Annotated in this window: 194 protein-coding genes, 1 tRNA gene and 6 pseudogenes (1 of these 201 cut by a window edge); 105 read left to right on the forward strand and 96 right to left on the reverse strand. The window is 72.1% G+C overall.

The window, feature by feature from the left end; translation table 11 throughout:
- Positions 1 to 410 precede the first annotated feature (410 nt).
- Both ACZ4XX_RS05160 and ACZ4XX_RS05165 read left to right on the forward strand, forming a co-directional pair.
- Positions 411 to 1,790: a pyridoxal phosphate-dependent decarboxylase family protein gene (locus ACZ4XX_RS05160; RefSeq protein ID WP_468506604.1), complete on the forward strand. Its 1,380-nt coding sequence runs from the start codon at positions 411 to 413 to the stop codon at positions 1,788 to 1,790.
- The gene (locus ACZ4XX_RS05165; protein ID WP_468506605.1) at positions 1,787 to 3,208 is read left to right on the forward strand and encodes a lysine N(6)-hydroxylase/L-ornithine N(5)-oxygenase family protein; all 1,422 of its coding nucleotides are present in this window, start codon (positions 1,787 to 1,789) and stop codon (positions 3,206 to 3,208) included. Before ACZ4XX_RS05160 ends, ACZ4XX_RS05165 begins: the two co-directional genes overlap by 4 nt.
- 14 nt (positions 3,209 to 3,222) lie before the next feature.
- Here the strand turns inward: ACZ4XX_RS05165 and ACZ4XX_RS05170 are convergent, their stop codons facing one another.
- On the reverse strand, positions 3,223 to 5,025 hold the full coding sequence (locus ACZ4XX_RS05170; protein ID WP_468506606.1) for a bifunctional metallophosphatase/5'-nucleotidase: 1,803 nt from the start codon (positions 5,023 to 5,025) through the stop codon (positions 3,223 to 3,225).
- Positions 5,026 to 5,185: 160 nt separating this feature from the next.
- Here ACZ4XX_RS05170 and ACZ4XX_RS05175 point away from each other — a divergent pair, with 160 nt between their 5' ends.
- A complete protein-coding gene (locus ACZ4XX_RS05175) occupies positions 5,186 to 5,869 on the forward strand; it encodes an SIMPL domain-containing protein (protein WP_468506607.1) in 684 nt (227 codons plus the stop codon).
- Positions 5,870 to 6,015: 146 nt separating this feature from the next.
- The gene (gene pyk, locus ACZ4XX_RS05180) at positions 6,016 to 7,443 is read left to right on the forward strand and encodes a pyruvate kinase (RefSeq protein ID WP_468506608.1); all 1,428 of its coding nucleotides are present in this window, start codon (positions 6,016 to 6,018) and stop codon (positions 7,441 to 7,443) included.
- A 3-nt stretch (positions 7,444 to 7,446) separates the two neighbouring features.
- On the opposite strand, the pseudogene ACZ4XX_RS05185 reads toward pyk, so the two are convergent.
- Positions 7,447 to 8,239 (reverse strand): annotated as a pseudogene (locus ACZ4XX_RS05185) (transposase).
- Positions 8,240 to 8,320: 81 nt separating this feature from the next.
- A tRNA-Leu gene (locus ACZ4XX_RS05190) sits at positions 8,321 to 8,407 on the reverse strand.
- Positions 8,408 to 8,501: 94 nt separating this feature from the next.
- Here ACZ4XX_RS05190 and ACZ4XX_RS05195 point away from each other — a divergent pair.
- The gene (locus tag ACZ4XX_RS05195; RefSeq protein WP_187623954.1) at positions 8,502 to 9,155 is read left to right on the forward strand and encodes an ANTAR domain-containing response regulator; all 654 of its coding nucleotides are present in this window, start codon (positions 8,502 to 8,504) and stop codon (positions 9,153 to 9,155) included.
- Between the two features lie 89 nt (positions 9,156 to 9,244).
- Here ACZ4XX_RS05195 and ACZ4XX_RS05200 read toward each other — a convergent pair whose 3' ends face one another.
- From ACZ4XX_RS05200 to ACZ4XX_RS05230, 7 genes are all read right to left on the reverse strand, one after another.
- On the reverse strand, positions 9,245 to 9,961 hold the full coding sequence (locus tag ACZ4XX_RS05200) for an ABC transporter ATP-binding protein (protein ID WP_468506609.1): 717 nt from the start codon (positions 9,959 to 9,961) through the stop codon (positions 9,245 to 9,247).
- Complete coding sequence (locus tag ACZ4XX_RS05205) at positions 9,958 to 11,010, reverse strand: ABC transporter ATP-binding protein (RefSeq protein WP_468506610.1); 1,053 nt, start codon at positions 11,008 to 11,010, stop codon at positions 9,958 to 9,960. Before ACZ4XX_RS05205 ends, ACZ4XX_RS05200 begins: the two co-directional genes overlap by 4 nt.
- A gap of 3 nt (positions 11,011 to 11,013) precedes the next feature.
- Entirely contained in the window at positions 11,014 to 12,846 is a 1,833-nt protein-coding gene (locus ACZ4XX_RS05210) for a branched-chain amino acid ABC transporter permease (protein ID WP_468506611.1), read from the reverse strand.
- Positions 12,847 to 12,851: 5 nt separating this feature from the next.
- On the reverse strand, positions 12,852 to 13,781 hold the full coding sequence (locus tag ACZ4XX_RS05215) for a branched-chain amino acid ABC transporter permease (RefSeq protein ID WP_209494229.1): 930 nt from the start codon (positions 13,779 to 13,781) through the stop codon (positions 12,852 to 12,854).
- 115 nt (positions 13,782 to 13,896) lie between these two features.
- Positions 13,897 to 15,117: a branched-chain amino acid ABC transporter substrate-binding protein gene (locus tag ACZ4XX_RS05220; protein WP_383586712.1), complete on the reverse strand. Its 1,221-nt coding sequence runs from the start codon at positions 15,115 to 15,117 to the stop codon at positions 13,897 to 13,899.
- A gap of 562 nt (positions 15,118 to 15,679) precedes the next feature.
- Complete coding sequence (locus ACZ4XX_RS05225) at positions 15,680 to 16,174, reverse strand: PaaI family thioesterase (RefSeq protein WP_266964877.1); 495 nt, start codon at positions 16,172 to 16,174, stop codon at positions 15,680 to 15,682.
- Between the two features lie 65 nt (positions 16,175 to 16,239).
- Positions 16,240 to 18,522, reverse strand: coding sequence for an FdhF/YdeP family oxidoreductase (locus tag ACZ4XX_RS05230; protein ID WP_468506612.1), 2,283 nt, complete (start codon positions 18,520 to 18,522; stop codon positions 16,240 to 16,242).
- Between the two features lie 134 nt (positions 18,523 to 18,656).
- Between ACZ4XX_RS05230 and polA the strand changes: the two genes are divergently transcribed.
- Positions 18,657 to 21,368 (forward strand): DNA polymerase I, encoded by a 2,712-nt coding sequence (gene polA, locus ACZ4XX_RS05235; protein ID WP_468506613.1) that lies wholly within the window; start codon positions 18,657 to 18,659, stop codon positions 21,366 to 21,368.
- Positions 21,369 to 21,547: 179 nt separating this feature from the next.
- On the opposite strand, the gene ACZ4XX_RS05240 is transcribed toward polA, so the two are convergent.
- Complete coding sequence (locus tag ACZ4XX_RS05240; protein ID WP_468506772.1) at positions 21,548 to 22,453, reverse strand: DUF4184 family protein; 906 nt, start codon at positions 22,451 to 22,453, stop codon at positions 21,548 to 21,550.
- 262 nt (positions 22,454 to 22,715) lie between these two features.
- Here ACZ4XX_RS05240 and ACZ4XX_RS05245 point away from each other — a divergent pair, with 262 nt between their 5' ends.
- The 3 genes from ACZ4XX_RS05245 (at position 22,716) to pgfA (ending at position 25,876) form a co-directional block, all read left to right on the forward strand.
- A complete protein-coding gene (locus ACZ4XX_RS05245) occupies positions 22,716 to 24,515 on the forward strand; it encodes a lytic transglycosylase domain-containing protein (protein ID WP_468506614.1) in 1,800 nt (599 codons plus the stop codon).
- A gap of 230 nt (positions 24,516 to 24,745) precedes the next feature.
- Positions 24,746 to 24,886, forward strand: a complete 141-nt coding sequence (locus ACZ4XX_RS05250; protein ID WP_362217256.1) for an SPW_0924 family protein — start codon at positions 24,746 to 24,748, stop codon at positions 24,884 to 24,886.
- A 9-nt stretch (positions 24,887 to 24,895) separates the two neighbouring features.
- Positions 24,896 to 25,876, forward strand: coding sequence for a cell envelope lipid trafficking protein PgfA (gene pgfA / locus ACZ4XX_RS05255; RefSeq protein ID WP_468506615.1), 981 nt, complete (start codon positions 24,896 to 24,898; stop codon positions 25,874 to 25,876).
- On the opposite strand, the gene ACZ4XX_RS05260 is transcribed toward pgfA, so the two are convergent.
- Both ACZ4XX_RS05260 and ACZ4XX_RS05265 read right to left on the reverse strand, forming a co-directional pair.
- Positions 25,860 to 28,505, reverse strand: coding sequence for an ATP-dependent RNA helicase (locus ACZ4XX_RS05260; RefSeq protein ID WP_468506616.1), 2,646 nt, complete (start codon positions 28,503 to 28,505; stop codon positions 25,860 to 25,862). The two genes, pgfA and ACZ4XX_RS05260, sit on opposite strands and share 17 nt — an antisense overlap.
- 99 nt (positions 28,506 to 28,604) lie before the next feature.
- Positions 28,605 to 29,444 carry a class I SAM-dependent methyltransferase gene (locus ACZ4XX_RS05265; protein ID WP_468506617.1) on the reverse strand — a complete coding sequence of 280 codons (840 nt, stop codon included), beginning with the start codon at positions 29,442 to 29,444 and terminating at the stop codon, positions 28,605 to 28,607.
- Between the two features lie 346 nt (positions 29,445 to 29,790).
- Between ACZ4XX_RS05265 and rpsA the strand changes: the two genes are divergently transcribed.
- The 4 genes from rpsA to ACZ4XX_RS05285 all read left to right on the forward strand — a co-directional run bounded on the left by rpsA (position 29,791) and on the right by ACZ4XX_RS05285 (position 33,527).
- Positions 29,791 to 31,305 carry a 30S ribosomal protein S1 gene (gene rpsA / locus ACZ4XX_RS05270; protein ID WP_030325237.1) on the forward strand — a complete coding sequence of 505 codons (1,515 nt, stop codon included), beginning with the start codon at positions 29,791 to 29,793 and terminating at the stop codon, positions 31,303 to 31,305.
- Between the two features lie 230 nt (positions 31,306 to 31,535).
- A complete protein-coding gene (locus ACZ4XX_RS05275; RefSeq protein WP_468506618.1) occupies positions 31,536 to 32,474 on the forward strand; it encodes a PAC2 family protein in 939 nt (312 codons plus the stop codon).
- A gap of 31 nt (positions 32,475 to 32,505) precedes the next feature.
- Positions 32,506 to 33,108: a dephospho-CoA kinase gene (gene coaE, locus ACZ4XX_RS05280; protein WP_468506619.1), complete on the forward strand. Its 603-nt coding sequence runs from the start codon at positions 32,506 to 32,508 to the stop codon at positions 33,106 to 33,108.
- A gap of 50 nt (positions 33,109 to 33,158) precedes the next feature.
- Positions 33,159 to 33,527 (forward strand): tetratricopeptide repeat protein, encoded by a 369-nt coding sequence (locus ACZ4XX_RS05285; protein ID WP_266890655.1) that lies wholly within the window; start codon positions 33,159 to 33,161, stop codon positions 33,525 to 33,527.
- Between the two features lie 90 nt (positions 33,528 to 33,617).
- Here the strand turns inward: ACZ4XX_RS05285 and ACZ4XX_RS05290 are convergent, their stop codons facing one another.
- Both ACZ4XX_RS05290 and ACZ4XX_RS05295 read right to left on the reverse strand, forming a co-directional pair.
- Positions 33,618 to 33,887 (reverse strand): DUF6343 family protein, encoded by a 270-nt coding sequence (locus tag ACZ4XX_RS05290; RefSeq protein ID WP_468506620.1) that lies wholly within the window; start codon positions 33,885 to 33,887, stop codon positions 33,618 to 33,620.
- Positions 33,888 to 33,962: 75 nt separating this feature from the next.
- Positions 33,963 to 34,301 (reverse strand): hypothetical protein, encoded by a 339-nt coding sequence (locus tag ACZ4XX_RS05295; protein WP_468506621.1) that lies wholly within the window; start codon positions 34,299 to 34,301, stop codon positions 33,963 to 33,965.
- A 208-nt stretch (positions 34,302 to 34,509) separates the two neighbouring features.
- Between ACZ4XX_RS05295 and ACZ4XX_RS05300 the strand changes: the two genes are divergently transcribed.
- From ACZ4XX_RS05300 to ACZ4XX_RS05310, 3 genes are all read left to right on the forward strand, one after another.
- A complete protein-coding gene (locus ACZ4XX_RS05300; protein ID WP_468506622.1) occupies positions 34,510 to 37,386 on the forward strand; it encodes an SNF2-related protein in 2,877 nt (958 codons plus the stop codon).
- Positions 37,383 to 38,651, forward strand: coding sequence for an SWIM zinc finger family protein (locus ACZ4XX_RS05305; RefSeq protein ID WP_468506623.1), 1,269 nt, complete (start codon positions 37,383 to 37,385; stop codon positions 38,649 to 38,651). Before ACZ4XX_RS05300 ends, ACZ4XX_RS05305 begins: the two co-directional genes overlap by 4 nt.
- Before the next feature lie 124 nt (positions 38,652 to 38,775).
- The gene (locus tag ACZ4XX_RS05310; protein ID WP_468506624.1) at positions 38,776 to 39,579 is read left to right on the forward strand and encodes a chaplin; all 804 of its coding nucleotides are present in this window, start codon (positions 38,776 to 38,778) and stop codon (positions 39,577 to 39,579) included.
- A 46-nt stretch (positions 39,580 to 39,625) separates the two neighbouring features.
- Here ACZ4XX_RS05310 and ACZ4XX_RS05315 read toward each other — a convergent pair whose 3' ends face one another.
- From ACZ4XX_RS05315 to ACZ4XX_RS05325, 3 genes are all read right to left on the reverse strand, one after another.
- On the reverse strand, positions 39,626 to 40,315 hold the full coding sequence (locus tag ACZ4XX_RS05315; RefSeq protein ID WP_468506625.1) for a DUF2293 domain-containing protein: 690 nt from the start codon (positions 40,313 to 40,315) through the stop codon (positions 39,626 to 39,628).
- A 13-nt stretch (positions 40,316 to 40,328) separates the two neighbouring features.
- A complete protein-coding gene (locus ACZ4XX_RS05320; protein ID WP_468506626.1) occupies positions 40,329 to 40,787 on the reverse strand; it encodes a hypothetical protein in 459 nt (152 codons plus the stop codon).
- 90 nt (positions 40,788 to 40,877) lie between these two features.
- Positions 40,878 to 42,089 (reverse strand): pyridoxal phosphate-dependent aminotransferase, encoded by a 1,212-nt coding sequence (locus ACZ4XX_RS05325; protein WP_468506627.1) that lies wholly within the window; start codon positions 42,087 to 42,089, stop codon positions 40,878 to 40,880.
- Positions 42,090 to 42,180: 91 nt separating this feature from the next.
- Here ACZ4XX_RS05325 and ACZ4XX_RS05330 point away from each other — a divergent pair, with 91 nt between their 5' ends.
- Positions 42,181 to 42,822, forward strand: coding sequence for a winged helix-turn-helix transcriptional regulator (locus ACZ4XX_RS05330; RefSeq protein ID WP_468506628.1), 642 nt, complete (start codon positions 42,181 to 42,183; stop codon positions 42,820 to 42,822).
- Between the two features lie 68 nt (positions 42,823 to 42,890).
- Here the strand turns inward: ACZ4XX_RS05330 and ACZ4XX_RS05335 are convergent, their stop codons facing one another.
- From ACZ4XX_RS05335 to ACZ4XX_RS05345, 3 genes are all read right to left on the reverse strand, one after another.
- Entirely contained in the window at positions 42,891 to 43,247 is a 357-nt protein-coding gene (locus ACZ4XX_RS05335) for a MerR family transcriptional regulator (protein ID WP_468506773.1), read from the reverse strand.
- A gap of 26 nt (positions 43,248 to 43,273) precedes the next feature.
- Positions 43,274 to 44,026 carry an SDR family NAD(P)-dependent oxidoreductase gene (locus tag ACZ4XX_RS05340; protein ID WP_468506629.1) on the reverse strand — a complete coding sequence of 251 codons (753 nt, stop codon included), beginning with the start codon at positions 44,024 to 44,026 and terminating at the stop codon, positions 43,274 to 43,276.
- Positions 44,027 to 44,120: 94 nt separating this feature from the next.
- Positions 44,121 to 44,396 (reverse strand): VOC family protein, encoded by a 276-nt coding sequence (locus ACZ4XX_RS05345; protein ID WP_468506630.1) that lies wholly within the window; start codon positions 44,394 to 44,396, stop codon positions 44,121 to 44,123.
- 223 nt (positions 44,397 to 44,619) lie between these two features.
- Here ACZ4XX_RS05345 and ACZ4XX_RS05350 point away from each other — a divergent pair, with 223 nt between their 5' ends.
- Positions 44,620 to 45,255, forward strand: coding sequence for a nucleoside/nucleotide kinase family protein (locus ACZ4XX_RS05350; protein ID WP_468506774.1), 636 nt, complete (start codon positions 44,620 to 44,622; stop codon positions 45,253 to 45,255).
- A 52-nt stretch (positions 45,256 to 45,307) separates the two neighbouring features.
- Here the strand turns inward: ACZ4XX_RS05350 and ACZ4XX_RS05355 are convergent, their stop codons facing one another.
- Positions 45,308 to 46,222, reverse strand: coding sequence for a carbohydrate kinase family protein (locus tag ACZ4XX_RS05355; RefSeq protein ID WP_468506631.1), 915 nt, complete (start codon positions 46,220 to 46,222; stop codon positions 45,308 to 45,310).
- Entirely contained in the window at positions 46,219 to 47,193 is a 975-nt protein-coding gene (locus ACZ4XX_RS05360; protein WP_468506632.1) for a pseudouridine-5'-phosphate glycosidase, read from the reverse strand. Before ACZ4XX_RS05360 ends, ACZ4XX_RS05355 begins: the two co-directional genes overlap by 4 nt.
- Positions 47,194 to 47,466: 273 nt before the next feature.
- On the opposite strand from ACZ4XX_RS05360, the gene ACZ4XX_RS05365 reads away from it, so the two are divergent.
- From ACZ4XX_RS05365 to ACZ4XX_RS05380, 4 genes are all read left to right on the forward strand, one after another.
- The gene (locus tag ACZ4XX_RS05365; protein ID WP_468506633.1) at positions 47,467 to 47,823 is read left to right on the forward strand and encodes a cupin domain-containing protein; all 357 of its coding nucleotides are present in this window, start codon (positions 47,467 to 47,469) and stop codon (positions 47,821 to 47,823) included.
- Positions 47,824 to 48,182: 359 nt separating this feature from the next.
- A complete protein-coding gene (locus ACZ4XX_RS05370) occupies positions 48,183 to 49,523 on the forward strand; it encodes a discoidin domain-containing protein (protein ID WP_468506634.1) in 1,341 nt (446 codons plus the stop codon).
- On the forward strand, positions 49,523 to 50,842 hold the full coding sequence (locus ACZ4XX_RS05375; RefSeq protein ID WP_468506635.1) for an MFS transporter: 1,320 nt from the start codon (positions 49,523 to 49,525) through the stop codon (positions 50,840 to 50,842). The genes ACZ4XX_RS05370 and ACZ4XX_RS05375 overlap by 1 nt, the downstream gene beginning before the upstream one ends.
- Before the next feature lie 3 nt (positions 50,843 to 50,845).
- Positions 50,846 to 51,841, forward strand: a complete 996-nt coding sequence (locus ACZ4XX_RS05380; protein ID WP_468506636.1) for a TolB-like translocation protein — start codon at positions 50,846 to 50,848, stop codon at positions 51,839 to 51,841.
- 129 nt (positions 51,842 to 51,970) lie between these two features.
- Here the strand turns inward: ACZ4XX_RS05380 and ACZ4XX_RS05385 are convergent, their stop codons facing one another.
- Together ACZ4XX_RS05385 and ACZ4XX_RS05390 are read right to left on the reverse strand one after the other, a co-directional pair.
- A complete protein-coding gene (locus ACZ4XX_RS05385) occupies positions 51,971 to 53,269 on the reverse strand; it encodes an MFS transporter (RefSeq protein WP_468506637.1) in 1,299 nt (432 codons plus the stop codon).
- Between the two features lie 85 nt (positions 53,270 to 53,354).
- The gene (locus ACZ4XX_RS05390) at positions 53,355 to 53,921 is read right to left on the reverse strand and encodes a methylated-DNA--[protein]-cysteine S-methyltransferase (RefSeq protein ID WP_468506638.1); all 567 of its coding nucleotides are present in this window, start codon (positions 53,919 to 53,921) and stop codon (positions 53,355 to 53,357) included.
- Positions 53,922 to 54,131: 210 nt separating this feature from the next.
- Here ACZ4XX_RS05390 and ACZ4XX_RS05395 point away from each other — a divergent pair, with 210 nt between their 5' ends.
- From ACZ4XX_RS05395 to ACZ4XX_RS05415, 5 genes are all read left to right on the forward strand, one after another.
- On the forward strand, positions 54,132 to 55,028 hold the full coding sequence (locus ACZ4XX_RS05395) for an MHYT domain-containing protein (RefSeq protein ID WP_468506639.1): 897 nt from the start codon (positions 54,132 to 54,134) through the stop codon (positions 55,026 to 55,028).
- 62 nt (positions 55,029 to 55,090) lie between these two features.
- A complete protein-coding gene (gene uvrB, locus ACZ4XX_RS05400; RefSeq protein ID WP_468506640.1) occupies positions 55,091 to 57,220 on the forward strand; it encodes an excinuclease ABC subunit UvrB in 2,130 nt (709 codons plus the stop codon).
- Between the two features lie 225 nt (positions 57,221 to 57,445).
- Positions 57,446 to 58,024, forward strand: coding sequence for a TerD family protein (locus ACZ4XX_RS05405; RefSeq protein ID WP_030325289.1), 579 nt, complete (start codon positions 57,446 to 57,448; stop codon positions 58,022 to 58,024).
- A gap of 117 nt (positions 58,025 to 58,141) precedes the next feature.
- Positions 58,142 to 60,115 (forward strand): TerD family protein, encoded by a 1,974-nt coding sequence (locus ACZ4XX_RS05410; RefSeq protein WP_468506641.1) that lies wholly within the window; start codon positions 58,142 to 58,144, stop codon positions 60,113 to 60,115.
- A gap of 275 nt (positions 60,116 to 60,390) precedes the next feature.
- Positions 60,391 to 61,398: a TerC family protein gene (locus tag ACZ4XX_RS05415; RefSeq protein WP_468506642.1), complete on the forward strand. Its 1,008-nt coding sequence runs from the start codon at positions 60,391 to 60,393 to the stop codon at positions 61,396 to 61,398.
- A 66-nt stretch (positions 61,399 to 61,464) separates the two neighbouring features.
- Here the strand turns inward: ACZ4XX_RS05415 and ACZ4XX_RS05420 are convergent, their stop codons facing one another.
- From ACZ4XX_RS05420 to ACZ4XX_RS05430, 3 genes are all read right to left on the reverse strand, one after another.
- On the reverse strand, positions 61,465 to 62,769 hold the full coding sequence (locus tag ACZ4XX_RS05420) for an MFS transporter (RefSeq protein ID WP_468506775.1): 1,305 nt from the start codon (positions 62,767 to 62,769) through the stop codon (positions 61,465 to 61,467).
- Positions 62,770 to 62,953: 184 nt separating this feature from the next.
- A complete protein-coding gene (locus tag ACZ4XX_RS05425) occupies positions 62,954 to 63,610 on the reverse strand; it encodes an MBL fold metallo-hydrolase (protein ID WP_468506643.1) in 657 nt (218 codons plus the stop codon).
- 45 nt (positions 63,611 to 63,655) lie between these two features.
- Positions 63,656 to 64,339, reverse strand: a complete 684-nt coding sequence (locus ACZ4XX_RS05430; RefSeq protein WP_468506644.1) for a maleylpyruvate isomerase family mycothiol-dependent enzyme — start codon at positions 64,337 to 64,339, stop codon at positions 63,656 to 63,658.
- Positions 64,340 to 64,537: 198 nt separating this feature from the next.
- On the opposite strand from ACZ4XX_RS05430, the gene uvrA reads away from it, so the two are divergent.
- Both uvrA and ACZ4XX_RS05440 read left to right on the forward strand, forming a co-directional pair.
- Complete coding sequence (uvrA, locus tag ACZ4XX_RS05435) at positions 64,538 to 67,627, forward strand: excinuclease ABC subunit UvrA (RefSeq protein ID WP_468506645.1); 3,090 nt, start codon at positions 64,538 to 64,540, stop codon at positions 67,625 to 67,627.
- A gap of 154 nt (positions 67,628 to 67,781) precedes the next feature.
- Positions 67,782 to 68,219, forward strand: a complete 438-nt coding sequence (locus tag ACZ4XX_RS05440; protein ID WP_468506646.1) for a Rieske (2Fe-2S) protein — start codon at positions 67,782 to 67,784, stop codon at positions 68,217 to 68,219.
- A gap of 112 nt (positions 68,220 to 68,331) precedes the next feature.
- Here ACZ4XX_RS05440 and ACZ4XX_RS05445 read toward each other — a convergent pair whose 3' ends face one another.
- The gene (locus ACZ4XX_RS05445) at positions 68,332 to 69,261 is read right to left on the reverse strand and encodes a hypothetical protein (protein WP_468506647.1); all 930 of its coding nucleotides are present in this window, start codon (positions 69,259 to 69,261) and stop codon (positions 68,332 to 68,334) included.
- Positions 69,262 to 69,506: 245 nt separating this feature from the next.
- On the opposite strand from ACZ4XX_RS05445, the gene ACZ4XX_RS05450 reads away from it, so the two are divergent.
- Together ACZ4XX_RS05450 and ACZ4XX_RS05455 are read left to right on the forward strand one after the other, a co-directional pair.
- The gene (locus ACZ4XX_RS05450; RefSeq protein ID WP_468506648.1) at positions 69,507 to 70,094 is read left to right on the forward strand and encodes a papain-like cysteine protease family protein; all 588 of its coding nucleotides are present in this window, start codon (positions 69,507 to 69,509) and stop codon (positions 70,092 to 70,094) included.
- 5 nt (positions 70,095 to 70,099) lie between these two features.
- Complete coding sequence (locus tag ACZ4XX_RS05455; RefSeq protein WP_468506649.1) at positions 70,100 to 70,912, forward strand: hypothetical protein; 813 nt, start codon at positions 70,100 to 70,102, stop codon at positions 70,910 to 70,912.
- A 391-nt stretch (positions 70,913 to 71,303) separates the two neighbouring features.
- Here ACZ4XX_RS05455 and ACZ4XX_RS05460 read toward each other — a convergent pair whose 3' ends face one another.
- A complete protein-coding gene (locus ACZ4XX_RS05460; RefSeq protein ID WP_468506650.1) occupies positions 71,304 to 72,056 on the reverse strand; it encodes an SDR family NAD(P)-dependent oxidoreductase in 753 nt (250 codons plus the stop codon).
- Positions 72,057 to 72,114: 58 nt separating this feature from the next.
- On the opposite strand from ACZ4XX_RS05460, the gene uvrC reads away from it, so the two are divergent.
- The 14 genes from uvrC (at position 72,115) to ACZ4XX_RS05530 (ending at position 89,534) form a co-directional block, all read left to right on the forward strand.
- Complete coding sequence (gene uvrC / locus ACZ4XX_RS05465; protein WP_468506651.1) at positions 72,115 to 74,091, forward strand: excinuclease ABC subunit UvrC; 1,977 nt, start codon at positions 72,115 to 72,117, stop codon at positions 74,089 to 74,091.
- Positions 74,088 to 75,089, forward strand: a complete 1,002-nt coding sequence (gene rapZ / locus ACZ4XX_RS05470; protein WP_468506652.1) for an RNase adapter RapZ — start codon at positions 74,088 to 74,090, stop codon at positions 75,087 to 75,089. Before uvrC ends, rapZ begins: the two co-directional genes overlap by 4 nt.
- Positions 75,086 to 76,111: a gluconeogenesis factor YvcK family protein gene (locus tag ACZ4XX_RS05475; RefSeq protein WP_468506653.1), complete on the forward strand. Its 1,026-nt coding sequence runs from the start codon at positions 75,086 to 75,088 to the stop codon at positions 76,109 to 76,111. Before rapZ ends, ACZ4XX_RS05475 begins: the two co-directional genes overlap by 4 nt.
- Positions 76,102 to 77,091: a DNA-binding protein WhiA gene (whiA, locus tag ACZ4XX_RS05480; RefSeq protein ID WP_468506654.1), complete on the forward strand. Its 990-nt coding sequence runs from the start codon at positions 76,102 to 76,104 to the stop codon at positions 77,089 to 77,091. The genes ACZ4XX_RS05475 and whiA overlap by 10 nt, the downstream gene beginning before the upstream one ends.
- A 163-nt stretch (positions 77,092 to 77,254) precedes the next feature.
- Entirely contained in the window at positions 77,255 to 80,206 is a 2,952-nt protein-coding gene (locus ACZ4XX_RS05485; RefSeq protein ID WP_468506655.1) for a M14 family metallopeptidase, read from the forward strand.
- A 218-nt stretch (positions 80,207 to 80,424) separates the two neighbouring features.
- The gene (gap, locus tag ACZ4XX_RS05490; protein ID WP_266890588.1) at positions 80,425 to 81,435 is read left to right on the forward strand and encodes a type I glyceraldehyde-3-phosphate dehydrogenase; all 1,011 of its coding nucleotides are present in this window, start codon (positions 80,425 to 80,427) and stop codon (positions 81,433 to 81,435) included.
- A gap of 104 nt (positions 81,436 to 81,539) precedes the next feature.
- Complete coding sequence (locus ACZ4XX_RS05495; protein ID WP_468506656.1) at positions 81,540 to 82,751, forward strand: phosphoglycerate kinase; 1,212 nt, start codon at positions 81,540 to 81,542, stop codon at positions 82,749 to 82,751.
- 7 nt (positions 82,752 to 82,758) lie between these two features.
- Complete coding sequence (gene tpiA, locus ACZ4XX_RS05500; protein ID WP_327161395.1) at positions 82,759 to 83,538, forward strand: triose-phosphate isomerase; 780 nt, start codon at positions 82,759 to 82,761, stop codon at positions 83,536 to 83,538.
- A 97-nt stretch (positions 83,539 to 83,635) separates the two neighbouring features.
- A complete protein-coding gene (gene secG, locus ACZ4XX_RS05505; protein ID WP_017238647.1) occupies positions 83,636 to 83,866 on the forward strand; it encodes a preprotein translocase subunit SecG in 231 nt (76 codons plus the stop codon).
- Positions 83,867 to 83,943: 77 nt separating this feature from the next.
- On the forward strand, positions 83,944 to 84,279 hold the full coding sequence (locus tag ACZ4XX_RS05510) for an RNA polymerase-binding protein RbpA (RefSeq protein ID WP_071891222.1): 336 nt from the start codon (positions 83,944 to 83,946) through the stop codon (positions 84,277 to 84,279).
- A 189-nt stretch (positions 84,280 to 84,468) separates the two neighbouring features.
- On the forward strand, positions 84,469 to 85,677 hold the full coding sequence (locus ACZ4XX_RS05515; RefSeq protein ID WP_468506657.1) for an MFS transporter: 1,209 nt from the start codon (positions 84,469 to 84,471) through the stop codon (positions 85,675 to 85,677).
- A gap of 56 nt (positions 85,678 to 85,733) precedes the next feature.
- Entirely contained in the window at positions 85,734 to 87,386 is a 1,653-nt protein-coding gene (pgi, locus tag ACZ4XX_RS05520) for a glucose-6-phosphate isomerase (RefSeq protein WP_468506776.1), read from the forward strand.
- Between the two features lie 4 nt (positions 87,387 to 87,390).
- Positions 87,391 to 87,891 carry a PH domain-containing protein gene (locus tag ACZ4XX_RS05525; protein WP_468506658.1) on the forward strand — a complete coding sequence of 167 codons (501 nt, stop codon included), beginning with the start codon at positions 87,391 to 87,393 and terminating at the stop codon, positions 87,889 to 87,891.
- A complete protein-coding gene (locus ACZ4XX_RS05530) occupies positions 87,888 to 89,534 on the forward strand; it encodes a PH domain-containing protein (protein ID WP_468506659.1) in 1,647 nt (548 codons plus the stop codon). The genes ACZ4XX_RS05525 and ACZ4XX_RS05530 overlap by 4 nt, the downstream gene beginning before the upstream one ends.
- A 22-nt stretch (positions 89,535 to 89,556) precedes the next feature.
- Here the strand turns inward: ACZ4XX_RS05530 and pgl are convergent, their stop codons facing one another.
- From pgl to tkt, 5 genes are read right to left on the reverse strand one after another with little or no spacing between them, the layout of a single operon-like run.
- Entirely contained in the window at positions 89,557 to 90,339 is a 783-nt protein-coding gene (pgl, locus tag ACZ4XX_RS05535) for a 6-phosphogluconolactonase (RefSeq protein ID WP_468506660.1), read from the reverse strand.
- A complete protein-coding gene (gene opcA / locus ACZ4XX_RS05540) occupies positions 90,336 to 91,406 on the reverse strand; it encodes a glucose-6-phosphate dehydrogenase assembly protein OpcA (RefSeq protein WP_468506661.1) in 1,071 nt (356 codons plus the stop codon). Before opcA ends, pgl begins: the two co-directional genes overlap by 4 nt.
- Positions 91,403 to 92,935 carry a glucose-6-phosphate dehydrogenase gene (gene zwf, locus ACZ4XX_RS05545; protein WP_468506662.1) on the reverse strand — a complete coding sequence of 511 codons (1,533 nt, stop codon included), beginning with the start codon at positions 92,933 to 92,935 and terminating at the stop codon, positions 91,403 to 91,405. Before zwf ends, opcA begins: the two co-directional genes overlap by 4 nt.
- Positions 92,936 to 92,940: 5 nt before the next feature.
- Positions 92,941 to 94,059, reverse strand: coding sequence for a transaldolase (gene tal / locus ACZ4XX_RS05550; protein WP_468506663.1), 1,119 nt, complete (start codon positions 94,057 to 94,059; stop codon positions 92,941 to 92,943).
- A 36-nt stretch (positions 94,060 to 94,095) separates the two neighbouring features.
- Complete coding sequence (gene tkt / locus ACZ4XX_RS05555; RefSeq protein ID WP_468506664.1) at positions 94,096 to 96,183, reverse strand: transketolase; 2,088 nt, start codon at positions 96,181 to 96,183, stop codon at positions 94,096 to 94,098.
- A gap of 314 nt (positions 96,184 to 96,497) precedes the next feature.
- Between tkt and ACZ4XX_RS05560 the strand changes: the two genes are divergently transcribed.
- From ACZ4XX_RS05560 to ACZ4XX_RS05575, 4 genes are all read left to right on the forward strand, one after another.
- The gene (locus ACZ4XX_RS05560; protein ID WP_468506665.1) at positions 96,498 to 97,445 is read left to right on the forward strand and encodes a heme o synthase; all 948 of its coding nucleotides are present in this window, start codon (positions 96,498 to 96,500) and stop codon (positions 97,443 to 97,445) included.
- A 143-nt stretch (positions 97,446 to 97,588) separates the two neighbouring features.
- Positions 97,589 to 97,909 carry a hypothetical protein gene (locus ACZ4XX_RS05565; protein ID WP_468506666.1) on the forward strand — a complete coding sequence of 107 codons (321 nt, stop codon included), beginning with the start codon at positions 97,589 to 97,591 and terminating at the stop codon, positions 97,907 to 97,909.
- A 75-nt stretch (positions 97,910 to 97,984) separates the two neighbouring features.
- Entirely contained in the window at positions 97,985 to 99,076 is a 1,092-nt protein-coding gene (locus tag ACZ4XX_RS05570) for an amidohydrolase family protein (RefSeq protein WP_468506667.1), read from the forward strand.
- 66 nt (positions 99,077 to 99,142) lie between these two features.
- The gene (locus ACZ4XX_RS05575) at positions 99,143 to 100,060 is read left to right on the forward strand and encodes an Imm49 family immunity protein (RefSeq protein WP_468506668.1); all 918 of its coding nucleotides are present in this window, start codon (positions 99,143 to 99,145) and stop codon (positions 100,058 to 100,060) included.
- Between the two features lie 81 nt (positions 100,061 to 100,141).
- Here the strand turns inward: ACZ4XX_RS05575 and ACZ4XX_RS05580 are convergent, their stop codons facing one another.
- The 3 genes from ACZ4XX_RS05580 to ACZ4XX_RS05590 form a co-directional block, all read right to left on the reverse strand.
- Entirely contained in the window at positions 100,142 to 101,110 is a 969-nt protein-coding gene (locus ACZ4XX_RS05580; protein WP_468506777.1) for a COX15/CtaA family protein, read from the reverse strand.
- Between the two features lie 73 nt (positions 101,111 to 101,183).
- On the reverse strand, positions 101,184 to 101,969 hold the full coding sequence (locus ACZ4XX_RS05585) for an ABC transporter permease (protein ID WP_468506778.1): 786 nt from the start codon (positions 101,967 to 101,969) through the stop codon (positions 101,184 to 101,186).
- A 14-nt stretch (positions 101,970 to 101,983) separates the two neighbouring features.
- Complete coding sequence (locus ACZ4XX_RS05590; protein WP_468506669.1) at positions 101,984 to 102,919, reverse strand: ABC transporter ATP-binding protein; 936 nt, start codon at positions 102,917 to 102,919, stop codon at positions 101,984 to 101,986.
- Positions 102,920 to 103,241: 322 nt separating this feature from the next.
- On the opposite strand from ACZ4XX_RS05590, the gene ACZ4XX_RS05595 reads away from it, so the two are divergent.
- From ACZ4XX_RS05595 to ACZ4XX_RS05630, 8 genes are all read left to right on the forward strand, one after another.
- The gene (locus tag ACZ4XX_RS05595; RefSeq protein ID WP_468506670.1) at positions 103,242 to 103,967 is read left to right on the forward strand and encodes a helix-turn-helix transcriptional regulator; all 726 of its coding nucleotides are present in this window, start codon (positions 103,242 to 103,244) and stop codon (positions 103,965 to 103,967) included.
- Complete coding sequence (sufB, locus tag ACZ4XX_RS05600) at positions 103,964 to 105,379, forward strand: Fe-S cluster assembly protein SufB (RefSeq protein ID WP_030322521.1); 1,416 nt, start codon at positions 103,964 to 103,966, stop codon at positions 105,377 to 105,379. Before ACZ4XX_RS05595 ends, sufB begins: the two co-directional genes overlap by 4 nt.
- 69 nt (positions 105,380 to 105,448) lie before the next feature.
- A complete protein-coding gene (sufD, locus tag ACZ4XX_RS05605) occupies positions 105,449 to 106,630 on the forward strand; it encodes a Fe-S cluster assembly protein SufD (RefSeq protein WP_389027434.1) in 1,182 nt (393 codons plus the stop codon).
- Positions 106,630 to 106,947: a bifunctional 3-phenylpropionate/cinnamic acid dioxygenase ferredoxin subunit gene (locus ACZ4XX_RS05610; RefSeq protein ID WP_030322524.1), complete on the forward strand. Its 318-nt coding sequence runs from the start codon at positions 106,630 to 106,632 to the stop codon at positions 106,945 to 106,947. Before sufD ends, ACZ4XX_RS05610 begins: the two co-directional genes overlap by 1 nt.
- A gap of 7 nt (positions 106,948 to 106,954) precedes the next feature.
- Entirely contained in the window at positions 106,955 to 107,722 is a 768-nt protein-coding gene (sufC, locus tag ACZ4XX_RS05615) for a Fe-S cluster assembly ATPase SufC (RefSeq protein ID WP_318207162.1), read from the forward strand.
- The gene (locus ACZ4XX_RS05620) at positions 107,719 to 108,987 is read left to right on the forward strand and encodes a cysteine desulfurase (RefSeq protein ID WP_030322528.1); all 1,269 of its coding nucleotides are present in this window, start codon (positions 107,719 to 107,721) and stop codon (positions 108,985 to 108,987) included. The genes sufC and ACZ4XX_RS05620 overlap by 4 nt, the downstream gene beginning before the upstream one ends.
- 10 nt (positions 108,988 to 108,997) lie before the next feature.
- Positions 108,998 to 109,462 (forward strand): Fe-S cluster assembly sulfur transfer protein SufU, encoded by a 465-nt coding sequence (gene sufU / locus ACZ4XX_RS05625; protein ID WP_468506671.1) that lies wholly within the window; start codon positions 108,998 to 109,000, stop codon positions 109,460 to 109,462.
- Positions 109,459 to 109,797, forward strand: a complete 339-nt coding sequence (locus tag ACZ4XX_RS05630; RefSeq protein ID WP_055602247.1) for a metal-sulfur cluster assembly factor — start codon at positions 109,459 to 109,461, stop codon at positions 109,795 to 109,797. The genes sufU and ACZ4XX_RS05630 overlap by 4 nt, the downstream gene beginning before the upstream one ends.
- Before the next feature lie 90 nt (positions 109,798 to 109,887).
- Here ACZ4XX_RS05630 and ACZ4XX_RS05635 read toward each other — a convergent pair whose 3' ends face one another.
- Entirely contained in the window at positions 109,888 to 110,988 is a 1,101-nt protein-coding gene (locus ACZ4XX_RS05635; RefSeq protein WP_384911961.1) for a DUF7847 domain-containing protein, read from the reverse strand.
- Between the two features lie 63 nt (positions 110,989 to 111,051).
- On the opposite strand from ACZ4XX_RS05635, the gene ACZ4XX_RS05640 reads away from it, so the two are divergent.
- From ACZ4XX_RS05640 to ACZ4XX_RS05655, 4 genes are all read left to right on the forward strand, one after another.
- Positions 111,052 to 111,372, forward strand: coding sequence for a DMT family transporter (locus tag ACZ4XX_RS05640; protein WP_209494172.1), 321 nt, complete (start codon positions 111,052 to 111,054; stop codon positions 111,370 to 111,372).
- Positions 111,372 to 111,920: a TetR/AcrR family transcriptional regulator gene (locus tag ACZ4XX_RS05645; protein WP_468506672.1), complete on the forward strand. Its 549-nt coding sequence runs from the start codon at positions 111,372 to 111,374 to the stop codon at positions 111,918 to 111,920. The genes ACZ4XX_RS05640 and ACZ4XX_RS05645 overlap by 1 nt, the downstream gene beginning before the upstream one ends.
- 153 nt (positions 111,921 to 112,073) lie before the next feature.
- Positions 112,074 to 113,057, forward strand: coding sequence for a 2,3,4,5-tetrahydropyridine-2,6-dicarboxylate N-succinyltransferase (gene dapD, locus ACZ4XX_RS05650; RefSeq protein WP_468506673.1), 984 nt, complete (start codon positions 112,074 to 112,076; stop codon positions 113,055 to 113,057).
- 62 nt (positions 113,058 to 113,119) lie between these two features.
- A complete protein-coding gene (locus tag ACZ4XX_RS05655; RefSeq protein ID WP_468506674.1) occupies positions 113,120 to 113,338 on the forward strand; it encodes a hypothetical protein in 219 nt (72 codons plus the stop codon).
- Here ACZ4XX_RS05655 and dapA read toward each other — a convergent pair.
- Positions 113,317 to 114,216 carry a 4-hydroxy-tetrahydrodipicolinate synthase gene (gene dapA, locus ACZ4XX_RS05660; protein WP_468506675.1) on the reverse strand — a complete coding sequence of 300 codons (900 nt, stop codon included), beginning with the start codon at positions 114,214 to 114,216 and terminating at the stop codon, positions 113,317 to 113,319. The two genes, ACZ4XX_RS05655 and dapA, sit on opposite strands and share 22 nt — an antisense overlap.
- 133 nt (positions 114,217 to 114,349) lie before the next feature.
- On the opposite strand from dapA, the gene ACZ4XX_RS05665 reads away from it, so the two are divergent.
- Entirely contained in the window at positions 114,350 to 115,102 is a 753-nt protein-coding gene (locus tag ACZ4XX_RS05665) for an SDR family NAD(P)-dependent oxidoreductase (protein WP_468506676.1), read from the forward strand.
- A 27-nt stretch (positions 115,103 to 115,129) separates the two neighbouring features.
- Here the strand turns inward: ACZ4XX_RS05665 and ACZ4XX_RS05670 are convergent, their stop codons facing one another.
- Positions 115,130 to 115,588, reverse strand: coding sequence for a GNAT family N-acetyltransferase (locus tag ACZ4XX_RS05670; RefSeq protein ID WP_468506677.1), 459 nt, complete (start codon positions 115,586 to 115,588; stop codon positions 115,130 to 115,132).
- 163 nt (positions 115,589 to 115,751) lie between these two features.
- On the opposite strand from ACZ4XX_RS05670, the gene ACZ4XX_RS05675 reads away from it, so the two are divergent.
- Entirely contained in the window at positions 115,752 to 116,465 is a 714-nt protein-coding gene (locus tag ACZ4XX_RS05675; protein ID WP_468506678.1) for an antibiotic biosynthesis monooxygenase, read from the forward strand.
- A gap of 53 nt (positions 116,466 to 116,518) precedes the next feature.
- Here the strand turns inward: ACZ4XX_RS05675 and ACZ4XX_RS05680 are convergent, their stop codons facing one another.
- Entirely contained in the window at positions 116,519 to 118,378 is a 1,860-nt protein-coding gene (locus ACZ4XX_RS05680) for an endonuclease/exonuclease/phosphatase family protein (RefSeq protein ID WP_468506679.1), read from the reverse strand.
- A 235-nt stretch (positions 118,379 to 118,613) separates the two neighbouring features.
- On the opposite strand from ACZ4XX_RS05680, the gene ACZ4XX_RS05685 reads away from it, so the two are divergent.
- The 4 genes from ACZ4XX_RS05685 (at position 118,614) to ACZ4XX_RS05700 (ending at position 123,753) form a co-directional block, all read left to right on the forward strand.
- The gene (locus ACZ4XX_RS05685) at positions 118,614 to 120,068 is read left to right on the forward strand and encodes a hypothetical protein (RefSeq protein ID WP_468506680.1); all 1,455 of its coding nucleotides are present in this window, start codon (positions 118,614 to 118,616) and stop codon (positions 120,066 to 120,068) included.
- A gap of 279 nt (positions 120,069 to 120,347) precedes the next feature.
- Positions 120,348 to 121,808, forward strand: a complete 1,461-nt coding sequence (locus tag ACZ4XX_RS05690; protein ID WP_468506681.1) for an alkaline phosphatase PhoX — start codon at positions 120,348 to 120,350, stop codon at positions 121,806 to 121,808.
- Between the two features lie 66 nt (positions 121,809 to 121,874).
- The gene (locus tag ACZ4XX_RS05695) at positions 121,875 to 122,627 is read left to right on the forward strand and encodes a GntR family transcriptional regulator (protein WP_468506682.1); all 753 of its coding nucleotides are present in this window, start codon (positions 121,875 to 121,877) and stop codon (positions 122,625 to 122,627) included.
- 106 nt (positions 122,628 to 122,733) lie between these two features.
- Positions 122,734 to 123,753 carry a 1-aminocyclopropane-1-carboxylate deaminase gene (locus ACZ4XX_RS05700; protein ID WP_468506683.1) on the forward strand — a complete coding sequence of 340 codons (1,020 nt, stop codon included), beginning with the start codon at positions 122,734 to 122,736 and terminating at the stop codon, positions 123,751 to 123,753.
- A gap of 17 nt (positions 123,754 to 123,770) precedes the next feature.
- Here the strand turns inward: ACZ4XX_RS05700 and ACZ4XX_RS05705 are convergent, their stop codons facing one another.
- Both ACZ4XX_RS05705 and ACZ4XX_RS05710 read right to left on the reverse strand, forming a co-directional pair.
- Positions 123,771 to 125,006, reverse strand: coding sequence for a TerD family protein (locus tag ACZ4XX_RS05705; protein WP_468506684.1), 1,236 nt, complete (start codon positions 125,004 to 125,006; stop codon positions 123,771 to 123,773).
- Positions 125,007 to 125,042: 36 nt separating this feature from the next.
- A complete protein-coding gene (locus ACZ4XX_RS05710) occupies positions 125,043 to 125,282 on the reverse strand; it encodes a hypothetical protein (protein ID WP_468506685.1) in 240 nt (79 codons plus the stop codon).
- Positions 125,283 to 125,430: 148 nt separating this feature from the next.
- On the opposite strand from ACZ4XX_RS05710, the gene ACZ4XX_RS05715 reads away from it, so the two are divergent.
- The gene (locus ACZ4XX_RS05715) at positions 125,431 to 126,366 is read left to right on the forward strand and encodes an AraC family transcriptional regulator (RefSeq protein WP_468506686.1); all 936 of its coding nucleotides are present in this window, start codon (positions 125,431 to 125,433) and stop codon (positions 126,364 to 126,366) included.
- A gap of 314 nt (positions 126,367 to 126,680) precedes the next feature.
- On the opposite strand, the gene ACZ4XX_RS05720 is transcribed toward ACZ4XX_RS05715, so the two are convergent.
- Together ACZ4XX_RS05720 and ACZ4XX_RS05725 are read right to left on the reverse strand one after the other, a co-directional pair.
- Positions 126,681 to 127,439, reverse strand: a complete 759-nt coding sequence (locus ACZ4XX_RS05720; protein WP_468506687.1) for an SDR family oxidoreductase — start codon at positions 127,437 to 127,439, stop codon at positions 126,681 to 126,683.
- Positions 127,440 to 127,458: 19 nt separating this feature from the next.
- Positions 127,459 to 128,268 (reverse strand): NAD-dependent epimerase/dehydratase family protein, encoded by an 810-nt coding sequence (locus ACZ4XX_RS05725; RefSeq protein WP_468506688.1) that lies wholly within the window; start codon positions 128,266 to 128,268, stop codon positions 127,459 to 127,461.
- 260 nt (positions 128,269 to 128,528) lie between these two features.
- On the opposite strand from ACZ4XX_RS05725, the gene ACZ4XX_RS05730 reads away from it, so the two are divergent.
- Both ACZ4XX_RS05730 and ACZ4XX_RS05735 read left to right on the forward strand, forming a co-directional pair.
- Positions 128,529 to 129,461 carry a 5-dehydro-4-deoxyglucarate dehydratase gene (locus tag ACZ4XX_RS05730; protein ID WP_468506689.1) on the forward strand — a complete coding sequence of 311 codons (933 nt, stop codon included), beginning with the start codon at positions 128,529 to 128,531 and terminating at the stop codon, positions 129,459 to 129,461.
- Between the two features lie 77 nt (positions 129,462 to 129,538).
- Positions 129,539 to 130,672 carry a hypothetical protein gene (locus tag ACZ4XX_RS05735; protein WP_468506779.1) on the forward strand — a complete coding sequence of 378 codons (1,134 nt, stop codon included), beginning with the start codon at positions 129,539 to 129,541 and terminating at the stop codon, positions 130,670 to 130,672.
- Between the two features lie 118 nt (positions 130,673 to 130,790).
- Here the strand turns inward: ACZ4XX_RS05735 and ACZ4XX_RS05740 are convergent, their stop codons facing one another.
- The gene (locus ACZ4XX_RS05740; RefSeq protein WP_468506690.1) at positions 130,791 to 131,498 is read right to left on the reverse strand and encodes a GntR family transcriptional regulator; all 708 of its coding nucleotides are present in this window, start codon (positions 131,496 to 131,498) and stop codon (positions 130,791 to 130,793) included.
- Positions 131,499 to 131,709: 211 nt separating this feature from the next.
- Between ACZ4XX_RS05740 and ACZ4XX_RS05745 the strand changes: the two genes are divergently transcribed.
- Both ACZ4XX_RS05745 and ACZ4XX_RS05750 read left to right on the forward strand, forming a co-directional pair.
- On the forward strand, positions 131,710 to 133,002 hold the full coding sequence (locus tag ACZ4XX_RS05745) for an amidohydrolase (RefSeq protein ID WP_468506691.1): 1,293 nt from the start codon (positions 131,710 to 131,712) through the stop codon (positions 133,000 to 133,002).
- On the forward strand, positions 132,999 to 134,468 hold the full coding sequence (locus tag ACZ4XX_RS05750) for an APC family permease (protein ID WP_468506692.1): 1,470 nt from the start codon (positions 132,999 to 133,001) through the stop codon (positions 134,466 to 134,468). Before ACZ4XX_RS05745 ends, ACZ4XX_RS05750 begins: the two co-directional genes overlap by 4 nt.
- A 92-nt stretch (positions 134,469 to 134,560) precedes the next feature.
- On the opposite strand, the pseudogene ACZ4XX_RS05755 reads toward ACZ4XX_RS05750, so the two are convergent.
- The 10 genes and pseudogenes from ACZ4XX_RS05755 to ACZ4XX_RS05800 form a co-directional block, all read right to left on the reverse strand.
- Positions 134,561 to 135,768, reverse strand: a pseudogene (locus ACZ4XX_RS05755) (amidohydrolase).
- A 201-nt stretch (positions 135,769 to 135,969) separates the two neighbouring features.
- Positions 135,970 to 138,777, reverse strand: a complete 2,808-nt coding sequence (locus ACZ4XX_RS05760; protein WP_468506693.1) for a SpoIIE family protein phosphatase — start codon at positions 138,775 to 138,777, stop codon at positions 135,970 to 135,972.
- A complete protein-coding gene (locus ACZ4XX_RS05765) occupies positions 138,774 to 140,840 on the reverse strand; it encodes a SpoIIE family protein phosphatase (protein WP_468506694.1) in 2,067 nt (688 codons plus the stop codon). The genes ACZ4XX_RS05760 and ACZ4XX_RS05765 overlap by 4 nt, the downstream gene beginning before the upstream one ends.
- A gap of 162 nt (positions 140,841 to 141,002) precedes the next feature.
- Entirely contained in the window at positions 141,003 to 142,199 is a 1,197-nt protein-coding gene (locus ACZ4XX_RS05770) for an MFS transporter (RefSeq protein ID WP_468506695.1), read from the reverse strand.
- A gap of 48 nt (positions 142,200 to 142,247) precedes the next feature.
- Complete coding sequence (locus ACZ4XX_RS05775; RefSeq protein ID WP_468506696.1) at positions 142,248 to 144,227, reverse strand: hypothetical protein; 1,980 nt, start codon at positions 144,225 to 144,227, stop codon at positions 142,248 to 142,250.
- Positions 144,224 to 144,664 carry a hypothetical protein gene (locus tag ACZ4XX_RS05780; protein ID WP_468506697.1) on the reverse strand — a complete coding sequence of 147 codons (441 nt, stop codon included), beginning with the start codon at positions 144,662 to 144,664 and terminating at the stop codon, positions 144,224 to 144,226. The genes ACZ4XX_RS05775 and ACZ4XX_RS05780 overlap by 4 nt, the downstream gene beginning before the upstream one ends.
- Before the next feature lie 133 nt (positions 144,665 to 144,797).
- Positions 144,798 to 146,246, reverse strand: coding sequence for a peptidoglycan D,D-transpeptidase FtsI family protein (locus tag ACZ4XX_RS05785; protein ID WP_468506698.1), 1,449 nt, complete (start codon positions 146,244 to 146,246; stop codon positions 144,798 to 144,800).
- Between the two features lie 97 nt (positions 146,247 to 146,343).
- On the reverse strand, positions 146,344 to 147,003 hold the full coding sequence (locus tag ACZ4XX_RS05790) for a response regulator transcription factor (RefSeq protein WP_468506699.1): 660 nt from the start codon (positions 147,001 to 147,003) through the stop codon (positions 146,344 to 146,346).
- Positions 147,000 to 148,247, reverse strand: a complete 1,248-nt coding sequence (locus tag ACZ4XX_RS05795; RefSeq protein ID WP_468506700.1) for a sensor histidine kinase — start codon at positions 148,245 to 148,247, stop codon at positions 147,000 to 147,002. The genes ACZ4XX_RS05790 and ACZ4XX_RS05795 overlap by 4 nt, the downstream gene beginning before the upstream one ends.
- Positions 148,244 to 149,239, reverse strand: a complete 996-nt coding sequence (locus tag ACZ4XX_RS05800) for a hypothetical protein (protein WP_468506701.1) — start codon at positions 149,237 to 149,239, stop codon at positions 148,244 to 148,246. The genes ACZ4XX_RS05795 and ACZ4XX_RS05800 overlap by 4 nt, the downstream gene beginning before the upstream one ends.
- Before the next feature lie 205 nt (positions 149,240 to 149,444).
- Between ACZ4XX_RS05800 and ACZ4XX_RS05805 the strand changes: the two genes are divergently transcribed.
- Positions 149,445 to 149,942: a cupin domain-containing protein gene (locus tag ACZ4XX_RS05805; protein WP_468506702.1), complete on the forward strand. Its 498-nt coding sequence runs from the start codon at positions 149,445 to 149,447 to the stop codon at positions 149,940 to 149,942.
- 75 nt (positions 149,943 to 150,017) lie between these two features.
- On the opposite strand, the gene ACZ4XX_RS05810 is transcribed toward ACZ4XX_RS05805, so the two are convergent.
- On the reverse strand, positions 150,018 to 150,788 hold the full coding sequence (locus tag ACZ4XX_RS05810; RefSeq protein WP_030322593.1) for an IclR family transcriptional regulator: 771 nt from the start codon (positions 150,786 to 150,788) through the stop codon (positions 150,018 to 150,020).
- Between the two features lie 150 nt (positions 150,789 to 150,938).
- Here ACZ4XX_RS05810 and ACZ4XX_RS05815 point away from each other — a divergent pair, with 150 nt between their 5' ends.
- Positions 150,939 to 152,438, forward strand: a complete 1,500-nt coding sequence (locus ACZ4XX_RS05815) for an aldehyde dehydrogenase (NADP(+)) (protein WP_468506703.1) — start codon at positions 150,939 to 150,941, stop codon at positions 152,436 to 152,438.
- A 16-nt stretch (positions 152,439 to 152,454) separates the two neighbouring features.
- Here the strand turns inward: ACZ4XX_RS05815 and ACZ4XX_RS05820 are convergent, their stop codons facing one another.
- Positions 152,455 to 153,462 (reverse strand): zinc-dependent alcohol dehydrogenase family protein, encoded by a 1,008-nt coding sequence (locus ACZ4XX_RS05820; RefSeq protein WP_468506704.1) that lies wholly within the window; start codon positions 153,460 to 153,462, stop codon positions 152,455 to 152,457.
- Between the two features lie 101 nt (positions 153,463 to 153,563).
- Here ACZ4XX_RS05820 and ACZ4XX_RS05825 point away from each other — a divergent pair, with 101 nt between their 5' ends.
- The 4 genes from ACZ4XX_RS05825 (at position 153,564) to ACZ4XX_RS05840 (ending at position 157,056) form a co-directional block, all read left to right on the forward strand.
- Entirely contained in the window at positions 153,564 to 154,478 is a 915-nt protein-coding gene (locus tag ACZ4XX_RS05825; RefSeq protein ID WP_468506780.1) for an AraC family transcriptional regulator, read from the forward strand.
- 134 nt (positions 154,479 to 154,612) lie between these two features.
- Complete coding sequence (locus ACZ4XX_RS05830) at positions 154,613 to 155,089, forward strand: GNAT family N-acetyltransferase (RefSeq protein ID WP_468506705.1); 477 nt, start codon at positions 154,613 to 154,615, stop codon at positions 155,087 to 155,089.
- A 72-nt stretch (positions 155,090 to 155,161) separates the two neighbouring features.
- Entirely contained in the window at positions 155,162 to 155,869 is a 708-nt protein-coding gene (locus ACZ4XX_RS05835) for a DsbA family oxidoreductase (protein WP_468506706.1), read from the forward strand.
- 128 nt (positions 155,870 to 155,997) lie between these two features.
- Complete coding sequence (locus tag ACZ4XX_RS05840) at positions 155,998 to 157,056, forward strand: aminotransferase class V-fold PLP-dependent enzyme (protein ID WP_468506707.1); 1,059 nt, start codon at positions 155,998 to 156,000, stop codon at positions 157,054 to 157,056.
- An 85-nt stretch (positions 157,057 to 157,141) separates the two neighbouring features.
- Here ACZ4XX_RS05840 and ACZ4XX_RS05845 read toward each other — a convergent pair whose 3' ends face one another.
- Complete coding sequence (locus ACZ4XX_RS05845) at positions 157,142 to 157,651, reverse strand: MarR family winged helix-turn-helix transcriptional regulator (RefSeq protein ID WP_468506708.1); 510 nt, start codon at positions 157,649 to 157,651, stop codon at positions 157,142 to 157,144.
- A 116-nt stretch (positions 157,652 to 157,767) separates the two neighbouring features.
- Here ACZ4XX_RS05845 and ACZ4XX_RS05850 point away from each other — a divergent pair, with 116 nt between their 5' ends.
- Positions 157,768 to 158,835: an alkene reductase gene (locus ACZ4XX_RS05850; RefSeq protein ID WP_468506709.1), complete on the forward strand. Its 1,068-nt coding sequence runs from the start codon at positions 157,768 to 157,770 to the stop codon at positions 158,833 to 158,835.
- Between the two features lie 276 nt (positions 158,836 to 159,111).
- On the opposite strand, the pseudogene ACZ4XX_RS05855 reads toward ACZ4XX_RS05850, so the two are convergent.
- The 3 genes and pseudogenes from ACZ4XX_RS05855 to ACZ4XX_RS05865 all read right to left on the reverse strand — a co-directional run.
- A pseudogene (locus ACZ4XX_RS05855) lies at positions 159,112 to 160,539 on the reverse strand (SulP family inorganic anion transporter); the annotation flags it as partial.
- A 14-nt stretch (positions 160,540 to 160,553) separates the two neighbouring features.
- Positions 160,554 to 161,135 carry a carbonic anhydrase gene (locus ACZ4XX_RS05860; protein ID WP_468506710.1) on the reverse strand — a complete coding sequence of 194 codons (582 nt, stop codon included), beginning with the start codon at positions 161,133 to 161,135 and terminating at the stop codon, positions 160,554 to 160,556.
- 69 nt (positions 161,136 to 161,204) lie between these two features.
- On the reverse strand, positions 161,205 to 161,585 hold the full coding sequence (locus ACZ4XX_RS05865; RefSeq protein ID WP_468506711.1) for a hypothetical protein: 381 nt from the start codon (positions 161,583 to 161,585) through the stop codon (positions 161,205 to 161,207).
- A 666-nt stretch (positions 161,586 to 162,251) separates the two neighbouring features.
- Here ACZ4XX_RS05865 and ACZ4XX_RS05870 point away from each other — a divergent pair.
- From ACZ4XX_RS05870 to mmsB, 4 genes are read left to right on the forward strand one after another with little or no spacing between them, the layout of a single operon-like run.
- Positions 162,252 to 163,235, forward strand: a complete 984-nt coding sequence (locus tag ACZ4XX_RS05870; protein WP_468506712.1) for a hypothetical protein — start codon at positions 162,252 to 162,254, stop codon at positions 163,233 to 163,235.
- A 5-nt stretch (positions 163,236 to 163,240) separates the two neighbouring features.
- A complete protein-coding gene (chvE, locus tag ACZ4XX_RS05875) occupies positions 163,241 to 164,350 on the forward strand; it encodes a multiple monosaccharide ABC transporter substrate-binding protein (protein ID WP_468506713.1) in 1,110 nt (369 codons plus the stop codon).
- Positions 164,351 to 164,381: 31 nt separating this feature from the next.
- Positions 164,382 to 165,929, forward strand: a complete 1,548-nt coding sequence (gene mmsA / locus ACZ4XX_RS05880) for a multiple monosaccharide ABC transporter ATP-binding protein (RefSeq protein ID WP_468506781.1) — start codon at positions 164,382 to 164,384, stop codon at positions 165,927 to 165,929.
- Positions 165,919 to 167,139: a multiple monosaccharide ABC transporter permease gene (gene mmsB / locus ACZ4XX_RS05885; protein ID WP_468506714.1), complete on the forward strand. Its 1,221-nt coding sequence runs from the start codon at positions 165,919 to 165,921 to the stop codon at positions 167,137 to 167,139. The genes mmsA and mmsB overlap by 11 nt, the downstream gene beginning before the upstream one ends.
- Positions 167,140 to 167,206: 67 nt before the next feature.
- Here mmsB and ACZ4XX_RS05890 read toward each other — a convergent pair whose 3' ends face one another.
- From ACZ4XX_RS05890 to ACZ4XX_RS05905, 4 genes are read right to left on the reverse strand one after another with little or no spacing between them, the layout of a single operon-like run.
- Complete coding sequence (locus ACZ4XX_RS05890) at positions 167,207 to 169,585, reverse strand: beta-xylosidase/alpha-l-arabinosidase (RefSeq protein ID WP_468506715.1); 2,379 nt, start codon at positions 169,583 to 169,585, stop codon at positions 167,207 to 167,209.
- Positions 169,586 to 169,593: 8 nt separating this feature from the next.
- Positions 169,594 to 170,412 carry a carbohydrate ABC transporter permease gene (locus ACZ4XX_RS05895; protein ID WP_468506716.1) on the reverse strand — a complete coding sequence of 273 codons (819 nt, stop codon included), beginning with the start codon at positions 170,410 to 170,412 and terminating at the stop codon, positions 169,594 to 169,596.
- A complete protein-coding gene (locus tag ACZ4XX_RS05900; protein ID WP_468506717.1) occupies positions 170,412 to 171,359 on the reverse strand; it encodes a carbohydrate ABC transporter permease in 948 nt (315 codons plus the stop codon). The genes ACZ4XX_RS05895 and ACZ4XX_RS05900 overlap by 1 nt, the downstream gene beginning before the upstream one ends.
- A gap of 17 nt (positions 171,360 to 171,376) precedes the next feature.
- Complete coding sequence (locus ACZ4XX_RS05905) at positions 171,377 to 172,684, reverse strand: ABC transporter substrate-binding protein (RefSeq protein WP_468506718.1); 1,308 nt, start codon at positions 172,682 to 172,684, stop codon at positions 171,377 to 171,379.
- Positions 172,685 to 172,836: 152 nt separating this feature from the next.
- Between ACZ4XX_RS05905 and ACZ4XX_RS05910 the strand changes: the two genes are divergently transcribed.
- Complete coding sequence (locus tag ACZ4XX_RS05910; RefSeq protein WP_468506719.1) at positions 172,837 to 173,850, forward strand: LacI family DNA-binding transcriptional regulator; 1,014 nt, start codon at positions 172,837 to 172,839, stop codon at positions 173,848 to 173,850.
- A gap of 18 nt (positions 173,851 to 173,868) precedes the next feature.
- Here ACZ4XX_RS05910 and ACZ4XX_RS05915 read toward each other — a convergent pair whose 3' ends face one another.
- Positions 173,869 to 174,963, reverse strand: a complete 1,095-nt coding sequence (locus tag ACZ4XX_RS05915; protein WP_468506720.1) for a mechanosensitive ion channel family protein — start codon at positions 174,961 to 174,963, stop codon at positions 173,869 to 173,871.
- A gap of 161 nt (positions 174,964 to 175,124) precedes the next feature.
- Between ACZ4XX_RS05915 and ACZ4XX_RS05920 the strand changes: the two genes are divergently transcribed.
- A complete protein-coding gene (locus ACZ4XX_RS05920) occupies positions 175,125 to 175,349 on the forward strand; it encodes a DUF6458 family protein (RefSeq protein ID WP_468506721.1) in 225 nt (74 codons plus the stop codon).
- Positions 175,350 to 175,536: 187 nt separating this feature from the next.
- Here the strand turns inward: ACZ4XX_RS05920 and ACZ4XX_RS05925 are convergent, their stop codons facing one another.
- Positions 175,537 to 177,435, reverse strand: coding sequence for a cellulase family glycosylhydrolase (locus ACZ4XX_RS05925; protein WP_468506722.1), 1,899 nt, complete (start codon positions 177,433 to 177,435; stop codon positions 175,537 to 175,539).
- A gap of 213 nt (positions 177,436 to 177,648) precedes the next feature.
- Between ACZ4XX_RS05925 and ACZ4XX_RS05930 the strand changes: the two genes are divergently transcribed.
- A complete protein-coding gene (locus ACZ4XX_RS05930; protein ID WP_468506723.1) occupies positions 177,649 to 178,590 on the forward strand; it encodes a RimK family alpha-L-glutamate ligase in 942 nt (313 codons plus the stop codon).
- A gap of 33 nt (positions 178,591 to 178,623) precedes the next feature.
- Here the strand turns inward: ACZ4XX_RS05930 and ACZ4XX_RS05935 are convergent, their stop codons facing one another.
- Positions 178,624 to 179,652: a hypothetical protein gene (locus tag ACZ4XX_RS05935; protein WP_468506724.1), complete on the reverse strand. Its 1,029-nt coding sequence runs from the start codon at positions 179,650 to 179,652 to the stop codon at positions 178,624 to 178,626.
- A 300-nt stretch (positions 179,653 to 179,952) separates the two neighbouring features.
- On the opposite strand from ACZ4XX_RS05935, the gene ACZ4XX_RS05940 reads away from it, so the two are divergent.
- Positions 179,953 to 181,446 (forward strand): tetratricopeptide repeat protein, encoded by a 1,494-nt coding sequence (locus ACZ4XX_RS05940; RefSeq protein ID WP_468506725.1) that lies wholly within the window; start codon positions 179,953 to 179,955, stop codon positions 181,444 to 181,446.
- A gap of 133 nt (positions 181,447 to 181,579) precedes the next feature.
- Here the strand turns inward: ACZ4XX_RS05940 and ACZ4XX_RS05945 are convergent, their stop codons facing one another.
- Positions 181,580 to 183,181, reverse strand: a complete 1,602-nt coding sequence (locus ACZ4XX_RS05945) for an MFS transporter (RefSeq protein ID WP_468506726.1) — start codon at positions 183,179 to 183,181, stop codon at positions 181,580 to 181,582.
- Positions 183,182 to 183,367: 186 nt separating this feature from the next.
- Here ACZ4XX_RS05945 and ACZ4XX_RS05950 point away from each other — a divergent pair, with 186 nt between their 5' ends.
- Positions 183,368 to 184,432, forward strand: a complete 1,065-nt coding sequence (locus ACZ4XX_RS05950) for a right-handed parallel beta-helix repeat-containing protein (protein WP_468506727.1) — start codon at positions 183,368 to 183,370, stop codon at positions 184,430 to 184,432.
- Positions 184,433 to 184,484: 52 nt separating this feature from the next.
- The gene (locus ACZ4XX_RS05955; RefSeq protein WP_468506728.1) at positions 184,485 to 185,534 is read left to right on the forward strand and encodes a methyltransferase; all 1,050 of its coding nucleotides are present in this window, start codon (positions 184,485 to 184,487) and stop codon (positions 185,532 to 185,534) included.
- A gap of 91 nt (positions 185,535 to 185,625) precedes the next feature.
- Here the strand turns inward: ACZ4XX_RS05955 and ACZ4XX_RS05960 are convergent, their stop codons facing one another.
- From ACZ4XX_RS05960 to ACZ4XX_RS05990, 7 genes are all read right to left on the reverse strand, one after another.
- A complete protein-coding gene (locus tag ACZ4XX_RS05960; protein WP_468506729.1) occupies positions 185,626 to 185,958 on the reverse strand; it encodes a TcmI family type II polyketide cyclase in 333 nt (110 codons plus the stop codon).
- Between the two features lie 68 nt (positions 185,959 to 186,026).
- Positions 186,027 to 186,506, reverse strand: a complete 480-nt coding sequence (locus tag ACZ4XX_RS05965) for an SRPBCC family protein (protein ID WP_468506730.1) — start codon at positions 186,504 to 186,506, stop codon at positions 186,027 to 186,029.
- Between the two features lie 2 nt (positions 186,507 to 186,508).
- Positions 186,509 to 186,769: an acyl carrier protein gene (locus ACZ4XX_RS05970; protein WP_468506731.1), complete on the reverse strand. Its 261-nt coding sequence runs from the start codon at positions 186,767 to 186,769 to the stop codon at positions 186,509 to 186,511.
- 24 nt (positions 186,770 to 186,793) lie between these two features.
- Positions 186,794 to 188,041, reverse strand: a complete 1,248-nt coding sequence (locus ACZ4XX_RS05975; RefSeq protein WP_468506732.1) for a ketosynthase chain-length factor — start codon at positions 188,039 to 188,041, stop codon at positions 186,794 to 186,796.
- Positions 188,038 to 189,306: a beta-ketoacyl-[acyl-carrier-protein] synthase family protein gene (locus ACZ4XX_RS05980; protein WP_468506733.1), complete on the reverse strand. Its 1,269-nt coding sequence runs from the start codon at positions 189,304 to 189,306 to the stop codon at positions 188,038 to 188,040. The genes ACZ4XX_RS05975 and ACZ4XX_RS05980 overlap by 4 nt, the downstream gene beginning before the upstream one ends.
- Positions 189,303 to 189,770, reverse strand: coding sequence for a cupin domain-containing protein (locus ACZ4XX_RS05985; RefSeq protein WP_468506734.1), 468 nt, complete (start codon positions 189,768 to 189,770; stop codon positions 189,303 to 189,305). The genes ACZ4XX_RS05980 and ACZ4XX_RS05985 overlap by 4 nt, the downstream gene beginning before the upstream one ends.
- A 66-nt stretch (positions 189,771 to 189,836) precedes the next feature.
- Positions 189,837 to 190,958 carry a SchA/CurD-like domain-containing protein gene (locus tag ACZ4XX_RS05990; RefSeq protein WP_468506735.1) on the reverse strand — a complete coding sequence of 374 codons (1,122 nt, stop codon included), beginning with the start codon at positions 190,956 to 190,958 and terminating at the stop codon, positions 189,837 to 189,839.
- Positions 190,959 to 191,189: 231 nt separating this feature from the next.
- On the opposite strand from ACZ4XX_RS05990, the gene ACZ4XX_RS05995 reads away from it, so the two are divergent.
- The 7 genes and pseudogenes from ACZ4XX_RS05995 (at position 191,190) to ACZ4XX_RS06025 (ending at position 199,198) form a co-directional block, all read left to right on the forward strand.
- Positions 191,190 to 192,851, forward strand: coding sequence for an FAD-dependent oxidoreductase (locus ACZ4XX_RS05995; protein ID WP_468506736.1), 1,662 nt, complete (start codon positions 191,190 to 191,192; stop codon positions 192,849 to 192,851).
- A 361-nt stretch (positions 192,852 to 193,212) separates the two neighbouring features.
- Positions 193,213 to 193,716 (forward strand): sortase, encoded by a 504-nt coding sequence (locus tag ACZ4XX_RS06000; RefSeq protein ID WP_468506737.1) that lies wholly within the window; start codon positions 193,213 to 193,215, stop codon positions 193,714 to 193,716.
- Positions 193,717 to 193,808: 92 nt separating this feature from the next.
- Positions 193,809 to 194,492, forward strand: coding sequence for a class F sortase (locus tag ACZ4XX_RS06005; protein WP_468506738.1), 684 nt, complete (start codon positions 193,809 to 193,811; stop codon positions 194,490 to 194,492).
- Between the two features lie 188 nt (positions 194,493 to 194,680).
- Positions 194,681 to 196,204, forward strand: coding sequence for an MFS transporter (locus ACZ4XX_RS06010; RefSeq protein WP_468506782.1), 1,524 nt, complete (start codon positions 194,681 to 194,683; stop codon positions 196,202 to 196,204).
- A 109-nt stretch (positions 196,205 to 196,313) separates the two neighbouring features.
- Positions 196,314 to 197,417, forward strand: a complete 1,104-nt coding sequence (locus tag ACZ4XX_RS06015) for a PP2C family protein-serine/threonine phosphatase (protein ID WP_468506739.1) — start codon at positions 196,314 to 196,316, stop codon at positions 197,415 to 197,417.
- A 176-nt stretch (positions 197,418 to 197,593) separates the two neighbouring features.
- Positions 197,594 to 197,818, forward strand: a complete 225-nt coding sequence (locus ACZ4XX_RS06020) for a ferredoxin (RefSeq protein WP_468506783.1) — start codon at positions 197,594 to 197,596, stop codon at positions 197,816 to 197,818.
- A pseudogene (locus ACZ4XX_RS06025) lies at positions 197,775 to 199,198 on the forward strand (NAD(P)/FAD-dependent oxidoreductase). Before ACZ4XX_RS06020 ends, ACZ4XX_RS06025 begins: the two are co-directional and overlap by 44 nt.
- Positions 199,199 to 199,691: 493 nt before the next feature.
- On the opposite strand, the gene lanKC reads toward ACZ4XX_RS06025, so the two are convergent.
- Positions 199,692 to 202,292 (reverse strand): class III lanthionine synthetase LanKC, encoded by a 2,601-nt coding sequence (gene lanKC, locus ACZ4XX_RS06030; RefSeq protein ID WP_468506740.1) that lies wholly within the window; start codon positions 202,290 to 202,292, stop codon positions 199,692 to 199,694.
- Positions 202,293 to 202,516: 224 nt separating this feature from the next.
- Between lanKC and ACZ4XX_RS06035 the strand changes: the two genes are divergently transcribed.
- The gene (locus ACZ4XX_RS06035) at positions 202,517 to 202,717 is read left to right on the forward strand and encodes a DUF5988 family protein (protein WP_468506741.1); all 201 of its coding nucleotides are present in this window, start codon (positions 202,517 to 202,519) and stop codon (positions 202,715 to 202,717) included.
- 285 nt (positions 202,718 to 203,002) lie between these two features.
- On the opposite strand, the gene ACZ4XX_RS06040 is transcribed toward ACZ4XX_RS06035, so the two are convergent.
- Positions 203,003 to 203,173 carry a hypothetical protein gene (locus tag ACZ4XX_RS06040; RefSeq protein ID WP_468506742.1) on the reverse strand — a complete coding sequence of 57 codons (171 nt, stop codon included), beginning with the start codon at positions 203,171 to 203,173 and terminating at the stop codon, positions 203,003 to 203,005.
- A 321-nt stretch (positions 203,174 to 203,494) separates the two neighbouring features.
- On the opposite strand from ACZ4XX_RS06040, the gene ACZ4XX_RS06045 reads away from it, so the two are divergent.
- Positions 203,495 to 205,231, forward strand: a complete 1,737-nt coding sequence (locus tag ACZ4XX_RS06045) for a lysyl oxidase family protein (RefSeq protein WP_468506743.1) — start codon at positions 203,495 to 203,497, stop codon at positions 205,229 to 205,231.
- 65 nt (positions 205,232 to 205,296) lie between these two features.
- Here ACZ4XX_RS06045 and ACZ4XX_RS06050 read toward each other — a convergent pair.
- Positions 205,297 to 205,593: pseudogene (locus ACZ4XX_RS06050) on the reverse strand (FHA domain-containing protein); the annotation flags it as partial.
- A 90-nt stretch (positions 205,594 to 205,683) separates the two neighbouring features.
- Complete coding sequence (locus ACZ4XX_RS06055; RefSeq protein ID WP_468506744.1) at positions 205,684 to 206,859, reverse strand: FG-GAP-like repeat-containing protein; 1,176 nt, start codon at positions 206,857 to 206,859, stop codon at positions 205,684 to 205,686.
- A gap of 266 nt (positions 206,860 to 207,125) precedes the next feature.
- On the opposite strand from ACZ4XX_RS06055, the gene ACZ4XX_RS06060 reads away from it, so the two are divergent.
- Complete coding sequence (locus ACZ4XX_RS06060) at positions 207,126 to 208,376, forward strand: Rieske 2Fe-2S domain-containing protein (RefSeq protein WP_468506745.1); 1,251 nt, start codon at positions 207,126 to 207,128, stop codon at positions 208,374 to 208,376.
- A gap of 43 nt (positions 208,377 to 208,419) precedes the next feature.
- Here the strand turns inward: ACZ4XX_RS06060 and ACZ4XX_RS06065 are convergent, their stop codons facing one another.
- Both ACZ4XX_RS06065 and ACZ4XX_RS06070 read right to left on the reverse strand, forming a co-directional pair.
- A complete protein-coding gene (locus ACZ4XX_RS06065) occupies positions 208,420 to 209,022 on the reverse strand; it encodes a gamma carbonic anhydrase family protein (protein WP_468506746.1) in 603 nt (200 codons plus the stop codon).
- 68 nt (positions 209,023 to 209,090) lie between these two features.
- On the reverse strand, positions 209,091 to 209,828 hold the full coding sequence (locus tag ACZ4XX_RS06070; protein WP_468506747.1) for an SCO6745 family protein: 738 nt from the start codon (positions 209,826 to 209,828) through the stop codon (positions 209,091 to 209,093).
- Positions 209,829 to 209,907: 79 nt separating this feature from the next.
- On the opposite strand from ACZ4XX_RS06070, the gene ACZ4XX_RS06075 reads away from it, so the two are divergent.
- The gene (locus ACZ4XX_RS06075; protein WP_468506748.1) at positions 209,908 to 210,918 is read left to right on the forward strand and encodes a LysR substrate-binding domain-containing protein; all 1,011 of its coding nucleotides are present in this window, start codon (positions 209,908 to 209,910) and stop codon (positions 210,916 to 210,918) included.
- Here the strand turns inward: ACZ4XX_RS06075 and ACZ4XX_RS06080 are convergent.
- From ACZ4XX_RS06080 to ACZ4XX_RS06095, 4 genes are all read right to left on the reverse strand, one after another.
- Positions 210,906 to 211,655, reverse strand: a complete 750-nt coding sequence (locus ACZ4XX_RS06080; RefSeq protein ID WP_468506749.1) for a hypothetical protein — start codon at positions 211,653 to 211,655, stop codon at positions 210,906 to 210,908. The two genes, ACZ4XX_RS06075 and ACZ4XX_RS06080, sit on opposite strands and share 13 nt — an antisense overlap.
- A gap of 163 nt (positions 211,656 to 211,818) precedes the next feature.
- The gene (locus tag ACZ4XX_RS06085) at positions 211,819 to 212,538 is read right to left on the reverse strand and encodes a hypothetical protein (protein WP_468506750.1); all 720 of its coding nucleotides are present in this window, start codon (positions 212,536 to 212,538) and stop codon (positions 211,819 to 211,821) included.
- A 92-nt stretch (positions 212,539 to 212,630) separates the two neighbouring features.
- Positions 212,631 to 215,516 carry an MDR family MFS transporter gene (locus ACZ4XX_RS06090; RefSeq protein ID WP_468506751.1) on the reverse strand — a complete coding sequence of 962 codons (2,886 nt, stop codon included), beginning with the start codon at positions 215,514 to 215,516 and terminating at the stop codon, positions 212,631 to 212,633.
- A gap of 10 nt (positions 215,517 to 215,526) precedes the next feature.
- Positions 215,527 to 215,703 carry a hypothetical protein gene (locus tag ACZ4XX_RS06095; protein ID WP_468506752.1) on the reverse strand — a complete coding sequence of 59 codons (177 nt, stop codon included), beginning with the start codon at positions 215,701 to 215,703 and terminating at the stop codon, positions 215,527 to 215,529.
- Positions 215,704 to 216,117: 414 nt separating this feature from the next.
- Here ACZ4XX_RS06095 and ACZ4XX_RS06100 point away from each other — a divergent pair, with 414 nt between their 5' ends.
- Positions 216,118 to 217,770: an eCIS core domain-containing protein gene (locus tag ACZ4XX_RS06100; protein ID WP_468506753.1), complete on the forward strand. Its 1,653-nt coding sequence runs from the start codon at positions 216,118 to 216,120 to the stop codon at positions 217,768 to 217,770.
- 57 nt (positions 217,771 to 217,827) lie between these two features.
- On the opposite strand, the gene ACZ4XX_RS06105 is transcribed toward ACZ4XX_RS06100, so the two are convergent.
- A complete protein-coding gene (locus ACZ4XX_RS06105) occupies positions 217,828 to 219,096 on the reverse strand; it encodes a cytochrome P450 (RefSeq protein ID WP_468506754.1) in 1,269 nt (422 codons plus the stop codon).
- A 232-nt stretch (positions 219,097 to 219,328) separates the two neighbouring features.
- Here ACZ4XX_RS06105 and ACZ4XX_RS06110 point away from each other — a divergent pair, with 232 nt between their 5' ends.
- Entirely contained in the window at positions 219,329 to 219,895 is a 567-nt protein-coding gene (locus ACZ4XX_RS06110) for a hypothetical protein (RefSeq protein ID WP_468506755.1), read from the forward strand.
- Positions 219,896 to 219,983: 88 nt separating this feature from the next.
- On the opposite strand, the gene ACZ4XX_RS06115 is transcribed toward ACZ4XX_RS06110, so the two are convergent.
- From ACZ4XX_RS06115 to ACZ4XX_RS06145, 7 genes and pseudogenes are all read right to left on the reverse strand, one after another.
- Positions 219,984 to 220,532, reverse strand: a complete 549-nt coding sequence (locus ACZ4XX_RS06115) for an SMI1/KNR4 family protein (protein ID WP_468506756.1) — start codon at positions 220,530 to 220,532, stop codon at positions 219,984 to 219,986.
- 100 nt (positions 220,533 to 220,632) lie between these two features.
- Positions 220,633 to 221,838, reverse strand: coding sequence for a hypothetical protein (locus ACZ4XX_RS06120; protein ID WP_468506757.1), 1,206 nt, complete (start codon positions 221,836 to 221,838; stop codon positions 220,633 to 220,635).
- Positions 221,825 to 221,977 (reverse strand): annotated as a pseudogene (locus ACZ4XX_RS06125) (RHS repeat-associated core domain-containing protein); the annotation flags it as partial. The pseudogene ACZ4XX_RS06125 and the gene ACZ4XX_RS06120, both read right to left, overlap by 14 nt.
- Before the next feature lie 174 nt (positions 221,978 to 222,151).
- A complete protein-coding gene (locus tag ACZ4XX_RS06130) occupies positions 222,152 to 222,895 on the reverse strand; it encodes an amino acid ABC transporter ATP-binding protein (RefSeq protein ID WP_468506758.1) in 744 nt (247 codons plus the stop codon).
- Positions 222,892 to 223,800, reverse strand: coding sequence for an amino acid ABC transporter permease (locus ACZ4XX_RS06135; RefSeq protein ID WP_468506759.1), 909 nt, complete (start codon positions 223,798 to 223,800; stop codon positions 222,892 to 222,894). Before ACZ4XX_RS06135 ends, ACZ4XX_RS06130 begins: the two co-directional genes overlap by 4 nt.
- A 10-nt stretch (positions 223,801 to 223,810) precedes the next feature.
- The gene (locus ACZ4XX_RS06140; protein WP_468506760.1) at positions 223,811 to 224,686 is read right to left on the reverse strand and encodes an ABC transporter substrate-binding protein; all 876 of its coding nucleotides are present in this window, start codon (positions 224,684 to 224,686) and stop codon (positions 223,811 to 223,813) included.
- Positions 224,687 to 224,895: 209 nt separating this feature from the next.
- Positions 224,896 to 225,732, reverse strand: coding sequence for an SAM hydroxide adenosyltransferase (locus ACZ4XX_RS06145; protein ID WP_468506761.1), 837 nt, complete (start codon positions 225,730 to 225,732; stop codon positions 224,896 to 224,898).
- A gap of 582 nt (positions 225,733 to 226,314) precedes the next feature.
- Here ACZ4XX_RS06145 and ACZ4XX_RS06150 point away from each other — a divergent pair.
- The 3 genes from ACZ4XX_RS06150 to ACZ4XX_RS06160 all read left to right on the forward strand — a co-directional run.
- The gene (locus ACZ4XX_RS06150) at positions 226,315 to 226,941 is read left to right on the forward strand and encodes a hypothetical protein (protein WP_468506762.1); all 627 of its coding nucleotides are present in this window, start codon (positions 226,315 to 226,317) and stop codon (positions 226,939 to 226,941) included.
- A 545-nt stretch (positions 226,942 to 227,486) separates the two neighbouring features.
- Positions 227,487 to 227,783 carry a hypothetical protein gene (locus ACZ4XX_RS06155; RefSeq protein WP_468506763.1) on the forward strand — a complete coding sequence of 99 codons (297 nt, stop codon included), beginning with the start codon at positions 227,487 to 227,489 and terminating at the stop codon, positions 227,781 to 227,783.
- Between the two features lie 303 nt (positions 227,784 to 228,086).
- Positions 228,087 to 228,169, forward strand: the 5' end (the start) of a protein-coding gene (locus ACZ4XX_RS06160) for a hypothetical protein (protein ID WP_468506764.1). 511 nt of this gene lie beyond the right edge of the window; 83 of the gene's 594 nt are visible here — the first part of the coding sequence; the start codon lies at positions 228,087 to 228,089; the stop codon falls past the right edge of the window.

Genomic DNA, 228,169 nt, shown 5'->3' on the forward strand with positions numbered 1-228,169 from the left:
GCAGTGGCTGCACACCTACAATCACCACCGCGGACACACCGCACTCGCAGGCAAACCACCCGCCAGCCGCGTCCACAACCTCACTGGGCAATACACCTAGGTCGTCTCTTTCGGATCCTGCCGGGCGGCGCGGGCCAGGCACGATCCGGAAGAGACGACCTAACCCCGGAACCCCGCCGTGGGCGCCGCTTCACCGGAGCGGCGCCCACCCACGATGGCCGGCCCCGCCGCGGGCCCGCGTTCCCGGGACGGATTCACGGCGGGCGGCAAGGGCGGCAGCCGACCCGCACGGGGGCACCCGACGGGGCGAACGCCCACGAGCCGCAGCCCGACGACACCGCGTCCCTCGTTCGGGTCATGCTCGCCGACTCCCCGGACATTCCCCGACAACCCCCGGCACTCTGTCGTCCATGCGTGCCGAACCCCCACCCCTCGCCGCCGACCCCGCCGCCCTGAGCCGCCTCCTCGACACCGCTCTCGACGCCCTGCGCGAAGGCGCGGAGCTCCGGGGCGGCCCGCTTCCGGCCGGCGGGCCGGAGGCCGTGACGCGGCGGGTGCGGGAGGCACTGGGGGAGGTACTCCCCGAGACGGGCCACGGCCCCGACGAGGCACTCCGTACCCTCGTGCGGGTCCTGGCGGAGGGCGCCGCCGACCCCGCCCACCCCCACTGCGCGGCCCACCTCCACACCCCGCCCCTCGCCCTCGCCGCCGCCGCCGACCTCGCGGCCTCCGCGCTCAACCCGTCCATGGACTCCTGGGACCAGGCCCCCGCCGCCTCCGCGATCGAGGACCGGGTCACGGCCGCCCTCGCCGCCGAGGTCTTCCCGGACGCCACGAGTCCCGACGCCCTCGTCACCACCGGCGGCACCGAATCCAACCAGCTCGCCCTCCTGCTCGCGAGGGAACGCCTCGGCACCGCCGTCCGCACCGTCGTCGGCGCGAACGCCCACCACTCCTTCCAGCGGGCCGCCTGGCTCCTCGGGCTCCCGCAGCCGGTCGTGGTGCCCACCCCGCGCGGCACCCTGGACCCGGCCGCCCTGCACGAGACCCTGACCGACCTCACCGGCCCGGTCCTCGTCGCCGCCACGGCGGGCACCACCGACGAGGGCCTCATCGACCCGCTCCCGGCCCTGGCCGGCCTCTGCGAGGAGCGGCACACCGACCTCCACGTCGACGCCGCCTACGGAGGCCCCGTCCTCTTCAGCCCCAGGCACCGATCCCTCCTCGACGGCCTGGCCCGCGCCCGTACCGTCACCGTCGACCTGCACAAACTGGGCTGGCAGCCGGCCGCCGCCGGACTCCTCGCCGTACGGGACACCGCCGACCTCACCGTGCTCGGGCACACCGCCGCCTACCTCAACGCCGACGACGACACCGAGGCCGGACTCCCCGACCTCCTCGGCCGCTCCCTGCGCACCACCCGCCGCCCCGACGTCCTCAAGACCGCCGTCACCCTCCGCGCCCTCGGCCGCACCGGCCTCGGCGACCTCGTCGACGCCTGCATGGACCGGGCGCAGGACCTCGCCGACCTGGTCGAGAAGGCACCGGGGCTCGACCTGCGAGCCCGCCCCACCCTCACCACCGTCCTGTTCCGGCCGAACGGCCCCGGCGTCACCGACGGGACCGTCGCCGCCGTCCGCCGCACCCTCCTCACCGAGGGCCGCGCCGTCCTCGGCCGCGCCGAGGCGGACGGCCGGCTCTGGCTCAAGGCCACCCTGCTCAACCCCCACGCCACCCCCGGCGACCTGGCCCAGCTCATCACCCTCGTGGAAGGCAGCGCGCACCGATGACCGGCAGCACCGGCAGCACCCCCCAGGACGACCTCGACCGCCCCCACGATCTCGTGGGCGTCGGCATCGGCCCCTTCAACCTCTCGCTCGCCGCCCTCGCGCACGGTGTCCCCGGCGGGCTCACCACCGCCTTCTTCGAGCAGAAGCCCGCCTTCCACTGGCACCCGGGCCTCCTCATCGAGGGCGCCACGCTCCAGGTCCCGTTCCTCGCCGACCTGGTGACCCTGGCCGACCCCGCCAGCCCGTGGACCTTCCTCAACTACCTGAAGAGCCGTGAGCGCCTCTTCCCCTTCTACTTCGCCGAGAAGTTCCACATCCAGCGCGCCGAGTACGACGCCTACTGCCGCTGGGTCAGCGAGCGGCTCCCCGGCCTGCACTTCGGCCACCAGGTCGACTCGGTCCGCTGGAACCCCGAACGGCGCCTGTTCGAGGTCGACTTCACCCAGATCGACCCGGGCGGCGAGGCCGAGGCCCTGGGCCGCGCGTACACCCGGAACGTCGTCCTCGGCGTCGGCACCGAACCGTACGTCCCCGAACCGCTCAAACCGCTCGCCGACGCCCCCGGTGTCCCCGTCTTCCACTCCGCCGACTACCTCGCACACCGCGAGACGCTCCTCGCCGCCGGGCACGTCACCGTCATCGGATCCGGCCAGTCCGGCGCCGAGGTCTTCCTCGACCTGCTCCGCGCCCGCCCCGCCGGCGCCGAGAGGATCCACTGGCTCGCCCGCACCGAGGCCTTCGCGCCGATGGAGTACTCGAAACTGGGACTCGAACACTTCACCCCGGACTACACCCGCTACTTCCACTCCCTGCCCGAACCGGTACGGGGGGACCTCGTGCCCCGGCAGTGGCAGCTGCACAAGGGCATCGACGCCGACACGATCGCCGCCATCCACGACGAGCTGTACCGCAGGACCCTGCACGGCGGCTGGCCGGACGCCGTCCTCACCCCGGGCGTCCGGGTCCGTACGGCCGGCCGGGTCGCCACCACCCAGGTCGAACTCCACCTGGAACACCTCCAGCAGGGCACCCGCTCCCGGCTCACCACCGACGCCGTCGTCCTCGCGACCGGCTACCGGGAGCGCCCGGTGGACCGGATGCTCGCCGGGCTCGACCCGTACCTCCGCCACGACTCGGCCGGGCGCGCCCGGGTCGACGAGCGGTACCGGCTGGTCCTCGACCCGTCGGTGACCGGCGCCGTGCACGTACAGAACGCCGAGCGGCACACCCACGGCGTCGGCGCCCCCGACCTCGGCCTCGCGGCCTGGCGGAGCGCGACCATCCTCAACTCGATCACCGGCACGGAGCCGTACCCGCTGCCGCGCCGCACGGCCTTCACCCGCTTCGGCCTGGAGACACGAGAGGCGCCGAGCATCCCGGCCCAGGGCCAGAAGCTGACGCCTCTCGTGCAGCAGTGAGAACCGATCGAGTCCTAGAAGACCGGGACGCCGTCCCGCGTCAGCTTCCAGTCCACCGACGCGAACAGGGACGGATCGACCGTCCCCTTCGCCTGCACCCACCGGATGATGGTGTTGCGGATCTCGTCCGAGTCGGCCCACAGCTGCTGGGCGCCGGCGACGTGCGGGAACGCGCCGCCGCCGCTCGCCCGGTAGTTGTTGACCGCGAGGACGAACTTCGCCGCCGGGTCCAGCGGCTCGCCCTCGAACGACAGGTTCACGATCCGGGAACCGGCCGGCTGGGCGATGTCGATGTCGTACGTGAGCCCGGAGACCGCGTCGTAGTTGTAGTCCGGGATGGCGTCCGCGTTGGTCAGCTTCGCGGTGTCCACCGGAACGCCCGCCGGGGTCCGGACGTAGTACCGCGCCGAGTACTCCAGGTAGTCCTTCAGCTGGGCGCCCGTCATCAGACGGGCCTCCAGGGTGTTCTCGAAGGGGTACAGCCCGGCGGCGTCCTTGATGGAGACCTGGCCGGCCGGGATGCGGGCCGTGCGGGAGAAGCAGGAGGCCTGCGACAGCACCGGCAGGGCCGCGTGCGCGCCGCCCGCGAGGGCCGCCTTCACCGTCTCGGCCTGGACGACGTTGATCAGGTCGATGATCGGCTCGTCCCTCCACGGCGCGTCGGCCGTGGTCATGGCCGCGGTGGAGGTGCCGATGATCTGGTTGACGTACGCGACGACCTTCTTGTGCTCGTCCCCGAGCAGCCCGGTGATCTCCGGGTCCTCCGCCACGGTGTTGGAGTTGAGGACCTGCGCGGCGACCTTCTCGACGGTCCAGCAGCCCTTCTCCCACACCAGGTCGAAGTCGAAGAGGGTCAGGCGCTGGCCCCACTTCAGGGGCTCGGACAGGACGACGTCCTTGCCGGTCTCCTTGTTCTTCACCCGGTACTCGGGGATCTCGGTGTGCGCGTGACCGACGAGGATCGCGTCGATGCCCGGCACCTGCTCGGCGACGAGCCCGGCCGCGTTCTCGATGTGGGGGAGCTGGTCACCGTACGAGGAGGTGCCGCTGGAGCCGGAGTGCGCCGAGACGACGACCACGTCCGCGCCCATCGAGCGCAGCTTCGGTACCCACTTCGCGGCCTGCTCCTCAAGGCCGGGGAAGACCATCTTCCCGCTGACGTTCGCCTTGTCCCAGATGGCGATGCCGGGGTTGGTCAGACCGAGGATCGCGACCTTGACGTCCTTGCCGTGCGGGGTGCGCAGCCGGTGCATGCTGTACGGGGCGAAGGCCGGACGCAGGGTCTTGGCGTCGAGCGCGTTGGCACCGAGCAGCGGGAAGTCGCACTGCTCCTCGAACTTGCGGAGCACGGGGATGCCGTAGTTGAACTCGTGGTTGCCGAGCGCGGCGGCGTCGTAGCCGATGGCGTTCATGGCCTGGGCCATCGGGTGGACCGGGCCGCGACGGGCGGTGATCGGGTCGACCTTGGCGTAGTAGTACGACAGCTGGGTGCCCTGGATGGTGTCGCCGGCGTCGATGAGGAGGGTGTTGCGACGGCCCTTCTCCGCGCGGACCTGGTCGACCAGGGTGGAGATCTTGGCGAGGCCGACGTCGTTGTGGGCCTTGTCGTCGAACTCCTTGTCCGTGAAGTAGTCCCAGTTGAAGACGTTGCCGTGCAGGTCGGTGGTGCCCATCACGGTGAAGGAGTACCGCTTCCGCGGACGCGGGCGGCCGTGGCCGCCGTGGGCCTCGGCGGGAACGGCGACGGCTCCGGCGACGGCCACTCCGGCCCCGGCGGCGGCCGAGCGCTCCAGGAACGTCCTGCGGTTCAGCGGCATGTGTTCTCTCCCCTTGTGGTTCTGTGCCGTCGGCGCCGACCGTGGCGCACAACGCGCGTAGATTCTGACCCGGAGGGCCACGTCGGCAACAGAGCTTTCGGGTTACGGAGTGGGAAAGTGTTCGGTGGACGATCGCTGCCGAACACGGAGGAGTCAGGACGTGACGCAGGAACACGCGACGCCGGAAGCGCCCCAGGTGACGGTTCGTGGAGAGGGCCGGCTGGAGGTCGACCCGGAGCTCGCCCGGATCTGGGTGGCCGTCTCCGCCCGAGGGCCCGACCGGTCGGCGACGCTGGCCGACCTCACCCGGCGCAACGCCCTGGTGCTCGAGCTGATCAAGGCGCAGGGCTCCGCCGTGGAGAAGCTGGAGACCGGCAGCTTCTCGATCTCCCCCGAGCTCACCCGCAAGGGGCGGGGCGAGCGGGTGCACGCCTTCCACGGGCGGGTGCGGGTCACGGCCGAACTCACCGACTTCACCGTGCTGGGGGAGCTGGTGACCCGGCTCGCCGACCTGGAGCTGACGAGCGTCGACGGCCCGTGGTGGTTCCTGCGCCCGGCCTCCCCGGCGTACGCGGAGGCCCGCAGGCTCGCGGTGACGGAGGCGGTGCAGCGGGCGCGGGCCTACGCGGAGGCGCTCGGCACCTCGCTCTCCTCACTCCTCGAACTGTCGGACGCGGGTGTCGCGGAACCGCTGATGCCGCGGCGGGCCGCCTTCGGCTCGGCGGCGGTGGCGTACTCGGCGGAGGGCGTCGGAGAGGCCCCTCCGCTCGACCTCGAACCGCAGCGCCAGACGGTGACCGCCGAGGTCGTGGCCCGCTTCACGATGCGGCCGCCCGCACTCTGAGACAAGGGGCGCCGGGGCGCGAAAATCGCTCATCGGAGCACCCCGGCGCACAGATTCAAGACTTGTCAACAGCCCTTCACGGAAAGGTTGTTGAGTAGTCATGTCTCGCCAACTCGCTACTGGTCGGTAAGCCCTAGGCTCGCACCATGCGCCGAGCGAAAATCGTTTGTACCCTTGGGCCCGCCACCGAAACATACGACCAGATCAAGGCGTTGATCGAGGCCGGAATGGACGTGGCCCGCCTCAACCTCAGCCACGGCTCGTACGCCGAGCACGAGGAGCGCTACCAGCGCGTACGCAAAGCCTCCGACGAGACCGGCCGCAGCATCGGCGTCCTCGCCGACCTTCAAGGCCCGAAGATTCGCCTCGGCCGCTTCCGTGAAGGCCCCGTACTCCTTGAACGCGGCGACGAGTTCGCCATCTCCGTCGAGCCCGTGGAAGGCGACCGCCACTGCTGCGGGACGACCTACCCCGGCCTCGCCGCCGACGTCACCACCGGCGAGCGGATCCTCGTCGACGACGGCCGCGTCACCCTGGAGGTCACCTCCGTCGACGGACCCCGGGTCAACACCGTCGTCATCGAAGGCGGCATGGTCTCCGACAACAAGGGCCTCAACCTGCCCGGCGTCGCCGTCTCCGTCCCCGCCCTCTCGGAGAAGGACATCGAGGACCTCCGCTGGGCCCTGCGCATCGGCGCCGACGTCATCGCCCTCTCCTTCGTCCGCAGCGCCCGGGACATCGACGACGTCCACCGGATCATGGACGAGGAGGGCCGCCGGCTGCCCGTCATCGCCAAGATCGAGAAGCCGCAGGCCGTCGAGAACATCGAGGAGATCGTCGCCGCCTTCGACGGCATCATGGTCGCCCGCGGCGACCTGGGCGTCGAGATGCCCCTGGAACAGGTCCCGATCGTCCAGAAGCGCGCCGTCAAGCTCGCCAAGCGGAACGCCAAGCCGGTCATCGTCGCCACCCAGATGCTCGACTCGATGATCGACAACTCCCGGCCCACCCGCGCCGAGGCCTCCGACGTCGCCAACGCCGTCATCGACGGCACCGACGCCGTCATGCTCTCCGGCGAGACCAGCGTCGGCCGCTACCCCATCGAGACCGTCCGCACCATGAGCCGGATCGTCGAAGCCGCCGAGGAGGACGTCCTCGCCAAGGGCCTGCCGCCGCTCACCGACCGGAACAAGCCCCGCACCCAGGGCGGCGCCGTGGCCCGCGCCGCCGCCGAGATGGGCGACTTCCTCGGCGCCAAGTTCCTCGTCGCCTTCACCCAGTCCGGCGACACCGTCAAGCGACTCTCCCGCTACCGCTCGCCCATCCCGCTGCTCGCCTTCACCCCGGACCCGGCGACGCGCTCCCAGCTCAACCTCACCTGGGGCGTCGAGACCTTCCTCGGCCCGCACGTCGACTCGACGGACGCGATGGTGGCCCAGGTCGACGAGGAACTGCTGCGGATCGGCCGCTGCCGGCCCGGCGACATCGTGGTCATCACGGCCGGCTCCCCGCCGGGAGTCGCGGGCTCGACGAACCTGGTACGGGTCCACCACATCGGCGACCCGCTGACGTAGGGGTCAGTGCTTGGGGCCGATGTGGCGGTCCATGAGGGCGACGTCATCACGCCGTGCCACGGAGACGTCCTGGGCCCCGGTCGCCCGGCGCCTGCTCCGCCAGGACACCCCGACACGGTCCATCGTGTCGGTGTACAGCCGCGTGATGTCGTCCGAGGTGTTGGTGAAGGAGTAGCGGGGGTACTCGTACCGCTTCGTCCGGCCGCCGATGGTCTTCTCCGTCCAGTTGACGATGCGCGACCCGTCGGAATGGATCAGTCCTCGGATGAACGACCACGGGTGGGCGACGACGATCTCCTGCTGCCACTCTTCGAGGACGATGGCCCGCTCGTGCTTCCTGCCGGGGGCCGTGCTGCGGGAAGAGGCAGGTGAGGTGCTTGGAGTACACCTTGACGTCGCGACACCCGGTCTTCCGTGCCCAGGAGGCCGTGTTGTCGGGGAACACCGTACGTACGGCCGTCATGGCTTCCTGCTGCACTCCGGGCCAGGCGTCGTCGAGTGTGATCCGGAGGCTCGGCACCCGATGCTGTCGGGGGTGACTGATGTGCCCGTCGCCGAAGTACAAGCCGAGAAGACACGCGTACGCGGCTTCATCGAGCTCGCGTCCGTCGCACCGTGGGCAGAGGGGACGATTGCACCTGCCGGGGCACTCGCCTCGCTTGGCGCGGTCCTCGTGCTTCCAGGAGCTGATCGTGCCCTGAGGGACGTTGAGTTCGCGCGCCACGTCCGCGTTCTTGGCGCCGCCTCGGAGCAGCGAGAGCGCCCGCTGTCGCACTTCTGTGCCGTGAAAGTTCATGCGATCACTCTGCGCAACGAGTCGTCGTTGGGCGTAGCGAAAAGCGGACATTCACACGAAGGTGAACGTCCGCTTCCAGAATGGTGCCGGGTATGGGATTCGAACCCACACGTCCTTTCGGACAGAGGTGTTTGAGACCTCAGCGTCAGCCAATTGCGCCAACCCGGCAATGTTGCCAGTCGAAGTGTACCCGGTCACCAGTCCGGCCAGCAGCTAGGTAGGCTTCCTAGTGCAGCGCACTGCCCCGCAACGAGGAGCCCCCGTGACCGCCCCCGAGTCGCCCCAGCCCGCCGACGACGCCGACGCGTCGCACGTCCCGCCGCTGACGACCCGCGTCGTCATCGCCGAGGACGAGGCCCTCATCCGCCTCGACCTCAAAGAGATGCTGGAGGAAGAGGGCTACACGGTCGTCGGTGAGGCCGGTGACGGCGCCACGGCCGTCGAGCTCGCCCGCGAGCACCGCCCCGACCTCGTCATCCTCGACGTGAAGATGCCCGTCCTCGACGGCATCTCGGCGGCGGAGAAGATCGCCGGCGAGTCCATCGCCCCGGTCCTCATGCTCACCGCCTTCTCGCAGCGCGAGCTCGTCGAGCGGGCCAGGGACGCCGGCGCCATGGCGTACCTGGTGAAGCCCTTCAGCAAGAGCGACGTGGTGCCGGCCATCGAGATGGCCGTCTCCCGCTTCTCCGAACTGCGCGCCCTGGAGCAGGAGGTCGCCGACCTCTCCCAGCGCCTGGAGACCCGCAAGCTGGTCGACCGCGCCAAGTCCATCCTGCAGACCCAGTACGGGCTGACGGAGCCGGCCGCGTTCCGCTGGATCCAGAAGACGTCCATGGACCGGCGGATGTCCATGCAGCAGGTCGCCGAGGCCGTCATCGAGGACGCGGAGGAGAAGAAGGCGGCCAAGGGCCAGTAGCCCCGCTCCTCCCCGCCGTACGCGTACGGAGAAGGCCCGCCCCACGACTCTGTGGGGCGGGCCTTCTGTCCGTGGTGCCGACCGGTGGGTCAGTCCTCGCCGAGGTACGCCTTGCGGACGGACTCGTCGTGGAGCAGGTTCTGGCCGGTGCCCGAGAGCACGACCTTGCCGATCTCCATCACGTGACCCTGGTCCGCGAGGGCGAGCGCGGCCTGGGCGTTCTGCTCGACGAGCAGGATCGTGGTGCCCTGGGCCTTCAGCTCGGCGATGGTCGCCATGATCTTCTGCATCATGATCGGCGAGAGGCCCATGGAGGGCTCGTCGAGCATGAGCAGCTTCGGCTGGGACATCAACGCCCGGCCCATGGCGAGCATCTGCTGCTCACCGCCGGAGAGCGTGCCGGCCGCCTGCTTGCGACGCTCGCCCAGGATCGGGAAGAGGTCGTAGGCGCGCTGGACGTCCTTGGCGATGCCCGCGGTGTCCTTGCGGAGGAAGGCGCCGAGGAGGAGGTTCTCCTCGATCGTCATCCGGGGGAAGATGTGCCGGCCCTCGGGGGAGTGGGCCAGTCCCAGCGAGACGATCTTGTGTGCGGGGATCTTGCGGAGGGACTTGCCCTCGAACTTGATCTGGCCGCCGACCGGCTTGAGGAGCCCGGAGAGGGTCCGCAGGGTGGTGGTCTTGCCGGCGCCGTTGGTGCCGATGAGGGTGACGACCTCACCGGCCTCGACGGAGAAGGAGATGCCCTTGACGGCCTCGATCTTTCCGTAGGCGACGCGCAGGTCCTCGACTTCGAGCAGTGCGGTCATGCGTCGTTCTCCTTGCCCGAAGCAGGGTCGTGCGTGGTGTCCTCCGAGGAGGTCTCCTCGGCGGCCGGTGCCTCGTCGGCGGCGGCCTCGGGGGTCTCGGTCGCCTCAGCGGCCTCGGCGGCCTCAGGGGCGTCGGGGGCGTCGTCCTCGGACGGCGTCTCCTCCTCGGCGGGCGCGTCGTCGGAGGGGGCGGCCTTCGCGGGAGCCTCCTTCGCGGGGGCCTCCTCCGCCGGTGCGTCCGCGACGGGCTCGCCCAGGTAGGCGGCGATGACCCGCTCGTCGCTCTGGACGGTCTGGCTGTCGCCCTCGATCAGCTTCTGGCCCTGGACGAGTACGGCGACCCGGTCGCAGAGGTTGAAGATGAACCGCATGTCGTGCTCGATGACGAGGACGGCGATGCCCATGTCCCGGATGGCGAAGATGAGTTCCTCCGCCGCCCGCGTCTCCTGCGGGTTCATGCCGGCGGTGGGCTCGTCGAGCAGGATCAGGCCGGGGTCGCTCGCGAGGGCGCGGGCGATCTCCAGCTTGCGCTGCTCTCCGTACGGGAGGTTCTTGGCGAGGTGCTGAGCCTTGTCCTGGAGGCCGATGAACTCCAGGAGCTCCATGGCGCGGTCCGTCGCCTCGGCCTCGGCCTTGCGGAAGCCGGGCAGGCGGAGCAGCGCCGACCAGAGGCCCTGCTTCATCCGGGTGTGGCGTCCGACGAGGACGTTCTCCAGGACCGTCATGTTGTGGAACAGACGGATGTTCTGGAAGGTGCGGGCGATGCCGGCGTCGGTGACCTTGTAGGACGTGGGCGGCAGGACCGTGCCCTTGTACCGGACCTCACCCTCGGTGGGGACGTAGAGACCGGTGAGGCAGTTGAAGAAGGTGGTCTTGCCGGCGCCGTTGGGGCCGATGAGACCGACGATCTCGCCGCTGTTGACGGTCAGGTTCACATCGCGCACGGCGGTGAGGCCGCCGAAGCGCATGGTGACCCCGCGTGCGTCGAGGACGGCCTCGCCGGCGGTCGGCGCGGCGGTGGCGTCGGCGGTCTTCGTGGTGGTCGTCATGGTTCAGGCACCTGCCTTGGCGAGCGTGGCGGGCGTCTCGTCGTTCTCGTGGAACTCCAGCTGGTTGCGCCGGTTGGCGATCATGCCTTCCGGGCGGAAGCGCATGAGCAGGATCAGCGCGACGCCGAAGGCGAAGAGCTGGTACTCGCCCATGAACTGGAGCTTGTTGGGGATGAGGAAGAGCAGCGAGGCGCCGACCAGCGGACCGCTCATCGTGCCCATGCCGCCGAGGACGACGGCCGCGAGCAGGAAGGCGGAGTTGGGCGGGATCGGACCGGCGAAGAGGTACTGCTCCGGGGTCACCGTGTAGGTGACGTGGGCCTGGACGGTGCCGGCGAGGCCGGCGAGCGAGGCGCCGAGTGCGAAGGCGATGAGCTTGACCCGGAAGCCGTTGATGCCCATGGCGAGCGCGGCGGTCTCGTCCTCGCGGATGGCGACCCAGGCGCGGCCGATGCGGGAGTCGCCGCTGCGCCGGAAGACCAGCACGACGACCGCCATGATCAGCAGCATCAGGAAGAAGTAGTTCGCGAAGCGGCCGATGGTGAATCCGGCGATGGAGTGCTCGGCGCCGAAGTCGAACCCGAAGATGTTCAGGTTCGGGATGGACGCGATGCCGTTGGAGCCGTTGGTGATGTCCGGGCCGGAGGTGCCGTCGGTGTTCATGACGGCGATGCGGAAGATCTCACCGAAGCCGAGCGTCACGATGGCGAGGTAGTCGCCGCGCAGTCGCAGGGTCGGGGCGCCGATGAGGACACCGAAGACCAGGGAGGCTCCGGCGCCGACCAGGATGGCGGCCCAGAAGGGGAAGTGCACGCCGAAGGGCGAGGTGGGGGCGCCCGAGACGAGGGCGGCCGCGTAGGCGCCGACGCCGAGGAAGGCGACGTAGCCGAGGTCGAGGAGACCGGCGAGGCCGACGACGATGTTCAGGCCCAGGGCGACCGTGGCGAAGATCAGGATGTAGACGCCGAGCGTCGCGTACTGGTCGTCGGTCTGGGTGAAGGGGAACAGCGCCGCCGCGGTGAACGCGCCCGCGATGGTGAGGTTCTGGTGCTTCTTGGTGAGCTGGGTGGCCTGCTGCGTGAGGCCCGACTTGTTGACCGCGGCGAAGCCGAGGCCGGCCGTGATCAGGAAGCCGAGGAACAGCTCGTCGTACTCGGTGCCGACTCCGTAGGTGAAGACGCCGAGCGCCACGGCGAGGATGCCCGTGATGATCAGGATCTCGACGGAGGAGTGCATCGGGGGCAGCTTGCGGGCGGGGCCGGTGGTGGCGAAGGCGCCCTTGAAGACCGTCCAGCCGTTGCCTGCGCGGTGCTTGAACTGGTCCCAGCCGGTGTCCTCGGGGTCCACGGGCAGCACCTGGGGCCGCTCGAAGGGAAGGGCGAGGGCGCCGAGGAGGGTGATCAGGCTGGCGAACGCGACGATCGCGCCGCCCGGCTCCAGGTTGACCGGTCCGCCGAGCGAGATGCTGATCGCGGCGACGGTGTACCAGGTGGTGCCGAAGGCGGCGAGCGCGGCGAACTTGACGGCCGCGTCGGCGCCGGCCGGGGTGAGCCAGCGGGTGCCCTTGACGCCGTAGGAGGAGAGGGCGAAGAGGGTGGTGAGCAGGCCCAGGACCAGGACCTGGAGCTGCAGGCCGGCCGGGGAGCCGTAGTACGTGAGGTCGCCGGGGAACGTGGGCGTCCAGGTCCACGAGAGGAAACAGCTGGCGACGGTGAGGACGGCGCCGCCCAGGGTGAGGGCGCGGGCGGCCTTGGCCGGCACGAAGCCGATGAGACCGGTGGCCTCGTCCTGCTTGGAGACGGCTGCTGCCTGGGGGTTCTCGGAGATGGTGGTCATGGTGCTCACGCCCTGTCCGCGACGCGCTCGCCCAGGAGGCCTTGTGGCCGGGCGAGGAGTACGACGATGAGGAGTACGAAGGCCCAGACGTCGGCCCAGGACTGGCCGCCGAGCTGCTCCATACCGGGGATGTGGCTGATGTACGCCGTCGCCATGGTCTCGGCGATACCGAGGACGACTCCGCCGATCATGGCTCCGTAGATGTTGCCGATGCCGCCGAGGACGGCGGCCGTGAAGGCCTTGAGTCCGAGGAGGAAGCCCATCTTGTAGTCGACGACGCCGTACTTGAGGCCGTAGGCGACGGCGCCGACGGCGGCCATCGCGGCGCCGAGGGCGAACGCGATCACGATGATGCGGTCGGTGTTGACGCCCATGAGCTTCGCGGTGTCCGGGTCCTGCGCCGTGGCCTGCATGCCGCGGCCGACGCGGGTGCGCATGACGAAGAAGGCGAGGACGGCCATGCAGATCGGGGCGGCGATCAGGAGGAAGACGTCGCCGGTCTGGATGGTGACCGGGCCGAGCTCGATCGGACCGCCGGGGATCTGGGGGAAGGTCCGGGCGGACTTGGCCTCGGGGTACCAGACCCACACCGCGTACTGCAGCGCGAGGGAGAGACCGATGGCGGTGATGAGGGGGGCGAGGCGTGGGCCACCTCGGAGCGGGCGGTAGGCGAACCGTTCCGCTCCGACGGCTATGGTGGTCGCGACGATCACGGCACCGATGATCATGACGGGCAGCGCGACCCACATGCTGGTGCCGCCGGGCAGGATGAGCCAGACCGTGAGCGCCCCGAAGCCGCCGGTCATGAAGATCTCGCCATGGGCGAAGTTGATGAGCTGGACGATGCCGTAGACCATCGTGTAGCCGACGGCGACGAGCCCGTACATGGATCCCAGTAGCAGGCCGTTGACCAGCTGCTGCGGCAGTTCGTTCACCGCATTGTCCTCCGAGACTTTCGACGGATGTGACACCGCGCGGGGAGCCAGGTGCGGCCCCCCGCGCGGTGAAAGTGGTGCTGAGTGGTGCTGGTGGTGCTGGTGGTGAGGTTGATCAGCCGCCGAAGGTGTCGGACTTGACCGGCTTGAACGCGCCGCCCTCGACCTTGTAGACGGTCAGCTGCTTGTTGGTGGTGTCACCGAACTCGTCGAAGGAGACCTTGCCGGTCACGCCCTCGAAGGAGACACCCTGCATGGCCTCGACGACCTTGGCGCGCTCGGGGGCCTTGCCGCCGTTGCCCTCGGTGGCCTTCTTGACGGCCTCGATGATCGCCCAGGTGGAGTCGTACGCGTAGCCGCCGTAGGCCTCGTAGGCCTCCTTGTAGCCCTTGGCCTTGTAGTTGGCCAGGAACTCCTTGGCGGAGTCGAGGGACTCGATCGGCGCGCCGACGGAGGTGGCGATGTCGCCGTTGGTCGCGGCCGCGCCGCCGAGCTTCACGTACTCGGGGCTGTAGATCGCGTCGCCGCCGACGACGACGACCTTCGCGCCGGCTTCCTTGATCTGCTTGGCCAGCGGGCCGGCGGCCGGGTACTCGCCACCGTAGTAGACGACGTCGGCGCCGGAGCTCTTCACCTTGGTCGCGACCGCGGAGAAGTCCTTGGTGTCGGGGTTGATGTGCTCGGTGCCGAGGACCTTGCCGCCGAGCTTCTCGAACTCGCCCTTGAAGGTGCCCGCGAGGCCGGCGCCGTAGGTCTTCTTGTCGTCGATGATGAAGGCCTTGGTCTTCTTGGCCTCGTTGTAGACGTACTGGGCGGCGAACGGGCCCTGGATGGCGTCCGTGGTGGCGGTGCGGAAGTAGGACTTGTAGGTCCGCTTCTTGTCGCCGGTGCTCCAGTTGATGCCCTGGCTCAGCGCCGGGTTGGTGTTGGCCGGGGAGACCTGGACCAGCTTCGCGTCGTCGAAGACCTTCTGCATCGACTCGGCGACGGAGGAGTTCAGCGGGCCGACGACGCCGAGGACGCTCTTGTCGGCGACGAACTTGGTGGCGTTCTGCTGGCCGGCGGAGGGCTGCGCCTGGTCGTCCAGGGACTCCAGCTTGAAGGTCACGCCCTTGACGTAGGCCTTCTCGTTGGCGGTCTTGACCGCGAGGTCGGCGGAGTTCTTGATGCCGAGGCCGAGGGCGGACAGCTCGCCGGTGAGGGGCGCGTCGAGACCGATGGTCACGGTGACGTTGCCGCTGTCGCCGCCGCCCTTCTCGGCGCCCTTGTCGTCGCGCGAACCACAGGCGGTGAGGGTGAGTGCTCCCGCGGTGACTGCGGTGGTGAGTATGAGCATCGAACGGTTTCGCACGAAGGGTCCTTTCCCTGGCGCGGCCCCCTCGGATGAGGCGGTGCCGTGAAGCTGCGGAGCGAGGGGTGCCGTTTTGGAACGCCGGGCCGTACTGGGGTTGGTACAGGGCCGTGCAGTAGAACGCGCCCGGCGGCGCGGTGACTGGCGGTGACTCTAAGCGCAGGTGGGGAGGGTCGGGGAGCGCCGAGGACAGGATGTGACTGTCTTGTTATGCCGACGGGGAAAGAGTGTGCGCGCCGGGTGGGAAAACCGGGACATAGAGGTCTGTAATGCGGTGTTCACATAGTGAGAACGTGCAGTTCCGCTAAGGGGCTTGAGCGATTCTTGGTACTGACGGTCCGCTCAGCGGACTCTCCGGATATCGGACAACGGCAGAAACCTGAGCGGACGAACCGGCCCCTCCGCTTCGGTATGCGCCACACCGTGTGCATGTGACACAGCGTGACGAATCCGGGATTGGGGGGTCGCTCGGGAACGCCGGAGGGGCGGCACCCGAAGGTGCCGCCCCTTGGTCGTGCGTGGCTGGTCAGACCCCGTATGTCACCGCTCAGGCGTTCGAGGTGTCCGGAATGTTGGACGCGTCCTTCGCGGTGACCTCACGCAGCAGACAGGTCAGTCGCGCCGTGCACACCCGCTTGTCCTGCTCGTCGGTGATCACGATCTCGTACGTGGCCGTCGACCGCCCGCGGTGCACCGGCGTCGCCACACCGGTCACCAGGCCGCTGCGCACCCCGCGGTGGTGGGTGCAGTTCAGGTCGACGCCCACCGCGATCTTCGACACCCCGCCGTGCAGCATGGAGCCGATGGAGCCCAGCGTCTCCGCGAGCACCGCGGAGGCGCCGCCGTGCAGCAGGCCGTACGGCTGGGTGTTGCCCTCCACGGGCATGGTGCCGACGACCCGCTCGGCGGAGGCCTCCAGGATCTGGACGCCCATCCGGTTGCCGAGGTGCCCGGCCGAGAAGAGCGCCGGGAGGTCGACACCCAGCGCCGCGTACTCGTCGAGGACCTCCTGCGGGAACTTCACGTGCTGCTGCTCACCCATGCCCGGCTCCGTTCGTTTCGTACGTCTTCGTACGGCTGGTCTTCCTGAGCTGCCTGAGCAAACGCTTAGGCGGATGCGGATTCTTCCAGACGGACGATCACGGACTTGCTCGCGGGGGTGTTGCTGACGTCCGCCGTCGACTCCAGCGGCACGAGCACGTTCGTCTCCGGGTAGTAGGCCGCCGCGCACCCCCGGGACGTCGGGTAGTGCACCACCCGGAAGCCGGGCGCCCGCCGCTCGCTGCCGTCCGTCCACTCGCTCACCAGGTCCGCGTACGCCCCGTCCGCGAAGCCCAGCGCCGCCGCGTCCTCGGGGTGGACCAGGACGACCCGTCGGCCCCCCTTGATGCCCCGGTAGCGGTCGTCGAGGCCGTAGATCGTGGTGTTGTACTGGTCGTGCGAGCGCAGCGTCTGGAGGAGCAGCCGCCCCTCCGGCACCCTCGGGTACTCGACCGGCGCCGCCGTGAAGTTGGCCTTCCCCGTCTTCGTCGGGAAGCGGCGCTCGTCGCGCGGGCCGTGTGGCAGCCGGAAGCCGCCCGCGTTCGCCGCGAGACGGGCGTTGAAGTCCCCGAAGCCGGGCACCACGCGCGCGATGCGGTCCCGGATCGTGGCGTAGTCGGCCTCGAACTCCTCCCAGGGCGTGGCCGATCCGTCGCCGAGGACGGCGCGGGCCATCCGCGCCACGATCGCCGGCTCGGACAGCAGGTGCGGGCTCGCGGGCGGCAGGTTGCCCCGCGAGGCGTGCACCAGGCTCATCGAGTCCTCGACCGTCACGAACTGCTTGCCACCCGCCTGCACGTCCTTGTCGGTACGGCCGAGCGTGGGCAGGATCAGCGCGCGCGTGCCCGTCACCGCGTGCGAGCGGTTCAGCTTCGTCGAGACGTGGACGGTCAGCCGGGCCCGGCGCATCGCGGCCTCCGTCACCTCCGTGTCGGGCGTCGCCCCCACGAAGTTGCCGCCCATCGCGAAGAACACCTTCGCCTCGCCGTCCCGCAGCGCCTGGATCGACCGGACCACGTCGAAGCCGTGGTGACGCGGCGAGACGATCCCGAACTCCTTGTCCAGGGCGTCGAGGAAGGCGGGCGCGGGCCGCTCGAAGATCCCCATCGTGCGGTCGCCCTGCACGTTCGAATGGCCGCGCACCGGGCACACCCCGGCGCCCGGCCGGCCGATGTTGCCGCGCAGGAGGAGGAAGTTGACCACCTCGCGGATGGTCGGCACCGAGTGCTTGTGCTGGGTGAGTCCCATCGCCCAGCACACGACGGTCCGCTCCGAGGCGAGCACCATCTCCAGGGCCCGCTCGATCTCGGAACGGTCCAGGCCGGTCGCGGCGAGGGTCTCGTCCCAGTCGGCCTCCTTGGCCGCCGTCACGAACTCCTCGTACCCATGGGTGTGTTCGCGTACGAACTCCTCGTCGACCGCCCCGGCCGTCTCCAGGACCAGCTTGTTCAGGAGCCGGAAGAGGGCCTGGTCGCCGCCGATCCGGATCTGGAGGAAGAGGTCGTTGAGCGCGGCGCCCCTGAGCATGCCCTGCGGGGTCTGCGGGTTCTTGAACCGCTCCAGGCCGGCCTCGGGCAGCGGATTGACCGAGATGATCCGCGCGCCGCCCGCCTTGGCCTTCTCCAGGGCCGAGAGCATGCGCGGATGGTTCGTCCCCGGGTTCTGCCCGGCCACGATGATCAGGTCGGCCCGGTGCAGGTCCTCCAGGGAGACACTGCCCTTGCCGATGCCGATGGTCTCCGTCAGTGCCGAGCCCGAGGACTCGTGGCACATGTTGGAGCAGTCCGGCAGGTTGTTCGTACCGAACTCGCGGGCGAAGAGCTGGAGCAGGAACGCGGCCTCGTTGCTGGTCCGCCCCGAGGTGTAGAAGAGCGCCTCGTCGGGGGAGGCCAGCGCCCGGAGCTCCTCCGCCAGGATCGCGAAGGCCCGCTCCCAGGTCACCGGCTCGTACCGGTCGCCGCCCTCCGGCAGCAGCATCGGCTCCGTGATCCGGCCCTGCTGGCCCAGCCAGTACCCGCTGCGCGTCGCCAGGTCCGCCAGCGGGTGCGCGGCGAAGAACGCGGGGGTCACCCGGCGCAGCGTCGCCTCCTCGGCGACCGCCTTCGCCCCGTTCTCGCAGAACTCCGCCACATGCCGCTTGTCCTCTTCGGGCCAGGCGCAGCCGGGACAGTCGAAGCCGTCCTTCTGGTTGACCTTGAGGAGGGTCCGCGCGGTGCGCCGCAGACCCATCTGTTCCTGGGCGATCCGCAGGGTGTGCCCGATGGCGGGCAGCCCGGCGGCGGCGTGCTGCGGCGGCGTGACCTGCGGTGCGTCCTGGACCGGGTCGCCGACCGGCGGCTTGCTGACCATCGCGCTCTCCCTTGAGCGGTAATCCTGCGGCGTACGTCTCCGATCCTGTCACGCGGCGGTGACAGCCCGGCACCCCGCCGCTGCCGTCGGGAACGGTGGGCGGGAATGTCAGTGGTCCGTGGCAGGATCGTCATGTGGCCGAGACAGCATCGAAGAACCCCGCAGACACCCGCCCCCGCCTGCTCCTCATGGACGGGCACTCGCTCGCGTACCGGGCGTTCTTCGCGCTGCCCGCGGAGAACTTCACCACCGCGACCGGGCAGCCGACGAACGCGATCTACGGGTTCGCCTCGATGCTGGCGAACACGCTGCGCGACGAGGCGCCCACGCACTTCGCGGTCGCCTTCGACGTGTCTCGCAAGACCTGGCGGTCCGAGGAGTTCCCCGAGTACAAGGCGAACCGCTCCAAGACCCCCGACGAGTTCAAGGGGCAGGTCGAGCTGATCGGCGAGCTCCTCGACGCGATGAACGCGCCGCGGTTCGCCGTCGACGGCTTCGAGGCCGACGACGTCATCGCGACGCTGGCCACCCAGGCCGAGGCGGCCGGCTTCGAGGTCCTGATCGTCACCGGCGACCGGGACTCCTTCCAGCTGGTCTCCGAGCACACCACCGTGCTCTACCCGACCAAGGGAGTCTCCGAGCTCACCCGCTTCACCCCGGAGAAGGTCCAGGAGAAGTACGGCCTCACGCCCTCGCAGTACCCCGACTTCGCGGCCCTGCGCGGCGACCCGTCGGACAACCTGCCCGGCATCCCCGGCGTCGGCGAGAAGACCGCCGCGAAGTGGATCAACCAGTTCGGCTCCTTCGACGAGCTCGTCGAGCGCGCCGAGGAGGTCAAGGGCAAGGCCGGCCAGAACTTCCGCGACCACCTGGAGTCGGTCAAGCTCAACCGCCGCCTGACCGCGATGGTCACGGACGTCGAGCTGCCCAAGGGCGTCACGGACCTCGCCCGCGAGCCGTACGACCGCGGGGCGGTCGCGCTCGTCCTCGACACCCTGGAGATCCGCAACCCCTCGCTGCGCGAGCGGCTCCTCGCCGTCGACCCGGGCTCCGCCGAGGACACCGCCCCGGCCCCGGAGGCGGGCGTCGAGATCGACGGCACCGTCCTCGGCGCCGGTGAGCTCGCCCCCTGGCTCGCCGAGCACGGCACCGAGCCCCTCGGCATCGCCACCGTCGACACCTGGGCCCTCGGCACGGGGAACGTCGGCGAGATCGCCCTCGCCGCCGCCGGAGGCGCCGCCGCCTGGTTCGAGCCGAGCGCGCTCGACGAGGCCGACGAGCGGGCCTGGGCCGCCTGGATCGCCGACCCCGACCGGCCGAAGGTCATGCACAACGCCAAGGGCGCCATGCGGGTCTTCCCCGAGCACGGCTGGAGCATCGCGGGCGTCACCATGGACACCGCCCTCGCCGCCTACCTCGTGAAGCCCGGCCGGCGCTCCTTCGCGCTCGACGCGCTCTCCGTCGAGTACCTCCACCGCGAGCTCGCCCCCGCGGCCGCCGCCGACGGCCAGCTCGCCTTCGGCGCCGACGACACCGCCGAGGCCGAAGCCCTCATGACGCAGGCGCGGGCCGTCCTCGACCTCGCCGGCGCCTTCGACGAGAAGCTCGGCGAGGTCGGTGCCCGCGAGCTCCTCCACGACGTCGAGCTGCCCACCTCCGCCCTCCTCGCCCGCCTGGAGCGGAACGGCATCGCGGCCGACCGCGACCACCTGGAGGCCATGGAGCAGCAGTTCGCCGGCGCCGTGCAGCAGGCCGTGAAGGAGGCGCACGCCTCCGTAGGCCACGAGTTCAACCTCGGCTCGCCCAAGCAGCTCCAGGAGGTCTTCTTCGGCGAGCTGAACCTGCCGAAGACCAAGAAGACCAAGACCGGGTACACCACGGACGCGGACGCCCTCGCCTGGCTGGCCGGCCAGACCGAGCACGAACTGCCCGTGATCATGCTCCGCCACCGCGAGCAGGCCCGGCTGCGCTCCACCGTCGAGGGCCTGATCAAGACGATCGCCGCCGACGGGCGCATCCACACCACCTTCAGCCAGACCGTGGCCGCCACCGGCCGCCTCTCCTCCACCGACCCCAACCTGCAGAACGTGCCGGTACGGACGGACGAGGGCCGCGCCATCCGGCACGGCTTCGTCGTCGGCGAGGGCTTCGAGGCCCTCATGACCGCCGACTACAGCCAGATCGAGCTCCGCGTCATGGCCCACCTCTCCGAGGACGAGGGCCTCCTGGATGCCTTCACCTCGGGCGAGGACCTCCACACCACCGTCGCCTCGCAGGTCTTCTCCGTCGAGCGGTCCGCCGTCGACGCCGAGATGCGGCGCAAGATCAAGGCCATGTCGTACGGCCTGGCCTACGGCCTCTCCGCCTTCGGGCTCTCGCAGCAGCTGAACATCGACCCGGGCGAGGCCCGCGGCCTGATGGACACCTACTTCGAGCGCTTCGGCGGGGTGCGGGACTATCTGCGCCGGGTCGTCGACGAGGCCCGCGCCACCGGCTACACCGAGACCATGCTCGGCCGCCGGCGCTACCTGCCCGACCTGAACAGCGACAACCGCCAGCGCCGCGAGGCCGCCGAGCGGATGGCGCTCAACGCCCCGATCCAGGGCACGGCCGCCGACATCGTGAAGGTCGCGATGCTGGGCGTCGACCGGGCGCTGACCGAGGCGGGCCTCGCCTCCCGGATGCTCCTCCAGGTCCACGACGAAATCGTGCTCGAACTCGCCCCCGGCGAGCGCGAGCAGGTCGAGGCCCTGGTTCGCGAACAGATGTCGGCCGCGGCCGACCTGCGCGCCCCGCTGGACGTCTCGGTGGGCGTGGGCCACGACTGGGACTCGGCCGCCCACTGACCCGCCCGGGCACGGAGACCCGGCCGCCCACTGACCCGTCCGGGCCCTCCGTGCCCGGACCCGCACCGCACGGTGCGGGTCCGGTGCGCGTGGCGTGCGCCAGGGGTACCGGCAGGAGTGCGGGCCCACGCGGCCCGGTTCCCGGCCGCGCCGGCGACCGTCCGGACCGCCGGGGAGGATCAGCGAGATCCCTGACGGGAGTCCTCCGTCCGCGACGCCGGGCGGTCCGCTGCCCCCGGGCCCGGGGGAGCGGCGGCCGGAGCCTCCGGGCCGGGTGTCGGCGACGATCCCAGGAGCCGCGCCCCCGCCCCGTACAGCACGAGCCCGACGGCGAGCCCCGCACCGGCCCCGAAGCAGGCCGTCGGAATGACGTCCAGGGGCGTCTCGATCCGGTCCCAGCCCCAGTACGCGGCCCAGCGCAGTACCCGGTGGGCCATTCCGGCGAGAACGCAGCCGCCGATGAGTCCGGCCGCGATCAGCCGCCCGCGCCGTCCCGGAACCCGTACCCCGGCCGGCAGTTCCACGCCCGCGGCGGAGCGGAGCGCCCGCACCGTGAACCAGGCCAGGAGACCGAGCGCCAGCGCCGAACCCCCGTACTGCGCATAGAGATAGACGGGGAACCCGGCCACGACGTCACCGAGGAACGGGATCAACCGGGTCCCCCAGCGGTCGAGATGGGTGAACGAGTCCCACACGACATGGGTCGTCGAGCCGACGACCGCGGAGAGGCAGAACCACCCTGCGAGCACGGCCGGGTGCCGGCCGCGCCACACATCGCCCCGGACGAACCCGTACACCCGGCCGCGCCACCGGGCGGGCAACAGCGCGACGAGCGGCTCGCGGACGGTCAGCCACAGCGCCACCAGCACGGCGGTGATCAGGACATCGGCCGTGACGATCCCGACGGGGGAGTGGGTGACGTCTCCGAAGACCATCGCTTCGGGGAGGGCCGTCGCCGCGAAATAGGTCATGTCGGGCGCGAAGGAGCCCGCGACGAGAGCGGACGCGACCAACGGTCCGCGCGCGGTCCCGTTCCGCCGCAGTCCGGGCAGCACGGCAGCGGCATGGCTCAGCGTGAACGGCAACGCGTGTTCCCCCAGGTTCCGGTGGCGACGGCCGGAGTACGTCATCGGCCGCAGTGCAAGAGGTGCTGGACCCACCGCCCGGTTCCCGCTCCGGTCGCTCTCCGTGTCCGGAACGGGAGGTCGGACAGGCGGCCGAGAGGTGACGAAACCGTGAAAGCCGGTCAGGCGCCGGTGCCCGGTGGGCCGGAGTTGGCATAGGGTCGCCGGAGGTCTCGCGCGGGGAGCGCGGGACCCCAGTCGAGGGGGAAGGGACCACACGGACATGTCAGCGCACTTGGGCCGCAGGCTGCGCAAGGGGGCCACCAGCGGCGCGGTGGTGGCCGCGGCGGTCGCGGCGCTCGCCGCCTCGCAGGCGCCGGAGATGACCCCGCCGCCCACCGACAACGCCGGCGGAGACCGGGCCATCGGCGCCGGGGACACCGCGTCGCCGTCCGGCGACGGGTCCGCCACCGGCGACTCGCCGTACTACACGGAACTGCCGCCGCTGAACACGCCGAACAAGCCCGGGCTGCCCCCCGTCAAGCTGCCGGTCATCACCGGGCCCGCCCAGGCCGGCATACCCGCGTCCGTGCTCGCCGCCTACCAGCGCGCCGAGCAGTCGATCCGTTCGACCGCCCCCGGCTGCAACCTGCCCTGGCAGCTGCTCGCCGGCATCGGCAAGGTCGAGTCCGGACAGGCGCGCGGCGGCCGGGTCGACGCCAACGGCACCACCCTCTCGCCGATCCTCGGCCCCAAGCTCGACGGTGTCGGATTCGCCAACATCTCCGACACCGACGGCGGCGCCTACGACGGTGACCGCACCCACGACCGCGCCGTCGGCCCGATGCAGTTCATCCCGTCCACCTGGGCCACCTGGGGCCAGGACGCGAACAGCGACGGGAAGAAGGACCCCAACAACATCTACGACGCCGCGCAGGCCGCCGGTCTCTACCTCTGCGCCAACGACCGCAACCTCGCGCTCACGGCCGACCTCGACCGCGCGATCCTCAGCTACAACCGCTCGACGGAGTACCTGAACACGGTCATGTCGTGGTTCGAGTACTACCGCCGCGGCACCCACCAGGTCCCGGACGGCACGGGAGTGCTGCCGGTCGACCGCAGCGACGACCGGGGCCAGGACAACCGCCCCCTCCCCACGTCGCCTCCCTCGCCGGCCCCGACGACCCCCGCCCCGAAGCCGTCCGAGCCGAAGCCCGATCCCACGAAGCCGGGCGGGCCCTCCGAGGTCACCAAGCCGCCGACGAAGCCGACCCCGCCGGTGAAGCCCCCGGTCACGCCGCCGACGAAGCCGACCGTCCCGCCGACCGTGCCGCCGGCCGTCAAGGTCGCGCGCCTCGCGGTCGTCTCCTCCGGTCCCCTCACCGCCACCACCGAGAGCGCCTTCACCAAGACGCCGACGGTCGCGGCGCTCGACGCCGCGGGCGCGCCGATCACCGGAGTGAGCATCCGCTTCGAGATCGCCGGCACCACCGACACCCGCTTCCCCGGCGGCGCGACGACCGCGACCGTCGCCACGGGCTCGGCCGGCCTCGCCGCCGCCCCCGCCCTGCGGGCGGGCGAGAAGACCGGGTCGTTCACGGTCAAGGCCACCGTCGTGGGCCGCGGCATGGACGCGACCGTGTTCACCGCGACCGTCACCGAACGCCAGGCGGACGCCCTCGCCCGGGTCGGCGGCGACCCGCTGTCGGCCGCCACCGGCGCCACGTTCGACCAGTCCGTGCAGGTGAAGGCCACCGTCAAGGGCGCGCTCGCCCCCGGTGTGCTGGTCACGGCCGTGATCGCCGACTCCGCGGGCACCAAGGAGAGCGCCGACGGTCCGTCCTTCAAGGACGGGGTCCGTACGCTCGTCCTGAAGACGGACGCGAACGGCCTGATCTCGCTGCCGGCGATCCTCGCGGGCGACAAGGCGGGCGAGTACGTGCTCCGCCTCACCGCGCCCGGCGGTGGCACCACGGAGATCAAACTGACGGTCACCGCGCCCACCGCGACCCCCAGCCCGACCCCGGAGCCGACCTCCTCCGGCACCGGCGCGCCCGAGGCCTCCCCCTCACCCTCGGCCTGACCCGCCCGCGCGTCCCTCTCCTCCCCACGCGCCGCTCCTCCGCCCCCACCGGGCGGGGAGCGGCGCTTCGCGTTCCCCCGGCGGTGCGGGCGGCAGCTCGGGCTGCGCGGGCGGGGAAGCGGCACCGGGATCCCCGGGCAGGGCGGTGCAACGTGTTCTCATCTCGCGGTCGCGTTGCTACGGTGCCCCCGCCCTGACGACCTATCAGATCGCACCCCGGGAGGCCGACCATGCGTGCCCTCGTCGCCGCCGCCATCGGACTCGCCCCAGTCCTCCTCTTCGCCCTCCTCGTCTCCGTGGTCGATCTGCCGCCCGACGGGCCCACCTCGCCCAAGCCCCTGCTGACCGCCGACCCCGGCCCCAAGAAGTAGGGGGCGACCGTGCGCCGCCGAGCCAGCCTCGTCCTCCTCGCCCTCGCCGTCTTCTGCGTCGCGATGGCCCCGACCCTGCGCTGGTACGCCTTCCCCCGCCTGGCGAAGATCCCGCCGAACCAGTACCAGGAGACCGTCCTGGAGGCGCAGCCCGCGACCCTGCTCGACTACTCCACGCTCAAGGCGGAGAAGGTCGACAAGATCACGATCATCCAGACCCTCAAGGGCAACGTGGAGGAGTCGCGGCGCATCGAACGCGACGCCGGGCGCGACGTCGTCGTCTGGGACGCCCTCGCCTACATCACGGGCCCCGACGGCAAGATGGTCTCCAAGGTCCCCGAGCGGTACATCTTCGACGCCCACACCCAGGACCCCGTCAACGCCACCGGTGAATCCGTCGACGGCGACCCGGTCCGGCGCGAGGGCATCGAGTTCAAATGGCCCTTCCTCACCGAGAAGCGGGACTACCAGTACTTCGACGCCCAGACCCGCACCTCCTCCCCCATCCACTACAAGGGCACCCGCACCTTCCGGGGCATGGAGGTCTACTACTTCGAGCAGACCATCCCCTGGACCAAGGTCCCCATGCCCAAGACCATGCCGGTCAAGATCCCCCCGGAGGTCATCGCCGAATCCGGACTCACCCGCTGGTACACCACCAAGCGGATGTTCTGGATCGAGCCCGTCACCGGCGCTCCTGTCAACGGCGAGGAGATCCACAAGGAGGAGCTCCGCAACGCCAAGGCGCTGATGGGCGTCGACACCCTCACCGTCTTCGAGGGCCATGTGAAGATGCGCGAGGACTACATCGAGAGCGTCGGCGAGCTGGTCGCCTCCAACCGTCTCACGGTCCTCCTGCTCGTCTCCTACGTCCCCTGGAGCCTCACCTTCCTCGCGCTGCTCCTCCTCGCCCTCGCGCTCTGGCTGGAGGCCCGCTCCCGCCGGCCGGCACCGGAACCCGCCGCCGCCCCGCTCACCCCTCCCGTCTGAGCCGTGCGCTCGTGAACCGGGTCGCCTCCGCCGCTGAGGGGTCCTCGGGCCACGGATGCTTCGGGTACCGCCCTCTCAGCTCCGCCCGCACGGACCGGTAGCCGTCCCGCCAGAACGACGCCAGGTCGGCGGTGACCGCCGCCGGCCGCCCGGCGGGGGAGAGGAGATGGACGAGCACCGGGACCCCCGCCACCCGAGGAGTCTCCGCGAGACCGAACATCTCCTGGAGCTTCACCGCGAGCACCGGCCGCTCACCGCCGTACTCGACCCGGATCCGCGAACCGCTCGGCACCTCGATCCGCTCGGGCGCCAGCTCCCCCAGCCGGCCCGCCTCGCCCGACGCCCAGGGCAGCAGCCGCCGCAGGGCCTCACCGGCGTCGATCCGGCCCAGATCGGCGCGCCGCACGGCCCGGGACAGCTCCGGCTCGAGCCACTCCCCGGCCCGCTCGACCAGCGCCCCGTCGGCCACGTCCAGCCAGGGTTCCCCCACCTCCCGGTGCAGGAAGGCCAGCCGGGCACGCAGCTCGCCGGCCTCCCGGCTCCACCGCAGCAGCCCGAGCCCCTCGCGCCGCAGCCCGTCGAGCAGCGCCTCCCGCACGAGCGTGGGATCCGCCTTCGACCCCAGTGGCCGGACCGTCAGCTCGACCGCGCCGAGCCGGTCCACCGACCGCGCGACCACGTCCCCTTCCTCCCACCGGACCTCCTCGCCGGTCGACCGCAGATGCCCGGCCGCCCGCCGCGCCATGTCCTCGTCCACCACGGCCGCCAGTCGCACCCGCGCCGTCGCGTCCCGCGCCGTACGGTCCGCCACCGCCACGGCCAGCCACGGGGTGGCCCGCAACCCGGAACCCTCGCCGAGCCTGGCCCCGCTCCCCGACACCATCAGATAGCCGCCCTGCTCCCGCGCCCTCGCCACCCGCTCGGGGAAGGCGAGCGCCGTCACCAGCCCGGCCACCGCGTCGTCCCCGGTCGCCGTCCCCGCCGTCCCCGCCGGGCCCCCGGCGGCGCCGACGGGCGCCGAAGGACCCGAAGCCCCGGCGGCAGCGAGGCGCGCCGAAGCCCCGGTGGCCCCCGAAGCCCCCGAGGCTCCACGGCCCACCGCCTCGGCCGCCGACCGCTCCAGCCGGCGGGCCTCCGCCTTCCACCGGGCGCCGTACCCGTCGGCGCCCCGGCGGGCGGTGCGCCAGGCCGCCGCCAGGTCGTCCCCGTAATCGCGCGGCGGCTCCTCGCTGAGCAGCGCCACCACCTCCGCCGCCCGCCGCACGCCGACCTCCGGCGCACCGTCCAGGAGCGCACGGCCCAGCCGGGGATGGAGACCGAGCCGGGACATCCGTACCCCTCGATCGGTGGCCCGGCCTGCCTCGTCCACCGCTCCGATCGAGCCGAGGACCGAGCGCGCCGCCGTCATCGCCCCGGCCGGCGGCGCGTCGAGCAGTGCGAGCCCCTCCGCCGCCGGGTCGCCCCAGCAGGCCGTCCGCAGGGCGAAGTCCGCCAGGTCGGCGACCTTGATCTCCGGCGACGGGAAGCGCGGCCTGCCCCCGTCGCTCGCCTCCGCCCAGCAGCGGTAGACGAACCCGAAGGCCTCACGGCCCGCCCGGCCCATGCGCTGGGTCGCCGTCGCCTCCGAGACCGTCACCGTCGCCAGCGAGCCGAGTCCGCGGGCGTGGTCCGTCCGGGGCTCGCGGGCGAGACCCGAGTCCACGACGATCCGCACCCCCGGCACCGTCAGGCTGGACTCCGCCACCGAGGTCGCGAGCACCACCCGGCGCCGCCCGCCCGGCTCCGTACCCCGCAGCACCGCGTCCTGCACCGCCGCCGGCGCCCGCCCGTGCAGCTGGAGCACCTCGGCGTCGACATCGGCCAGCATCCCGGCCGTCCGCGCGATCTCCCCCGTACCCGGAAGGAAACAGAGGACGTCCCCCTCGTGCCGCCCCAGCGCGAGCCGGACCGTCGCGGCGACGTGCCGAAGCAGCGCCGGATCCACCCAGGTGCCATGGGCCGGCCTGATGCCCGACGGCGGCGCCTCGAAGAAGACCCGGCAGCCGTGGCCCTCGCCCCTGCTCCACACCACCGGCGCGGGCCCGCCACCGTCCAGGACCGTGAGGAGGTCCGCCCAGGCCGCTGCGTCGCTCGTCGCCGACGCGGCGATCAGCTTCAGTTCCGGTCGCAGCGTCGCCCGCACGTCCACCAGGAAGGCCATCGCCGTGTCGGCGTCCAGATGCCGCTCGTGGCACTCGTCGAGCAGCACCACGTCGACGCCCGCCAGCTCCGGATCGCGCTGGAGCCGCTGGAGCAGGATGCCCGTGGTCACCACCTCGACCCGGGTCGAGGGGCCGGTCCGCCGCTCGCCGCGCACCGAGAAGCCGACCGTGTCGCCGGCTTCCTCACCGAGCAGCCACGCCATCCGGCGGGCCGCCGCCCGCACCGCCATCCGCCGCGGCTCGGCCACCAGGACCCGCCGCCGCGGTCCCTCCCCTATGAGACCCGCGAGCGCGAGCGGCACCAGCGTCGTCTTGCCCGTGCCGGGAGGCGCGGACAACACGGCCGTACCGCGCCGGTCGAGTGCGGCGAGCAGCTCGGGGACGGCATGGCGGACGGGGAGACGGTCGAGTGCGTCGTTTCGGATCACGCACTCAGTCTCGTACGCGACGCGAGAAAGGTGGGCCCCGTCGTCCACAGGACCCACCTGTTAATAGGACAAGCAGGGTGCCGCTACTCCGCCACTCCGCTACTCCGCGCGCTCGCAGACGAAGATCGCCGTGCCGGGGATCAGGTTCCCCCGCAGCGGGGACCAGCCGCCCCACTCCTGGCTGTTCCACTCCGGCCACTCCGGCTCGACCAGGTCGAGCAGCCGGAAGCCGCCGGCCACCACGTCCCGCACCCGGTCGCCGATCGTCCGGTGGTGCTCCACGTACACCGCCCGGCCCTGCTCGTCCTGCTCCACATAAGGGGTGCGGTCGAAATAGGAGGCCGCGATCGAGAGGCCCTCGGGACCGGGCTCGTCCGGGAACGCCCAGCGGATCGGATGCGTCACCGAGAAGACCCACCGGCCTCCGGGCCGCAGAACCCGCCGCACCTCCCGGAACACCTTCACCGGGTCGGCGACGAACGGCACCGCGCCGTACGCCGAGCACGCCAGGTCGAAGGAGCCGTCCCTGAACGGCAGGTCGCCGGCGTCGGCCTCCACCAGCGGCACGTCCCCGCCGATCCGCAGCGCGTGCTGGAGCTGGCGGTGCGAGAGGTCGAGGGCCACCGGCCGCGCCCCCTGTGCCGCCAGCCAGCGCGAGCACTGCGCCGCGCCCGCCCCGATCTCCAGGACGTCCAGCCCCTTCAGCGAGGCGGCCGGTCCGAGGAGCCCGGCCTCGGCCTCGTCGAGCCCCTCCGGACCCCAGACGAACCGGTCGTCGCCCAGGAACGATCCGTGATCGCTCTGGTACTCGTCGGCGTTCCTGTCCCACCAGCCGCGGCTCGCCCGGCTGCTCTCCGCGTCCCCCGCGTCACGCCGGGTCGCCTCCGCCTCCTCCTCGGCCGAGTCGGAGGGGACTTCGTGTTCGTACTCTTGGTTCATCTCGCCCGCCGATGTAGTTTGCGCTCAGTGCCGCTGTGTGCGGATCCCGCCGATCAGGCGTGGAAGGACACAAGTTGGTGCCGGAGTTGAGTAGATCTGCCCCGGGTGCGCGCTTCGCGCATTGACCCTGTCCGGCTGCCCCCGTATGCTAAAGGTTGCGCTGCGGGCCTGCGCGCCTCAGACGGAGCAGGCCGCGCTCGTACCTGTTGTATGTCCCCTCGGTTTTCGAGGCTCCTCCCGTTCGCGGGAAGGGGGCCTCATTGGCTGTCCGGCTTCTTGGTGCGATACGGGCTCTCGGCGTAGCAGTACCTACGACTTTCTGTCCGTAACCGGAGCCCTTTCCCACATGACGAGCAGCACCGAGACCACCGCCACCAGCACCACCCCGCAGGTTGCGGTCAACGACATCGGTAACGAGGAAGCCTTCCTCGCCGCGATCGACGAGACGATCAAGTACTTCAACGACGGCGACATCGTCGACGGCGTCATCGTGAAGGTCGACCGGGACGAGGTCCTGCTCGACATCGGTTACAAGACCGAAGGTGTCATCCCGAGCCGCGAGCTCTCGATCAAGCACGACGTCGACCCGAACGAGGTCGTCAAGGTCGGCGACGAGATCGAGGCCCTGGTTCTCCAGAAGGAGGACAAGGAAGGCCGCCTGATCCTCTCGAAGAAGCGTGCCCAGTACGAGCGCGCCTGGGGCACCATCGAGAAGATCAAGGAAGAGGACGGCATCGTCACCGGTACCGTCATCGAGGTCGTCAAGGGTGGTCTCATCCTCGACATCGGCCTCCGTGGCTTCCTGCCGGCCTCCCTCGTCGAGATGCGTCGCGTCCGCGACCTCCAGCCCTACGTGGGCAAGGAGCTCGAGGCGAAGATCATCGAGCTGGACAAGAACCGCAACAACGTGGTCCTGTCCCGCCGTGCCTGGCTGGAGCAGACCCAGTCCGAGGTTCGCCAGACCTTCCTCACGACCCTCCAGAAGGGTCAGGTCCGCTCCGGCGTCGTGTCCTCGATCGTCAACTTCGGTGCCTTCGTGGACCTGGGTGGCGTCGACGGCCTCGTGCACGTCTCCGAGCTGTCCTGGAAGCACATCGACCACCCCTCCGAGGTTGTCGAGGTCGGCCAGGAGGTCACCGTCGAGGTTCTCGACGTGGACATGGACCGCGAGCGTGTCTCCCTGTCGCTGAAGGCGACGCAGGAGGACCCGTGGCAGCAGTTCGCCCGGACCCACCAGATCGGTCAGGTCGTCCCGGGTAAGGTCACGAAGCTGGTTCCGTTCGGTGCGTTCGTCCGCGTGGACGAGGGCATCGAGGGTCTGGTCCACATCTCCGAGCTGGCCGAGCGCCACGTGGAGATCCCGGAGCAGGTCGTCCAGGTCAACGACGAGATCTTCGTCAAGGTCATCGACATCGACCTCGAGCGTCGTCGCATCAGCCTCTCGCTGAAGCAGGCCAACGAGTCCTTCGGTGCCGACCCGGCCTCGGTCGAGTTCGACCCGACCCTGTACGGCATGGCCGCGTCCTACGACGACCAGGGCAACTACATCTACCCCGAGGGCTTCGACCCCGAGACCAACGACTGGCTCGAGGGCTTCGAGACCCAGCGCGAGGCCTGGGAGACCCAGTACGCCGAGGCGCAGGCTCGTTTCGAGCAGCACCAGGCTCAGGTCATCAAGTCCCGCGAGGCCGACGAGGCCGCTGCTGCCGAGGGCGCTGCCGCCCCGGCCGCCGGTGGCAACGCCGGTGCGGGCATCTCGGGTGGTTCGTACTCCTCGGAGTCGGACGACAACTCCGGCGCCCTGGCGTCGGACGAGGCGCTCGCCGCCCTGCGCGAGAAGCTGGCCGGCGGCCAGAGCTGAACAGGCTCTCCGCTGAGCGCTAGCCGCTAGCGAATCGAGGCCCGCTCCCCTTCGGGGGAGCGGGCCTCGGTCATGTTCCGGGCCCTTCGACGCGCCCCTCCTCGCTGCCCTTCCTCCAAGCCCTTCCTCCCCGCCCCGGAGGCCGAGCCCGTACGGGAAGATCGCGCCGTCCGGGAATGGCGTTGCCGCGCGAGACGTTTCCAGAGAGAACACGAGGAGGAGCGGTAATCGTGCTTGATCCCCAGGATTTGTACGAATGGGACGCCAAGGGCCTGGCTGTCGTCGACCTGGCACTGGCGCAGGAGTCGGCCGGGCTGGTCATGCTGTACCACTTCGACGGATACATCGACGCGGGAGAGACCGGTGAGCAGATCATCGACGGCCTGCTCGACACCCTGCCCCACCAGCTCGTGGCCCGCTTCGACCACGACCGGCTCGTGGACTACCGCGCCCGCCGCCCGCTGCTGACCTTCCGGCGCGACCGATGGACCGCGTACGAGACGCCGTCCATCGAGGTCCGCCTCGTCCAGGACGCCACCGGCGCCCCCTTCCTCGTCCTCTCCGGCCCGGAGCCGGACGTCGAGTGGGAGCGGTTCGCCGCCGCGGTCCGGCAGATCATCGAGCGCCTCGGCGTGCGCCTCTCCGTGAACTTCCACGGCATCCCGATGGGCGTACCGCACACCCGGCCCGTCGGCCTCACCCCGCACGGCAGCCGCACCGACCTCATGCCGGGCCACCGCAGCCCCTTCGACGAGGCGCAGGTCCCCGGCAGCGCCGAGGCCCTCGTCGAGTACCGGCTCACCGAGTCAGGACACGACACCCTCGGTGTCGCCGCGCACGTCCCGCACTACGTCGCCCGCTCCCCGTACCCGGACGCGGCGCTGACCGCGCTCGAGGCCGTGACGGCCGCCACCGGCCTGGTCCTCCCCGCCGTCGCGCACGCGCTGCGGACCGAGGCCCGCCGGACCCAGACCGAGATCGACCGCCAGATCGGCGAGGGCGACGAGGAGCTGGTCGCGCTCGTGCAGGGCCTTGAGCACCAGTACGACGCGGCGGCCGGCGCGGAGACCCGCGGCAGCCTGGTCGCCGAGCCCGTCGACCTGCCGTCGGCGGACGAGCTGGGCCGCGAGTTCGAGCGCTTCCTCGCCGAGCGGGAGGGCGACTCCTGACCCGCCCGGGGCAGGCCCTAAGCTGCCGCTCATGCTGAAGGTGGGCCTGACCGGCGGGATCGGCGCCGGCAAGAGCGAAGTGTCACGGCTGTTCGTCTCGTACGGAGCCGTGCTGATCGACGCGGACCGGATCGCCCGCGAGGTCGTCGAGCCCGGCACACCGGGGCTCGCGGCCGTCGTGGAGGCCTTCGGGGAGGACGTCCTCACCGCGGAGGGGACGCTCGACCGGCCCAAGCTCGGTTCCATCGTGTTCGCCGACGCCGACCGTCTCGCCACCCTCAACGCCCTCGTGCACCCGCTCGTCGGAGCCCGGTCGGCGGAGCTGGAGAGCCGGGCGGGCGCAGGAGACGTCGTCGTCCATGACGTACCCCTGCTCACCGAGAACGGGCTCGCGCCGCTGTACGACCTGGTGGTGGTCGTCGACGCCTCCCCGGAGACCCAGCTCGACCGCCTCGTACGACTCCGGGGCATGGCCGAGTCCGAGGCACGGGCCCGGATGTCGGCCCAGGCCACGCGCGCGCAGCGGCTGGCCGTCGCGGATCTCGTGATCGACAACGACGGGCCCCTCGACGCGCTCGAACCGCAGGTGCGGAAGGTCTGGGAGGAGCTGGAGCGCCGCGCGTCGGTGGAATGAGGGAGCGCGGTCCGGTGTTCAACCAGCGGATCGAGGGGAAGGATGTCATGGTGGCCGACAGAAACCCGGAAACGCACGTCATCGACTTCCGCGCAGCCGAGCATCTGCTGGCAGCGCGGGATCCCCGTGGCGCCGTGAAGCTCCTGGACTCGGTGATCGCCGCCCATCCCGAGAACACGGCGGCGCGTCTGCTGCGGGCCCGCGCGTTCTTCGCGGCCGCTCAGCTGCGTCCCGCTCAACTGGAGTTCGAGCTGGTCCTGGAGCGCGAGCCGGACAACGCGTTCGCGCACTTCGCCCTCGCCCGCACCTTCGAGCGCTCCGGCCTGACCGCCCAGGCCACCCGGCACTTCCGTCTCGCGGCCGCGCTGGACCCGAAGCCGGAGTACCTCCAGGCCGCCGGGTTCGACACGGAGCAGTAGGCGCCGCCGGATCCGACAGGGAACGGCAGGCGCCGCCCGGCACGGAGCGGTAGTGGCCGCCGGGCCTGGCATGGAACGGTGCGCGGGCGCTCAGCGGCCCGTACCCCCGTGATCCGGCTCGTACGGCGGGATGTTCCGGCCCGGCTGCCAGTGCGGGCCCTGACGGATGTGGCGCACCACCATCGCCAGGTCGACCAGCACGACAAGGAACAGGACGCCGCAGGCCGCGGCCCATCCCGGCCGACCGAGGAGCGAGAAGACGGTCGTGCCGAAGGCGGCCCAGAGCAGCCCCCACAGGCCCAGCCAGAAGCGCATGCGCAGGGGGCTGCGCGCGGTCGCCGGTTCGTTCCCGGAACGCATGACGGTCACCATCTCCCGTCCGAGCCCCGAAGGGCTCTTCCAGGATGGACCCTGAGGTGGGCCGGAGGGAACCGGTTAGTGGATGACGCTGTAGCTGCGCCAGGGCAGGGCGCCGGGCGCGATCTGGTTGTTGCTGTTGGTGGGGAGGTAGATGTTGTGCTCCCCCGAGCAGTCGCGTGTCGGGAACAGCCTGATGTCGACCAGGGTGTTGTTCTCGACCCTGGTCACCCCGCGGGGGGCGAGGAGACGGTGGCAGCCGTTCACCGAGGGGCTCGTCTCGGTGACCACGAACTCGCGCTCCGTCTCGTAGGAGAGCGTGCCGACCATGGTGCGGCCCAGGCTCGAACAGCCGGCGACGGCGAAGGTGAGCAGCACGGCCCCGGTGGCGGTCGTGAGACGCCGGCGAACGGACATGGCGGTTCCTCTTCTGTCGGAGTCCAGGTCGGTGACCCGGCGGCACCTCGGGTGCACCCGGTTCACGCCACCCTCGCGCCCCCGGTGGCCGGTGTCATCCGCTGCTGGGCCGCTCGGGCGAACCCGCCTGTCGGCCGTTGTCAGACCCCCGCCGTAAGGTCGGAGATCCAGTCGACACTCGTCACCCGGTGGGAAGGAGCGCGGAGCCGTGGCACACACCTGGACGACCAGCGCCGCCGTCTTCCTGCCGGCCGCTCTGCCCCGTGAGGGCAGGGTGGCCTTCTGGGCCCCCGACGGCGGTGCGCTGCCGGACCCGGCGGAGAGCGGCGCGGAGCGCGTCGAGCTGACGGTCGCCCGGCGGCACGGCAGCGGCGCCCGGAGCCGGTCCGTCCCCGCCCTGGCCCTCCCGGTCGACGCCGCACTGCCCCATCTCGTCGCGGCCCGCCACCACCCGGCCGCCCACCCCGCGACCGCCGGCTGGGGCGCCGCCGCCCTGCACGCCCTGCATCTGGTGGCCCGCGGCCGCATGCTTCCGGGGCTGACCGCCGACGACCTGGACGCCTGGCGGGCCGGTCCCCTGGACGCCGACGACATCGCCCATCTGCGGGCCGTCGCCGCGGCCCTGCCGTACGAGGGGCACGCCGTGCCCGTCTCCGGGCGCGGACCGCTGCGCCTGCCCGATCCCGAGGCCCTCGTGCGTGCCTTCCTCGACGCGGTCGCCGACATCCTGCCCAGGACCCCGGCCGCCGCTCACGCGGTGGGGGCGCCGTTCGCGGCCCGTGCGCCGCAGCATCTGCCCCGCGCGCGTGCCTGGGCGGCCGAGGCGGCGGCCGGCATGGACGCGGGGGTCCGGGTCTCGCTCCGCCTGGACTTCTCGCCCTTCGAACTGTTCGACGCGGCCCCTGACGCCGAGATCGGTGGCGGTGGCCTCGGCGGTGGCGGCCGGACCCCTCACGGTGAGCGTCACGCGGCCGCTGCGCTCCTCCAGGTCCATAGCCTCGCCGACCCCACACTCGTCATCGACGCCACAGCCCTCTGGGCGGGCGACGGCGAGCACTTCGGGCCCCGCGCCCGGATCGACGCGGTCCTCGCGCTGCGCCGGGCCGCCCGCGTCTGGCCCCCGCTCGCCCGGCTCCTCGAGCGGGACGTGCCCGATGTCCTCGCGGTCACCGAGGACGAGCTGTACGAACTCCTCGGCCCGGCCGCCGCCCGGCTCGCCGACGCCGGGGTCGCCGTCCACTGGCCGCGCGAGCTCGCCCGCTCCCTCAGCGCCTCCGCCGTCGTCAGCGCCACCCACGCCGCGCCCGGCTCGGCGACCGACGGCACCGCGTTCTTCGACAGCGAGGAACTCCTCCGGTTCAACTGGCAGCTGGCCCTCGACGGCGACCCGCTCACCGAGCGGGAGATGGACCACCTGGCCGAGGCCCACCGGCCGATCGTGCGCCTCCGCGACCAGTGGGTCGTCGTCGATCCCGATCTGGTCCGCAAGGCGCGCAAGCGGGAACTCGGCCTGCTCGAACCGGTCGACGCCCTCGCCGTCGCCCTCACGGGCACCGCGGAGGTGGACGGCGAGACCGTGCCCGCCGTCCCCGTCGGGGCGCTCGCCGCGCTCCGCGACCGGCTCCTCGCCGGACCCGAGGAGGTACAGGCCCCGCCCGGCCTCACCGCCACCCTCCGCGACTACCAGCTGCGCGGCCTCGCCTGGCTGGACCTGATGACCTCGCTCGGCCTCGGCGGCTGCCTCGCCGACGACATGGGCCTCGGCAAGACCGTCACCCTGATCGCCCTCCATCTGCGCCGCGCCCGGCGCGCCCCCACCCTCGTCGTCTGCCCGGCGTCGCTGCTCGGCAACTGGCAGCGGGAGGTCGCGAAGTTCGCCCCCGACGTGCCCGTCCGGCGCTTCCACGGTGCCGAGCGCGCCCTCGACGGCGTCGAGGGCGGCTTCGTCCTCACCACCTACGGCACCCTGCGGACGAGCGCCGACGAACTGGCGGGGCGGGAGTGGGGGATGGTCGTCGCCGACGAGGCCCAGCACGTCAAGAACCCGTTCTCCGCGACCGCGAGGGCGTTGCGCGAGATCCCCGCGCCCGCCCGGGTCGCCCTCACCGGCACTCCCGTGGAGAACAACCTCTCCGAACTCTGGGCGCTCCTCGACTGGACCACGCCCGGCCTCCTCGGCCCTCTCAAGGCCTTCCGCTCCCGGCACGCCCGCGCCGTCGAGAACCATGAGGAGATCGAGCACGAGGAGGCCGTCGAGCGGCTCGCCCGGCTGGTCCGGCCCTTCCTGCTGCGCCGCCGCAAGTCCGACCCCGGCATCGTCCCCGAGCTCCCGCCCAAGACGGAGTCCGACCACCCCGTCTCCCTCACCCGGGAACAGGCCTCGCTGTACGAGGCGGTCGTCCGGGAGACCATGGCGCGGATCGAGGAGGCCGAGGGCATCGCCCGCCGGGGGCTCGTCATGAAGCTGCTGACCTCCCTGAAGCAGATCTGCAACCACCCCGCGCAGTACCTGAAGGAGGAGGCACCGCGCGGCAGCGGCACCGCGCGGCTCGCCGGCCGCTCGGGGAAGCTCGCCCTGCTCGACGAGCTCCTGGACACGATCCTCGCCGAGGACGGCTCGGTCCTCGTCTTCACCCAGTACGTGACGATGGCGCGGCTCCTCGCCGACCATCTGGCCGCGCGCGGCATCCAGGCCCAACTCCTCCACGGCGGCACGCCGGTGGCGGAGCGGGAGCGGATGGTCGACCGCTTCCAGGCCGGTGAGGTCCCCGTCTTCCTGCTCTCCCTCAAGGCCGCGGGCACCGGGCTCAACCTCACCAGGGCCGGCCATGTCGTCCACTACGACCGCTGGTGGAACCCGGCCGTCGAGGAGCAGGCCACCGACCGGGCCTACCGCATCGGACAGACCCAGCCCGTGCAGGTCCACCGGCTCGTCGCCGAGGGCACCGTCGAGGACCGGATCGGCGAGATGCTCCGCGCCAAGCGGGCCTTGGCCGACGCCGTCCTCGGCTCCGGCGAGGCGGCCCTCACCGAACTGACCGACCGGGAGCTCGCCGACCTGGTGTCCCTGAGGAGGCCCTCGTGACCACCCCACGGGGCGCGCGCGGAGCAGTGCCCCGCCACGACGACCGACGCCGCAGCTTCCCGCAGGTCGCGCCCCGCGAGGCACCCGACGGGCGGTTCGCCGCCACCTGGTGGGGCAACGCCTGGGTGGCGGCCCTGGAGGGCACCGCCCTCGACCCGGCCCGCCTCGCCCGAGGCAAGGCGTACGCGGGGCGCGGTCATGTCGACGCGATCACCGTCACCCCCGGCCGGGTCGTCGCCTACGTCCACGGCAGCCGGCCCCGCCCGTACCGCACCGAGATCAGGATGCGGACCCTCGGCGACGAGAGCTGGGAGCGGTTCCTCGACGAGGCCACCGCACGCCCCGACCACATCGCCGCCCTGCTCGACAAGGACGTGCCGCACGCCCTGGAGGCGGTCACCGGACTGCTGCCCGCACCGGGTGACCTCGTCCCCGACTGCTCCTGCCCGGACGACGGTTACCCCTGCAAGCACGCCGCCGCCCTCTGCTACCAGGCCGCCCGACTCCTCGACGAGGATCCCTTCGTCCTCTTCCTGATGCGCGGTCGCGGCGAGCAGGAACTGCTCGCCGAGCTGACCCGGCGCAACGCCGCCCTGTCCGCCGCCGAGACGACGGCCGCCGCACCCCCGATGCCCAGCGTGCCCGCCCGGGCGGTGTTCGACGCGGCGGAGCGGGCCGGGCTGCCGCTGCCCCCTCCGCTTCCGGTCCCGGACCGGCCCGGCCGCCCGGCCGTGTTCCCGCCCGACCCCGATGCCCCCGACCCGCTCGCCCTCGACCTCCTCGCCTCCGAAGCCGCCGTCCGCGCCCACGCGTTCCTCACGACGGGGCACGATCCGGTCGCCGCGCTCACGCCGTGGCAGGACGCCGTCCGGCTGGCCGCCGCGCACCCGGGTTCCGGACTGACCGCCTCGACCCGGGCCCTCTACCGGGACCTGGCGTACGCGCTGGACCGCACCCCCACCGACCTCGCCCGGGCCGTCGCCGCCTGGCGGCAGGGCGGCGCCGCCGGTCTCGCCGTGCTCGAGGAGCCGTGGGACCCGCCGGCGGGTCCGTTCGACCGGGCCAGACCCGCCCTGATCGCCGCCGACTTCCCGGCCTTCCGCCCCTGGCGCAACCGGCTCTCCACCGAGTCCCTCCAGCTCCGACTGGGCCGGGACGGCCTCTGGTACGGCTACGAGTCGGACGCCGGCCGCGAGGACTGGTGGCCGCGCGGCGCCCCCGACCGCGACCCGGTCGGCGCCCTCACCGACCTTCTGGGGCACTGACCCACACTCGAACGGGGCCCACTCGATGGAGTGAAACCCGTCAACGGCCGGATCCGGCACGTGCGTTTGTCGCGTTGATTCCGGTACGGGCACTTGCCCGCACACCTCCGGAAGGCAGGAAGCCATGAGGCAGATTCGCCGAAGTGGTCTGGCCACACTGTTGGTCACGGGTGGGGCGATCGCCCTCTCGGCCGGCGCCGCGCACGCCGACTCCGGCGCGCAGGGCGCCGCCGTCGGTTCGCCGGGCGTCGGCTCCGGCAATACGGTTCAGCTGCCGGTGCACGTGCCGGTCAACGTCTGCGGCAACACGGTCAGCGTCGTCGGCCTGCTCAACCCGGCCTTCGGCAACGGCTGTGCGAACCGCTCCGCCGAGAAGGAGCCCGACGGCTACGGCTCGGAGGACGGCGGTCGTTCCCACAAGGACGAGCCCGGCACCCCGCGCGGCGGAGAGCAGGCGGGCGGCTCGCACGGCGGCGGTTCCTCCGACGGCGGTTCCGCCAACGGCGGCGGGTCCACGGCCGAGACCCACGTCGCGGGCTCTCCCGGCGTGCTCTCCGGGAACGGCCTTCAGCTGCCCGTCGACCTCCCCGCGAACATCAGCGGCAACTCCGTCAACGTGGTGGGCATTCTCAACCCGGTGTTCGGCAACACGTCGGTCAACGGCCCCTCGAAGCCCACGCCGCCGGTCGAGACGCCGACGCCGCGCCCGCAGACCCCCGTTCGGAACGTGCCGGTTCCGCAGCCGGAGACCGAGACCGAGACGGCGAAGCCCGTCCCGCTCCCCGCTCCGCAGGGTGAGACGAGCACGGTCGCGCTGGCCTCCACCGGTTCCGACAGCATCGGGTACACCGGCGCCGCGAGCGCCGCCCTGCTGCTCGGTGGAGCCCTGCTGTACCGTCGCGCCCGCCGCGCCGGGGACCAGGCCTGACGGTTCCGCCCCACGGCCGGGACGACGTGGGCTGACACCCGAGCTGTCAGCCGCGCCCCCGGCCGTCGGCTTTCCCGCCGCCGCGACGCCAGGCCCGGAGCACCGCCTCGATGGTGGGTGCCACCCTCGTCCGGGCCTGGTGCCGAGGAACACCCTGCATCAGCAAGATGTCGTAGGGGGTGTCGAGATGGCGTACGGAGGCGCGTACCGCGGCCGTGACGGCGCCGCGGTCGAGCGAGCGGCCCGCCGCCGTGCGCCCCACCCGCCCACTGCCCTTCGCCGAGGCGTGGACGGCGACCTCCGTGGCCCGGTCCGCCGGGATGGACGGGAAGAGTCGCAGGATCTCCGTCCGGAGGACCTCGGTGATCTCCACGTCGAGGGTCGCGCGCCGTGCGGCGTCCCGCGCCCGGCGCCTGGCCCGGGCCTCCGCGTCCGCTAGGCACGACGACTCCGCCTCGGCGAGCGCCTCCTCCTCGACGAGCAGGCCCTGACGCTCGTACCGGGTGCGGCGCCGGTTGTGGCGTACGACCACGGCCCAGAGGGTGCTTCCCTCGCGGGCCCGGCGGGTGAGCGCCGTGTCGCCCCGCCGCAGGAAGACGAGATGCCCGAGGTCGGCGCAGTCGAGACAGACCGGGGCGTTGAACTCGACGATCATCCGCTCGAGCGGTCCCTGCCGACACTCCGAGCAGCGGCGGCGCTTGAGCGGCTCGACGACCACGGGTGCGACGAGGTCCATGTCCCGGCCCCGCTTAGCGCACGCCGGGTGCGGCCGCGGCGATGAACTCGGCGAGCGCTTCCTTCGCCTCCGCCGAGCGACGGGCGCGCTCGGTCTCTCCGTGCGCCTCGTGCATGCAGTGGGTCTCCTCGAAGGCGGCCTCGGCCAGCCGTCGGACCTGCGGGTCGTCGCACACCAACTGCACGCGGAAGAGGGCCTGCCGGGCGGCGGTCCGCTGCCGGTAGGAGGCGTGCCGGGACTCCTCCGCCTCCTCGGAGCCCGGCTCCTCGGCCGCCCGGAACCAGCGGTCGTTCTGGCTGTGCCGGTAGTCGACGACCGCGCCCGCGTAGGCGCTGTAGGTCGCGATCCGCTCCTGGCGGAGCTGTTCGGTCCGGGCCAGCGAGGCGGTGCGCTCGGTGGCCCGCCCCTGGAACCAGTGTGTGGCGATGACACCCAACAGGGTCCCCGCCACCGCTATCAGCGCCACATCCATGACCGGGCGCCCCCTCCCGTCCTGCCGTCCTGTCCATCGGCCCGAAGGATCTTCAGGCCCTCAGATCATGACAGTCGAGGGGGTGTCACGTCACTGCCGGTAGCCGCTCAGAAAGCGGCCGATGCGGCTGATCGCGGCGTCGAGGTCGTCGGCGTACGGCAGGGTCAGGATGCGGAAGTGGTCCGGGCGGGGCCAGTTGAAGCCGGTTCCCTGGACGACCTGGATCTTCTCGCGCAGGAGCAGGTCGAGGACGAACCTCTCGTCGTCGTGGATCTTGTGCACGGCGGGGTCGAGGCGCGGGAAGGCGTACAGCGCCCCCTTCGGTTTCACACAGGAGACACCGGGGATCTCGTTGAGCTTCTCCCAGGCCCGGTCGCGCTGTTCGCGCAGCCTGCCGCCCGGAGCGGTCAGCTCGTGGATCGACTGCCGGCCGCCGAGCGCGGCCTGGATGGCGTACTGCGCGGGGGCGTTGGGGCAGAGCCGCATGGAGGCCAGCATGGTGAGGCCCTCCAGGTAGTTCCTGGCGTGCTGCTTCGGGCCGGTGACGACCAGCCAGCCGGAGCGGAAGCCCGCCACCCGGTACGTCTTGGAGAGCCCGCCGAAGGTGAGGACGACCAGGTCGGGGGCGAGAGAGGCGGCCGGGTAGTGGACGGCCTCGTCGTAGAGGATCTGGTCGTAGATCTCGTCGGCGAAGACCATCAGGTGGTGGCGGCGGGCGAGATCGAGGATGCCCTCGACGATCTCCTTCGGATAGACCGCGCCGGTGGGGTTGTTGGGGTTGATGATGACGACGGCACGGGTCCGGTCGGTGATCTTCGAAGCCATGTCGTCGAGGTCCGGGTACCAGTCGGCCGACTCGTCGCACAGGTAGTGCACGGCCTTGCCGCCCGAGAGGGTGGTGACCGCCGTCCACAGCGGGAAGTCGGGGGCGGGGATCAGGACTTCGTCGCCGTCCTCCAGCAGGGCCTGCACGGCCATGGAGACCAGCTCCGACACTCCGTTGCCCAGGAAGACGTCGTCGACGTCGACCTCGGGGAGGCCCATGGCCTGGTAGCGCTGGGCGACGGCCCGGCGGGCGGAGAGGATGCCGCGCGAGTCGGTGTACCCGTGTGCCTTGGGGAGCATCCGGATCATGTCCTGGACGATCTCCTCGGGCGCCTCGAAGCCGAAGAGCGCCGGGTTGCCGGTGTTGAGGCGCAGGACGCTGTGGCCCGCCTCCTCCAGCGCGTTGGCGTGCTCGATGACCGGGCCTCGGATCTCGTAACAGACCTCGCTCAGCTTGCTCGACTGCCGGAACTCCATGTCCGACCTCCCCAGGTCCCCGGAATCAGTGTTGCTTGGTTTTACCAAGTGAGAGCTTGGAAAGTCCAACAACATGTCTAGACTGCGTCGCATGCCACGTCAGCCACGCCGCCGCAGCTACGACCAGCACTGCGCCGCCGCGCGCGCCCTCGACCTCGTCGGCGACCGCTGGACCCTGCTCGTCGTCCGCGAACTCCTCGCCGGGCCGCGCCGCTACACCGACCTCCACGCCGACCTCCCGGGCGTCAGCACCGACATGCTCGCCGGCCGCCTCAAGGACATGGAGAGCGCCGAGCTGGTCACCCGACGCCGACTGCCGCCGCCCGCGTCGGCGTTCGTGTACGAGCTCACGCCACGCGGCCGCGACCTGCTGCCCGTGCTGCGTACCCTCGCCGCCTGGGGGGCGCCCGACCTGGGCGAACCACGGCCCACCGACGCCGTCCGCGCCCACTGGTACGCGATCCCCCTCCTCGGGGCGCTCGCCGAGCTGGGCGCCGGGGTCGTCCAGGTGACTCTGGACGAGGGCGAGTTCCACGTACGGGTCGAGGGCGACGGGGCCGTCTCGTACGGGGACGGGGTGTACGGCGCCGGTACGGCCGAGGTGCCGGACGCCCGGCTCCGGATCGACGCGGCGACCTGCCGGGCCCTCGCGGGCGGGGAGTCGACGCTCGCCGAGGCGATCGAGACGGGGCGCGCGACGCTGGAACGGCCCGTGCGGGCCGCCGTGTCGTAGGCGGATGCGGGGGATCGGGCCATCCCCGGGGGTCGGTCCTTCGCCGGACTTCAGCCCGTCCCCGGGGTTCAGCCCCGGTCCGGCACCACGCCCAGGCTTCGTGCCAGCCGGTCACGGGCCTCGGTCTGGGCCGCGATCCGCGCGTCGAGCACGGCCAGCCGCTCGCGGGCGATCTCCAGGCCGCGGGCGGACGGCGGGGCCGAGGGCATGTCACCGTCCAGGCAGGAACGGAACGCGGACACGTCGTCCAGGGTGAGGCCGGCGTCAAGGAGGTACCGGATGTTCGACACGCGCGTCACGACGTCCTCGCCGTACACCCGGTATCCGTTCGCCGCCCGGGTCGACGCGATCAGGCCGGCCGCCTCGTAGTGGCGCAGGGCGCGCGGCGACACCCCGGTCCGCCGGGCCAGTTCACCGATGCGCAAGGACGCCACCTCCTCGACCACTCCTATCACGCGACCAGCGCACCCCCGTCGACGGGCAGGACGGTGCCGGTCAGGAAGGAGGCGTCGGGCGCCGCGAGCGAGGTGATCGCCCAGGCGACCTCCTCGGGACGGCCGATCCGGCCCAGCGGAACGTGCGCGAGCTGCCAGGCCCGTACCGCCGCAAGTCGTTCGGGGGAGAGACCCATGTGGTCGGCGATCGGGGTCTCGACGGGACCGGGGGCGACGGCCACCACCCGGACTCCGTCCGGCGCGAGCTCCACCGCCCAGCAGCGGGTCAGTGTCTCCAGGGCGCTCTTGGTCGCCGGATAGACGGAGTTGCCCGGCCAGCCCCGCTGGCCGATCGTCGTCGTCACGTTCACCACGACGCCCCGTGACTCCCGGAGCGAGGGCAGGGCGGCCTGCGTCAGCAGGACGGGGGCGACGAGGTTGGTCTCCAGGAGCGGGGTGATCACGGAGCGGTCGAGGGTCCCGAGCGGGCCGCCGAGGGAGATCCCGGCATTGTTGACGAGCACGTCGAGGCGGCCGTGGCCGGTCACGGCGGCGCGGACGATCTCCTCGGCCGCGCCCTCCGCCGTGACGTCGGCGACGTGCGGGTGGATGCCGGGGTGCCCCTCGGCGGTCTCCCGCAGCGGCTCGGCCCTGCGGCCGACGGCGAGGACCGTCGCTCCCTGCCGGGCGAAGGCGTGAGCGGCGGCCCGGCCGATGCCGGTACCCGCACCGGTGATGACGACGACTCTGGTGGGCGTGTTGGTATCCATGGCTCTGATGGTCAAACAGTGACGCCAGTGACAAGGTCAAGCCCGATGCGCGGCGTCAGCGCTCGGCGTCAGTGCGTGGCGTCAGCGTTCGGCGTCAGTGCTCAGGTGAAAGGAATTCGAGCCGGTTCTCGTGGCAGTCGGTGGTGTGGAAGCGCCGATGTCCCGGGAAGGCGTCGTCCCAGGTCACCTCGACGCCCCGGGCGGTCAGCCGCTGGGCCAGGCCGTCGATGTCGGCGACGAGGATGCCAGGGTGCCCCTTGCGGGACGGGCGGAAGTCCTCCTCGACCCCCAGGTGGATCTCCAGCGCGTCCGAGCGCACCCACAGGCCGCCGCGGGCCGCGAGCACCGGAGGCTTCTGGATCTCGGTCATGCCCAGCACGTCCACATAGAATCGACGGCACACCTCCTCGTCGCCCGGCGGCAGGGCGAGGCCGCCCCCGTGGTCTCGTAGGGCAGTGGCTGCTGACGCCGGCTCATGGGGAACGGAACCTCTCCTTCGCGGGACCGTGCGGTCGTCGCCCGGCGCCGGTCACAGTAGTGCCGGGGGTGCCGGCCGGGGCACGTCAGGGGCAGCAGCGGGCAGGATGAGCGGGATGCGATACGAGGCGATCACCTGGGAACGGCTTGCGGAGGCGCTCGCCCGTCGGCTCGACGGGGCCACGCCGGCCGACGGCAGCAGCCGGCTCAAGGTCGCCGTCGACGGGCCGCCTGCCGCGCCCGGCGGCGAGTTCGCAGAGCAGCTCGCCGGGGCGCTGCGGACACGCGGGCGCTCCGTCCTCGTCGCGGGGACCGGCGGCTTCCTGCGACCTGCTTCGCTGCGGTACGAGTACGGCAAGCAGGACCCGGACGCGTACTACGACGGGTGGACCGACACCGGGGCGCTGTGGCGGGAGGTCTTCGGGCCGTTGGAGCCCGGCGGCAGCGGGCGGGTGCTGCCCGACCTGTGGGACCCGGTGAAGGACCGCGCGACCCGCAGCCCCTACGTGACGCTGCCGCCCGGCGGGGTGCTCGTCCTGCACGGGCCCTTCCTGCTCGGCCACTGGTTCCCCTTCGACCTCACCGTGCACCTGCGTCTCTCGGTCGCAGCCCTCGCCCGGCGCACCGAGGAGGCCTGGACCCTGCCGGCCTTCGCCCGGTACGAGTCGGAGGTCGATCCCGGCGCCGCCGCCGACGTGGTCGTCCGCGCGGACGACCCGCGCCATCCGGCCTGGGCGGGCTTCGGCAGCTAGAGAGCCGGGGCGGGGTTTCGCGCTCCGTCCCGTGCTCGCCGGCCTCCCCGCGTCAGTCGCCCGGGGGCCCGGTCGGCGGTCTCCCGCCGACCACCGTGACCGCCTCCGCCCCGGCGCGGCAGCCTGCCTCGGCGGCCTTCGCGGGGTCCGCGCCCGCGAGCCGGGCCGCCAGGAAGGCGCCGGTGAACGCGTCGCCCGCGCCCGTGGAGTCCACCGCCCGGACCACGGGCGCCGTCACCCGCGCGGTCACCGAGCCGTCCTCGGCGACCAGGGCGCCCGCCGATCCGAGGGTGACCACGACCAGCGGGAACCGGCGGCTCAACTCGGCCGCCGCCGCATCCGGTTCGTCGTACCCGGTCAGCGACCGGGCCTCGTCGGCGTTGGGCAGCAGCACCTCCGCGCCGTTCGTCGCCGCGAGGAAGCGGTCCACCCCCAGTTCCGCCAGGAACCCCGCCGACGCCGGATCCACACTCACCGGCACCCCCGCCTCCCGTGCGTCCCGCAGCGCCGAACGGGCGGTCTCGCGGCTCGGAGCGGCGAAGAACAGGTAGCCGGAGAGATGCAGCCGGGCCACGCCGTCGAGCAGGCCTGCCGACCAGTCGCCGGGGGAGAGGCGCAGGGCGGCGCCGCTGTCGGTGAGAAAGGTGCGCTCCGCCGATGAGTCCACGAGCGCGATGACGCTCGCCGTCGCCGCCTCGGCGTCCGGGACGAGCAGAGGGCGCACACCGGCGCGCCGCAGCGCCCGCTCGTGCCAGTCGGCCGCGTCCGTCCCCACCCGGCCGAGGATGCGCACGTCAGGGCATCCGGAACGCGCCGCCCAGCAGGCCGCGTTGGCTCCGGCGCCGCCCGGCAGGGTCCGTATCTCCGCCGCCGTGTCGGTCGCGGGCGCCAGCGGGGTCCGGTGCCGGGCGACGACATCCGTGACCACGTCCCCGACGACGAGCAGCGCACCCGCCGCCCGGCTCACCGGCCGCCCACACCGGGCGCCTCGGCTTCGTACGGCCCCGAGCCGTGCGCCCCCGAGCCGTGCGCCCCCGCGCTGTACGCCCCCGCGATGCTCGCCGCGAGCCGCACATTGCCCCGTACCGCCGCCAGGTTGGCCTCCAGGGACGCCCCTTCCGTGTGCACTGTCAGGTATTCGAGCAGGAACGGCGTCACCGCCTGCCCGGTGATCCCCTTCTCCTTCGCCGCCGCCAGGCCGCCCGCGAGCACCCGGTCGTGGAGTGCGGGATCCAACTGCTCCGCGACCGGCACCGGATTGGCCACGATCAGCGCCGCCCGCGGCCCGCCGAGCCGGTCCTGGGCGCGTATCACCTCGGCCACCGCCTCCGGGGTCCGCAGGGTCCAGTCGACCGGCTCGCCCGAGGAGGCGAGGTAGAAGCCGGGGAAGTGGTCCGTGCCGTATCCGACGACCGTCACGCCGAGCGTCTCCAGGCGCTGGAGCGTCGCGGGCACGTCGAGGATCGACTTGACCCCGGCGCACACCACGGTGGTGCCGACACGGGCGAGCAGCCTCAGGTCGGCGGACTCGTCCTGCGTGTCCGTCCACTCGCGGTGGACACCGCCGAGGCCTCCGGTCGCGAACACCCGTATGCCGGCCGCGTCCGCCAGCCAGGCCGTCGCCGACACCGTCGTCGCCCCGGTCACGCCGGACGCCAGGGCCGGGGCGAGGTCACGGTGCCCCAGCTTCCGTACCGCCGGGTCCTCGGCGATCCGGGTCAGGGCCGGCCGGTCCAGACCGACCCTGGCCGTGCCGTCGACCACGGCGATCGTCGCGGGGACGGCGCCTCCGGCCCGCACCAGCTCCTCCAGTTCCAGGGCCACCGCCAGGTTCCGCGGGCGCGGCAGGCCGTGGGCGATGATCGTCGATTCCAGCGCGACGACGGGACGCCCCTCGTGGAGCGCCTCGCGTACCTCTTCGGACACCTGTGTGGACATGTCCCATTCCTGGCGCGACCACAGGCCCGGCAAACCTCGGTGGCGAGCTCCGGCCACACCGTAGGGGCGCCTTCGGATTCCGTCCCGGGGTGCCCGGCGGGGTGGTCCGGAGCGGACGCGCCACCCGTCCGGCGCTGCGCCGAAGGGGTCGTGCGGATTTCGTCGTCGCGCCGGGTTCCGGGCATCGTGCCTGGTGGGAGTTGAAACGGAGGGCGCCCGTCCAGCCGGTCCCGGCCTCGGGGCGACCCCGGACCCCCGCTACAGTCACCGCCCATGACGACACATGACCAGCCCACCTTCGCCGTGCACATCCCCGACGCGGAGCTCGAGGCGGAGCCGCTCGACCCCGCCCAGATCGTCTCCGGTACGCCCGAGGTGACGGGCAAGCTGCTGTGGGAGTCCGCCGACGGCAAGCAGCTGCGCGGCATCTGGCAGATCACGCCCGGCGTCGTCACCGACACCGAGGCCAACGAGCTCTTCGTGGTGGTCTCCGGCCGGGCGACCGTCGCCGTCGAGGGCGGGGCCACCCTGGAGATCGGGCCCGGCGATGCCTGTGTGCTGCGCGAGGGCGACAGGACGACCTGGACCGTGCACGAGACCCTGCGCAAGGCGTACCACATCAGTCTCTGATGCTTCTGACGTCTCTGCCCTCCTGCCTTTCCCGCCCCTCTCCGGAGTCTCCGGAGTGCCTGAAGTCGCGTCGGTCAGACCCGAGTTCGGGGTCTGGTAGGAAACCTTCCTATCGGCTAGCATCCCCGACAGCGGCTTGGCGCGGCGCCCCACCCCAAGGGGCGTGACGCGCTCAGCGAGAGCTCTGACCCGGCCGCCGAGCACCACCCCGCCGTGTGGCGCCCGAATCGCCACCCGGCCGGTCGCCCGTGTCCGTACCCCACGGCACGGGCGCCCCGGCCCGCTGCCGCGCGGCAGACCCGTGGTGCGCCGCACCGGTGTCCAGCTCTCGCCGACCCCACAGGCCAGGGAGCCCAGGTATGCGCCTGAACGCCTCCGCCCCACCACGCCGCACCACCACCCCTCTCCCCTTCGTCCTCGCCGCCGTGCTGCTGCTCGTCGGCGGGCTCCTGCTCGCCCTCCCGGACCGGGCCGGAGCCGCCGCCGACGTCCTGATCTCCCAGGGCCGGCCGGCCACCTCCTCCTCCGTCGAGGACAGCACCTTCGGCCCGGAGAAGGCCTTCGACGGCGTCTCCACCACCCGCTGGGCCAGCGCCGAAGGCGTCGACCCCCAGTGGATCCGGGTCGACCTCGGCCCCTCGGCCACCGTCTCCCGCGTCAAGCTCGTCTGGGAGGCCGCGTACGCCAAGGCCTACCGCGTCGAGATCTCCACCGACGGCACCACCTGGACCCGCCTCGCCAACGAGACCGCGGGGAACGGCGCCACAGACGACTGGACCGGACTCACCGGCCAGGGCCGCCACCTCCGTGTGTACGGGACCGCCCGCGGCACCTCGTACGGCTACTCGCTCTTCTCGGTCGAGGTCTACGGCACCACCGGCAGCACGGAGCCGCCCACCGGCGCCTTCACCGTCGTCGCGGCCGGCGACATCGCCGCCCAGTGCACGGCCTCCAGCAGCTCCTGCGCCCACCCCAAGACCGCGGCCCTGGCCCAGCGGATCGCGCCGTCCTTCTATCTGACGATGGGCGACAACCAGTACGACGACGCCCTGCTCTCCGACTTCCGCAACTACTACGACAAGTCCTGGGGCGCCTTCAAGGCGAAGACCCGCCCCGTGCCCGGCAACCACGAGACCTACGACCCGGCCGGCCCGCTCGCCGGCTACAAGTCCTACTTCGGCTCGATCGCCTACCCGCAGGGCAAGTCGTACTACAGCTACGACCAGGGCAACTGGCACTTCGTCGCCCTCGACTCCAACTCCTTCGACGACGCCGCCCAGATCCAGTGGCTCAAGGACGACCTGGCACGGAACACCAAGGGCTGCGTCGCCGCCTACTTCCACCACCCGCTGTACTCCTCCGGCGGGCACGGCAACGACCCCGTCTCCAAGCCCGTCTGGCAGATCCTCTACAAGGCCAAGGCCGACCTGGTGCTCAACGGGCACGACCACCACTACGAGCGCTTCGCCCCGCAGGACGCCGACGGGCGGGCCACCGCCGACGGAATCGTCGAGATCGTCGGCGGCATGGGCGGCGCCGAGCCCTACGACATCGAGACCGTCCAGCCCAACAGCCAGAAGCGGATCAGCGGTCCGTACGGCGTCCTGAAGCTGGACCTCACCGACACCACCTACACCTGGCAGTACGTCGGCACCGACAACCAGGTGAAGGACTCCGGCCCGACCTACACCTGCCACTGATGTACCTCGCGACCACCGGTCGCCCGGACGCGCCGCCCGCCCCCTCGGGGGTCCGGCGGCGCGTCCCCGGCACCGTCCTCGCCCTCGGCGCGGTCAGCCTGGTCACCGACGTCTCCTCGGAGATGGTGACCGCCGTCCTGCCGCTCTACCTGGTCCTCGGACTCGGCCTCTCCCCGCTCCAGTTCGGCCTGCTCGACGGCCTCTCGACCGGCGCCACCGCGCTCGTACGGCTTCTCGGCGGCGCCACCGCCGACCGCGGCGGCCGCCACAAACAGGTCGGCGGGCTCGGCTACGCCCTGTCCACCTGCTCCCGGCTCGGCCTCCTCCTCGCCGGCGGCGCGACCGGCTGGATCGCGACCGCGATCGCCGCCGACCGGCTCGGCAAGGGCGTCCGCACCGCCCCGCGTGACGCCCTCATCACCCTGCACAGCCCGCCCGAGGACCTGGGCCGCGCCTTCGGCACGCACAGGGCCATGGACACCACCGGCGCCCTGCTCGGCCCCCTGGCCGCCTTCGCGCTGCTGTGGGCGACGGCCGACGCGTACGACGCCGTCTTCGCCGTCAGCTTCAGCGTCGGGGCGTTCGGCGTCCTGCTGTGGATGCTGCTCGTCCCCGGGCGGACACGGGGAGACACGAAGACACCCGCCGTCACGGCAGAGCCACGCGCGCGGGGAAGGTCCGCTGGGCCACGCGCGCGTGGCGGGTTCCTCGGCGGGTCCCGTGGCGGGCTGCTCGGTGGGCTGCGCTCGCCCGAGTACCGACGGATCGTGATCTGCGCCGGAGTCCTCGGCGCCGCCACCATCGGCGACGCCTTCCTCTATCTGCTGCTCCAGCGTCGGCTCGCGTTCGACGCGACCTGGTTCCCGTTCCTGCCGCTCGGCGCAGCCGCCGTCTATCTGCTGCTCGCCGTCCCCGCCGGACGCCTCGCCGACCGGATCGGGCGGCGCGCCCCGCTCCTGTACGGGCACGGGGCACTGCTCCCCGCCTACGGACTGCTCCTCGCCCCCCTGCCCGACCCCGTGGTGCTCCTGGGCGTCCTCCTCCTGCTCGGGATTTTCTACGCCGCCACCGACGGCGTCCTGATGGCCCTGGCCGGCCCCTTCCTGACGGAGGGCCGGCAGGCGAGCGGTCTCGCCGTCGTCCAGACCGCGCAGGCGCTGGCCCGGCTCGGTGCCGCCGTCGCTTTCGGTGCCGTCTGGACCGCGAGCGGGCCGGAGACCGCGCTCGTCGCGGCGCTGGTGGTCCTCACGGCGGCCCTGTGCTGTGCCGCGCGACTCCTGCCCACGACTCCTTCCGAGCCCTCCGAGAGGAGCGACTGACCCATGTCCGACCCGACCGGTGCCCGCCCGTCCACCCGTACGCGCGTGTGGATCCTCGTACTCGCCCTGCTGCTGCTCGGCGGCGGCGCCACCGCCTATACGCTGCGCGCGGCCTCGGGCCGCGAGGCCGCCGTCGCCGGCACCGCCGACCCGGGCTTCACCCTCGACCGCCACACCGGCGCGCTCTACGCGCGGGACACCGCCACCGGCCGCATCGCGCGCGTGGACCCGTCCGCGCGCGGCGGCCGGGTGGTCGGCGGCCCCTCCTGCGACCGCTTCCACGCGGCCGGGCCCACCGCCCTCTGCCTCCAGCGCAGGCCGGGCGTCCCGGCCCGCTCGTACGCCCTCGTGCTCGACCGGCGGCTGCGCGAGGTCCGCCGGATCGGCCTGCCGGGCATCCCCAGCCGGGCCAGGGTCTCGGCCTCCGGGAACATGCTCGCCTGGACGATGTTCGCGACCGGTGACTCCTACGCGCGCTCGTCCTTCTCCACCCGGACCTCGATCCTCGATCTGCGCACCGGCTACCTGGTGAAGAACATCGAGCAGATCCCGCTCACCCTCGGCGGCCGCCGCCACCACGCCCCCGACGTCAACTACTGGGGGGTGAGCTTCGCCGCCGACGACAACCGCTTCTACGCGACCGTCTCGACGGGCGGGCGCACCCATCTCGTCGAGGGCGACATGCGGAACTGGTCCGCCAAGGCCCTGCGGGAGAACGTCGAATGCCCGTCGCTCTCCCCTGACGGCACCCGGCTCGCCTTCAAGAAGCGGGTCTCCGACGGCCCGGGCGAGCCGTGGCGGCTGTACGTGTACGACCTGGCAGCCGGGCGGGAACACGCGGTCGCCGAGCGGCGCGGCATCGACGACCAGGCACTGTGGACGGACCGGAAGACCCTCGCGTACGGCTACGGGGGAGCGGTCTGGTCGGTCCCGGCCGACGGCACGGGCACCCCACGCAGGCTGGCGGCCGGGGCGTCCTCCCCGGCGGCGCCGCACTGACCGGGGCGGCGCCGGCCGCACCGGCCGAGGCGTCGGCCGCACCGACCGCGATGCCGCACCGACCGAGGTACGGGGGTGTCGCACCGGCCGACCGTACGGGGGTGTCGCACCGGCCGACCGTACGGGGCCCTACGCCCTCCGGAGCGAGCCGCGGATCGCGAGCGCCGCCATCGGCAGCAGCAGGCAGGCGGCGATCGCGTTCAGCGGCCCGTAGCCGGCCTGCGCCACGATCAGTCCCGCCGCGAGGCCGCCGACGCCCGCGGCGGTGTTCATGATGAAGTCGGACAGCCCCTGGACCGCCGCCCGTGCGGCCTGCGGCACCGAGTCCGTGAGCAGTGCCGAGCCGGACACCAGTCCCGCCGACCAGCCCAGGCCGAGGATGAACAGGCCGAGGGCGGTACGGCCGTGGCTGGGACCCGCCGTGCCCGCGACGAGCGCCGCCACGCCGATGAGACCGACCGCGAGCCCGATCACGGACAGCCTCCCCAGTCGGTCGGAGAGCCAGCCCATCAGGGGCGAGAAGGCGTACATGCCGGCGATGTGCCCACTGATGACGAGCCCGATCAGCTGGATGTCCGCCCCGTGGTGGGTGAGGGCCACCGGGGTCATCGACATGATCGACACCATCGCGGTGTGCGAGCCGGCGACGGTGACCACCGCGAGGCGGGCCTTCGGGGACTCCCGCACGGCCCGCATCCCGGCCCGCAGGGAGCGTTCCTCCGGAGCCTCGCCCGCGCCCGTCCCGTCGAGCGCGCGGGCCGTGAGGAGCGGGTCGGGGCGCAGCAGCACGGCCACCACGGCCGCCGCGATCACGAAGACGCCGGCGGCCCAGACGAAGGGGCCCGCGGTGGCGGGTATCCCCAGACCGGCCACGCTCTTCCCGGCCGGTGCGGCGATGTTCGGGCCGAGGACCGCCCCGATCGTCGTCGCCCACACCACGGTGGAGATGGCCCGCGCCCTGCGGTCCGGTTCGGCGAGGTCGGCGGCGGCGAAGCGGGCCGCCAGATTGGCCGAGGAGCCGGCGCCGAAGCCGACGAGGCCGACGAGCAGCAGGGGGAAGCTCTCGGCGACCGCCCCGAGCACGGCGACCCCGGCGCCGACCGCGCCGATGAGGTACGCGAGGACGAGACCGGCCCGGCGGCCCCGCGAGGCCATCAGGGCGGCCAGCGGCATGGCGAGCAGCGCGGGCCCCGCCACGGTCGCCGTGGACGCGAGGCCGGACAGCGCCTCGGAACCGCTGACGTCCCTGGCGAGCACGGCGGCGAGCGCGACGCCGGTGGCGATGCCGAGGCCCCCGAGGATCTGGGTGGCGAGGAGCACCGCCTGGACGCGCCGGCGCAGCGCGGGGAGCTCGGCGTCGGTGACGGGGGCGGGGCCGGGTATGTGGCCGGGCAGGGTGGCGTCAGGGGCGCCGGGCGTGTGGGTCACTTACGTGAGTGTGCCAGTCGTCCCACCTGATGGGAACGCCTCCCGGCGAGGCCGGAGACCCCCGGCCCGGCGTACGGGAGCGCCCTCAGAACAGCGGCGTCGGCAGCACGCCCTCGAGCGCGAGCAGCTGCCGCTTGGTCTCCAGACCGCCCCCGAAGCCGCCGAGACCGCCGTCGCTCTCCACCACGCGGTGGCACGGCACCACGACCGGCAGCGGATTGGAGCCCATCGCCGCGCCGACCGCCTGCGCGGCGCCCGGCTGCCCCACGCGTGCGGCCAGGTCCCCGTACCCGACGACGGTGCCGTACGGCACACCGCTTGCCAGTTCGCGCAGCACCTGCCGGTTGAACCCGGCCGTCAGGCTCCAGTCCAGGGGCAGGGCGACATCGCCCGGCTCGCCCGCGAAGTACCGGTCGAGTCGGCGTATCGCGCCCGCGAGCAGCCCCGAGGCACGCTCCACCGGCTCCGCGCCGAGCTGCGCCGCCAAGCGGTCGAGCATCCGGTCCCGCCTCGCCGCGTCGGCGTGGAACTCGACCCGCACGAGCCCCCGCTCGGTCGCGGCGAGGAAGAGCGGCCCGATGGGGCACTCCATGACCGTCCACTCCACCGGGACGGCCCGCCCGCCGTCCCACGGCCCCGCTTCGATGTCCATGCCGCCCACGGTACGACCCGGCACCGACAACGGGGCCCGGAAATCGATCGCAAGATCACGAACCGGTCTCGCTCAGGTCTCACGAGCGGAAATTCCCCGGTCACGTGGTCGCGTGGCCCCCGGCGCGCCATAATCTCGCCCCGGTAGTACTACCCAGCGGTACCGACTGTTTTCGGACGACGTGGCACCAGGGGTGGAGGACACACGCTCATGCAGGGCACGGTCGACGGATTCAGCTACGGGCTCGTCACTCCGGTGGCGGCCTTTCTCATGGCGTGCCTGGGCGGCGCCCTCGGCCTGCGCTGCACCACGAGATCGCTCCGCCACCGCGACAGCTTCAAGGCGGGCTGGCTCGCCCTCGGCGCCACGTCGATCGGCACCGGCATCTGGACCATGCACTTCATCGCCATGATGGGCTTCTCGGTCCAGCGGGCGCCCATCCACTACGACCGGCCCATCACCTTCGCCAGCCTGGGCGTAGCCGTCCTGATGGTCGGCATCGGGATCTTCATCGTCGGATACCGGGGGGCGACCGCCCTCACCCTGGTCACCGGCGGCACCATCACCGGCCTCGGCGTGGCCACCATGCACTACCTGGGCATGGCCGGGATGCGCCTCCAGGGGCGTATCGAGTACGACACGCTCACCGTCGCGACGTCCGTGGTCATCGCCGTCGTGGCGGCCACGACGGCCCTCTGGGCGGCCGTCTCCGTACATGGATTTCTGGCCAGCCTCGGTGCGAGCCTGGTGATGGGCGTGGCCGTCAGTGGTATGCACTACACCGCCATGTCGGCGGTCAGCGTCCACCTGCACGGCACGGAGCCCGTCAAGGGCACCGGCGACACCGCCACCTCGCTGCTGCTGCCGATGCTGATCGGGCCGGCGGTCTTCCTCATCCTCGCCGCCGTCGTCGTCATGTTCGACCCGCTGCTCGTCATGGGAGACCCGGACTGGCAGGGCCCCGCCCGCGCCCCGCACCGCCCCGGCGTGCCCGCCCCGCGCCACGTGCCGTCCTACGGCGAGCCCGCCAACTGGACGGCCAGGCCCGCCGGGCGCGGGGCCCGCAGGAGCGTCCCGCGGGGCGGCCACCGCTCCCAGGACTGGTGACGGAGGGCCGCTGCCGAGCCGATCGCCACCCGAGTGTCAGTGCCGGGTCGTACGGTGGTTGCATGCGGCCCGTTTCCAAGATCGAACGTTCGGTGGCGCCTTTCGAGGTCGTCAGTGAGTACAAGCCCAACGGCGACCAGCCCGCGGCCATCGCCGACCTGGAGCGGCGTATCCGCGCGGGCGAGAAGGACGTCGTGCTCCTCGGTGCCACCGGCACCGGAAAGTCCGCCACCACCGCGTGGATGATCGAGAAGCTCCAGCGCCCCACCCTGGTGATGGCGCCGAACAAGACCCTGGCCGCCCAGCTGGCGAACGAGTTCCGCGAGCTCCTGCCGAACAACGCGGTCGAGTACTTCGTCTCGTACTACGACTACTACCAGCCCGAGGCGTACGTGCCGCAGTCGGACACGTACATCGAGAAGGACTCCTCCATCAACGAGGAGGTGGAGCGGCTCCGCCACTCCGCGACGAACTCCCTGCTCACCCGCAGGGACGTCATCGTGGTCGCCTCCGTCTCCTGCATCTACGGCCTCGGCACGCCCCAGGAGTACGTGGACCGGATGGTCCCGCTCAAGGTCGGCGAGGAGCTCGACCGCGACCAGCTGCTCCGCCGCTTCGTCGACATCCAGTACACGCGGAACGACCTGGCGTTCACCCGCGGCACCTTCCGCGTCCGCGGCGACACCATCGAGATCTTCCCGGTCTACGAGGAGCTCGCCGTCCGCATCGAGATGTTCGGCGACGAGATCGAGGCCCTCTCCACCCTCCACCCGCTCACCGGCGAGGTCATCAGCGAGGACCGCGAGCTGTACGTGTTCCCCGCCAGCCACTACGTCGCCGGCCCCGAGCGCATGGAGCGCGCGGTCAACGACATCGAGCGGGAGCTGGAGGGCCGCCTCGCCGAGCTCGACAAGCAGGGCAAGCACCTGGAGTCCCAGCGCCTGCGCATGCGGACCACCTACGACCTGGAGATGATGCGCCAGATCGGCTCCTGCTCCGGCATCGAGAACTACTCGATGCACTTCGACGGCCGCGACCCCGGCTCCGCGCCCAACACCCTCATCGACTACTTCCCCGAGGACTTCCTGCTCGTCATCGACGAGTCGCACGTGACCGTGCCGCAGATCGGCGCCATGTACGAGGGCGACGCCTCCCGCAAGCGGACCCTGGTCGACCACGGCTTCCGGCTGCCGTCCGCCCTCGACAACCGCCCGCTGAAGTGGGAGGAGTTCCAGGAGCGCATCGGCCAGACCGTCTACCTCTCCGCGACCCCCGGCACGTACGAACTCTCGCGCGGCGACGGCTTCGTCGAGCAGATCATCCGCCCCACCGGGCTCGTCGACCCCGAGGTCGTCGTCAAGCCCACCGAGGGGCAGATCGACGACCTGGTCCACGAGATCAGACTGCGCACCGAGCGGGACGAACGCGTCCTCGTCACCACCCTGACCAAGAAGATGGCCGAGGACCTCACCGACTACTTCCTGGAGCTCGGCATCCAGGTGCGCTACCTGCACAGCGACGTCGACACCCTGCGCCGGATCGAGCTGCTGCGCGAGCTGCGCGCCGGCGAGTACGACGTCCTCGTGGGCATCAACCTGCTCCGTGAGGGCCTCGACCTCCCCGAGGTGTCGCTCGTCGCCATCCTCGACGCCGACAAGCAGGGCTTCCTGCGCTCCGGGACCTCGCTGATCCAGACGATCGGCCGTGCCGCGCGAAACGTCTCGGGCCAGGTCCACATGTACGCGGACCGGATCACCCCGGCGATGGAGCAGGCCATCGACGAGACCAACCGGCGCCGCGAGAAGCAGATCGCGTACAACACGGAGCACGGCATCGACCCGCAGCCGCTCCGGAAGAAGATCAACGACATCGTCGCGACCATCGCGCGCGAGGAGATCGACACCGAGGAACTCCTCGGCAGCGGATACCGCCAGGGCAAGGAGGGCAAGGGCGCCAAGGCCCCCGTCCCCGCGCTCGCCGCGCACGGCGGCAAGGGCAGGGGCAAGGCCGGCTCGACGGTCGAACTCGGGGACCGGCCCGCCACCGAACTGGCCGCGATCATCGAGGAGATGACCGACCGGATGCGCGCCGCCGCGGCCGAGCTGCAGTTCGAGGTGGCCGCCCGGCTCCGTGACGAAGTGGGAGAGCTGAAGAAGGAGTTGCGCCAGATGAAGGAGGCGGGACTCGCCTGACCGGACGCGGTCCGACGGGGTGCCGGGCACGCGGTCCGACGGAGCACCGGGCACGCGGTCCTGCGGGGTGCCGGGCACGCGGTCCGGCGCGCTGTCCGGTGTGTTGCAAGACCGACACAAAACCGGACCGCACCTCCGCGCTGTCAGTGGTGCTGCGTAATGTGCTCGGCAACCGCACGCACCGGAACAGCGGGCGCGGGGAACGCTAACGAGAGGGGCAAACGCGTGTCGGTCAACATGACCAAGGGTCAGGCCATCAGCCTGGAGAAGCAGGGTGGGGGCAGCCTCAGCCAGGTGCGGATGGGCCTCGGCTGGCAGGCCGCGCCGCGTCGCGGTCTCTTCGGCAAGCGCACCCAGGAGATCGACCTGGACGCCTCGGCCGTCCTCTTCGCGGACAAGCAGCCGGTCGACGTGGTCTTCTTCCGTCACCTGGTCAGCGACGACGGCTCGGTCAAGCACACCGGCGACAACCTGGTCGGCGGCGCGGGCCAGGGCGGGGACGACGAGGCGATCCTCGTCGACCTCCAGCGGGTCCCGGTCCACATCGACCAGATCGTCTTCACGGTGAACTCGTTCACCGGCCAGACGTTCCAGGAGGTGCAGAACGCGTTCTGCCGCATCGTCGACGAGACGAACGGCCAGGAGCTCGCGCGCTACACCCTCGACGGTGGCGGCAACTACACCGCGCAGATCATGGCGAAGGTGCACCGGGTCGGCTCCGGCTGGCAGATGACCGCCCTGGGCAACCCGGCCAACGGTCGCACGTTCCAGGACCTGATGCCCGCGATCCTGCCGCACCTGTAGACAGGACCGCACCGCACCACCCACAGCTCCCGGAGGCAGCAGGCCGCCGGGAGCTGTCCCGCATGAACCGCACCCGTTGCCACGCCGAGAACGCCGAAAGCCGAGGGGACAGAGTCGATGACGGCCGAACTGGTCCGGGGGCAGAACCACCCCCTGCCCGACACCCGACTGGAGATCCGGGTGTCGGCCGGTCACCCTGTCCTCGCCGGCGCCACCCTCGGCGACGAGCAGGGCAGGGTCCCCGGCGTGGAGTGGATCGCCCACCCCGGAGCGCCCTCCCTGCCCGGGGTCGACGTCCCCGGGCAGGCCGCCGCCGACCATCGCCTCGCCGTCGACCTGGAGGCCGTCCCCGGGGCCGTCCACCGGGTCTCGGTGCTCCTCGCGCTGCCCGGGCCGCGCGCCGGCGGAGCCGCCCGCTTCGGAACGGTCGCCGCCCCGTTCGTCGCCGTCGCCGGCCCCGACGGCGCCGACATCGCCACCTTCACGATCACCGGACTCGACAGCGAATCCGCCGTCGTCGCCCTGGAGCTGTACCGCCGCCAGGGCTCCTGGAAGGTCCGCGCCATGGGCCAGGGGTACGAGGGCGGGCTCGCCGCCCTCCTCGGCGACCAGGGCCTGGAGCGCCCCGCCGACGTGGCCGCGACGATCCTGGACACCGTCGCGCCCGGGCCCGCCCCGGTCGCCGCTCCCGCGCAGCACGTCCCCGAGGCGGAGCACGTACGCCGCGCGGCACCGGTGACCGCCACGGACCCGGCGCCGACCGGCCCGGCGAGCCCCCCGCCCACCGCGCCGTCGGGCACCGGGACGGACACGCCCACCCCGCCGTCGGGCATCGGCACGAACACGCCCGCCCCGGCGGCGAGCGGCGGTCCGGTGAACTACGCCCACCCGCGCCGCCAGGCCGCCCCGGCACCCGGTCCCGCGCCCGCGCCCGAGTCCGAGCCCCGGCAGGGGCCGCCCACGCCGGTCGCCGGCGACGCGGCGGGCTGGTCCATGGACGAGCGCCTGTACAACCAGGTGTGGGGCATGTTCGAGGACCTGGCCCGGACCGCCGCCGCCTACCGCAGCGCCTGCGAGTTCGCCGAGAACCGGCTCGACCGGGAGCTCGACCAGACGCTCTCCGACTACCGTGCCCGCGCCGACGGCGCCAACGACGCCGCGCGGGCCGCCGCCCGCGCCCGGCACGACGAGCTGGTCGCCCGGGCACAGGAGGTCCTGGACCGGGACCTCACCCAGCTCGTGGCCGAGTCCGAGGTCGTCGAGCCCGCCCTGCCCGTCGCCTTCGCCCGCTGGGAGAACCCCGTCTGGCAGGCATACCGCAGCCCGACCGAGGAGCCGATGGCCGTCCGGCTCGGCGACCTCCACCTCCCCGAGCGGACGGATCTGCGGATCCCCATGCTCGTCCGGCTGCCGCTGGAGCGGGGGCTCTGGGTGGACAGCGGCCGAGGGCACTCCGAGGCCGCCGGACTCCTCGACGAGGTCGAGCTGCGGCGGCTCGCCCTGGACTGCGCGGTCGCGCACGCGGCCCGGCTGCTCGCGGCGCACCCGGCGGGCGCGTTCGCCGTCCATGTCGTCGACCCGGCCGGCGCGGGCGCCGCCGCGCTCGCGCCGCTCGTGGAGACGGGCGTCCTCGCGGCCCCGCCGGCCCGGGGCGCGGCAGGGGTCTCGGCGGTCCTGGAGCAGCTGACCGAGCGGGTCGACCTGCTGCAGATGGCGGTACGGGCGGGAGCCTCCGACGCCCTGCCGCCCGGTCTGGACGCGGCCCGGCAGCTGCTGCTCGTGCACGACTTCCCGCACGGCTTCGACGACCGGGCGGTCACCCGCCTCCGGTACCTCGCCGACGAGGGCCCGTCGGTCGGCGTCCATCTGCTGATGGTGGCGGACCGGGAGGACGCGTCCGCGTACGGGCCGCTGCTCGACCCGCTGTGGCGCTCGCTCCTCCGGCTCACCCCCGTACCCGACGACCACCTCGCCGACCCGTGGGTCGGCCACGCCTGGTCGTACGAGCCTCCGATGCTCCCGCCGGGCAGCGGGGTGCTCCGGCAGGTCCTCGGGCAGGTGGCGGCGGCTCGGCACGGAGAGCGGTCCTGACGGCCCTGACAACCCTGAAAGCCCTGACGCACCGACAGCTCTGACCTGGCCTCTTGGCGGCCCTTTACCCTTCCCTTTACCTTCTCTTGGTGTTTCGGGTAGTGTTTCCGGTGCGGAGGGGAGTACTCCCCATGCGCGGCGTACCCGTCAATACGGACGGATCATCCATGATCCGATCCCGGGGCGTCGGCCCGGCGGCGACGTCCGTCGCCCGGGTGGAAGAGACCTCCGGCAGCGACGACGCTGATCAGTAGCCGTACGACGCCGGAGGCGCAGTGGACGTTTCAATGACCATGTGGGTGCTGACCATTCTCGGTCTGTGTGCCCTGATCGGTGCCGACTTCTTCATCGGGCGCAAGCCCCATGACGTCTCGGTGAAGGAAGCCGGAATCTGGACGGCCGTCTGGATCGTGCTCGCCGGACTCTTCGGGCTCGGCCTCTGGTACTTCGGCGGCGGCCAGGCCGCCGGGGAGTTCTTCGCCGGTTACATCACCGAGAAGTCGCTCAGTGTCGACAACCTGTTCGTCTTCGTCCTGATCATGGCGAAGTTCGCGGTCCCCTCCCACCTCCAGCAGCGCGTGCTGCTCGTGGGCGTCGTGATCGCCCTGGTGCTCCGCACGATCTTCATCGTCGCGGGTGCCGCGGTCATCGCGAACTTCTCCTGGATCTTCTACTTCTTCGGTGCGTTCCTGATCTACACCGCCTGGAAGCTCATCCAGGAGGCGCGCGCCGACGAGGAGGAGGACGACTACGAGGAGAACCGACTCCTCAAGATGGCCGAGAAGCGGTTCGGCGTCGCCGACCGCTACCACGGCACCAAGCTGTTCATCCGGGTCAACGGCAAGCGGGTGATGACCCCGCTGATGGTCGTCATGCTCGCCATCGGCACCACCGACATCCTGTTCGCCCTCGACTCCATCCCGGCGATCTTCGGCCTCACCCAGGACCCGTACATCGTCTTCACCGCCAACGCCTTCGCCCTGATGGGTCTGAGGCAGCTGTACTTCCTGATCGGCGGCCTGCTCAAGAAGCTGGTCCACCTGAGTTACGGCCTGTCGGTGATCCTCGGCTTCATCGGAGTGAAGCTCGTGCTGCACGCCCTGCACGAGTCCGGGTTCGACGTCCCCGAGATCTCCATCCCGTTCTCGCTCGCGTTCATCTGCGGTGTTCTGGTCATCACCACGATCACCAGCCTCATCGCCTCCAAGCGGCAGTCGGAGCGGGAGGCCGCCGAAAGCGTGGCCGACGCCGACGGCACCGAGAAGGACAGCATCGGCGCCTGACGCGGTACGCACGGCGACGGCCGGCCCCGGGACACCCGTCCCGCGGCCGGCCGTCGCCGTCTGCCGTCAGACCGGTGCCGCCTCCTTCGGTTCCTCCTTCGGTTCCTCCTCCGTCCGTGCCCGCTCCGGCAGGGTCTCCGGCAGCAGGGCGAAGCAGCCCAGGCTCACCAGAGCCACGACCGTCAGATAGGCCGCGACGCCCCAGGGCGGACCGGAGCCCCCGTCGGAGAGCGCGGTGGCAAGGATCGGGGTGAGGGCGCCGCCCAGGACGCCGGCGAGGTTGTAGCCCACGGCCGCACCCGTGCAGCGGACGCGGGGCTCGTACAGCTCCGGGAGGTACGCGGCCACCACCGCGAACATCGTGATGAAGGCGAGCAGCGCGCCCAGGAAGCCCAGGAACATCAGGAACGGGCGCGCCGTGTGCAGCAGGGCCACCATCGGGAACATCCACAGGGCGGAGGCCGCGCATCCCGCCAGGCAGAGCGGCCGACGGCCCCAGCGGTCGGAGAGGATCGCGACGAACGGCGTGGCCGCACCCTTGATCGCGACCGCCGCCATCACACAGGTCAGCATCACCGTGCTGCTCACCCCGAGCCGCTCGGTGCCGTAGGCCAGCGCCCAGGTGGAGACCGTGTAGAAGGTGGCGTACCCGACCGCGAGCGCCCCGGCGGTCAGCAGTACGAGCCGCCAGTGGTCACGGGCGACCTCGGCCAGCGGGGCGCCCGCGGTCTGCCCGGCCGCGGACAGCTTCTCGAACTGCGGGGTCTCCGCGAGCGAGGAGCGCAGCAGCAGCCCGACCGCCGCGAGCAGGCCCGCCGCCCAGAACGGCACCCGCCAGCCCCAGGAGCGGAACTCCGCGTCGCTCAGGCCCGCCGAGAGCGCCAGCATCACCCCGTTGGCCAGGAGGAAGCCGATCGAGGGCCCGATCTGCGGGAAGCTCGACCAGAGCGCGCGCCGGTTCGCGGGCGCGTGCTCGGCGGTGAGCAGCACGGCCCCGCCCCACTCGCCCCCGAGGCCCAGACCCTGGAGGAAGCGGAGCACGAGCAGCAGCACCGGGGCGGTGATGCCGATCGTCCCGTACGTGGGGACGCAGCCGACCGCGACCGTGGCGCAGCCGGTCAGGAGCAGCGAGGCGAAGAGGACTGGGCGCCGTCCGTACCGGTCGCCCACATGGCCGAAGAGGATCGAGCCGAGCGGCCGGGACAGGAAGCCGACGGCGAAGGTGCCGAAGGCCGCCAGGGTCCCGGCGAGCGGGGAGAAGGTCGGGAAGAAGAGCGGCCCCAGAACGAGGGCGGCGGCGGTCCCGTAGACGAAGAAGTCGAAGAACTCGATGGCGGTGCCGACGAGCGAGGCGGCGGCGAGCCTGCCCATCGAGGGCGCAGCGGGCGCAGCGGGCGGGACGGGCACGGCCGGCGGGACGGGCGGATCCGGGGAGGCCGGTGGCGACGGAGCGTTACTGAGGCTCATGCCGCGCCAACTACCCCTCCGCCGTCCGGGTTACGGGGGCGTGCGGAAGCGCGTGGCTGCTCAGCCGCGCGCTCTCCGTCCCGGAGGGCTACCAGCCGCGCTCGCGCCACACGGCGAGCGAGGGCCGCTCGTCACCGAGCGTGGTGTCCTTGCCGTGGCCCGGATAGATCCAGGACTCGTCCGGGAGCACCGCGAAGAGCTTGGTCTCCACGTCGTGGATCAGGCTCGCGAAGGCCTCCGGGTCCTTCCAGGTGTTGCCCACCCCGCCGGGGAAGAGGCAGTCGCCGGTGAAGACGTGCGGGTGGCCGTGCGGGTCGTCGTAGACGAGGGCGATCGAGCCCGGGGTGTGGCCGACCAGGTGGCGCGCGGTCAGCTCGACCCGCCCCACCCGGATCGTGTCGCCGTCCTCGACGGGCACGTCGGTCGCGACCGGAATGCCCTCCGCGTCGTACGCGCCCGCGTACGTCACGGCGCCGGTCGCGGCGACCACGTCGGCGAGCGCCTGCCAGTGGTCCCCGTGCCGGTGGGTGGTGACGACGGACTTGATGCCGTCGTCGCCGATCAGCGTGAGGAGGGTGTCCGCGTCGTTGGCCGCGTCGATCAGCAGCTGCTCGCCGGTGGCCCGGCAGCGCAGCAGATACGCGTTGTTGTCCATCGGGCCGACCGCGACCTTCGAGATCATCAGGTCCGTCAGCTCGTGCACGTCCGCCGCCCCGCCGACCTTCACCACTCCGCTGTACGTCATGCGCTCAGACTAGTCCCGCCCACCGACAGAAGGGGGCTGCGAGCGCTACAGCGGGGGGAGCTTCGGCAGGGGGCCGCCCCCGGTCCGCAGGACCGCGCCGTCGCGGCGCCCGGCCAGCCAGCCGAGGATCTCGACGGCGCTGCCCGTGACGACGACGTCACCCGTCGTGCCGCCGGTCTTCCACGCCTGGCCGTCGTCGGACCGGAGGGTCGTCGCCGGCACGGTCTCCAGGCCGGCGAAGCGGTCGGCGAGGAAGTCGATCTCACGGCTCACGAACTCCTCGGGCAGGTCCTCCAGGTCGTAGCCGATGCCCAGGTCGACGTGGTGCAGGTCGACCTCCACCCAGCGGCGGAAGGGGATCCGGGACGCGCTGTCCAGGACGCCGTTGCGGAGCTCGACCGTCCGGCTCCAGTCGGCGGGCTCGGCGCCCACGGCCTGGAAGCGGTCGGCGGTCTCGCGCAGGTCGGCGAGGTGGACGTCGAGCGGGCGGTCGGAGTCGCGCTCGATGTCGGCATCGCGGGTCGCGGCGTCGGGGTACATGGGGAGGCCCTGGAGGACGTTCACCAGAGCGTCGGCGTTACGGGCGACGTGGGCGAGCACATGGCCGCGCGTCCAGCCGGGCAGCCGTGACGGCTCGGCGGCCGCCGCGTTGTCCAGGGAGGCGGTCGCCGTCAGCAGCCTTTCGGTCGCTTCGCGGACGTGAGCGAGGTCGCGTTCGTGGTCGATCATGGCGCCGACCCTAGTGCCAGCCGGGGTGTCGCCACTCGTTCGGGTGAAGAGGTCTCCACGAGTCCGGAAATCGAATGTGCGTGCTATAGGCTCGAAGGAAGCATCCGGCATCCTTGAAGCGTTGGGTGTTTCAGGCACATCAGCCCTCTGCGGCATCCCTCAGCAGCATCCGCTCTCTGAAGAAAGGTGCGGACCGGCGTGACCGACCGTCTCATCGTCCGTGGCGCTCGTGAGCACAACCTCAAGAACGTCTCGCTCGACCTCCCGCGTGACTCCCTGATCGTCTTCACCGGGCTCTCGGGATCGGGCAAGTCCTCCCTCGCGTTCGACACGATCTTCGCCGAGGGGCAGCGCCGCTACGTCGAGTCGCTCTCCTCGTACGCCCGGCAGTTCCTCGGCCAGATGGACAAGCCGGACGTCGACTTCATCGAAGGTCTGTCGCCCGCGGTCTCCATCGACCAGAAGTCGACCTCGCGCAACCCGCGCTCGACGGTCGGCACCATCACCGAGGTCTACGACTACCTCCGCCTGCTCTTCGCCCGCATCGGCAAGCCGCACTGTCCCGAGTGCCGCCGGCCGATCTCCCGCCAGTCGCCGCAGGCCATCGTCGACAAGGTCCTCGAGCTCCCCGAGGGCAGCCGCTTCCAGGTGCTCTCCCCGCTCGTCCGCGAGCGCAAGGGCGAGTTCGTCGACCTCTTCGCCGACCTCCAGACCAAGGGCTACAGCCGCGCCCGCGTCGACGGCGTGACCGTACAGCTGAGCGAACCGCCGACGCTGAAGAAGCAGGAGAAGCACACGATCGAGGTGGTCGTCGACCGCCTCACCGTGAAGGACAGCGCCAAGCGGCGCCTCACCGACTCCGTCGAGACCGCGCTCGGCCTCTCCGGCGGCATGGTCGTGCTCGACTTCGTCGACCTCGCCGAGGACGACCCCGAGCGCGAGCGGATGTACTCGGAGCACCTCTACTGCCCGTACGACGACCTGTCGTTCGAGGAGCTGGAGCCGCGCTCCTTCTCCTTCAACTCGCCGTTCGGCGCCTGCCCCGACTGCACCGGCATCGGCACCCGCATGGAGGTCGACCCGGAGCTGATCGTGCCCGACGAGGACAAGTCCCTCGACGAGGGCGCGATCCACCCCTGGTCGCACGGCCACACCAAGGAGTACTTCGGCCGGCTCATCGGCGGTCTGTCGCAGGCCCTCGGCTTCTCCACGGACATGCCGTACGCGGGACTGCCGCAGCGGGCCAAGAAGGCCCTGATGTACGGCCACAAGACCCAGGTGGAGGTCCGCTACCGCAACCGGTACGGCAGGGAGCGGGCGTACACGACCCCGGCCTTCGAAGGCGCCGTCTCCTTCGTCAAGCGGCGCCACACCGAGGCCGAGAGCGACTCCAGCCGCGAGCGCTTCGAGGGCTACATGCGCGAGGTGCCCTGTCCCACCTGTGAGGGCACCCGCCTCAAGCCGATCGTCCTCGCGGTCACGGTCATGGAGAAGTCCATCGCCGAGGTCTCCGCGATGTCGATCAGCGACTGCGCGGAGTTCCTCTCCCGCCTCACGCTGAACGCCCGGGACAAGAAGATCGCCGAGCGGGTCCTCAAGGAGGTCAACGAGCGGCTGCGCTTCCTCGTCGACGTCGGCCTCGACTACCTCTCGCTCAACCGCGCCGCGGGCACCCTCTCCGGCGGCGAGGCCCAGCGCATCCGGCTCGCCACCCAGATCGGCTCCGGCCTGGTCGGCGTGCTGTACGTGCTCGACGAGCCGTCCATCGGCCTCCACCAGCGCGACAACCACCGGCTCATCGAGACCCTCGTACGGCTCCGGGACATGGGCAACACGCTCATCGTGGTCGAGCACGACGAGGACACCATCAAGGTCGCCGACTGGATCGTCGACATCGGCCCCGGCGCCGGTGAGCACGGCGGAAAGGTCGTCCACTCCGGCACCTTGAAAGAGCTCCTCGGCAACGAGGAGTCGATCACCGGCCAGTACCTGTCCGGCCGCCGGGAGATCCCCACCCCGGACATCCGCCGCCCGATCGACCCCGGCCGCCGGCTCACCGTGCACGGGGCCCGCGAGAACAACCTGCAGGACATCGACGTCTCGTTCCCGCTGGGCGTGCTCACCGCGGTCACCGGTGTCTCCGGCTCCGGCAAGTCGACCCTGGTCAACGACATCCTCTACACCCACCTCGCGCGCGAGCTGAACGGCGCCAAGTCGGTGCCCGGCCGGCACACGCGCGTGGACGGTGACGACCTCGTCGACAAGGTCGTGCACGTCGACCAGTCTCCGATCGGCCGCACCCCGCGGTCGAACCCGGCGACGTACACCGGCGTCTTCGACCACGTCCGCAAGCTCTTCGCCGAGACGATGGAGGCCAAGGTCCGGGGCTATCTGCCCGGCCGGTTCTCCTTCAACGTCAAGGGCGGCCGCTGCGAGAACTGCTCAGGCGACGGCACGATCAAGATCGAGATGAACTTCCTCCCGGACGTCTACGTCCCGTGCGAGGTCTGCCACGGCGACCGGTACAACCGGGAGACCCTGGAGGTCCACTACAAGGGCAAGTCCATCGCCGAAGTCCTGAACATGCCGATCGAGGAGGCCCTGGACTTCTTCGAGGCCGTCCCGACCATCGCGCGCCACCTGCGCACGCTCAACGAGGTCGGCCTCGGGTACGTCCGGCTCGGCCAGTCCGCGCCGACGCTCTCGGGCGGCGAGGCCCAGCGCGTCAAGCTCGCCTCCGAGCTCCAGAAGCGCTCCACGGGCCGCACGGTCTACGTCCTGGACGAGCCGACCACCGGTCTGCACTTCGAGGACATCTCGAAGCTGATCAAGGTCCTGTCCGGCCTGGTCGACAAGGGCAATTCGGTGATCGTCATCGAGCACAACCTCGATGTCATCAAGACCGCCGACTGGCTCATCGACATGGGCCCCGAGGGTGGCAGCGGCGGCGGCCTGGTCGTCGCCGAGGGCACCCCGGAGGAGGTCGCCTCCGTTCCGGCGAGCCACACCGGCAAGTTCCTCCGAGAGATCCTCGACGCGGACCGGGTCAGCGACGCCGGGGTGACCGTCCCGGCCGCCCGGGGGACGAGGAAGACGGCGGCGAAGAAGGCTCCGGCCAAGGCGCCCGCCAAGAAGTCCGCGGCGACGAAGACGGCTGCCGCGGCCAAGACGGCCGCCGCGACGAAGGCCGCCTCGGCGGCCAAGACGGCCGCCAAGAAGACGGCGACGAAGGCGACCGCCACCAAGGCCGCCGCGAAGAAGGCGACGACGCGGGCCCGCAAGGCCTGACGCTCCCGGCAGGGCCCCCTCCTCGGGGGCCCTGCTGCGTCTCGGGGGCCCTGCTCCGCCTCGGGGCGGAGCCCGGGCCCGGCCGTCGGCTCCGGGTACCCCGCCGGTATCGTCGGTTCGGTCACGCCTTGCCCCGATCCACTGTGGAGCGCCCATGTCCGGCCAGTCCAGCCGCCGCACCGTACTGAAGGGCGCCGCGCTCGCTGGTGCCGCCGGGCTGGGAGTCGCCGCCTGCTCCACCGAGTCCAAGCTCGGCCACGCCGGGATCCCGACCCCGACCGCCCCGGTCACGCTCGGCGCCCCGGACGAGATCCCCGTCGGCGGCGCCAAGCTCTACCGCGAGCAGAAGGTCCTGGTCAGCTGCCCGGCCAAGGGCGAGTACAAGGCGTTCAGCGCCCAGTGCACCCACGCCGGCTGCGTCCTCGACAAGATCGAGAACAACGAGGGCAACTGCCCCTGCCACGGCAGCCGCTTCGACGTGACGACCGGCAAGGCGCTCAAGGGCCCGGCCACCGTCCCGCTCCCCGCCGTCCCCGTCCGCGTCGAGAACGGCAAGCTGATCGCGGGCCCCGAGGCCGCGCCCAAGGCCTGAACCGGGTCCTCCGGCGGCCGGGCCCGCCCTACGACAGCCGGGCCCGCCCTACGACAGCCGGGTCCTACGGCAGCCGGGTCCCGCTCCCGACGGGTCCCGCTCCCCTGTCCCGTCAGGCCCAGTCCCAGTCGATCCCCAGGATCCCCGGGCGTACCCCCTGCTCCACGACGTGCACCGTGCGGTGCCGGCCGCTCACGGTCAGCTCCGCACGACCACCGCGCTGCGCCCCCGCCGAGGCCTGCGCGAACCGCCGGCACCGCACCGGCAGCGCCGCCTCGTCGAAGCGCACCTGCAGCACGTACTGCCCGCCCGCGAAGCTGAACCCGCGCACGTACTCCCCGCTCGCTCCCGCCGTACCGTCCTCGAAGCCGTACGAGAAGAGGTACGTGTCCCCGGCGCGCAGCCGCGTGTCGAAGAGCAGCTCCGCGACCAGCACCCCCGTCCCCGCGTCCCACCGCACCCGCCCCGTCCGGCAGTTCTCCGCCGCCCGCACCGTGACCCGTGACGGATCGCAGCCCGGGTCCCCGTGGTGGATGGCCAGATAGCGGTCCACGCCGTCCCGGTGCGCCCGCACGACCTGCTGCGACTCGCGCCCGACCAGCTCCCGCCCGGCCCCGATCCGCACCCGCTCGTGGTGCCCCACCGTGTGCAGCCCGCCGTCCGTCGGCGACTCGAGGCCCGCGAGGAGCTCCTCGACGGATCCGGACGCCTCCACGAGCGAGCGATACGAACGGGCCGCGGGGCGCTCCACCTCGGACCGCGTGGACGCGTCCTCCGTGAGCAGCCGCAGCAGCGAGTTCCCCGGCAGCTGGAGCACCTCCTCCAGCGCGCGGACCGCCTTCAGCGACTCCGGCCGCTGGGGGCGGCGGGCGCCCTGCTGCCAGTAGCTCAGACTCGTCACCCCGACCTTGACGCCCCGGTGCGCGAGATGGTGCTGGACCCGCTGGAGCGGCAACCCGCGCACGGCCAGCGCGGTGCGCAGCGCCAGATGGAACGGGCCGGTGTGCAGCAACTGAGCCAGATCGGCCTCGGTGTGGCTCACGAGGACTCCTGAGTGAACGTTCACGGTGGGGGTGCGGACCGTCGCGTCGCGTGGGGTGGGCGGGCAGGTGGGCCGTGGGCGTCCGTTCACACCCGGGTCACACCGTTCACAGTCCGATGTCACTGCGCATTGAAGCGTGTTGACCCGATCCGGACAACGGCAGATGCTCCTGACCAGCGTCCGGACGCGCTCCTCCACCCCCCACACCCCCACATCCCCACACCCCCCGCTCTGGGAGGAACGCGATGCGCAGAAGAAAGCTGAACCTCGCGGCTCTCGCCGCAGCCGCCCTCTTTCTCGTCCCCACCACCTCGGCGTCCGCCGCACCCGCCGGCGAGGACGCCGTCGCCCTCGGCTCCAAGCGGCTGAACATCACCATGCAGGCCCAGCAGAAGACCAACTGGTGCTGGGCGGCCGGCGGCAACACCATCGCCACCTGGTTCGGCCGTGGCTACAGCCAGAACCAGTTCTGCAACGCCGCCTTCAACCGCCAGCAGGGCTACGACTGCCCCAACAACCAGGCCACCCTCGGCAACGTCCAGACCGGACTGAGCTGGGCCGGCATCAACCCCGGCTCCTACGTGACCGGCTGGCTGCGCTACTCCACCGTCCAGACCGAGATCAACGCCGACCGGCCCGTCGAGACCCGCATCCAGTGGTCGAGCGGCGGCGGCCACATGCACGTGATCTACGGCTACGACGACGCCGACAGCTGGGTCTACTGGGGCGATCCCTGGCCCTCCAGCAACCGCTACAACTGGGCGTCGCACGCCTGGTACGTCGACAACAACTCCTTCTCCTGGACCCACTCGCTCTACCGGATAGGGGCGTGACGACGATGAACGCACGTGCCACGGGTGCCGGGCTCCTCACCGCCGCCGCGCTCGTCCTGCTCGGCGCGCTCCCCGCGGACGCGGCCGAGACCCTGCCGCCCGCGCCCACCCCCGAACAGGCCGCCTCCGCGCCGGGGACCCTGGACACCCTGTCCCGGTTCTTCGCCCGGGACGGCGCCGTCGCCCGCTCGGCGGCCGCGCCACGGGTCGAGGGCGGCTCGGTGCCGGTACGGATCCTCTCCCCGGACTTCGTCGCCGGGAAGCCCGGGGCACCCGTCGCCCGGGTCGAGTTCCGGGCCAGCAGGGCCGTCTCCTCGGACGGCCAGAAGGCCTCGCTGTGGACGGTGAAGCAGGCGGGCGGCTGGCAGGTCGTCAACATCGCCACCGGCGACGACGAGATCCGGTACGCGGAGCTGGGCGGCGGCGGACTGGTGTTCCGCGAGCCGCAGATCGACGCGTGGTACGTCCAGAAGGGAGCGAAGGTGCTGCCGCTGGACGAGGACGCGGTGCGGGCGGTCGGCCGGAACGGCACGAGCCTGACCGCCTACCGGGAGCGGGTGGTCCGGGCGTACGGGGACAAGCTCCCCGGCTCGGCCTACGCGAAGAAGGGCACGGCGGGGGGTTACGGGGGCCCGCAGGCGGGTTCGTCGGCGGCTCCGGCTCCTGCTGTGGCTGCGTCTGCGTCTGCGTCCGCGGCGGACGGGGGGTCGGCGGTGACGGTGGCGTCGGCCACGGCGGGGGCGGGTGCCGGTGTGGCGCTGCTGCTGATATCGGCAGCGGCGGTCCGCCGCCGCCGGGCCACCACCCGGGAGTCCTGACCCTCTCCGTCCCCGGTGCGGGCACTCGTCCCCCGGGTCGGTGCCCGCCCCGTCCGCCGCCCGTTCCGCTGGGGGCAGGCGCCCCTCCTGGAGCGCCTGCCCCCTCGTTGCGGCCAGCCGTTGCGCCGGGGCGAAGCCCACTCCCGCGCCCGTCGCCGCCCACCCCGTTGTGGGCATCTGTTCCTCCCCCCTGGACGAAGTCCTTGGGGAGGGACGATTGCCCACACGGGGGTGGGCGAGGGTGAGCGCGCGGTCACACGGCGGAGGGCGGCGAGGCGCGGCCCGCGCGGCGGCTCGCATCGCCGGGCGCGACGCCGGTGCGTCGCGCAGTCGCGGGCGGCGCGGTACGGCCCGCGTCCAGGGGGCCACGGGGCAGGTTCGTCCGAGGGTGTCAGCGGGCCAAGTAGCCGCCGTCCACCGGGAGGATCGCGCCCGTGATGAAGGACGCCTCGTCCGACGCCAGGAAGACGATCGCCGACGCCACCTCCTCCGGCGTCCCGAAGCGACCCATCGGATGGCCGCGTGCCACCTCCGCCAGGTACTCCGCCCCGCCCGGTTCGATCCGCGCCGCCGCCACCCGTTCCGTCTCGATCGTGCCGGGGGCCACCGCGTTCACCCGGATCCCGTGTTCCGCCCACTCCACCGCCAGGTGCTTGGTCAGGCCGGTGGCGACGAATTTCGCCGGGCCGTAGACCGCCTGCCGGGCCTGGCCGGCCACGCCCGAGATCGACGACGTGCAGACGATGGACCCGCCGCCGGAGACGAGCATCGCCTCGATCGCGTATTTGCAGGTCAGGAACATGCCGCGGCCGTCCACCGCCATCACCCGGTCGAAGTCCGAGCCCTCCGCCTCCGTGACGGAGAGCAGGGGGATGACTCCCGCGTTCGCCACCAGGACGTCCAGCCGCCCGAAGCGGTCCACCGCCGTGGTGATCATGCGCCGGGCGTCCTCCTCCCGGGACACGTCGCCGGTCACCGGGACCACTCCCTCCAGCGTCGCCAGCCGGTCTCCGTCGAGGTCGGCGGCGATCACGCGCGCGCCCTCCCGGAGGAACCGTTCCGCCGTCGCCCGTCCGATTCCGCTCGCCGCGCCGGTGATCACGCACACCCGGTCCGTCAGCCGTCCCGCCACCTGATTCGCCATGCTTCGCCAACGAGCGCGGCAGGCCGGAGTGTCGGTGCCCGCCAGTAGGGTGGGGAGCATGGCAGACCCCTCCAGCTACCGCCCCAAGCCGGGTCAGATCCCCGACTCCCCGGGGGTCTACAAGTTCCGCGACGAGCACCGCCGGGTGATCTACGTGGGGAAGGCGAAGTCCCTCCGGCAGCGGCTGGCCAACTACTTCCAGCCGCTCACGAGCCTGCACCCGCGGACGGCCACCATGGTGACCACCGCGGCGTCCGTGGAGTGGACCGTCGTGTCGACCGAGGTCGAGGCGCTCCAGCTGGAGTACTCCTGGATCAAGGAGTACGACCCCCGGTTCAACGTCAAGTACCGGGACGACAAGAGCTACCCGTACCTCGCCGTGACGATGAACGAGGAGTTCCCGCGCGTCCAGGTCCTGCGCGGCCACAAGAAGAAGGGCGTGCGCTACTTCGGGCCGTACGCGCACGCGTGGGCGATCCGCGAGACCGTCGACCTGATGCTGCGGGTCTTCCCGGTGCGGACCTGCTCCGCGGGTGTCTTCCGTAACGCCGCCTCCGCCGGGCGCCCCTGTCTCCTCGGGTACATCGGCAAGTGCTCGGCGCCCTGTGTCGGCCGGGTCACCCCGGAGGAACACCGCGAGCTGGCCGAGGAGTTCAGCGACTTCATGGCCGGCCGTACGGGTACGTACATCCGCCGGCTGGAGAAGCAGATGATGCTCGCGGCCGAGGACATGGAGTACGAGAAGGCCGGGCGGCTCCGCGACGACATAGAGGCGCTGCGCCGGGCCATGGAGAAGAGCGCGGTCGTGCTCGCCGACGCCACCGACGCCGACCTGATCGCGCTGGCCGAGGACGAGCTGGAGGCCGCGGTGCAGATCTTCCACGTGCGCGGCGGACGCGTCCGCGGCCAGCGCGGCTGGGTCACCGACAAGGTCGAGGCCGTCGACACGGCCGGGCTCGTCGAGCACGCGATCCAGCAGCTGTACGGCGAGGAGAGCGGGGACACGGTGCCCAAGGAGGTCCTGGTCCCGGCGCTGCCCGAGGACGCCGGGGCCGTCACCGCCTGGCTCTCCGGCCGCCGCGGGTCCAACGTCTCGCTGCGGATCCCGCAGCGCGGCGACAAGAAGGACCTGATGGAGACCGTCGCGCGCAACGCCCAGCAGGCGCTCGTCCTGCACAAGACGAAGCGCGCCAGCGACCTGACCACCCGCTCCCGGGCCCTGGAGGAGATCGCCGAGGCCCTGGACCTGGACTCGGCGCCGCTGCGGATCGAGTGCTTCGACATCTCGCACCTCCAGGGGGAGGACGTGGTGGCCTCGATGGTGGTCTTCGAGGACGGACTGCCCCGCAAGAGCGAGTACCGCCGCTTCCAGATCAAGGGCTTCGAGGGTCAGGACGACGTCCGGTCCATGCACGAGGTGATCGGCCGCCGCTTCCGGCGTTATCTCGCCGAGAAGGAGAAGACGGGGGAGTGGGACCCCGAGGGGGTCGTGGAGGACCCGGAGGAGAGCGGGCGGCCCAAGCGCTTCGCGTACCCGCCGCAGCTCGTCGTGGTCGACGGCGGGCAGCCGCAGGTCGCCGCGGCCCGGCGTGCCCTCGACGAGCTCGGGATCTCCGACATCGCGGTGTGCGGGCTCGCCAAGCGGCTGGAGGAGGTGTGGCTGCCCGGCGACGACGACCCGGTGGTGCTGCCCCGCTCCAGCGAGGGCCTGTACCTCCTCCAGCGGGTACGTGACACGGCTCACGACTTCGCCATCCGCTACCAGCGCTCCAAGCGCGCGAAACGTATCCGGACCAGCCCTCTCGACGCGGTGCCCGGCCTCGGTGAGACCCGGAAACAGTCGTTGATCAAGCATTTCGGCTCGGTGAAGCGGCTCCGGCAGGCGACAATCGAGCAGATCTGCGAGGTTCCCGGCATGGGCCGGAAGACCGCGGAGGCGGTCGTCGTGGCCCTCGCGCAGGCGGCCCCGGCGGCGCCCGCCGTGAACACGGCGACAGGAGAGATCATGGAAGACGACGGGGGCGGCACGGCATGACCGCGCACGAGCAGCAGCACGACACGCAGGACACGCAGCACTCGCAGCACACGCACGAAGAGCACGACCGAGAAGACGGAGCAGGACACGTGAGTACGGGCACGAAGGAGACCCCCGGCGACAACGACGCCGAGGCGGCCATTCCCGAGCTGGTGATCATCTCCGGTATGTCCGGAGCCGGCCGGTCCACCGCGGCGAAGTGTCTGGAGGACCTCGGCTGGTTCGTCGTGGACAACCTGCCGCCCGCGCTGATCCCCACCATGGTGGAGCTCGGCGCCCGCTCCCAGGGCAATGTCGCCCGGATCGCCGTCGTCGTGGACGTCCGCGGCCGGCAGTTCTTCGACAACCTCAGGGAGTCCCTCGCCGACCTGGACTCCAAGCAGGTCACCCGTCGGATCGTCTTCCTGGAGTCGTCCGACGACGCACTGGTCCGGCGCTTCGAGTCGGTCCGCAGGCCCCACCCGCTCCAGGGCGACGGCCGGATCACCGACGGCATCGCCGCCGAGCGCGACCTGCTGCGCGAGCTGCGCGGCGACGCCGACCTGGTCATCGACACCTCCAGCCTCAACGTGCACGAGCTGCGCGCCAAGATGGACGCCCAGTTCGCCGGCGACGAGGAGCCCGAGCTGCGGGCCACCGTGATGTCCTTCGGGTTCAAGTACGGCCTGCCGGTCGACGCCGACCTCGTCGTCGACATGCGCTTCCTGCCGAACCCGCACTGGGTCCCCGAGCTGCGCCCCTTCACCGGCCTCAACGAGGAGGTGTCGAACTACGTCTACAACCAGCCCGGCGCCAAGGAGTTCCTCGACCGCTACACCGAGCTGCTCCAGCTGATCGCCGCGGGCTACCGCCGCGAGGGCAAGCGGTACGTGACCATCGCCGTGGGCTGCACCGGCGGCAAGCACCGCTCCGTGGCCACCGCCGAGCGGCTCGCCGCCCGCATCGCCGCCGAAGGGGTCGAGACCGTCGTCGTGCACCGGGACATGGGGCGCGAGTGAAGCCGTACCGCCGTCGCGTCTCCACCCTCTCGGTGCGGCGTACGCTCCGCAGGCGCGGCGCCCAGCCGAAGGTGGTCGCGCTGGGCGGCGGGATGGGCCTCTCCGCCTCCCTCGCCGCCCTCCGCCGGATCACCGGCGACCTCACCGCCGTCGTCACCGTCGCCGACGACGGGGGTTCCAGCGGCCGGCTCCGGGAGGAGCTGGGCGTGCTGCCCCCGGGCGACCTCCGCAAGGCGCTCGCCGCGCTCTGCGGCGACGACGACTGGGGCCAGACGTGGGCCCGGGTCATCCAGCACCGCTTCCAGTCCAAGGGCGAGATCAACGGCCACGCCGTCGGCAACCTGCTGATCGTCGCCCTCTGGGAGCAGCTCGGCGACCCCGTGCAGGCCCTCGACCTGGTGGGCCGACTGCTCGGCGCCCAGGGCCGGGTGCTGCCCATGTCCGCCGTGCCCCTGGAGCTCCAGGCCCTGGTCAAGGGTCACGACCCGGAGCGTCCGGACGACGTGGACACCGTGCGCGGTCAGGCGACCGTGGCGCTCACTCCCGGCGACGTCCAGTCCGTGCACCTCGTGCCGAACGACCCGCCGGCGGTGCCCGAGGCGGTCGAGGCGGTCCTGGACGCGGACTGGGTGGTCCTCGGTCCCGGCTCCTGGTTCTCGTCCGTCATCCCGCACCTCCTCGTGCCCGAACTGCTGGACGCGCTGGCCGAGACGAAGGCCCGGAAGGTGCTCTCACTGAACCTCGCGCCGCAGCCCGGAGAAACCGAGGGCTTCTCCCCGCAGCGTCATTTGGAGGTTTTGGGACGACACGCCCCTAAACTCGCCCTGGACGTGGTGCTGGCCGACGAGGCCGCCGTGCCCGACCGCGAGTCCCTCGCCGATGCCGCCAAGCGGCTCGGTGCCGCGGTCGAGCTGGCGCCGGTGGCCGGGCCCGACGGCTCCGCGAAGCATGACCCGGAGCTGTTGGCCGCCGCGTACGACCGTATTTTTCGGATGCATGGAAGGATCGGCCCATGGCGATGACGGCAGCGGTGAAGGACGAGATCTCCCGGCTTCCCGTCACCCGGACCTGCTGCAGGAAGGCAGAGGTCTCGTCGATCCTGCGGTTCGCGGGCGGGCTGCACCTGGTGAGCGGCCGCATCGTGATCGAGGCGGAGCTGGACACCGCGATGGCGGCGCGCCGGCTCAAGCGGGACATCCTGGAGATCTTCGGGCACAGCTCGGAGCTGATCGTGATGGCCCCCGGCGGGCTGCGGCGCGGCTCGCGCTTCGTGGTGCGGGTGGTGGCCGGAGGCGACCAGCTGGCCCGGCAGACGGGTCTCGTGGACGGCCGGGGCCGCCCCATCCGGGGCCTCCCCCCGCAGGTGGTCTCGGGGGCGACCTGCGACGCGGAGGCGGCCTGGCGGGGTGCGTTCCTCGCGCACGGTTCGCTGACCGAGCCCGGCCGGTCCTCCTCCCTGGAGGTGACCTGCCCGGGTCCGGAGGCGGCGCTCGCCCTGGTCGGCGCGGCGCGCCGGCTGTCCATCGCGGCGAAGGCCCGGGAGGTACGGGGAGTGGACCGGGTGGTCGTCCGCGACGGCGACGCGATCGGCGCCCTGCTGACCCGGCTCGGCGCGCACGAGTCGGTGCTTGCCTGGGAGGAGCGGCGGATGCGGCGCGAGGTGCGCGCCACCGCCAACCGCCTGGCCAACTTCGACGACGCGAACCTGCGCCGCTCGGCCCGCGCCGCGGTCGCCGCCGGGGCCCGGGTGCAGCGCGCCCTGGAGATTCTCGGCGAGGAGGTGCCCGAGCACCTGGCGGCGGCCGGCCGGCTCCGCATGGAGCACAAGCAGGCCTCCCTGGAGGAGCTGGGCGCGCTCGCCGACCCGCCGCTGACGAAGGACGCGGTCGCCGGGCGGATCCGCCGGCTGCTCGCGATGGCCGACAAGCGGGCACAGGACCTGGGCGTTCCCGGGACCGAGTCCAACCTGACCGAGGAGCTGGACGACAGCCTGGTCGGCTGACCGGATCCCCCGTCGTACGGAATTCCGAACTCCGGGCTGCCGGTGCCTTTCTGAGGCGCCGGCAGCTTTTTCGTCCACCCGCGAGGCACCCTTGACAGGTCCATGGGCGCCCATGAGCCTGGCGTCTGTTCACCTTCGTGGCAGACGATGACAAGGGGGGCTCATGAGACGCAGAGCGAGATCGATCCTCGCAGCGGCTTCATTGCTGATCGCGGGAGTGGCGGCGGCACCCGTCGCCGGAGCGCAGCCGAACGACCGGGACGGCGGCGACGGCCTCTCCGTATGGCGCGCCGAGGTCACCAAGGAGCAGGTTCCGCTGCTCCTGGAGGCCGGTGCCGACGCGCACGAACTGACCGAGCGGGTGCCCGCGAAGGGCTCCGCGACGGTCGAGCTCTTCCTCACCGGCCGGCAGGCCGGGCGGTTGCGCGGCCAGGGCGTCGAGCTCGCCGAGCACAGCCTGACCGCCTCCGCCGAGAAGCGGGTGGCCGCCGCGGGGGACGGTGTCTTCCGCCCGTACGGAGGCCCGAACGGCCTCAAGCAGGAGATCCTGGACACCGCCCGGGCGAACCCCGGGATCACCAAGGTCGTCTCCATCGGCAAGACCGTGAAGGGCCAGGACATCCTCGCCCTCAAGGTCAGCAGGGGCGCCCCGCGGGTCAAGGACGGCTCCAAGCCCGCCACGCTGTACATGTCCAACCAGCACGCGCGTGAGTGGATCACCCCGGAGATGACCCGGCGGCTGATGCACCACTACCTCGACGGGTACGGCAAGGACGAGCGGATCACCCGGATCGTCGACTCCACCGAGCTCTGGTTCGTGCTCTCCGCCAACCCGGACGGCTACGACCACACCCACGCGGACCCCGCCAACCGGCAGTGGCGCAAGAACCTCCGCGACAACGACGGAGACGGCCGGATCACCCCCGGGGACGGCGTCGACCTGAACCGCAACTTCTCCTACAAGTGGGGCTACGACAACGAGGGTTCGTCGCCCGACCCGGCCGACGAGACCTTCCGCGGCAAGGGCCCCATGTCGGAGCCCGAGACCAAGGCCCTCGACGCCTTCCAGAAGCGGATCGGCTTCGCGTACGGCATCAACTACCACTCGGCCGCCCAGCTCCTGCTGTACGGCGTGGGCTGGCAGGTCGCCACCGACACCCCCGACGATGTGGCCCTCAAGGCCCTCGCCGGCACCCCGCAGAACTCCGCCGTGCCCGGCTACCGGCCGCAGGTCTCCTCGGAGCTGTACATCACCAACGGCGAGGCGGACGGTCACGCCGCCAACGTCAACCACATGCAGATGTTCACCCCCGAGATGTCGACCTGTGCCACCGCCTCCCGGGTCGACCCCGCCGACGCCTGGAACCCGGCCGACTGCGCCTCCGTCTTCACCTTCCCTGACGACGAGAAGCTGATCCAGGCCGAGTTCGCGAAGAACATCCCCTTCGCGCTGGCCGTCGCCGAGACCGCCGCCCACCCGGACCGGCCCGTCTCCCCGGTCGGCATCGACGCCCCCGACTTCACGCCGAAGACCTTCACCACCTCCTACGCCCGCGGCGAGGAGCAGGAGATCGCGGTCACCGCGCGCAAGTCGCTGCGCGGAAAGACCCTGAAGTACCGGATCAACGGCGGCCGCACCCACAGCGAGGAGCTCGACGCCTGGAAGGGCGGCGAGACCTACGGCGGCGAGGACAACCTCTACTTCGACGAGTACCGCGCCGAGGTCGAGGACGCCCGGCCCGGCGACTCCGTCGAGGTCTGGTTCACCGCCCGCACCCGGGAGGGCCGGGCCACCGCCTCCACCCCCTTCACCTACACGGTGGCCGAGCGGCCCCGCGGCGACGTCCTCGTCCTCGCCGACGAGGGCGGCACCACCGCCGCGAAGCACACCGCCGCGTATGTGAAGGCGCTCGCCGACAACGGCCGGAAGGCCGCCGTCTGGGACGTCGCCACCCAGGGCGCCCCGGACGCGCTCGGCGTGCTCTCCCACTTCCGTACGGTCGTCTGGTACACCGGCGCCGAGCGACCCTCCGGAGCCGCCCAGCTCGCCGTCCGCGCCTACCTCAACGAGGGCGGCAAGCTGATCAACACCGGTGAGAAGTCCGGCGGTCTCACCCAGGTCGGCCTGGCCGAGACCAACGACTTCGCCCAGTACTACCTCGGCGCCTACCACCGGGCCGGCCTCAAGAACCCGCCCGCCTTCGCCGGCGGCGGCGCCTTCAAGGGCATCGGCGCGGGTCTCGGCGCCTCCGCCGACAACCCGCTGGACAACGCGGGCGCGTACACCGTCACCTCGGACACCCTGAAGCCGAAGGAGTTCCCGCAGTTCGCGAGCAGCGCGTCCGCCGGCTCCTACCCGGGCATCCGGATGCCCTTCGAGCCCGCCGAGGGCGCGACCTTCGCGGCCGTCAAGCACGCCGACGACACCTGGGCCCGGCTCAGCAGGACCGTCGACCTCACCGGCGTCCCCGCCGCGTCGGCACCGCGCCTGGACTTCCAGGTCAGCTACGACACGGAGCCCGGCTACGACAACGTCGTCGTCGAGGCCCACACCGTCGGCCAGGACGACTGGACGACCCTGCCCGACCGCAACGGCGGCACCTCCACCGAGGCCCCCGCCGACTGCGGCGAGGGCTACTACGTCCGGGGCCACCCCTTCCTCGCCCACTACCTCACCGTCGGCGAGGACGGCTGCGCCACCACCGGCACCACCGGCTCCTGGAACGCCTTCACCGGCCCGTCCAACGGCTGGCGGCAGGCCTCCGTCGACCTGAGCGCCTGGGCCGGCAAGAAGGTCGAGCTCTCCGTCTCCTACATCTCCGACCCCGGTACGGGGGAGATGGGCGCCTTCGTCGACGACACCCGCCTCGTCACCGGGACCACCACCGAGGCCGAGGGCTTCGAGACCTCCCTCGGCGCGTGGACCGTACCGGGCGCGCCCGCCGGCAGCCCCGGCAACGGCGGGGACTGGGCGCGCTCCGGGGCGCTCTTCCAGTCGCAGGCCGCGGTCACCACGCGTGACACCGTCCTCCTCGGCTACGGCCTGGAGCAGGTGCCCGGCGCGAGTGAGCGGGCACGTCTCGTCGGCCGCGCCCTCGGGGTGCTCCGCCGCTGACGGAGCGTAGTGGGGACAAAGGTCCCACGGCGGCCCGTACCCGTTGGTAGGTACGGGCCGTCGGCCGTTCTCCCTCACTTTCCGGGCTCGTCCGGATGCGCTGGATGTCACTACGGGGGTCCTGTGGGGGTAGGGTCGTAAGCGGTCGGGGACATCCCAAAAAACAAAAATCTCGCCGGCGTCGTGCACACCGGCGTACCTAACGAGGAGATCGGTTCGTGACGATCCGCGTAGGCATCAACGGCTTTGGCCGCATCGGCCGGAACTACTTCCGCGCGCTCCTTGAGCAGGGTGCTGACATCGAGATCGTGGCTGTCAACGATCTGGGTGACACCGCGACCACGGCACACCTGCTGAAGTACGACACCATCCTGGGCCGTCTCAAGGCCGAGGTGACCCACACCGCCGACACGATCACCGTCGACGGCCGCACCATCAAGGTGCTCTCCGAGCGCAACCCGGCCGACATCCCCTGGGGCGAGCTCGGCGTCGACATCGTCATCGAGTCGACCGGCATCTTCACCAAGAAGGCCGACGCCGAGAAGCACATCGCCGGCGGCGCCAAGAAGGTCCTCATCTCGGCTCCGGCCAGCGACGAGGACATCACCATCGTGATGGGCGTCAACCAGGACAAGTACGACCCGGCGCAGCACAACGTCATCTCGAACGCGTCCTGCACCACCAACTGTGTCGCGCCGATGGCGAAGGTTCTCGACGAGAACTTCGGCATCGTCAAGGGCCTGATGACCACGGTCCACGCGTACACCAACGACCAGCGCATCCTGGACTTCCCGCACAAGGACCTGCGCCGCGCCCGCGCCGCCGCGGAGAACATCATCCCGACCACGACGGGCGCCGCCAAGGCCACCGCCCTGGTCCTCCCGCAGCTCAAGGGCAAGCTCGACGGCATCGCCATGCGCGTCCCGGTCCCGACCGGTTCCGCGACCGACCTGGTCGTGACGCTCGACCGCGAGGTCACCAAGGACGAGGTCAACGCCGCGTTCAAGAAGGCCGCCGACGACGGCGACCTCAAGGGCATCCTGTACTACACCGAGGACCAGATCGTGTCCTCGGACATCGTGGGCGACCCGGCGTCCTGCACCTTCGACGCCTCCCTGACCATGGTCCAGGAAGGCAACACGGTCAAGATCCTGGGCTGGTACGACAACGAGTGGGGCTACTCCAACCGTCTCGTCGACCTCACCGTCTTCGTCGGCGGCCAGCTCTAAACTTCAGGGCAGGCTTTCGATGTGAGCAGGGCTCGGGCAGCGCAACGCCGCGCTGTGCGAGCCCTGTTTGTGTGCTCCACCGCGTACCAAGGAGTCTGTGACAGATGAAGACGATCGACGAGCTTCTCGCCGAAGGCGTCTCCGGCAAGCGGGTGTTCGTCCGCGCCGATCTCAACGTGCCGCTCGACGGCACCACCATCACCGACGACGGCCGCATCCGCGCCGTCGTGCCCACGGTCAAGGCGCTCGCCGACGCGGGTGCCCGCGTCGTGGTCGCCTCGCACCTGGGCCGCCCGAAGGGCGCCCCGGACCCGGCGTTCTCCCTCGCCCCGGCCGCCGCGCGGCTCGGCGAGCTCCTCGGCGCCGAGGTGGCCTTCGCGACGGACACGGTCGGCGAGTCCGCCACCGCCACCGTCGCGGGCCTCTCCGACGGCGGGGTCGCCGTGATCGAGAACCTCCGCTTCAACGCCGGCGAGACCGCCAAGGACGACGCCGAGCGCGGCGCGTTCGCGGACCGGCTCGCCGCCCTCGCCGACGTCTACGTCGGCGACGGCTTCGGCGCCGTGCACCGCAAGCACGCCTCGGTCTTCGACCTCCCGGCGCGCCTGCCGCACGCCGCGGGCTACCTCATCGCCACCGAGGTCGGCGTACTGAAGAAGCTCACCGAGGACGTCAAGCGGCCGTACGTGGTCGCGCTCGGCGGCGCCAAGGTCTCCGACAAGCTCGGCGTGATCGACCACCTCCTGGAGAAGGCCGACCGCATCCTCATCGGCGGCGGCATGGCGTACACCTTCCTCAAGGCCCAGGGCCACGAGGTCGGCATCTCGCTGCTCCAGGAGGACCAGATCCCGGCGGTCCAGGAGTACCTGGCGCGTGCCGAGAAGCGCGGCGTGGAGTTCGTCCTCCCCGTCGACGTCCTGGTCTCGTCCGAGTTCCCGGACCTGAAGACCAAGGCTCCGGCCAACCCGACCACGGTCGCCGCGGACGCCATCCCGGCGGACGAGGAGGGCCTGGACATCGGTCCGGAGACCCGTAAGCTCTACGCCTCGAAGCTCGCCGACGCCGGCACCGTTTTCTGGAACGGTCCGATGGGCGTCTTCGAGCACCCCGACTACGCCGAGGGCACCAAGGCCGTCGCCCAGGCGCTCGTCGAATCCCCGGCCTTCACGGTCGTCGGTGGTGGCGACTCCGCCGCCGCCGTCCGCATCCTGGGCTTCGACGAGAAGGCATTCGGCCACATTTCGACCGGCGGCGGCGCCTCCCTCGAATACCTCGAGGGCAAGACGCTTCCCGGCCTCGCCGCACTGGAGGACTGACCCTTTCATGAGCAGCACCCGCACCCCGCTGATGGCGGGGAACTGGAAGATGAACCTCAACCACCTCGAGGCCATCGCCCACGTCCAGAAGCTCGCCTTCGCCCTGACCGACAAGGACTACGACGCCTGTGAGGTCGCGGTCCTGGTCCCCTTCACCGACCTGCGGTCCGTGCAGACCCTGATCGACGGCGACAAGCTCAAGATCAAGTACGGCGCCCAGGACATCTCGGCGCACGACTCCGGTGCCTACACCGGCGAGATCTCGGGCCTGATGCTGTCCAAGCTGAAGTGCGCCTACGTCGCCGTCGGCCACTCCGAGCGCCGGCAGTACCACGCCGAGAACGACGAGGTCTGCAACGCCAAGGTGAAGGCCGCCTTCAAGCACGGCGTGACCCCGATCCTCTGCGTCGGCGAGGGCCTGGACATCCGCAAGGCCGGGAACCAGGTCGAGTACACCCTCGCCCAGCTCGACGGCGGTCTGAAGGACGTCCCGGCCGAGCAGGCCGAGACCATCGTGATCGCGTACGAGCCGGTGTGGGCCATCGGCACCGGCGAGGTCGCCACCCCCGACGACGCCCAGGAGGTCTGCGGGGCGATCCGCGGCCGCCTCGCGGAGCTGTACTCGCAGGAGCTGGCCGACAAGGTCCGCATCCAGTACGGCGGCTCGGTCAAGTCCGGCAACGTCGGCGCGATCATGGCGCAGCCGGACGTCGACGGCGCCCTGGTGGGCGGCGCGGCCCTGGACGCCGACGAGTTCGTCAAGATCGCCCGCTTCCGCGACCAGTGAGTATGCGGTAGCGGAGTTACGTCGTACCCTTGCGGGGGTCGGGCAGGTGCCCGGCCCCCGTCCGTATAAGTCCGAGGAAGTTGGTCCAGCCGTGGTTATGGGGTTCTCGATCGCCCTCATCGTCTTCAGCGGGCTGCTGATGCTGCTCGTGCTGATGCACAAGGGCAAGGGTGGCGGCCTCTCCGACATGTTCGGAGGCGGAATGCAGTCCTCCGTCGGCGGCTCCTCGGTCGCCGAGCGCAACCTGGACCGCATCACCGTCGTGGTCGGTCTGCTCTGGTTCGCCTGCATTGTGGTACTTGGTCTGCTGATGAAGTTGGACGGGTAACTCCGAACACTGGACGCGCGTTGGGCCTTACGTAGACTGGGGCATCTTCGAGCACCATCACGCAGGGAGTTACGACCGTGGCAAGTGGCAACGCGATCCGGGGAAGCCGGGTCGGGGCGGGGCCGATGGGCGAGGCCGAGCGGGGCGAATCGGCGCCGCGCGCCCGCATCTCCTTCTGGTGCTCGAACGGGCACGAGACGCAGCCGAGCTTCGCCAGCGACGCGGCGATCCCCGAGACCTGGGACTGTCCACGGTGCGGCTTCCCGGCCGGTCAGGACCGGGACAACCCGCCGGACCCGCCGCGCACGGAGCCGTACAAGACCCACCTCGCCTATGTGCGTGAGCGGCGCAGCGACGCGGACGGCGAGGCGATCCTCGCCGAGGCGCTGGCCAAGCTGCGCGGTGAGATCTGAACACGGTGTGACGATGTGACGAACGGGCCCTGCCCGCGAACCCGGTTCGCGGACGAGGCCCGTTCGTCGTCCCCGGGGGTCCCCGGCCCGCCATCTCCGCACACGAGACGGCCCGTTGTCAGTGGCACCCCCTAACGTCGTCCGGAGGGCTCTTCGGATCCGGGGACGAACGGGGCGCACACCATGGCGATGACGGCGACAGCGGGCGGCAGGACCGCGCCCGCCTGGCGGGGCGGTTTCGGGAGGCTGTGGACGGCCGCGGTCGTCTCCCGCTTCGGCGACTCCCTGCGCACCGCCGCGATGCCGCTGCTCGCCGCCTCGCTCACCGACGACCCCCTCCTCATCGCCTCCGTCACCGCCTGCGGCTATCTGCCCTGGCTGCTCTTCGGACTGCTCGGCGGGGCCGTCGCCGACCGTGTCGACCAGCGACGGGCCATGTGGGCCGTCGACCTCGTCCGCGGCGCGCTCATGGCCGGGTTCGCCGTCGCCGTCGCGCTCGGACACGCCGGCATCGCCCTGCTCCTCGTCCTCGCCTTCGCCCTCACCACGCTGCAGACCCTCTTCGACAACGCCGCCACCGCACTGCTCCCCTCCCTCGTGCCCGCCGAGACCCTCGCCGGGGCCAACGCCCGCCTGATGACCGGTCAGCAGCTCGCGGGCGGGCTCCTCGCCGCACCCCTGGTGCCCGCCCTGCTCCTCGCCGGACCCGCCGTGCCGTACGCCGCGGACGCCGCCACCTACGTCCTGGCCGCGCTCCTCATCGCCTCCCTGCGGACCGGGGCACCCGCGAGGCCGCCCCGCCCCGCCGGATCCACCCTCCGGGCCGAGATGGCCGAGGGGCTCGCCGTGCTGCGCGCGGACCGGTCCCTGAGATGGCTCTGCACCGCCACCACCCTCTGCAACATCGGCATGGGCGCCCTCATCGCCACGCTCGTCGTCCTGGTCACCGACGGTCTCGACACCGGGAACACCGGATACGCGGCCACCGTCACCGCCTTCGCCGCCGGCGGTGTCGCCGGCGGGTTCCTGGCCCGCCGGATCGCCGAACGGACCGGACGGATACGCGCGGTGCTCCTCGCCGGGACCGTCCAGACCGGCTGCCTGGTCCTGTTGGGGACGGTGCCCGTCCTCGCGGTGTCGATCGGGGCCATGGCGGTGCTCGGCTTCATGGGGACCGTGTGGAACGTCCAGCAGACGACCCTCATGCAGGAGCGCGCCCCCGAGGGCATGCTCGGCCGCATCGCCGCGGCCTTCCGCACCCTCGCGGTCGCCGGTGCCCCGCTCGGGGCCGTGCTGGGCGGTGCGGCGGCCGCCGGCTGGGGACCGCTCACCCCGGCACTGCTCGCGGCGGCGCTGTTCGCGCTCGCCGTCGCGTCACTCGCCCCCCTGATCAATTAGGTTGGAGAGGCAGCGGGGCAGACAAGCAGTACGAGAAGAAGTGGGCGATGTCCGAGATGAACAACGAAGGCCGCACCAGGCTCAACCGGCTGCCCGAGTGGGCGGCCCTCGGCAAGCACCGTGAGCAGCTGGGCGAGACCCGGCTGCGCGACCTGTTCGCCGCCGACGCGGAGCGTGGCACCGGCTACGCCCTGCGCGTCGGCGACCTCTACCTGGACTACTCCAAGCACCTCGTCACCGACGAGACGCTGACCCTGCTGCGCGAACTGGCGGCCGTCACCGGCGTCGCCGAGCTCCGCGACGCCATGTTCCGCGGCGAGAAGATCAACACCACCGAGGACCGCGCGGTCCTGCACACCGCGCTCCGCGCCCCCCGCGGAGCCGTGATCGAGGTCGACGGGGAGAACGTCGTCCCCGGCGTCCACGCCGTCCTCGACAGGATGGGCGCGTTCTCCGACAAGGTCCGCGCGGGCGAGTGGACCGGCCACACCGGCAAGCCGATCAAGAACATCGTCAACATCGGCATCGGTGGCTCCGACCTCGGCCCCGCCATGGCCTACGAGGTCCTGCGCTCCTTCACCCAGCGGGACCTGACGCTCCGTTTCGTCTCCAACGTCGACGGCGCCGACCTTCACGAGGCCGTCCGCGACCTCGACCCGGCCGAGACGCTCTTCATCGTCGCCTCGAAGACCTTCACCACCATCGAGACGATCACCAACGCCACCTCCGCGCGGAACTGGCTCCTCACCGGCCTCAAGGCCGACCAGGACGCCGTCGCCAAGCACTTCGTGGCCCTCTCGACCAATGCCGAGAAGGTCGAGGAGTTCGGCATCGACACCGCGAACATGTTCGAGTTCTGGGACTGGGTCGGCGGCCGCTACTCGTACGACTCCGCCATCGGCCTCTCCCTGATGATCGCCATCGGCCCGGAGCGCTTCCGCGAGATGCTCGACGGCTTCCACCTCGTCGACGAGCACTTCCGCACGGCTCCGCCCGAGGAGAACGCGCCGCTGCTGCTCGGTCTCCTCGGCGTCTGGTACGGCGCGTTCTTCGACGCCCAGTCGCACGCCGTCCTGCCGTACTCGCACTACCTCTCCAAGTTCACCGCCTACCTCCAGCAGCTGGACATGGAGTCCAACGGCAAGTCGGTGGACCGCGAGGGCAACCGGGTCGACTGGCAGACCGGCCCGGTCGTCTGGGGCACCCCCGGCACCAACGGGCAGCACGCCTACTACCAGTTGATCCACCAGGGCACCAAGGTCATCCCGGCCGACTTCATCGGCTTCGCGCGGCCCGTCGACGACCTGCTGCCGGGCCTCGTCGGCCAGCACGACCTGCTCATGGCCAACTTCTTCGCCCAGACCCAGGCGCTGGCCTTCGGCAAGACGCCGGACGAGGTACGGGCGGAGGGCGTCCCCGAGGAGCTCGTCCCGCACAAGACCTTCCAGGGGAACCACCCCACCACCACGATCCTCGCCGACGCACTCACCCCGTCCGTCCTCGGCCAGCTCATCGCGCTGTACGAGCACAAGGTCTTCGTCCAGGGCGCCGTCTGGAACATCGACTCCTTCGACCAGTGGGGCGTCGAACTCGGCAAGGTCCTCGCCAAGCGGATCGAGCCGGTCCTGACGGAGGGCGAGGGCGCCGAGCACCTCGACAGCTCCACCGCCGGACTCGTGTCCGCCTACCGCACGCTGCGCGGACGGTAGAGCCATGACGGGGGAGAACGCGGTGCGGCTGCGGCCGCCCAGGAACGCCGTGGACGAGCGGGCCGTCGCCTGGTGGCGGAGCCGACTCCTGGCGACCACCGCCGTACCGGTGGCGGTCCTCGGCGTCCTCGGCGCCTTCATCGGGCCCGCCCGGTTCTGGCTGCTGGTCTCGGCCGGGGCCGTGGCGGTCCTGGGCCTCGCCTGTACCGCGTTCTTCCCCGCCTGGTGGTTCCGGGTGCACCGCTGGGAGGTCACCGAGGACGCCGTCTACGTCCGTACGGGGGCCCTCTGGCAGGAGTGGCGGATCGCGCCGATGTCCCGCATCCAGACCGTCGACACCTCGCGCGGCCCGCTGGAGCAGGGCTACCGGCTCGCCACCGTCACGGTGACCACCGCCTCCTCCAAGGGAGCGATCCGGATCGAGGGCCTCGACCACGAGCTGGCCGCCGAGCTGGCCGAGCGGCTGACCGTCATCACCCAGGCCACCCCCGGGGACGCCACATGAACGAGGCGGCGGACGAGGTGACCGTGAAGGCCGCGGACGAGGTCACCCGGACGGCGCCCGGCCCGGTCACCGACGGGAACGAGGACCCGGACTGGCGCCGCCTCGATCCCCGTACCGTCCTCGTCCGGGTCGTCCTCTTCGGCGGCGTCCTGGCCGGCGCCGCGCTGCCCGTCACCTTCGCGCTGGCCGGGCCGCGCCCGCTGTGGCAGGCCGCCGCCTGGGTGGCCGCGGGCGTCGCCCTCGCCCTGCTCGCCGACATCGCGGTCGAGACCGTCCGCCTCCGCCGCACCCGCTACCGGGTCGGCAGCGAGCGGAGCGAGACGGGGGCACCCCCGGCCGAAGGCGGGGGGAGGGTGGAGCTCCACACCGGTCTCCTCCTCGTCCGGCGTCGCTCGCTCGCCCGTGAGCGCATCCGCAGCGTCGACCTCACCGCCAACCCGCTCCAGCGCGTCCTCGGCCTCGTCAAGGTCCGTATCGGCACCGGTGAGCACACCGGCGGCGGCGACTCCACGCTCGAACTCGACCTGGTCACCCGGGCCGAGGGGGAGCGGCTCCGCCACGAGCTGCTCGCCCGGCCCGCCGCCGCCCCCGAGGCCCCGGACCACGACCCCGCTCTCGCGACGCTCGACCCGCGCTGGATCCGCTACGCACCCGTCTCCTTCCTCACCCCCGCGCTCGGCGGCGCGGCGGCCGGAGCGGTCATGCAGGTCAGCGAGTGGTTCGGCGTCCAGGGGGAGGTCATCGACTGGATAGGGGACCGGTTCCAGGACGTCTCCCTCCTCTGGACGATCCTCGTGCTGACCTTCCTCGCCACCGTCGCCGGAACCGTCGGCGCGCTCGGCCTCTGGGTCGAGATGTGGTGGAACCACCGTCTGGAGCGCGAGCCCGGCGGCACCCTGCGGGTCACCCGCGGACTCTTCACCGCCCGCTCGGTCTCCATAGAGGAGCGCAGGCTGCGCGGCATCGAGCTGGTCGAGCCGCTCGGCGTCCGCGCGTTCGGGGCGGCCCGGGTCGACGCCGTCGCCACCGGGCTCGTCAAGGACGACGACGACAAGCACGCCGACCTCAAGACCCTGCTGCCGGCCGCGGAGCGGGCGGTGGCCGACCGGGTCGCCGCCCAGGTCCTGCGCGAGCCGGAGCCGCCCACCGGGGCGCCCCTCGCCGTCCACCCCCGGGCCGCCCGCACCCGGAGGGTGCGCTGGGCGCTGGGGAGCGTCCTGCTGCCCGTGGCGGTTCTCGTCCTCCTCGGAGTGCTCCTCACCCCGGTCCTGCTGTACGCGGCGGCCGGCTGCGCGGTCGTCCTCGGCCCGGTCGCCGTGCTCTTCGCGCTCGACGCGTACCGCGCTCTCGGACACGGTGTCAGCGGCGCCTACCTGGTGACCCGTTCGGGTACGGTCCGGCGGGCCACGGTCGCCCTCCAGCGCTCCGGCGTCATCGGCTGGACCGTCAAGCAGTCGTACTTCCAGCGGCGGGCCGGCGTGCTGACCCTCACCGCGACCACGGCGGCCGGAGCGGGCGCGTACGACATCCTCGACGCGGGTCAGACCCAGGGCCTGACCTTCGCGGCCGAGGCCGTACCGGACCTGCTCACGCCCTTCCTCGAACCCGTACCGACGCAGGAGGCCCGGTCCACCGAGGGGTGAACCGGGCCTCCGGGGCGTCGTGTCAGGCGGACGCCGGCGGGTACAGACTCCGCGGCAGCTCCGAGGCCGCCGCCGCGTCCAGCAGCCACAGGGTGCGCGAGCGGCCGTAGGCGCCCGCCGCCGGGGCCTGCACCTCGCCCGCGCCCGACAGCGCGATCGCCGCCGCCTTCGCCTTGTCCTCGCCGGCCGCGAGCAGCCAGACCTCCTTCGCCGCCCGGATCGCCGGAAGGGTCAGCGAGACCCGTACGGGCGGAGGCTTGGGCGCACCGTGCACGCCGACCACCGTCCGCTCGGTCTCGCGGACCGCGGGCAGCTCCGGGAAGAGCGAGGCCACATGGGTGTCCGGGCCGACGCCCAGCATCAGGACGTCGAAGGTCGGCACTCCGCCGTGGTCACCGGGACCCGCGGCGGCGGCCAGCTCCTCCGCGTACGCGGCCGCGGCCGCGTCGACGTCGGAGCCGTACGGGCCGTCCGAGGCCGGCATGGCGTGCACCCGAGCCGGGTCGAGCGGCACCCGGTCGAGCAGCGCCTCCCGGGCCTGGGTGACGTTCCGCTCGGGGTCTCCTGAAGGCAGGAAACGCTCGTCGCCCCACCACAGGTCGAGCCGCGACCAGTCGATCGCGTCCCGCGCGGGCGCGGAACCGAGCGCCGCCAGCAGGCCGTTGCCGTTGCGTCCGCCGGTGAGCACGACCGAGGCGGAGCCGCGGGCCGCCTGGGCGTCCACGATCTTCGTGATCAGCCGGGCGGCCGCGGCCTCGGCCATCAGCTCCTTGTCGCGGTGGACGACCAGCTGGGGCGTGCTCACTTGGTCGCCGCCTTCTTGGCCGGGGTCTTCCTCGCGGCGGGCTTGGCGGCCGGGGCGGCCGGGGCGGCCGACTCCACAGCGGCTTCCGGAGCGGGCTCCGCGACCGTCTCCACGTCGACCTCGGGGGCGGTGACGGCCGCCTCCTCGTCGAGCCGCTCGAGGCCGAACTTGAGCGCCGTCGCGTAGGTGTCGTCCGGGTCCAGCCGGCGCAGCTCCTCCGCGATCAGCTCGGCCGTGTCGCGGCGCTTGAGCGCCACTGCGCGGTCGGGCTGCCCCTGGATGGAGAGCGTCGCGAGCGAGCCGTCGGGCCGGTCGAGGACGATCGGGCCGGAGCTGGTCTCCATCCGTACGGAGGTGAGACCGGGACCCGTCGACTTAGAGCGGCGCACCGGGATCTTCAGCCGCTCCGCCAGCCACATGGCGAGCAGCTCGACGCTCGGGTTGAACTCCTCGCCCTCGACCTCGGCGGAGGTCACCTCGCACACGACCTGGTCGAGCGCGGCGGCGAGCATCGAACGCCACGGGGTGATCCGGGTCCACGCGAGGTCCGTGTCGCCCGGGGTGTACGCGTCCGCGCGCGCGGTCAGCTCGTGGATGGGCTGCTCGGCGGCGTACGTGTCGGTCACCCGGCGCTGGGCGAGGGCGCCCAGCGGGTCCTTCGCCGGGTCGGTCGGCGCGTTGACCGGCCACCAGACGACGACGGGGGCGTCCGGGAGGAGCAGCGGCAGGACCACCGACTGGGCGTGGTCGCCGACCTCGCCGTACAGCCGGAGGACCACCGTCTCACCGGTGCTGGCGTCGGCGCCGAGGCGGACCTCGGCGTCGAGTCGTGCCTTGGAACGGTCCCGCGGGGAGCGCGAGACCCGCTTGATGACGACGAGGGTCCGCGAGGGGTGCTCGCGGGACGCCTCGTTGGCTGCCTTCAGCGCGTCGTAGGCGTTCTCCTCGTCGGTGACGATGACGAGGGTGAGCACCATGCCGACGGCCGGCGTGCCGATCGCCCGCCGCCCGAGCACCAGCGCCTTGTTGATCTTGGAGGACGTGGTGTCCGTCAGGTCGGTCTTCATGGCCGGCGCCAGCTCCGTCCGTCTCGTGCGAGCATCTCGTCCGCCTCGACCGGACCCCAGGTCCCGGACTGGTACTGCGCGGGCTTGCCGTGCTTGTCCCAGAACTGCTCGATCGGGTCGAGGATCTTCCAGGACAGCTCGACCTCCTCGACGCGCGGGAAGAGGTTGGAGTCGCCGAGCAGGACGTCGAGGATGAGCCGCTCGTACGCCTCGGGGCTGGACTCCGTGAAGGACTCGCCGTAGGCGAAGTCCATCGACACGTCCCGGATCTCCATCTGGGTGCCGGGCACCTTGGAGCCGAACCGCATCGTCACGCCCTCGTCCGGCTGGACCCGGATGACGATGGCGTTGCGGCCGAGTTCCTCGGTCGCGGTGGAGTCGAAGGGGGAGTGCGGGGCGCGCTGGAAGACGACCGCGATCTCGGTGACGCGGCGGCCGAGCCGCTTGCCGGTGCGCAGGTAGAAGGGGACGCCCGCCCAGCGGCGGTTGTCGATCTCCAGCTTGATGGCCGCGTAGGTGTCGGTCTTCGACTGGGGGTCGATGCCGTCTTCCTGGAGGTAGCCGACGGCCTTCGCGCCGCCCTGCCACCCGGCCGCGTACTGGCCGCGGACCGTGGACTCGCCCAGGTCCTTGGGCAGCTTCACCGCGCCGAGGACCTTGGTCTTCTCGGCGGCGAGCGCATCGGCGTCGAAGGAGGCGGGCTCCTCCATCGCGGTCAGCGCGAGCAGCTGGAGCAGGTGGTTCTGGATGACGTCACGGGCGGCGCCGATGCCGTCGTAGTAGCCGGCGCGGCCACCGATGCCGATGTCCTCGGCCATGGTGATCTGCACGTGGTCGACGTACGACCGGTTCCAGATCGGCTCGAAGAGGGTGTTGGCGAAGCGGAGCGCCAGGATGTTCTGGACGGTCTCCTTGCCGAGGTAGTGGTCGATCCGGAAGACCTCGTTGGGCGGGAAGACCTCGTGGACGACCTCGTTGAGCTCCTTGGCGGAGACCAGGTCGTGGCCGAAGGGCTTCTCGATGACCGCGCGGCGCCAGGAGCCGTCCTTCTGGTCGGCGAGCCCGTGCTTCTTGAGCTGCTGGACGACCTTGGGGAAGAACTTCGGCGGGACCGACAGGTAGAAGGCGAAGTTGCCGCCCGTGCCCTGTGCCTTGTCCAGCTCCTCGATGGTGTCCTTCAGCTGCTCGAACGCCTCGTCGTCGTCGAAGTCGCCCTGGACGAAACGCATCCCCTGGATCAGCTGCTGCCACACCTCCTCGCGGAACGGGGTGCGCGCGTGCTGCTCGACGGCGTCGTGGACCTCCTGCGCGAAGTCCTCGTCCTGCCACTCCCGGCGGGCGAAGCCGATGAGCGAGAAGCCCGGCGGCAGCAGGCCGCGGTTGGCCAGGTCGTAGACGGCAGGCATCAGCTTCTTACGGGACAAATCGCCCGTGACGCCGAAGATCACCAGACCCGACGGCCCCGCGATACGCGGGAGCCGTCGGTCTGCGGCGTCACGGAGCGGGTTGGCTCCGTGGACTGCGCTCAAAGTGCTTACGCCTCCGAAGGTGCGAGGCGCGAGAGCTCCGCCTCGGTGGACTTGAGAAGGTCGTTCCAGGACGCCTCGAACTTCTCGACGCCCTCGTCCTCGAGGAGCTGGACGACGTCGTCGTAGGCGATGCCCAGCTTCTCGACGGCCGCGAGCTCGGCACGCGACTGGTCGTAGGTGCCGCGCACGGTGTCACCGTCGACCACACCGTGGTCGGCGGTGGCCTCCAGGGTGGCCTCCGGCATGGTGTTGACCGTGCCCGGGGCGACCAGGTCCACGACGTACAGGGTGTCCTTGTACGCCGGGTCCTTGACGCCGGTCGAGGCCCACAGCGGACGCTGCTTGTTGGCCTGCGCCTTGTCGAGGGCGGTCCAGCGCTCCGAGGAGAAGACCTCCTCGTACGCCTCGTACGCAAGGCGGGCGTTGGCCAGGGCGGCCTTGCCCTTGAGGGCCTTGGCCTCGTCGGTGCCGAGGGCGTCCAGGCGCTTGTCGATCTCCGAGTCCACCCGGGACACGAAGAAGGAGGCCACCGAGTGGATCTTGGAGAGGTCGAGGCCGCGCTCGCGGGCCTTCTCCAGACCCGCCAGGTAGGCGTCCATGACCGCGCGGTAGCGCTCCAGCGAGAAGATCAGCGTCACGTTGACGCTGATGCCGAGGCCGATGACCTCGGTGATCGCCGGCAGACCCGCCTTGGTGGCCGGAATCTTGATCAGCGTGTTGGGACGGTCCACCAGCCAGGCCAGCTGCTTGGCCTCGGCGATGGTGGCGGTCGTCTCGTGGGCGAGACGGGGGTCGACCTCGATGGAGACCCGGCCGTCCTGGCCCTCGGTCGCCTCGAAGACCGGCCGCAGGATGTCGGCGGCGTCGCGGACGTCCGCCGTCGTGATCATCCGGATGGCCTCGTCGACGGTCACCTTGCGCGCGGCGAGGTCGGCGAGCTGCTGCTCGTAACCGTCACCGTGCGAGATGGCCTTCTGGAAGATCGACGGGTTCGTGGTCACACCGACCACGTGGCTCTGGTCGATGAGCTCGGCCAGGTTGCCGGACGTGATCCGCTTGCGCGAGAGGTCGTCCAGCCAGATCGCGACGCCTTCGTCGGAGAGGCGCTTGAGAGCGTCTGTCATGAGAATTCCATCTCCATTAAGTCGTACGTATGCGGATCAGCGCGCGGCGGCGTCGATCGATTCCCGGGCGGCGGCGACGATGGCCTCCGGCGTGAAACCGAACTCGCGGAACAGGACCTTCGCGTCCGCCGAGGCACCGAAGTGCTCCAGGGAGACGATCCGGCCGGCGTCCCCGACGTAGCGGTGCCAGGTGAGACCGATACCGGCCTCGACCGCGACACGGGCCTTGACCGACGGCGGCAGGACGGAGTCCTTGTACGCCTGGTCCTGCTCCTCGAACCACTCCACGGACGGCATCGAGACCACGCGGGTCGGGACACCGGCGGCCTGGAGCTGCTCGCGGGCCTCGACGGCCAGGTGCACCTCGGAGCCCGTGCCGATCAGCACGACCTCCGGAGCGCCGCCGTCGGCCTCGAACAGCACGTAGCCGCCCTTGACCGTGTCCTCGTTCGGCGCGTACGTCGGCACACCCTGGCGGGTCAGCGCCAGACCGTGCGGGGCGCCCTTGCCGAAGACCTTCGTGTGGCGCTGCATGATCTCGCGCCAGGCGATGGCCGTCTCGTTGGCGTCGGCCGGACGGACCACGTTGAGACCCGGGATCGCGCGCAGCGAGGCCAGGTGCTCCACCGGCTGGTGCGTCGGGCCGTCCTCGCCCAGACCGATCGAGTCGTGGGTCCAGACGTACGTGACCGGCAGGTGCATCAGTGCGGACAGCCGCACCGCGTTGCGCATGTAGTCGGAGAACACCAGGAAGGTGCCGCCGTAGATGCGCGTGTTGCCGTGCAGCGCGATGCCGTTCATCTCCGCGGCCATGGAGTGCTCGCGGATGCCGAAGTGGATCGTGCGGCCGTACTTGTCGGCCTCCGGCAGCGGGTTGCCCTCGGGCAGGAACGACGAGTCCTTGTCGATCGTCGTGTTGTTGGAGCCGGCGAGGTCGGCCGAGCCGCCCCACAGCTCCGGGATGACCGCGCCGAGCGCCTTGAGGACCTGGCCCGAGGCGGCGCGGGTGGCGACACCCTTGCCCGGCTCGAAGACCGGGAGCTTCTCGGCCCAGCCGGCCGGCAGCTCGTTCGCCTGGATGCGGTCGAACTCGGCGGCGCGCTCCGGGTTGGCCGTACGCCACTCGGCGAGCGACTTCTCCCAGGCGGCGCGGGCCTCGCGGCCGCGGTCGCCGAGCGAACGGGTGTGCGCGATGACCTCGTCGGTGACCTCGAAGGTCTGCTCCGGGTCGAAGCCGAGGACGCGCTTGGTGGCCGCGATCTCCTCGTCGCCGAGCGCCGAGCCGTGCGCGGCCTCGGTGTTCTGCGCGTTCGGGGCGGGCCAGGCGATGATCGAGCGCATCGCGATGAACGACGGGCGCCCGGTCTCGGCCTCGGCGGCCTTGATCGCCGCGTACAGCCCCGCCGGGTCCAGGTCGCCGTTGGCCTGCGGCTCGACGCGCTGGACGTGCCAGCCGTACGCCTCGTACCGCTTCATCGTGTCCTCGGACACGGCCGTCTCGGTGTCACCCTCGATCGAGATGTGGTTGTCGTCCCACAGCAGGATCAGGTTGCCGAGCTTCTGGTGGCCGGCGAGCGAGGACGCCTCAGCGGAGATGCCCTCCTGCAGACAGCCGTCACCGGCGATCGCGTAGATGCGGTGGTCGAACGGGGAGGTGCCGGCGGCGGCCTCCGGGTCGAACAGACCGCGCTCGAAGCGGGCGGCCATCGCCATGCCCACGGCGTTGGCGACACCCTGGCCCAGCGGGCCCGTGGTGGTCTCGACCGCGGCGGTGTGACCGTACTCCGGGTGTCCGGGGGTCTTCGAGCCCCAGGTACGGAACGCCTTCAGGTCGTCCAGCTCGAGCCCGAAGCCACCCAGGTACAGCTGGGTGTAGAGGGTCAGGGACGAGTGTCCCGCGGAGAGGACGAACCGGTCGCGCCCGACCCACTCGGGGTCGGCCGGGTCGTGCCGCATCACCTTCTGGAAGAGGGTGTACGCGGCGGGCGCCAGGCTCATCGCCGTACCGGGATGGCCGTTGCCGACCTTCTGTACGGCGTCCGCCGCCAGGATGCGGGCGGTGTCGACGGCCCGCTGGTCCAACTCGGTCCACTCGAGGTCTGTGGTGGTCGGCTTAGTGCTCACCCTGGGTCAGGGCTCCTCTCCACATGTCTGAAGCCGGTGACTGAGGGTGTACCGGCGTTGTCGAGCCTACCCCCGCCGGAACGTCCCTCTTTTCGTGTGCATGCCCCTCAGATGAGCGGACACAGCAAGACTGCCGCCGCCCGTGTGACTTCGCCTCCCGAGGCGTGTCCACGCCTTGGGACACACCCCCTCAACACGACCCCACCCCCGCGAAGATCGGCGTCTGGGCAACGTCTACAGTGGCGTGGTACGCGCAAGCTTCACCCCGCCTTCATCCGGGGGGCTTGCTGGGAATTTCTCTGTCAGGGGTGTGCGTGACGGCCGTCGAGTCCCGACCCGCAGGGGTCGTCTTGACTCCCAGCCCGGGGGGCCATCGGCCGTTCGGGGCCCGCGTCAAGGCATACGTGGCGCTGACCAAGCCGCGGATCATCGAGCTGCTGCTCATCACCACCGTTCCGGTGATGTTCCTCGCCGAACAGGGCGTGCCCGACCTGTGGCTGGTGCTCGCCACCTGCTTCGGCGGCTACCTGTCCGCGGGCGGCGCCAACGCGCTCAACATGTACATCGACCGCGACATCGACGCGCTGATGGACCGCACCTCCCAGCGACCGCTGGTCACCGGTGTCCTGACGCCGCGCGAGGGACTGGTCTTCGGCCTCACCCTCGCCGTGGTCTCCACGCTCTGGTTCGGCCTGCTCGTCAACTGGCTCTCCGCCGCCCTCTCCCTCGGTGCGCTCCTCTTCTACGTCGTGGTCTACACGATGATCCTGAAGCGCCGCACCACCCAGAACATCGTCTGGGGCGGGATCGCCGGCTGCCTCCCGGTCCTCATCGGCTGGTCGGCCGTCACCGACTCGATGTCCTGGGCCGCGGTCATCCTCTTCCTCGTCATCTTCTTCTGGACGCCGCCGCACTACTGGCCGCTGTCGATGAAGGTGAAGGACGACTACGCCCGCGCCGGCGTGCCGATGCTCCCGGTCCTCGCCTCCAACAAGGTCGTCGCCAAGCAGATCGTCGCGTACAGCTGGGTGATGGTCGCCGTCTCCCTGCTGCTGACGCCGCTCGGCTACACCGGCTGGTTCTACCTGACGGTCGCCCTGCTCACCGGCGGGTGGTGGCTCTGGGAGGCGCACGGCCTGCTCAACCGCGCCAAGGCGGGCGCCACCGGCGCGAAGCTCAAGGAGATGCGCCTCTTCCACTGGTCCATCACCTACGTGTCGCTGCTCTTCGTGGCGGTCGCGGTGGACCCGTTCCTCCGGTAGGGACGCCCCAGGGCGGACTTTCCAGGACGTCCCGTCCGATGTCTCCGCTCAGATGATCTGCTCGGCCGGCGGCCGGGTCACGTGGGATAGGCCACGTGACCCGGCCGTCGCCAGTAGATCTACCCCTCGGTAGCATCCTTTTCATGGCAGAAACGAAGCAGGCAGAGCGCAGGGCGGCGAGGCTCGCCAAGGAGATCAAGGCCTTCTCCAAGGAGCACGGCGGCTCCGAGGGACACCTTGCGCACATCGGCCAGGCGGGCACCCGGATCGTCCTCGTCGGCACCGACGGCGGCTGGGGCGACCTCGTCGCGCCGACGTACGCGATCGCGCAGCAGGCCGCCGAGAAGGCCGGCCTCACCCTCCACGAGGAGTTCGACGGCGAGTTCGCCGCCAAGGTCGCCACCGGCCCGTACGAGTGGACCCGGATGGCCGGTATCCAGATCGGCGGACCCTCCAACAGCTGAGGCAACAACCTCGTGCGGGGCTCACCCGTTAGGACGTGTGGAGAAGCGACACGGCCACACAGGGAGCCCCCCGAGATGATCGACACGCCGAGCCTGGTGGACCAGTACTGCCACGGGGTGCTCCGTACGGAGCTGGGCCTCGGCACCTTCGAGGCCCGCCTCGGCGCCCAGCTCGGCGGGGGCGGCGCGCTGCCCGCCGCGGGCACCACCTTCTTCGACACCCAGACCGGCTTCGCCGTGCGCCGGTGGTGCCCGCCGCTGCTCGGTCTCGAAGCGCACTGCGCCCCGGCCCGGTATCTCGCCCGCCGCCGCGAACTGGGCGTCGTCGAGGCGGGCCGAAGGCTGCTGCGGGCCTCCGGGATCGCCACGTACCTCGTCGACACCGGCCTCCCCGAAGACCTCACGGGACCCGCCGAGCTCGGCGTCACCGGGGCCGCCGAGGCCCATGAGATCGTCCGCCTCGAACCCCTCGCCGAGCAGGTCGCCGACACCTCGGGGACCGTCGAGGCCTTCCTCGCCAACCTCGCCGAGGCCGTCCACGGCGCCGCCGTCCACGCCGTGGCCTTCACCTCCGTGGCGGGGGTACGCCGAGGACTCACCTACACGCCCGAACCCCCGGGACCCGGAGAGGTACGCGGGGCCGCGGGGCGCTGGCTCGCCGGACGCCCGGCCGGCGGCCCGCTCACCGACCCCGTGCTGCTCCGCCATCTGCTCTGGATCGCGGTCACCGCCGGACGCCCCCTGCAGCTGCACACCGGGGACCGGGACCCGGCCGCGCTCGCCGGATTCGCCGCCGCCACCGCGGGGCTCGGCACCGACCTGGTGCTGCTCCACTCCTACCCGTACCACCGCGCCGCCGCGCACCTGACCGCCGTGCACCCGCACGTCCACGCGGACCTGGGCCCCGTCCTCGCCCACACCGGGGCGCGGGCGGCGGCCGTCCTCGCCGAGGTCCTGGAGCGGGCGCCGTTCGGGAAGCTGCTGTTCTCCAGCGGTGCCCACGGCCTGCCCGAGCTCCATGTGGTCGCCGCGAACGTCTTCCGCACCGCCCTCACCCGGGTGCTCGGCGAATGGGTCATGGACGGCGCCTGGTCCCGCACGGACGCCCAGCGGGTCGCCACGATGATCGCGGCGGGGAACGCACGACGGGTCTACCGGCTGGCGTGACCCGCTGTCGGTCGCCGTTGATAGCGTTCCCGGGCACGATCAACGGATCACGGGGGAGCGGACGCCATGCGGGAAGTGACAGCGCACCAGGTCGACGGAGCGAGGACCGGGCAGACGTTCCAGGACGTCTGGAGGCGATTCCACCGCCGCTCGTACGACCTCCGGTACAACGGGGTGTCCCTGTCGCTCCTCGGGGAGGCGCGCGACGAACTCCTCGACCACGTAGGGGCCCGCACCCTGGAGGACCCCGCGCTCGGCACGGAATCCTCACGGACGGTGCTGCTCACCGCCGCCGAGTGCGCCCTCGGCGTCCTGGGCATCGGCTGTTTCCCCGACGGCGACTGGGACGTCCCGCTGCCCCTCGTCGACGAGACGGTCTCCAGCGCCGACCTGCTCTTCGACGAAGGGACGGACCAGGGGCACGAGGTACCCACCGCCCGGACCTGGGTCGACACGTTCGCCCTGTGCCTGATCAGCGGGCTGGCCTGGGAGCGGCGCCGGGTGATCGGTCCGCTGCTCGTGAGGGACTACGCGCCCGCGATCCGCGAGGGGGTGCCGTACTCGCGGTTCGACTCGGTCTCGGAGCCGGCGGACCTCGCCGAGATGGACGCCCTCTGCGCGTATCTGACCGTGGAGGAGGGGCGGTACCCCGGCGCCGTACCCGGGGCCGTCCCGGTGCGCCGGCCCGACGTGGAGGAGCGGGCGAGCGCGGCGCGGGCCCTCGATGCGGCCGGTGCGCTCGGCCCGGACCAGCGGCTGCTGCGCGTGCTGCTCGACGACGACCGCGAGGCCTTCGAGCAGGCGCTCGCGGACCGGCTGGAGGAGCACCGGGCGGGCGTCGGGGCCGATCCCGGGCCGAGGACCCTGCTGCCGGTGGGCGCCGTCGCGCTGGCCGCGCTCGCGCACCTGGCCCACGGCTGGGAGCCGGGCGTCCGCTCCGGGTACCTGCCCGACGCGCTGCTGCGCGCGCCGGTGTCCGCATAGCCGAATCCGCCAGGACCCCCCGCCGTCGAGCGGGGGGTCCTGGCGGACTCGTAGGGTTCCGGACGTTCTCCGGAGAGAGCCTCAGGCGGTCGCGAGCTGGGGGTCCGCCTGGGCCGGGATGTCCGCCGCGGGGGCCGGGCGCTCGCGCAGGCTCAGGGCCAGGCGCAGGACCGCGATCCACATCAGGGACGAGCCGAGCATGTGCGCGGCCACCAGGAGTTCCGGGACCCCGGTGAAGTACTGCACGTAGCCGACGACGCCCTGCGCGAGCAGCACGATCAGGAGGTCGCGGGCGCGGGCCCGGGTGTCGAGCGGGGCGTCCACCACCCGCAGGACCAGCCACATCGCGAGCGCCAGGGCGCAGACGACCCAGGCGGCGATGGCGTGGAGGTGCGCGGCGTCCGTCCAGTCCCACGGCATGCGCGGCACGTCACTGCTGTCACCGGCGTGCTTGCCGGCGCCGGTCACCGTCGTACCGAGCGCGATCAGCAGGCCCGAGGTGATCGTGATCGCCCAGCCCAGCTTGCGGACCGGGCGCGGCACGCGCGGGCGGGCGGCGGTGTCGCCCTCGCCGGTCCGGTGCCAGGTGACGACGGCGACGGTGAGCAGCGCGTTGGCGGCGAGGAAGTGGCCGGCGACCGTCCAGGGGTTGAGGCCCATCCACACCGTGATGCCGCCGATGACGGCGTTGCTCATCACGATCCAGAACTGGGCCCAGGCGAGCCGGGTCAGCCCGCGCCGCCACGGCTTGGTGGACCGGGCGGCGATGATCGCCCAGCCGACCGCGGCCGACAGGACGTAGGTCAGCATCCGGTTGCCGAACTCGATCACGCCGCGGTAGCCCTGCTCGGGTGTCACGATCAGGCTGTCGTCGGTGCACTTCGGCCAGGTGTCGCAGCCGAGACCGGATCCGGTCAGCCGGACCGCGCCACCGGTGACGATGATGAGCACGCTCATCACGACGGCGGAGAGCGCGGCGCGCCGGAGCGTCCCGGGGGACGGAGTCCAGCGCCTGGCGATGGAGGCGAGGGGGGTCAGCACGGGCCCTATCGTAGGCCGGGGCTTGTGCACGCTTTCACGAGGGGTGCCTTGTCGGGAAACGTCACCCTCTGGGACCCCTCCGCTACTCCCAGCGGAAGAACTTCGCCGCCGCGCCGAGGCCGAGGACGGCCCAGACCGCGAGCGTGAGCGCGTCGCCCCAGGGCAGGGCCGCGCCGCCCTGGAGGACCGCGCGCAGGCCGTCGGAGAGGGCCGAGATCGGGAGCAGCTCCAGGACCGAGCGGGCCGCGTCCGGGAACTTCTCCAGCGGCACGATGACGCCGCCGCCCACCAGGAGCAGCAGGAAGACCAGGTTGGCGGCGGCCAGGGTGGCCTCCGCCTTCAGCGTCCCCGCCATCAGCAGGCCGAGGCCGGAGAAGGCGGCCGTGCCGAGGACCAGGAGGACCAGGACCGACAGCGGGTCGCCGTGCGGGGACCAGCCGAGGCCCAGGGCGATCGCCGTCAGGAGGGCGATCTGGAGGACCTCGGTCACCAGGACGGAGAGCGTCTTGGCGGTCATCAGCGCCCAGCGGGGGAGCGGTGAGGCGCCGAGCCGCTTGAGCACCCCGTACCGCCGCTCGAAACCGGTCGCGATGGCCTGGCCGGTGAACGCGGTCGACAGGACGGCGAGCGCCAGGATGCCGGGGGCGAGGAAGTCGACGGCCTTGCCGGCGCCCCCCGTCGTCGAAACGGGCACCGTGATGATGTCGACGGTGGAGAAGAGCACCAGGAGCAGCGACGGGATGATCACGGTGAGCAGCAGCTGCTCGCCGTTGCGCAGCAGCATCCTGGTCTCCAGGGCCGTCTGCGCCGCGATCATGCGGCCGACGGGTGCGCCTCCCGGCCGGGGGGCGTACGTACCGGTGCTCACGACCGATTCAGTGCTCACGACCGCAGTTCCTTGCCCGTCAGTTCGAGGAAGACGTCCTCGAGAGTGTGGCGCTCGACGGAGATGCCGTCGGGCATGACGCCGTGCTGGGCGCACCAGCTGGTGACCGTGGCCAGCAGCTGCGGGTCGACGGTGCCGGTGATCCGGTACGTGCCCGGGAGGGGCTCCGCCGCGGCGGAGCCGTCGGGCAGCGCCTTGAGCAGCGAGCCCATGTCGAGTCCGGGGCGGCCGGTGAAGCGGAGGGTGTTCTCGGCGCCGCCGCGGCACAGCTGTTCGGGGCTGCCCTGGGCGGCGACCCGGCCGGCGTCGACGATGGCGACGTCGTCGGCGAGTTCCTCCGCCTCCTGCATGAAGTGGGTGGTGAGGACCACGGTGACCCCGTCGGTGCGCAGCTCGCGCACGAGGTCCCAGGTGGCGCGGCGGGCCTGCGGGTCGAGTCCGGCGGTCGGCTCGTCGAGGAAGACGAGCTCGGGGCGGCCGACGACGGCCATGGCGAGCGCGAGGCGCTGCTGCTGGCCGCCGGAGAGGCGCCGGTAGGTGGTGCGGCCGCAGGAGTCGAGGCCGAGGCGTTCGATCAGCGCGTCCACGTCCAGCGGGTGGGCGTGGAGCTTCGCCATGTGGCGGAGCATCTCGTCGGCGCGGGCGCCGGAGTAGACGCCGCCGGTCTGGAGCATGACGCCGATGCGGGGGCGCAGTGCGGCCGCGTCGGCGACCGGGTCGAGGCCGAGGACGCGCACGGTGCCGGCGTCGGGCTTCCGGTAGCCCTCGCAGGTCTCGATCGTGGTGGTCTTGCCGGCCCCGTTCGGGCCGAGGACGGCGGTCACGGTGCCGGCCCGCACGTCGAGGTCGAGGCCGTCGACGGCGGTCTTGTTGCCGTACCGCTTGACCAGGCCACGGACCTGGACGGCGGACCCGACGGACTCGTTTCGCATGACGGGAAGTCTAGAGAGGGGCCGGGGGGCCTTCCGGCCCCGGGGCCGGGGTGCCCGGAGTGACCGGTTCGGGCGATCCGGGGGCGATCTCCTTTTCGTCGTGCCGGGTGGTGCCGAGGGCCGCGGAGCCCTTGTGGCCTGCATGTACTGCTTCCCGGGGCGGCCGGATCCGGTGGGCGGGGGAGCGTGGCCGAGGGGTGTGATTCGTCCTACGAATGATCGTTTCCGCAGGTCAGGTAAGCCTTACCTGAGTGACGCACCGCACCGTCGCCGCATCCGGCGCGGCTTGTCAGTCCGAGATTAATTACGCAACAATGGCGTTGTGAAAAACGTTGGCGCGGCTCCCGTGGAGGAACTCGCGACCCGTGAGCGTTCGACGCGCAACCGGGTCGCTCGGTCGATCCTGGATCACGGGCCGTCGACCGTCGCCGATCTCGCCGGACGCCTTCGCCTCACCCAGGCGGCCGTCCGCCGCCACCTCGACTCGCTGGTCGCCGAGAACGTCGTCGAAGCCCGCGAGCAGCGCGTCTACGGGGCGCGCGCCCGCGGCCGCCCCGCGAAGATCTTCGCGCTCACCGACTGCGGCCGGGACGCCTTCGACCAGTCGTACGACTCGCTCGCCGTCGAAGCGCTCCGGTGGATCGAGCGCAACGCCGGCGGCGAGGCGGCCGTGGCCGCCTTCGCCCGCGACCGGATCGAGGCCCAGGCGGACGCCTACCGCGAAGCCGTCGAGGCCGTCGAACCCGAGCGCCGGGCCGAGGCGCTTGCCAAGGCCCTGACCGCCGACGGGTACGCTGCCACTGCGCGGAACGCGCCGGTCGGCGAGCAGCTATGCCAGCACCACTGCCCGGTGGCGCACGTCGCCGAGCAGTATCCACAGTTGTGCGAGGCGGAGACGGAGTTCTTCTCCCGCCTCCTGGGAACGCACGTCCAGCGTCTGGCCACCATCGCGCATGGTGACGGCGTCTGTACCACGTTCATCCCGCACAGCGCCCCACAGACCACCGAATCAGCATCCGCCAGCACGGCCGGGAGGAACCCCGCATGACCACCGAGATCAGCCACCCCGAGCTCGAGGGCCTGGGTCGGTACGAGTACGGCTGGGCCGACTCCGACACCGCCGGCGCCACCGCCAAGCGCGGTCTGAACGAGGACGTCGTCCGCGACATCTCCTCGAAGAAGAACGAGCCCGAGTGGATGCTGAAGCTGCGTCTCAAGGGTCTGCGGCTCTTCGACAAGAAGCCCATGCCGACCTGGGGCTCCGACCTCTCCGGCATCGACTTCGACAACATCAAGTACTTCGTGCGGTCCACCGAGAAGCAGGCCGAGTCCTGGGAGGACCTGCCGGAGGACATCAAGAACACGTACGACAAGCTCGGCATCCCCGAGGCGGAGAAGCAGCGCCTCGTCGCCGGTGTCGCCGCCCAGTACGAGTCCGAGGTCGTCTACCACCAGATCCGCGAGGACCTGGAGGAGCAGGGCGTCATCTTCGTCGACACCGACACCGCGCTGAAGGAGCACGAGGAGCTCTTCCGCGAGTACTTCGGCACGATCATCCCGGTCGGCGACAACAAGTTCGCCTCCCTGAACACCGCCGTCTGGTCCGGCGGATCGTTCATCTACGTGCCGAAGGGCGTGCACGTCGAGATCCCGCTCCAGGCCTACTTCCGTATCAACACGGAGAACATGGGCCAGTTCGAGCGGACGCTGATCATCGTCGACGAGGACGCCTACGTCCACTACGTCGAGGGCTGCACCGCTCCGATCTACTCCTCGGACTCGCTGCACAGCGCCGTCGTCGAGATCATCGTGAAGAAGGGCGGCCGCTGCCGCTACACGACCATCCAGAACTGGTCGAACAACGTCTACAACCTGGTGACCAAGCGCGCCGTCGCCTACGAGGGCGCCACCATGGAGTGGGTCGACGGCAACATCGGCTCCAAGGTCACCATGAAGTACCCCGCCGTCTACCTGATGGGCGAGCACGCCAAGGGCGAGACCCTCTCCATCGCCTTCGCGGGCGAGGGCCAGCACCAGGACGCCGGCGCCAAGATGGTCCACATGGCCCCGAACACCTCCTCCAACATCGTCTCCAAGTCGGTGGCGCGAGGCGGCGGCCGCACCTCCTACCGCGGTCTCATCGAGATCGGCGAGGGTGCCCCGGGCGCCAAGTCCAACGTGCTCTGCGACGCGCTGCTCGTCGACACGATCTCCCGCTCGGACACGTACCCCTACGTGGACGTGCGCGAGGACGACGTCTCCATGGGCCACGAGGCCACCGTCTCCAAGGTCTCCGAGGACCAGCTCTTCTACCTGATGAGCCGCGGCCTCACCGAGTTCGAGGCCATGGCGATGATCGTCCGCGGCTTCGTCGAGCCCATCGCCAAGGAACTCCCGATGGAGTACGCCCTGGAGCTCAACCGGCTGATCGAGCTGCAGATGGAGGGCTCGGTGGGCTAAAGCCCCACCCCGCTCCCACCCCACGCAGCGACTGATTTCTTAACGCAGGAAGAGAGCAACACGACAGCCATGGCTGAGGCTCAGAACATCCCGGCGGGCTCCACCACCGCCGGCTCGATCGCGGTGGCCGCCGAGTCCACCGTCGCCACGCGCATGAGCGCGCCCCCGTCCTTCGACGTCGCGGACTTCCCCGTCCCGCACGGCCGCGAGGAGGAGTGGCGGTTCACCCCGCTCGCGCGCCTCCGCGGCCTGCACGACGGCACCGCCGTCGCGTCCGGCGAGGGCGTCAAGGTCGAGATCGAGGCCCCCGAGGGCGTCACCGTGGAGACCGTCGGCCGCGAGGACGAGCGTCTCGGCAAGGCCGGCACGCCCGTCGACCGCGTCGCCGCGCAGGCGTACTCCTCCTTCGAGAAGGCCTCGGTCGTCACCGTCGCCAAGGAGGCCGTGCTCACCGAGCCGATCCGCATCACCGTGCACGGTGAGGGCGGCGTCGCCTTCGGCCACCAGGTCATCGAGCTCGGCGCCTTCGCCGAGGCCGTCGTGGTCCTCGACCACTCCGGCGACGCGGTGCTCGCCGCCAACGTCGACTACGTCCTGGGCGACGGCGCCAAGCTGACCGTCGTCTCGGTCCAGGACTGGGACGAGAAGGCCGTCCACGTCGCCCAGCACAACGCCCTGGTCGGCCGCGACGCCTCCTTCAAGTCCGTCATCGTCACCTTCGGCGGCGACGTCGTCCGCATCCACCCGCGGGTGTCGTACGCGGCGCCCGGCGGCGAGGCCGAGCTGTTCGGTCTGTACTTCACCGACGCCGGCCAGCACCAGGAGCACCGCCTCCTGGTCGACCACAACACTCCGCACTGCAAGTCCAACGTGGCCTACAAGGGCGCGCTGCAGGGCCAGGACGCGCACGCCGTCTGGATCGGCGACGTGCTCATCCAGGCCGCTGCCGAGGGCACGGACACGTACGAGCTCAACCGGAACCTGGTCCTCACGGACGGCGCCCGGGTCGACTCCGTACCGAACCTGGAGATCGAGACCGGCGAGATCGCCGGCGCCGGTCACGCCTCGGCCACCGGTCGTTTCGACGACGAGCAGCTCTTCTACCTGATGTCCCGCGGCATCCCGCAGGCCGAGGCCCGCCGCCTCGTCGTCCGCGGCTTCTTCGCGGAGCTCGTCCAGCAGATCGGTCTGCCGGACGTCGAGGAGCGCCTCATCGCCAAGATCGAGGCCGAGCTGGAGGCCTCCGTCTGATGGCCTTCGTCCGAGTCTGCGCACTGAGCGAGCTCGAGGCCGACACCCCGAAGCGGGTCGAGGTCGACGGCACGCCGGTGTCGGTCGTGCACACCGAGGGCGAGGTGTTCGCGATCAACGACATCTGCTCGCACGCGAACGTCTCCCTCTCGGAGGGCGAGGTCGAGGACTGTGCCATCGAGTGCTGGCTGCACGGCTCCAGCTTCGACCTCCGCACCGGTAAGCCCTCCGGCCTTCCCGCGACGCGCCCCGTCCCCGTATACCCCGTAAAGATCGAAGGGGACGATGTGCTCGTCTCCGTCACCCAGGAGTCCTGAGTCACCCATGGCAACGCTTGAAATCCGCAACCTGCACGTCTCCGTCGAGGCCGAGAACGGCCCCCGCGAGATCCTCAAGGGTGTCGACCTGACCATCAAGCAGGGCGAGACCCACGCCGTCATGGGCCCCAACGGCTCCGGCAAGTCGACCCTGGCGTACTCGCTGGCCGGCCACCCGAAGTACACGATCACCGGCGGCACCGTCACCCTCGACGGCGAGGACGTCCTGGAGATGTCGGTCGACGAGCGCGCCCGCGCCGGCGTCTTCCTGGCCATGCAGTACCCGGTCGAGGTCCCCGGCGTCTCGGTCTCCAACTTCCTGCGCACCTCCGCCACCGCCATCCGCGGCGAGGCCCCCAAGCTGCGCACCTGGGTGAAGGAGGTCAAGTCCGCGATGGAGCAGCTCCAGATGGACCCGGCCTTCGCCGAGCGCAACGTCAACGAGGGCTTCTCCGGCGGTGAGAAGAAGCGCCACGAGATCCTCCAGCTGGAGCTCCTCAAGCCCAAGATCGCGATCCTCGACGAGACCGACTCCGGCCTGGACGTCGACGCGCTGCGCCAGGTCTCCGAGGGCGTCAACCGAGTCCGCGAGACCGGTGAGGTCGGCACCCTGCTGATCACCCACTACACGCGGATCCTCCGCTACATCAAGCCCGACTTCGTGCACGTCTTCTCCGAGGGCCGCATCGTCGAGTCCGGCGGCGCCGAGCTCGCCGACAAGCTGGAGAACGAGGGTTACGAGGCCTACAGCACGAAGGGTGGCGCATCCGCGTGACATCTGCCCATCAGGGGCTCTCCGGCCTCCTCGACACCGAGGCGATCCGCAAGGACTTCCCGCTCCTGGATCGCGTGGTCCACGACGGCAAGAAGATCGTGTACCTCGACTCCGCGGCGACCTCGCAGAAGCCGCGGCAGGTCCTCGACGCGCTCAACACGTACTACGAGCGTCACAACGCCAACGTCCACCGCGGCGTCTACACGGTCGCCGAGGAGGCGACGGCGCTGTACGAAGGCGCCCGTGACAAGGTCGCGGCCTTCATCAACGCGCCGAGCCGCGACGAGGTGATCTTCACCAAGAACGCCTCGGAGTCGCTCAACCTGGTGGCCAACATGCTGGGCTGGGCCGACGAGCCCTACCGCGTGGACCACGAGACCGAGATCGCCATCACGGAGATGGAGCACCACTCCAACATCGTGCCGTGGCAGCTGCTCTCGCAGCGCACGGGCGCGAAGCTGAAGTGGTTCGGCCTCACCGACGACGGCCGTCTCGACCTCTCGAACATCGAAGAGGTCATCACCGAGAAGACCAAGATCGTCTCGTTCACGCTGGTGTCGAACCTGCTGGGCACGGTCAACCCGGTCGAGACGATCATCCGTCGCGCCCAGGAGGTCGGTGCGCTCGTCTGCATCGACGCCTCCCAGGCGGCCCCGCACATGGTCCTGGACGTGCAGGCGCTCCAGGCCGACTTCGTGGCCTTCACCGGCCACAAGATGTGCGGCCCGACGGGCATCGGCGTCCTCTGGGGCCGCCAGGAGCTGCTCGAGGACCTGCCGCCCTTCCTGGGCGGCGGCGAGATGATCGAGACCGTGTCGATGCACTCCTCGACGTACGCGCCGGCCCCGCACAAGTTCGAGGCGGGTACGCCCCCGATCGCCCAGGCCGTCGGCCTCGGCGCGGCCGTGGACTACCTCTCGGCGATCGGCATGGAGAACATCGCGCGCCACGAGCACGCGATCACCGAGTACGCCGTCCGGCGCCTCCAGGAGGTTCCGGACCTGCGGATCATCGGCCCCACCACGGCCGAGGACCGCGGCGCGGCGATCTCCTTCACGCTCGGCGACATCCACCCGCACGACGTGGGCCAGGTCCTCGACGAAGAGGGCATCGCGGTCCGGGTCGGCCACCACTGCGCGCGGCCGGTCTGCCTGCGGTACGGAATTCCTGCGACCACGCGGGCGTCGTTCTATCTGTACTCCACCCCGGCCGAGGTCGACGCCCTGGTCGCGGGTCTGGAGCACGTACGGAACTTCTTCGGCTAGGGGACGGCTCGTGAAGCTGGATTCGATGTACCAGGACGTCATCCTGGACCACTACAAGCACCCGCACGGGCGCGGTCTTCGGGACGGCGACGCCGAGGTGCACCACGTCAACCCGACGTGCGGCGACGAGATCACGCTCCGCGTGAAGTACGACGGCTCGCGCATCGAGGACGTGTCGTACGAGGGCCAGGGCTGCTCCATCAGCCAGGCCTCGGCGTCCGTCCTCAACGAGCTGCTCGTCGGCAAGGAGCTGGCGGACGCGCAGAAGATCCAGGGCACCTTCCTGGAGCTGATGCAGTCCAAGGGCCAGCTCGAGCCCGACGACGCGATGGAGGAGATCCTGGAGGACGCGGTCGCGTTCGCCGGAGTCTCCAAGTACCCGGCCCGTGTGAAGTGCGCGCTGCTCAGCTGGATGGCGTGGAAGGACGCGACCGCCCAGGCTCTGGGCGACGCGGCGGAGAGGAAGTCGGCATGACCGAGAACGCCGAGGCCACGATGAAGCCGGCCTCCGAGGAAGAAGTCCGTGAGGCGCTGTACGACGTCGTCGACCCCGAGCTGGGCATCGACGTCGTCAACCTGGGCCTGATCTACGGCATCCACATCGACGAGTCGAACATCGCGACGCTGGACATGACCCTGACGTCGGCGGCCTGTCCGCTGACCGATGTGATCGAGGACCAGGCGAAGTCCGCGACGGACGGCATCGTCAGCGAGCTGAAGATCAACTGGGTCTGGATGCCCCCGTGGGGCCCGGACAAGATCACGGACGACGGTCGCGAGCAGCTGCGCGCGCTCGGCTTCAACGTCTGATCGACCCTCGTACACACGAGACGGCCGTGCCCTTCGGGGCACGGCCGTCTCGCATGTCCGGGGCCGGCTGCGGGCCGGCCGGCGGCTCGGCTAGCCGAGTCCCGCGGCGCGGGCCAGCTCCGGCGCCAGGTTCTCCTTGCGGATGCGCTGGTCGACGTAGAGCAGCGCGGTGACCAGTGGCGGGAAGACGGAGACGACCGCCTGGCTGACCAGCTGGCCGATGATCAGCACCGTGAGGATGACGACCATGGAGCCCACCACGGCGGCCGAGTCCTCACCGGAGAAGTCGCTGAACGACAGCGGGGCCGACGCCAGGGCGGACAGGAGCTGCTGGATCAGCATGCCGACGACGGAGGCCATGATCCCGGCGGCGAACAGGCAGCCGAACACCCGCCACCAGTCGCCGCGGACCAGGTGCGCGGAGCGGCGCATCGAGGCGACCGGGCCCTGGCCCTCCATCACGGCGGCCGCCGGGGCCAGGCTGAACCTCACCCAGATCCACAGGCCGAACGGCAGGACCGCCACGGCGGCGAGGAGCAGCAGCAGGGGGATCGTGAACGAGACGTCGGAGGCCGTCGCGCCGCCGTCCAGGTCCCCGAGGTCGGCGACGAGCGCGGCCACCATCGCGGCGAAGGCGCCGAGGAAGAGGATCATCGGGACCAGCAGCGCCGCGGTGGTCAGGAACACGGTGCCCAGCACGGCGGGCACCCGGGCCCAGGACCGGCGCCAGAGGGCACCGAAGGAGGTGGGCCGGCCGAGCACCGCCTCCTGGACCACGGCCGGGCAGGCCGCCGCCACCAGGGCGCTCGCGCCGACGAACACGGCCATGGCGACCAGCCAGACGCAGGCGAAGGCGATGATCAGCGGGCGGACGTCGTCCCATCGCGGCTCCTGCCCCGCGGGCAGGTCGAACACGGCGGGGAAGCCGTCGCCGACGGCCAGGTACGCGACGCCGATCGCCGCTCCGACGACCAGAAGGGCGCCGAGGTAGGCGGCCGCCCCCACCCCGAGGAGCTGCTTCCAGTAGCGGCCGAAGGTGGTGAAGGCGCCGGTCAGGATCGTGCTGAAGCTGAGCGGCGCCAGGGGTATCACGCCGGGCTTCGGCGGCGGGGGCGGCGGCGGATAGCCGTAGCCGTAGGGCGGCGGCGGCCCTGGGGGACCGTAGGGCGGCGGCCCTGGGGGAGTCGTCATGCGGGACACCGTATCGGGCAGTGTTGTGTACGCCCGTACGCATCGTTGTGTACGCTTGTACGCATGGGTTACGGACTGCTCGCGGGGGCCATCGCGGCCGAGGTGCTCGCCACCACCTCCATGAAGTACAGCGAGGGCTTCAGCAAGCTCTGGCCCTCGCTCGTCACCGGCATCGGATATGTGGTCGCCTTCGCGCTCCTCGCGCAGGCACTCAAGACGCTCCAGGTCGGCACCGCGTACGCCGTCTGGGCCGGCGCCGGCACCGCCGCCGTCGCCGCCATCGGCATCCTCTTCCTCGGCGAGACCCTCAGCCTCGCCAAGATCGCGGGGATCGCGCTCATCATCGCCGGGGTCGTCGTCCTCAACCTGGGCGGTGCCCACTGATGGCCCGCGCACGCCGCCACGACCCCGAACGGCGGGACCGGATCGTCGACGCGGCCCTCCGTGTCGCCGGACGGTCCGGTATCGCCGGGCTGAGCCACCGCACCGTGGCCGCCGAGGCGGACGTGCCGCTCGGCTCGACCACGTACCACTTCGCCTCCCTCGACGAACTCCTCGTCGCCGCCCTCCGCAAGGCCAACGAGGACTTCGCGCAGCTGCTCCGCCGGAATCCCGCCCTCAACGCGCCGGACACCGACCTCGCCGCCGCGCTCGCCCGCCTCATGGGGGAGTGGATGGGCGGTGAACGCGCCCAGGTGGAGCTGGAGTACGAGCTCTACCTCGCCGCCCTGCGCCGCCCCGCGCTCCGGCCGGTCGCCGCCGAGTGGGCCGAGACCGTGGTCGCCGCCCTGTCCCGTCGCACCGACCCGGTCACCGCACGCGCCCTGGTCGCCCTCGTGGACGGCATCTGCCTCCAGTCCCTGCTCACCGGCGAGCCGTACGACGAGGAGTACGCGCGCGTGATGCTGACACGGGTGCTGCGCCCGGCGTGAGCGGGAGCCTTTCGGTATCCGGGCAAGGTGCGCGGCCGACCTGAAGGAAGGACCGAGACGGGCCCTCCCGCGCTCGTCGGAACCGCCTACCCGCTCGACCGACACCTGAGACCGGTTGGCCCGCGCGGGGCCCCGCCGGTTAGGTTTTCCGTCATGACCACTGCTCCTCGCACCACCGGCGCCGTCGCCGCCGGCCTCGCCACCATCGCCGGCGACGGCACCGTTCTCGACACCTGGTTCCCCGCCCCCGAGCTGACCGGGGCGGCCGGCCCCGCCGGCACCGAGCGGCTCACCCCCGACGAGGCCGTGAACGCCCTCGGCGAAGGCGCCGCAAAGGCCCTCGGCGTGGACGCCCGCCGCGGCGTCGAGGTGGTCGCCGTCCGTACCGTCATCTCCTCGCTCGACGAGAAGCCGCTCGACGCGCACGACGCCTACCTGCGTCTGCACCTGCTCAGCCACCGTCTGGTGAAGCCGCACGGCCAGAGCCTGGACGGCGTCTTCGGCCTCCTCGCCAACGTCGCCTGGACCTCGCTCGGTCCGGTCGCCGTCGACGACATCGAGAAGGTCCGCCTCAACGCGCGCGCCGAGGGCCTGCACCTCGCCGTCACCAGCATCGACAAGTTCCCGCGGATGACGGACTACGTCGCGCCCGCCGGCGTCCGGATCGCCGACGCCGACCGGGTCCGCCTCGGCGCCCACCTCGCGGCCGGCACCACCGTCATGCACGAGGGCTTCGTCAACTTCAACGCCGGCACCCTCGGCACCTCGATGGTCGAGGGCCGGATCTCCGCCGGCGTCGTCGTCGGCAACGGTTCCGACATCGGCGGCGGCGCCTCCACCATGGGCACCCTCTCGGGCGGCGGCAACGTCGTCATCTCGATCGGCGAGCGCTGCCTGATCGGCGCCGAGGCGGGCGTCGGCATCGCGCTCGGTGACGAGTGCGTCGTCGAGGCCGGTCTGTACGTCACCGCCGGCACCCGGGTCACGATGCCCGACGGCGAGGTCGTGAAGGCCCGCGACCTCTCCGGCGCCTCGAACATCCTGTTCCGCCGCAACTCGGTCACCGGCGCCGTCGAGGCCCGACCGAACAACGCGGTCTGGGGCGGGCTGAACGACATCCTCCACAGCCACAACTGAACCGGTGACTCTGCGTTAACAGAACGCAGAGTCACTGCACGCAGACGAGGCGAGGAGTCGACATGAGGACGAAGCCCATGGTCGCAGGAGTGCTCACCCTGGCGGCGGTCCTGCTACCGGCCGGGACGGCCACGGCGGACGAGACGCACACCCACAGCGGGCCCACCGTCACCAACGGGCCCAGCCTCTCGCTCCACACGGGTCAGATCGACGACCCGCTGGAGGACGTCCTGGAGCACGCCGCCGTCCTCGGCAGGACCTACACCACCGACTCCGCCTGAAGCAGCGCCTCGTACAGACCACGCAGCCCGTCGACCGACTCCCGGTCGGCGGGCTGCAGCGGTTCGCGGACCGGACCGCCCAGCAGCGCCTTGACGGTCACCGTGCCGGGCAGGCCCGCGGCCATCATCCGCTCGGCGAGCGGCAGCAGCCGGGCGTTGAGCCGGGCCGCCTCCGCGGTGTCGCCCGCGTCGAAGGCGTCGAGGACCGCGCGCAGCTGACGGGGCACCACGTTCGCCACCGTGCTGACGTAGCCGGCGCCGCCGACCGCGTACAGCGGCAGGTTCATCTCCTCGCAGCCCGAGTAGTACGCGAGCGGGGTCTCCGCGATCACCCGGGCCGAGCCCAGCAGGTCGTACGCGCAGTCCTTGACCGCCACGATCCGCGGATGCTCGGCGAGCCGCCGCAGCGTCGCGGTCTCCACGCGGGTCCCGGTGCGGCCGGGGATGTCGTAGACCATCACCGGGAGACCGGTCGCGTCCGCGACCTTGAGGAAGTGGGCCTCGACGGCCGACTGCTGAGGCCGGCTGTAGTACGGGGTGACGACGAGCAGGCCGTCCGCGCCCGCCGCCTCGGCCTGGCGGGCCAGTTCGGCGGTGTGGCGGGTGTCGGCGGTGCCGACGCCGGCGAGGACCGAGGGACCGGGGCCCACGGCCTCCCGGACGGCGCGGACGAGCGCGGCCTTCTCGGCGTCGGTGGTGGTCGGCGACTCACCGGTGGTGCCGTTCAGGACCAGACCGTCGCAGCCCTCGCCGACGAGCCGGGCGGCCAGCTTGCCCGCCTCGTCGAGGTCGAGCCCGCCGTCAGGGGCGAACGGGGTGATCATCGCGCAGAGCGCGCGGCCGAAGGGGCGTGCCGGGTGGGTGAGGGAAGTGCTCATCACCGAAGTCTGGGCGGAATGCACGGTGAAGGTCCACTTAGATCTGCTTCGGCTGAAAGATCACGGTCACTTAAGCGTGAGGGCTCTGGCATGATCGACGGGCGCGACAGGGGGACATGGAGAACAGCACAGCATGAGCGCACACAGCACGGACGGCGGACGCGTCGCCCTCGTCACCGGCTCGTCCTCGGGCATCGGCGCCGCCGTAGCCCGCCGCCTCGCCGAGGCCGGATACCGGGTCGTGGTCAACTCCGCCCGCTCCGTCGAGGCGGGCGAACGCCTCGCCGCCGAACTGCCCGGCGCCGTCTACCTCCGGGCGGACGTCTCCGACGAGAGCCAGGCCGCGGCCCTCGTCGAGCGGGCCGTGGAGACCCTCGGCCGTCTCGACCTCCTCGTCAACTGCGCGGGCACCACCCGGTTCATCCCGCACGACGACCTCGAAGCCGCCTCGCCCGAGGTCTGGCGCCACCTCTACGACGTCAACGTCATCGGCGTCTGGCAGACCGTCACCGCCGCCGTCCCGCACCTGCGGAAGACCCGCGGCGCCATCGTCAACGTCTCCTCCCAGGCCGGTGTCCGGCCGGGCGGCAGCTCCATCCCGTACGCCGTCTCCAAGGCGGCCGTCAACCACATGACGAAGCTGCTCGCCAAGACCCTCGGCCCCGACGTGCGGGTCAACGCGGTCGCTCCCGGCCTCATCGACACCCCCTGGTTCGACGGGGTCGACGGCGCCGACGCGGCCAAGGCCCACGTGTCCGAGGTCGTCCCGCTGCGCCGGGTCGGCCGGGCCGAGGACATCGCCGGGGCCGTCCACGACCTGGCCCACTCCGCGTACATCACCGGCGAGGTGCTCCTCGTGGACGGCGGCGGCCACCTGCTCGGCTAGGTCCTGTCGGGCAGGCCGGACCGGGCATCAGAGCACGAGCTTGAAGCCCTCGTGGCTGCGCGCGTACCCCAGGGAGGCGTAGAAACGGTGGGCTTCCGTCCGCCGCTTGCCGCTGGTCAGCTGGACCAGCGCGCAGCCGCGGTCCCGCGCGCGTGCCGCGGCCCGCTCCATCAGCTCGCGGCCGAGACCGCCGCCGCGCCGGTCGGCCCGGATCCGGACCGCCTCGACCAGGGCCCGCTCGGCGCCGCCCCGGCCGAGCCCCGGGATGTACGTGACCTGGAGGCAGCCCAGGACCAGCTCACCGTCCGTCAGGACCAGCATCTCGTTGCGCGGATCGGCCTCGATGTCCGCGAAGGCCCGCTCGTACGCCTCGGTGACGGTGACCGAGGCGGGGTCCACGACGGTGTCCTCGTCGGCCAGGAGCGCGAGGACGGCGGGGAGTTCGACGCGGGTCGCGGGGCGCAGGTTCAGGTCGCGAAGAGGCATGGCGCGAAGTCTCGCACGGGAACGGGGGTTGACCTCAACCAAGGTTGAGGTACGACGGTGGAGTCATCCGAGGAAGCCACGGGGAACTCTCGGGCACCCCAGGCACCCCCGGAACCCCCGGAACCCCCGGAACCCCCGGAACCCCCAGGAACAGGAGACCCCCATGAACGCCGTCGCCCACCCCGATGCCCGCCCCGACCTCCACCGCCCCGGTGTCGGCGCCGTCCTCGTCAGCACCTGGCGGGTCGGCACCCCCGAGCGTCAGCGTGCGGCCGTCGACGCCATCCGCAAGGCCTGGGAGAGCAGGGAATGGCCCGACCTCGGGCTGCTCTCGTACAGCGTCCAGGCCGGCACCGACGGGGACACCCTGCTGCACTACTCGCAGTGGACGGACGAGCGGGCCTACGAGGACTTCGTCCGCACCTACCGCGACGACCGGAACGCCGAGATCGACGCCGCCGTGCCCGGCATCGAGCGGGTGGAGCTCCGCCGCTACGCGCCGATCCACCGGTCCGCCGTCCTCGACGCGACGAGCACGGGAGAGCTGCCCGGTGTCGTCGTGGTCGTGGAGGTCGACTTCGACGGGCCCGACGCGGGGCGCCGGCGGGCCTGGGTGGACACCGTGTTCACCGCCATGGACGAGGACGCGGCGCTGCGGCCGGGGACCGGCGGGAACAGCGTCCAGTTCCATCTGGCCACCGACGGCGGGCGGGTCCTGAACTACGCCGAGTGGGAGAGCGAGCGGGCCCATGAGGAGTGGCTGGCCGACGACGGCCGGATGGGCGGGGCCTGGGCGCGGGTGCACCACTACCCGGGGCTCGTGGGCAGCCGGGTGAAGCGGTACACGCCCGCGCTCAGCCTGAGCGCGGGCGTGTGACACGGCCGGACGGCCCGGAGCGGCTCGTCGCCGCGCCGGGCCGTCCCGGGTGACTACGGGCGGAAGCGCAGGACCTGGGGGTCGTGGTCGCTGTCCTGGTCGGCGAACTCCGCGTTGATGTGGACGCTGTCGTACTCGAAGTGGTGCACGCCGGGGCTCGTCAGGATCTGGTCGAGCACCTGGCTGTTGCCCTGGAAGACGTACGAGTAGCGCTCGCTGCGCGGCAGCGACTTCACGGCCGGGTACAGCGCGCCGCCGTCGGTCAGCGCCTTCGTCGTCCCGGAGAACTCGAAGTCGTTGATGTCGCCGACGACGAGGACGTCGGCCTGCTTCTCGACGGCGAGGAGCTGCTTCACGAAGCCGTTGACGGACTGCGCCTGGAGCAGCCGCTTCGCCTCGGAGGAGCGGACCGGCGGCTGGTGGTGCGAGACGATGGACTCGTCGCCGCCCTTCGAGCCGAAGTGGTTGGCGATCACGAAGACCGTACGGCCGCGGAAGACGAACTCGCCCGCGAGCGGCTTGCGGCTGCTCTCCCATGCGGTGTTCGCCGGGTCGATCCGGCCGGGGGAGACCGTCAGGGCGGCGTGGCCCTTGCGGCCCGTCACGCCGGTGGCCGAGCTCGGGTCGGTGGCGGCGCGGTCCGTGAAGGAGACCCGCTCGGGGTTGAAGAGGAAGACCTGACGGATATTGCCGCCCGGCTCGCCGCCGTCCTTGTTGTTCTCCGGGTCGACCGAGCGCCACTCGTACGCCGGGCCGCCGGCCGCCACGATCGCGTCCGTGAACTTCTTCACCGTCTGGTCGGCGGCGACCGTGCCGTCGTTCTTGGCGCCGTTGTTGTCCTGGATCTCCTCCAGGGCGAGGATGTCGGGCGAGGCGAGGTTGGCGACGACGGCCTTCGCGAGCGCGTCGAACTTCTCCTGCGGGTCGCTCGGGTCGAGGTTCTCCACGTTGTACGTGGCCACGGCCAGCTCGTTCTTGTGCTGCTCGTCCGTGGACTCGCGCTCCAGGCCGCGGTCGACGACCGTGCCGAGGGTGCGGGCGGTGATCGTGTAGCCGCCGAACTGGTTGAAGTCGAGCGGGCCCTCGGTGGTGCCGGTCAGCCGGTCGCCGACGTTCGCCTTGGGGAACGGCTGCTGGGCGATCGGGGTCAGCGACTGGATCTGGAGCCGTCCGGTGTTCTGCGACTCGTACGAGCCGTAGACCGTGCCGCCGCGCAGGTTGCGGTTCTCCCAGGGCTTCACCGTGACCCAGAGCTCGGAGTACGGGTCGGTGGCGCCGACCACGCGCGAGGAGCCGATCCGGACGTTGGTGCCCTCCAGGGACTCGTAGTAGTCCAGGGCGTAGGTCTCCGGGTCCAGGGCCAGGCCGTTGATCGAGCCGGCGGCGGCCGGGTCGCCCTCGGGGGCGTACTCGTCGGGCACCGACCAGGACGAGATGGTCACCGGGGCCGGGACGGCGTTGCCCTGCGAGACCACGGTGACGACGGGCTTCGAGAGCTGCGTCAGCGACTGGTTGCCCGAGTTCAGGCCGCCGGGCACGTACTCGGTGACCGTGCCGCTCAGGCTGACCGCGTCGCCGACGGCGACCGTCGGGACGGAGCTCGTGAAGACGAAGAGACCCTCGCTGGTGGCCGGATCGGCATCGCCCTCGGGGTCCTGGATCCAGAAGCCGCGCGAGCCGTAGGTGCGGACGCCGGTGACGACGCCCGTCACGCCGGTGACCTGCTGGCCGACGAGCGGCGAGACGCGCGTGGTGCCCTGGATGTCGTGGATGCGGACACCGGCCGTGTCCTCGGCGGCGGCGTTCGTCGAACCGGCCAGCAGACCCGCGGCGAGGGCGGCGGCGACGACGGCGGAGACCGCGGCGGAGCGCGCGACGGTGCGGCCGGCAGATCTCGGTATGGAGGAAGGCATCAGGGGACTCCGAGGGTACTTGGAGGAACGGCAGATGAATCTACGCGCGTCAATCTCTTTGCATGGCGGCCAACTTGTCAAGAGTCGACGGGTGTACGAAGGCTGACGGAGACATGAACCGACGGACGTCCCCCCGGATGCGTCTACGCTGAGAGCCGCGCTCGGAGCCCGCCTCCGAGCCCCTTTCGTTCACCCGCAAGCCTTCACCCACGGACGCGTCGAGGAGACCCCCCAGATGTCAGCGGAGCACCCCACCCTTCCCCCCGTTCGGCTGCGTGCGGACGCGGAGCTGGCGCGGGACGCGCTGGCGGCCCCCCTCCTCGCGAACGCGGTGCGGCTCGCCCGCTGGGCCGGACCCGACACCCGGGTCGACGCGGGCGGCGAGCTCGTCGACGAGCAACTGCCCGAGGCCGTCGAGGTCCTGGGCCTCGCCGACGACGAGGACGGCGAGATCTCGGCGGGCGACGCCTGGCGCCTCGCCGTCGACACCGGCCTGGTGAACGTCGAGGACGGCGAGGAGGACGAGGCGGGCGACGCCCCCGGGCGGGCCTCCGTCGGTGACAACCTCGCGGTCGTCACGGCCGGTTCGCCCCAGGAGGTTCTCGCGCTCTGGCTCGACGGCTTCGACGCGGTCTTCGCCGACGCCGTCGCCCCGGTCCTCGACGATCTGGACGCGATCGTCGGCGAGGACGGCGAGATCGACATCGAGTCGCTCGACTGGGACCCCGAGATCGAGGCCGAGTTCCTGGAGGGCGTCCTCGGCAACCTCTACCTGCTCACCGTCAGCGAGGGCGGCCCCGGCGAGGGCCCGGTGCCGCTGCCCGCGCTCGCCGCGTCGATGGTCGTCCCCGACGACATGGGCGAGCCGACCGACGACGTCCTGGAGCAGGTCTCGGACGCGATGATGCGGCTCGACGAGCAGTTCCGGCTGCTCGAACCGATCGGGCTCGTCGAGTACCAGCCCGTCGACGAGGCGCTGATGGCCGAGGAGGGCGAGGAGCCCGCGCCGCCCATCGACGACGAGGACGTCACCCGGTACGGCATGGTCCGGCTCACCGAGCTCGGTCTCTACGGCATCCGGGCCCGGATGCTGGAGGCCGGCGTGGGCGCCCCCGCCGTCGGCGACCTCGCCGACAAGGGTGCCGACGCGCTGCTCGACGGGATCTCCGGCTACCCGGAGGCCGCCGCCCGCGAGGAGACCGCCGCCTGGCTGACCGGCCGCGACCCGCTCGCCGCCGCCCGCGAGCTGCTGCACGCCGCGCGCGGCTCGGACGCCGGCTCGCCGCTGCGCCGCCTCCACTGCCAGCAGACGCTGTCGCTGGTGGGCGCGGAGGCGGAGCCCGCGGTACGGGAGGTCCTGGACGACGCGGAACTCGGCGGCCTCGCACGGGTCTGGCTCGCCGAGCGTGGCGCAGCGGACGTGCCCGCGCCGCCGGAGTCGATGATCTTCTGGCTGGCGATCGACACGATCGCGGCCCAGCTCGACGCGGACGGGGACCTGGAGGAGCTCCAGGAGCTGATCGAGGGGCTCACCGGGCGCCACAGTGGCTTCTTCGAGGCGGCCTGGCGGGTGGAGCACCCGGCGACCGCCGAGGTCCTGGAGGCGATGGGACGTCTGCACCGCGACAAGAGCGCGGCGAAGGAGGCCCGCAAGGCGGCCTTCAAGGCCCGGTCGCGTTCGGGGTCGTAGCGGCGCGGAGCGGTCGGGGAGCCGGCTGCGGGGGACCGGCCGGCCGGGGGACCGGCGGCCGGGCACCGGGCGCCGGGCGGGCGCGGCCTGGCCGCGGCGGCCGGGAGGACGTGGTCGTGGCCGCCGGGCCGTACGTGGGGCTGACAGCGGGGCTGCCGGCCGGGCGGTGCGCCGGGCTGTTGTGCGCCGGGCGGTGTTCCCGTGGCGTTCAGGTGGTGTTCGTGGCGGCGCGGGAGGGTGGCCCGCGACATCCGGGCCAGCACAGGGAGAACGCCACACATGCCCCTCAACCGCAGAGAGTTCACGAAGCAGTCCGCCGTCGCCGGTGCGGGCCTCGCCCTCACCGGTGTCGTCGGTGCTCTCGCCACCGCGCCCGAGGCCCTCGCCTCCGACGACCCGGAGACGTACGGAGCCGGTCACGACCACGGTCACGACCGCGACCACGGTCATGGCCACGGTCACGGCCACCGGCTCGGGTACGGAGAGCTCGTCGCCGACCCCGAGGGGATGCTCGCCCTGCCCGCCGGGTTCTCGTACCGCGTCATCACCCACAGCGGTGTGACCCGGCTGGAGTCCGGCGAGTTCACGCCCTCCAACCACGACGGCACCGCCGCCTTCGCCGGACCGCGCGGCACCACGTACCTGGTCAACAACCACGAGCTCAAGGGCATCCGCGACAAGTGGGAGCACCCGGTCCCGCTCACCGAGGGGCTCGTCTACGACCCGGCCGCGGCCGGCGGCTGCACGGTCGTCGAGGTGCACCGCGACGGCACCGTCGCCGAGTGGGTCGGCATCGCCGGCACCTCCACCAACTGCGCGGGCGGCAGCACCGCCTGGGGCACCTGGCTGACGGGCGAGGAGAACTCGGACCGCGCCGGCGTCAACGGCATGACCAAGGACCACGGGTACATCTTCGAGGTCGACCCGCGCGACCGCCGCGCCAACCGCGCCCCGAAGCCGGTCAAGGCCTTCGGCCGGTACGACCACGAGGCCGTCGTCATCGACCCCAAGCGCGGCCACGCCTACCTCACCGAGGACGCCTCCAACCCCAACGGACTGCTCTTCCGCTGGGTGCCGCCGAAGGGCTTCGAGCACGGCCGCGGCAAGCTCCGTACCCTCGCCGACGACGCCGGTGTGCTCCAGGCCGCCAAGTGCGTCGACTCCGGCGGCCGCTTCGTGGACGATCTCTCCCGGGCGGGCCGGATCGGCACCGTCTACGGCGTGGACTGGGTCGACGTCCCGGACCGTGACGGCCGTACCGTCTCCGTCCGCAAGCAGTTCACGGACGGGCAGATCACCCGCGCACGCAAGCTGGAGGGCATGTGGTGGGCCGACGGCGGCGCGTACGTCGTCTCCTCCTACGCGCGCGAGGAGAGCCCCGGCGCCGCGCACGACGGACAGGTCTGGTTCTACGACCCCAAGCGGCGCACGCTCACCCTCAAGGTGCTGCTCGGCGTGAACGCGAACCCGGACGTGGACGGCGCCTACGACGGCCCCGACAACATCACCGTCTCCCCGTACGGCGGGCTCGTCATCGCCGAGGACGGCGAGGGCGTCCAGCACCTCTTCGGCGCCACCGACTCGGGGCGCACCTACCCGATCGCGCGCAACGACCTCAACGGCAGCGAGTTCACCGGCGTGACCTTCTCGCCCGACGGTGACACGCTGTTCGCCAACATCCAGGACCCGGGCATCATGGTGGCGATCACCGGTCCGTGGCGCCGCCAGCCGCGCCGCTGACCCGCACCCGACCTTCACTTCTGACCTCTGGTCAGCTCCATGGACTGACATTTAACATGTCAGTCCATGGACGCATTACGGCCCGTGGGCCGGACCCTGCTGAGAGACCGGGCCTACGAGGCACTGCGCGAGGCCATCGTGCGCGGTGACCTCGCCCCCGGTGCTCCGCTCAAGGACGCCGACCTCGCCGACCGGCTGGGGCTCTCGCGGGCACCCGTGCGCGAGGCCCTGGCCCGGCTCGGCGACGAGGGGCTCGTCGAGTCCAAGCCGCAGAGCTACACCCGGGTCACCCGGCCGGTCAGCCGGGTCGTCCGGGACGCCGCCTCGGTGGTCCGGGTCATGCACGAACTCGCCGCCAGGACCGGAGTGCCCCTGCTCGGGCCCGAGGGCGTCCGCGCCATGCGCGAGGCCAACGAGCGCTTCGCCGCCGCCGTCCGCGCCTCCGACGTCGAGGCCGCCCTCGACGCCGACGACGAGCTGCACCAGGTCCTCGTGGTCGCCAGCGGCAACCATGCCGCCGCCGCCACGATCGCGCGGTACACCCCCCTGATCCGCCGTGTCGAACGGCGCCTGTTCGGCGATGCCGGGAGCTGTGGCTCGGCCGAGCTGCACGCGCGGCTCATCGACGCGTGCGCGGCGGGGGACGCGGAGGAGGCGGTACGGGTCACCACGGAGATCTGGGCGGCCCTGGAGCAGCTCGCGGACGACGCCATCGAGGTGGCGGAGGTGACGGGCATTCCGGCGCCCACGGAGCCCACGCCTCCCACGCCGCCCACGTCCTCCACCTCCCGCACGTCGCCCGGGTCCGCGGCTCCGTAGCCCGCCCGTCCCCACCTCCGGCCCGCGCGTCCGCGCTGGCGTCCGTCCGTGCCCGTCTCCGCGTCCAGGAACGTCGACCAGCAGCCGTCACTCACCGGGAGCCGCTTTGCCGATCACCGACTTCGACCGCTATCCGCTCCTCTTCGGGCCCTCGCCGGTCCACCCCCTCGAACGGCTCACCCACCACCTCGGCGGCGCCACCCTCTGGGCCAAGCGCGAGGACTGCAACTCCGGTGTGGCGTACGGCGGGAACAAGACCCGCAAGCTGGAGTACCTCGTCGCCGACGCCCTCGCCCAGGGCTGCGACACCCTCGTCTCCATCGGCGGTGTCCAGTCCAACCACACCCGGCAGGTCGCCGCCGTCGCCGCCCGCGCCGGGCTGCGCTGCGTCCTCGTCCAGGAGAGCTGGGTCGACTGGCCGGACTCCGTCTACGACAAGGTCGGCAACATCCTGATCAGCCGCCTCGCGGGCGCCGACGTCCGCCTGGTGAAGGCGGGCTTCGGGATCGGCTTCAAGGAGAGCTGGGAGCTGGCCCTGCGGGAGGTCGAGGAGGGCGGCGGCAAGCCGTACGCGATTCCGGCGGGCGCCTCCGACCACCGGCTCGGCGGGCTGGGCTTCGCGAACTGGGCGTACGAGGTGGCGGAGCAGGAGAGTGAACTCGGCGTCTTCTTCGACACGGTGGTCGTCTGCTCGGTGACCGGCTCCACCCAGGCCGGGATGGTCGCGGGCTTCGCCGCGCTCGCCGAGGAGGAGGGCGGACCGGCCCGCCGGATCATCGGCGTCGACGCCTCCGCGAAGCCCGGTCCGACGCACGAGCAGATCACCCGGATCGCCCGGGACACCGCCGCCCTCATCGGCGTCGAGCGCCCGGTGACGGCGGCCGACGTCGAGCTGGACGAGCGCTACCACGCCGGGGTGTACGGCATCCCGGACGAGGCGACCCTCGACGCGATGAGGCTCGCCGCCCGCACCGAGGGCATGGTCACCGACCCCGTGTACGAGGGGAAGTCGATGGCGGGACTGATCGATCTGGTGGACCGGGGAGAGATCGGCCGGGACTCGACCGTGCTCTACGCCCACCTCGGCGGCCAGCCCGCCCTCAACGCGTACAGCGCCCTGTTCTGAACCGGGGGTCCGGCCGCTCAGAGTGCCTGGGCGGCCGGCTTCACCATGCCCCGGACGGTCCGCGACTTCACGAACTCGCCCATCGCCGTCATCTCCCACTCGCCGGTGAACTGCTTGATCAGCTTGGCCATCATCACGCCGGTCTGCGGCTCGGCGGTGGTCAGGTCGAAGCGGACCAGCTCCTCGCCCGTCGCCGCGTCGATCAGCCGGCAGTAGGCCTTGGCGACCTCGGTGAACTTCTGGCCGGAGAACGAGTTCACCGTGAAGACCAGACCGGTCGCATCGGCGGGCAGGCGGCCGAGGTCGACGACGATCACCTCGTCGTCGCCCGCGCCCTCACCGGTGAGGTTGTCGCCGGAGTGCTTCACCGAGCCGTTGAGGATGGACAGCTTGCCGAAGTAGCAGCTGTCCAGGTGGTTGCGCTGCGGGCCGTACGCGATGACGGAGGCGTCCAGGTCGATGTCCTTGCCCCGGTACGCGGGCTCCCAGCCGAGGCCCATCTTGACCTGGGAGAGCAGCGGACGGCCGCCCTTGACCAGGGACACCGTCTGGTTCTTCTGGAGGCTGACCCGGCCCTTGTCGAGGTTGATCTTGCCGGAGGCGGCGGCCGGGGGAGCGGACGGCGTGGTGGCGGCGATCCGGGGGTCCACCGGGGCGACGGGCGGCGCCGGCGGGGCCGGGGGCGCCACCGGCGGGGCGACGGGGGCGGGCGGGGCGACAGGGGCGGCCGCGACCGGGGCGGCGGCGGGCTCGTCGTCCACCGAGACGCCGAAGTCGGTCGCGATGCCCGCCAGGCCGTTGGCATAGCCCTGGCCGACGGCGCGGGCCTTCCACGCGCCGTTGCGCAGATAGATCTCGACGACGACGAGCGCCGTCTCGGTGGCCAGCTGCGGCGGGGTGAAGGTGGCGAGGACGGTGCCGTCGTCCGCGTTGCGAAGGGTGGCGGTGGGCTCGATGCCCTGGAAGGTCTGGCCCGCGGCGTCGGGGCTCGCGGTGACGACGATCCTCTCGATACCGGCCGGGACGGCGCCGGTGTCCACCACGATCGCGTCGGGGGCGGCGCCGCCGCCGGAGCGGTACGTGACACCGGGGCCGGACGGCTGGTTGTAGAAGATGAAGTCGTCGTCCGAGCGCACCTTGCCGTTGGCGCCGAGCAGCAGGCCCGAGACGTCGAGCCGCACCGGGGCGGCGACGTCCACCGCCACGCGCGCGGCGGTGAGAGGGATGTTCGAGCCGGGGGTCATAGCGGTCATGCCTGGGCTAACGATCCGGGTGCCTTTGCCGTTCCCTTACCCTCGGCCGGTTCGGCCACCTTGATGACGCGGGTGGTTCTTGGCCTGCCGCTCGTTGCCGAAGCGGTACGAGCCCGTCCAGCGGGCCATGACGAGCTGGGCGTCGCCCGACTCGACCTCGGCGAGGAACTTCTCCGCGCGGGCGCCGCGCAGTACACCTGCGGCGCGTCCCTGGTGGGTGAGGACCACCGAGCCGTCCCGGCGCTTTTCGTACGTGAATCCGTGGGGTCGTGGCATGCCGGGCATCCTGCCGTTCCCGGTCAGATCCGTCATATGAATATTCTTTCGACCCATGGGTGCAGTGGGGGCGGAGGGGCCGGCGGTACCGGCGGGGGTGGGGGGCACGGTGGGCGCGGTCGACGGGAACTGTTTTCGGACACAGGACGTGGACGAGGCGCGCGTGGAGCTCGACGCCCGCTACTACGCGAACCGGATGGACCTCGTCGACCGCGAGCGACGTCCCTTCGCGGCGCGTTTCGACACGGTCGTGCTCGGCCCGCTGGTCATCGGCGACCTGAGCTGCGGGGCCGATGTGCGGATGAGCTTCGGGGAGCTGGGCGCGTACCACCTGAACGCGCCGCTCAGCGGGCGGATGGAGATGCGCCAGGGCGGGGCCCCGATCGTCGCGACGGAGAGCGAGGCCCTGCTGCTCGACCCGGCGGGCGACACCTTCCTCGACCGCTGGACCGGGGACTGCAGGACCCTGTCGGTGAAGGTCGGCGCGGCCGAGCTGCGCGACCGTCTGGAGGCGCTGATCGGACGCCCGCCGCGCGGCCCGCTCGTCTTCGCGCCCGGCCTGGACATCACCCGCGGTCCCGGTCTGAGCTGGGTGCGCTTCGCCCGCCAGGTCGCCGCGGAGGCGCTCGCCGGAGAGGGCCTCGCCCGGCACGAGCTGGTGGCGCGCCCCTTGCAGGAGGCGCTGCTCAACGGGCTGCTGCTCGCCGCCGAGCACCCCTGGCGCGAGGCGCTCGCGCACCCGGGGGAGCCGCGGCGGCCGGCCCCGGTCAAGCGGGTGATGGACGCGGTGCGCGAGCGCCCCGAGCACCCGTTCACGACCACCGAGCTGGCCGCCCTGGCCCGGGTGAGCGTGCGCCGCCTCCAGGAGTCGTTCCGCGAGTACGTGGGGATGTCGCCGATGGCGTACGTGCGGGAGGTCCGCCTCGACCGGGTCCGCGAGGAGCTGCGGGCGGCCGGGCCGGACGAGGTGGGCGTGAGCGAGGTGGCCTGGCGCTGGGGCTTCGCCCACCAGGGCCGCTTCGCGGCGCGCTATCGGGAGAAGTTCGGGGAGTCGCCGTCGGAGACCCTGCGCGGGTGCCGCTGAGGGGGTCGTCCGCCGTCGTGTGCGGGCCCGTGTGCCCGTCGCCTGAGCTGTGGCGTGCGCCGGGGCGCGCAAGGGGGCGCGAAGTTCGCTGACCGGTGGGTTCCATGCATCAACCCGCCGCGCATTCCGGACAGGGGTCGCGTTCAGCGGCTCGCGATGATCTTCGGCCGGGCCTACGGTGAGCAGGTCCGGCTGCCAGCGTGCGCCGTGACCCGGGCCCCGGCCGGCTCCCCCGTATCAGTCCGGCCGGGTCCTGCGTACTCCTGTGTGCCCCCTGCTCGCTCCTGCCGCTCCCGGCCCTCACGCCGGGAGTCTCACGCGAGCCCTCCGTTGCTCATCAACAGCTGCCCGTTGATCCACTGCCCTTCGGGCGAGCAGAGGAAGTCGACCAGGTGCGCGGTGTCCCGGGGGGTGCCGAGGCGGCCGAGCGGCGTCTGCCGGGTCATCTGCTCCCGGAGCGGCGCCGACATCCAGCCGGTGTCCACCGGACCCGGATTGACGACGTTGGCGGTGATCCCGAGGTGGGCGAGCTCGCGCGCGGCGGCCAGGGTGATGCGGTCGAGAGCGCCCTTGCTCGCCCCGTACGGGAGGTTCCCCACGGTGTGGTCGCTCGTGAGGGCGACGACGCGGCCGGTCCCCTGGGTGCCGGTGAACCGTCGGCCGTACTCCCGGATCAGCAGCCAGGACGCGCGCGTGTTGACCGCGAAATGGCGGTCGAAGCTCTCGACGGTGGTGTCCAGGAGCCCGGAGTCGACCGACTCGCAGTGACACATGACGAGGGCCGTGACCGGGCGTCCGAGCCGCTCCTCGACCGTGTCGAAGACGCGCGCGGGCGCCTCGGGGTCGGCGAGGTCGGCCTCGACGGCCGTGCAGGCGGCGGCGCGTTCGGCCAGTCGCCCGGTGATGGCCGCGGCCGCGCCCTGCTCCACACCCCATTCCATGCGCTGGTCGTAGGGGGCCCAGTACGTGAAGGCGACGTCCCAGCCGGACTCCGCGAGGCGGTCGGCGATGCCCGCGCCGATGCCGACCGTGCGGCCGACGCCGGTCACGAGGGCGAGTGGGCGGTGGTCCATGAGGTGCTCCTGTCGTTGCTCAATGCGGCCACTGCGGCGGAGTCACGCAGAAGTGGCCGCCCAGGTAGAGGGCGTCGGCACTGTCCTCCGGAGGGAAGCCCTTGTCGGCGATGAGCTTCTCCGCGTAGACCTCCGAGTCGTCCTGCGGGGCGAAGCCGAGAGCCCGGGCCGAGGAGAGGTCCCACCACGCGCGCGTGTTGGCGGACGAGCCGTAGACGATCGTGTGGGCCACGTCCCCGGCGGTGAGCGTGGCGTGCAGCAGGCGGGCGCAGTCGGCCGGGCTGAGCCACATCGACAGCATCCGGACCGAGGTGGGCTCGGGGAAGCAGGAGCCGATGCGGACCGAGACGGTCTCGATGCCGTGCAGGTCCCAGTAGAGCTGTGCCAGGTCCTCGCCGAAGCACTTGGACAGGCCGTAGAAGGTGTCCGGGCGGTGCGGGGTGTCGACCGGCACGAGCGGGTCGCCCTCGCGCGGCTGCCGGGTGAAGCCGACGGCGTGGTTGCTGGAGGCGAACACCACGCGCGGGACGCCCTCCTCGCGGGCGGCCTCGTAGAGGTTGTACGTGCCGGCGATGTTGGCGGCCATGATCTTGTCGAAGGTCGACTCCAGGGAGATGCCGGCGAGGTGCACGATCGCGTCGACGCCCCGGACCGCCTCGCGCAGTGCCGCGCGGTCCGCGAGGTCGGCGACGATCGCGTCCGGCGCCCCCGGCACGGGGACGACGTCCAGGAGGCGGAGCTCGTAGCCGTGCGGGGGCAGCAGCTCCCGCATCAGCGTGCCGACGCCTCCGGCGGCACCGGTGAGCAGGACGGTGCGGGGTACGGCCATGGAGCGGATCTCCTCCGTCGATCGGCATGCGGTGGCATTCAACTGCATGCCGTGGCATTCACGTGAGTGGAATTCACAACCGTGGACACGCTAGGGAGCGGCCCGACGGAGCGTCAAGAGTCTTCGACAGGGCGCTCTCTCTCCTTGACCGGCCCTTCCGTGCTGTTCTAGCGTGCGAGGCGTCAGCGTTCAAGAATATGGATGACAGTCATAACTGTGCACGAGATGGCCCTGCACGACGGACTTCCCTGGGAGCGACCGTGACCACTGCCCCGCTCGCCGGCCGGCTCGACGGCCTGCTGTTCTTTCCCGTCACCGCCTTCGCGCCGGACGGCTCCGTCGACCTCGACACCTTCCGTGCCCATGTGCGCGCGGGCGTCGACGCGGGCGCCGCCGCCGTGTTCGCCTGCTGCGGCACCGGCGAATTCCACGCCCTCACCCCCGAGGAGTTCCGGGACTGCGTCGCCGCCGCCGTCGAGGAGACCGCCGGCCGCGTCCCCGTCGTCGCGGGAGCCGGCTACGGCACCGCCCTCGCCGTCCGGTACGCCCGGCTCGCCGAGGAGGCCGGCGCCGACGGGCTGCTCGCCATGCCGCCGTACCTCGTCGTCGCCGACCAGGCCGGACTGCTCCGCCACTACACCGAACTCGCCGCCGCGACGCCGCTCGACGTCATCGTCTACCAGCGCGACAACGCGATCCTCACCCCGGAGACCGCCGTCGCCCTCGCCCGTACGGACGGGATCATCGGCCTCAAGGACGGCCTCGGCGACCTCGACCTCATGCAGCGGATCGTCAGCGCCGTCCGCGCCGAGGGCCTCGACCTGCTCTACTTCAACGGCCTGCCGACCGCCGAACTCACCGGCCTCGCCTACCGGGGCATCGGCGTCGCCCTCTACTCCTCCGCCGTCTTCTGCTTCGCGCCCGACATCGCCCTCGCCTTCCACCGCGCGCTCACCACCGGCGACGACACCACCGTGAACCGGCTCGTCGACGACTTCTACCGGCCGCTCGTCGAACTCCGCGCCCAGGGCCGGGGATACGCCGTCTCGCTCGTCAAGGCGGCGGTACGGAGGGGAGGCCTGGACGTGGGACACGTACGGCCACCGCTGAGCGAGCCCGCGCCCGAGCACGTCGACGCCCTCATGCTGCTCGTCGAGCAGGGACGGGCCGCCCTGAAGGAGCTCGGCGCGTGAGCGCGGACGTGGCGGCCGGAGCCGGTGGGGCCGGTGGAGGTGGCGGGGCCGACGGGGCCGGTGGAGGTGGCGGGGGCCTGCGTGCCGGGGCCTTCGTCTACCCCTGGGACGTCGACGGCGATCCCGCCGCGCCCGGGCTGCTCGCCGAACTCGGCCTCGCACAGGTCACCCTCGCCGCCGCCTACCACTCCACCCGCGCGCTGACCCCCCGTCACCCCGCCCACCGGATCGTCACCGCCGAGCACGCCGCCGTGCTCTACCCGCCGGACCCGGACCGCTGGGCCGGCCGGCCGCTCCGCCCGTACCCGGCGGGGGAGTGGGCACCCGGCGACGCCTTCGGACGGGCCGTGGAAGCCCTCGCGCCCACCGGCCTGGAGGTGCACAGCTGGGTCGTGCTCGCCCACAACTCCCGTCTCGGCGCCGAACATCCGGAGACCTCCGTCGTCAACGCCTACGGCGACCGCTACCCCTGGGCGCCCTGCGTCGCCCGCCCCGAGGTCCGCGCCCTGCTCGTGGACCTGGCCGCCGAGGCCGCCGTACGGCCGGGCGCCACCGGCACCGAGCTGGAGTCCTGCGGCTGGTACGGCCTCGCCCACCTCCACGCCCACGACAAGACCGGCGGCGTCGCCCTCGGCGAGCGCGCGCAGTACCTGATGTCGCTCTGCTTCTGCCCCTCCTGCCGGGAGGGGTACGCGGGCGAGGGCGCCGATCCCGACGAGCTGGCCGCCGCCGTGCGGTGCGCCCTGGAGCCGGTATGGGCCGGATCGGGTCCTGCGGGCGGGCTCGGCGCCCCGGAGGCCCCGGCCCGGGCCTGGCGTGCCGGGACCGCCCGCACCTTCCAGGAGTCCGCCGTGGCCGCCGTACGGGCCGCGGCCCCGCCCGGCTTCCGGGTCCTGCTGCACGCCGACCCCGACCCGTACCGCTGCGGAGCCGACGCCGGCACCGACCCGGCGCACATCCTGGGCCTCGCGGACGGGGTGGTCGCCCGGCCGCACCGGGTCGCGGAATTCGCGGCCCACGCGCGCGCGGACACCGTCCTCGCGGCGAACCTGTCCGTCGTCACCGGCATGGGCGGCGCGCCCGACCGGCTGGCCGACGAGGCCGAGCGGGCCCGCGAGGCGGGCGCCACCGAACTGCGGCTCTACCACGCCGGGCTGGCCGCGGACGAGGACCTGGCCGCCGTCCGGACGGCCCTGCGAAAGCTGGGCTAGCACCCCTCCCGGGGAGTGCTGGGGTGGGCCTGCCGATCAGGCAGGACGCCCCCGCGGTCCCCGGGTCCTGTCGTCACACGCCCGTCGTCGCCCGGAGGCGGGAGTTTGACGAGAGGACCTAGAAGGCCTGCTCCGGCTCCGCCGGCGCCGCGGCCAGCAGGCGGGCGGCGGAGGCTCGGGTGTCCGCGACATGGGCGCGGGCCAGTGTCTCCGCGCCGTCCTCGTCGCGGTCGCGGACGGCCTCGTAGAGCCGCTCGTGGGCCCCGCACATCGGCTCGCCGTCCGACTGTGCCGAGGTGAGCCGGAAGAGCCGCCGCAGCCGGGAGTCGAGCGGGGCCATCAGGTCCACCAGGAGCGGGTTGCCGGAGAGTTCGACGATCTGCCGGTGGAAGTCGGCGTTGAGGGAGACGGCCTCGCGGAGCCGTCCGGACTCCGCCGCTTTCCTGGCCCGCGCCAGCAGCCGCTCCAGGTCCCGCAGTCGAGCGGGGCTCGCGTGCCGGGCGGCGAGTCGTGCGGCCAGGCCCTCCAGGTTCTCCCGTACGTCGAAGAGGTACTCGGCGTCCTCCGGGCCGAACTCCGCCACGACCGAACCCCGGCGCGGCTGCACCGAGAGGAAGCCCTCCGACTCCAGGCGCTGCATCGCCTCGCGCACCGGCACCCGGGAGACCCGCAGCTCGTCGGCGATCTCCCGCTCCACGAGCCGCATGCCCGCCGGGTACTCCGCCTCGATGATCCGCTCGCGCAGCTCCACGTAGACCCGCTCCCGCAGGGACTGGTGGGTGTCCCCGATGGCGGTGCCGCGGTCGGCGGGGCGGTGGACGGTCATGGGGGCGGCTCCAGTCGGGTGGATGTGGTGCTCCTTCGATCTTCGCAGACCCCTTCGCGGGGGAACCGTCGGCCCCGGCCCGGGAAGATCGGCCTCCGTAAACCGTTGCCTGGTATTCGGTATACCAGTTACCTTGGCGCCGCACCGCGCTCACCAGGGGAGATTCGGCCATGGCCCCTTCGAGCCGTACGGAATCCGCGAAGGAGAAGCCATGAGCGAGGCCCCGGCCCCGCCGCCCACCGCACCCGACGAACCCCCCGCACCCGACGAACCCCTCGCCGTCGAGGAGCCCACCGCGCTCGTCCGCAGCACGCTCCCCGACGGCCGCACCGTCGACGTCCACCTCCGCGACGGCCGCGTCCACGCGGTCGAGGACCACGTCCCCGGCCGCCCCACCCCGCCCGGCGCCCTCGACCTCGCCGGCGCGCTGCTGCTGCCCGCCCTCGTCGACGGGCACGCCCACCTCGACAAGACCCTCCTCGGCGCGCCCTGGCGCCCGCACCGCGCCACCGCCGACCTGCGCGAGCAGATCGCCGCCGAGCGCGCCTCCCGCCGCACCGAGGAGGTGCCCGTCGCCGAGCGCGCCGCCGCCCTCGCCCGCCGGATGGTCTCCCTCGGCACCGGCCACGTCCGCTCCCACGTCGACGTCGACCCCGACACCGGCCTCGACCATCTGCACGCCCTCCTCGCCGTGCGGGAGGACTTCCGCGACCGGCTCGGCATCCAGCTCGTCGCCTTCCCGCAGAGCGGGGTCGTCACCGCGCCCGGCGTCGTCGACCTCCTCGACGCGGCCCTCGCCGACGGCGCCGACCTGATCGGCGGCCTCGACCCGGTCGGGTTCGACCGCGACGCCGACGGCCAGCTCGACATCGTCTTCGGCCTCGCCCGGCGCCACGGCAAGGGCGTCGACCTGCACCTCCACGACGGCGGCGAGACCGGCACCGCCCAGCTGCGGAACATCGCGGCCCGCACCGCCGCCCTCGGCCTCGGCGGCAAGGTCGCCGTCAGTCACGCGTACGCCCTCGGCGACGTCGACGACGCCGAACTCGACCGCACCTGCGCGGCCCTGGCGGCCGCCGGGGTCGCCATCATGACCAACGGCCCCAGCGGCCCCATGCCGCCCGTCCTGCGGCTGCGCGAGCACGGCGTCCGGGTCTTCGCCGGCTCCGACAACATCCGCGACACCTGGTGGCCGTACGGCACCGCCGACATGCTCGAACGCGCCACGATCATCGGCCTCAGGGCCGGACTCATGACCGACGCCGAACTGGGTGCCGCCGCCTCCCTCGTCACGGACGAGGCCGCCGCCGCGCTCGGGCTCACCGGCCACGGCCTCACCCCGGGCAGCCGCGCCGACCTCGTCGCGGTCGCCGCGGGCTCCGTCGCCGAGGCCGTCGCCTCCCACCCGCGCCGACTGCTCGTGCTGCACGGCGGTCGGGTCGTCGGACCCTTCGCGGACGACACCTACCCCGTACTCGTACCGGCCTCAGGAGGAGCGAGATGAGCACCGGAACCACCCCTCGTACGAACCGGGCGGCGACGCCGGAGGCGGGGAGGCTCGCCTCCGGCCGGATCGGCACCTTCGACCTCGTCTTCTTCGTCGTGGCCGCCGCGGCGCCGCTCACCGTGCTCGCCGGGGTCGCGCCGTTCGCCATCGGCATCGGCGGCCCCGGGGCCCCGCTCGCGTACCTGATCTCGGGCGCCCTGCTGGCTCTCTTCGCCGCCGGGTTCACGGCGATGAGCCTGCACGTCCGCAACGCCGGGGCCTTCTACGCGTACGTGGCCCGCGGCCTCGGCCGCACCCTCGGCGTCGGCACCGCGTACGTCGCCGTCGTCTCCTACAACCTCGTCACGCCCGGAGTCGCCGCGGCCTTCGGCTACTTCGCCGCCGGATCGATCCGCGACTCCACCGGCGTCGACGTGCCGTGGTGGCTGCTCTCGGGGGTCTGCGTCCTCGCCGTCGGCGTGCTCGGCTGGCTGAAGGTCACGCTCAGCGCCAAGGTCCTCGGCATCGCCCTGGTCCTGGAGGTCCTGTCGCTCGTCGTCATGGACGGCGGCATCATCGGCGAGCGCGGCACGGCCGCCCTCGACACCGCGTCCTTCGCGCCGTCGACGCTCGCCGCCGGCGGGGTCGCGGGCATGTTCGTCCTGGTCATCGGCGCCTTCACCGGCTTCGAGGCGACCGCGATCTTCGCCGAGGAGGTCCGCGAGCCCCGTCGGACCGTGCCCCGTGCCACCTTCATCGCGATCGGCTTCCTCGCGGTCTTCTACTCGCTGGGCTGCTGGCTGATCATGGGCGCCTTCGGCACCGACAAGGCCGTGGAACTGGCCCGCGCCGCCGACGGACCGGAACTGACCTTCCGGGCGGCCGAGCTGTACGCCGGACCCTGGCTGGCGGACGCCATGCACGGGCTCATCGTCGTCAGCGCCTTCGCCGCGACCCTCGCCTTCCACAACGCCGCCGCCCGCTATCTGTACGCCCTCGGCCGCGAGGGCCTGCTGCCCCGCCGGCTCGGCGCGGTCTCCGGCAGGCACGGCTCGCCCGGCGGGGCCGTCGTCGCCCAGACCGCCTTCAACCTGGCGATCATCGGCGCCGGCGCGCTCCTGGCCGCCGACCCGTACGGCGAGGTCTTCCTCTGGACCAACAGCGTCGGCGTCCTCGGCATCATGGGCATGCAGGCCCTCGCCGCGCTCGCCGTCTGGGCCTACTTCCGTCGCGACCGCCACGGCCTCTCGGCGGCCCGGGTGGTCTGGGCCCCGCTCGTCTCCTGTGCGGGCCTCGCGGTCCTCACCGTCCTCGCGGTGGTCCACTTCGACCTCCTGACGGGCCGCACGGGCGCCGTGAACACGGCCCTCCTGGTCCCGCTCCCCGTGGTCCTGGTGGCGGGCTTCCTGGTCGCCCTCCGCATCCGGCGCACGGACCCGGAGCGGTACGCCTCCCTGACGACGGTCGACGTGGAACGCGACTGATCCGGTACGGGGGTACGGGGGCGGGGACTGTCTCGCGGGCCCCGCCCCGTACCCGTATCTCGGTACCTCGGTGATCGGTACCTCCGCGACCGTCAGACCAGGCGGCCGTCCCGGGCCACCACCCGGCCCGCGCGGACCACCACGTCGCGGCGCGGGAGGTCGACCACCGCCTGCGGGAGGCATTCCCCGTCGAGGAGCATGAAGTCGGCCGGGGAGCCGGGGCGGAGATCCGCCCGCGGGAGGCCCATAAGAGCCGCGCCGCCGTCGGCCGCCAGCCTGAAGCAGGCCTCCAGGTCCTCGTCGAGCCGCAGGTCCAGGGCCCAGGCCGCGAGCCACGCGCGGTGCAGCATGTCCGCGTTGCCGAACGGGCTCCAGTTGTCCCTGACCCCGTCCGAGCCGAGCCCGACCCGTACTCCTCGCTCGGCGAGCCGCCGGAACGGCAGGATCGTCGTCACCGACAGGGCGACCGTCGTGAGGGCGATGTCCGCCTCCGCGAGGAGGTCCGCCGTCTCGTCGAGCGCACGGCCCGACAGGCCGGCGACCGCGAAGGCGTGCGCCACGCTCACCCGGCCCTGGAGCCCCAGCGCGCGTGTGCGGGCCGCGATGTCCCGCAGCGGGGCCAGGCCCTGCTCGCCCCGGTCGTGCAGATGGATGTCGAGACCCAGACCGTGTTCTCCGCGAGCGCGAAGACGGTCCCGAGCTGATCGCCACCGGCGGCCCCGCCCTCGGCGTCGAAGCCCGCAGGGTCGATGCCGCCGATGTGGGTCACCAGACCGCTCGCCGCCGCCTCCGCGAGCAGCTCGGCCACCCCCGGCGTCCGGACCACGCCGTGCTGCGGGAAGGCGACGAGTTCCACGTCCACGATCCCGGCCAGCTTCGCCGCCGCCTCGGCCACCCCCTCGATCCCGGAGAGGCCGTAGGCCGGGGCGACGTCCGCGTGGGCGCGCATCGCGCGCGTGCCCCGGGCCGCCGCGTGCGACATCAACCGCAGCGCCCGCTCGCCCACCGGCGTCGGCAGCGCGCGGGCGAGCTCCACGTCCCCGGCGACGTACTCGGCGATGCCGTCCGCCGGGCGCCTGCTGCGCCAGGGCTCGCCCCAGGACGTCTTGTCGGGGTGGATGTGCGCGTCGACCAGGGTCGGCAGCGCGAGCCGCCCGCCGCCGTCGACCCGTTCGACGACGGCGCCCTCCGGGACCTCCGGCACCAGCACGCCGTCCACGGAGACCAGGTCGCCGGCCGGGCCGCCGAAGGGCCGTACGTCGTGGAACAGGGTCGCGGTGCGGGGCGGCGGCGGGGTCACGGGAGTCTCCTCGGAGCGGTCGACGGCGTACGGCGGACAGTGCCGCAATCTGGTATACCACGGAGCTCGTCAGGGCCCCCGGCCTCATCCGCTTCCCGCCCCGGCCCCCACCCGTACCCCGCTCCAGGCCTCGCCCTCGGCCTGCCACGCTCCACCCCCGCTCCCCCTGCCCCGCCCCCTGCCCCGCCCTCGCCCCGGCCCTCACCAGGCCAGATCCTCCAGCGCGTCCAGATCCGGCACCACCGGCACGACCGGTTCCGCGTCGTCCGCGCCCACCCGCAGCTCCGCCCAGATCGTCTTGCCCCGCCGGCCGTAGCGGGTGCCCCAGCGCTCCGCGTACTGCGCCACCAGATACAGCCCGCGGCCGCCCTCGTCCGTCGCCGCCGCATGCCGCAGATGCGGCGAGGTGCTGCTGCCGTCCGACACCTCGCAGATCAGCGTCCGGTCGTGGAGCAGCCGCACCCGGACCGGGTCCGCCCCGTACCGCACCGCGTTCGTGATCAGTTCGCTCAGCACCAGCTCCGCCGTGAACGCGAGCCCGTCGAGCCCCCACTCCGACAGCTTCGCCGCCGCCGCGTTCCGTACCGGCGAGACCGCCGACGGGTCGCGCGCCACCTCCCACTCGGCGATCCGCTCGCGGTCGAGCAGCCGGGTACGGGCCACGAGCAGCGCGATGTCGTCGCGCGGCGAGGGCGAGAGCAGGGTCGCGAGGACGTCCGCGCAGGTCTGCTCCGGGCTCCGGTCCGGGCGGGCGAGAGCGGACCTGAGCAGGCCGAGACCCGTGTCGAGGTCCCGCCCCCGGTCCTCCAGGAGCCCGTCCGTGAAGAGCACCAGCTTGCTGCCCTCCGGCAGCACCAGCTCCGTCGCCTCGAACGGCACATCGCCCAGACCCAGCCCCAGCGGCAGCCCCGGCGCCAGCTCGGGGAACTCCACCCGCCCGTCCGGACCCACCAGGGCCGGACCGGGATGACCCGCGCTCGCCACCGTGCACACCCCCGACGCCGGGTCGTAGATCGCGTACAGGCAGGTCGCGCCGGTGATGCCCTCCTCCCGCCGCCGCTCCTCGCCGTCCGGCCCCTCCGACTCCCGGTCGTCGATCCGGCCCGTCAGCTCGTCGAGGTGTCCGAGCAGCTCGTCCGGCGGCACGTCGAGGGTCGAGAAGTTGTGCACCGCCGTCCGCAGCCGCCCCATGGTGGCCGCCGCGTGCAGCCCGTGCCCGACGACGTCCCCGACGACGAGCGCCACCCGCGCGCCCGGCAGCGGGATCACGTCGAACCAGTCGCCGCCCACCCCCGCCTTCGCCGGGAGATAGCGGTACGACACGTCCACCGCGCTCTGCACCGGCAGCACCCGGGGGAGCAGGCTCCGCTGGAGCGTCACCGCCATCGCGTGCTCCCGGGTGAACCGGCGCGCGTTGTCGATCGCGACCGCCGCCCGCGCCGCCAGCTCCTCCGCGAACGACAGGTCCTCGTCGCCGAACGGCTCGGGCGTGTCCGCGCGCCAGAAGTTCGCCATCCCCAGGACCACCCCACGGGCCAGCAGCGGCACCGTGAGCAGCGAGTGCATGCCGTAGGCGAGGGCCTGCGCCGCCCCCTCCGGGTCCTGCTCCCGCCAGCCTTCCGCCGAGGCCAGCTCCGCCTGGGCCATCGCGTGCCCCGCGCTCAGGGCCGTCGCCATCGGGGTGCTGGGGACGTCGAACCTGATGGTGTCCCCGACCGGCTGGAGCGGCTGGTCGGGCCGCAGCCCGCTCAGCGCCGTCCGCCGCATCTCCGTGGTCGCGGGCGCGGACGGCGGCGGCTCCTCGCCGCGCAGCACCGGTTCGAGCAGCTCCACCGTCGCGAAGTCCGCGAACCGCGGCACCGCGACCTCCGCCAGCTCCTCCGCCGTCCGGACGACCTCCAGGGTCGTCCCGATCCGTACCCCCGCCTCGTAGAGCAGCTGGAGCCGGCCGCGGGCCACCGCCGCCCGGCCGGTCAGGGCGGCCAGCTCGGTGGTGTCCCGCATCGTCATCACACAGCCGGACTCCCGCCCGGCCGGCAGCGTGGGCCGCACGCTCACCGCGAGGAGACGATCGCCCGCCCGGTGGACCTCGTCCGTCGCCGACCGGCCCGACTCCAGGAGTTCGACCGTCCGGGCGTCGAGGCCGAGCTCCGAGACGTGCCGCCGCTCCATGTCCGGCGTGAGGCCGAGCAGGCGGCGCGCCTCGTCGTTGGCGAGCAGCAGCCGACGGTCCGGGCCCACGATCAGGACGCCTTCGCGGACCGCGTGCAGGACCGCCTCGTGGTGCTCCTTCATCCGGGTCATCTCGGCCGGGCCGAGGCCGTGCGTCTGCCGTCGCAGCCGCCGGCTCACCAGGGCGGCCCCGCCCACGGCGAGCACGAGCGCGCCGCCCGCGGCGCCGACGAGCAGCGGCAGCCGGTCCCGCACCGCGTCCGTGATGTTCACCACCTCGACGCCGCTGGTGACCATGCCGACGATGCGGCCCTCGTCGTTCACGACGGGGACCACGGCCCGTACGGCGTCGTTGGGCGCGCCCCGGAACAGCTCCGTGTAGGACTCGCCGTCCACCACCGCCCGGTTGAGATCGCCGGTCGCCTTGCGGCCGATCAGCTCCGGGTCCGAGTCGGTGTAGCGCACGCCGTCCCGGCTCAGGACGGCGATGAAGTCCACCCCTGTCGCCAGCCGGGTCTCCTCCGCCCGTTTCTGGAGCACGGCCGTCGGGTCGGGAGCGGCGAGCGCCGCGTCGACGCCGGGTGCCTTCGCGAAGGCCTCCGCGACCGCGAGCGAGCGGACCTCGGCATCCCGTTCCGTGTCGCTGCGCGCCTGGTAGAACGTCACGAACACGGCCGCCGCGATCACCAGGAGCGCGATCAGCGCCTCCAGGGCGAACACCTGCCCGGCCACGCTCCGCAGACCCGTCCCGCGCTCACCGGGGTGCCTCTCCTGCGTCCCGGCGGCCCTTCCCCGAGCCCCGGCGGCCTTCCCTCGCGCCCCGTCCCGGGCCGTCATCCCGTGCTCCGGGCGATGAGCAGCGCCACGTCGTCCGGCGCACCGGGCCGGCGCAGTGCCCGGAGGAGCTGGTCACAGGTCTCCTCGAGGGGCCCGCGCATGTCGTCGAGGAGGCCCACGAGCAGGGCGAGCCGGTCGTCGATCGACTCGTGGCGGGTCTCGATCAGACCGTCCGTGTAGAGGACGAGCCGGTCCCCGGGCCGGAAGGCGACCCGGGTCGTACGGAAGGTGCCGCCGCCCACCCCGAGCGGTGTCCCCGGCGGTGCGGTCACCAGTTCGGCCGGGCCGTCCGCCGGGATCCGCACCGGCGGCAGGTGCCCCGCGTTCGAGATGCGGCAGCGGCCGAGGGCCGGGTCGTGCACGGCGAAGAGGCAGGTCGCGATGTAGTGCTCCAGGCCCTCCGTGATCCGGTCCAGATGCCGCAGGACCTCGGCGGGCGGGAGGTCGAGGTCGGCGAACGCGCAGGTGGCGGTCCGCAGCCGGCCCATGGTCGCCGCCGCGTCGATCCCGCTGCCCATCACGTCCCCGACGACCAGCGCCGTCTTGTCGTCGGGCAGCGGGATCACGTCGTACCAGTCGCCCCCGACCTCGCTCGACGCCTGTGCGGGCTGGTAGCGGGCCGCGACCTCCAGACCCGCCCGCTCGGGCGGTGCGCCGGGCAGCAGGCTGCGCTGGAGGGTCACCGCCGAGTTCCGCACGCTCTGGTACCAGCGCGCGTTGTCGATGCTCACCGCCGCGCGGGCCGCGAGCTCCGTCGCGAGCAGCACGTCGTCCCCGTCGAAGGGCAGCTGGTTGCGGTCCCGCTTGAGGTCGAGCGCGCCGAGCACCTCGCCGCGGGCGATCAGCGGCACCGCCAGATACGAGTGCACCCCCGCCCGGGCGAGCAGCTCCGCCGCCTCGGGACTCCGCGCGATCCGGGACAGGTCACCGGGGCCGATGTGTTCCACCAGGACGGGCAGCCCGGTGTGCACACACCGGGTGACGAGCCGGTCCGCCCCGTACATGGTGATCGCCCCGGGCGGGTCCGCCGCCGGCAGCGCGTCCGTCCGGCCGGCGGCCTTCACCGCGAGCGCCCGGAACAGTTCGGGCCCCTCCTCCGGCGCGCCGGGTCTGCGCAGGGCGAGGACGGAGTCGAGGACGTCGACGGCGGCGATGTCGGCGAGCTCCGGGACCACCACCGAGGCCAGTTCGTCGGCCGTCTTCTCCACCTCCAGGGTCGTGCCGACCCGGGCCGAGGCGTCCGCGATGAGGGCGAGCCGCCGCCGGGACCGGTCGGCGTCCTGGTCCGCCCGCATCCGCTCGGTCACGTCGATCACGGAGGCGGCGACCCCCAGGATCCGGTCCTCCGGCCCTTCCAGGCGGTAGAAGGACACCGACCAGGCGTGGTCGTGGTCCGGGTCGGCCGGGGTCCGTCCGACGGTGGGATGGTCGAGCAGCGGTGTGCCCGTCGTCAGGACGGCGCGCAGCGCGGCCTCGAGGGCCGGGGCGTCGACCTCGGGCACCATCTCGCCGATCCGCCGTCCGAGGTGCAGTGCGGCCGGGATCCCGTTGATCCGTTCCAGGGCCGGGTTCACGAGGACGTAGCGCAGTTCGGTGTCCAGGACGGCGAGGCCGATCGGCGACTGGGACACGAGCCGGTCGGAGAGCGCGAGCTCGGCCTCGACCCGTTCGACGGCGGAGTGGTCGGCGGCGATCCCGAGCGCGTACAGGCCCCCCAGGTCGTCGGTGAGCCGCATGTTGCGGAACTCCACGTTCCGCACGCTGCCGTCCTTGTGCCGCACGGGGAAGACGCCCGCCCAGGTCGTGCCCTCGCGGAGCACCTCGCCGAAGAGGCGCATCGCCTCCTCCCGGTGGTCCGTTCCGACGACCAGCCGGGCCATGTACTGGCCGAGGGCCTCGTCGGCACGGAAACCGAAGAGGTCCTCGGCCTGCGGGCTCCAGAGCACGATCCGGCCGTGGGCGTCGATGACCACGGCGGCGACCCCCAGGACGTCGAGGAGGCCCTTGCCGTCCAGGGGTACGCCCACCCGCCCCGTCGTCCCCGGGAAGGAACCGGCCGTCACACTGCCCTCCTCCCGCCGCGCCCGAGCTTTCTTCCATGCTCGCCGCCCACCGGTCGCCCCGCACCGCGAGCGGCACGGGGTGCCCCCCACCGCGAGCGCCACGGGGTGCCCGGCCCGACCGGGAGGACACCTCCCGGGGACATGGGGCGGAGCAGGGGGCCGTCAGCCGACCGGGAGGGAGGTGTCCACGGTGCGGGTCTCCCGGCCACGCCCGCGCCGCCCCCGTACCGCGACCGCCGCCGCCCAGCCCGTCCCCGCGAGCGCGAGCAGCGGCAGCAGGACGCGGACGTCGACCAGGGCGACCAGGCCCGCGCCGAGGGCGAGCGCGAGCGCGTTCGGTGCCATGACCAGGGTGTGCGCGGTCGCGGCCACCCGGCCCACCGCCTCCGCGGGTGCCTCCCGCTGCACGGCCGTCACCACCGCCACGAGCACCCACGGCAACCCCAGGCCGATGGCCGCGCTCGCCGCCAGGGCCGTCGCCTCGTACGGCAGCGCCCGTACGCCCACCGCCACGGCGAACAGGGCGAGACCGGCGACGGCGAGCGTCCGCTCGGGGATCCGGCGCAGCAGCGGGCCGGTGACCAGGCCCGCGAGGACCGAGCCCACGCCCTGCACCGCGTAGAGCACCCCGGCGTACGCGGGGGCGTGCCCGAGCCCCCGGTCGACGACCGCGTAGACCGCGGCGCCGTTCACCCCGGCGAGCAGCATCGTGAACGCCCCCGTCGCGACCAGTGGCCGCAGGACCGGCGAGGCGCGGAGCAGCCGGGCGCCCTCGGTGGTCTCCCGCCACAGGTGCCGGGACTCCGGCCGTGCCGGACGCTCCTCCCGTACGGGCATCAGCACGAAGAGGCCCGCCGCGAGCGCGAAGCTCGCCGCGTCGAGCAGTGCGACGGTCGCCCCGCCGTATGCGGCGAAGAGGCCCGCCGCCACGAGCGGGGCGATCAGCTTCGTCGACTCGTTCGCGGTCATCCGCAGCCCGTTGAAGGTGCCGAGGCGCTTCTCGTCCACGACGGTCGCGACCAGGGCCTGCTCCGCCGCCTCGTGGAGGGCGCCCTGCGCTCCGTACACGACCAGGACGGCGAAGAGCAGCCACACCCGGTCCGCCGAGTCCACCCACAGGAGGACCGGCAGGAGCGCGGCCGCCGCCAGGTCGAGGACGATCACGAGCGGCCGCGGCCGCACCCGGTCCGCGAGCGTGCCGAGCAGCGGCCCGAGGAGAACGGGCGCCCAGAGGGCGAAGGCGGCCAGGGCCGCCAGACTGTCGGACCCGGTCAGGGACTTGACCCAGATCCCGGAGACCAGCCACATCGCCGTCGTACCGAATCCGGACACGACGACGCCTGTCAGATACCAGCGCATGGCCACAGGCTGGTCTCTGAGGTGGCCCCGGGGGATCGGGCATCCTCCCTAGCCGGCCGGGGAGGTGCCGCCCTCGATCGCGCGCAGCGCTGTACGGGCCGCCTCGCACAGCGCGTCGTCGTCCGGTACCGACCGCCAGCTCCCGTGCTCCACCGGACGCTCGTCCGCGTCGAGGAACGCCCGCAGGGCCGGTACGGCGGGGGCCGCGGCGGGGCCGATCTCGGAGAGCAGCCGGACCGTCCCGGTGACCGCGGGCAGGACACCGCCGCCGGTGTACGGCTCGATCGCCCCCACCAGGGCGGGCACCACCTCGTCGGCGCGGCCGGTGATCCGCCACAGCGCCTCGCCGGTCCGCAGCGGCAGCCACCCCGTCGCGTCCGCGCGCAGCAGCTCGCGCAGCCGGGCGACGTGCGGCGCGCCCGCCGCGCCCAGCTCGCCGAGCAGGATCGCCGCGTCGTCGTGCCCGGACGGTTCGCCCAGTCGCGGCAGGAGCAGCGCGAGCGCGGGCCCCCGGTCACCGGTCAGCCTGCCGTACGCCAGGGCCAGCGAGCGCGGCGCGAACCCCTGCCCCTTCGGCGGGGCGTCGATGAGGGCCCGCAGCCGCGCCCGGTCCACGACCGCCGCGGCTTCCGGGCCGATCGCCGCGAGGGCCTCTGCCGCCCATACGGCGCCGTCCGTCCTGAGGAGCGCGCACAGCTCGGGGACCGCGGGCGCCGCCACCGGACCCCACGCGGTCAGGACCTGGCACAGCGCCCGGGCCTCGTCGACCGAGCGCACGGCCGCGAGCCGGGCCCGCAGCGGGGGCAGCAGGACGCCGGCGTGCGCGGCGAGCGGAGCGAGCGTCCCGAGCAGACCGAGTTCATGGGTCCACCAGCTGGGGGAGTGCGTTTCGAAGAACGAGAATCCCAGACGCTCCCCGGCGAGGCGGCGCGCGAGCGGGGCCGCGCAGCGCGGGTCGCCGAGCCGGGCGAGCGCCCACAAGGCGTGGTCCTGCGCGGGCAGATACGGTTCGCCTTCGTCGGTGACCATGCCGGCCAGCCGGTCCGCCCACGGCCGGGCGGCGGCCCCGCACATGCCGAGGACCCGCGCGGCGAAGAGCCGGTTGTCGGGTTCGGTGTCGGCGAGGCGGGCGGCCACCGGCGGCAGCAGCTCCGGTACGGCCGAGCGGCGGCGGCTCAGCTCCCCGGCCGCCGCCTCCAGGGCCCCGCGCCGGACCGCCGCGTCCCCGCTCCCGAGGAGCCGCTCGACCAGGGCGAAGCGCCCGGCCCGGTCCTCGCCGAGGAGACCGATCGCCTGGGAGACCGACCGGCCGCCGAGGTCGCCGCCGTCCAGGACCTCGGCGACCACGCGCGCGTAGCGGGGGTCGTCGTCGGGCGCGACCGCCCGCAGGGCCTCGACGGCCCGCAGGCGCACCCCGGGGTACGCCCCCGGCTCCGTCAGCTCCCACAGCCGGCGCACGGTCCCGGCCCGCTCCCGCTCGGCGTGCTCGGCGAGTTCACCGGCCGCCGTCACGATCCGGTGCCGGACCTCGGGGACGGACTCCAGGGGCCAGCGGGTCCACAGGGCGGTCAGCACCTCGTCGGCCCGCCTCCGGGCCTCGGAGAGGGCCTCGGCGACCTGCGCCCGTACCTCGGGGGAGGCGTCGTGCAGCAGCGGGAGCAGCGCCGTGACGGCCAGGTCCCAGGCCTCCGCCCAGCCGGGGGCGTTCCTGCCCTCCGAGAGCCTGTTGCCGTCATGGGCGAGGCACGCGACCAGCTCCAGGAGGTCCGGCCGTGCCCTCACGTCCGGGTCGGCGGCCGCCCGGACCACGAACGGCAGCGCCGCCACGGCGGACGAGAAGACGCCGCCGCCCTGGTGGTAGACCCTCGTGAGGAGTGCGTCGGCGGCGTCGACGGCGTCGTCGGGCCGGTACAGGGCCCGCAGGTGCCCCGGTACGTCCGTGGCCGGTCCGTACGCGTGGTTCAGGGAGCCCCAGGCGATGGCGTCGATGCCGTCGCCGGGCGTCCCCGCGTGCCCGTCGCGCGTCATGCGCCGGCCCTCTGCTCCTCGTACGGAGGTTCCGCGTGCGCCTTCTCGTACCGCAGCGCGAGCCCCGTGACCACCGCGCCCAGGCCCTCCCACAGGCCCACGCCCAGGAATCCGGCCGGGGCGCGGCCACCGGCGACCGCGAGGGTGAAGACCGCGCAGGTGAGGAGCCGGAAGGGGACCGTCCATCGGAAGAACGGCTTCCAGTCGGCGAGCGCGGCGAGGACGTAGTACACGCCCATGTTGAGCGCGGCCATCGAGGAGGCGGTGAGGAAGACGAGCGTGTGGTCGCCGTCCGCGCGCCCGCCGTCGGGCACCGGCTCGAAGCCCATCACCGTGAGCAGCGCGTCCGGTGCGACCAGGCCCACCACGCCCAGTGCGGCGGCGAGCACGCCGAAGACCGCGATCGTCCAGCCGGACAGGGAACGGGGCAGGCGCACGGCGGTCCTCCGCGAGGTGAGTGCAGGATCAGCGGTTCGAATGCGTGCTCGGACACGAGCGTGACCCTGCATATCGTGTGACGGGTCCCGACGGCCAATCGGGGTCCCCGGCACGTCACTTCGGCAGGTCACCTCACTTCAGCGCCGCCGCCATCATCTTCTGCGCCACGGGAGCCGCCAGACCGTTGCCGCTGACCTCGGAGCGGGCCGCGCCCGAGTCCTCGATCAGCACCGCGACGGCGACCTGCTTCCCGGTCGAGGGGTCCTTCGCGTACGAGGTGAACCAGGCGTACGGCGTCTTGCTGTTGTTCTCGCCGTGCTGAGCGGTACCCGTCTTGCCGCCGACCTCGGCTCCGTCGACGGCCGCGTTGGTGCCGGTGCCCTCCTCGACCACGGTCCGCATCGCGCTGCGCAGCTGCTCGGCCGTCGACGAGGAGACGATCCGCTCGCTGTCGCCGTCCTCGAAGCTCGTGAGCGGGTCGCCCTCGGAGTCGACGACCTTCGACACCATGTGCGGCGCGGCCAGCAGGCCGTCGTTGGCGATCGCCGCCGACACCATCGCCATCTGCAGCGGGGTGGCGGTCACGTCGAACTGGCCGATGCCGGTCAGCGCCGTCTGCGCCTCGTCCATGCCGGACGGGTACACGCTCGCGTAGGCGCGGACCGGGACGTCGAGCTCGGCGTCGTTGAAGCCGAACTTCTCCGCCATCGCCTTCACCTTGTCCTGCCCCAGGTCGGCCGCCAGCTTGGCGAAGACGTTGTTGCAGGAGTAGCGGAGAGCGGTGCGGATCGTGGCGTTCTCGCAGGGCGCGGACGCGTTCTCGTTCTTCAGCACGGTCCGGGTGTTCGGCAGGGTGTACGGGTCGGGGCTCTCCGTCGCCGTGTCCACCGAGCCGTACAGACCGTCCTCGAGGGCTGCCGCGGCCACGACCAGCTTGAAGGTGGAGCCGGGCGGCAGCGGCTGGCGCAGGGCCCGGTTGACCAGGGGCTTGTCCTCGTCGGTGGTCAGCGCCTTCCACGTGTCGCCGTTCGAGGTCCCGGAGATCTTCGACGGGTCGTAGGACGGGGTGGAGACCATCGCGAGGATCCGGCCGGTGGCCGGGTCGACGGCGACGGCCGCGCCCTTCGTGTCCCCGAGCGCCCGGTAGGCGGCCTTCTGCACGTCCGGGTCGATCGTGGTGACGACCGTGCCCGGCTGCTGCTGCTTGCGGGTGAGGGCGTCGAGGGGGTTCTTCAGACGGTCGTCGGTGCCGTCGAGGACGTCGGAGTAGATGCCCTCCAGCTGGGTGGCGCCGTACGCCTGCGAGCTGTAACCGGTCACCGCCGCGTACAGCTCTCCGTCCGTGTACGTACGGCGGTACTCGAGGTCCGTTCCCTCCGTCTTCTTCGAGCCGGTGACCGGCGAACCGGCCACGACGATGTTCCCGAGCGGCTGCGCGTACTGCGCGATCGTCTTCCGCCGGTTCTTGCTGTCGTCCGCGAGCGCCTTCCCCTCGTACGCCTGCACCCAGGTGGCCCGGCCCAGCAGGGCGAGCACCAGGAGCAGCACGAAGACCGAGGTGCGCCTGATCGTCTTGTTCATCGCACTTGTGGGGACGAACGGCTCGGCGGGGGACGTTCCGGATGTGGCCGGTTTCTCAGCGAACCTTCATCCGGGGCGGTCCTTCGTGTGGCAGCCGTCACCCCGCCCGGACGAACCCCGACTCGTACGCCAGGATCACCGCCTGTGTGCGGTCGCGGGCGCCCGACTTCGCCAGGACCGACGCCACGTGCGTCTTGACCGTGGCCGCGCCGACGCCCATCCGGGCCGCGATCTCCGCGTTCGTGAGGCCGGTCGCCACCAGACGCAGCACCTCCGCCTCCCGCTCGGTGAGCCGCGCCACCCAGGGAGGTGCCACCGGCGGGCGGTTGCGGGCGTGCTCGGCGGCCAGGCCGCGTACCGCCGCCGGGTAGAGCAGCGAGTCGCTCCGGGCGACCAGCCGCACCGCGCTCACCAGCTCCTCCGCCGCCGCCCGCTTGAGGAGGAAGCCGGCCGCGCCGACGCGCAGCGCGTCGTACACGTACGCGTCGTTCTCGAAGGTGGTCACCACCACGATCCGGGGCGGATCCGTCATTCCCGCGAGGATCTGCTCGGTGGCCCGGATCCCGTCGATCTCCGGCATCCGCACGTCCATGAGGACCACGTCCGGCCGCTCGGCCCGCACCACCGACACCGCCTCGGCGCCGGTGGCCGCCTCGCCGACGACCTCCAGGCCGGGCTCCGCGTCGAGGATGACCCGCAGGGCCGTACGCACCATCCGCTCGTCGTCGGCGAGCACGATCCTGACGGGGGCGCTCATCGGGGGATCCTGACCGCGAGGCGCCAGACGCCGTCCGCCGGGCCGGCCTCGGCGGTGCCGCCGAGCAGCCGGGCCCGTTCGGTGATGCCGCGCAGACCGCGGCCGCCGTTCGGGCGGACGACCGGCGGCCGTGCGGACAGGGGGTTCTCCATGGTGATCTCCAACTCCTCGGTACGGGCGTCGAGCCGTACGGCCACGGGCTCCCCGCCCGCGTGCCGGCCGGCGTTCGTCAGCCCTTCCTGAACGATCCGGTACGCCTCCCGGGACAGCGTCTCCGGTACGGGGGCGAGGTCGCCGGACACGGTCAGCGCCACCTTCGGTCCCGCGCCACGCACCAGGGCGTCCAGGGCGTCGAGCCCCGGCCCGGGCCCCGGCCCCTCCTCGGAGTCGTCGCCCCGCCGCAGCAGGCCGAGGACCCAGTCCAGCTCGCCGACCGTGCGCCGGGTGGTCTCCTCGATCGCGGTCAGCGCCTCCCGGACGAACGCCAGGTCCGCCCCGTCGCCACCGTCCAGGACCCGGCGTGCCGCACCCGCCTGGAGGGTCACCGCGCTCAGCGCGTGACCGACCGAGTCGTGCAGCTCCCGGGCCAGCCGGTTGCGGGACTCCGCCTCCGCCGCACGCCGCTCGGCCGCCGCGAGCCGGTCCGCCGGACTCGGCCCGAGCAGCCGGGGCGCCTGCCGGGCGAGCAGGGCTCCGGTCGCGGCGGCCGCGGCGGCGAGCGCGAGCAGCATCAGCAGCCCCGCCGGGATCGCGGCCCAGGTCCACCAGGGGCGGTCGAGCCCCCAGAGCCGGCCGAGCTCCGACTCCCGCAGCGCCGACGAGAACGGCAGTGCCAGCACGGACACCGCGAACGGCGGAAGCGCCAGGCTCGCCCCGCTGATCAGCGCCCCGGCGCCCAGGTGCAGCGTCAACCAGCCGGCGGCCCGGGCCTTCGCCGCCCGGCCCCGGGCCGGGCCGTCCGCCAGCGTCTCCGCCGGAACCCCGCACAGCGCCCGCGCCGTCGCCACCGACATCGGCCGGGCCAGTGGGAAGAGCGCGGCGACCGCGACGAGCGGAAGCCCCACCGCGTACGCCCCGAACTGCAGCCCGAGACTTCCGGTGAACAGCCCGCCCTCGCCGAGCAGCATCCCGACGACCACGGTGCCGACCATCCAGAACGGCATGAACAGTGCGCCGCCCACGATCAGATGGAGCCAGCGCCGCCTGGCCCGCTGCCCGAGGAGGGCGACCGCGCACCGTCTCACGCCTCGGCGCTCCGGCGCCGCAGGACCGTGGCCAGACAGGCGGCGAGGAGGAGTCCGGTGATCATTTCGCCAGCGTAGGTCAGCTGCATCAGGGCCGTGACCTGCTTGGCGGGATCGGTCTCCGGCATCAGCGCGACCAGCGACATGTAGGCGCCCCAGCAGCCGACCGCGCCCGAGCCGGTCCACGCGAGTGCCAGGACGGTGCGCACCTTCGGCCGGGCGGGCCGCCGCAGGACGAGGAACAGGGTGAAGGCCACGGCGACGAGGACGAACACGATCCGGTGGAACTCCAGAACGGTGAAGTCGGCGTCGCGCTCGGCGATCTGCCGGGGCGAGAGGCCTACGGTCTTCCCGGACAGCCACCCCACGTGGAGCGTGAGGGGGAAGAGCGCGACGACGGCGGCGACCAGGGCGGCGGCCCGCACGACGGGCCCGGGGACGCGGGCGGACAGCCCGCCGAGCCGGCCGCTCCAGAGGTGCCCCCAGCGGCCGCTCGCGTACAGCACGAAGAGGGTCCCGAGGGAGAGGCCCTGGAGGATGAAGCCGCCGTAGACGACGGCGAAGACCCAGGAGTGCAGGAAGGGTTCGGCGGGAGCCGCGGCCTGCTCGTCGCCGGTGAGGAGGGCGACCGCGAGCTGGGTGGGGTAGGCGGTCATGATCGGGGCGAGCAGCCCGGTCGCCGCCCACATGGGGAGCGCCAGGAGCCAGGCGGGCACCCGCCGGCCCCAGCGCTGGGTGAGGAGCAGGGCGAGGACGACGACGAGGACGTCGGCCAGTACCGAGACCGAGTTGGCGACGGCCATCAGCTGCCGGTGTTCCAGGAGTTCGCTTCCGGCGGGGATGCCGATCTCGCTGCCCGCCACCCAGGCGGTCTTGAGCGAGACGTACGGGAGGCAGGCGACGATCGCCAGCGCGCGCAGGGCCCGGCGGGCGTGGCCGGGGCGGTCCTCGGCGCGGAGCGCGGGGGAGGGGAGGAGCTCGGTCTCGGTCATGGCTCCAGGCTCGCGCCGGGACCCGGGGCGCCACGTCCTGCCCACCGGTGATCCGCCTCCGCCGCACGGGGGAGGGAGACGGGCCGGGGGAGGGAGACGGGCCGGGGGGAGGGCGGGCCGGCGAGGAGGGTGGCGAAATTGACCCGTGATTCTCTAGATCAATTGCACCCTCCCCGGGGGTCAATAGCCCCCTAGGGTAGTGATCATGAACGAGAACGCGCCCTTCGCCCCGCTCCTGACCCGTGCCGCCGCCGCCGAGACCACCGCGGACCCCAGCAGTGTCATGACCCTGCTCGCCGACTCCGATGCCACCGGCGGACAGCTCACCAGCTACCGCTCCACCTTCGCGAAGGGAGCGGTCGGCGCCCCGGCGCACTTCCACACCAAGGCGTCGGAGATGTTCTACGTGATCGACGGCTCGCTCCAGGTCCTCGTCGGCGAGGAGCTGTCCGTCCTGGAGAAGGGCGACTTCCTGCTCGTCCCGCCGCACACCGCGCACGCCTTCGCGGCCGCTCCCGGCGCCGAGGCCGACGTGCTGTTCGTCTTCACGCCCGGGATGGCCCGCTTCGACTACCTGCGTCTGCTCGGTCGTGTGATGCGCGGCGAGGCGGGCTTCGAGGAGATCAAGGCGTCCTCGGAGCAGTACGACAACCACTACGTGGACAGCCCGGTCTGGCAGAAGGCGCTCGCCGAGCGCGGATGACCGTGTGAGGTGCGGCCGGCGGTGCGACCGCGTGACGGTGCGACCGCGTGATCGCGCGGTCGCGTGTCCGTGCGGTCAGAGGCGGCGGGTCGCCAGCGTCAGCCGGTCCCGCGCGTCGAAGAGCGCGTCCTTGATCATCTGCTCGTGCGCAGGGGTGAGCCGCGCCACCGGCACCGAGCAGCTGATCGCGTCGCGTGCCGGGGTCCGGTACGGGATCGCGACGCCGAAGCAGCGCAGCCCCAGCGTGTTCTCCTCGCGGTCCACCGAGATGCCCTGCTCGCGGATGACGCGCAGTTCCTCGATGAGCTGCTCGCGGTCGGTGATGGTGTGCTCGGTCAGCGCCGGGAGGGTCTCCGGGAGCAGCTTGCGCACCTGGTCGTCGGTGTGGGTGGCGAGCAGCGCCTTGCCGAGCGAGGTCGAGTGGGCGGGCAGCCGGCGCCCGACCCGGGTGAACGGCCGCAGGTAGTGCTGGGACTGACGGGTCGCCAGATAGACCACGTTCGTGCCGTCGAGCCGCGCCAGGTGGATGGTCTCGGTGGTGTCGTCGGAGAGCCGGTCCAGGGTGGGCCGGGAGGCGGCCACCACCTCGTCGCCGTCGATGTACGAGGTGCCGACCAGCAGCGCCCGCACCCCGATGCCGTACCGCGTGCCGGTCGCGTCCGTCTCGACCCAGCCCAGCTCGACCAGTGTGCGCAGCAGCATGTACAGGCTGGACTTGGGGTAGCCGACGGCCTCCTGGACGGCGGCGAGCGAGTGCATCCCCGGGCGTCCGGCGAAGTACTCGAGCAGCTCCACGGTCCGCACTGCGGACTTCACCTGCGCTCCGCCCACGTCGGCAGTCGCCATGACCCTCGCCCCTTTTCCGTCGTGCCGTCGTCCCCCGGCCGGTCGGCCGGACAGAGCCCCTTGTGGAGACGGCCGGGCCGTCCCTAGAGTCCCGTACGGATGCGTTCATCTACGGGAACTGTGTTCAGAATAGCGAACAGGGGCGTGGCAGTGGCGGCAGAACCAGTGTGGAGTGTGGACCCCCGGACGGGGAAGCCGCGCGAGCGGGTTGCGGTGGAGGCCACGGCGGAGGACGTCGACCGGTCCGTACGCGCCGCGTACGAGGTCCGTGAGGCCCTCGCCGACCGGTCCGTACGGGCCGCCTTCCTCCGTACCGCCGCCGACCTCCTCCAGGAGGCCGGCGAGCAGATCGTCGAGACCGCGGACGCCGAGACCGCCCTCGGCCCGGTGCGGCTCAACGGCGAACTCGCGCGCACCGCAGCTCAGTTGAGGTCGTTCGCCGAGGTCGTCCACGAGGGGTCCTTCCTCGACATCCGGATCGACCTGCCCGACCCCGGAGCCATCCCGCCCCGGCCCGACCTGCGCCGCTGGAAGATCCCGCTCGGCGTCGTCGCCGTCTACGCCGCCAGCAACTTCCCCCTCGCCTTCTCCGTCCCCGGCGGCGACACCGCGAGTGCCCTCGCGGCCGGCTGCCCCGTGGTGATCAAGGCCCATCCCGACCACCCGGCCACCTCCGAACTCTGCGCCTCGCTGCTGCGCAGGGCCGCAGCCAAGGCAGGCCTCCCCGAGGACGTCGTCGTGCTCGTGCACGGCTTCGACGCGGGCGTCGAACTCGTCCGCCACCCGCTCGTCGCGGCCGCCGGCTTCACCGGCTCGGTGCGCGGCGGACGGGCCCTCTTCGACGCGGCCGCCGCCCGGCCCGTCCCCATCCCCTTCTACGGCGAACTCGGCTCCCTCAACCCGGTGGTGCTCACCCCCGCCGCCGTCGAGGAGCGGGCCGAGGAGATCGGCGCCGGGCTCGCCGGCTCCATGACCCTGGGCGCGGGCCAGTTCTGCACCAAGCCCGGCTTCGTCCTCGCCCCCTCGGGCGAGGCGGGCGACCGGTTCGTGGGGGCGCTGACGGACGCCCTGCGCGACACCGAGCCGGCCGTGATGCTCGACCGCCGGATGCGGGACGCCTTCCTCACCCGCACCCACGAGATGGCGACGGACGGCGACGTCACCGCACCGGTCCACCCGGAGCCCGGCGGCCCGCACACGGTCAAGGCCGGTTTCATGGCGGTCACGGTACGGACCCTCGTCGACGGCGACCGCCGGGACCTCACGGAGGAGTGCTTCGGCCCGGTCACCGTCGTCGCCCGCTACGACTCCCGCACGGAGATCACCGAGGCCCTCGCGCGGGTGCCCGGCAACCTCACCGCCACCCTGCACATCGCCGAGCGGGGCCAGGACGAGGACGCGGCCCCGCTCCTCGCCGAGCTCACCCCGCTCGCGGGCCGGGTCCTCGTCAACGGCTGGCCCACCGGCGTCGCCGTCGCCGCCGCCCAGCACCACGGCGGCCCCTACCCGGCCACCACCTCCACCGCCACCTCGGTCGGCGCGACCGCGATCGAGCGCTGGCTGCGCCCGGTCACCTACCAGTCGACCCCCGACCACCTGCTCCCGCCGGAACTCCGCGACGACAACCCCCTGGGCCTGCCCCGCCACTGAGCACGGCCACCGGACGTCACCCCCCGACGCGCACCACGATCTTCCCGAGGTGAGCGTCGGACTCCATCAGCCGATGGGCGTCGGTGATCCGCTCCAGACCGTCGAAGGTCTCGGCGATCACCGGCGCCAGGGAGCCGTCGCGCAGCCCCGAGCCGATGAACGCGGCCACGCGGCGACGCCCTTCCCCGGTCCTGACGAGCGCGCCGTTGGCGTATGCGTGGACCGTCTGCGGCCAGTTCGTCGACAGGGCCGCCGGCCGGGGGTCCAGCCAGCCGTACAGCACGGCCGTGCCACCCGGCCGCAGCGCTTCGCCGAGCCGGGCGAACCCCGGCCCGCCGATCGCGTCGAAGACGAGGTCCGCGCCCGACCCGCCGGTGATCCGCCGCACCTCCCCGACCACGTCCTCGGTGTCCGTCGTGATCACCCGCGCGGCCCCGAGCTCCAGGAGCCGCTTCCGCTTGTCCTCGCCGCGCGTGGTCGCGACCGGTACGGCTCCGACCCGCAGCGCCGTCTGGATCGCGGCCGTCCCCACCCCGCTGGACGCTCCCGTGATCACCACGTGGTCGCCGGCGCCGAGACCGCCGGTCAGTACCATGCCGCCGTAGGCGGTGGAGTACGTCAGCCAGACCGCCGCGGCCGTCACCGCGTCCACCCCCTCGGGCCGGGCCACCAGGTGCTCCTCCGGCAGCACCACCCGCTCCGCGTACACCCCGTGCGTCCCGAAGTCGAAGTCGGCCGCCGCCATCACCGGATCACCCGGCGCGTACGCGGTGACCCCCGCCCCGACCGCCTCGACCACCCCGGCCGCCTCGTAGCCGAGGCGCGAACCCGGGAGGGTCGCCGGGTAGTAGTAGGTGCCCGAGCGGAACAGCGCCTCGGCGCGATTGATCCCGATCGCCTCGACCCGGACGAGCACCTCGCCGGGCCCGGGGGCGGGCAGCGCCACCTCCGTCACGGTGAGGACGTCCGGTCCGCCGACCTCGTGGAAGAGAACGGCCTTCGTGGTCATGCCTGTCGTCGTCATGAGGAAGACGCTAGAAGCAGGAGGGAAGACGATCCATGTCCCCTTGACTCCCCCTGATGTCCGATCGTCTCGCGTGCATCGACGGGGAGTACGGTGCCGGGATGGACGTACTGAGCGATGCCATCGCCGCCATGCGCACCGGACGGCCCCACTCCTCCCGCACGGTCAACTTCGCCCCCTGGGGCATCCGCTTCCCCACCAGCGAGGGCGCCGGATTCCACGTCGTCCTCCAGGGCACCGCCTGGCTCCTGCCCCCGGACGGCACCGCCCCCGTCCGGCTCGGCCCCGGTGACGTCGTCCTCCTCGCCCACGGCACCGGCCACGGCCTCGCCGACCGGCCCGACACCCCGCTCGTCGACGCCCTCCCCGCCCCCGACGGCTCCTGGCCCACCCCGCCCGTCCGCGGCCCGATCGGCGCCGAGGAGACCCTGCTCCTGTGCGGCGCGTACCAGCTCAGCCGCGCCCGCGCCCATCCGCTCCTCACCGACCTGCCGCCGTATGTGCACATCCCCGCGCGGGTCGGCGCCCACCCCCGGCTGCGCGCCGCCGTCGACCTGCTCGGCGCCGAACTCGCCGAACCCCAGCCGGGATCCGACGCGATCGTCCCCGCCCTGCTCGACACCCTCCTGCTGTACCTGCTCCGCACCTGGTGGCTCACCGAACGCGCCGACCGCTCCACCGGCTGGTCGGCCGCCCTCGCCGACCCGGCCGTCGCCGGCGCCCTCCGCGCCCTCCACGACGACCCCGCGCGACCGTGGACGGTCGAAGAGCTCGGCGCCCTGACAGGCCTCTCCCGCGCCGCCTTCGCCCGCCGCTTCACCACCCTGGTCGGCCGCGCCCCCCTCGCGTACCTCACCTGGTGGCGCATGACCACGGCGGGCCGCCTCCTGCGCACCGCCGACCTCCCCCTCCGCTCGATCGCCCGGCGCTCCGGCTACTCCTCGGAGTTCGCCTTCGCCAAGGCCTTCAAGCGGGAGTACGGGCTGGCCCCGGGGCAGTACCGCAAGGGCGCCTGAGACCGCTCGGCCTCGCGGCCCGGCGGCCGGCGGGAGGCCAGGGTCGTCAGGGTGAGGAAGGACGCGCCGCCCTGGCGGCCACCGTGCCCACCTCCGCCGCAACCGTCCCGCCGTCCCGTGCGTCCTGAAGAACCATGATCCGACTCGCCACCCCCGCCGATCTCGACGCCGTCGTCGCCCTCCACACCGAGGCCCGCGCGACCTACTACCGGGGCCACATCCCCGACGCCGACTTCCTCGGGCCCGAGGAGATCGCCCGCTCCCGGTCCGGCTGGGCCGCCGCCGTCGAGCGCGGGGCCGTCCTCTGCGCCGTACGGGACGGGGAGCTCGCGGGCATCGCCGCGTTCGGGGAGCGCGGCGGCCACATGCACCTCACCCAGCTCCACGTCCTCCCGGCCTGCTGGCGCGGCGGCGTCGGCACCGAGCTCCACGCTGCCTGCGCCGATTCGTGGCGGGCCGCCGGGGTGACCGAGGTGCGCCTGGAGGTCTTCGAGAAGAACGAGCGCGCCCAGGCCTTCTACGCCGCCCGCGGCTGGACCCCCGACCCGGAGACCCCGCGCGACGGGGACCACCTCGTGCTCCGGCTCACACTGGGAGCGGAAACGGAATGAAATCCGCCGGCGGGGTGGTTGTCGCGACAGAACACCCCGAACACCCCGCCGAACCCCCCGGAGAGAAGTCACATGCGCGTCGAGATCTGGAGCGACATCGCCTGCCCCTGGTGCTACATCGGCAAGGCCCGCTTCGAGAAGGGACTCGAGGCCTTCGCCCACCGCGAGGACATCGAGGTCGTGCACCGCTCCTTCGAGCTCGACCCGAACCGTGCCAAGGGCGACACCGGCCCCGTCCTGGAGATGCTCGCCAAGAAGTACGGCCGCACCCTCGACGAGGCCCGTGCCATGGAGGCGCACGTCGCGTCCAACGCGCACTCCGAGGGCCTCGGCTACCGCACCGACGGCCGCGACCACGGCAACACCTTCGACATCCACCGGCTGCTCCACCTCGCCAAGGACCGCGGGCTGCAGAACGAGCTCCTGGACCTGGCCTACCGCGCCAACTTCGCCGAGGAGCGCTCCGTCTTCGACGCCGAGACCCTGGTGACGCTGGGCGTCGAGGCCGGTCTCGACGAGGCCGAGGTGCGGGCCGTCCTCGCCGACGACTCCGCCTACGCCGACGCCGTACGCGAGGACGAGCGCGAGGCCGCCGAACTCGGCGCGAACGGCGTGCCGTTCTTCGTGCTCGATCGCCGCTACGGCATCTCCGGCGGTCAGCCCGCCGAGGTCTTCACCCAGGCCCTCGAGCAGGCCTGGCAGGGCCGGGTCCTCCAGACCGTCGGCGGCGACGCGGCGGTCTGCGACACCGACGGCAGCTGCGAGGTCCCGGGCGCGTGACCGACCACATCCGGGACGGCGCATGATCATCCACACCCTCTCCCACCTGCGGCGATAAGCGCGGCTTGGGGATTCCCCACGATCGAACCCAATTGACGGGTGACGGTGGGGAATCCAGGGTGGGGGGCATGGATCCTCTGGAGAAGCCCCTCGGGGGCGCCGAGTTCGCGCCCAGGAACACCTACCTCAACACCTCCGCCTGCGGGCTGCTGCCCCGCCGCGCGATCGACGCCGTCGTGTCCCTCGCGGAGGAGACCGCCGCCGGACGCCCGGGCGGCGCCGGGGACTTCGAGATCGTGGACGAGGCCCGCGCGACGTACGCCCGGCTCGTGGACGTCGCGCCCGAGCGCGTCGCGGTCGGCAGCTCGGTCGCCGTGCACTGCGGCATGATCGCCCAGTCGATGCCCGCCGGGTCCGAGATCCTCTTCCCCGAGGGCGACTTCTCCTCCGTCATCACCCCCTTCACGATCCGCGGCGACCTCAAGACCCGGTTCGTGCCCCTGGACCGGCTCGCCGAGTCCGTCGGCCCCGACACCACGCTCGTCGCCTTCTCGGCCGTGCAGTCGGCGGACGGCCGGACCGCCGACTTCGCAGCGGTCCGGGCCGCGGCGGCCGCCCACGGCGCCCGTACGCTCCTCGACGCCACCCAGTCGGCGGGCTGGCTGCCGCTGCGCGCGGGGGACTGGGACTACACGGTCGCCGGCGGATACAAGTACCTGCTCTGCCCGCGAGGGGCGTCCTTCCTCACCGTCACCGAGGAGGCGCAGGACTCGCTCCTCGCGATCCACGCCAACTGGGTCACCGGTGAGGAGATGTGGGTGAACAGCTACGGCCCGGTCCGCGAACTGGCCCGCAGCGCACGCCGTTTCGACGAGCCGGCGGCGTTCCTCTCGTACCACGGGGCGGCCCGCTCGCTCGCGCTCCTCGAGGAGATCGGCGTCGAGCGGATCGAGGCCCACGTGAAGGGGCTCGCGGCCCGCTTCCGCGCCGGGCTCGTCGCCCTCGGCCACGCCCCGGTCATGGACGAGTCGGCGGTCGTCGCCGTTCCCGGCCTCGGGGACCGCGAGGACGCGCTGCGCGAGGCGGGCGTCCTGCTCTCGGTCCGCGCGGGCAATCTGCGCGCGTCCTTCCATCTGTACAACACGGCGGCGGACGTGGACCGCGCCCTGGAGGTCCTGGCGGGCTGACACCCGTACCGCGCCCGCGGGGGCGCCGTGCCTCCGCCGGTCCGTCCCCGCATCGGGGTCGGTCGCGCCTCCCGGGGCGTCCCGCTCAGCAGCCGCCCGGCGGGGCCGGGCACTCGCCCGCCTCGCCCGCCTCCTCGCGCAGGTTGTCCGCCACGACGCCGAGGAGCCGCTCCAGCTCGGCCCGGTCGGCCGGGCCGAGCCCGCTCAGGGAGGCCTGCTCCAGGTCGGACCAGACGCCCTCGACGCCGGCGCGCAGCGACCGGCCCTCGTCCGTCGCCTCGACCAGGACCGCACGCCGGTCGGCGGGGTCGGGGCGGCGCAGGACGAGGCCGCAGTGCTCCATGCGCTGGAGCATCTTGGTCACCGTCGAGGCGTCGACCCCCAGGGACTGGATCAGCTCGGACTGACGGACCGGTCCGCAGTCCCAGAGCCGCATCATCATCATCTCCTGGCCCGGGTAGAGGCCGAGCTCCCGCAGTCGTCGCCCGGCGGCGATCCGGTGCATCCGGGCCACCCGGGCGAGTGCGACGCTGACGGGGCCGCCGTGGGCGGCGGAGGGCGCCGTCTCGGTACAGACGGGGTCGGTTCCTGACATCGCGGGCTCCTCGTGAAGGTCTTCCCACAGATTACCTTGGCCGGCCAATCAATGGGTTACAGTGACATCCGGACCAGATACTTGGCCGACCACATAAGTTCGTGAAGGGGACAGCCATGACCACCGCCTTCGACCCGATCGACCTTGCGGGGACCCCGCTCGCCAACCGCATCGCGATGGCCCCGATGACCCGCAGCCGCGCCGAGGGGGACACCCGCACCCCCACCGCGCTCGTCGCCGAGTACTACGCCCAGCGCGCCTCGGCCGGCCTCATCATCACCGAGGGCACCCAGCCCAGCGCCGTCGGCCAGGGCTACCCCAACACGCCCGGCCTGCACAGCGCCGAGCAGGTCGCCGCCTGGCGCGAGGTCACCGACGCCGTCCACGAGCGCGGCGGAAGGATCTTCGTCCAGCTGATGCACGCCGGCCGGATCAGCCACCCCGTCGTCCTCGGTGAGGGCCTCCACCCCGTCGGCCCGTCCGCCGTCGCCCCCAAGGGCCAGCTCTTCGCCGGCACCGGCCTCATCGACTTCGTCGCCCCGCGCGAGCTCACCGCCGACGAGATCCGGGAGACGATCGCCGGTTTCGCCGAGGCCGCCCGCAACGCCGTCGACGCCGGCTTCGACGGCGTCGAGATCCACGGCGCCAACGGCTATCTGATCCAGCAGTTCCTGGCCTCCGGCTCCAACCACCGCACCGACGAGTGGGGCGGCACGGTCGAGAACCGCATCCGCCTCGCCGTCGAGGTCGTCAAGGCCGTCGCCGCCGAGATCGGCCCCGAGCGCACCGGCCTGCGGATCTCCCCGGCCAACACCTACAACGACATCGCCGAGACCGACACCGAGGAGCTCTACCCCGCCCTCGTCGCCGCGATCGACCCCGTCGGCATCGCGTACCTGCACGTCACGGAGCCCGCGCCCGAGATCCGCGCGCTGACCCTCGCCCTGCGCAAGGCCTTCTCCGGCACGTTCATCCTCAACCCCGCCACCGAGGGGCCGACCGGCGGCGACGCGCTGACCCTGATCGAGGACGGCACCGCCGACCTCGTCGCGTACGGGGCGCTGTTCCTCGCCAACCCCGACCTGCCCGCCCGACTGCGGGCCGGCGGCCCGTACAACACCCCGGACACGGCGACCTTCTTCGGCGGCGACCACCGCGGCTACACCGACTACCCCGCGCTGTAACCGGAGGAGCAGGGCACGCGGAGCACCGGGAACGGGGGGGGCGCCGGAGCGCCGGAGCACCGGAGCGCCCGCAACCTCCGGAGCACCCGGGGCGAGCGAAGACGCGCGGAAGGGGGGGGGGGGGGGGGACCAGCCCCCCCCCCCCCCCCCCCCCCCCCCCCCCCCCCAGCACCTCCTCCCCCCAACCCCCCACCCCCCCCCCCCCCCCCCCCCCCCCCCCCCCCCCCCCCCCCCCCCCCCCCTCCCCGCCCCCTCCCCCCCCCCCCCCCCCCCCCCCCCCCCCCCGCTGTGGCGTTCGGCCCACGTCTCGAGTGCCGCCCGGCAGGCGTGGTCGAGGTGGTGGACCCCGGTGAGGTCCAGGACCACCCTGCGGTCACCGGGGAGGGCCTCCAGGCTGTCGAGTATCTGGGGCAGCCGCAGGAAGGTGATCGTCCCCTGGAGTCGTACGCGGACCGCGCCGCGTCCGTCGTCGCTGTGCTCGATCCGCAGGTGGGACGCCTCCCAGGCCGCCTTCGCGACCGACAGGACGAGGCCGATCAGGACACCCTCGAACATGCCGACCGCGACGATCGCCGTCGCCGTCGCCACCAGGATGAGGGCCTCGCCCCGGTGACGGCGCCAGAGCGTCAGGACTCCCTTGAACGGGATGAGCTTCCAGCCGGCGTGCACGAGGATCCCGGCCAGTGCGGCCAGGGGGATGTACGCGAGGACGGCGGGCAGCAGGGCGACGAAGAGCAGCAGCCAGACACCGTGGAGGACCCGGGACGCCTTCGTCCGGGCGCCCGCCTCGACATTGGCCGAGCTGCGCACGATGACCGCGGTGAGCGGCAGCGCGCCGAGCAGACCGCACAGAGTGTTGCCCGCGCCCTGTGCGACGAGTTCCCTGTCGTAGTCCGTGCGCGTTCCCGTGTGCAGCCGGTCGACCGCCGCCGCGCTGAACAGCGACTCGGCGGAGGCGATCAGGGCGAACGCGAGGACCGTGCCGAGGACCGCCGGATCGGCGAGCGAGGAGAGGGCTTCGGAGCCCGGCAGGTGGACGGCCTCCAGCATGCCGCTCACCCGCACGGTCTGGACCGGAAGGTCGAACAGGGCGGTCGCGAGGGCGGCCAGGAGGACCGCCACCAGGGCACCGGGCACGGCTCGGGCCCGGCGTGGCATCCGTCGCCAGCCGACGACGAGGATGACGGTGGCGGCCCCGACGGCGAGCGACATGACGGCCGTGCGGCTGCCCACGGCGTCGACGAGCGCGCCCGGCAGGCCGGTGAGCTTGTCGAGACCGGAGTCGGGGGCGGGGATTCCCGCCGCGGCGTACAGCTGGCCGGCGATGATGACCAGGCCGATGCCCGCGAGCATGCCCTCGACGACGGAGAGGGAGATCGCGCGGAACCAACGGCCCCAGCGGAGAAGGCCCATGGCGATCTGCAGCAGGCCGGCCGCCAGCACGATGACTCCGAGGGCGGGGAGGCCGAAGGTGCGGACCGCCTCGAACACGAGCACGGTGAGGCCGGCGGCGGGGCCCGAGACCTGAAGGCTGCTGCCCCGCATCAGTCCGGTGACGATGCCGCCGACGATGCCGGTGATGAGACCCAGCTCGGCCGGGACGCCGGAGGCGACGGCGACGCCGATGCAGAGCGGGAGGGCGACGAGGAAGACGACGAGGGAGGCGGCGAAGTCCTGCCGCAGGAAGGGGAAGGAGCGCGGCATCCGGACGTTCCCGGTCACAGCGCCTCGAAGGCGTCGGCCTCGGGGCGGTACTCCAGGACGGCGCCGGTGTGCACCTCGTAGTACCAGCCGTGCAGCCGGAGGAGGCCGTTCGCCAGCCTCCGTTCGACGCACGGGTAGGAGCGCAGGCGGAGCAGCTGGGTGAGGACGTGGCCGTGGACGGCGTCGGTGACGGCCGGGTCGTCGGGCCGGCCCGGGGCCCCGTCGGGAGCCGCGTGGGCGAGCCAGTCCCGCACGGCGGGCACGTCGCTCAGGTCCTCGCCGCGGACGAGGGCGCCCACCGCGCCGCAGTGGGAATGGCCGCAGACGACGAGGTCCTCGACGCCGAGGACCTCGACCGCGTACTCGATCGTGGCGGCCTCCCCGCTGGGGTTGCCGGTGTCGTACGGGGGCACGATGCCGCCCGCCGTGCGCAGCTCGAAGAGCTGGCCCGGCCGGGCGCCGGTGATCAGGGCGGGTACGACCCTGGAGTCGGAGCAGGTGACGAAGAGGACGGCCGGGGACTGGCCCGCGGCGTGCGGGGCGAACTCCTCAGGGCGCTGTCCGAATCGGCGGGCGTGGTCGACGAGGGGCTGCATGAATGTTTCCTCCTGGCGCGCCGTGAGGGCGCGTCGGGCTGACAGGTCGGCGCAGGGTGGTGCGGCCTGTCAGCAGAGGAACACCTGGAGGGCGGAGGCGTCGTGTGCGGCGAGGGGTCTCGGCCGGGTGTCCGGGTCGACGGTACGGCCGGCCGGCGGGTCCGTGACCGGTGCGGTGCGGGTGACGAGCGGCGGCGGGCCGGGAGGGCCCGCGGCCGCGGTGCCGGCCCGCCGCCGGTCGCGGTGGAGGACGGAGCCCCTGGGGGCATCGGTCTCGCCGCTCCCGGCGTATGCGGACTCGTACGTCGCGGCCGCAGCGGCCTGTTGGGCGCGGGGCTGTTCGAGCTGGGGCGAGGGGCCGGCGGAGGCGGGCAGGACGAAGGTGCCGCAGACGAGGGCGAGGACGAGAAGAAGGGTCGCGCGCAGAGTCGCGGATGTACGGACGGACATCGACGAGAACGCTCCTCCCGCTGGTCGCACCATCATCAGAATTCACCAAAGCAAGCCCAAGCTTGAGTCAACGAAGGGTAATACGCCCATGTGAACAGCACCCTGCGACACCCGTGCTGTACGAGCGTTTTCGAATGGAATCAGCCTGAAGTTGACGCGAACGACAGGGTCGGAGCGGTCGGCCGTGCAAGGCCGGCGACGCTCGCGACCCGGCGGCCGCCCCGTCCTCCGGGGCGGGTCCGTCGCGTTCGGCCGCTCGCGCCCTGGCGGACCGTCACCGTCCGGCCTCGGGCTGCGCGACCTCTTGACGCACCTCGTGCCGCCTCCCTACTGTCACGCCAGAATTTCGAACGGCTGACGAAATATCGAACGAGCAGCAAGGGGCAACTGCTGTGCGCATCACGGGCATCAGCACGCATGTCGTCGACACGGCCCGGCCGATCGAACCGCCGCTCCCGGTCACGCGCGAGTGCGGCGACCCGTAGACCGAGCGCGAGCCCGGAGTCCGAGCGCGAGCCCGGAGTCCGAGCGCGAGCCCGGACTCCGAGCCCGAGCCCCGACTCCGAGCCCGAGCCTCGGCCCCAACCCCGTCCTTGCCCAAGGCCGGGGAGGCCTGTGCCCACCACTTCGAACCATGTCCGGTATATCGAACATGAAGGACGGTCCGTGACCGACGTTTCCTCCCCGGCCTCCCGCCGGCCCGCCGAGCACGCGCTCGCCGCGCTCGGCCTCGGGGCGCCCGCTCCGGCACCCGCCGACGCCTCGCCGCACACCTTTCCCGGCGGCGGCCGCTGGCGCACCGAGATTCCGTCCTGCGAGGGCTACGAGGCGCTGACCGTGGTCCTGGCGGAGGCCGAGCGGCTCGACGTGCCGGTACACCGGATCAGCCAGGGCAGCGGCGTCTGGATGCTGACCGACGCGGAGATCGCCGACATGGTCGCCGCGACCACCGAACGCGCCGTCGAGCTCTGCCTGTTCACCGGCCCGCGCGGCACCTGGGACATCGGCGGCTCGGTGCGCACCGACTCGCGGGGGGCCGGACCGCGTGCGCGGGGCCACGACGCCGTCGCCGGCTGCGTCGAGGACGCCGTCCGCGCCACCGAACTCGGCGTGAAGTGCCTGCTCGTCGCCGACGAGGGTGTGCTGTGGACGCTGCACCGGGCGCGCCTCAAGGGCCTCGTCCCTGCGGACACCACGTTCAAGGTCTCCGCGCTGATCGGCCCGGTCAACCCCGCCTCGTACGCGGTGTACGAAGGTCTCGGCGCCGACTCGATCAACGTGCCGAGCGATCTGACGCTCGATCATCTCACCGGCATCCGGCGGGTCTCCGCGGCGCCCATGGACCTGTACATCGAGGCGCCCGACGACCTCGGCGGCCATGTGCGGATGTACGAGGTCGCCGAGCTGATCCGGCGCGGCGCACCGCTCTACCTGAAGTTCGGCCTGTCCAGGGCTCCCGGTATCTACCCCTACGGCCACCACCTTCGGACCCTCGCCCTGGACACCGCCAGGGAGCGGGTGCGGCGCGGCCGCCTTGCCCTGGACCTGCTCGCCCGGCACGGCGCGGACGGTGCGATGGCGCCGCTCGGCTCCCGGCTGCCGGGGTCCCTGAATCGCTTCGATCTCAACGACGAGAAGAACGAGGACTGATGACCATGCGCAATCGCCGAGCCGTCGTGACCGGCGCCCTGGCCCTGACCGCCTCCCTCGCGCTCGCAGCCTGCGGGCAGAACGCCGAGGGCGGCGGCAAGGACGCCTCGGAAGGTGCCGAGGGTGCCACCATCGGCATCGCGATGCCGACCCAGTCCTCCGAGCGGTGGATCGCGGACGGCAAGAACGTCGTCGGGAACCTGGAGGCGAAGGGGTACAGGACGAGGCTGGTCTTCGGCGAGGACGACCCGGACCAGCAGGTCGCCCAGATCGAGAACCTGATCACGCAGGGCGTGAAGGCGCTCGTCGTCGCCGCGATCGACAACAAGTCCCTGAACAACGTGCTCCAGCAGGCCGCCGACGCGGACATCCCGGTCATCGCCTACGACCGGCTGATCCTGGGCTCGAAGAACGTCGACTACTACGCCTCCTTCGACAACACGAAGGTCGGGGAGCTGCAGGCCACCTACATCGTCGAGAGGCTCGGCCTGAAGGACGGTGCGAAGAAGGGGCCCTTCCGCATCGAACTGTTCGCCGGCTCCAACGACGACAACAACACCAAGTACTTCTTCGACGGCGCCATGAGCGTGCTGAAGCCGTACATCGACAAGAAGCAGCTGGTCGTCGGATCCGGCCAGACCGCCCTCAACCAGGTGACCACCCTGCGCTGGGACGGTGGCCAGGCGCAGCGGCGGATGGACGACATCCTCACCTCCACGTACAAGACCGAGCGGGTCGACGCGGTGCTCTCGCCGTACGACGGCATCTCGATCGGCATCCTGTCCGCGCTCAAGTCCGACGACTACGGCTCGAAGTCCAAGCCGCTGCCGGTGGTCACCGGCCAGGACGCCGAGCTGGCCTCGGTGAAGTCGATCATCGCGAGCGAGCAGACCCAGACCGTCTACAAGGACACCAGGGAGCTCGCGAAGGTCGCCGCGAACATGGTCGACGCGGTGCTGCACGACAGGAAGCCGGAGGTCAACGACGAGAAGACGTACGACAACGGCAGCAAGGTGGTCCCCTCCTACCTGCTCCAGCCGGTGAGCGTCGACAAGGCCAACTACGAGCAGGTGCTGGTCGGCGGCGGCTACTACACCGCCGGTGACCTGAAGTAGCCGGGAGGGGGCGACCATGACGGGACCCGTCCTGGAGATGCGTTCGATCGGCAAGACCTTCCCCGGAGTCCGGGCGCTCGCGGATGTCACGCTGACGGTCCGGCGGGGCGAGGTCCATGCCCTGTGCGGCGAGAACGGCGCCGGCAAGTCGACCTTGATGAAGGTCCTCTCCGGCGTCCACGCGCACGGCAGTTACGAGGGGGAGATCCTCTTCGAGGGGGCGGCCTGCCGCTTCCGGGACATCCGGGCGAGCGAGCGGCTCGGCATCGTGATCATCCATCAGGAACTGGCGCTCGTGCCGTACCTGTCCATCGCCGAGAACATCTTCCTCGGCAACGAACGGGCGGCGCGCGGGATCGTCAGCTGGAACGAGACGCTGAGGGAGGCGGCCCGGCTGATGCGCCGGGTCGGCCTCGACGAGCACCCGCAGACCCGCGTCGCGGACATCGGCGTCGGCAAGCAGCAACTCGTGGAGATCGCCAAGGCGCTGTCCAAGGAGGTGAAGCTGCTCGTCCTGGACGAGCCCACCGCCGCCCTCAACGACGATGACAGTGCGCAACTCCTGAATCTCATGGGGGAGTTGAAGGAGCAGGGCATCACCTCGATCATCATCTCGCACAAGCTGGGCGAGATCCGGCGGGTCGCCGACACCGTCACGGTCCTGCGCGACGGCCGGACCGTCGAGACGCTCGACGTGGCGGATCCGGCCACCACAGAGGACCGCATGATCAGCGGCATGATCGGCCGGGACCTCGACCACCGTTTCCCCGACCGCACGCCGTACGCGGGGGAGCCGGGCACCGCCCCGGCCCTGGAGATCCGCGACTGGACCGTGTTCCACCCGATCGACCGGCGGCGCAAGGTCGTCGACGGGGTGTCGCTGTCGGTCCGGCGCGGCGAGATCGTCGGTCTCGCGGGCCTCATGGGCGCGGGCCGTACCGAACTCGCGATGAGTGTGTTCGGCCGCTCGTACGGGCGGTACGGGGGTGGCACGGTCCTCAAGGGCGGCGAGGCGATCCGCACCCGCAGCGTCCCGGAGGCGGTCGCGCACGGCATCGCGTACGTCACCGAGGACCGCAAGCACTACGGGCTGAACCTCATCGACACCATCGGGCGGAACATCTCGCTCAGCGCGCTCGGCAAGGTCGCCCGGCGGGGCGTGGTCGACGCCCACCGGGAACGCAGGGTCGCCGAGGGGTTCCGCACCTCCATGAACATCAAGGCGCCCACCGTCTTCGAGCCGGTGGGCCGGCTCTCCGGCGGCAACCAGCAGAAGGTCGTCCTCAGCAAGTGGATCTTCGCCGGTCCGGACGTGCTGATCCTGGACGAGCCGACCCGCGGCATCGACGTCGGCGCCAAGTACGAGATCTACACGGTGATAGACCGGCTGGCGGCCGAGGGCAGGGCGGTGATCGTCATCTCCTCCGAACTGCCCGAACTGCTCGGCATGTGCGACCGGATCTACACCATGTCCGCGGGCCGGCTCACCGGCGAGGTGCCCCGCTCCGAGGCGACGCAGGACGTGCTGATGCGCCACATGACCAGGGAAGACACGAGGGAGAACGACGATGAGCGCTGACGTCACGGCCGAGAAGCCGGTGTCCCGCCCGGCCGGGCGCACCGCCCGGCCGCTGCTCGACGGCATGCGCCGCAACATGCGCCAGTACGGCATGCTGATCGCGCTCGGCGTCATCGTGGCGCTGTTCGCGGTGTGGACCGGCGGCGACCTGCTGCTGCCGCGCAACGTGTCCAACCTGGTGCTGCAGAACAGCTACATCCTGATCCTCGCGATCGGCATGATGATCGTCATCGTGGCCGGGCACATCGACCTGTCGGTCGGCTCGATCACCGCGTTCGTCGGCGGTGTGGCGGCCGTGCTCATGGTCCAGCACGACCTGCCATGGCCCGTCGCCGCGCTGCTGTGCCTGGCCATCGGCGCCGTCGCGGGGGCAGCGCAGGGCCTGCTCATCGCCTACGCGGGGATGCCGTCGTTCATCGTCACGCTCGCCGGAATGCTGGTCTTCCGCGGCCTGACCGAGGTCTTCCTGGAGGGCCGGACACTCGGCCCGTTCCCCGACGGCCTGCAGAAGCTCGCCAACGGCTTCCTGCCCGAGGTGGGCCCCAGGACCAATTACCACAACCTGACCCTGGTGCTCGGCCTCGTACTGATCGCCGTGGTGATCCGGCAGGAGGTCCGCGACCGCCGTCGGCAGAGCGCGTACGCCCTGGAGGTGCTGCCGGCCGGACTGTTCGCGGTGAAGCTCGCCGCGCTGACGGCCTCGATCCTCGTCTTCACGCTGCTGCTCGCCAGCTACAAGGGCGCGCCGGTGGTGCTGCTGATCCTGGCGGCGCTCCTGGTCGGCTTCGGCTACCTCATGCGCAACGCGGTCGTCGGCCGCCATGTGTACGCCATCGGCGGCAACCTGCCGGCGGCGAAGCTGTCCGGCGTCCGGGACCGGAAGGTCACCTTCCTGGTCTTCCTCAACATGGGCATGCTGGCGGCGCTGGCAGGCCTGGTCTTCGCGGCCCGTTTCAACGCCGCCTCCCCGAAGGCCGGCCTCAACTTCGAACTGGAGGCCATCGCCGCCTCGTTCATCGGCGGCGCCTCGATGAGCGGCGGCGTCGGCACCGTGCTCGGCGCGATCATCGGCGGGCTCGTGCTCGGCGTGCTGAACAACGGCATGAACCTCGTCGGCATCGGTACCGACTGGCAGCAGGTCATCAAGGGACTCGTCCTGCTGGCGGCCGTCGGTTTCGACGTGTGGAACAAGCGGAGGGCCGGCGCGTAGGCCCGGGCGACCACCCGGACGGCGGCGACCACCCGGCCGGTGCGGTCGGGTGGTCGCGTGCGTCCGGTCAGCGTCCGGCGTGCCGGAGGACCTCGAAGTCGGCGTGCAGGCGCCGGTGGTGGTCGACCTGCCGCACGGGACCCGTCAGCGTCACCCGGGCGGTCAGCCGCGGCTCCGTACTGGACGCGCCGAGCCGCAGCTCCAGCTCGCCCGGTTCCACGACGCGCTTCCCGGCCCTGCCGGTGAACGACGCCAGGTCCGCGGGGACGACCGAGCGGATCCTGGCCCTCCGGCCGGGGGACAGGTCGACCCGTACGTACCCGACGAGTCTCTGCACGGGCTGGACCACGGAGGCCACCGGGTCGTGCAGATACAGCTGGACGAGTTCGGTTCCGGCGCGTTCGCCGGTGTTGGCCACGGTGAGGGCGAGCGTCACTTCCCCGTCCGTGGGGACCTCGGTGTCCTCGACGACCAGGTCGCTCCATTCGAAGGTGGTGTAGGTGAGGCCGTGCCCGAAGCCGAAGGCCGGGGCCGGGTCGATGCTGGAGACCTCACTGCCGTGGCCGAGGCGCGAGGCCAGATAGGTGGACGGCTGGGCGCCGGGGTGGCGCGGCACGCTGACCGGCAGCCGGCCGCTCGGGCCGGTCCGTCCGCTGAGGACGGAGGCGAGGGCGGCCGTTCCGGCCTCGCCGGGGAAGAAGGACTGCAGGACGGCCGCGGACTCGTCGGCCGCACGGCCGAGCGCGTAGGGCCGGCCGGCCAGCAGGGTCGTCACCACCGGTGTCCCGGTGTCGAGGAGGGCGTCCAGCAGCCGGCTCTGCGCGCCGGGGAGGACGAGGGACTCGGCGTCGCAGCCCTCGCCGCTGGTGCCCCGCCCGAACAGCCCCGCTCGGTCGCCGAGGGCCGCCACGACGACATCGGCGCCGCGGGCGATGTCGAGGGCCTCGGCGAACCCCTCGGTACCGTCGTCGTCGATGCCGGTGCCCCGCGCCACGAGGACCTCGGCGCCGGGGAACTCGGCCGCGAGGGCCTCGCGCAGGGTGGGCAGGGCAATGCCGACGGGGACGTCGGGGTGCTGTCCGCCGACGTGGACGGGGAAGGAGTAGCAGCCGAGGACGGCCGTGGGCGCCTCGGAGTTGGGCCCGATCAGGGCGATCCGGCGGGGAGTACGCGGGTCCAGGGGCAGGATCCCGTCGTTGCGGAGCAGCACGACGGCCTGCTCGGCGATGCGGCCGGCCAGCGCCCGGTTGACGGCCGGGTCCAGGTCGATCGTGCCGCGGAGGGTCTCGGGGCCGGCCGTGGTGTCGGCCTCGCGCAGTGCCGGGGGGACCGGGCTCCAGTCGGGGTCGAGCAGCCCGAGCCGGGTCTTCTGCAGCAGGACCCTTCGGACCGCGCGGTCCACCAGCGCTTCGGGTACGTGTCCCTCCCGGACCGCGTCCAGGAGCGGGGCACCGAAGGCCTTGACGGTGGGCAGTTCCACGTCGACGCCGGCCGCGAGAGCCGCCCCGGCCGCCTCGCCGAACGTGCCGGCGACGCCGTGCAGGGTCTTCAGGAACGCGATCCCGAAGTAGTCGGCCACGACGGTGCCGGTGAATCCCCAGGTGTCCCGGAGGAGCCCGGTGAGCAGCCGGTCGTCGGCCGCCGAGGGAATGCCGTCGGTGTCGGTGTAGGCGTGCATCACCGACCGGACGCCGGTCTCCCGGACGGCCATCTCGAACGGGGGCAGGATCACGTCGGCCAGCTCCCTGGCGCCCATGCCGACCGGGGCGAGGTTGCGGCCGGCCCGGGAGGCGGAGTAGCCGGCGAAGTGCTTGAGGGTGGCGACGACCCCGGCGGACTCGAGCCCCTGGACGTAGGCGGTGGCGATCGTCCCGACGAGGTACGGGTCCTCGCCGATGGTCTCCTCGACGCGCCCCCAGCGTGCGTCGCGGACGACGTCGAGGACGGGGGCGAGCCCCTGGTGCACGCCGACGGCCCGCATGTCGCGGCCGATGGCGGCAGCCATCTCCCGTACGAGCGCCGGGTCGAAGGTGGCTCCCCACGAGAGGGGGACGGGGTAGGCGGTGGCGCCCCAGGCCGCGAAGCCCGCGAGGCACTCCTCGTGGGCGACGGCCGGGATGCCGAAGCGGTTGGCGGCGGTGATCCGGGCCTGCGTACGCATCAGCGAGAGGGCGCCGAGGGCGGGGTCGACGGGCACGGTTCCGAAGGGCCGGGTGAGCTGGCCGAGGCCGTCGGGCAGCAGCTCGTCGAGGTCGACCGGGGCCTCCATGTCGTGCTGGTGCGGCGCGACCTCGGCGCCCTCGTCGGAGGCGCCGACCCAGACGCCGAAGAGCTGGGCGACCTTCTCCTTCAGGGTCATCTCGCGGATCAGCGCGTCCACGCGGGCTTCCGCGCTCAGAGCGGGGTCGCGCCAGGCGCGGTACAGGGCTTGGGGCTGTGTGGCCACGGTGCCGGTCACTTTCCTCCGACCCCCATCAGACCCTGGACCAGGGCGCGACGGGCGAACAGATAGACGAGCAGGATGGGGAGCATGGACAGGACGACGGCCGAGAGGAGACCGGGGATGTCGACGCCGTGTTCCGTCTGGAAGTCGTAGAGGCCCATGGTGATGACCTTGTTCTCCGAGGACTGCGTGAGGACGAGGGGGAACAGGAAGCCGTTCCACGCCTGGAGCGAGGCGAAGACGACGATGGTGGAGAGGCCGCTCCTCGACAGGGGCAGCACCAGCCGGACGAAGATCCTCCAGGGGGAGGCCCCGTCGACGGTCATGGCCTCGTACAGCTCGGGAGTGATGTCCCGCATGACGCCGGAGAGGATCAGGGCGCAGACGGGCATGGCGAAGGCGGCGGTCGGCAGGATGACGCCGAGGAGGTTGTCGTAGAGGCCGGCCTCGTTGATGAGGTAGAACATCGGGACGATGACGGCCTGGGACGGGATGGCGAGCCCCAGCAGGAAGAGCCGGAAGATCCGGCCGGTGGCCTTGCCGTCGCTGCGCACGATGGCGTACGCGAGGGGCGGTACGAGGAGCAGGACGATGCCGACCACGCACACGGTGACGACGACCGTGTTGAGGAGGTACTGCGCGAAGCCGTCGGTGAGGTCGTCGACGTAGTTGTCGAGGGTGAAGCGCTCGGGGAGGGCCAGCGGGCCGTTCTCCGCGTAGTCCCTTCGGGACTGGAACGTGGCGACCAGCATGACGTACAGCGGCAGGCCGACCACGAACAGCCAGACCAGCGAGCCGAGTCCGGCCAGGTAGTTGGGGCGGTCCCTCATCACACGCCCTCCATGGTGCTGCGCATCCTGTCGTATCCGGTGAGGCGCACCATGGCCAGGGAGACGAGAGTGGCGACGAGGACGAGGAGGAGCGCGATCGCGGAGGCCCCTCCGAAGTCGAAGCTCTTGAAGGCCTTCTGGTACATGTAGTAGGCGCTGTTCGTGGTGTCGGTGCCGGGCCCGCCCTGGGTGAGGATCAACACGGTGTCGAAGGTCGTGAGCCCGCCGACCACCATCAGGATCACCGAGGTGACGACCGTGTTGCGCAGCTGCGGCAGGGTGATGTGGAAGAACTGGCGGACCGTGCCCGCGCCGTCGATCCGGGCGGCCTCGTAGAGGACCCCCGGGACGGCCCGCGCCGCGCCCTGGTAGATCAGCGTGTGCAGGGGCGTGAACTGCCAGGTGCTGACGAGGACGAGGACACCGATGGCGCCGGTCTGCGTGCCGAACAGGTTGCCGTCGCCGAAGAGCCACGTCACCTGTGAGGGGACCCCGAAGTTGGGGTCCAGCACGGCGCGCCACAGGACGGAGACCGCGGTGATGGACAGCAGGAGCGGGAGGAAGTAGACGGCGGAGAGCACGGCCCGGTTGCGCTGCCGGCCGGCGGCCCACACGCCGAGCAGGATGCTGATCGGGGTCTGGACGACGACGCCGAGCACGGTGAACACCAGGCTCAGCCAGAGGCTCTTCACCATCACGGGGTCGTCGAGCAGCCGGCTCCAGTTGTCCAGGCCCGCGAACTCCGGAGAACCGAGGCCGTTCCAGCGGGTGAAGGACAGCACGACGACCAGGAGGAGCGGTACGAGGGCGAACAGGCCGAAGAAGACGGCGGCGGGCGCCGCCCAGGCGATGCCCGGGCGGCCCACACCGGTCACGCGACCGACGGGCCGTCCGAGCCGGTCCGTCTTCCCGGTGCTGTCCACGGTGGGGACTGCGGCAGTGGTCATGTCAGGCGTTCCGGGGGTCAGGCCGCGGGCAGGGTCTGCATGGCGGCGATGAAGGCGTCGGGACCCGCCTGTCCGCTGAAGAACTGCTGGACGGCCTGGTGGATGGTGGTCGTGGCCGCCGGGGGATAGGCCTGGTCCCAGGAGAGCTGGAAGGCGGGGGCCTTCTTCACGAGGTCGTACTGGTAGGTCGAGTAGGCGGGGTTGGCGGAGCCGTCAAGGAACTTCGGGGTGTTGGTGGTGGTGGGCAGGTTGCCGATGCCGAGCTGCCCCTTGACGAACTCGTCCGAGTACATGAGCTTGAGGAACTCGGCGACGGCTTCGGGGTGTTCGGTGGTCTTCAGGACCGAGTAGAAGTTGTTGGTGTTGCCGGCGAGGTTGTCCGGGTCCCCCTTGCCGCCCTCGACGGTCGGGAAGGTGCCGTAGCCGAGGTCCTTCGTGACGAAGTCCGGATAGGCGTCCTGCAGGGTGGAGTACTCCCAGGACCCCATGAGTTCGAAGGCGGCCCTGCCGGTGGCGAGGAGGGCGGGGGAGCCGCCGTCGGTGAACTTGACCGAGTCGTAGTTGGTGCCGAAGGCGCCGGCGTCGATCAGCTCCTTGAGCATGCCGAGGGCCTTCCTGCTGTCGGCGCTCGCCCAGACGCCCTTGTCCCCGTTCACCGCCTTCTGGAAGAGGTCGGGGCCGGCCACCCGGTCGTAGACGTACTGGAACCACATCTGGGTCGGCCACTTGTCGCCGCCGCCGAGGGCGATGGGAGTGACGCCCTCGGCCTTGAGCGCCTTGACCGCGGTCAGGAGTTCGTCCCAGGTGCGTGGTGCCGCGACGCCGGCCTCCGCCAGGACCTTCTTGTTGTGGAACAGCAGGACCGGCTGCGTGCCGCGCATCGGTATGCCGTACGGCTTGCCGTCGACGACCGCGGTGTCGAAGACCGACGGCAGGAACCGGGAGCGCAGGCCGGGGTCCTTGGCGATGAAGTCGTCGAGCGGCATCAGGAGGCCCGCGTCGACGTAGGGCTTGATGCTGCCGCCGCCCCAGTTGAAGAAGACGTCGGGCGCCTGCTTGCCGCTGATGATCGTCTGCAGCTTGGACTGGTAGTCGGCGCCGGGGACGGTGTCGAGGACCGCCTTGACCTTCGACGTCTTGTTGAAGGTGTCGACGAGCTGCTTCTCCACCTTGTTGGTGGCGTCGCCGTAGACCAGGACGTGGATCTCGGCCGAGCCGCCTCCGGCGGAGTCCCCCGAGCCGCCGCAGGCTGCCAGGGACAGCGCCATGGCCAGCGACGCTCCACCGGCGACAGCAGTTCTGAGGAGCCGTACGTGACGCTTCATCGCCTCACCTTTCGAAAGAGTTTCGCTCGTGTTGGCGAAACTTCACTGCCGACGGACGCTAAAGTTGACGTGGCGAACCGGTCAACCCTCCGGTGAGGGGTTATCAAAGCGTGACCATGTCGAGGCGCAGAGCGGTGCTTTATGCTGCTCAGATGCGAGATGACGAGGAGAGCAGGCGAATCACGCTGGCAGAGGTGGCTCAGCAGGCCGGGGTGTCACTTTCGACAGTTTCGAAAGTCCTCAACGGCCGACAGGACGTATCGTCGGCCACCCGCGTCAAGGTGGAGCAGCTCCTCGAAGCGCACTCGTACCGGCGGACCACCCGCGTCGCCAGGGAGGCGCCCCTCATCGAACTCGTCTTCCACGAGCTCGACAGCGTGTGGTCCATGGAGCTGATCCGCGGGGTGGAGAACCTCGCCAAGGCCCACCGGGCGAGCGTCGTGCTGACCGAGAGCGGCACCCGCCACGCCCCGGCACCGGAGTGGATCGAAGGCGTGCTGCAGCGCCGGCCGATCGGCGTGGTCCTGGTGTTCTCCTCGCTCCCCGACGCCGTCAAGCGACAGCTCGACGCGCGGTCGATCCCCTTCGTGATCGTCGACCCGGCGGGCGACCCCGAACCCGACGTGCCGTCCGTCGGTTCGGCGAACTGGTCCGGCGGCGTCGCCGCGACCCGTCACCTCATCGACCTAGGGCACCGCCGCATCGCCATCATCACCGGCCCCGAGGACATGCTGTGTTCCCTGGCCCGGCTCGACGGCTACCGGTCCGCGCTGAACATGGCCGGCCTCGTCCACGACACGTCCCTGGTCCGGTTCGGCGACTTCCACGTCGAAGGCGGATACGAGCGGGCCATGGAGCTGTTGCGGCTGCCGGAACCACCCACCGCGGTCTTCGCCGGAAGCGATCTGCAGGCGCTCGGCGTCATGGAGGCGGCCCGGGTGTGCGGGCTCCGCGTTCCCGAGGACCTGTCCGTCGTCGGCTACGACGACGTGATGATCGCGCGTTGGTCGAGCCCGCCCCTCACCACGATCCACCAGCCGCTGCGCGAGATGGGAGAGGAAGCGGTGCAGATGCTGCTCCGCCTGCGCGCCGGGGAGCCCGCGGTGACCCGCATGGAGCTCGCGACCAGCCTCGTCGTCAGAAAGAGCACCGCCCCACCGGCGTAGCGTGTCCGGGCCCTGTCGTCACACTTCCGCCCGCCCCGGGCGACGGGAGTGGGGCGACAGGATCCGGTCGGCGTCGGCCGCGGGAGCCGTGACGACCTTGGGAAGGGCCCCCGGGTGCTCCCGCGCGAGCCAGCCGACGAGTTCCTCCCGTACCGCGCACCGGGTCGTCCACAGGTCGTCGGGGTCCTTGGCGGTCACGATCGCCCGCACCGTGATGCCGGTCGGCGAGGTGTCGGTGACGGCGAGGTCCCAGCCCCGCCCGTCCCACGTGCCGCACGTGGTGAGGAACTTCTCGAGGTGCGCCCGTGCGAGCGCGACCGGTGTCGTGTGGTCGCAGTGCACGAACACCGAGCCCGTCATCTCCGCGCCGCCGCGCGACCAGTTCTCGAACGGCCGCGAGGTGAAGTACGAGACGGGGAGCGTGACGCGACGCTCGTCCCAGGTCCGGACCGTGAGGAAGGTGAGCGTCACCTCCTCCACGACACCCCATTCGCCGTCCACGACGACGGTGTCACCGATGCGGACCATGTCGCCGAACGCGATCTGGAAGCCGGCGAAGAGGTTGCTCAGCGTCGACTGGGCCGCCACACCGGCCACGATGCCGATGATGCCCGCGGAGGCGAGCAGGGACGTGCCGAGGGTGCGGAACGAGGGGAAGGTGACGAGTGCCGCGGCAGCGGCGAGCACCCCGACGGCGACGGACACCACCCGCATGATCAGCGTGACCTGGGTACGGACCCGGCGGAGCCGGGCGGCGTCGCGTGACCGCCCGGCGTACCGCGCGTACGAGGACTCGACGACGGCCGCGACCGTCCGTACCGTCAGCCAGGCTCCGCCGCCGATCAGGCACAACAGCAGGACGCGGCTCACCGCCTCCGCATGCTCTTCGAGCGGCCCCCGCCCCGGGGCCGCCACCGGGTAGGTCCATCTGAGCAGGGCGGCCAGCACGACGACGTACAGCGGTGTACGGCAGCGGCGCAGCAGCCCCCACAGCGGCGTCTCCGGATGCCGCGCGTCGGCGAACCGTGCCAGCAGGTCCGCCGCTCGGCAGACGACGAAGGCCGCCAGCGCCGAGCCGCCGACGGAGATCGCCAGACGAATCACGCTCTCCATGTGCTCCCCATCGGTGAGTCGAACAGGTTCGTCCGGTTCGCCTCACCGCCGTCGAGCACGCCAAACATCCGGTGTCCTCGGCCCCGTCCTACCGACGTCGAGAGGGTGAGCGTCACGGACCGGGGTACGCGAGGAACATCCGACCCCACAAGGGAGGAACCATGGGTCTGGGAATCTGCATCGTCCTGATCGCCGTCGGAGCCGTACTCGCCTTCGCGTCCGACTGGGAGGTCGAGGCGGTCGACCTCGATCTGGTGGGGCTGATCCTCATGGCCGTCGGGATCATCGGCACCGCCGTGTACACAAGCATCCTGCGCCGCCGCCGGGTTGTCGTTCCCCCGGTCGCCCCGACGGTGACCGAGGACGAGCGGCGAGGCCTGCGCTGACACGGAAGGCGGAGCTTGCCGGGCGCCCGGCGGCGAGGGCGTCGCCGCCTGCGTGCGGCGGCGCCCTGAGCCGTACCTGCGTGCCGCCGACGCGGGGGTGCGGCGGACACCGGACGTGTTCGCCCGGTTCCCGCCGCACCCTGCCGGCCGTGGTCCGTCAGACAGCCTGACTACGGCCGACCGGCCCTCACAGGGACCGGCAGAGGAGGGCGGCGGGCTTGTTGCCCCTCGCCCAGGCGCCGCTGTGCGCGACACCGGCCGCGTACTCGTCGCTGCCGCACTGCCCCTTGTAGGTGCCGAGTGCGAACTCTCCTCCGGGGGCGCCGGCGGGACGGTTGTCGCCGCGGTCGAACCAGAGCGTGCGGCCGGTCTTCGGCAGGGCCCGGGCGGCCTCGGAGCACAGCACGGCGGACACGGCCCGGCCGCGGAGGCTGTAGCCGACCATGAACTGGTTCGTGGGGCACTGGAACTTGGTGTAGCCGCCGGCCCAGTCGCCGTCGGCGACGTACCGCTCGTCGGTCACGACGGTGAACGCGCCGGCGGGTGCGGCGAGTCCGCGGGTTCCGGTGTCGGTGCACAGACCGCGTCCGCCGTCGTGGGAGAGCCCGACGATCCGCTGACCGTCGGGGCAGGCCGTCTTGCGGGCGCCGTGGTCCCAGTCGCCCTTCGCGCGGACGCGGAGGGACTGGACGAAGTCGGCGTGGTCCGTGGTGAGCATGTCCCAGGAGTCGGCGACGGGTACGGCGCCGGCCCTGCCGGGGGCGTCGACGAGCCGCTGCCAGTGCGGGGTGCGCCAGTCGTCGCCGTCGAGGATGCCGGAGCGCCGTCCCTGGTCGTCATAGTCCAGCAGCTTCCAGCGTCCGTGGCCGGTGAAGCCGACGGCCGGCCAGTACGCGAAGTCGACGTCGTGGTCGACGAGGTAGTCGACGAAGTTCGCGAACCAGGTCCGGCCCTGCGGGTCGGTCTCGTCGGCGCCGATGCCGAACTCGCTGATCCAGACCGGCGCGGTGTAGTGCCGCCGGGTGTCGTCGGCGACGAAGAGGGCCTGACGCCGCAGGGTCTGGAAGAGCTCTTCACGGGGGAGCTCCTGGTAGCGCCAGTCGCTGGTCTCGCCCGTGCCGGTCGCGCCGGTGTGGTGGGGTCCGGTGTAGCCGTAGAAGTGGGCCGAGTAGACGAGCTTGTTCGAGGCGACCAGAGTGTGCGACAGCTCGCGGGCCGGTTCGAGGGTGGGCCGCCCGTGCGGGGTGAGATCGGTGGGTATGCCCTGCCAGTTGATGCCCTCGACGATGACGAGGAGGTCGGGATCGGCCTCGGTGAGCAGCCGGTCGGCGACCCGCTGGGAGGCGGCCCACCAGTCGTGGTCGTTGCCCCAGCCCCAGTTGGCGTCGTCCGTGACCGTGCGGCGGACCTCGTTGTAGAGGTCGGCGCCGACGACGCGCTTGTCGTCCTTGTAGCGCTTGGCGAGGAAGAGCCAGTCGGCCTCCCACTGCGCGGTGGACTGGCTGGTGTTCCAGCGCTCGTTGCCGTCCAGCCCGCAGCACCAACGCGAGGTGTTGGTGTGGTTGTTGAGGATGACCGCGAAACCCTCCGCGGTGGTCGCCTCGATCACCGCGTCGAAGACCTGGAGCGGGGTCCTGCCCCTGAGGCCCGGGTTGGCCGCGACGGCGGCGTCCGGCACGGCCCGCTGGTCGTGCAGCATCTCGTTGGAGAACGGCAGCCGGACGCTGTTGGCGCCGAGCCGGTGGAAGTCGGCGAGGATGGTGGCGAGCGGCACCCGGTCGAGGCCCAGGGGCACCTGGTCGGACTTCTCGGCGTCGTGATGACCGGCGGGGTCGTTCACGTCTCCGGTGCCGTTGTACGAGCCCTGGGCACCGTGCCAGTTGACGGACTTGAGCTTGAAGCGGTCGCCGTTGGCGTCCACGACGTAGCGGCCGCGGGTGCTGAGCGGCGGCTGCCAGCTCTCGGCGAGCAGGGAGCCGGCGGACGAGGGAGCGGGCGCCTCCGCGCGGGCCGGTGCGGCGGTGGCCGGTGCCCCGGAGACGATGAGGGCTGCGGCGAGCGCGACCCCCAGCAGTGACTTTTTCATGACGGCCTTCGGTGGGGGACGGGTGGGAGCCGTGCCGCAGCATGTTCGCGTAAACACGCGCGGCTTGCAAGACTCTCGTACCCACAAGTAACCGTCGTCCGTGCTTCGTTGCCGGCGGTTCGCCGTCGTGACCGTCGCCGCGGCAGGCGGCGGGCGCGCGCCCTATCATCTGTCGGGACCGGCAGGAGGGCACCCGCGGACGAAGGGACCGGCATGTCGTCGGGGAGCGAAGCACGGGCCTGGCTGCTGCTGTGCCCCGGACTCGACCGGGACGCGAAGGGTGCCGTCGGTGGCAGAGACCCGGGTCCGGTCACGTGTGCGCTCATGGCCGCCTTCGCCGCGGAGCTCGGGCACCGGGCCGCGGTCGTCCACAGCAGTCGGCTGGTGCTCGGCGTGGAGGGCGGACGGCTCACGCTCGCCGACACCGCCGGACGACCCGTCCCCGCGCCGGCCGTGGCCTACGCCCGCCTGTCGACGCCGCGGCTGTCGGCCGACCGGGAAGTCACCCTGCTGCGCCACCTGACCATGATGGGCACTCGGCTGATCAACCCCGCCGAGGCGGTCCTCGCCGCGGTGAACAAGTTCTGGCAGCTGCAACAGCTCACCGCCGCAGGCATCCCCGTCCCCGACACCCGCACCCACACCGACGCGCCCCTGACGCACGTCCTCGATGCCGGTGCACCGCAGCCGTGCGTGGTGAAAGCCGTGCGCGGCCACCGTGGCCGACGGGTCTTCCTCGCCGCCGACGACAAGGGGCTGCGAGCCGTGGCGGGCAGCCTGGACGACCGGCATCCCTATCTCCTGCAGCGGTACGTCGCCCACTCCCACGGCCGGGACCTGCGCGTCATCGTGGTCGACCGCAGGGCCGTGGCCGCCGCCGTGCGCGAAGCCGGTGACGACCGACTCGTCTCCAACCTGGCGCAGGGCGGGACCCACACCGTCTGCACCGGCCGGTATCCGGACGCGGAGGCACTGGCCGTCGCAGCGGCGGACGCCATCGGCATCGGTGTCGCCGGCGTCGATCTCCTCTTCGAGGCCGATGGTTCCTTCACCGTGTGCGAGGTCAACTGCAATCCCACCTGGCGCCCCGACATGCCCGGCATCGCCGAGGCCGTCGCCGTCGCCTGCCGCACCCTTCTCGAAGCAGCGGGCTGAGCGCCGCCGCGTCCGGCGTACGACGGGAGCGCGTCAGCGTCGCAACGCCGTGCGGAGCGTGAGTCCGTGGTCGCGCCGCAGCCGGTACAGCTCCCAGCACGACAGGGCCGTCACCGTGACGGGAGCACCGAGAATGAAGATCGTCCGGACGCCCGCCGGCACCTGGGGGTAGCTTCCGGTGAGCACATCCAGGAGAGCCATCTCCCACACCAGGACACCGGCGAGGATCGGCGGCAGCACCTCGTGGATGTCTGCGGTGCGGAACACGTGCACCAGGGACAGCCCGATGCCGTAGAGCGCGAAGCCGAGGGACCACAGGAACAGCACGACCATGATGATCCTGCCGGGAAGCCCCACGGCGTCCCGCAGTCCCGCGAACTCCGGTGCCATGACGAGGGCGGAGGTGCCCATGGACGCCATGATGGCCAGCACCGAGCCGAGGGGGCGCAGGGTCCTGCGCAGGTACTCCCGGCGCAGGCCGCCCCGTGCGGCTGCCACGAACGCGCCGACCACGACGGGGAAGGTGCAGACGAGAAGCAGGACGTTGGTCCAGCTCTGGTCGAGGCGTTCGCTCGCCACGCCCTGGACGTCGGCGGCGCTCGCGATGGCGTTGTAGGTGACCATCAGGCCCACCCAGGCGGCGAGCCCCAGCCCGGTCCGCCACAGCTGGAGCTTGCGGACCTCCGGGTCGTCGACGATCCCGGGGCGCGAGGGACGGAAGGTCCGCTGGGCGGCGTACAGGGGGTTGTAGAGGCCGCGCAGGATGTTCCGTGCCCGCGAGGGCACCGCGCGCGGCGGGACCGGTCCGAAGGCCGGCGGGTACGGGTGTCCCGGCGGCGGGCCGGACTGCGGGTACGGGTAGGCCGACGGAGGGCCGGACTGCGGGTACGGGTATCCCGGTGGCGGGCCGGACTGCGCGTACGGATAGCCCCGCGGGGGACCGGGCTGGGCGTGCGGGTGTCCCTGCGGGGGCGTCGGCGGCGCGTGGGGGTGTCCCTGTGGCGGGTACCCGCCGCCGCTGCCCGCCCCGTCGCCGTACCCACCGCTGCCGTACCCGCTCATTCCACGTACCCCCGATGTCCTGCCCGTTCGAACCCAGGCATCCTAGGTCCTGCCGCGCGCGTCGGGCCCCGCGCGCGTCGCCGACGTCGCCCTCGCGGCCCCGGGAAGGCGCCGCGTCCGACCCCGTCCGGGCCGACAGCGCGCCGCCCGTGAAACGGCGAGGCAGATCATGGCACTTCGCCGGGGCACGCATGTCCGGGTGGCGCCGGACGCGTCGGTGGTGGCTTCATGAGGGGTGCGGTGGCATGCGTGCCGCCGTGCTTCGCGTACCACCCCGCCGACGCGCAGAGGTGATCTCCGATGGTGACAGACCGGTACGGCAACCCGTTGCACGGGTGCACCCAGGAGACGGCCGCCCACCTGGACAGAGCCGTCGAGTCCCTGCTCCACTTCAGCCCCGAGGTGGAGCAGGCGGTCGACGACGCTCTCGAAAGCGCGCCGACCTCACCTGTCGCCCAGTCCTTCGCCGCCTACCTGGGGGCGTTGGGCACCGAGCCGGGCGACGCCCTCGCCGCGCGGCGGCGGTTCGACCGGTACGCGGCCGGCGTGGACGCCTCCTCCCTTCCCCTGCGGGAGCGCCTGCACGTCGCCGCGGCCGGGGCGTGGCTGGCCGGAGACCTGCGCCGGGCCGGCGGGCTGCTGGAGGAGCTGTCCCTGGTGTGCCCGAGGGACGCGCTCGCCCTGGCCGTGGGGCACCAGCTGGACTTCTTCACCGGCGACTCGGTCCGCCTGCGCGACCGCATCGGCGGAGCCCTCTCGGCCTGGGACACCGCCGATCCCCACCGTGGCCTGGTGCTGGGCATGTACGCGTTCGGGCTTGAGGAGTCGGGCCACTACCGCCTGGCCGAGGAGGCGGGGCTCGCCGCGGTCGAGCAGAACCCTCGCGACGTCTGGGCCATCCACGCCGTGGTACACACCTACGAGATGCAGGGGCGGGTGTCGGAAGGCATCGGCTACCTCGACGCGCGCCGCGACGACTGGGCGCGGGGCAACTACCTCAACGTCCACAACTGGTGGCACTACGCCCTGTACGCCTTGGAGGCGGGGGACACCGGCACCGCTCTGAGCATCTACGACGCGGCCCTGCACAACGACGCGTCGGCCGGTCTGGCCATGGAACTGCTGGACGCCGCAGCACTGTTGTGGCGGATCGGACTCGCGGGAGGGGAGTCCGGTCCCCGCTGCGGGGTGCTGGCCGACGCGTGGGCCTCACGAGCCGATCCCCCCTTCTACGCGTTCAACGACGTCCACGCCGTCATGTCCTACGTGGGTGCCGGGCGGATCGAGGAGGCGGAGCGGCTCGTCGCCGACCGACGGCGATGGCTCGCCGAGGGGGGTCCGGACACCGTCACCAACCGGCGGATGACCGCGGACATCGGCCTGCCCGCGTGCGAGGCGCTGGTGGCACACGGGCAGGGGAGGCACGCCGCCGTCGTGGAGCTCCTGTGGCCCCTCCGCCGCAGGCTGCACGAGTTCGGAGGCAGTCATGCGCAGCGCGACGCGCTCCAGAAGACCCTGATCGACTCCGCGCTCCGCTCCGGACGGCACGAACTGGCCCGCGTGCTCATCAGCGAGCGGATCGGGCTTCGGCCCGACAGCTCGTACAACTGGTCGGCTCGGGCCCGCCTCGCCGATGCCCTGGGCGACGCCGCCCTGGCCGCCGTCTCGCGTGACCGCGAGCGGGACGCGGCCGCGGCAGCGGCCGAGACGCTCCGGCCCTCGTCCCTCCGTCCCGACCCGGGCACGCCGTCCGGCGAAGGCGCCGCGCCCGGAGCCGGTTCCGTACCCCGGTGAACCACGGGGCGGCCGCGAGGGCCTCCGGCGGACGCAGGGAGCCGGGCCTCCAGGTCCCGTCGTCACACTCCCGCCTGCCCCGCGGGCGACGACAGGACCTCGCCGAGCAGCCGCGTCATGAGTGGACCCGCCGCTACAGAGCCGCGTCCGCCGGCGTCCCCTGACCGTGTGGGCTCGCGTCCGTCTCCGGCTTCCGCCGAGGGGCGCCGCCCGCCGGGACGCGCACCGTCGCGACGACGAGCAGCGAGGCCACCGCGCCCAGGGCCGCCGCCACGACCAGTACCGCGTTCAGGCCGGACGCGAACGCCTCGCGCACCAGATGCGCCATCCCGGCACGTTCGCCCTCGGGCCAGCCGGCGACGATCGACCGGGCCTGGCCGCCGCTCAGTGCGGCGGCCGTCCCGTGCGGGTCGGGGACGCCGCCGTCGGCCGCGAGCACGCCCTCGATCCGCGACTGGAAGATCAGGCCGAACACGGCGATCCCCAACGCGAAACCCAACTGGCGGAACGTGTTGACCGCACCGCCCACCATGCCGCCGCGCTCCGGCGGCACCGTGGCCAGGGCCGCCGCCGACAGGCTCGGCGTCACAAGACCGACCCCCAGACCGGAGACGACGAGGCCCGCCACGAGGTCGCTGCCCGAGGATCCCGCGTCGAGGGTGGCCTGCATCCCGGAGCCCAGGGCGATGAGCGCCAGCCCTCCTCCGATGGTCGCCCGTGGGGACCAGGGGCCGAAGCGACCCGCGAGCGCGGACATGACGAACGCGGAGGCGCACATCGGCAGGATGTACAGACCCGCTTCGACGGGCTCGTACCCCAGGACGGACTGCATCCACAGGGACTCGTACAGCAGGTAGGCGAACGCGGCGCCTTGCAGGAACAGCGCGCTGACCATGATGCCGGTGAACGACGGCCTGCGGAACAGCGACAGATCGAGGACGGGGTACTCGTGCCTCGTCTCGACCACGACGAAGAGGGTCAGGGCGACGGCCGCCGCCGCGAACAGACCGAGTGTGAAGGGCGCCGTCCAGCCGTCGGAATGGGCCCGGATCAGCCCGAACGTGAGGGACCCGCTCGCCACCGTGAAGGTGACCATGCCGAGGACGTCCGCACGCCTCCGGCCCTGCCCCTGCCCCTGGCCCTGGCCCTGGCCCTGGACCTGCCCCTGGCCCTGGCCCTGGACCTTGGACTCTCGCACCGAGCGCAGCGTCATCACGACGGCGACCAGACAGACCGGCAGGTTGACGAAGAAGATCCATCGCCAGTCCAGGTACTGGGTGAGGAGTCCGCCGACCATCGGCCCGGCCGCCGCGGCGACCGAGTTGGTGGCGCCCCACACCGCGAAGGCCACCCCCCGCTCCCGGCCGCTGTAGTGCATGCCGAGCAGCGCGATCGTCGTACCGAACATCCCGGCGGCGCCCAGACCCTGTACCGCCCGGGCGGCGATCAGCACACCCGCGTCCGGGGCCACCGCGCACGCCACCGAAGCCGCGGTGAAGACGATCAGCCCGACGAGGTACACCTTCCTGCGGCCGATCCGGTCGGCGCCGGAACCCACGCCGAGCAGCAGCGACGCCAGCGCCAGAGCGTAGACGTCGACCACCCACTCCACATCGGAGAGCGTGGTGTCGAGGTCCGCCGCCATCGCGGGCAGCGCCACGGTCACGATCGTGACGTCCAGCAGAAGCATGAAGGTGCCCAGACAGATCGCCGCCAAGGGCCACCACTTGCGCATCCGAACCCCATCCCTGCCCGCCGCACCGAGGACGTGCCCCCGGCGGTCCCATGATCCACGGCTGACCGGCGTTCTCCCCCAGGACCCGCGCGCCACGCCCGTCGCATGGACCGCAGGGAGGTATGCCTAGGTCCGCCTGGACGATCAGCGGTGGCGGGGCCGTGGACCCGCTCATAGCTTCGCCGTATGACCAAACGACAGATCGCCTACCTGGCATGCACCGTGACCCTCGTGGTCTCGGGGATGGGGGCCGCCGCTCCGACGGCCGCCCACCGGACGGTGCACCGGGTCAAGCCCGGCGAATCGATCCAGAAAGCGGTGGACGCCGCGAGGCCCGGGGACACGGTCGTCCTCTCTCCCGGGACCTACCGTGAGAGCGTCCGCATCACCACGTCGAACCTGACCCTGCGGGGCTCGACCGTCTTCCCCACCGTCCTCGTGCCCGGCGAGGCCGCCGCCGACGACGCCTGCGCCACGGCCGGCCACGGCGTCTGCGTGACCGGCACGGCCGACCGGCCCGTCGAGGGCGTCAGCGTGCGCTCGCTGACGCTCCAGGGCTTCACCAGGAACGGCCTGTGGGCGTCGCGGACCGACCGGCTGAAGATCCACCGGGTCACCGCCGAGAAGAACGGCAACTGGGGCATCGCCCTGGAGCGGTCCGTACGCAGCGTGCTGACCCACAACGTCGCCCGGAACAACGCCGACGCCGGACTGTTCGTCTCCAACACCACCGACACGGAGGCGGGCGCCGTCGACGCCCGGGGGACGGTCATCAGCCACAACCGCATGTCCGGGAACCGGATCGGCGTCACCGTGCGACGTCTGCGGAACCTCACCGTCGAGCGCAACGAGGCCACCGGGAACTGCGCCGCCGTGTTCGTGGTCGGCGACGAGTCCACGCCGCGCGCGGGGGCGATGACCCTGCGCCGGAACAACATCCACGCCAACAACAAGAACTGCCCCAAGACCCCCCGGCTGCCCTTCCTGCAGGGCTCGGGAATCGTCCTCACCGGCGCCGAGGAGACGCTGGTGGCGGAGAACAGGATCGTGGACAACGTCGGCGCCTCGCCGCTGTCGGGCGGCATCGTGCTCTTCAAGAGCTTCGTGGGCGCCCTCAACGAGCGCAACGAGATCCGCGACAACGTCGTACTCCGCAACGGCTCGGCCGACCTCGCCAACCGGGACACCGGCACGGGCAACACCTTCCGTGGCAACACCTGCGGAGTCTCGGAGCCCGCGGGCATGTGCTGACGCTCTGCTCCGCTTCCCCACCCCCGGCACCACAGCACAGAGAAGGCGACAGATGACGACTGTTGATCCGGTTTCCCCGACTGTCGATCCGGCTCCGCCGCCGCCCATGCGGCTCAGGGAGCTCGTGTTCGGGGCGGCCTGCGCCGCCGCCGTACGCGCGGCCGTCCGCCTCGGTGTGGCGGACGCCCTCGGCGACACGCCCATGACCGTGGAGGACCTGGCGGCCGCGGTGCGGACCGAGCCGCGGACACTGCGGCGCCTGCTGCGCGCGCTCACCTGCCAGGGCGTCTTCACGGAGAACCCCGACGGCACGTTCGCCCACACGGAGATGTCCCGGCTGCTGCGCGAGGACGACCCGCACAGCCTGCGGTACATCGCCCTGTGGTGCACGGAGCCGTGGACGTGGAACGTGTGGCCGAAGCTCGACGAGGCGGTGCGCTCCGGCCGCAACGCCTTCGAGGACGTGTACGAGAAGGAGTTCTTCACGTACCTCAACGAGGAGGCGCCCGAGTCCGCGTACGTGTTCAACCGGGCCATGACCACATCGAGCCAGCAGTCCGCCCGGGACGTCGCCGACCTGCTCGATCTGCAGGGGGCCTCCTCCGTCGCGGACATCGGAGGCGGCCAGGGGCACGTCCTGGCGAGCCTGCTGGAGCGGCACCCCACCCTCGACGGCACACTGCTCGACCTTCCCGGGGTGGTGGAGAACGCCGACCCGCGCCTGCGGGACGGCGGCACGCTCAGCTCCCGGGTCCGTGTCGTGGCCGGCGACTGCCGTGAGGACATCCCGGTCCAGGCCGATGTGTACATCATCAAGAACATCCTGGAGTGGGACGACGACAGCACCCGCAGGGCGCTCGCCAACGTCCGCAGGGCCGCGCGCCCCGGCGCCCGGGTCGTCGTGATCGAGAACCTCGTGGACGACACGCCGTCGATGAGGTTCACGACCGCGATGGACCTGCTGCTGCTCCTCAACGTCGGTGGTGCGAAGCACACCCGGCAGAGCATGGTCGACCGGCTGACCGACGCGGGGCTCGTCATCGGCGAGATCCGCCCCGTCAACGCGTACCTCCACGCCTTCGAGTGCACCGTTCCCGCCTGACGGGTGAACGAGGGAGACCCGAGGCCGCCCGCTCCGCGTCGTTCGCGGGGCGGGCGGCCTCGGGTCTCTCCGTCGTGCGTACCGCTCGGGGTCAGGAACCGGCGTCCCGCTCCCAGCGGTAGAAGCACTGCGCCATGGCGTCCTTGGGGCTGCGCCACGTCTTCGGGTCGTACGCGCTGACGTACGCCGACAGTCTCTCGCTGGCGTCCCGGAACTCCGGGTGTCCGGTCAGCTTCGCGATGGCCGGCGCCGGGTCCCGGTCCGACTCGATGAGGTGCAGGTACACGTCGCCGAACTGGAACAGGCGACGCCGGGTGACGCCGACCAGGTGGGGGAGTTCGCCGCGGTCGGAGGCGGCGAACACATCGGCGATCGCCGGCGCGGAATCGGGCGCCATGCGGGCGACGATCAGAGCGTGGTGCATGGAGCTGCCTTCCTGGGGGTGCGGATGCGGGTGCGGGCGGCCGTGCGGGAGCGCGGCCGCGTGCGCGGTCAGCGGGGCAGGACCGGGGCGCTCCGGCGGTCGCGGGCGACCTGCTCGATACGGTCCCGGATGAGGGCCATCTGCGTGCGCGAGTTGCGGTTGATGTTGTCGGTCATCCACGCGTCGTCGACCGGAGCGTCGGGCTTCATCGCGAAGTCCTGGACCCAGCGCATGTGGACGCCGGCCGGTGTCTCCTCGTACTCCCACCGGATGTTCATGTGGTCGAACGGGCCGGTCTCGACGCGGCGGGCCCGGACGGTCCGCCCGCGGCGGTCGACGGTGCGCTCCGACACCCAGCTCCAGACCTTCCCGGACTCGTCCGGGTGCATGGTCAGGCGGAAGGTGGTGGAGTCGCCCTCCCGGGAGAGGACCTCGAGGGAGGCGTACTCGCTGAAGAGGTCGGGCCACTTCTCGATGTCGTTGGTGATGTCCCAGACGAGGTCGAGCGGGGCGTCGATGGTGATGCTGTTGTCAGTGTGACCGGACAACGTCAGACTCCCGTCTTGAGGGCGCTGTTGACCATGCCGAGGAACTCGTGGGGCGTCTTGCAGCGCTCCGCGTCGGTCGGCAGCGCGACGCTGAACCGGTTCTCCAGCTCGCCGACGATCCCGAGCAGGCCGAGCGAGTCGACGCCGAGGGTGGCGAACGGCGCGTCCGGCGCCTTCTCCAGGTCCCGGGCGTCGACGGTGACGCCGGCCGCCTGCTTCATCAGCGTGGCGAGTTCGTCGAAGGTCAGGGTGGTGGTGATCATCTGTGCTCTCCTTCCCGCCCGGTCCTACCGGGCGGAGTCGTCGCCGCGGCGCACGACCAGCGCCGCGTTGGATCCCATGAGTCCCCGGCTGAGGACGAGGGCCGTGCGCAGCTCGGCGGGGCGAGCGCGGGACATCACCAGATCCAGGTCGTGGCAGATGTCGAACACGTTGGGGGTGGGAGGGACCACGCCGTGCTCCATCGCGAACACCGCGGCGGCGGTGTCCAGGACGGGCGCCCCGCAGTAGGCACGGCCGATGCCCGTCTTGGGCGCCGTGACGGGCACGCGCGTGGCGTGGGCCCCGAGGGCGTCGGCGATGGCCAGCGCCTCGGCACGGTCCGCCTCCGGCACGCCCAGGGCGTCCGCGAAGACGACGTCGATCTCCTCGGGGGCGCACCCGGCCTCGTCGAGGGCGACACGGATGGCGCGGGCGAGTCCCTCCCGGGACTCCTCCCACCGGGAGGCGCCGGTGAACGTGGCGCCGTGGCCGGCCACGACGGCCCGGACGGTCGCTCCCCGGTCGCGGGCGCGGGACTCGTCCTCCACGACGAGCATCGCGCCGCCCTCCGCCGGGACGAAGCCGCAGGCTCCCGAGGTGAAGGGCCGGTAGGCGCGGTCCGGGTCCTCGACGGTGCTGAGCTCCGGGTATCCGAGCTGGCACACCATCGAGTACGGGGCGAGGGGCGCCTCCGCGGCACCGACGATCACCGCACCGGTCCCGCGCCGTACGGCCCGGGCCGCGTGCGCGAGGCCGTCCAGGCCGCCCGCCTCGTCGCTCGCGACCACACCGCACGGACCCTTGAACCCGCTCCGGATGGAGATCTGACCGGTGCTCGCGGCGTAGAACCAGGCGATGGACTGGTAGGGGCCGACGAACTTGGATCCCTGGCCCCAGAGCTTCTGGAGCTCTCGCTGGCCGAACTCGCCGCCGCCGGAACCGGCCGCGGTGACGACACCGATCTCGAACGGCTCCTCGGGGTTCTCCCGGGAGAGGCCGGCGTCGTCGAGGGCGAGCTGGGCGGCAGCCATCGCGTAGTGGCTGAAACGGTCGGTCTGGACGAGGAAACGCTCCTCGATCAGGGCGGAGGCGTCGAAGCCCCGGACCTCGCCGGCGACCTTGAGCGGCAGGTCCTGGCAACCCTCACGGGTGATCCGGTCCAGTACGCCGAGGCCTTCCCGGACCGACTTCCAGTACGCGTCGGCGCGCAGTCCGTTGGGGGCGATCACGCCGATGCCGGTGACGACCGCGCGCCGTGGGCGCTCAGTGTTCATCGTGTCCTCCCACCCGGCCCCGTCAGGAGGACCGCGGACTGGAATCCGCCGAATCCGCTGCCCACGGAGAGCACGTTCCTGAGCTTCCGGGGGCGGGCGGTGCGCGGCACGTAGTCCAGGTCGCACTCGGGGTCGGGGGTCTCGTAGTTCGCCGTCGGAGGTACCACCTGGTGCTTCAGTGCGAGGACGCAGGCGGCCACCTCGATCGCACCGATCGCGCCCAGCGAGTGCCCCACCATGGACTTGATGGAGCTCATGGGCGTGTCGTAGGCGTGCGCTCCCAGGGACCGCTTCACGGCGGCGGTCTCGTGCCGGTCGTTCTGCCGGGTGCCCGAGCCGTGCGCGTTGACGTAGTCGATCAGCGTGGGGTCGATCCGGGCCTGGTCGAGCGTGGAGTCGATCGCCCGGGACATCTCCAGCCCCTCGCCGGTCAGACCGGTCATGTGGTACGCGTTGCCGAAGGTGGCGTAGCCGCCGATCTCGCAGTAGATGTGCGCACCGCGGGCCCTGGCGTGCTCGTACTCCTCCAGGACGAGGACGGCGGCGCCTTCGCCCATGACGAAACCGTTGCGGTTGTTGTCGAAGGGCCTGGAGGCGTGCTCCGGGTCGTCGTTGTCGGGCGACGTCGCCTTGATGGCATCGAAGCAGGCCATCGTGATCGGGGATATCGGGGAGTCCGACGCGCCCGCGATGCAGACGTCCGCCCGGCCCTCCTCGATGGTGTGGAAGGCGTAGCCGACGGCGTCGAGGCCGGAGGTGCATCCCGTGGAGACGGTCTGCACCGGACCGCGGGCGCCGAACTGCTCGGCGACCACGGAGGCGAGCGTGCTCGGCGAGAACGCCATGTGCAGCTTGGGGTCGGCCGCCCGGTGGTCCACGTCCCACCGCCGCCCGCCCTCGCTGACCAGGACGTAGTCGTGTTCGAGCCGGGTGGTGCCGCCCACGGCGCTGCCCAGGGAGACCGCGACGCGCCAGGGGTCCTCGGTGCCGGTGTCGAGACCGGAGTCGCGGACGGCTTCCCCGGCGGCGACGACGGCGAACTGGATGTACCGGTCGGCATGGCGGCTCAGGTCCGGGTCCAGACCGTGGTCCGCCGGGTCGAAGTCGCACTCGGCGGCTATGCGGGAGCGCAGCCCGGCCGGGTCGAACAGGGTGATGCCGCGGGTCGCGGTACGGCCGGCGGCGAGGAGGTCCCAGAACGCCTTCGCTCCGGTGCCGCCCGGAGCGACCACACCGATGCCGGTGACGGCCACTCGCCGGGTCACTCGATGGCCCCGCTTCGCTCGGACACCTGTCCCGGGTCGCCCACGGTCAGGTGCGGGCCGGCGGCGGCCTGCGCCTCGTCGGTGACCTCCGTGTCGACGTGGCCGAGACTCGGCCGCGGGGCGAGCGGGCCCAGGTGGAAGACCATCCGGGCCTCCACGTCGCCCACGTTGCGGAAGCGGTGCCGCACGTCGATCGGGATGAGGAGTCCGTGATCGGGCTGGAGCGCGTACGTCTCGCCGTCCAGATCCACCTCCAGCGCGCCCGAGACGACGTACACGAACTCCTCGGAGTACGGGTGGTAGTGCTCGCCGATGCGCTCGCCCGGTTGAACGATGGCCAGGCCCATGAAGCCGCTGGTGGAACCCACCGTGGCCGGCGTGAGCATGGCCCGCAGGTCACCTCCGCGCCTGCGGTTGGGCTCCGTCTCGCTGAGGCTCACGATGCGTGGACGCTGCTTGAGCATGGTTGGTACCTCCGGATGTGGCAGTGACGTGCTGGGAGCGACTGCGGTGGGGTCCGCGACTGGCCGTCAGGAATCCGCCGAGCGGTCGGTGACGGGCAGCATGTCGGCGTGCGACAGGAGCCGGTTGATGTTGCGCTCCGTCTTCAGGGAGCCCTCGACGCCGATCGCGGCGCCGTCGAGGAGGAGTTCCAGCTCCGCGGCCCTCCCGGAGCCGTCGAGCCCGAGGGAGGCGACGGGGTCGAGATCGAGCTCGCCCGTGATGTCGATGAGGCGCACCACGATGTCGTCGCGCTGGAACACCGTGCTGCCGTACACCGGGCTGTCCGGATCGTCCGCGGCGGCCCGGTCCTGATCGGCGAGCAGCCGGGCCAGCTCCATCCCGCAGCCCTCCTTGGCCGGGTAGTACAGCGCGTGCCGTCGCAGGCCGGCCGGGGCCGGTCGGCTCGACGCCACGTGCTGGACGGCCGGGAGCGCCGCCCGGGTGAAGAACACCCGCGCCGACTCGGGGTCCGTGAGGTCCCGGTCCTGCTCCAGGTACGGGTTGATGGCCTCCTCGACCGCCCGTACCTCGGGCTGACGGGCCACGTGCCGCAGTGCCACGAGGAGGTCGCCCTCCACCTCCACGGCCCGCACGACACGGTTGCCGTGCATGAACAGGGAGGTACGCCGCAGCCGTGTGGTCTCGTCGACCTGGGCCCGGGGCGACTCGTACCCGGCCAGGATCTCCGCCACCTTCGACTCGGAGCCCGGCTTGACGGTGAACGTGAGGGCGTGGCGTGCCACACCGTCGCCCACGCGGGCGGCCACCTGCATGCCCGTGGACGCCCCGGCCTTCGAGGCCGGCTGAGCGGGCCCGGTCTCCCTGAGGATGCTGTAGCGCATCGAACGGGTGTCGCGGACACAGCTGTGCATCGGCTTGACGGTCTCGACGTGCTCCTCGCTGTTCACCCACGCGAGGAACGGGGGCGCGCTCTCCCACTCGCTGGTGATGAGCCACTGCGAGGGGTTCTCGATGGACTGGCAGAGCTGGTCACTGATGTGGCCGGGAACGGAGGCGACCTGCTTGCGCATGAGTTCGTACGCGTCCAGGAACTGCTGCTGAGCTCCTTCGTACAGGTCGAGCAGGAGGATCACCCGCAGCCTGGAGCCGTCGAAGGCCGACTGTGAGATGCGTCCCGAGGGGGCCATCCGGCACACCTCTTCTCTTCTCTGTGGGGGTGGGAACGACCCGCGTGACCGAAGCGCCGCGGTCGTGATGTGTCGATCCTTGACAGGAGCGCCGAGAGCGCGCGAGCCCGAGAGAGCGGACGAGTGAACCGCGTGTCATCCGGGTGCCTCCGGCACGCGGACCCTTCCCCGAAGGGAATGAATCTGCATCCCATCCCCGACTCGCGTCGCAGGTGACGCCGGAGACGAACAATGAACCGATTCGACGTGGCCGGCGAAGAAGCCGGTCACCGCACGCCCGTACTCATCGTCGGCGGCTCGCTGGTGGGCCTGTCCACCTCGCTGTTCCTGGGGCGTCTCGGAGTGCCGCACACGCTGGTCGAGCGCCACTCGGGCACCTCGATCCACCCACGCGGCCGCGGCAACAACGTCCGCACGATGGAGCTGTTCCGCGGAGCGGGGATCGCGCGGCCCATCCAGGAGGCCGCGTCGGTCCTGGCGCCCAACAACGGCATCCTTCAGGCGCCGAGCCTGGTGGGCGATGCCGGCGAGTGGCTGTTCAAGGAGATCGACCCCGGCGGCGGACTCGCCCGCTTCAGTCCCGCCGGGTGGTGCCTGTGCAGCCAGAACGATCTCGAACCCGTGCTGCTCGAGCGCGCCCGGGAGCTCGGCGGAGACCTGCGGTTCTCGACGGAGCTGATGTCCTTCGAGCAGGACGCCGAGGGCGTGACCGCACAGGTCAAGAGCCGCGAGACCGGTGAGCACACCACCATCCGCGCGGACTATCTCGTCGCCGCGGACGGCCCGCGCAGCCCGGTTCGCGAGCGGCTCGGCATCGGTCAGAACGGTGAGGGCGACCTGTTCCACAACGTGAGCATCACGTTCGTCTCCCGCGGCCTCGCGGACGTCGTCGGCGACCGGCACTTCATCGTCTGCTACCTGACGAACCCGGAGGCCGACGGCGCCCTGCTGCCGGTCGACAACCGGGAGCGCTGGGTCTTCCACGCCCCCTGGCACCCCGAACACGGCGAGACGCTGGAGGAGTTCACCGACGAGCGGTGCAGGGAACACATCCGGCGGGCCGTCGGAGTGCCGGACCTCGATGTGGAGATCACCGGCCGGGCCCCCTGGCACGCGGCCGAGAGGATCGCCGAACGGTACGCGGACGGACGGGTGTTCCTCGTCGGCGACGCCGCCCACGAGATGCCGCCCACCGGGGCGTTCGGCTCCAACACCGGTATCCAGGACGCCCACAACCTCGCCTGGAAGCTCTCGGCCGTACTGGGCGGCTGGGCCGGACCCGACCTGCTCGCGTCCTACGACGCGGAGCGCCGGCCCGTCGCGGAGGTGACGAGCGCCCGGGCTTCCGCACGGTCGGTCGAGCACAGCCACCCCGGGTACGTGCCCGTCCCCGGATCCGGCGGCCCCAGGGGAAAGAAGGGCGGAATCCTCAACGAGGTGCTCGGATACCACTATCCGCGGGGCGCCGTCCTGGGCGTCGACCCGACGACGCCGGTCGTGTCCGAAGGACTGCGCCTCACGGGCGACCCCGGGAGCCGGGCACCCCACGTGTGGCTGAACCGCGCCGGCACCCGGGTCTCCACCCTCGACCTGTACGAGCGGTCCCTGGTGCTCCTGAGTTCCGCGGACGGCGCCGGCGGGTGGCACACCGCGGCGGCCCGTGTCGGACGAGAGCTGCCGGTGCCGCTCGACTCGTACCGGATCGGCGACGGGCCCGACGCGGAGCTCTCTCCCGCGAGCGACACGGACTGGGCCGAGGCCCACGGCGTCACCACGGACGGCGCGGTGCTGGTCCGCCCCGACGGGTTCGTCGCGTGGCGGTCCGAAGGGGCGTCGGCGGATCCCGGAGCGGCCCTGAAGCAGGCCCTCACGGCGATCCTGGGCCGGGGCTGACCGCTCCCTCGTCGCCTGCGCGGCAGGGATCGTCCCGGGGCGCCGCGGTCGTGGTCGGCGCATCGCTCCGACACCCGCGGCCCTCGGGCTCCCCCTGCACCCCGGCGTCTCATCCATCTGCACCCAGGGCGTCTCATCCATTCGCGCGTAGGACGCCGTTTCTTTCCGAACGCCGCACAGGCCGCCATGACCTGCGGCGATGATCACCGGCAAGGACGATCAAGCCCCCGACCGGGGGACAGCGCACGCGATCTTCCCGTTGCGGTGACCAGCGGGCGGGGATCTTCTCGTGCACGGAGCACAGCACAGGCGCCGCGCGGCCCAGCCGGCCAGGAAAGCTCCGCCGAAGGAGAGAAGAAGCATGCGTCTCGCACGTACGGGTACCCAGCTCGCGTTGGTCCTGGGCGCCCTCGTCCTGTCCGCACCCTCCGCCGTCGCGGCGCCCGCCGGTGACGTCCGGGTCAATCCGGGGAAGGCTTCCCCCGGCACCACCGTCACCGTCACCACCACCGCCTGCGGCAAGGAGACGTACGGCAAGGGGGAGTCGGTGGCGGGCGGGAAGTTCCACCTCCTGCCCGGTGACCGGCCTGGCGTCCTGGTGGGTCGGTTCACGCTCCCGCTGGACGCCGTCTCCGGCACGGACACCGTGACCCTCAAGTGCCCGCCCCGCATCAAGCAGACCGTCACCTACCAGATCTCCGGCCGGCCGAACGGTGCCGTGGAAGCGGGCTTCGGATGGGCGGCCGGCGCGCAGGAGAGCGGCGGCGGCAGCCCGTACGCCCTCGGCGCGCTGCTCCTCGGCGGCGCCGCCGCGGGCGTCCTGATCAGGATGCGCCGTCGCGCCACCGCCCGGAACTCCGCCTGAAGCCAAGCCTCTTCACGTTCCATGACGCACGGTCAGGGCCCCGGATCCGCTCGCGGATCCGGGGCCCGCCATCGAGCGGAGGCACGCCCCACGTGACGAACGGCTCCGGTCCGAAGACCGACGGAGCGACGCCGCCCCGGCGCGTTCCCTCGGTCAGGACACTCGCCTGCACGACGCTCGTCGGCATCGTCCTGCTCGCCCACGTACCGGACGGCGACGGCTCGACGCCGCCGACGACGGCGCAGGCCGCACCGCTGCTCTCCCGGCCCGCCGCCGGCCCCGGACGGGATCGCACCGCACCCCGGCCACTGCCCGCGTCCGACGCGGCGCGCATCAGGATTCCGGCCATCGGGGTCGACGTCTCCCTCATCCCCCTGGAGCTGGACGGCGCCGGGGCACTGCGACCTCCGCCCGCGACGGACCCGACCGTGGCCGGCTGGTACGCCGACGGCACCGCCCCCGGGGCGCCGGGCACGGCCGTCGTGGCGGGACACGTGGACACCCCGCTCGGCCCCGCCGTCTTCCACCGGCTCGGCGCCCTCTCCCGGGGCGCCAGGATCGAGATCGACCGCGACGACGGCCGTACGGCACTCTTCACCGTCGACGCGGTGGAGATCCATCCCAAGGACCGGTTCCCCGACGACAAGGTCTACGGCGGTTCGGGCCGCCCCGAGCTGCGGCTGATCACCTGCGGCGGCGACTGGTCCAGCGACACCGGCTACCGGGCCAACACCGTGGTCTACGCGACCCTGACGGGGACGAGACAGCCCCGATGACACGGTGCCCGCCCGGCACCAGGGCGCTCACCACGGCCCTGCACCCGGAAGGCGCGCGCGGCATGCGCGACGCCGCGGACGGGATCAGACTGGACAGAGTGAGCAGCCGTACAGAACCGAGTCAGCAGCCGCGCCCCGCGCAGAACAAGGGCGGGCGGCTCCCGAACCAGACAGTGGCACTCGCGGCGATGATGTTCGCGGTGGCGATGACCTTCATCGACCAGACCATCGTCTCCATCGCCGCCCCGGACATCGTGCGCGAACTGGGACTGTCCAGTTCGGGCATGCAATGGGTGGTCAACGCCTACCTCCTCGCCCTCGCCGCGTTCTTCGCGCTCGGCGGCAGGCTGGCCGACCTGTACGGGCCACGGCGCATCGTCGTCATCGGCACCCTCGTCTTCGTCATCGCGTCGGTGCTCTGCGGATGCGTCCCCTCCGGCGACTACGCCCAGCCCTGGCTCATCACCTTCCGGGCCGTGCAGGGCCTCGGCGCGGCATTGCTCTTCCCGGCCGCGCTGGCCGTGGTCGTCGCGGTGTTCCCCGTCGAACGCCGGGGCAGGGCCCTCGCCCTGTTCTTCGGCATCTCCGGAGCGCTGACCGCCGTCGGCCCCCTGCTCGGCGGCTGGCTCACGTCCTCCTGGACCTGGCGCGCCGTCTTCTGGGTCAACGTGCCGGTCGCGATCGTCGCCCTGGTCCTCACCGGCCTCGCACACATCGCGGACCGGCCGCGCCCCGGGACCCTCGACGTGCCGGGCGCCGCCCTCGTCGCCGCCGGCATGGGCCTGAGCGTCCTCGGCTTCCAACAGGCGTGGACATGGGGATGGGGGAGCTGGGCGACCTGGCTGTGCGTCATCGGCGGCCTCGTGATCCTGTACGTCTTCGTACGGTACGAGCGCGGCCTCCAACACCCGCTGATCGACCTGCGCGTCTTCCAGGACAAGGCGTTCAGGGTGGACTCGGCCGTGCTGTTCTTCGCGATGCTCGCCTTCGTGCCGGTGTTCTTCTTCTCCTCCGTCTACGCCCAGGTGTCCCTCAGCGCCTCTCCCAACCAGGCGGCGCTCTTCCTGCTGTACTTCTTCGTCGGCTTCGCCCTCGCCTCCCAGTGGGGCGGCCGGATCCTCGACAAACGGGGTGCGCGCCCAGCGCTGAAGGCGGGAACGATCCTGGGGGCCGTCGGCTTCGCCCTGTGGGCCAACGAACTGACGAACCTGTCCATGCACGACCAGTGGCCCTACGTGGCCCTCGCCGGCGCGGGAATCGGCTTCATCCTGGCCCCGGCGTCGACGGACGCGGTCAACCGGGCCATCGGCCCCTCCTACGGCGAGGTCACCGGCATCACCCAGACCGTCCGCAACTACGCGGCGAGTATCGGCCTCGCGGTGTTCGGCACCCTCCTGTCCCGGGCCATGACGGAGAACGTGACGGACACGCTCCGGGCCCGGGGCGTCTCACCCGCCACCGCGGACCAGGTCGCCCGCGGCATCACCGACTCCGTCTCCGGCCACGGCGACGCCACCCCGCCGACCGGCAGCGGCCAGGTCGCCGAAGCCACCCGCGACGCCATGTCGTCCATCCAGATGGACTTCGCCCAGGCCAACCAATGGGTCTTCTACGGCATGGCCGTGGCCCTCGCCCTCGGCTTCCTGTGCGCCGTCCGCCACCCGGGCGACCGTGTCACCCCGAAGGACCCGGACCCGACACCTCCGGCATGACCGGACCGACGGGGCTCCCCGCCGTCCGGCACGGCCAGGGAGCCTCGCCGGCCCGGCGGGGCGGGGGCCGTGGAGTGCGCAGCTCGCTCCGGCATAGGAGCCTGGTGGTGTGGTGAAGCCAAGGAAGGCGTCGACCGCCGCGTACCGGCAGAGCTGGTTGCGCGGGGCCCCGCCGCCCCGCTGGGTGCGGGTCCTGCCCGTGCTGCTGCTCGTCGGGGTCGGAGCGGCCTCCCTCACCGAATCCGTCCCGGTGGACCTCGGCTTCCTGCTCGGCGCGGTGCCTCCGCTCGCCGTCCTGACCTACGGACCGTTGGCCACGGCGTTCCTCGGCGCCGCGACGATCGGGCTGCTGACCATCCCCTTCTTCCATCTGAACCGGCCCGGCAACACCGACCTCTTCACCCTCGGCTTCGTCGCGACCCTGAGCGTCTTCGTCTCCTTCGTCCGCGGGCGCCGGGACGAGCAGCTCGACCTGGAACGCACCGTCGCCGAGACGGCCCAGCGGGCCATCGTCCCGGACGTACGGCGGCGGGTCGGGCCCCTGCGCTGCGCGAGCCTGTACCGGGCCGCCGAGCGCGGGACGCTGGTGGGAGGCGACTTCTTCGACGTCCGCCCCGGCCCCTACGGGGTACGGGCGGTCCTCGGCGACGTACAGGGGCACGGTCTGTCTGCCATCGCGACGGTCGCCTCCGTCATGGGGGCGTTCCACGAGGCCGTACTGGACGACGCGGACGCGGAGTCGATCGCGGGGCGGCTGGACCGCAGGCTCGTGGTCGACTCGGCACGGACGGAGCACGCGGAACTCTTCGCCACGGCCGTCCTCCTGGACTTCGCGCCGCACGGGCGGCAGGTCCGTGTCCTGGCCTGCGGCCACCCGCCGCCGGTCCTGCTGCGCGGCGGAGCCGTGAGCACCCTGGAACTCGATCCCGGACCGCCCCTGGGACTGGGCCTCGCCGACGTCATGCCGGGAACCGCCGCGACGGTGTCGCTGCTGCCCGGGGACCGGCTGCTCCTGGCGTCGGACGGTGTCCTGGAGGCACGGGACGCCTCCGGCGCCTTCTATCCCTTCGCCGAGCGTCTGGCCCGTACGGCCGGTGTCGGCCTGGACGAGCTGCCCGACGAGATCTGGGCCGACCTGGTTCGCTTCGCCCCCAAGATCCAGGACGACGTCACCCTCCTGATCCTCACCCTGGACCCCTCCGGGCCGGGATGACGGGACGGAACCGCGTCCGACCCGACCGGGCGGACCGACATCCCGGCCGGCGCTCAGGCCGCGCGGCCGCACCGCTCACTCGATCGGTCCGCTCCCGTCGCTGCGGCCCTCCCGGCCGACGAGAGTGGGCGCGGGCGCCCGTCCCGACCGGGCCGTCGGAGAGGACCGATCCCGTGGTGAGCATTGCCGTCGATCTGAACCGCTGCCAGGGGTACGCGCAGTGCGCGTTCCTCGCGCCCGAGATCTTCACCATGCACGGCGACGAGGCGCTGCTGTACGACCCGGACGCCGACGACGCACTGCGCGAGAAGCTGGCCCAGGCCGCCGCGGCCTGCCCCGTGCAGGCCATCCTCGTCGATGCCGTGGACGAGCCGGCCGAGGCGGTGCCCGGTGCTCGGTGACGGAGCCTTGGAGCAGCTCAAGCGAGAGGGCCGCGTCGTCGTCGTCGGCGCCTCGCTGGCAGGCCTGCGGGCTGCCGAGACCTTGCGCGCCAAAGGCTTCGCGGGGTCGCTGACGATGATCGGCGACGAGGCCTGCGCACCGTACGACCGGCCCCGCTGTCCAAGGGGGTCCTGCTGGGCAGGGCGCGCGCCGACCGCACCGCGCTGCCCCGGCTCCGGTCCGTCGACGCGACCTGGCGGCTCGGCGTCCCCGCCACCGGCCTGGACATGGCCGCGAGGAGAGTGCGGCTGGCCGACGGCGACGAGGTGCCGTACGACCGGCTGCTGATCGCCACCGGCGTCCGGGCGCGGCCGTGGCCGCGCGAGGAGGAGGCGGAACTCGACGGCGTCTTCGTGCTGCGGACCCGCGACGACGGCGCAGCGCTCGCCCGGCGGCTCGACGAGGGACCCCGGCGGGTCCTCGTCATCGGGGGAGGGTTCGCCGGCTCGGAGGTCGCCTCCGCCTGCCGCGAACGCGGCCTCGCCGTCACCGTCGCCGAACGAGGCGCCGCACCCCTGGTCGGCGCACTCGGCGGGGTGGTCGCCGCGGTGGCGGCCGACCTCCAGCGCGCACACGGCGTGGACCTGCGGTGCGGGGTCATGGTGACCGCCCTGGAGGGCGACGCCTCGGGACGGGTGCGCGCCGCGCATCTGTCGGACGGCTCCACCGTGGAGACCGACGTGGTGGTCGTCTCGCTCGGCGCCCTCCGCAACACCGAGTGGCTGTACGGATCCGGGCTCGGCGCCGGGCCCCGCGGCATCGCCTGCGACGCCGGCTGCCGCGCCTTCGACATCCGCGGCATCGTCACCGACGACATCTACGCGGCGGGTGACGTCGCCCGCTGCCCCCACCCCCTGTTCGGCTACCAGTTCCTCTCGCTCGAGCACTGGGGCAACGCCGTGGCCCAGGCCGGGATCGCGGCGCACAACATGCTCAGCGAGAGCGTGGACCGACTGCCGCACATGGACGTACCGGCCTTCTGGTCCTCCCAGTTCGGCGTCAACGTGAAGTCGGTCGGCGTGCCGTCGCTGGGGACGGAGATCCTGATCACTCAGGGCTCGCTGGACAGTCGCCGGTTCGTCGGTGTCTACGGGTACCAGGGGCGCGTGATCGGCGCCGTCTCCTTCGACCAGGGCCGGTGGCTGCCCTTCTACCAGGAACTCATCGAGCGCACCGCGCCGTTCCCGCCGCAGTTCGCCACCGTCGACCGGCACGCGGACGGACAACGGCCGCTGGACGCGGACTTCCCCGATCCCTCGGTCCCCAGCCACGGCCCCACCGTGACCCTCAGCGGATACTCACCGGCCGACCGCCGGATGACGTTCACCCCCGCGCACTGACCCGCACGGCCACAAGGACCTGCCATGACGCACTGCTGGACGACCCGCCCGAGTACCGCCGGAACGCCGTACTGCGCGGGCCGCGCCACCTGCGGATCGCCTGCGACGGGATCCGACCGTAGTACGGCAGCGGGCGCGGGGCCCGCGGGAGCGACCCCGTGCCGGACGAGCCGCTCAGCCGACCCGTGACGGGTCCGGATCCGGTGGACGACCCGGGCCGGGACCGGTGGCAGGACCACCGGTCCCCGCCCTCCACGGGCGTCGGCCGGCTACATCGGCTCGGGGAAGATGTCGCTGATGCTCCAGGCGACGCTGAAGCAGGGGGGAAGGGAACAGGCCTCCGGCTCGGTGTCCAGGGCCTGGAGCGCGAGGATCTGACTCATGGCTGCTCTCCACGTTCTTCTCGGGGTCGTGTCGGTCGGTGACTGCGTACCTCGGCACGGAGCTGCTCGCCGCCGCGCCCAGGCGTTCATGGGACGCCCGCCCGGTGCCGTCAGGTGGCTACGGGAATCCGGGGACGCGCGGGGTGGGGCTCCGTCAGGAGCGGTCCGGCCAGCAGACGGTGGACGGCCAGCAGGACCCCGGCCCCACCACTGGACAGATCGGCGGTGAACCGCTGCGAACCCGCTCCGAGGAAGCGGACGCCGCGCCGGTACGGGACGGCGTACTTCAGCAGCCCGGTCGCGGCGCGCACGGCGTCCCCGCGGGCGGAGTCCGTGCCGGTGAGCTCGGCGTGCCCGGTCAGGAACCAGACCAGTCCGGCCAGCCCCCGGTACAGGCCCGCCTCCTTCGTCGCGCGGGAGACCCGGATGCCGGCCACCAGCCTCGGCAGCGCCGCGGCGCACCGTTCGTCCGGCGCGGTGGCCACGTAGCGGGTGAGCACCGCCGCGACGCCCGCCGCGCCCGTGGCCAGGTACGGCATGGCGCGGGTGAGCCGCGTGTCGTCGGAGACCGACAGGGCGCCGTCGTCCAGCGGAAACGTCCGGTCCAGCTCCTCGTGGAGGAGCACGCGGCCCGCCTCCAGGAAGCGGGCCTCGCCGGTGTCGCGGGCCAGACGGTGGAGGAAGAGGGCGAGCCCCGAGCGGCCGTGCAGCAGGCCGCGGGCGTCGTGCTCGCCGAGCGTGGCCGCCAGGTCGGGGGTGCGCAGCAGGCGCTCCCCGGCCGCGGCGGCCCGCTCCAGGTGCCCGCTCTCCCCGGTCAGCCGGTGCAGGGCGAGCCAGCCCAGGCCGACCCCCGCCCGCCCGCCGGCCAGCGTGCCGCAGGAGGCGGTGAGCGCATGGGCGTCGGCGTCCCCGAGCAGGTCGACGGCCTCGTCCAGCAGACCGAGGCCGGCCAGTACGCGGGCGATGCCCGCCGAGCCGACGAGCAGTCCGGGGGGCAGCGCGTCGCGCTGCGCGAACGTGTCGCGGCGCAGCCGCGCGCGGATCTCCTCCGGCACCGCGGCCCCGGCACGGTGCAGGGCGTGCACCACCCCGGCCGTGCCGTGCGCCAGGCACACGTTGTTGGTCCGGAACGCCTCCGGCGACGGCGGGAAGGCCCACTCCGGCCGTTCGGCGTCGGCCGTCTCCAGCAGCCCCGCGGCCACCTCCTCCGCCAGCCGGGTGAGGCAGCCGCGCGGATCGGCGTCCAGCTCGGCGGGGGAGGGCGGCAGGCGGTCGGGACCGCCCTGGTCCCGCGCCCGCCCCTCCGCCGGATGGAAGGCGGTGGCCCGCCGCCACAGGTCCTGCGGCGGCTCCAGGTCCGCCAGGTCGCGGCGCAGCAGTGCGAGGTTCGCGGGCGCGCGTTCGGCGATCTCGTTGAACGGCGCCAGGAAGGCGAACGCGACGGCTGACATGCCGTACCGGTCCTGCAACAGCGGATCGGAATCGGCCCGGAGCAGGCCGGGCGGCGGCGTGAACCCCGGGGTGCCCATCCCGGAGGGTGCCGCGGACAGGGCCGAGGCCGCCTCGAAGTCCACCAGCCGGACCCCGCCCGACGGCGTCACCATGACATTGCCCGGGCTCAGGTCACCGAACCGGTAGCCGGCGGCGTGCAGCCGCTTCAGCGAGGCGTCCAGCGCGGCGAGCAGGCGTCGGCACACCTCGTAGTACACGGCGACGGACTCGGCCGTCCGGTCGGCGCGGGCCAGTGGGGAGGACCGGCTCAGCCAGCCCACCAGCGGCTGCCCGGCGATGTACTCGGTGACGAGGAAGTCGTGCTCCCACTCCGTGAAGTGGTCCAGCGGCTCCGGGCCCACGCCTGGGGCGGCAGCGTGCAATTCGCGCAGCACGCCGTACTCGTGCCGCAGCCGCTGTTGCGCGTCGGTCCCGTCGAAGACCAGGCCGTTGTGGGCGCGGGCCTCCTTCAGGAAGACGGTGCGGCCGGTCCGCCGGTCCCGGGCCTGGTACGTACCGCCGGCGTTGCCCAGGCGCACCGCGCGGGTCACCTCGTAGTCGCGGATCAGGATCGGGCCCTCGTGCGGCTTCTCCTCCTGCTCGACGAAGGGGTCGACGATCCCCGCGGGCAGGTGGAAGGCGGGCAGCCGCAGGTCCACCACCTCGCGGCCGGAGCCGTCGAGGACCAGCGCCTCGCGGGTCCCGTCGGCGCGCAGCCGGCTGCGGGTACCGAAGGAGCCGTAGCGGTAGTGGACCGTCCGCGAGTCGCGAAAGCGCCGGTCGGTGAGGACGTACGGTCCCTCCTCCCCGTGGAGCGCGGCGTGCAGGCGTTCCAGCAGCCGGCGGGCGGTCGCCGTGTCCGGCGGATAGACGGCGCAGAACTTCCCCGCCTGGGCCCGCCCGGCGTGTTTGTGATGGAGGAACAGGAAGAAGAGCCGGGCGCTCAGATGCTTGAACGGCACGCCTTCGGAGAAGCAGATCGCGGCGACCGTGTCGAGCACGTGCTGCGCCCGGTCCAGCCGCGCCGACACGTGGATCTTCCAGCCCTGCTCGGCGCATCCGCTCCGCGGAGCGCCCCAGGCCGTCCAGATGCCCTGGGCGGCGCCGTGCAGGCCCGGCGGCACCTCGCCGGGAGCGAAGCGCGGCCCGGGGTCGGCCACGCTGGTCAGCGGCAGGTAGTACTCCCGGTCCGCGAGCGCTTCACCGAAGCCTTCGAGCACGGAATCTCCTCGCAGGGTGGTAGCGGGCAGCCACGACGGCTGTGCCCGGACGCTAGGACCGGCAGGTATGGAAACGGTTCGCCGACGGCATGCGACCGGTATCGGGCGGACCGTCCTCGTCGTCGATGCCGGGCGTCGCCGCGCTCGGCCGACTCCGTCGGCGGAGTCAGCCCGGCGGGCCAGTCCCGGATGCGGCGCGTGCGGAAGCTGATGAGACTGGTGCCATGGCACACAAGGCACTTCTGGAGGGCGGTCCGGACGACCTCCCCGAGCGGATCGTCCCGGTGGAGACTCCCGGCCAGGACCTGAAGATCCCGCATCGCGGCGGATACGAGCACTTCAAGGAGACCGCACGCCGAGAGGACACCGCGGAGGGAACGCTTCGGGTGTACGAGTGGTGGGAACGGACGGAGATCGCCGAGTAGTGAGGCCAGGCGGGGGCGGTGAGGCCAGGCGGGGGCGGGCGGGTCAGGCGGGCGCGCGGGCCACGGCCGCCTGCAGAAGCGCAGGGCCCGACACCGGCCCGACCTCCTGCCCCGCCGGGCAGCAGGGGGCAGCGAGGGATCACCCTCGAACTGCACGCACGTGAGCAGGCCGCGGTGTGGTGGGCACGCACGTGAGCAGGCCGCGGTGTGGTGGGCACGCACGTGAGCAGGCCGCGGTGCGGTGGGCACACATGTCAGCAGGCCGCGGTGCGGTGGGCACGCATGTCAGCAGGCCGCGGTGCGGTGAACACGCATGTCAGCAGGCCGCAGTTCGGTGAACACGCATGTCAGCAGGCCGCAGTTCGGTGAGCACGCGCGCCGGCAGGCCGCGGTGCGGTGAACATGACGGCCGTTCATCTGCTGCGCGTTCGCGCGTTCGGAGAGCAGGTCGTCCATGACCCGACCGCCGTCACGGATCCGGCGGATGGATCGGCGCCTGGTGTTTTCGGGCCACCGGAGACTTTCTCGGCGTTTCCCGCACCGGATCCCCTTTTCCATGGTGAGGTGCCGTTTCGGTGGTCGTGCCCGGCTTTCGGTGCGGGAGCGTCTTCCGGCCAACATCATGATGTTTCGGTTCTCCGGACAACCCGACGTCCGCTGCCTTCCTCTCATAGCGCGGGTGCACCGAGCGCCCCGCATCGCGTGAGCCCAAGGGCAGACCTCCCGTCGGGCCGCGGTCGATTGGCTTCCTCACAGCGTCCGGAGGACGAGAGAACGATGAGTACCACGCGCACCAACCGGCTACGGCGGCCGCTGCTCGCGGGGACCACGGCTGTCGCCGCCATGGCAGTGACGGTCGGTTTCATGACCGCCGCGCCGGAGCAGGCGACGGCCGCGACGGGGCCGAAGCTGAGCCTCGTCGCGGCGACCGGCTCGGTCACGCTCACCTCGTGGAAGGAGGAGCCGGGCGTCTACCTGGACCTGGGTACCTACCTCACCGCCGAGGGGCGGCCGCTGGAGCTCAAGGTGACCCGGAAGTCCTACAAGGACCCGGTGACGGTCACCCAGACCGTGTTCGAGGGCGGCAGGAGCAAGGCGAAGTCGCTTCCCCTGGGGACGGTGAAGGACTTCTCCGGGCTGCCGGGCTTCGCCGAGATCACCGTCACGGACAAGGACGGCAAGGTGGTCGTCAGCCGCGCGGAGAGCTTCTGTCCGAACAACGCCAGCGGACGGATCCGGCCCGACGCGCCCGCCACGTCGAAGTATCCGGAGAGCTGCCCCACCAACGCCTTCACGCTCGGCTCCGTGTGGGGCGTCGAGAAGGGGTGGGCCGCCAACACCTACGCCGGTTCGTACACCGCGCCCGTGAAACTCGCCGTCGGCACGTACACGGCCAAGGTGAGGATCGCCAAGAAGTACCGGGACCTCTTCGGCATCGCCGACAAGCCCGCCACGGTGAAGGTCACCGTCGAGGAACGCAGTTGGGAGAACGGCAGGTCGGCCGCCGGGGAGCACGCCGGACACGGCTCCGCGCACCAGGACCCCTCCGCCCACGCCGGGCACGGAGCGGGACACGCCCCGACGCCCGCCCAGGCCGGCGCACCGCAGACGAGCGGCGCCGGCCCCTCGTACAACGTGGGCCACGGGCCGCTGAAGGCCGCGCCCCCGGCAGTGCCGTGGGCAGTGAAGGTGCAGCAGGCCGCTCGCGCCGGTGTCCAGGCCGCCGGTGACACCCCCGGGCAGACCGACGGCTCGCGCAAGGCTCCCGCCCTCGCCCCGCGGGCCGCGCGCCCGACCGGGACCCCGTCCGTGCCGAACGTTCCCAAGCCCGACCTGCGGTCCCTGCCGGCCTACGGCATCACCATCAGCGACGGCGGCTTCCAGGACGTCCCCGGCAAGGACTACCTCGCGTTCAGCGCGAACGTCTGGAACGCCGGCCCGGCCCAGCTCGTCGTGGACGGCTTCCGCTCGCCCGGCAAGGCCAAGATGGACGCCTTCCAGTACTTCTACGACGCTCAGGGCAAGCAGGTCGGCTACACCCCCACCGGCACCATGGAGTGGGACCCGCGCCCCGGCCACGTGCACTGGCACTTCACCGACTTCGCCAGCTACCGGCTGCTGAAGGCCGACAAGAAGGAAGCGGTCCGCAGCGGCAAGGAGGCCTTCTGCCTCGCCAACACCGACGCCGTCGACTACACGGTGAAGAACGCCAACTGGCACCCGAACAACACCGACCTGTCCACCGCCTGCGGCCAGGAGAACTCCATCTCCGTCCGCGAGGTGCTGGACGTCGGCTCCGGTGACACCTACACCCAGGACCTGCCGGGCCAGTCCTTCGACATCACGGACCTGCCCAACGGCACCTACTACATCCAGGTTCTCGCCAACCCGGCCAAGCGGCTGAAGGAGACCAACCTCGACAACAACAGCGCCCTGCGCAAGGTCGTCCTCGGAGGCACCCCCGGCCGGCGGACCGTGACCGTCCCCGCCCACGACCTCGTGAACGCGAACTGACCAAGGGCGTTCCCCGCTGACCACAGCGCTACGACGGCGAAGCCGGACACCGATTCCCCGGCGTCCGGCTTCGCCCGATCCCGGCGCCGAACACCGGCCCCACGGACGGCGTGCGGTTCGCCGCGCAGGCGGGGTTCGCAGAGGGCGACCAGCACCGCGAAGGAGCGCTTGGTGCGGTCGAGAGCGAAGGCCGGCGCGGTCGCCGCGCCGGACAGCCCGTCCCGGTCGGCGTTGCGGAAGGTGCGGCGGGGTGCCCACGCGTCGAACGCGAGCAGGTCACCGGCCGCGGGCAGCACGATGCGGGAGAGCTCGAACGGCTCCGGCGCCTCGGCGCGGCCGGGCGTGATCTTGAGGTGTTCGCCATGCGGCGTGGCCTCCGCAGGCTGCCGCGGGTCGACCGGACGCCTGCCATGAGAGGGCCGTCACCCGGAGGCGAAGGCCCTCGTCATGGGTCAGAAGGCGCCGTTCAGGCTCCACCAGCCGCCGGCGATCTCGTCGGCGAGTCGCAGGCCGCCCGTACCGGTTCCCCGGTACTGGGAGAGCCAGTCGCCGTTCGACGCGAGAAGGTCGGGCCGGCCGTCGGCCGACCAGTCGCCGACACCGAGGATCGACTCCATGGCGTTCCAGCCGCCGCTGCCGACCAGCGTGCGTGCGCCGAGAGAACCGGCCCGGCCCGGGTAGAGCCAGAGCTTGCCGGTGGCGGCCTCGCGGGCGTAGAGGTCGGCCCGGCCGTCGCCGTTCATGTCGCCGGCGCCCACCAGGGCGTTCATCCCGTTCCAGCCGCCGCTGCCCAGCAGCTTCCGCCCGCCGAGACCGCCCGCGGTGGTGCCCGGGTACAGCCACAGCCTGCCCGTGGACCTCTCCACCGCCAGCAGGTCCGTCCGGCCGTCACCGGACAGGTCCCCGAACGCGGCGATCCGGCTCATCGCGTTCCAGCCGCCGTTGCCCAGCAGCTTGCGTGCGCCGAGGGCACCGGTCCCCGTGCCGGGGTACAGCCAGAGCCTGCCGGTGGACTTCTCGCGGGCGACCACGTCCTCCCGGCCGTCACGGCTGAAGTCGCCGTGCCGGGTGAGGGCGTCGAAGCCGTTCCAGCCGCCGCTGCCGACCAGGCGGCCGGTGTCGTCGCCGGGCAGGAACCACAGCCGGCCGACCGTGTCCCTGACGAGGATGTCCGACCGTCGGTCAGCGTTCAGGTCGCCGAACCCGGACAGCTTCGGCGCGGTCGCCGCGTACCAGCCGGGGTAGGGCCTGGTCTCGCACTCCCGCACGGTGCGGACGAGCTTCACCGAGCTGTAGCCGCTGTCCCGGCTGAAGTTCGTGGCGATGGGGTCGGGCTCGATGGTGGTGTAGCCCTGCGAGCGTCCGTAGTTCGGGTCGTCGTAGAGGCAGGCGATCAGGGACGTCCGGTTGACGACCTTGACGAGTCTGTTGTCCCAGGTGCCCAGCGTCGCCCTGCTCGTGTTCGTCTTGAACATCGGGCCGGTGGCGCGGTCGTCCGGCCAGGCGCAGAAGTAGCCCGACGGACAGTCGCTCACCGCGGCCTGCGCGGGCGCAGCGGCCAGCGCGAGCGAGGTGAGCCCCAGCGCGGTGGCCGCGGCGGCCAGGCGTCGGAGCAGTGGTGTACGCAATTCGTTCCCTCCCTGTCGCGGCGCGCGGGTTCTCGATCCGGGCGCCGCACGGAGGACGGTACCCCTAGCGACTGTCACCGCTCAGATCAGGCCACCTGGCGAAGGGAGCAGCCCCCTGGACTCCTGCCTCGTCGACCTGCCCGGCATTCCGGCTGGTCTGACGCGCGACCCGGGTTCCACTCGTCCACCGGGGCGCTTCGACAGGGCGGGAGCAGCGGGGGCGGGCCAGGATGGAAGGGGAAGCGTCTCATCTGTGAGGGAGAGCCATGGCGGAGACCGACTCGGACAAGGCCGCGAGCGGCCGACCCCTGAAGGACCCCGATCCGCTCTCAGGCAAGGTCCCAGGCAAGGCCGACCTTCGGCGCGTGGGGGCGCATCCGGATCACTGGTATCCGGTCGCGCGCTCCGGGAGCGTGCGGCGCGGACGGGTGCTGGCCACCACGTTCGCCGGGGACCGCATAGCGCTCTACCGTGCGCAGAGCGGTGCCGTCCATGCGCTCGAGGACCGATGCGCGCATCGGCAGGTGCCGTTGAGCATGGGCGTCGTGGAAGGCGAGGTACTCCGCTGCCGCTATCACGCGTGGGCGTACCGCGGTGACGGCCGCATCTCGCAGATTCCGTATCTGTCGAAGGGCGACCGCAGGCCGCCACGAGGCGTACGCGCCTATCCCGTTCGTGAGGCGTACGGCCTGGTGTTCGTCTTCCCCGGGGATACGGAGAAGGCGGCGCGCACGCCGTTGCCGGAGGTACCCGCCCACGGGTCGCCGCGGTACAGGACCATGGCGTTCTCACGGACCGTGCGCTGTCACTACTCGTTCATGCACGAGAACCTGCTCGACATGAACCACCAGTACCTGCACCGGGGCGTCGTCGGCAGGCTCCATCCCGAGCTGCTCGGCTACCGGACCGGTCCGCAGTCGGTGGAGGCCAGGTACCTGTTCACTCACACCGGTGGGAAACGGAACGCCGGCGCCAGTCTCCTGGCGGCCGAGGGCGTCGGCGGCGACTCCCGCGACGTCATGACCATCCGGACCGGGTACCCGTATCAAACCCTCGACCTGGTGCCGGAGCACGCCGAGCGTCCGTCCTTCTCCCTCTGGGTCGCGTACGTACCCGAGGACGCCGAGCAGCGCAGTTGCCGTGTGTTCGGCCTGCTCATGATCGAGAAGCCCCGCATCCCTGGTGCGCTTCACCTGGCGTGGCCTCTCATCAGACGTTTCACCGAGCGCGTCTTCGCCCAGGACCGCATGGCCGTCGAGGCGGAGCAGCGGGCGTGGGAGGAACAGGGGGAGGACCGCAACCACGAAGTCTTCCCCCTCATCCTGGACGTCCGGGACGTGCTGCGCGCCAACGGCGTCCCGCTCCGCAACAGGGCGCGTGCCTGTGGCGCGGCGACCGACGCCTCTGCGGTGCACGAGGGCGGCCTCTCCGCCGATGGGCACCGAGGGAAGCCGGATGGGCTCCAGGAGAAGCCGCATGGGCCCCAGGGGACGTCGCAGCCCGGAGACAGCAGCTGAGTCCGATCCACGGGCGGAGGGCGGGACGAGTCTCCGGCGGGGCTCAGATCTGTCGGTCGTCGCGGTGGCGGCCGAGGCTGCGGCCGAAGCGGTCGGCGATGGCCGGCATCAGGCTCTCGCCGTCGGCTGGGCGGTCAAGGCCGAAGACGTAGCCGGGGAAGTCCAGTTCCTTCTGCACCGCCCAGATCCCGTCGTGGTCCTCCGGCGGAAGGATGCGCACCGGGTCGCCGACGGCGACCCAGCCGATCGGCACCGTCGAGTCGGCGGGCAGCACGGTGCGCAGATGCACGATGCCGTTGATCCGCACCTCGGAGCGGATCCCGATCACGGCCCCGTTGAAGACGCGGCTGCCGGTGGCCAGAAACACCTCGTCCTCGACCCGACAGCCGGTCAGGTAGGAGGCGGGGCCCACCAGGACCTGCCGTCCCAGTACCAGCGGATCCCGCCGGGTACCACGCAGGACCGCGTTCTCCATCACGATGCAGTCCTCGCCCAGCTCCACCGGCCCACCCTCTGCGGTGAGCACGGCACCGAACAGCACCCGACACCCGGCCCCCACGCGCACGTCTCCGCACAGCGTGGCGGTCGGAGCGACGTAGGCCGTGGGGTGGACGGTCGGCGAACGACCCTCATGAGTGATCAGCACGCCCCCATGATGCCGCGACCCGGGGCGCTGGGCACACACCGCGACCTGGTGGTGTGCACCACGTCCGGTCATGAGCTCAGGGAGCCGGTCAACGCCTGGATGTGCTCGACGAGTTCGGTACGTTGCCGGTCGGTCAGCGTGGCGTAGAGCGGCGCCTGCAGCTCGTCCGTGAGTCGCTCGGCGCGCTGCCACCGGGGGATCCGGGCTGCGGCAACGGGACGCGGCTCCTGCCAGCCGTAACGCGCTGCTTGCTCGACGCCGAGGTTGACGACCATGGCCTCCTGGGCGCTCAGCCCGCACAGGCGGACCGCCGCCAGATGGCAGGCGCCTCGGTGTTCCCGCAGCACGTGTACGCGCTGCATCGCCGCCCCGACGGGGTCGTCGCCGGGGCAGGGCTGCGCGCGCCAGCCGGCGAACAGCGGCAGTGCGTCGGCGTCGGCGGCGTCGATCAGCCGCTGCGCCAGGCGGTTGAAGCGCTCCACGTCGACGTCGGCTGAGATGTGGGTGCGCCCCCACGTCCGGACGGCCCGTGCATAGCAGGCGACGGCCTCCTCCGGCGGCATCACGGGCCGACCGGCCCGCCAGCCGTCGGTGACCAGATCAGGGCCCAGGAAACCCTGTACCGCCTGGACCACCGCGGCCGGCGCCTCGCCGAGCACTCCGAACCGTCCGCGGCAGTAGAAGCCGCGCCCCGGGGCGAACCCGGCGCGCAGGCCGATCGCGGCGGTCGCGTCGTCGGACATGAACTCGTCACCGAAATCGTGGAGGGGCCGGGCCACCGCGGAGATGCAGTCGAAGATTTCCATGCGCTGAAGGTCGCTCACCTCGACTCGACAGGTCAAGGGGATGTTTTCTGATGGAACCCTTTAGCTAATCTATCGATTCATGTTGGATATCCGCCGTCTGCACATGCTCAGGACCGTCGCCGCCCGCGGCTCCATCACCGCGGCCGCCCAGTCGCTGGCGCTGTCCGCCGGTGCCGTGTCCCAGCAGCTGGCCGCACTGAGGCAGGACGTGGGGATCGATCTCCTGCGCCCCGACGGGCGCACCGTCGCGCTCACGGAGGCGGGCCGCGTCCTGCTCGAACACGCGGACCGGATCCTCGCAGCGATGGAGGAGGCCGAGTGCGCCGTCGCGGCGGTCAAGGGCGCGGTCGGCGTCACCGCCACGCTCGCGGCGTTGCCGTCGACCGTCGCCAGGATCGTGGCCCCCGCGCTGACCGCACTGGGATCGGACCATCCGCAGCTCGCCGTGACCTGCCTCGTCACCGACCAGGCGCAACTGCGGGAACTCGCGCTCGGCACCGTCGACGTGGTGCTGGGGCAGCGCTACCACCACCTGCCGGAGACCGCATCCCGGGGCGTCGAGGTCTCGCCGCTGCTCGACGATCCGCTGCTCGTCGTCACGGCCGACGACGGATCCGTCGAGCGTCCCCTCGCCCTGCGCGAACTGGCCACGCACGACCTCGTCGTGCCACCGGCGACCACGGACTGCGGACAGGCCATCCTGCACGCCTGCCACCAGGCCGGCTTCACACCCGCGATGCGCTATGTCACCGCCGACATCGCCGCCCAGCTGGCCCTCGCACGGGCCGGCCTCGCCACCGCGCTCGTCCCCCGGACGGCCCTCGACCCGGTCACGCCCGGAATCCGCACCGCGCACATCGAGGACCACCCGATCCTGCGCCTCCTGTTCGCCGCGACGCGTCACACCGAGGCGGCCGACCCGACGACCACGGCCGTCGTCGCGGCACTGCGCGCAGCAGCGCGACAGGACGGCGCCACGCACCTCCCGCCGCCGACGGAGTGCCCGCGAACGGGCGAACAGGCGGACAGGCGAACGGCCGGCGGCCACGGAGGCGCAGGCCGGTCGCTCCCTGGTGATCAGGGGCGCTGAGCGTTCCGCAGCCGTTCCACCTGGCGGTCGACCAGCTCGGTGGGGAACGACAGGCCTGCGCCGAAGCCGAGCTCGGAGAACGTGACGATGGTGTCCCCCGTGCGAACCACGATGAACTGCTCGTTGCGATCCTGGCGTTGCTCCGGCCCCGGGATGATCTCCCGGAAGGCGACTGCCTCGTCGCCGACCTGAGGCGGTGCCTCCGTCTTCACCGTCACCTCGAACTTCCCGACGTACCCTTCGCCCGCGTACGACCGGCAGGTGGCGAGGGCCCGCTCGAGTGCCGCGAAACGCTGCTCGGCATCGCCGTCCTCGTACGAGGCGAGTGTCGAGCTGCCACCCATGGTGTTCTTCTTCCAGCTGAAGATCTGGAAGATGTGGGCGAATGCCCCCTCGCCCGAACGTACGTCGATGAGCGGCTGGCAGGAGGGCTGGGATATGGGCGGGAAGGTACGCCCGCTACCCCTCGGCAACGGTTCCCGTACGGCGGCGGGCTCGTGGGCTTGCGGTACCTCTCCGGCCTTGAAGGTGAGGGTCTTGAGCTGGGCCGTGGTCAGGGGGGCGCCGGCGGGCCCGGCCGACGAGGTGGCAGCCGATGAAGTAACGGAGGGCGAGGTGGCGGACGGCGTTCCGGCGGCGGGCGTCGGCTCCTGTTCCGTGGCACACCCTGAGGCGAGGAGAAGGGCGATGACAGCTGTGACGGCGGAGGCCGCCGGCTGCGTGATACGGGTGCGCATGGGTTCCCCGGTGACGGTGCGGATGAGAGCCCGACGCTAGTGGTGCGCGCAGGTGGTGGCCAAGGGTTTTTCTCATGACGGGTGAAGAAGGGCCCCTGCGGCATCGCGCGAGTGCGAGGCCGACGCCGAACCCAACGCACGTGCCCGGCAAGCCTCCTGATGATCAGTCGGAGAGTACGACGTCCTCGGCCGGCGGGGCCTTTGCCTCGACGGGCCTGTTGTAGTGCGAGAAGGTGGTCGTCCCCGGTACCTCGCCGCCCGCGGTGACGATCTTCAGGAGGTACGGAGGTCCCTCGGCGGCGATGTAGACGGTGGTCGTCTCGCCGTCGCTGCCGACCGGCTTCGCGAGCCTGAGCGCCTTCTGCCCGTCGACGGTGGTCGCCTCGCCCTTCGCGGAGTCGTCGTCCCAGCCGTTCTCCAGCCCGGTGAGGGCTCCCTTCTCGCCGCAGAGCGCCAGTTCGTCCGGTGCGTCGGGGCCGTCGAGGGGCGGCTTCGTCCAGCGGCCCTCCAGGACGCCGATCAGGGCCTCCAGGTCCTTCGGGCTCCGGTGGCGCTCCTGCAGGCGCAGGAGCGCCTCGTCGCGGCGCAGGTGCACGTCGCGGTCGTCGATCTTGATCAGTTCGGCTGTGCCCGCCGTTCCGTAGGACATCCTGGCGGTGCAGTTCCCCTGGCTGTCACGGGAGACGTGGCCCTTCATCGGCGTACCCAGCGAGTGTGTGTCGGTGTGAACGGTCACGGACTTCGCCGACTCCGTCGCCGTGATCGCCCTGCCGAGAATCTCGGGTCTGGTCAGGTCTCCCACGAGCGGACCGCAGGCGGTGGCGGAGAGTGTGACGGCCACGCAGGCCAGGGTGGCGGTGGGGCGACGGAGTGCGGCGGGCATGGTGGCAGTGTCTCCTAGGGGGATGTACGGGGGAGGGGGCCAGGAGCGACTCGACGTGTTCTGCGGCCTTCAAGCGGCCGGTCACCCGCCGGCTACTGCTCCAGACGGAGCGCGAGGCCCTCGGCCGCCTCGCTGCCCAGCGGGAACGGGATGTGGCCGATCATGGGTCCGGCCACGATCGCGGCCCCGGTGACCGGCTCCAAGCCGTGCTCGGCCGTGAGACGACTCGCGACCGGATTGACCGTCCCGGAGCCGACGACATGCCAGAGGGTCAGGTCCGTGCCGAGCCTGGTCATCGTGACGTTCTCGTTCCGGAGTCTGCGGCTGATCTCCTGGACCAGTTCGAACCCGCGAAACTCCGTCGGTACGCGTGTGACGCGGCCGTTTCTCACGAGCAGCAGACCGTTCGCTCCCCTGGGGTCCGGTGCCGTGCGGGTGGGGGCGGACCGGCCCGCCGAGTACGGCGCCGACGCGTTGTCCGCGTCGCCCGCCGCGGACCTGGCCCTGACCATCAGACCTCCGAGCAGCGCCGCAACCAGCAGGGCCCCGGCCTCCAGGTACTGGAGCAGGGGGTCGTCGTGCAGAAAGAGGAGCCCGGCTCTGTGCCCGGCCGCTCCGGCGAGGACCGCGAAACCGAGCTCGGCGCCCACGTGCTGGTTCACCAGGACGAGACCGGCCCGTCCACCGGAGTCATGCGCTGCGACGCCCTCCATGACGGTCGAGTAGAGCACCGTGCCCGCCGTGCCGACACCGAGCCCGAGGCAGACCACGGTGGGGTAGGCGCTGGCGACGGAGCCGCCCATGGCCACCTGAACGAGCGGCCCGACCGCCGCGACGACCAGCCCCGGCACCAACAGCGCGCGCGGCCCGACACGAGGCAGCAGCCTGGCGGAGATCAGCAGGGAACCGACGAGGAACGAGGCGGTCATCAGCACGAAGACCGCAACCGTGGGCACCGGTCCGACGTTGGCGTTCAGGAGAGCGTCGAGGGGCGCGGCCACGGTCGAAAGAGCAAGCCCGATCATGAACAACGTGAGCGACGCGCCGAGACTGTCGCGGGTCCTGGCCGGGTAGGTCGGCAGGATCGCGCTCCGGGCCTTCGACTGCCGACGGGCGAACACGGTGATCAGGAGGATGCCGCACGCGAGAACCAGGGTCGGGACGGGAGCTCCCCATCCGACGGCCCCGGACTCCGCGAGTCCGAAGACGAAGGCGGCGATGCCGCATGCGCTCAACAGCGCGCCGAGCGTGTCGAACTCGGCCGGAGTGCGGCGGCCGGACCGGTCACGGACCAGGGCGGCAGTGCCGATGAGGGCGATGACGGCCAGCAGGACGGTGACGTACATGGACAGGCGCCAGGACAGTGCATAGGTGAGCGGCACTGCGAGGAACATGGTCAGCGCGGAACCGCCGAGGCCGATCACCGCGTAGATCCCGAGGGCCCTCCTGCGTGCCCTGGGCTCGGTGAACAGGGTGGCGACCAGGCCGAGGGAGGCCGGGGTGATCAGGGCGGCGAAGACGCCCTTGAAGACCTGGCTTCCGACCAGGACCGCGGGCCCGGGGGACGCCGCGCCGATCGCGGTGCTCACCGCGAAACCGGTCAGGCCGATGAGCAGCGTCGGTTTGCGGCCGATGAGGTCCGCGAGGTGCCCGCCGACGAGGAGCAGCGCACCGAAGGCCAGCGCGTAGCCGATGTACAGCCATTGCTCGGCAGTGTGGCCGATGCCCAGGTCGGCGCCGATGTCGAGCAGCAGCCGGGGCGTGGTCGCCGACACGTCGAACATCACGACCAGTTGCGCGACCATGCCCATGGCGAGGCCCCACCAGCGCCTGGTACGAGGCCTCCCGCCATCGTCCGCCGGACCGAAGGCCGCGGGTGCGGTCCGGGCGCCGGGCAGCGGCGTCGCCGGTGGTCCGAATCCCGCCGCCGGCCCGGAGTTCGCCGGGGCCGTCGGATCGTACGGGTTCGGCACGTACGGAGCCGGGGGTGCAGCCGGCGGCAGGGGGTACGAGGTCGGCTGGGGCTGAGCGGCCGAGGCGGCGACCTGGGCCCGTGGGTCCGGTTGCGCGGCCCGTACCTGCGGAGTGAAGTCCAGCAACTCCGCTGCCCGGCGCCCCAGATGGGCCAGCACCGACCCGGGCAGCCACTCCTCGGCCCGGTCCGTGGCTGTGCGCTCGATCACCTGCGCGGGCGTGGGCCGCTTCGCCGGGTCCTTGTCCAGACATGCGCGTACGAGAGAGGCGAGGGAATCGGGTACGCCGGTGAGGTCCGCCTCCTCTTCGGCGATCCGGAACAGATGCGCGTTGAGGCCGGTGTCCGTGGCACCGAACAGAAGGCGTCCGGTGGCGGCGTAGACGAGCACCGCGCCCAGACAGAAGATGTCGTTCGCCGGGGTGAGTTCGTGGCCCCGGACCTGCTCCGGAGACATGAAGCCGGGGGAGCCGATCAGCATGCCGGTGCGGGTGAGCAGACTGTCCCCGCCGATGCTGTCGAGTGCTCGGGCGATCCCGAAGTCGATGACCCGAGGGCCGTCGACGGTCACCAGGACGTTCGAGGGCTTCAGGTCGCGATGGATCAGGCCCGCCTCGTGGACCGTCTGCAGAGCGAGCGCGAGTCGGTTGGCGAGGGTGTGCACCGAATACTCGGGCAGCGGGCCGAACACCCTGCCGACCACGGTGGCCAAGTCGGGGCCGGGAATGTACTGGGTCGCCACCCAGGGCACGGCCGCCTCGGTGTCTGCGTCCAGGACGGCGGCCGTCCAGTTGCCGCCCACCCGCCTGGCCGCGGCGACCTCGCGAGTGAACCGCCTGCGGAATTCGGGGTGCTGGGCGTGGTCGGCCTGTACGACCTTCACCGCGACCGTACGGCCGAGATCGGACCGGCCCAGGTAGACCAGGCCCATTCCGCCCTCGCCGAGGCGGGCTGTCAGACGGTAGGGGCCGATGTGTGTGGGGTCCTGCTCCGTCAGCTGTTCCACGGTGAGGAGGTCAGCCCTTCACATGGGGGCGCGGCTGGTGGCCGAGCCGTGTGTCCAGGGCGTTCTCCGTCGGGTCGATCAGCGTCGCGCAGGCATCCGAAGGGGCGCCGCCGACGGTGCTGCGGTACGGCCGGACGCGCGCGGCCCCCGAGCCGTGCGTGACCAGGTGTCCATCCGGAGCCGACACGGGCAGGGACCCGGTGAAGGGCCTCGAGTCCCACGGCCTCCTCCGTGCGGAACCCTGCCGCGTCGCAGACACGCCGGCCCGGTCGCCCGGGCCGCGTCGGGCGGCGAGTGCAGCCGCCGACGAGGGCGGTCGGTCGGTGTGGATGTGCACGATCTCGTCCTTGGCCATGTGGCGATCCCCCGTCGATCGGATGAGGAGATCCAAAATAGAGCAACTGCCCATGGCGCCGAACGAGGTTGTCGGAAAGACGCCCCGGTACCGGCCAGGCCCGGGCGGTCCGTACGAAGAGGCCGGGTCGAGTGTGGCGGTGCAGGTGCCCGTCCAGCCCGCCAACTGTGCCCTTGGGTACCTGGAACCGGACCCGGCCCTCGGCTATCCATGAAGAGCCACATTCCCAGCGGTGAAGAGGTTGTCATGCGTAGCCAGGACAGTGCCGGAAAGACCGGCGCGAAGAAGGGACCGGCCCCGGCCCGCCCGCCTGCGGCCGCGGGCGGAATGTCGCCCACCGGGCTCCTCGCCCTGCAGAGCACGATCGGGAACGAGGCCGTCGTCCAGATGCTGCGGGCTGCCGGCCACCTGCCCGTTCAGGACCGGCACAGCCACGGTGCCGGTTGCGGCCACCAGCACGAACAACAGGCACCGGTGCAGCGCTCAGCCGTGCCGGACGTGCTGCGCGCCCCGGGTCAGCCGTTGGACAGCGCCACCCGCGCCGATATGGAAGCCCGGCTCGGGGCGGACTTCTCCGACGTCCGCATCCACGACGACGCGGCCGCGAAGGCATCGGCCGCCGAGGTGGGCGCTCGCGCCTACACCTCCGGCAGCCACGTCGTCATCGGCGACGGCGGAGGCGACAGGCACACCCTCGCCCACGAGCTCACCCATGTCATCCAGCAACGCCGAGGCCCTGTCACCGGCACGGACAACGGGGCGGGGCTGAAGGTGTCCGACCCGTCCGACAGATTCGAACGTGAAGCCGAAGCCAACGCCGTCCGCGCGATGTCCACCGCCGAACCCGCGGAGCGACGGGAGGCGCCCGGTCCGGCCTCCGCACCCGCCGACCCGTCGGTGCAGCGGGCGCTCACCCTCGGGGCCAGGGCGATCAGGAATCAAGAGGAGTTGCAGGGGGCGCTGACCCCGAAGCAGTTTGCAGACCTCCTGAAAGCGAGCCCCGCCAAAATGAAGACACTGCGCAACCAGGCCGCCAGGGACCAATACGCCGCACAATCCCAGGCTGCTCTCGACTTCATCCTGAACAGTGATACGCAATACAATTCCGCGGCCGCGAATCTTCAGGCTCTTGTGCGGCAGATCGCGGGGGACCTGGCTTCGGGCACCGTCGGGAACGCGGCCTCCGCCCCTGCCGCAGGAGCTCCGCTTCCTGCCGAGTTCCAGACCCTTGTGGACGACCTGAGGGCTACGGGGCGCGCCTTCCCCATGGAGGAGGTCGAAAGCGTGGCCCGGCACGCAGCGGTGAGCGGAGGAGGGTTCCGCTACGAGCTGGAGCTGGGGCTCGCGGCGCTGAACACGGACGGCGGATGCTTCGTTCAGTTCGGAGCGCTGGGGGAACCTGCCATCAGAGCCGCACTCCCCGGACCGATTTCCTCCTACAACGCGAAGAAGGACGGCAAGGTCGGCGCGGACCTCACCTTCTGGCGCCCCAAACCTGCCGAAGAGCAGAGCAGCTCCAGCCCCGGTCCTGACCTCCCGTCGTACGACGGCGAGTTCTCCCAGCTCAAGCAGTGCAAGATGAGCAGCCTCCGCGCCAACCTGGAAGGAGCCGCGAACCAGCTGGCGGGGTTGAACGCGAAGGGCACCGGAAACTCGACGACGAATCCGGAGATCGCCCTGCAGGGTGGCGGGCATCGCGGAAGTATCTACGTGAGCATGACTGAGCCGTTCAGTGACCCGGGGAAACTGAAGGACGAAGCCGAACGCGCCCTGAACATGCACGGCAGGATGGCGGCCCAGAAGGTCGCCATGAAAGACGTCTTGGGGGAGAAGTACACCTTCACGCGCAATGCCGACGGCGAAATCGATCAAACTCATCAGTCGTCGCCCCAGCAATAGGGGCAGCCCGCCCCCGCGCATGATCGGCCGGACAGCCGCTGAGCGAACGAGGTACTGCTAGGTGGTCACGCGGACCTGCAGGGGCGCGCGGAAGGAGAGCAGGCCGAGGACCGGCGGTCGTTCGTCCGCGCCGGCGAGACGGGCGTCAGGGATGCGGCGGGCGGCCGTACGGAGGGCGACGGCGGCCTCCGTACGGGCCAACGAGGCTCCCGGGCAGCGGTGCCGGCCCACACCGAAGGACAGGTGGAGTCGGGCCTTCTCGCGGTGCGGGCACATCCGGTCCGGGCCGTCGAACACCTCCGGGTCCGAACCGCTGCCCATGAGCATCAGCAGCAGCTGCGCGCCGGCGGGGAGGTCCGCACCCCCGAGCGTCACGGGCCCGGCGGTCACCCGGCGCCAGGTGGTCACCGGCGGTTCACGGCGCAGCACTTCCTCCACCCACCCCTCGGCCAGGCCCTGCTCCTCGGCCCCGCTCACGCGCGACCACAGGCCCGGCTCCCCCAGAGCCCGGTGCAGCGTGGTGGAGATGAGCTGTCCGGTGGTGGACTGGCCGGCGATGAAGACGAAGAAGCACGCGCCGACCGCGGTCCCGACGTCCACCGGCCGGCCGTCGGGCAGACGATGGCGGGTCAGCGCCTCGACGAAGCTGCCGGGCCTTGCCGGGGCGGCGCTCACGGTCGCGGTGAGCCACTGGTGGAACTCGCCGACGAGCACGGCCAGCTCCAGCTGACGCTCGGGCGTGGGCCTGCCCCAGAAGAGTTCCAGCGAGGCGTCGCTCCAGCGGACCAGGGCGGCGGGGTCGACACCGTCGATGCCGAGGAGCTCCATCAGCACGCGACAGGGCAGGATCTGGGCGTAGGCCTCGAAGAGGTCGCAGGAACCGGTCGCGTCGAGGCGCCGCTGAGCTTCGTCGAGGAGTTCGTCGGCGATGCGCTCGATGACGGGGACGGCCGCGGCGACGCGCTGCGCGTTGAAGAACCGGGTGACCACGCGCCGGAGCCCGTGGTGGCTGTCGGTGCCGTTGTTGGCGAGCGCGGGCGGAAGCCTGAAGCCGGCCCGGGCCAGTACCCGCAGCACGCCCACGGGCAGCGGGGTGACGGCGTCCTGCGCGTTGTCGGGGTGGAACGCCGCCGGGTCCAGCAACACGCGCCGGATGTCGGCGTACCGGCTGACCAGCCACAACCCGGTGCCCGGATCCTGGTGCACGGGGGCGTCGGTCCGCAGGGTGTCCAGCCAGGGGTAGGGGTCGCTGACGAACCCCTCCCCGAACAGGTCGAGCCGGGACACCGCGGCGGATACGGGCAGGTCAAGAGCCTGTGGAGTCACCGCCGGACGCTAACACGCACGTGGTCCGACATCGCCCGGATGTGCCCGGCGTCACGTGGACCGGAGCGCGGCGTCACGGCTGCGCGTGCGTCCCGGGCGACATCCGCGCCGGCCGGGACGGCGGCGATCTCCTCGGCCGTCGGCCGGAACGGCCCGGCGAGGCAGCACCGCCCTTGCGGGGCCAGGAGGAGATCCCGCCGGTGGCGGCGGCCCTGCTGGCTACTCTGACCGCATGCCTCTTCTTGTCGATCAACTGGCGGGGTACGTGGAGCGGGGTCTGGACGCGGACCTGGCGCGCTGGTTCCCGGATGCGCCCCCGGTCGTGGTGCCCGCCCCGACCCGCCCCCTCGAGCCGTTCCTCACCCGACTCCCGCAGGTCGCCGCCACGGCGCTGGCCGCGTTCGACCGAAAGGTCCGCGCGGGAACGATGAGGCAGTGCCTCGACATCTACGACTGGTCGTATGCCTTCGACTTCGCCGCCAACGGCTGCGCAATCCTGGAGAGCGACCACGCCGCGGAGCTCGGCGACGACGACGTGTGGTCCCTCGGCGCCGACGGCGGGGGCAACCTGTACGTCATGCGCACCGACGGCCGGGTCGCGGTGTGGCTCCACGACGAGGAAGTCATCGAAGAGGGAACGGGCTTCGAGAACCTCGACGTGTTCGTGTGGTCCGCCGTGAGGTACCGGGCGGTCCGCGCGGGCGCCCTCGACCTCGCCTCCGTCGAAGCCGACTTCCACTCGCTTGCGCAACCGGGAGCCCTGGCCCCCGAGATCGGACTCCTCGCCTCCATGTCCTGACGAGGCCCGCCCCGTACCAGTCATCCGTCGTCGCAGCCGTTCGTCGATGGCTGCGACGAGATGCGACCTCGAACCCGAGGCAGGTCCGTCAGCCTCCCAGGATCTCGTCGTTCGGATCGAAGGCGTGGTCGTCGGACGGCAGGTTGTCGAGGATGCCGGAGCGGATCTCGCCGGTGAGTACGGACAGGATGAACCGGGTGCTGCGCACCGGGTGGTACTCCCACTCGGGGCCCCGGCCCGCGTTCGCCATGACGGTCCACTCCTCGGGGCGCACGTTCTCGCCGGTGAGCCAGTAGAGGTGGGCGCCGGTCCCCTCGACGTACGCGAAGGGGAGCAGCCCCGCTCCGTCGGCCGCCAGCTGCTCGGGACGGGGCTCGGGGCCGATCTCCCACAGCCGGGCCAGTACCTCGGCGCGCTCCTCCTTCATGGCCAGGAGGTCGTAGTCGGAGTCGGTGCAGTCGGGCTCCAGGATCCAGATCGTCTCGTCGAAGACGCCTCCGCCGTAGGTGTCGACGAGGTCCTTGAAGTCCTCCGGCAGGGCGCTGCCCAGACGGTTCTCGACCTCGGGCCAGTCCCGCGGCTGACGCTCCGTCGGCGGGGGGACGAGGTGGGTGAGCTGTTCCACGTCAGAGTGCATCGGGGTGTCTCCGGGAGACGGCTCGCTCAGGGCACGCATCAACACCAGCCTCCGGACCATCGACGATGACGGTCGGGATGTTCGACCGCCGGGGTCCGGGTCAGGTGGTGGTCCAGCGCTGCACCGTCTCGTCGTCGTGGGTGAGCCACGTTCCGTCGCCGAGGGGCACGGCGGAAACGCCTGGCGTCTGCGGGTAGTCGAGTCGGGCGAGGGGCCCGAGCGTGTGGGCGTCGAGGAGGAGGTGGGTGCCCTCCTCCGCCCACTGCTCCTCGGCTGCCACGACCAGGATCCGCTTGTCGTCGACGAAGCCCGGGGTGTGGCCGACGAAGCCCCACCCTTCGGGGAGAATCTCGCCGGCCTCGATGACGACGTCGTCACCGCCGTCCTGCGTACGGCAGAGGTAGCCTCCGCCGACGTCCTGGCTGATCACTACGCCTTCCCCACCGAGGCCGACGCAGGGTTCCTCAGCTGTGCCCGCCGCCCGGATGTCGAGCCCGGCGGCGGTGTGGGTGACCAGGAGACAGTGCGTGCCGTCCTGGCCCATGGAAGCGGTGAGCAGGACCTCAGGGCGTGCGTCCGGGAACTGCTGGAAGGCGTACGTCGCCGAGAAGGACGGCAGGACGTGTTCGGCGAGCACCTCGCCGGTGGCCAGGTCGAGGGCGCGGCAGATGTCGCCCTTGGAGAGCCCGTCCGCCCCGGGGGGTCCGGCCATGGTCGCCAGAAGGACACGGCCGGCCGGGTCGGGCGTGCACGCGCCGGAGGCCTCGGGTGAATGCTGCCAGTCCCGGTGGCGGTGTTCCCAGCGGACTGCGCCACCGGGTTCGTGGACGGTGACGGCCTCCCGGGTGCTGAAGGCGACGGCGTCGTCCGGCAGAGGCGAGCAGTAGGTGTCGCAGCCGTCGGCAGCCGGGTCGGTCCACGTGGCACGGGCGGCGACCACCTGAGAAGGATCGGTGCTGACCCTGCTGACGGTGAGCACGCCGTCGTGCCGGGTGACGAGCCAGTGAGCGCCGTCGCGCAGGAGCAGGCCGTCCATGTTCCCCAGTGCCTCGGTGATACCGGGCAGGGCCTCGCGGGCGAGGCTCCGTGCGGGTACGCCGGGGTGTTTCATGTGCTCTTCCTCGTCCGTGTCCCGGGTGTAGCGGCTGGGCCGGTAGAACTGCCGCCGGTGGGTGGCTTTCTCGTCACCATACGTCGGTCCTGCGAGCATGCCCTCGATGCGGATGACGGGTGCGCAGAAGTCCGGACAGACGCTGCGCCGGGCCGCGCCGTGGGTGGGCGGCCAGTCGTCCCTCGGGGTCGTCATGGCGGAAGAAGTCGTAGTGCAGTCCGGTCTCGGGATCGGCGTACCGACCCGGGAAGCGCAGCGGGGTGTGCGCGGTGGCGTCCCGCCATGTCCTTGAGGTGCGTGTCCTTGATCTTGCTCCCGTGCTCGTCGAGCGCGTTCATCGCCTCCCCGTGCCCGGAGGACAGCAGGCGCTGCACGTGGTCGTCGGCGAGCCGGCCGTCGTCGGCGAGGTCGTCCGCGAACTCCCGTGGCGCGTCGGCCATGTCGCGGTACGCGTCCTCGTCGACGTTGGGCCGGTTCACTTCGACGGTGCGCCAGGCTTCGACAGGACCTAGGAACGGTCGAGTGCGCGGGCGAGGAAGCGCCGCGTGGCCTGCTCCCGCGGAGCGGTGAGCATCTGCTCCGCAGTGCCCTGCTCCACGATCACGCCGCCCTCCAGGAAGCAGACCCGGTCCGCGACGCGACGGGCGAAGTCCATCTCGTGGGTGGCCATCAGGATGGTCAGGCCGCGCCGCTTCAGGTCGGCGACGACGTCCAGGACCTCGCCGACCAGTTCGGGATCGAGGGCCGAGGTGATCTCGTCGAAGAGCAGCAGCTCCGGCTCGGTGGCCAGGGCGCGGGCGATCGCCGCCCGCTGCTGCTGTCCGCCGGAGAGCCGGTCGGGGTGTTCGTGCGCCTTGTCCGCGAGTCCGAGGCGGTCGAGCAGCTCGCGGGCCGAGGCCTCGGCCTTCCTGCGCGGGACGCCGTGGACCTTGCGGGGCGCGAGCGTGATGTTGTCCAGCACGCTCAGGTGCGGGAAGAGGTTGTACGCCTGGAAGACGATGCCGATCCGGCGGCGGGCGACGTCGGGGTCGAGCCGGGGATCGGTCAGCTCGGTCTCGCTCAGGTGGACGGTCCCGTCGTCGACGACCTCCAGCAGGTCCACACAGCGCAGCAGGGTCGACTTGCCCGAACCCGAGCCGCCGATCAGGCAGACGACCTGGTGTTCGGCGACGTCCAGGTCGATCGAGCGCAGCACCAGCCGCTCCCCGTACTGCTTGCGGAGGCCGCGGATGCGCAGCAGCGACGTGCTCATCGGCCCGCCTCCGCCCAGGTGCGCCGGGCCGCCCGCCGCTGGAGCCGGTCGGCGAAGCGGGTCAGCGGGATGGTCACCGCGATGAACAAGAGGGCCGCTCCCAGATACGGGGTGTAGTTGAAATCGTAGTCCGCCTTGATCTGCGCGGCCCGCAGTGCCTCGAGCGGACCGAGGACGGCGACCAGTGCCGTGTCCTTCTGCAGGGAGATGAAGTCGTTGAGCAGGGGCGGCAGCACGTTGCGCACGGCCTGGGGCAGGACGACGTGCCGCACGGTCTGCCGCTCGTTGAGGCCCAGGGCCCGGGCGGCGTTCCGCTGAGCCGGGTGGACCGAGTTCAGTCCCGCCCGGAACACCTCGGCGACGTACGCGGTGTAGGAGAGGGTGAGGGCGATCACGCCGAGGAGCCAGGGCTCGGTGGGGGTGCCCTGCAGTTGCAGCGCCGGCAGTCCGAAGCCGACGAGGAAGACCAGCAGCAGGGTCGGTACGCCGCGGAAGACGTCCACGTAGACCGTGGCGGCGAGTCGCAACGGCTGGAGACCCGGTGCGCGGGTCACCCGCACCAGGGCGATCAGCAGTCCCAGGACGAGGATCAGCACCTCGGCTACGAGGAACATCTGGATGTTGAGCCAGAAGCCCCGGAGGAGGTCGGGGAAGGCGGAGCGGAGCTCGGCGCCGTCGAAGAACAGACTGTCGACACGCTCCCAGCCCGGTGAGGCCACCGCGGCCGCGCCTACCGCCACCAGGCCGAGCAGGGTGCAGAGGGTGGAGACCCAGGTGTGGCGGCGCTTGCGGGAGCGGCGGTACCGCTGTCGCTCCCGTTCGTGGTCGCTGGGCCGGTAGCCGGTGTCGAGCGTGCCCGGAGAGGTGGCCGACCGGTCCGGTACGGCCGTCTTGCCGATGTCCACGGCCGGCCCGTTATCGCTTCAGCTCGGGGACGTTCGCAGAGGCGGAGAGCCACTGCGTGGTGAGCCTGGCGAGCGTCCCGTCGGTCCTGAGCTCGTCGAGGGCCTGGTTGACACAGGTGGTGTACCCGCTGTTCTTCGGCAGCAGCAGACCGAACTTCTCGGGGGTGCCGCCCGCGTAGCCGAACTGGCCGACGATCTCGCCGTTCTCCAGCTCCGCCCCGGCCAGGTAGAAGACGGTGGGCAGGTCGGTGACGATCGCGTCGATCTGACCGTTCCGCAGCGCGGTCACCTCGTCCTTGGTGGTGCTGAAGACACTCGGCTGCTTCGAGGGCTTGATCTGGTCGAGTACGGCCTGGTAGCTGGTCGTCGCGACCTGCACCCCGATCCTGGCGTCCTTGAAGGCGCTCAGGGACGTGGCCTTCGCGAATGCGGATCCGTCGAGCGTCAGGATGGCCTGACTCGCCGTGTAGTAACTGGTGGAGAAGTCGACGGCTTTCGCGCGCTGCGGTGTGATGGAGATCTGGTTGATGTCGAAGTCGAAAGCCTTGGGGCCGGGGGCGTACGAATGGGCGAAAGGCTCGACGACCCATTTCACCTGGTCGCGTTCGAAGCCCAGCTTTTCGGCCACCGCGTAGGCCACCGCGCTTTCGAAGCCCTTTCCGTTCGACGGGGTGTTGCTGTCGAACCACGGTTCATAGGCGGGGGAGTCGGTGGCGACGGTGAGCCGGCCGCGCTTGTGGAGGCTCGGGTTGTCGGTCGTGCACCGGGCGGTGTTCTTGGATCCGGCCGCTTCGGGGGTGTTCTGCGGCTGCGGCGCGCAGCCGGCCGCCGCCAGCACGACGAGGGCTGCGGCGGAGGTCGCCAGGGATATGCGGGTACGGGACATCAGAGGTCCTTCGAGGGGAGTCCGGGAGAGGTACGGGAGGGAGGGCCGGTGCTGCGCGCTCAGCGACACAGGTCGGCTGCACAGCGCACGTTGTCCACGTGGCGGCGGCGTACCAGCAGGAGAGTTCCGGACATGCTTTCAGCATTCCGGCTCACGGAGACCGGCGTCAATCGCGAAGACCGTTGCCGGGGTCACGCGTTGATAACATGTCAGCTGGTGAGATGGAATACGCGATCGCCTTGGCGCAGTCCGAATGCCTCCGCCGCGGAACCGCCTCGGACCACGAGTTCGGCGAATCCGACCCCGGAACTCCCGACGGTGATTCCGGGCTCTCCGAGCGGGACGTCGGGGAGTCGTTCGTAACAGCGCACCCGGATGTCGCGGCCGTCGAGCCGGTTGCGTACGAGAAGGCTCTCGGCGGTGTCGTAGCCGGGGAGTTCGGCGGCCGGGCGGTCCAGCTTGCAGTTGCCGAAGTTGTCGACGACGGCGATCCGCACGTCTGCGGCGACGGACGGGCGCACCTCTGTCGGCTGCGCGGGAACGGGGTGGCCGTCCACCAGCCAGCGGGCCAGCAGCGGCGCGTACCAGAGGCTGCGGAACTGGGTTCGTACCATCTCCTCGATCTCGGCCGGGGTCAGCTCGGCCCAGTCGTCGGCGGCGGCTTCCAGGACCTCGCGGACATCGGTGACCTGGACCTCCTTCAGATCCAGGTAGGTCGCCAGTGGGGCGAGGACCCGCTGGTTCAGCGTGCTGACGACCAGGTGGTTCCCGTGACGGAAGGAGCAGAAGGGTACGCCGTTGGGCCAGTGCCCGTCCCTCGGCGCGATGTTGACGAGTACCACGACCGGTCGGCTCGGGCCGCCGATGAGGTCCGTGGAGCGGAGCAGGTCGAGCAGGGTGAGGGCGGCGGCGCCCTCCGGGTCCGGCCCGCCGAGCGGCAGGACGGTCGGCGTGGAGCCGAACAGGGTGGCGATCCGGGTGGACTGGCGGGCGAGCGCGTTGGGGTCCGCGCAGTCGGTGAGGGAGACGACCGGGGGAAGGGGCATGGCGGTACTTCGTCCTTCTGTCGAGGGAGGACACACACGGGGCGGGTGGGGTTCGAGGTGCGGAGGGTCGACAGGCTCGGTGGCGGGGGCCGGGACGACAAAAAACGGACCCTCCGTCTCCGGAGGGTCCGTCGCGTCCTGCGCGCACACGGCTTCGCTAGCGAAGCGCCTCCGGGGGCGGGGGCATCATTCGCATCATGGCGAGGGTGGCGGTGTGCTGCATGGGGTGCACGCTAGCACCAGGTGGAATCGTCTCAGGCGGCATTTCACATAATGGACAACTTCTTCCGTTCGCCCACTTGCGTGGGGCTGGCCGACGGCAGGCGCGGCGGGCGTCCCGCACCGGGAAGGCGCTACGCGACCGGGCGGCTCGGGGTGCGGACTCCGGGGGCGCGCGAGGGTGACAGGGCTACGGCACCGGCCTCGCCGCCCGGCCGGGGCCGACCGTCGCCGCGCCCGCCGGATCGGTGACGCAGCCGGCCCGCTGGTTTGGCAGTCCCAGAAGCGGCAAGCCGAAGCGTAGGCGCGCTCAGCAAACAGTGACGAACAGCCAGCCAGGAGTCCCCATTCAGGAAGGCAGTCATGTCGACCCTGACCACAGTTCTCATCATCGCGGCACTGGTCGCGGCGCTACTGGCGTCCGGTGTCCTGATCCGGGCCCGCGCGGGCACGGGCGGCGGCACGCGCTCCCTGAAGCGCCGCTTCGGCCCCGAGTACGATCGCAGCCTCGAACGGCACGGCGGCGACGTCGAAGCCGCCCACCGCGACCTGCGTGAGCGAGTCGAGCGGTACGGCCACATCCGCCCGCTGACGCTCGAACCAGCGGTCCGCGAGCAGTACGCCGCTCAGTGGACCACGCTCCAGGAGCGTTTCGTCGACGCGCCGACACAGGCCGTCGCCGACGCGGAACAGCTCCTCACCCGGGTCGCCGCGGCCCGGGGCTTCCCGGACCCCGACCGGCGTGACGAACAGCTCGCCGCCCTGTCGGTGCACCATCCGCACCACGTGGAGGGCCTGCGGACGATCCACCGGACGACGCGTTCCGGGTCCGCCTCCACCGAGGAGCTGCGCGAGGCGCTGGTGCACGCGCGCGCCCTGTTCGAGGCCCTGGCCGTCGCCGGGCCCACGGCGAGCGCCGACGTCCGACGGCACGAGACGCCGGTGCGAGGGCGTGGGCCTCTCCTCAAGTCGAAGGGAAGTGGTGCCTGATGGCACGCGAGAAGCAGGAACGGTGGGCAGCGGAGAGCACGGGCGGAGACGCACGGAGCGAATCCGCACCCCCTCCGCCCCCGAAGCCCCCGCCGCCCCTGAGGACCTCAGGCGCGCCGACCGGCTCCGTCGCGCCGACGCCCGCCGGGAGCGAGGGAACTCCTTCCGTGGCCGTTCCCGCCCAGCGCGATGGCGACGCCGCACCGCCGCCCCCCGCAGCTCCGCCGTCCCCGAGACGGCCGGTCGCCGCATCCCCGCCGCCCACCCGGACGTCCGGGTCGGCGTCGGCGAACGCTCGGCAGCCTGTCGTCCCGTCCGGCGACCCTGGCAACCCCGGCGGCCCCGGTGCCACCGGCCGGGGCGGCGGGAGCCGTACGCCTGCTCCTGCCGCGCCGCGTGGAGGGACCACGAGGGACCGGCCTGCCGACGGCCGGACCGCCGACGACGGCCGGAGCTCGGGCCATGGCGACCGAGACGATCACGCGGTCAGCGGCGGTACGGGCGACCGGTCGGGCGCACACCGCCGGCCGGCGACAGACGGATCCGTGGACGGCCCTGCCGGGCAGCTGCTCGGCGGCGACGAACGCGACCGTCTCGGAGAACGCCTGCACCACGCCCTCGCGAGCTTCGTCGACTCTCCCCACGACTCGGTGGTCGAGGCGGCGGAACTGCTCGAGGAGGCCGAACGGCAACTCGTCGCCGCCCTGAGGGACCGGCGTATCGCCCTGCGGGCGGGATGGCAGCAGGACGGCGACCCAGGGCGTGCGTCCCAGGACACCGAGCAGCTCCGGCTCACCCTGCGGACCTACCGAGAGGTGACGGAACGGCTGCTCCGGGCGTGACCCGGAACCACCCGCCCCCTCGCGGTGTGGGAGGAGCCCCCTGGACCCCCAGGGGGCTCCTCCCACGTCGCGACCTCGCCGCAGTCGCCTGCGAGGAGACGTGTCGGCGACCCAGGTCGCCCGATAGTCCGTGACGACGAACTGGCGTACCGCGGCGCAACGCCGCACACCTGTCGCGAGGGCAGCACCTACCCTCCTCCGAGGCAGGCGGGCACTCTCCTCTCTCCGTGCGCAGCGCTGTTCCTCACTCCTTGCCGCGGCCATAATCGGGCCACGGGAGCGGCGTGGGCGGGAGGTTACGGCGTGAGCGGGGGCGACGAACCGAGCCCGGTGCACCGGATGTTCGGCCTCGACACGGTGATCCTCGCGGAGCCGAGGCGTTCGGT

This window comes from Streptomyces sp. NPDC029956, from assembly GCF_055574655.1.

Coding starts and splice junctions, on each gene's coding strand:
- ACZ4XX_RS05740 (WP_468506690.1), bottom strand. CDS start 131,498: ATGACCGTCCACCGCCCCGCCGACCGCGGCACCGCCATCGGGGACACC.
- ACZ4XX_RS05770 (WP_468506695.1), bottom strand. CDS start 142,199: ATGCGCTGGTATCTGACAGGCGTCGTCGTGTCCGGATTCGGTACGACG.
- sufC (WP_318207162.1), top strand. CDS start 106,955: ATGGCAACGCTTGAAATCCGCAACCTGCACGTCTCCGTCGAGGCCGAG.
- ACZ4XX_RS06060 (WP_468506745.1), top strand. CDS start 207,126: ATGGCGGAGACCGACTCGGACAAGGCCGCGAGCGGCCGACCCCTGAAG.
- ACZ4XX_RS05390 (WP_468506638.1), bottom strand. CDS start 53,921: ATGGACATCGAAGCGGGGCCGTGGGACGGCGGGCGGGCCGTCCCGGTG.
- dapD (WP_468506673.1), top strand. CDS start 112,074: ATGACCACTGCTCCTCGCACCACCGGCGCCGTCGCCGCCGGCCTCGCC.
- ACZ4XX_RS05665 (WP_468506676.1), top strand. CDS start 114,350: ATGAGCGCACACAGCACGGACGGCGGACGCGTCGCCCTCGTCACCGGC.
- rapZ (WP_468506652.1), top strand. CDS start 74,088: ATGACCGCGCACGAGCAGCAGCACGACACGCAGGACACGCAGCACTCG.
- ACZ4XX_RS05610 (WP_030322524.1), top strand. CDS start 106,630: ATGGCCTTCGTCCGAGTCTGCGCACTGAGCGAGCTCGAGGCCGACACC.
- ACZ4XX_RS05810 (WP_030322593.1), bottom strand. CDS start 150,788: ATGGCGACTGCCGACGTGGGCGGAGCGCAGGTGAAGTCCGCAGTGCGG.
- ACZ4XX_RS05525 (WP_468506658.1), top strand. CDS start 87,391: ATGACGGGGGAGAACGCGGTGCGGCTGCGGCCGCCCAGGAACGCCGTG.
- ACZ4XX_RS05720 (WP_468506687.1), bottom strand. CDS start 127,439: ATGGACCACCGCCCACTCGCCCTCGTGACCGGCGTCGGCCGCACGGTC.
- ACZ4XX_RS05515 (WP_468506657.1), top strand. CDS start 84,469: ATGACGGCGACAGCGGGCGGCAGGACCGCGCCCGCCTGGCGGGGCGGT.
- ACZ4XX_RS05860 (WP_468506710.1), bottom strand. CDS start 161,135: ATGCAGCCCCTCGTCGACCACGCCCGCCGATTCGGACAGCGCCCTGAG.
- ACZ4XX_RS05930 (WP_468506723.1), top strand. CDS start 177,649: ATGTCGTCGGGGAGCGAAGCACGGGCCTGGCTGCTGCTGTGCCCCGGA.
- ACZ4XX_RS05905 (WP_468506718.1), bottom strand. CDS start 172,684: ATGAAGCGTCACGTACGGCTCCTCAGAACTGCTGTCGCCGGTGGAGCG.
- ACZ4XX_RS05845 (WP_468506708.1), bottom strand. CDS start 157,651: ATGTCAGGAACCGACCCCGTCTGTACCGAGACGGCGCCCTCCGCCGCC.
- pgi (WP_468506776.1), top strand. CDS start 85,734: ATGAACAACGAAGGCCGCACCAGGCTCAACCGGCTGCCCGAGTGGGCG.
- ACZ4XX_RS05350 (WP_468506774.1), top strand. CDS start 44,620: ATGCGATACGAGGCGATCACCTGGGAACGGCTTGCGGAGGCGCTCGCC.
- ACZ4XX_RS05945 (WP_468506726.1), bottom strand. CDS start 183,181: ATGCGCAAGTGGTGGCCCTTGGCGGCGATCTGTCTGGGCACCTTCATG.
- ACZ4XX_RS05170 (WP_468506606.1), bottom strand. CDS start 5,025: ATGCCGCTGAACCGCAGGACGTTCCTGGAGCGCTCGGCCGCCGCCGGG.
- ACZ4XX_RS05565 (WP_468506666.1), top strand. CDS start 97,589: ATGGCAGAAACGAAGCAGGCAGAGCGCAGGGCGGCGAGGCTCGCCAAG.
- ACZ4XX_RS05725 (WP_468506688.1), bottom strand. CDS start 128,268: ATGGCCGTACCCCGCACCGTCCTGCTCACCGGTGCCGCCGGAGGCGTC.
- ACZ4XX_RS05375 (WP_468506635.1), top strand. CDS start 49,523: ATGTACCTCGCGACCACCGGTCGCCCGGACGCGCCGCCCGCCCCCTCG.
- ACZ4XX_RS05835 (WP_468506706.1), top strand. CDS start 155,162: ATGCGCGTCGAGATCTGGAGCGACATCGCCTGCCCCTGGTGCTACATC.
- ACZ4XX_RS06130 (WP_468506758.1), bottom strand. CDS start 222,895: ATGAGCACGTCGCTGCTGCGCATCCGCGGCCTCCGCAAGCAGTACGGG.
- ACZ4XX_RS05345 (WP_468506630.1), bottom strand. CDS start 44,396: ATGACCGAGATCCAGAAGCCTCCGGTGCTCGCGGCCCGCGGCGGCCTG.
- ACZ4XX_RS06035 (WP_468506741.1), top strand. CDS start 202,517: ATGGCACACAAGGCACTTCTGGAGGGCGGTCCGGACGACCTCCCCGAG.
- dapA (WP_468506675.1), bottom strand. CDS start 114,216: ATGAGCACTTCCCTCACCCACCCGGCACGCCCCTTCGGCCGCGCGCTC.
- ACZ4XX_RS05790 (WP_468506699.1), bottom strand. CDS start 147,003: ATGAGCGCCCCCGTCAGGATCGTGCTCGCCGACGACGAGCGGATGGTG.
- ACZ4XX_RS05750 (WP_468506692.1), top strand. CDS start 132,999: ATGAGCACCGGAACCACCCCTCGTACGAACCGGGCGGCGACGCCGGAG.
- ACZ4XX_RS05825 (WP_468506780.1), top strand. CDS start 153,564: ATGGACGTACTGAGCGATGCCATCGCCGCCATGCGCACCGGACGGCCC.
- ACZ4XX_RS05705 (WP_468506684.1), bottom strand. CDS start 125,006: ATGACCGCTATGACCCCCGGCTCGAACATCCCTCTCACCGCCGCGCGC.
- ACZ4XX_RS05315 (WP_468506625.1), bottom strand. CDS start 40,315: ATGGACCTCGTCGCACCCGTGGTCGTCGAGCCGCTCAAGCGCCGCCGC.
- ACZ4XX_RS05290 (WP_468506620.1), bottom strand. CDS start 33,887: ATGCGTTCCGGGAACGAACCGGCGACCGCGCGCAGCCCCCTGCGCATG.
- ACZ4XX_RS05370 (WP_468506634.1), top strand. CDS start 48,183: ATGCGCCTGAACGCCTCCGCCCCACCACGCCGCACCACCACCCCTCTC.
- ACZ4XX_RS05900 (WP_468506717.1), bottom strand. CDS start 171,359: ATGACCACTGCCGCAGTCCCCACCGTGGACAGCACCGGGAAGACGGAC.
- ACZ4XX_RS05455 (WP_468506649.1), top strand. CDS start 70,100: ATGAACGCACGTGCCACGGGTGCCGGGCTCCTCACCGCCGCCGCGCTC.
- coaE (WP_468506619.1), top strand. CDS start 32,506: ATGCTGAAGGTGGGCCTGACCGGCGGGATCGGCGCCGGCAAGAGCGAA.
- ACZ4XX_RS05485 (WP_468506655.1), top strand. CDS start 77,255: ATGAGACGCAGAGCGAGATCGATCCTCGCAGCGGCTTCATTGCTGATC.
- ACZ4XX_RS05680 (WP_468506679.1), bottom strand. CDS start 118,378: ATGCCTTCCTCCATACCGAGATCTGCCGGCCGCACCGTCGCGCGCTCC.
- ACZ4XX_RS05200 (WP_468506609.1), bottom strand. CDS start 9,961: ATGACCGCACTGCTCGAAGTCGAGGACCTGCGCGTCGCCTACGGAAAG.
- ACZ4XX_RS05785 (WP_468506698.1), bottom strand. CDS start 146,246: ATGAACAAGACGATCAGGCGCACCTCGGTCTTCGTGCTGCTCCTGGTG.
- ACZ4XX_RS05820 (WP_468506704.1), bottom strand. CDS start 153,462: ATGACGACGACAGGCATGACCACGAAGGCCGTTCTCTTCCACGAGGTC.
- ACZ4XX_RS06070 (WP_468506747.1), bottom strand. CDS start 209,828: ATGGAAATCTTCGACTGCATCTCCGCGGTGGCCCGGCCCCTCCACGAT.
- ACZ4XX_RS05205 (WP_468506610.1), bottom strand. CDS start 11,010: ATGACGACCACCACGAAGACCGCCGACGCCACCGCCGCGCCGACCGCC.
- uvrB (WP_468506640.1), top strand. CDS start 55,091: ATGCGGCCCGTTTCCAAGATCGAACGTTCGGTGGCGCCTTTCGAGGTC.
- ACZ4XX_RS05265 (WP_468506617.1), bottom strand. CDS start 29,444: ATGAACCAAGAGTACGAACACGAAGTCCCCTCCGACTCGGCCGAGGAG.
- ACZ4XX_RS05635 (WP_384911961.1), bottom strand. CDS start 110,988: ATGACGACTCCCCCAGGGCCGCCGCCCTACGGTCCCCCAGGGCCGCCG.
- ACZ4XX_RS06140 (WP_468506760.1), bottom strand. CDS start 224,686: ATGTCCCGTACCCGCATATCCCTGGCGACCTCCGCCGCAGCCCTCGTC.
- ACZ4XX_RS06085 (WP_468506750.1), bottom strand. CDS start 212,538: ATGCCCGCCGCACTCCGTCGCCCCACCGCCACCCTGGCCTGCGTGGCC.
- ACZ4XX_RS05745 (WP_468506691.1), top strand. CDS start 131,710: ATGAGCGAGGCCCCGGCCCCGCCGCCCACCGCACCCGACGAACCCCCC.
- ACZ4XX_RS05220 (WP_383586712.1), bottom strand. CDS start 15,117: ATGCTCATACTCACCACCGCAGTCACCGCGGGAGCACTCACCCTCACC.
- ACZ4XX_RS05630 (WP_055602247.1), top strand. CDS start 109,459: ATGACCGAGAACGCCGAGGCCACGATGAAGCCGGCCTCCGAGGAAGAA.
- ACZ4XX_RS05570 (WP_468506667.1), top strand. CDS start 97,985: ATGATCGACACGCCGAGCCTGGTGGACCAGTACTGCCACGGGGTGCTC.
- ACZ4XX_RS05450 (WP_468506648.1), top strand. CDS start 69,507: ATGCGCAGAAGAAAGCTGAACCTCGCGGCTCTCGCCGCAGCCGCCCTC.
- ACZ4XX_RS05165 (WP_468506605.1), top strand. CDS start 1,787: ATGACCGGCAGCACCGGCAGCACCCCCCAGGACGACCTCGACCGCCCC.
- ACZ4XX_RS05690 (WP_468506681.1), top strand. CDS start 120,348: ATGCCCCTCAACCGCAGAGAGTTCACGAAGCAGTCCGCCGTCGCCGGT.
- ACZ4XX_RS05685 (WP_468506680.1), top strand. CDS start 118,614: ATGTCAGCGGAGCACCCCACCCTTCCCCCCGTTCGGCTGCGTGCGGAC.
- ACZ4XX_RS05340 (WP_468506629.1), bottom strand. CDS start 44,026: ATGGATACCAACACGCCCACCAGAGTCGTCGTCATCACCGGTGCGGGT.
- ACZ4XX_RS05775 (WP_468506696.1), bottom strand. CDS start 144,227: ATGACGCGCGACGGGCACGCGGGGACGCCCGGCGACGGCATCGACGCC.
- ACZ4XX_RS05380 (WP_468506636.1), top strand. CDS start 50,846: ATGTCCGACCCGACCGGTGCCCGCCCGTCCACCCGTACGCGCGTGTGG.
- ACZ4XX_RS06000 (WP_468506737.1), top strand. CDS start 193,213: ATGCGTCTCGCACGTACGGGTACCCAGCTCGCGTTGGTCCTGGGCGCC.
- ACZ4XX_RS05960 (WP_468506729.1), bottom strand. CDS start 185,958: ATGCACCACGCTCTGATCGTCGCCCGCATGGCGCCCGATTCCGCGCCG.
- ACZ4XX_RS05955 (WP_468506728.1), top strand. CDS start 184,485: ATGACGACTGTTGATCCGGTTTCCCCGACTGTCGATCCGGCTCCGCCG.
- ACZ4XX_RS05360 (WP_468506632.1), bottom strand. CDS start 47,193: ATGTCCACACAGGTGTCCGAAGAGGTACGCGAGGCGCTCCACGAGGGG.
- ACZ4XX_RS05920 (WP_468506721.1), top strand. CDS start 175,125: ATGGGTCTGGGAATCTGCATCGTCCTGATCGCCGTCGGAGCCGTACTC.
- ACZ4XX_RS05330 (WP_468506628.1), top strand. CDS start 42,181: ATGCCACGTCAGCCACGCCGCCGCAGCTACGACCAGCACTGCGCCGCC.
- ACZ4XX_RS05935 (WP_468506724.1), bottom strand. CDS start 179,652: ATGAGCGGGTACGGCAGCGGTGGGTACGGCGACGGGGCGGGCAGCGGC.
- ACZ4XX_RS05210 (WP_468506611.1), bottom strand. CDS start 12,846: ATGACCACCATCTCCGAGAACCCCCAGGCAGCAGCCGTCTCCAAGCAG.
- ACZ4XX_RS05990 (WP_468506735.1), bottom strand. CDS start 190,958: ATGGCCCCCTCGGGACGCATCTCACAGTCGGCCTTCGACGGCTCCAGG.
- ACZ4XX_RS06080 (WP_468506749.1), bottom strand. CDS start 211,655: ATGCGCACCCGTATCACGCAGCCGGCGGCCTCCGCCGTCACAGCTGTC.
- ACZ4XX_RS06010 (WP_468506782.1), top strand. CDS start 194,681: ATGATGTTCGCGGTGGCGATGACCTTCATCGACCAGACCATCGTCTCC.
- chvE (WP_468506713.1), top strand. CDS start 163,241: ATGCGCAATCGCCGAGCCGTCGTGACCGGCGCCCTGGCCCTGACCGCC.
- rpsA (WP_030325237.1), top strand. CDS start 29,791: ATGACGAGCAGCACCGAGACCACCGCCACCAGCACCACCCCGCAGGTT.
- whiA (WP_468506654.1), top strand. CDS start 76,102: ATGGCGATGACGGCAGCGGTGAAGGACGAGATCTCCCGGCTTCCCGTC.
- ACZ4XX_RS05985 (WP_468506734.1), bottom strand. CDS start 189,770: ATGCTCAAGCAGCGTCCACGCATCGTGAGCCTCAGCGAGACGGAGCCC.
- ACZ4XX_RS05420 (WP_468506775.1), bottom strand. CDS start 62,769: ATGGGCAGGCTCGCCGCCGCCTCGCTCGTCGGCACCGCCATCGAGTTC.
- ACZ4XX_RS05975 (WP_468506732.1), bottom strand. CDS start 188,041: ATGAACACTGAGCGCCCACGGCGCGCGGTCGTCACCGGCATCGGCGTG.
- ACZ4XX_RS05940 (WP_468506725.1), top strand. CDS start 179,953: ATGGTGACAGACCGGTACGGCAACCCGTTGCACGGGTGCACCCAGGAG.
- ACZ4XX_RS05760 (WP_468506693.1), bottom strand. CDS start 138,777: ATGACGGCCCGGGACGGGGCGCGAGGGAAGGCCGCCGGGGCTCGGGGA.
- ACZ4XX_RS05530 (WP_468506659.1), top strand. CDS start 87,888: ATGAACGAGGCGGCGGACGAGGTGACCGTGAAGGCCGCGGACGAGGTC.
- ACZ4XX_RS05970 (WP_468506731.1), bottom strand. CDS start 186,769: ATGATCACCACCACCCTGACCTTCGACGAACTCGCCACGCTGATGAAG.
- ACZ4XX_RS05245 (WP_468506614.1), top strand. CDS start 22,716: ATGTCAGCGCACTTGGGCCGCAGGCTGCGCAAGGGGGCCACCAGCGGC.
- ACZ4XX_RS05850 (WP_468506709.1), top strand. CDS start 157,768: ATGACCACCGCCTTCGACCCGATCGACCTTGCGGGGACCCCGCTCGCC.
- ACZ4XX_RS06145 (WP_468506761.1), bottom strand. CDS start 225,732: ATGCCCCTTCCCCCGGTCGTCTCCCTCACCGACTGCGCGGACCCCAAC.
- ACZ4XX_RS05225 (WP_266964877.1), bottom strand. CDS start 16,174: ATGGGTGAGCAGCAGCACGTGAAGTTCCCGCAGGAGGTCCTCGACGAG.
- ACZ4XX_RS05430 (WP_468506644.1), bottom strand. CDS start 64,339: ATGATCGACCACGAACGCGACCTCGCTCACGTCCGCGAAGCGACCGAA.
- ACZ4XX_RS05410 (WP_468506641.1), top strand. CDS start 58,142: ATGACGGCCGAACTGGTCCGGGGGCAGAACCACCCCCTGCCCGACACC.
- ACZ4XX_RS05590 (WP_468506669.1), bottom strand. CDS start 102,919: ATGCGAAACGAGTCCGTCGGGTCCGCCGTCCAGGTCCGTGGCCTGGTC.
- ACZ4XX_RS05655 (WP_468506674.1), top strand. CDS start 113,120: ATGAGGACGAAGCCCATGGTCGCAGGAGTGCTCACCCTGGCGGCGGTC.
- ACZ4XX_RS05830 (WP_468506705.1), top strand. CDS start 154,613: ATGATCCGACTCGCCACCCCCGCCGATCTCGACGCCGTCGTCGCCCTC.
- ACZ4XX_RS05425 (WP_468506643.1), bottom strand. CDS start 63,610: ATGACGTACAGCGGAGTGGTGAAGGTCGGCGGGGCGGCGGACGTGCAC.
- ACZ4XX_RS05230 (WP_468506612.1), bottom strand. CDS start 18,522: ATGGTCAGCAAGCCGCCGGTCGGCGACCCGGTCCAGGACGCACCGCAG.
- ACZ4XX_RS05670 (WP_468506677.1), bottom strand. CDS start 115,588: ATGCCTCTTCGCGACCTGAACCTGCGCCCCGCGACCCGCGTCGAACTC.
- ACZ4XX_RS05925 (WP_468506722.1), bottom strand. CDS start 177,435: ATGAAAAAGTCACTGCTGGGGGTCGCGCTCGCCGCAGCCCTCATCGTC.
- secG (WP_017238647.1), top strand. CDS start 83,636: ATGGGGTTCTCGATCGCCCTCATCGTCTTCAGCGGGCTGCTGATGCTG.
- ACZ4XX_RS05365 (WP_468506633.1), top strand. CDS start 47,467: ATGACGACACATGACCAGCCCACCTTCGCCGTGCACATCCCCGACGCG.
- ACZ4XX_RS05160 (WP_468506604.1), top strand. CDS start 411: ATGCGTGCCGAACCCCCACCCCTCGCCGCCGACCCCGCCGCCCTGAGC.
- ACZ4XX_RS05295 (WP_468506621.1), bottom strand. CDS start 34,301: ATGTCCGTTCGCCGGCGTCTCACGACCGCCACCGGGGCCGTGCTGCTC.
- tpiA (WP_327161395.1), top strand. CDS start 82,759: ATGAGCAGCACCCGCACCCCGCTGATGGCGGGGAACTGGAAGATGAAC.
- ACZ4XX_RS06075 (WP_468506748.1), top strand. CDS start 209,908: ATGTTGGATATCCGCCGTCTGCACATGCTCAGGACCGTCGCCGCCCGC.
- tal (WP_468506663.1), bottom strand. CDS start 94,059: ATGACAGACGCTCTCAAGCGCCTCTCCGACGAAGGCGTCGCGATCTGG.
- ACZ4XX_RS05495 (WP_468506656.1), top strand. CDS start 81,540: ATGAAGACGATCGACGAGCTTCTCGCCGAAGGCGTCTCCGGCAAGCGG.
- ACZ4XX_RS05440 (WP_468506646.1), top strand. CDS start 67,782: ATGTCCGGCCAGTCCAGCCGCCGCACCGTACTGAAGGGCGCCGCGCTC.
- ACZ4XX_RS05395 (WP_468506639.1), top strand. CDS start 54,132: ATGCAGGGCACGGTCGACGGATTCAGCTACGGGCTCGTCACTCCGGTG.
- ACZ4XX_RS06120 (WP_468506757.1), bottom strand. CDS start 221,838: ATGACGACCCCGAGGGACGACTGGCCGCCCACCCACGGCGCGGCCCGG.
- ACZ4XX_RS05575 (WP_468506668.1), top strand. CDS start 99,143: ATGCGGGAAGTGACAGCGCACCAGGTCGACGGAGCGAGGACCGGGCAG.
- ACZ4XX_RS05645 (WP_468506672.1), top strand. CDS start 111,372: ATGGCCCGCGCACGCCGCCACGACCCCGAACGGCGGGACCGGATCGTC.
- ACZ4XX_RS06110 (WP_468506755.1), top strand. CDS start 219,329: ATGCCTCTTCTTGTCGATCAACTGGCGGGGTACGTGGAGCGGGGTCTG.
- ACZ4XX_RS05895 (WP_468506716.1), bottom strand. CDS start 170,412: ATGAGGGACCGCCCCAACTACCTGGCCGGACTCGGCTCGCTGGTCTGG.
- sufD (WP_389027434.1), top strand. CDS start 105,449: ATGGCTGAGGCTCAGAACATCCCGGCGGGCTCCACCACCGCCGGCTCG.
- ACZ4XX_RS05915 (WP_468506720.1), bottom strand. CDS start 174,963: ATGGAGAGCGTGATTCGTCTGGCGATCTCCGTCGGCGGCTCGGCGCTG.
- ACZ4XX_RS06040 (WP_468506742.1), bottom strand. CDS start 203,173: ATGGACGACCTGCTCTCCGAACGCGCGAACGCGCAGCAGATGAACGGC.
- ACZ4XX_RS05800 (WP_468506701.1), bottom strand. CDS start 149,239: ATGACCGAGACCGAGCTCCTCCCCTCCCCCGCGCTCCGCGCCGAGGAC.
- ACZ4XX_RS05865 (WP_468506711.1), bottom strand. CDS start 161,585: ATGTCCGTCCGTACATCCGCGACTCTGCGCGCGACCCTTCTTCTCGTC.
- sufB (WP_030322521.1), top strand. CDS start 103,964: ATGACCACCGAGATCAGCCACCCCGAGCTCGAGGGCCTGGGTCGGTAC.
- ACZ4XX_RS06115 (WP_468506756.1), bottom strand. CDS start 220,532: ATGCACTCTGACGTGGAACAGCTCACCCACCTCGTCCCCCCGCCGACG.
- ACZ4XX_RS05695 (WP_468506682.1), top strand. CDS start 121,875: ATGGACGCATTACGGCCCGTGGGCCGGACCCTGCTGAGAGACCGGGCC.
- ACZ4XX_RS05640 (WP_209494172.1), top strand. CDS start 111,052: ATGGGTTACGGACTGCTCGCGGGGGCCATCGCGGCCGAGGTGCTCGCC.
- ACZ4XX_RS05805 (WP_468506702.1), top strand. CDS start 149,445: ATGAACGAGAACGCGCCCTTCGCCCCGCTCCTGACCCGTGCCGCCGCC.
- ACZ4XX_RS05840 (WP_468506707.1), top strand. CDS start 155,998: ATGGATCCTCTGGAGAAGCCCCTCGGGGGCGCCGAGTTCGCGCCCAGG.
- ACZ4XX_RS06150 (WP_468506762.1), top strand. CDS start 226,315: ATGTCGACCCTGACCACAGTTCTCATCATCGCGGCACTGGTCGCGGCG.
- ACZ4XX_RS06100 (WP_468506753.1), top strand. CDS start 216,118: ATGCGTAGCCAGGACAGTGCCGGAAAGACCGGCGCGAAGAAGGGACCG.
- mmsB (WP_468506714.1), top strand. CDS start 165,919: ATGAGCGCTGACGTCACGGCCGAGAAGCCGGTGTCCCGCCCGGCCGGG.
- opcA (WP_468506661.1), bottom strand. CDS start 91,406: ATGAAGACCGACCTGACGGACACCACGTCCTCCAAGATCAACAAGGCG.
- uvrC (WP_468506651.1), top strand. CDS start 72,115: ATGGCAGACCCCTCCAGCTACCGCCCCAAGCCGGGTCAGATCCCCGAC.
- ACZ4XX_RS05910 (WP_468506719.1), top strand. CDS start 172,837: ATGCGAGATGACGAGGAGAGCAGGCGAATCACGCTGGCAGAGGTGGCT.
- ACZ4XX_RS05995 (WP_468506736.1), top strand. CDS start 191,190: ATGAACCGATTCGACGTGGCCGGCGAAGAAGCCGGTCACCGCACGCCC.
- ACZ4XX_RS05950 (WP_468506727.1), top strand. CDS start 183,368: ATGACCAAACGACAGATCGCCTACCTGGCATGCACCGTGACCCTCGTG.
- ACZ4XX_RS05250 (WP_362217256.1), top strand. CDS start 24,746: ATGCGTGCCCTCGTCGCCGCCGCCATCGGACTCGCCCCAGTCCTCCTC.
- ACZ4XX_RS05460 (WP_468506650.1), bottom strand. CDS start 72,056: ATGGCGAATCAGGTGGCGGGACGGCTGACGGACCGGGTGTGCGTGATC.
- ACZ4XX_RS05310 (WP_468506624.1), top strand. CDS start 38,776: ATGAGGCAGATTCGCCGAAGTGGTCTGGCCACACTGTTGGTCACGGGT.
- ACZ4XX_RS05320 (WP_468506626.1), bottom strand. CDS start 40,787: ATGGATGTGGCGCTGATAGCGGTGGCGGGGACCCTGTTGGGTGTCATC.
- ACZ4XX_RS05325 (WP_468506627.1), bottom strand. CDS start 42,089: ATGGAGTTCCGGCAGTCGAGCAAGCTGAGCGAGGTCTGTTACGAGATC.
- pyk (WP_468506608.1), top strand. CDS start 6,016: ATGCGCCGAGCGAAAATCGTTTGTACCCTTGGGCCCGCCACCGAAACA.
- ACZ4XX_RS05710 (WP_468506685.1), bottom strand. CDS start 125,282: ATGCCACGACCCCACGGATTCACGTACGAAAAGCGCCGGGACGGCTCG.
- ACZ4XX_RS05675 (WP_468506678.1), top strand. CDS start 115,752: ATGAACGCCGTCGCCCACCCCGATGCCCGCCCCGACCTCCACCGCCCC.
- ACZ4XX_RS06045 (WP_468506743.1), top strand. CDS start 203,495: ATGAGTACCACGCGCACCAACCGGCTACGGCGGCCGCTGCTCGCGGGG.